At 41.8% G+C, this 230,686-nt stretch carries 202 protein-coding genes, 2 pseudogenes and 1 riboswitch (2 of these 205 running past the window's edge); of the genes and pseudogenes, 167 read left to right on the forward strand and 37 right to left on the reverse strand.

Annotated elements, in window-relative coordinates:
* The 18 genes from atpD to MKY93_RS03120 form a co-directional block, all read left to right on the forward strand.
* A protein-coding gene (gene atpD / locus MKY93_RS03035) for a F0F1 ATP synthase subunit beta (RefSeq protein WP_009766201.1) crosses the window boundary here: on the forward strand, positions 1 to 395 show its 3' portion. It extends 1,021 nt beyond the left edge of the window; the window shows 395 of its 1,416 coding nt (coding positions 1,022-1,416); the start codon falls outside the window, past its left edge; it ends in the stop codon at positions 393 to 395.
* Between the two features lie 24 nt (positions 396 to 419).
* A complete protein-coding gene (locus tag MKY93_RS03040; RefSeq protein ID WP_009766200.1) occupies positions 420 to 824 on the forward strand; it encodes a F0F1 ATP synthase subunit epsilon in 405 nt (134 codons plus the stop codon).
* Positions 825 to 1,083: 259 nt separating this feature from the next.
* The gene (locus MKY93_RS03045; protein WP_009766199.1) at positions 1,084 to 1,314 is read left to right on the forward strand and encodes a DUF1146 family protein; all 231 of its coding nucleotides are present in this window, start codon (positions 1,084 to 1,086) and stop codon (positions 1,312 to 1,314) included.
* A gap of 674 nt (positions 1,315 to 1,988) precedes the next feature.
* Positions 1,989 to 3,284, forward strand: a complete 1,296-nt coding sequence (gene murA / locus MKY93_RS03050; protein WP_040758503.1) for a UDP-N-acetylglucosamine 1-carboxyvinyltransferase — start codon at positions 1,989 to 1,991, stop codon at positions 3,282 to 3,284.
* A 160-nt stretch (positions 3,285 to 3,444) separates the two neighbouring features.
* Positions 3,445 to 4,392 carry a stage II sporulation protein D gene (spoIID, locus tag MKY93_RS03055; RefSeq protein WP_009766197.1) on the forward strand — a complete coding sequence of 316 codons (948 nt, stop codon included), beginning with the start codon at positions 3,445 to 3,447 and terminating at the stop codon, positions 4,390 to 4,392.
* A gap of 24 nt (positions 4,393 to 4,416) precedes the next feature.
* Positions 4,417 to 5,082, forward strand: coding sequence for a M23 family metallopeptidase (locus MKY93_RS03060; RefSeq protein ID WP_340758196.1), 666 nt, complete (start codon positions 4,417 to 4,419; stop codon positions 5,080 to 5,082).
* Between the two features lie 116 nt (positions 5,083 to 5,198).
* Positions 5,199 to 5,471 (forward strand): sporulation transcriptional regulator SpoIIID, encoded by a 273-nt coding sequence (locus MKY93_RS03065; protein WP_078817033.1) that lies wholly within the window; start codon positions 5,199 to 5,201, stop codon positions 5,469 to 5,471.
* Positions 5,472 to 5,654: 183 nt separating this feature from the next.
* Entirely contained in the window at positions 5,655 to 7,298 is a 1,644-nt protein-coding gene (locus MKY93_RS03070) for a glycerol-3-phosphate dehydrogenase/oxidase (protein ID WP_340758197.1), read from the forward strand.
* A gap of 209 nt (positions 7,299 to 7,507) precedes the next feature.
* Positions 7,508 to 8,083, forward strand: a complete 576-nt coding sequence (locus tag MKY93_RS03075; protein WP_340760894.1) for a glycerol-3-phosphate responsive antiterminator — start codon at positions 7,508 to 7,510, stop codon at positions 8,081 to 8,083.
* Between the two features lie 161 nt (positions 8,084 to 8,244).
* A complete protein-coding gene (locus MKY93_RS03080) occupies positions 8,245 to 9,048 on the forward strand; it encodes an MIP/aquaporin family protein (RefSeq protein WP_221835133.1) in 804 nt (267 codons plus the stop codon).
* Positions 9,049 to 9,129: 81 nt separating this feature from the next.
* Positions 9,130 to 10,623, forward strand: coding sequence for a glycerol kinase GlpK (glpK, locus tag MKY93_RS03085; protein WP_340758198.1), 1,494 nt, complete (start codon positions 9,130 to 9,132; stop codon positions 10,621 to 10,623).
* A gap of 338 nt (positions 10,624 to 10,961) precedes the next feature.
* The gene (locus tag MKY93_RS03090; RefSeq protein ID WP_040758497.1) at positions 10,962 to 11,963 is read left to right on the forward strand and encodes a rod shape-determining protein; all 1,002 of its coding nucleotides are present in this window, start codon (positions 10,962 to 10,964) and stop codon (positions 11,961 to 11,963) included.
* Positions 11,964 to 12,061: 98 nt separating this feature from the next.
* Complete coding sequence (locus MKY93_RS03095) at positions 12,062 to 12,886, forward strand: flagellar hook-basal body protein (RefSeq protein ID WP_340758199.1); 825 nt, start codon at positions 12,062 to 12,064, stop codon at positions 12,884 to 12,886.
* 46 nt (positions 12,887 to 12,932) lie between these two features.
* Positions 12,933 to 13,766: a flagellar hook-basal body protein gene (locus MKY93_RS03100; protein ID WP_340758200.1), complete on the forward strand. Its 834-nt coding sequence runs from the start codon at positions 12,933 to 12,935 to the stop codon at positions 13,764 to 13,766.
* Positions 13,767 to 13,788: 22 nt separating this feature from the next.
* Complete coding sequence (locus MKY93_RS03105; protein WP_340758201.1) at positions 13,789 to 14,178, forward strand: DNA-directed RNA polymerase subunit beta; 390 nt, start codon at positions 13,789 to 13,791, stop codon at positions 14,176 to 14,178.
* A gap of 162 nt (positions 14,179 to 14,340) precedes the next feature.
* Positions 14,341 to 14,778, forward strand: coding sequence for a 3-hydroxyacyl-ACP dehydratase FabZ (fabZ, locus tag MKY93_RS03110; protein WP_009766185.1), 438 nt, complete (start codon positions 14,341 to 14,343; stop codon positions 14,776 to 14,778).
* 84 nt (positions 14,779 to 14,862) lie between these two features.
* Positions 14,863 to 15,255, forward strand: coding sequence for a hypothetical protein (locus MKY93_RS03115; protein ID WP_340758202.1), 393 nt, complete (start codon positions 14,863 to 14,865; stop codon positions 15,253 to 15,255).
* A gap of 109 nt (positions 15,256 to 15,364) precedes the next feature.
* Positions 15,365 to 15,778, forward strand: a complete 414-nt coding sequence (locus tag MKY93_RS03120) for a hypothetical protein (protein WP_139365945.1) — start codon at positions 15,365 to 15,367, stop codon at positions 15,776 to 15,778.
* Between the two features lie 218 nt (positions 15,779 to 15,996).
* Here the strand turns inward: MKY93_RS03120 and MKY93_RS03125 are convergent, their stop codons facing one another.
* Positions 15,997 to 16,440 (reverse strand): YwpF family protein, encoded by a 444-nt coding sequence (locus MKY93_RS03125; RefSeq protein WP_009766181.1) that lies wholly within the window; start codon positions 16,438 to 16,440, stop codon positions 15,997 to 15,999.
* Positions 16,441 to 16,692: 252 nt separating this feature from the next.
* On the opposite strand from MKY93_RS03125, the gene ssb reads away from it, so the two are divergent.
* Both ssb and MKY93_RS03135 read left to right on the forward strand, forming a co-directional pair.
* Positions 16,693 to 17,094, forward strand: a complete 402-nt coding sequence (gene ssb, locus MKY93_RS03130) for a single-stranded DNA-binding protein (protein ID WP_340760895.1) — start codon at positions 16,693 to 16,695, stop codon at positions 17,092 to 17,094.
* Between the two features lie 345 nt (positions 17,095 to 17,439).
* Positions 17,440 to 17,652, forward strand: coding sequence for a hypothetical protein (locus MKY93_RS03135; protein WP_340758203.1), 213 nt, complete (start codon positions 17,440 to 17,442; stop codon positions 17,650 to 17,652).
* A gap of 227 nt (positions 17,653 to 17,879) precedes the next feature.
* Here the strand turns inward: MKY93_RS03135 and MKY93_RS03140 are convergent, their stop codons facing one another.
* Complete coding sequence (locus MKY93_RS03140) at positions 17,880 to 20,621, reverse strand: DEAD/DEAH box helicase (protein WP_340758204.1); 2,742 nt, start codon at positions 20,619 to 20,621, stop codon at positions 17,880 to 17,882.
* Entirely contained in the window at positions 20,618 to 22,213 is a 1,596-nt protein-coding gene (locus MKY93_RS03145) for a hypothetical protein (protein ID WP_340758205.1), read from the reverse strand. Before MKY93_RS03145 ends, MKY93_RS03140 begins: the two co-directional genes overlap by 4 nt.
* 206 nt (positions 22,214 to 22,419) lie before the next feature.
* Here MKY93_RS03145 and MKY93_RS03150 point away from each other — a divergent pair, with 206 nt between their 5' ends.
* From MKY93_RS03150 to MKY93_RS03170, 5 genes are all read left to right on the forward strand, one after another.
* A complete protein-coding gene (locus tag MKY93_RS03150) occupies positions 22,420 to 22,752 on the forward strand; it encodes a hypothetical protein (RefSeq protein ID WP_078817049.1) in 333 nt (110 codons plus the stop codon).
* A 153-nt stretch (positions 22,753 to 22,905) separates the two neighbouring features.
* Complete coding sequence (locus MKY93_RS03155; protein WP_078817050.1) at positions 22,906 to 23,355, forward strand: transcriptional regulator; 450 nt, start codon at positions 22,906 to 22,908, stop codon at positions 23,353 to 23,355.
* Positions 23,356 to 24,346: 991 nt separating this feature from the next.
* The gene (locus MKY93_RS03160) at positions 24,347 to 25,033 is read left to right on the forward strand and encodes a hypothetical protein (RefSeq protein WP_078817051.1); all 687 of its coding nucleotides are present in this window, start codon (positions 24,347 to 24,349) and stop codon (positions 25,031 to 25,033) included.
* The gene (locus tag MKY93_RS03165; protein WP_340758206.1) at positions 25,034 to 26,773 is read left to right on the forward strand and encodes a hypothetical protein; all 1,740 of its coding nucleotides are present in this window, start codon (positions 25,034 to 25,036) and stop codon (positions 26,771 to 26,773) included.
* Positions 26,774 to 27,239: 466 nt separating this feature from the next.
* Positions 27,240 to 28,229, forward strand: a complete 990-nt coding sequence (locus tag MKY93_RS03170) for a nuclease-related domain-containing protein (protein ID WP_340758207.1) — start codon at positions 27,240 to 27,242, stop codon at positions 28,227 to 28,229.
* Here MKY93_RS03170 and MKY93_RS03175 read toward each other — a convergent pair.
* On the reverse strand, positions 28,210 to 28,494 hold the full coding sequence (locus MKY93_RS03175; RefSeq protein WP_340758208.1) for a hypothetical protein: 285 nt from the start codon (positions 28,492 to 28,494) through the stop codon (positions 28,210 to 28,212). The genes MKY93_RS03170 and MKY93_RS03175 overlap by 20 nt on opposite strands.
* Before the next feature lie 158 nt (positions 28,495 to 28,652).
* Between MKY93_RS03175 and MKY93_RS03180 the strand changes: the two genes are divergently transcribed.
* The 6 genes from MKY93_RS03180 (at position 28,653) to MKY93_RS03205 (ending at position 38,547) form a co-directional block, all read left to right on the forward strand.
* A complete protein-coding gene (locus MKY93_RS03180; protein WP_340758209.1) occupies positions 28,653 to 29,819 on the forward strand; it encodes a CAP and S-layer homology domain-containing protein in 1,167 nt (388 codons plus the stop codon).
* 85 nt (positions 29,820 to 29,904) lie between these two features.
* Entirely contained in the window at positions 29,905 to 31,086 is a 1,182-nt protein-coding gene (locus tag MKY93_RS03185; RefSeq protein ID WP_340758210.1) for a S41 family peptidase, read from the forward strand.
* Positions 31,087 to 31,365: 279 nt separating this feature from the next.
* Positions 31,366 to 32,658 carry a nucleotide sugar dehydrogenase gene (locus tag MKY93_RS03190; protein WP_340758211.1) on the forward strand — a complete coding sequence of 431 codons (1,293 nt, stop codon included), beginning with the start codon at positions 31,366 to 31,368 and terminating at the stop codon, positions 32,656 to 32,658.
* Entirely contained in the window at positions 32,655 to 33,365 is a 711-nt protein-coding gene (locus MKY93_RS03195) for a WecB/TagA/CpsF family glycosyltransferase (RefSeq protein ID WP_340758212.1), read from the forward strand. The genes MKY93_RS03190 and MKY93_RS03195 overlap by 4 nt, the downstream gene beginning before the upstream one ends.
* A 487-nt stretch (positions 33,366 to 33,852) precedes the next feature.
* Complete coding sequence (locus MKY93_RS03200; protein WP_340758213.1) at positions 33,853 to 37,245, forward strand: S-layer homology domain-containing protein; 3,393 nt, start codon at positions 33,853 to 33,855, stop codon at positions 37,243 to 37,245.
* 1,125 nt (positions 37,246 to 38,370) lie between these two features.
* A complete protein-coding gene (locus MKY93_RS03205; protein WP_340758214.1) occupies positions 38,371 to 38,547 on the forward strand; it encodes a hypothetical protein in 177 nt (58 codons plus the stop codon).
* A gap of 94 nt (positions 38,548 to 38,641) precedes the next feature.
* On the opposite strand, the gene MKY93_RS03210 is transcribed toward MKY93_RS03205, so the two are convergent.
* On the reverse strand, positions 38,642 to 39,913 hold the full coding sequence (locus tag MKY93_RS03210; RefSeq protein ID WP_340758215.1) for a replication-relaxation family protein: 1,272 nt from the start codon (positions 39,911 to 39,913) through the stop codon (positions 38,642 to 38,644).
* A gap of 429 nt (positions 39,914 to 40,342) precedes the next feature.
* On the opposite strand from MKY93_RS03210, the gene MKY93_RS03215 reads away from it, so the two are divergent.
* On the forward strand, positions 40,343 to 40,465 hold the full coding sequence (locus MKY93_RS03215) for a hypothetical protein (protein WP_340758216.1): 123 nt from the start codon (positions 40,343 to 40,345) through the stop codon (positions 40,463 to 40,465).
* Here the strand turns inward: MKY93_RS03215 and MKY93_RS03220 are convergent.
* Complete coding sequence (locus MKY93_RS03220; RefSeq protein WP_340758217.1) at positions 40,460 to 41,431, reverse strand: S24 family peptidase; 972 nt, start codon at positions 41,429 to 41,431, stop codon at positions 40,460 to 40,462. The two genes, MKY93_RS03215 and MKY93_RS03220, sit on opposite strands and share 6 nt — an antisense overlap.
* 125 nt (positions 41,432 to 41,556) lie before the next feature.
* On the opposite strand from MKY93_RS03220, the gene MKY93_RS03225 reads away from it, so the two are divergent.
* The 7 genes from MKY93_RS03225 to MKY93_RS03255 all read left to right on the forward strand — a co-directional run bounded on the left by MKY93_RS03225 (position 41,557) and on the right by MKY93_RS03255 (position 47,578).
* Positions 41,557 to 41,748: a hypothetical protein gene (locus tag MKY93_RS03225; protein WP_340758218.1), complete on the forward strand. Its 192-nt coding sequence runs from the start codon at positions 41,557 to 41,559 to the stop codon at positions 41,746 to 41,748.
* Positions 41,745 to 42,593 carry a bifunctional DNA primase/polymerase gene (locus tag MKY93_RS03230; protein ID WP_340758219.1) on the forward strand — a complete coding sequence of 283 codons (849 nt, stop codon included), beginning with the start codon at positions 41,745 to 41,747 and terminating at the stop codon, positions 42,591 to 42,593. The genes MKY93_RS03225 and MKY93_RS03230 overlap by 4 nt, the downstream gene beginning before the upstream one ends.
* Positions 42,586 to 44,097 carry a hypothetical protein gene (locus MKY93_RS03235; protein ID WP_340758220.1) on the forward strand — a complete coding sequence of 504 codons (1,512 nt, stop codon included), beginning with the start codon at positions 42,586 to 42,588 and terminating at the stop codon, positions 44,095 to 44,097. Before MKY93_RS03230 ends, MKY93_RS03235 begins: the two co-directional genes overlap by 8 nt.
* Positions 44,098 to 44,154: 57 nt before the next feature.
* Positions 44,155 to 45,036 carry a tyrosine-type recombinase/integrase gene (locus MKY93_RS03240; protein WP_340758221.1) on the forward strand — a complete coding sequence of 294 codons (882 nt, stop codon included), beginning with the start codon at positions 44,155 to 44,157 and terminating at the stop codon, positions 45,034 to 45,036.
* Between the two features lie 4 nt (positions 45,037 to 45,040).
* Complete coding sequence (locus MKY93_RS03245) at positions 45,041 to 45,682, forward strand: hypothetical protein (protein WP_340758222.1); 642 nt, start codon at positions 45,041 to 45,043, stop codon at positions 45,680 to 45,682.
* 122 nt (positions 45,683 to 45,804) lie between these two features.
* Entirely contained in the window at positions 45,805 to 46,695 is an 891-nt protein-coding gene (locus MKY93_RS03250) for a tyrosine-type recombinase/integrase (protein WP_340758223.1), read from the forward strand.
* A 22-nt stretch (positions 46,696 to 46,717) separates the two neighbouring features.
* Entirely contained in the window at positions 46,718 to 47,578 is an 861-nt protein-coding gene (locus MKY93_RS03255; RefSeq protein WP_340758224.1) for a hypothetical protein, read from the forward strand.
* A 261-nt stretch (positions 47,579 to 47,839) separates the two neighbouring features.
* Here the strand turns inward: MKY93_RS03255 and MKY93_RS03260 are convergent, their stop codons facing one another.
* On the reverse strand, positions 47,840 to 49,306 hold the full coding sequence (locus MKY93_RS03260; RefSeq protein WP_340758225.1) for an ATP-binding protein: 1,467 nt from the start codon (positions 49,304 to 49,306) through the stop codon (positions 47,840 to 47,842).
* A gap of 302 nt (positions 49,307 to 49,608) precedes the next feature.
* On the opposite strand from MKY93_RS03260, the gene MKY93_RS03265 reads away from it, so the two are divergent.
* Together MKY93_RS03265 and MKY93_RS03270 are read left to right on the forward strand one after the other, a co-directional pair.
* Complete coding sequence (locus tag MKY93_RS03265) at positions 49,609 to 49,830, forward strand: hypothetical protein (protein ID WP_340758226.1); 222 nt, start codon at positions 49,609 to 49,611, stop codon at positions 49,828 to 49,830.
* 183 nt (positions 49,831 to 50,013) lie between these two features.
* Positions 50,014 to 52,572, forward strand: coding sequence for a hypothetical protein (locus MKY93_RS03270; protein WP_340758227.1), 2,559 nt, complete (start codon positions 50,014 to 50,016; stop codon positions 52,570 to 52,572).
* A gap of 428 nt (positions 52,573 to 53,000) precedes the next feature.
* On the opposite strand, the gene MKY93_RS03275 is transcribed toward MKY93_RS03270, so the two are convergent.
* Together MKY93_RS03275 and MKY93_RS03280 are read right to left on the reverse strand one after the other, a co-directional pair.
* Positions 53,001 to 53,372: an integrase core domain-containing protein gene (locus MKY93_RS03275; protein WP_340758228.1), complete on the reverse strand. Its 372-nt coding sequence runs from the start codon at positions 53,370 to 53,372 to the stop codon at positions 53,001 to 53,003.
* Between the two features lie 701 nt (positions 53,373 to 54,073).
* Positions 54,074 to 57,307: a metallophosphoesterase gene (locus tag MKY93_RS03280; RefSeq protein WP_340758229.1), complete on the reverse strand. Its 3,234-nt coding sequence runs from the start codon at positions 57,305 to 57,307 to the stop codon at positions 54,074 to 54,076.
* 609 nt (positions 57,308 to 57,916) lie between these two features.
* On the opposite strand from MKY93_RS03280, the gene MKY93_RS03285 reads away from it, so the two are divergent.
* The 7 genes from MKY93_RS03285 (at position 57,917) to MKY93_RS03315 (ending at position 66,665) form a co-directional block, all read left to right on the forward strand.
* Complete coding sequence (locus MKY93_RS03285) at positions 57,917 to 58,282, forward strand: recombinase family protein (protein ID WP_340758230.1); 366 nt, start codon at positions 57,917 to 57,919, stop codon at positions 58,280 to 58,282.
* A gap of 821 nt (positions 58,283 to 59,103) precedes the next feature.
* On the forward strand, positions 59,104 to 60,075 hold the full coding sequence (locus tag MKY93_RS03290) for a tyrosine-type recombinase/integrase (RefSeq protein WP_340758231.1): 972 nt from the start codon (positions 59,104 to 59,106) through the stop codon (positions 60,073 to 60,075).
* Between the two features lie 360 nt (positions 60,076 to 60,435).
* On the forward strand, positions 60,436 to 61,329 hold the full coding sequence (locus tag MKY93_RS03295; RefSeq protein ID WP_340758232.1) for a tyrosine-type recombinase/integrase: 894 nt from the start codon (positions 60,436 to 60,438) through the stop codon (positions 61,327 to 61,329).
* A gap of 4 nt (positions 61,330 to 61,333) precedes the next feature.
* Positions 61,334 to 62,164 (forward strand): site-specific tyrosine recombinase/integron integrase, encoded by an 831-nt coding sequence (gene xerA / locus MKY93_RS03300; RefSeq protein WP_340758233.1) that lies wholly within the window; start codon positions 61,334 to 61,336, stop codon positions 62,162 to 62,164.
* A gap of 15 nt (positions 62,165 to 62,179) precedes the next feature.
* Positions 62,180 to 63,058: a tyrosine-type recombinase/integrase gene (locus MKY93_RS03305; protein ID WP_340758234.1), complete on the forward strand. Its 879-nt coding sequence runs from the start codon at positions 62,180 to 62,182 to the stop codon at positions 63,056 to 63,058.
* An 18-nt stretch (positions 63,059 to 63,076) separates the two neighbouring features.
* The gene (locus MKY93_RS03310) at positions 63,077 to 63,910 is read left to right on the forward strand and encodes a tyrosine-type recombinase/integrase (protein ID WP_340758235.1); all 834 of its coding nucleotides are present in this window, start codon (positions 63,077 to 63,079) and stop codon (positions 63,908 to 63,910) included.
* A gap of 118 nt (positions 63,911 to 64,028) precedes the next feature.
* Positions 64,029 to 66,665, forward strand: coding sequence for a hypothetical protein (locus MKY93_RS03315; protein ID WP_340758236.1), 2,637 nt, complete (start codon positions 64,029 to 64,031; stop codon positions 66,663 to 66,665).
* 379 nt (positions 66,666 to 67,044) lie between these two features.
* Here the strand turns inward: MKY93_RS03315 and MKY93_RS03320 are convergent, their stop codons facing one another.
* Entirely contained in the window at positions 67,045 to 68,097 is a 1,053-nt protein-coding gene (locus MKY93_RS03320; protein ID WP_340758237.1) for a DDE-type integrase/transposase/recombinase, read from the reverse strand.
* Positions 68,098 to 68,701: 604 nt separating this feature from the next.
* On the opposite strand from MKY93_RS03320, the gene MKY93_RS03325 reads away from it, so the two are divergent.
* The 11 genes from MKY93_RS03325 (at position 68,702) to MKY93_RS03375 (ending at position 83,145) form a co-directional block, all read left to right on the forward strand.
* Positions 68,702 to 69,481, forward strand: coding sequence for an SH3 domain-containing protein (locus MKY93_RS03325; protein ID WP_340758238.1), 780 nt, complete (start codon positions 68,702 to 68,704; stop codon positions 69,479 to 69,481).
* A 170-nt stretch (positions 69,482 to 69,651) separates the two neighbouring features.
* A complete protein-coding gene (locus MKY93_RS03330) occupies positions 69,652 to 70,641 on the forward strand; it encodes an S-layer homology domain-containing protein (protein ID WP_340758239.1) in 990 nt (329 codons plus the stop codon).
* A 446-nt stretch (positions 70,642 to 71,087) separates the two neighbouring features.
* The gene (locus MKY93_RS03335) at positions 71,088 to 71,639 is read left to right on the forward strand and encodes a tyrosine-type recombinase/integrase (RefSeq protein WP_340760896.1); all 552 of its coding nucleotides are present in this window, start codon (positions 71,088 to 71,090) and stop codon (positions 71,637 to 71,639) included.
* Between the two features lie 94 nt (positions 71,640 to 71,733).
* Complete coding sequence (locus MKY93_RS03340; RefSeq protein WP_340758240.1) at positions 71,734 to 73,119, forward strand: S41 family peptidase; 1,386 nt, start codon at positions 71,734 to 71,736, stop codon at positions 73,117 to 73,119.
* A gap of 1,024 nt (positions 73,120 to 74,143) precedes the next feature.
* The gene (locus MKY93_RS03345) at positions 74,144 to 74,698 is read left to right on the forward strand and encodes a competence protein ComK (protein ID WP_078817066.1); all 555 of its coding nucleotides are present in this window, start codon (positions 74,144 to 74,146) and stop codon (positions 74,696 to 74,698) included.
* Between the two features lie 129 nt (positions 74,699 to 74,827).
* Positions 74,828 to 75,916 carry a DUF91 domain-containing protein gene (locus MKY93_RS03350; RefSeq protein WP_245799453.1) on the forward strand — a complete coding sequence of 363 codons (1,089 nt, stop codon included), beginning with the start codon at positions 74,828 to 74,830 and terminating at the stop codon, positions 75,914 to 75,916.
* Positions 75,917 to 76,082: 166 nt separating this feature from the next.
* Positions 76,083 to 77,417: a hypothetical protein gene (locus MKY93_RS03355; RefSeq protein WP_078817068.1), complete on the forward strand. Its 1,335-nt coding sequence runs from the start codon at positions 76,083 to 76,085 to the stop codon at positions 77,415 to 77,417.
* 591 nt (positions 77,418 to 78,008) lie between these two features.
* Complete coding sequence (locus MKY93_RS03360; RefSeq protein ID WP_340758241.1) at positions 78,009 to 80,291, forward strand: S9 family peptidase; 2,283 nt, start codon at positions 78,009 to 78,011, stop codon at positions 80,289 to 80,291.
* A 315-nt stretch (positions 80,292 to 80,606) separates the two neighbouring features.
* Entirely contained in the window at positions 80,607 to 80,849 is a 243-nt protein-coding gene (locus tag MKY93_RS03365; protein WP_340758242.1) for a DUF2188 domain-containing protein, read from the forward strand.
* A gap of 251 nt (positions 80,850 to 81,100) precedes the next feature.
* Entirely contained in the window at positions 81,101 to 82,411 is a 1,311-nt protein-coding gene (locus MKY93_RS03370) for a haloacid dehalogenase-like hydrolase (RefSeq protein WP_340758243.1), read from the forward strand.
* 350 nt (positions 82,412 to 82,761) lie between these two features.
* Positions 82,762 to 83,145: a DUF302 domain-containing protein gene (locus MKY93_RS03375; protein WP_078817072.1), complete on the forward strand. Its 384-nt coding sequence runs from the start codon at positions 82,762 to 82,764 to the stop codon at positions 83,143 to 83,145.
* 446 nt (positions 83,146 to 83,591) lie between these two features.
* On the opposite strand, the gene MKY93_RS03380 is transcribed toward MKY93_RS03375, so the two are convergent.
* The 3 genes from MKY93_RS03380 to MKY93_RS03390 form a co-directional block, all read right to left on the reverse strand.
* Positions 83,592 to 83,786 (reverse strand): hypothetical protein, encoded by a 195-nt coding sequence (locus tag MKY93_RS03380; protein ID WP_340758244.1) that lies wholly within the window; start codon positions 83,784 to 83,786, stop codon positions 83,592 to 83,594.
* Entirely contained in the window at positions 83,740 to 84,321 is a 582-nt protein-coding gene (locus tag MKY93_RS03385) for a hypothetical protein (RefSeq protein WP_340758245.1), read from the reverse strand. The genes MKY93_RS03380 and MKY93_RS03385 overlap by 47 nt, the downstream gene beginning before the upstream one ends.
* 333 nt (positions 84,322 to 84,654) lie before the next feature.
* Positions 84,655 to 85,629 carry a hypothetical protein gene (locus MKY93_RS03390; RefSeq protein ID WP_340758246.1) on the reverse strand — a complete coding sequence of 325 codons (975 nt, stop codon included), beginning with the start codon at positions 85,627 to 85,629 and terminating at the stop codon, positions 84,655 to 84,657.
* Between the two features lie 595 nt (positions 85,630 to 86,224).
* Between MKY93_RS03390 and MKY93_RS03395 the strand changes: the two are divergent.
* The 30 genes and pseudogenes from MKY93_RS03395 to dctP (MKY93_RS03535) form a co-directional block, all read left to right on the forward strand.
* A pseudogene (locus MKY93_RS03395) lies at positions 86,225 to 86,506 on the forward strand (TcaA NTF2-like domain-containing protein); the annotation flags it as partial.
* A 193-nt stretch (positions 86,507 to 86,699) separates the two neighbouring features.
* Positions 86,700 to 87,947: an S-layer homology domain-containing protein gene (locus tag MKY93_RS03400; protein ID WP_340758247.1), complete on the forward strand. Its 1,248-nt coding sequence runs from the start codon at positions 86,700 to 86,702 to the stop codon at positions 87,945 to 87,947.
* A gap of 61 nt (positions 87,948 to 88,008) precedes the next feature.
* Positions 88,009 to 88,179, forward strand: coding sequence for a hypothetical protein (locus tag MKY93_RS03405; RefSeq protein WP_340758248.1), 171 nt, complete (start codon positions 88,009 to 88,011; stop codon positions 88,177 to 88,179).
* A gap of 322 nt (positions 88,180 to 88,501) precedes the next feature.
* Positions 88,502 to 88,840 (forward strand): hypothetical protein, encoded by a 339-nt coding sequence (locus tag MKY93_RS03410; RefSeq protein ID WP_340758249.1) that lies wholly within the window; start codon positions 88,502 to 88,504, stop codon positions 88,838 to 88,840.
* Positions 88,841 to 88,950: 110 nt separating this feature from the next.
* The gene (locus MKY93_RS03415) at positions 88,951 to 89,721 is read left to right on the forward strand and encodes a PIN domain-containing protein (protein WP_340758250.1); all 771 of its coding nucleotides are present in this window, start codon (positions 88,951 to 88,953) and stop codon (positions 89,719 to 89,721) included.
* 271 nt (positions 89,722 to 89,992) lie between these two features.
* Positions 89,993 to 90,280 carry a hypothetical protein gene (locus MKY93_RS03420; RefSeq protein WP_340758251.1) on the forward strand — a complete coding sequence of 96 codons (288 nt, stop codon included), beginning with the start codon at positions 89,993 to 89,995 and terminating at the stop codon, positions 90,278 to 90,280.
* Positions 90,281 to 90,557: 277 nt separating this feature from the next.
* Positions 90,558 to 90,647: pseudogene (locus MKY93_RS20395) on the forward strand (hypothetical protein); the annotation flags it as partial.
* Positions 90,648 to 90,732: 85 nt separating this feature from the next.
* Complete coding sequence (locus MKY93_RS20400) at positions 90,733 to 90,855, forward strand: hypothetical protein (RefSeq protein ID WP_342537474.1); 123 nt, start codon at positions 90,733 to 90,735, stop codon at positions 90,853 to 90,855.
* Positions 90,856 to 91,496: 641 nt separating this feature from the next.
* A complete protein-coding gene (locus tag MKY93_RS03430) occupies positions 91,497 to 92,279 on the forward strand; it encodes a dioxygenase family protein (RefSeq protein WP_078817079.1) in 783 nt (260 codons plus the stop codon).
* Between the two features lie 377 nt (positions 92,280 to 92,656).
* Positions 92,657 to 92,968, forward strand: coding sequence for a hypothetical protein (locus tag MKY93_RS03435; RefSeq protein WP_078817080.1), 312 nt, complete (start codon positions 92,657 to 92,659; stop codon positions 92,966 to 92,968).
* Positions 92,969 to 92,984: 16 nt separating this feature from the next.
* A complete protein-coding gene (locus MKY93_RS03440; RefSeq protein WP_340758252.1) occupies positions 92,985 to 94,889 on the forward strand; it encodes a XylR N-terminal domain-containing protein in 1,905 nt (634 codons plus the stop codon).
* Positions 94,890 to 94,917: 28 nt separating this feature from the next.
* Entirely contained in the window at positions 94,918 to 95,409 is a 492-nt protein-coding gene (locus MKY93_RS03445) for a flavin reductase family protein (RefSeq protein ID WP_340758253.1), read from the forward strand.
* A 47-nt stretch (positions 95,410 to 95,456) separates the two neighbouring features.
* Positions 95,457 to 96,737: a Rieske 2Fe-2S domain-containing protein gene (locus tag MKY93_RS03450; RefSeq protein WP_340758254.1), complete on the forward strand. Its 1,281-nt coding sequence runs from the start codon at positions 95,457 to 95,459 to the stop codon at positions 96,735 to 96,737.
* 105 nt (positions 96,738 to 96,842) lie between these two features.
* The gene (locus MKY93_RS03455; protein ID WP_340758255.1) at positions 96,843 to 97,109 is read left to right on the forward strand and encodes a ferredoxin; all 267 of its coding nucleotides are present in this window, start codon (positions 96,843 to 96,845) and stop codon (positions 97,107 to 97,109) included.
* A gap of 66 nt (positions 97,110 to 97,175) precedes the next feature.
* Positions 97,176 to 98,204 carry an NAD(P)/FAD-dependent oxidoreductase gene (locus tag MKY93_RS03460; RefSeq protein WP_340758256.1) on the forward strand — a complete coding sequence of 343 codons (1,029 nt, stop codon included), beginning with the start codon at positions 97,176 to 97,178 and terminating at the stop codon, positions 98,202 to 98,204.
* A gap of 148 nt (positions 98,205 to 98,352) precedes the next feature.
* Positions 98,353 to 98,739, forward strand: a complete 387-nt coding sequence (locus MKY93_RS03465; RefSeq protein WP_340758257.1) for a VOC family protein — start codon at positions 98,353 to 98,355, stop codon at positions 98,737 to 98,739.
* A gap of 597 nt (positions 98,740 to 99,336) precedes the next feature.
* A complete protein-coding gene (locus MKY93_RS03470) occupies positions 99,337 to 100,617 on the forward strand; it encodes a Rieske 2Fe-2S domain-containing protein (protein ID WP_340758258.1) in 1,281 nt (426 codons plus the stop codon).
* Entirely contained in the window at positions 100,614 to 101,816 is a 1,203-nt protein-coding gene (locus MKY93_RS03475) for a dipeptidase (protein ID WP_340758259.1), read from the forward strand. The genes MKY93_RS03470 and MKY93_RS03475 overlap by 4 nt, the downstream gene beginning before the upstream one ends.
* Before the next feature lie 15 nt (positions 101,817 to 101,831).
* A complete protein-coding gene (locus MKY93_RS03480) occupies positions 101,832 to 102,593 on the forward strand; it encodes an SDR family NAD(P)-dependent oxidoreductase (RefSeq protein WP_340758260.1) in 762 nt (253 codons plus the stop codon).
* Between the two features lie 17 nt (positions 102,594 to 102,610).
* Positions 102,611 to 102,970 carry a hypothetical protein gene (locus MKY93_RS03485; RefSeq protein ID WP_245799455.1) on the forward strand — a complete coding sequence of 120 codons (360 nt, stop codon included), beginning with the start codon at positions 102,611 to 102,613 and terminating at the stop codon, positions 102,968 to 102,970.
* 79 nt (positions 102,971 to 103,049) lie between these two features.
* Positions 103,050 to 104,126 (forward strand): TRAP transporter substrate-binding protein, encoded by a 1,077-nt coding sequence (dctP, locus tag MKY93_RS03490; RefSeq protein WP_340758261.1) that lies wholly within the window; start codon positions 103,050 to 103,052, stop codon positions 104,124 to 104,126.
* Entirely contained in the window at positions 104,123 to 104,686 is a 564-nt protein-coding gene (locus tag MKY93_RS03495) for a TRAP transporter small permease (protein ID WP_176132503.1), read from the forward strand. Before dctP (MKY93_RS03490) ends, MKY93_RS03495 begins: the two co-directional genes overlap by 4 nt.
* Position 104,687: 1 nt before the next feature.
* A complete protein-coding gene (locus MKY93_RS03500; RefSeq protein ID WP_078817087.1) occupies positions 104,688 to 105,977 on the forward strand; it encodes a TRAP transporter large permease in 1,290 nt (429 codons plus the stop codon).
* A gap of 153 nt (positions 105,978 to 106,130) precedes the next feature.
* Positions 106,131 to 107,552 carry an amidase gene (locus tag MKY93_RS03505; protein WP_340758262.1) on the forward strand — a complete coding sequence of 474 codons (1,422 nt, stop codon included), beginning with the start codon at positions 106,131 to 106,133 and terminating at the stop codon, positions 107,550 to 107,552.
* Between the two features lie 18 nt (positions 107,553 to 107,570).
* Positions 107,571 to 108,620: a TRAP transporter substrate-binding protein gene (locus MKY93_RS03510; RefSeq protein WP_340758263.1), complete on the forward strand. Its 1,050-nt coding sequence runs from the start codon at positions 107,571 to 107,573 to the stop codon at positions 108,618 to 108,620.
* 22 nt (positions 108,621 to 108,642) lie between these two features.
* Entirely contained in the window at positions 108,643 to 109,743 is a 1,101-nt protein-coding gene (locus MKY93_RS03515; protein WP_340758264.1) for an NAD/NADP octopine/nopaline dehydrogenase family protein, read from the forward strand.
* Complete coding sequence (locus tag MKY93_RS03520; RefSeq protein ID WP_340758265.1) at positions 109,730 to 110,728, forward strand: 3-hydroxybutyryl-CoA dehydrogenase; 999 nt, start codon at positions 109,730 to 109,732, stop codon at positions 110,726 to 110,728. The genes MKY93_RS03515 and MKY93_RS03520 overlap by 14 nt, the downstream gene beginning before the upstream one ends.
* Positions 110,729 to 110,883: 155 nt before the next feature.
* A complete protein-coding gene (locus tag MKY93_RS03525; protein ID WP_078817092.1) occupies positions 110,884 to 111,381 on the forward strand; it encodes a TRAP transporter small permease in 498 nt (165 codons plus the stop codon).
* An 11-nt stretch (positions 111,382 to 111,392) separates the two neighbouring features.
* Entirely contained in the window at positions 111,393 to 112,709 is a 1,317-nt protein-coding gene (locus tag MKY93_RS03530; RefSeq protein WP_340758266.1) for a TRAP transporter large permease, read from the forward strand.
* 50 nt (positions 112,710 to 112,759) lie between these two features.
* Positions 112,760 to 113,761, forward strand: a complete 1,002-nt coding sequence (gene dctP / locus MKY93_RS03535; RefSeq protein ID WP_340758267.1) for a TRAP transporter substrate-binding protein DctP — start codon at positions 112,760 to 112,762, stop codon at positions 113,759 to 113,761.
* A 418-nt stretch (positions 113,762 to 114,179) separates the two neighbouring features.
* Here dctP (MKY93_RS03535) and MKY93_RS03540 read toward each other — a convergent pair whose 3' ends face one another.
* The 3 genes from MKY93_RS03540 to MKY93_RS03550 all read right to left on the reverse strand — a co-directional run bounded on the left by MKY93_RS03540 (position 114,180) and on the right by MKY93_RS03550 (position 117,941).
* Entirely contained in the window at positions 114,180 to 115,304 is a 1,125-nt protein-coding gene (locus MKY93_RS03540) for an acyl-CoA dehydrogenase family protein (protein ID WP_340758268.1), read from the reverse strand.
* Positions 115,305 to 116,134: 830 nt separating this feature from the next.
* A complete protein-coding gene (locus tag MKY93_RS03545) occupies positions 116,135 to 116,737 on the reverse strand; it encodes an Ig-like domain-containing protein (RefSeq protein ID WP_340758269.1) in 603 nt (200 codons plus the stop codon).
* Positions 116,664 to 117,941 carry a S8 family peptidase gene (locus tag MKY93_RS03550; RefSeq protein ID WP_340758270.1) on the reverse strand — a complete coding sequence of 426 codons (1,278 nt, stop codon included), beginning with the start codon at positions 117,939 to 117,941 and terminating at the stop codon, positions 116,664 to 116,666. Before MKY93_RS03550 ends, MKY93_RS03545 begins: the two co-directional genes overlap by 74 nt.
* Positions 117,942 to 118,122: 181 nt before the next feature.
* Between MKY93_RS03550 and MKY93_RS03555 the strand changes: the two genes are divergently transcribed.
* On the forward strand, positions 118,123 to 119,133 hold the full coding sequence (locus MKY93_RS03555) for an S-layer homology domain-containing protein (RefSeq protein ID WP_340758271.1): 1,011 nt from the start codon (positions 118,123 to 118,125) through the stop codon (positions 119,131 to 119,133).
* Between the two features lie 323 nt (positions 119,134 to 119,456).
* On the opposite strand, the gene MKY93_RS03560 is transcribed toward MKY93_RS03555, so the two are convergent.
* The 3 genes from MKY93_RS03560 to MKY93_RS03570 form a co-directional block, all read right to left on the reverse strand.
* A complete protein-coding gene (locus MKY93_RS03560) occupies positions 119,457 to 120,287 on the reverse strand; it encodes an EcsC family protein (protein WP_340758272.1) in 831 nt (276 codons plus the stop codon).
* Between the two features lie 69 nt (positions 120,288 to 120,356).
* Positions 120,357 to 120,965 carry a protein kinase family protein gene (locus MKY93_RS03565; protein ID WP_340758273.1) on the reverse strand — a complete coding sequence of 203 codons (609 nt, stop codon included), beginning with the start codon at positions 120,963 to 120,965 and terminating at the stop codon, positions 120,357 to 120,359.
* A gap of 678 nt (positions 120,966 to 121,643) precedes the next feature.
* Complete coding sequence (locus MKY93_RS03570) at positions 121,644 to 123,086, reverse strand: BclA C-terminal domain-containing protein (protein WP_445683475.1); 1,443 nt, start codon at positions 123,084 to 123,086, stop codon at positions 121,644 to 121,646.
* A gap of 1,207 nt (positions 123,087 to 124,293) precedes the next feature.
* On the opposite strand from MKY93_RS03570, the gene MKY93_RS20405 reads away from it, so the two are divergent.
* The 16 genes from MKY93_RS20405 to deoC all read left to right on the forward strand — a co-directional run bounded on the left by MKY93_RS20405 (position 124,294) and on the right by deoC (position 139,430).
* Entirely contained in the window at positions 124,294 to 124,476 is a 183-nt protein-coding gene (locus tag MKY93_RS20405; protein ID WP_445683502.1) for an IS3 family transposase, read from the forward strand.
* 353 nt (positions 124,477 to 124,829) lie between these two features.
* On the forward strand, positions 124,830 to 126,515 hold the full coding sequence (locus tag MKY93_RS03580) for a propanediol/glycerol family dehydratase large subunit (RefSeq protein ID WP_078817098.1): 1,686 nt from the start codon (positions 124,830 to 124,832) through the stop codon (positions 126,513 to 126,515).
* Positions 126,516 to 126,529: 14 nt separating this feature from the next.
* Positions 126,530 to 127,117, forward strand: a complete 588-nt coding sequence (locus MKY93_RS03585; RefSeq protein ID WP_445683476.1) for a propanediol/glycerol family dehydratase medium subunit — start codon at positions 126,530 to 126,532, stop codon at positions 127,115 to 127,117.
* The gene (locus tag MKY93_RS03590) at positions 127,114 to 127,536 is read left to right on the forward strand and encodes a diol dehydratase small subunit (RefSeq protein WP_340758274.1); all 423 of its coding nucleotides are present in this window, start codon (positions 127,114 to 127,116) and stop codon (positions 127,534 to 127,536) included. Before MKY93_RS03585 ends, MKY93_RS03590 begins: the two co-directional genes overlap by 4 nt.
* A gap of 3 nt (positions 127,537 to 127,539) precedes the next feature.
* The gene (locus MKY93_RS03595) at positions 127,540 to 129,378 is read left to right on the forward strand and encodes a diol dehydratase reactivase subunit alpha (RefSeq protein ID WP_340758275.1); all 1,839 of its coding nucleotides are present in this window, start codon (positions 127,540 to 127,542) and stop codon (positions 129,376 to 129,378) included.
* Positions 129,375 to 129,716 carry a glycerol dehydratase reactivase beta/small subunit family protein gene (locus MKY93_RS03600; RefSeq protein ID WP_340758276.1) on the forward strand — a complete coding sequence of 114 codons (342 nt, stop codon included), beginning with the start codon at positions 129,375 to 129,377 and terminating at the stop codon, positions 129,714 to 129,716. Before MKY93_RS03595 ends, MKY93_RS03600 begins: the two co-directional genes overlap by 4 nt.
* Positions 129,688 to 130,083 carry a GlcG/HbpS family heme-binding protein gene (locus MKY93_RS03605; protein WP_340758277.1) on the forward strand — a complete coding sequence of 132 codons (396 nt, stop codon included), beginning with the start codon at positions 129,688 to 129,690 and terminating at the stop codon, positions 130,081 to 130,083. Before MKY93_RS03600 ends, MKY93_RS03605 begins: the two co-directional genes overlap by 29 nt.
* Positions 130,084 to 130,216: 133 nt before the next feature.
* A complete protein-coding gene (locus MKY93_RS03610) occupies positions 130,217 to 130,975 on the forward strand; it encodes a response regulator transcription factor (RefSeq protein WP_340760899.1) in 759 nt (252 codons plus the stop codon).
* Between the two features lie 34 nt (positions 130,976 to 131,009).
* Positions 131,010 to 132,218: a sensor histidine kinase gene (locus tag MKY93_RS03615; RefSeq protein ID WP_340758278.1), complete on the forward strand. Its 1,209-nt coding sequence runs from the start codon at positions 131,010 to 131,012 to the stop codon at positions 132,216 to 132,218.
* A gap of 670 nt (positions 132,219 to 132,888) precedes the next feature.
* Positions 132,889 to 133,932 carry a LacI family DNA-binding transcriptional regulator gene (locus MKY93_RS03620; protein WP_340758279.1) on the forward strand — a complete coding sequence of 348 codons (1,044 nt, stop codon included), beginning with the start codon at positions 132,889 to 132,891 and terminating at the stop codon, positions 133,930 to 133,932.
* Between the two features lie 5 nt (positions 133,933 to 133,937).
* Complete coding sequence (gene rbsD, locus MKY93_RS03625) at positions 133,938 to 134,336, forward strand: D-ribose pyranase (RefSeq protein WP_340758280.1); 399 nt, start codon at positions 133,938 to 133,940, stop codon at positions 134,334 to 134,336.
* Between the two features lie 19 nt (positions 134,337 to 134,355).
* On the forward strand, positions 134,356 to 135,852 hold the full coding sequence (locus MKY93_RS03630) for a sugar ABC transporter ATP-binding protein (RefSeq protein ID WP_340758281.1): 1,497 nt from the start codon (positions 134,356 to 134,358) through the stop codon (positions 135,850 to 135,852).
* Positions 135,845 to 136,837, forward strand: coding sequence for an ABC transporter permease (locus MKY93_RS03635; RefSeq protein ID WP_340758282.1), 993 nt, complete (start codon positions 135,845 to 135,847; stop codon positions 136,835 to 136,837). The genes MKY93_RS03630 and MKY93_RS03635 overlap by 8 nt, the downstream gene beginning before the upstream one ends.
* Positions 136,838 to 136,849: 12 nt before the next feature.
* The gene (locus MKY93_RS03640; protein WP_340758283.1) at positions 136,850 to 137,809 is read left to right on the forward strand and encodes a substrate-binding domain-containing protein; all 960 of its coding nucleotides are present in this window, start codon (positions 136,850 to 136,852) and stop codon (positions 137,807 to 137,809) included.
* A 15-nt stretch (positions 137,810 to 137,824) separates the two neighbouring features.
* Complete coding sequence (gene rbsK / locus MKY93_RS03645) at positions 137,825 to 138,772, forward strand: ribokinase (RefSeq protein ID WP_078817111.1); 948 nt, start codon at positions 137,825 to 137,827, stop codon at positions 138,770 to 138,772.
* Positions 138,756 to 139,430, forward strand: a complete 675-nt coding sequence (gene deoC / locus MKY93_RS03650; RefSeq protein ID WP_221835476.1) for a deoxyribose-phosphate aldolase — start codon at positions 138,756 to 138,758, stop codon at positions 139,428 to 139,430. Before rbsK (MKY93_RS03645) ends, deoC begins: the two co-directional genes overlap by 17 nt.
* A 570-nt stretch (positions 139,431 to 140,000) precedes the next feature.
* Here the strand turns inward: deoC and MKY93_RS03655 are convergent.
* Positions 140,001 to 140,978, reverse strand: a complete 978-nt coding sequence (locus MKY93_RS03655) for a hypothetical protein (RefSeq protein ID WP_340758284.1) — start codon at positions 140,976 to 140,978, stop codon at positions 140,001 to 140,003.
* A gap of 255 nt (positions 140,979 to 141,233) precedes the next feature.
* On the opposite strand from MKY93_RS03655, the gene MKY93_RS03660 reads away from it, so the two are divergent.
* Genes MKY93_RS03660 through MKY93_RS03670 form a run of 3 tightly spaced genes read left to right on the forward strand, consistent with a single transcriptional unit; the run spans position 141,234 to position 145,448 of the window.
* Positions 141,234 to 142,376, forward strand: coding sequence for an iron-containing alcohol dehydrogenase (locus MKY93_RS03660; protein ID WP_340758285.1), 1,143 nt, complete (start codon positions 141,234 to 141,236; stop codon positions 142,374 to 142,376).
* An 8-nt stretch (positions 142,377 to 142,384) separates the two neighbouring features.
* Positions 142,385 to 144,019, forward strand: coding sequence for an ATP-binding protein (locus tag MKY93_RS03665; protein ID WP_340758286.1), 1,635 nt, complete (start codon positions 142,385 to 142,387; stop codon positions 144,017 to 144,019).
* Complete coding sequence (locus MKY93_RS03670) at positions 144,003 to 145,448, forward strand: sigma-54-dependent transcriptional regulator (RefSeq protein ID WP_340758287.1); 1,446 nt, start codon at positions 144,003 to 144,005, stop codon at positions 145,446 to 145,448. Before MKY93_RS03665 ends, MKY93_RS03670 begins: the two co-directional genes overlap by 17 nt.
* A 101-nt stretch (positions 145,449 to 145,549) precedes the next feature.
* Here MKY93_RS03670 and adhP read toward each other — a convergent pair whose 3' ends face one another.
* The 5 genes from adhP to MKY93_RS03695 all read right to left on the reverse strand — a co-directional run bounded on the left by adhP (position 145,550) and on the right by MKY93_RS03695 (position 152,581).
* The gene (gene adhP / locus MKY93_RS03675) at positions 145,550 to 146,563 is read right to left on the reverse strand and encodes an alcohol dehydrogenase AdhP (protein WP_340760900.1); all 1,014 of its coding nucleotides are present in this window, start codon (positions 146,561 to 146,563) and stop codon (positions 145,550 to 145,552) included.
* A gap of 305 nt (positions 146,564 to 146,868) precedes the next feature.
* A complete protein-coding gene (locus MKY93_RS03680; protein ID WP_078817140.1) occupies positions 146,869 to 148,023 on the reverse strand; it encodes an iron-containing alcohol dehydrogenase in 1,155 nt (384 codons plus the stop codon).
* A 41-nt stretch (positions 148,024 to 148,064) separates the two neighbouring features.
* On the reverse strand, positions 148,065 to 149,525 hold the full coding sequence (locus tag MKY93_RS03685; protein ID WP_340758288.1) for a CoA-acylating methylmalonate-semialdehyde dehydrogenase: 1,461 nt from the start codon (positions 149,523 to 149,525) through the stop codon (positions 148,065 to 148,067).
* 19 nt (positions 149,526 to 149,544) lie between these two features.
* On the reverse strand, positions 149,545 to 150,720 hold the full coding sequence (locus tag MKY93_RS03690; protein ID WP_340758289.1) for an iron-containing alcohol dehydrogenase: 1,176 nt from the start codon (positions 150,718 to 150,720) through the stop codon (positions 149,545 to 149,547).
* A 127-nt stretch (positions 150,721 to 150,847) separates the two neighbouring features.
* Positions 150,848 to 152,581 carry a sigma 54-interacting transcriptional regulator gene (locus tag MKY93_RS03695; RefSeq protein WP_340758290.1) on the reverse strand — a complete coding sequence of 578 codons (1,734 nt, stop codon included), beginning with the start codon at positions 152,579 to 152,581 and terminating at the stop codon, positions 150,848 to 150,850.
* A gap of 465 nt (positions 152,582 to 153,046) precedes the next feature.
* Here MKY93_RS03695 and MKY93_RS03700 point away from each other — a divergent pair, with 465 nt between their 5' ends.
* The 8 genes from MKY93_RS03700 (at position 153,047) to MKY93_RS03735 (ending at position 161,750) form a co-directional block, all read left to right on the forward strand.
* Positions 153,047 to 154,039 carry a LacI family DNA-binding transcriptional regulator gene (locus MKY93_RS03700; RefSeq protein WP_340758291.1) on the forward strand — a complete coding sequence of 331 codons (993 nt, stop codon included), beginning with the start codon at positions 153,047 to 153,049 and terminating at the stop codon, positions 154,037 to 154,039.
* Positions 154,039 to 154,926, forward strand: a complete 888-nt coding sequence (rbsK, locus tag MKY93_RS03705) for a ribokinase (RefSeq protein WP_078817145.1) — start codon at positions 154,039 to 154,041, stop codon at positions 154,924 to 154,926. Before MKY93_RS03700 ends, rbsK (MKY93_RS03705) begins: the two co-directional genes overlap by 1 nt.
* Positions 154,923 to 155,312 carry a D-ribose pyranase gene (gene rbsD / locus MKY93_RS03710; RefSeq protein ID WP_340758292.1) on the forward strand — a complete coding sequence of 130 codons (390 nt, stop codon included), beginning with the start codon at positions 154,923 to 154,925 and terminating at the stop codon, positions 155,310 to 155,312. Before rbsK (MKY93_RS03705) ends, rbsD (MKY93_RS03710) begins: the two co-directional genes overlap by 4 nt.
* A gap of 16 nt (positions 155,313 to 155,328) precedes the next feature.
* On the forward strand, positions 155,329 to 156,825 hold the full coding sequence (locus MKY93_RS03715) for a sugar ABC transporter ATP-binding protein (RefSeq protein WP_340758293.1): 1,497 nt from the start codon (positions 155,329 to 155,331) through the stop codon (positions 156,823 to 156,825).
* Between the two features lies 1 nt (position 156,826).
* Positions 156,827 to 157,753 carry a ribose ABC transporter permease gene (gene rbsC / locus MKY93_RS03720; RefSeq protein WP_078817363.1) on the forward strand — a complete coding sequence of 309 codons (927 nt, stop codon included), beginning with the start codon at positions 156,827 to 156,829 and terminating at the stop codon, positions 157,751 to 157,753.
* Positions 157,754 to 157,768: 15 nt separating this feature from the next.
* Positions 157,769 to 158,698 carry a ribose ABC transporter substrate-binding protein RbsB gene (gene rbsB / locus MKY93_RS03725; protein WP_340758294.1) on the forward strand — a complete coding sequence of 310 codons (930 nt, stop codon included), beginning with the start codon at positions 157,769 to 157,771 and terminating at the stop codon, positions 158,696 to 158,698.
* 466 nt (positions 158,699 to 159,164) lie between these two features.
* Positions 159,165 to 159,593, forward strand: a complete 429-nt coding sequence (locus MKY93_RS03730; protein WP_078817149.1) for a hypothetical protein — start codon at positions 159,165 to 159,167, stop codon at positions 159,591 to 159,593.
* Between the two features lie 240 nt (positions 159,594 to 159,833).
* Complete coding sequence (locus MKY93_RS03735; RefSeq protein WP_340758295.1) at positions 159,834 to 161,750, forward strand: FUSC family protein; 1,917 nt, start codon at positions 159,834 to 159,836, stop codon at positions 161,748 to 161,750.
* A 97-nt stretch (positions 161,751 to 161,847) separates the two neighbouring features.
* Here the strand turns inward: MKY93_RS03735 and MKY93_RS03740 are convergent, their stop codons facing one another.
* Entirely contained in the window at positions 161,848 to 162,774 is a 927-nt protein-coding gene (locus tag MKY93_RS03740) for a glycine betaine ABC transporter substrate-binding protein (protein ID WP_340758296.1), read from the reverse strand.
* 197 nt (positions 162,775 to 162,971) lie between these two features.
* The gene (locus tag MKY93_RS03745) at positions 162,972 to 163,886 is read right to left on the reverse strand and encodes an NAD(P)/FAD-dependent oxidoreductase (protein ID WP_340758297.1); all 915 of its coding nucleotides are present in this window, start codon (positions 163,884 to 163,886) and stop codon (positions 162,972 to 162,974) included.
* Positions 163,887 to 164,074: 188 nt separating this feature from the next.
* Between MKY93_RS03745 and MKY93_RS03750 the strand changes: the two genes are divergently transcribed.
* Positions 164,075 to 164,803 carry a DUF6612 family protein gene (locus MKY93_RS03750; protein WP_340758298.1) on the forward strand — a complete coding sequence of 243 codons (729 nt, stop codon included), beginning with the start codon at positions 164,075 to 164,077 and terminating at the stop codon, positions 164,801 to 164,803.
* Between the two features lie 139 nt (positions 164,804 to 164,942).
* Here the strand turns inward: MKY93_RS03750 and MKY93_RS03755 are convergent, their stop codons facing one another.
* Positions 164,943 to 165,509 (reverse strand): GbsR/MarR family transcriptional regulator, encoded by a 567-nt coding sequence (locus MKY93_RS03755; RefSeq protein WP_009766012.1) that lies wholly within the window; start codon positions 165,507 to 165,509, stop codon positions 164,943 to 164,945.
* Positions 165,510 to 165,704: 195 nt separating this feature from the next.
* On the opposite strand from MKY93_RS03755, the gene MKY93_RS03760 reads away from it, so the two are divergent.
* From MKY93_RS03760 to MKY93_RS03845, 18 genes are all read left to right on the forward strand, one after another.
* Entirely contained in the window at positions 165,705 to 166,955 is a 1,251-nt protein-coding gene (locus MKY93_RS03760) for a quaternary amine ABC transporter ATP-binding protein (protein ID WP_078817154.1), read from the forward strand.
* Positions 166,948 to 167,799 (forward strand): ABC transporter permease, encoded by an 852-nt coding sequence (locus tag MKY93_RS03765; RefSeq protein WP_009766010.1) that lies wholly within the window; start codon positions 166,948 to 166,950, stop codon positions 167,797 to 167,799. The genes MKY93_RS03760 and MKY93_RS03765 overlap by 8 nt, the downstream gene beginning before the upstream one ends.
* A gap of 237 nt (positions 167,800 to 168,036) precedes the next feature.
* Positions 168,037 to 169,263, forward strand: a complete 1,227-nt coding sequence (locus MKY93_RS03770) for an acyl-CoA dehydrogenase (RefSeq protein ID WP_340758299.1) — start codon at positions 168,037 to 168,039, stop codon at positions 169,261 to 169,263.
* The gene (locus MKY93_RS03775; protein WP_009766008.1) at positions 169,260 to 170,030 is read left to right on the forward strand and encodes an SDR family oxidoreductase; all 771 of its coding nucleotides are present in this window, start codon (positions 169,260 to 169,262) and stop codon (positions 170,028 to 170,030) included. Before MKY93_RS03770 ends, MKY93_RS03775 begins: the two co-directional genes overlap by 4 nt.
* A 99-nt stretch (positions 170,031 to 170,129) precedes the next feature.
* The gene (locus MKY93_RS03780; RefSeq protein WP_340758300.1) at positions 170,130 to 170,696 is read left to right on the forward strand and encodes a TetR/AcrR family transcriptional regulator; all 567 of its coding nucleotides are present in this window, start codon (positions 170,130 to 170,132) and stop codon (positions 170,694 to 170,696) included.
* A 59-nt stretch (positions 170,697 to 170,755) separates the two neighbouring features.
* On the forward strand, positions 170,756 to 171,814 hold the full coding sequence (locus tag MKY93_RS03785) for a phosphotransferase family protein (protein WP_340758301.1): 1,059 nt from the start codon (positions 170,756 to 170,758) through the stop codon (positions 171,812 to 171,814).
* Positions 171,815 to 171,825: 11 nt separating this feature from the next.
* The gene (locus MKY93_RS03790; RefSeq protein WP_340758302.1) at positions 171,826 to 172,578 is read left to right on the forward strand and encodes a 2-phosphosulfolactate phosphatase; all 753 of its coding nucleotides are present in this window, start codon (positions 171,826 to 171,828) and stop codon (positions 172,576 to 172,578) included.
* A gap of 12 nt (positions 172,579 to 172,590) precedes the next feature.
* A complete protein-coding gene (locus MKY93_RS03795; RefSeq protein WP_340758303.1) occupies positions 172,591 to 174,240 on the forward strand; it encodes a long-chain-fatty-acid--CoA ligase in 1,650 nt (549 codons plus the stop codon).
* A 286-nt stretch (positions 174,241 to 174,526) separates the two neighbouring features.
* Positions 174,527 to 175,246, forward strand: a complete 720-nt coding sequence (locus tag MKY93_RS03800) for an ABC transporter ATP-binding protein (RefSeq protein ID WP_246602496.1) — start codon at positions 174,527 to 174,529, stop codon at positions 175,244 to 175,246.
* Positions 175,247 to 175,260: 14 nt separating this feature from the next.
* A complete protein-coding gene (locus tag MKY93_RS03805) occupies positions 175,261 to 175,998 on the forward strand; it encodes an ABC transporter permease (RefSeq protein WP_340758304.1) in 738 nt (245 codons plus the stop codon).
* A 54-nt stretch (positions 175,999 to 176,052) separates the two neighbouring features.
* A complete protein-coding gene (locus MKY93_RS03810) occupies positions 176,053 to 176,511 on the forward strand; it encodes a LytTR family DNA-binding domain-containing protein (protein WP_009766001.1) in 459 nt (152 codons plus the stop codon).
* A complete protein-coding gene (locus MKY93_RS03815) occupies positions 176,508 to 176,918 on the forward strand; it encodes a DUF3021 domain-containing protein (protein WP_340758305.1) in 411 nt (136 codons plus the stop codon). The genes MKY93_RS03810 and MKY93_RS03815 overlap by 4 nt, the downstream gene beginning before the upstream one ends.
* 53 nt (positions 176,919 to 176,971) lie before the next feature.
* Positions 176,972 to 177,412, forward strand: coding sequence for an SWIM zinc finger family protein (locus tag MKY93_RS03820; RefSeq protein WP_340758306.1), 441 nt, complete (start codon positions 176,972 to 176,974; stop codon positions 177,410 to 177,412).
* A gap of 17 nt (positions 177,413 to 177,429) precedes the next feature.
* Positions 177,430 to 177,576: a hypothetical protein gene (locus MKY93_RS03825; protein WP_340758307.1), complete on the forward strand. Its 147-nt coding sequence runs from the start codon at positions 177,430 to 177,432 to the stop codon at positions 177,574 to 177,576.
* Positions 177,577 to 177,671: 95 nt separating this feature from the next.
* Entirely contained in the window at positions 177,672 to 178,100 is a 429-nt protein-coding gene (locus tag MKY93_RS03830; RefSeq protein WP_340758308.1) for a CoxG family protein, read from the forward strand.
* A gap of 179 nt (positions 178,101 to 178,279) precedes the next feature.
* Positions 178,280 to 178,669, forward strand: a complete 390-nt coding sequence (locus MKY93_RS03835; protein ID WP_340758309.1) for a MerR family transcriptional regulator — start codon at positions 178,280 to 178,282, stop codon at positions 178,667 to 178,669.
* Entirely contained in the window at positions 178,662 to 180,167 is a 1,506-nt protein-coding gene (locus MKY93_RS03840; protein ID WP_340758310.1) for a class I adenylate-forming enzyme family protein, read from the forward strand. Before MKY93_RS03835 ends, MKY93_RS03840 begins: the two co-directional genes overlap by 8 nt.
* Positions 180,164 to 181,834, forward strand: coding sequence for an acyl-CoA dehydrogenase family protein (locus MKY93_RS03845; RefSeq protein WP_340758311.1), 1,671 nt, complete (start codon positions 180,164 to 180,166; stop codon positions 181,832 to 181,834). Before MKY93_RS03840 ends, MKY93_RS03845 begins: the two co-directional genes overlap by 4 nt.
* 300 nt (positions 181,835 to 182,134) lie before the next feature.
* Here MKY93_RS03845 and MKY93_RS03850 read toward each other — a convergent pair whose 3' ends face one another.
* Positions 182,135 to 182,416 (reverse strand): hypothetical protein, encoded by a 282-nt coding sequence (locus MKY93_RS03850; protein WP_340758312.1) that lies wholly within the window; start codon positions 182,414 to 182,416, stop codon positions 182,135 to 182,137.
* A gap of 149 nt (positions 182,417 to 182,565) precedes the next feature.
* Complete coding sequence (locus MKY93_RS03855) at positions 182,566 to 183,330, reverse strand: 3-oxoacyl-ACP reductase (protein WP_340758313.1); 765 nt, start codon at positions 183,328 to 183,330, stop codon at positions 182,566 to 182,568.
* Between the two features lie 61 nt (positions 183,331 to 183,391).
* Positions 183,392 to 183,490, reverse strand: a riboswitch (TPP riboswitch).
* A 146-nt stretch (positions 183,491 to 183,636) separates the two neighbouring features.
* Here MKY93_RS03855 and MKY93_RS03860 point away from each other — a divergent pair.
* The gene (locus tag MKY93_RS03860; RefSeq protein ID WP_340758314.1) at positions 183,637 to 184,344 is read left to right on the forward strand and encodes a CoA transferase subunit A; all 708 of its coding nucleotides are present in this window, start codon (positions 183,637 to 183,639) and stop codon (positions 184,342 to 184,344) included.
* Positions 184,341 to 184,985, forward strand: coding sequence for a CoA transferase subunit B (locus MKY93_RS03865; protein ID WP_340758315.1), 645 nt, complete (start codon positions 184,341 to 184,343; stop codon positions 184,983 to 184,985). The genes MKY93_RS03860 and MKY93_RS03865 overlap by 4 nt, the downstream gene beginning before the upstream one ends.
* Here MKY93_RS03865 and MKY93_RS03870 read toward each other — a convergent pair.
* Complete coding sequence (locus tag MKY93_RS03870) at positions 184,942 to 185,244, reverse strand: hypothetical protein (protein WP_340758316.1); 303 nt, start codon at positions 185,242 to 185,244, stop codon at positions 184,942 to 184,944. The two genes, MKY93_RS03865 and MKY93_RS03870, sit on opposite strands and share 44 nt — an antisense overlap.
* Before the next feature lie 48 nt (positions 185,245 to 185,292).
* On the opposite strand from MKY93_RS03870, the gene MKY93_RS03875 reads away from it, so the two are divergent.
* From MKY93_RS03875 to MKY93_RS03945, 15 genes are all read left to right on the forward strand, one after another.
* The gene (locus MKY93_RS03875; RefSeq protein WP_340758317.1) at positions 185,293 to 186,723 is read left to right on the forward strand and encodes a helix-turn-helix transcriptional regulator; all 1,431 of its coding nucleotides are present in this window, start codon (positions 185,293 to 185,295) and stop codon (positions 186,721 to 186,723) included.
* A 169-nt stretch (positions 186,724 to 186,892) separates the two neighbouring features.
* A complete protein-coding gene (gene hutU / locus MKY93_RS03880; protein WP_078817167.1) occupies positions 186,893 to 188,575 on the forward strand; it encodes a urocanate hydratase in 1,683 nt (560 codons plus the stop codon).
* Positions 188,576 to 189,829 carry an imidazolonepropionase gene (gene hutI, locus MKY93_RS03885; protein ID WP_340758318.1) on the forward strand — a complete coding sequence of 418 codons (1,254 nt, stop codon included), beginning with the start codon at positions 188,576 to 188,578 and terminating at the stop codon, positions 189,827 to 189,829.
* Positions 189,830 to 189,915: 86 nt separating this feature from the next.
* The gene (locus tag MKY93_RS03890; protein WP_340758319.1) at positions 189,916 to 191,235 is read left to right on the forward strand and encodes a YjiH family protein; all 1,320 of its coding nucleotides are present in this window, start codon (positions 189,916 to 189,918) and stop codon (positions 191,233 to 191,235) included.
* Positions 191,236 to 191,426: 191 nt separating this feature from the next.
* Complete coding sequence (locus MKY93_RS03895) at positions 191,427 to 192,821, forward strand: hypothetical protein (RefSeq protein WP_340758320.1); 1,395 nt, start codon at positions 191,427 to 191,429, stop codon at positions 192,819 to 192,821.
* Between the two features lie 24 nt (positions 192,822 to 192,845).
* The gene (locus MKY93_RS03900; protein WP_340758321.1) at positions 192,846 to 195,080 is read left to right on the forward strand and encodes a hypothetical protein; all 2,235 of its coding nucleotides are present in this window, start codon (positions 192,846 to 192,848) and stop codon (positions 195,078 to 195,080) included.
* Positions 195,073 to 195,696: a class D sortase gene (locus MKY93_RS03905; protein ID WP_340758322.1), complete on the forward strand. Its 624-nt coding sequence runs from the start codon at positions 195,073 to 195,075 to the stop codon at positions 195,694 to 195,696. The genes MKY93_RS03900 and MKY93_RS03905 overlap by 8 nt, the downstream gene beginning before the upstream one ends.
* Before the next feature lie 149 nt (positions 195,697 to 195,845).
* On the forward strand, positions 195,846 to 196,547 hold the full coding sequence (locus MKY93_RS03910) for a CBS domain-containing protein (RefSeq protein WP_078817172.1): 702 nt from the start codon (positions 195,846 to 195,848) through the stop codon (positions 196,545 to 196,547).
* A gap of 23 nt (positions 196,548 to 196,570) precedes the next feature.
* Positions 196,571 to 197,317 carry an ABC transporter ATP-binding protein gene (locus MKY93_RS03915; protein WP_340758323.1) on the forward strand — a complete coding sequence of 249 codons (747 nt, stop codon included), beginning with the start codon at positions 196,571 to 196,573 and terminating at the stop codon, positions 197,315 to 197,317.
* Positions 197,314 to 198,084 carry an ABC transporter permease gene (locus tag MKY93_RS03920; RefSeq protein WP_078817174.1) on the forward strand — a complete coding sequence of 257 codons (771 nt, stop codon included), beginning with the start codon at positions 197,314 to 197,316 and terminating at the stop codon, positions 198,082 to 198,084. Before MKY93_RS03915 ends, MKY93_RS03920 begins: the two co-directional genes overlap by 4 nt.
* A 367-nt stretch (positions 198,085 to 198,451) precedes the next feature.
* Positions 198,452 to 199,426: an ABC transporter substrate-binding protein gene (locus tag MKY93_RS03925; RefSeq protein ID WP_078817176.1), complete on the forward strand. Its 975-nt coding sequence runs from the start codon at positions 198,452 to 198,454 to the stop codon at positions 199,424 to 199,426.
* Between the two features lie 4 nt (positions 199,427 to 199,430).
* A complete protein-coding gene (locus tag MKY93_RS03930; protein ID WP_425441334.1) occupies positions 199,431 to 200,462 on the forward strand; it encodes a FecCD family ABC transporter permease in 1,032 nt (343 codons plus the stop codon).
* Entirely contained in the window at positions 200,449 to 201,264 is an 816-nt protein-coding gene (locus tag MKY93_RS03935) for an ABC transporter ATP-binding protein (protein ID WP_340758324.1), read from the forward strand. Before MKY93_RS03930 ends, MKY93_RS03935 begins: the two co-directional genes overlap by 14 nt.
* Entirely contained in the window at positions 201,230 to 201,658 is a 429-nt protein-coding gene (locus tag MKY93_RS03940) for an ankyrin repeat domain-containing protein (protein ID WP_340758325.1), read from the forward strand. The genes MKY93_RS03935 and MKY93_RS03940 overlap by 35 nt, the downstream gene beginning before the upstream one ends.
* Positions 201,649 to 201,990 carry an antibiotic biosynthesis monooxygenase gene (locus MKY93_RS03945; protein ID WP_340758326.1) on the forward strand — a complete coding sequence of 114 codons (342 nt, stop codon included), beginning with the start codon at positions 201,649 to 201,651 and terminating at the stop codon, positions 201,988 to 201,990. Before MKY93_RS03940 ends, MKY93_RS03945 begins: the two co-directional genes overlap by 10 nt.
* A gap of 641 nt (positions 201,991 to 202,631) precedes the next feature.
* Here the strand turns inward: MKY93_RS03945 and MKY93_RS03950 are convergent.
* Positions 202,632 to 204,002, reverse strand: a complete 1,371-nt coding sequence (locus tag MKY93_RS03950; protein ID WP_340758327.1) for a YjiH family protein — start codon at positions 204,000 to 204,002, stop codon at positions 202,632 to 202,634.
* Between the two features lie 473 nt (positions 204,003 to 204,475).
* On the opposite strand from MKY93_RS03950, the gene MKY93_RS03955 reads away from it, so the two are divergent.
* From MKY93_RS03955 to MKY93_RS03980, 6 genes are all read left to right on the forward strand, one after another.
* Positions 204,476 to 205,006 carry a DinB family protein gene (locus tag MKY93_RS03955; protein ID WP_246602493.1) on the forward strand — a complete coding sequence of 177 codons (531 nt, stop codon included), beginning with the start codon at positions 204,476 to 204,478 and terminating at the stop codon, positions 205,004 to 205,006.
* 125 nt (positions 205,007 to 205,131) lie between these two features.
* The gene (locus MKY93_RS03960; protein WP_340758328.1) at positions 205,132 to 207,006 is read left to right on the forward strand and encodes an ABC-F family ATP-binding cassette domain-containing protein; all 1,875 of its coding nucleotides are present in this window, start codon (positions 205,132 to 205,134) and stop codon (positions 207,004 to 207,006) included.
* A 29-nt stretch (positions 207,007 to 207,035) separates the two neighbouring features.
* On the forward strand, positions 207,036 to 208,154 hold the full coding sequence (locus tag MKY93_RS03965) for a virulence factor (RefSeq protein WP_040758398.1): 1,119 nt from the start codon (positions 207,036 to 207,038) through the stop codon (positions 208,152 to 208,154).
* Between the two features lie 234 nt (positions 208,155 to 208,388).
* Positions 208,389 to 210,491, forward strand: coding sequence for a methyl-accepting chemotaxis protein (locus MKY93_RS03970; RefSeq protein WP_340758329.1), 2,103 nt, complete (start codon positions 208,389 to 208,391; stop codon positions 210,489 to 210,491).
* A 195-nt stretch (positions 210,492 to 210,686) separates the two neighbouring features.
* Positions 210,687 to 211,991 carry a globin-coupled sensor protein gene (locus tag MKY93_RS03975; protein WP_340758330.1) on the forward strand — a complete coding sequence of 435 codons (1,305 nt, stop codon included), beginning with the start codon at positions 210,687 to 210,689 and terminating at the stop codon, positions 211,989 to 211,991.
* A gap of 128 nt (positions 211,992 to 212,119) precedes the next feature.
* Positions 212,120 to 213,937, forward strand: a complete 1,818-nt coding sequence (locus tag MKY93_RS03980; protein ID WP_340758331.1) for a cation:proton antiporter — start codon at positions 212,120 to 212,122, stop codon at positions 213,935 to 213,937.
* A gap of 23 nt (positions 213,938 to 213,960) precedes the next feature.
* Here MKY93_RS03980 and MKY93_RS03985 read toward each other — a convergent pair whose 3' ends face one another.
* Complete coding sequence (locus tag MKY93_RS03985; protein ID WP_445683503.1) at positions 213,961 to 214,923, reverse strand: LysR family transcriptional regulator; 963 nt, start codon at positions 214,921 to 214,923, stop codon at positions 213,961 to 213,963.
* A 70-nt stretch (positions 214,924 to 214,993) separates the two neighbouring features.
* Here MKY93_RS03985 and MKY93_RS03990 point away from each other — a divergent pair, with 70 nt between their 5' ends.
* The 5 genes from MKY93_RS03990 (at position 214,994) to MKY93_RS04010 (ending at position 222,473) form a co-directional block, all read left to right on the forward strand.
* Positions 214,994 to 216,031 carry a YeiH family protein gene (locus MKY93_RS03990; protein WP_340758332.1) on the forward strand — a complete coding sequence of 346 codons (1,038 nt, stop codon included), beginning with the start codon at positions 214,994 to 214,996 and terminating at the stop codon, positions 216,029 to 216,031.
* 160 nt (positions 216,032 to 216,191) lie between these two features.
* Positions 216,192 to 216,638 (forward strand): MarR family winged helix-turn-helix transcriptional regulator, encoded by a 447-nt coding sequence (locus MKY93_RS03995; protein ID WP_340758333.1) that lies wholly within the window; start codon positions 216,192 to 216,194, stop codon positions 216,636 to 216,638.
* 3 nt (positions 216,639 to 216,641) lie between these two features.
* On the forward strand, positions 216,642 to 219,287 hold the full coding sequence (locus MKY93_RS04000) for an MMPL family transporter (protein ID WP_340758334.1): 2,646 nt from the start codon (positions 216,642 to 216,644) through the stop codon (positions 219,285 to 219,287).
* A gap of 348 nt (positions 219,288 to 219,635) precedes the next feature.
* Positions 219,636 to 220,832 carry an NAD(P)/FAD-dependent oxidoreductase gene (locus MKY93_RS04005; protein ID WP_340758335.1) on the forward strand — a complete coding sequence of 399 codons (1,197 nt, stop codon included), beginning with the start codon at positions 219,636 to 219,638 and terminating at the stop codon, positions 220,830 to 220,832.
* 213 nt (positions 220,833 to 221,045) lie between these two features.
* Positions 221,046 to 222,473: a carbon starvation CstA family protein gene (locus MKY93_RS04010; protein ID WP_221835410.1), complete on the forward strand. Its 1,428-nt coding sequence runs from the start codon at positions 221,046 to 221,048 to the stop codon at positions 222,471 to 222,473.
* A gap of 51 nt (positions 222,474 to 222,524) precedes the next feature.
* Here the strand turns inward: MKY93_RS04010 and MKY93_RS04015 are convergent, their stop codons facing one another.
* The 4 genes from MKY93_RS04015 to MKY93_RS04030 all read right to left on the reverse strand — a co-directional run bounded on the left by MKY93_RS04015 (position 222,525) and on the right by MKY93_RS04030 (position 227,962).
* Positions 222,525 to 223,847 (reverse strand): CitMHS family transporter, encoded by a 1,323-nt coding sequence (locus MKY93_RS04015; RefSeq protein ID WP_340758336.1) that lies wholly within the window; start codon positions 223,845 to 223,847, stop codon positions 222,525 to 222,527.
* A 188-nt stretch (positions 223,848 to 224,035) separates the two neighbouring features.
* The gene (locus MKY93_RS04020) at positions 224,036 to 224,737 is read right to left on the reverse strand and encodes a response regulator (protein WP_340758337.1); all 702 of its coding nucleotides are present in this window, start codon (positions 224,735 to 224,737) and stop codon (positions 224,036 to 224,038) included.
* A gap of 15 nt (positions 224,738 to 224,752) precedes the next feature.
* Positions 224,753 to 226,393, reverse strand: coding sequence for a sensor histidine kinase (locus MKY93_RS04025; protein WP_340758338.1), 1,641 nt, complete (start codon positions 226,391 to 226,393; stop codon positions 224,753 to 224,755).
* Between the two features lie 210 nt (positions 226,394 to 226,603).
* Positions 226,604 to 227,962 (reverse strand): DUF6612 family protein, encoded by a 1,359-nt coding sequence (locus tag MKY93_RS04030; protein ID WP_340758339.1) that lies wholly within the window; start codon positions 227,960 to 227,962, stop codon positions 226,604 to 226,606.
* A gap of 243 nt (positions 227,963 to 228,205) precedes the next feature.
* Between MKY93_RS04030 and MKY93_RS04035 the strand changes: the two genes are divergently transcribed.
* The 3 genes from MKY93_RS04035 to MKY93_RS04045 all read left to right on the forward strand — a co-directional run.
* The gene (locus MKY93_RS04035; RefSeq protein ID WP_340758340.1) at positions 228,206 to 229,783 is read left to right on the forward strand and encodes a sensor histidine kinase; all 1,578 of its coding nucleotides are present in this window, start codon (positions 228,206 to 228,208) and stop codon (positions 229,781 to 229,783) included.
* Positions 229,776 to 230,444 carry a response regulator gene (locus MKY93_RS04040; RefSeq protein WP_221835403.1) on the forward strand — a complete coding sequence of 223 codons (669 nt, stop codon included), beginning with the start codon at positions 229,776 to 229,778 and terminating at the stop codon, positions 230,442 to 230,444. Before MKY93_RS04035 ends, MKY93_RS04040 begins: the two co-directional genes overlap by 8 nt.
* Before the next feature lie 197 nt (positions 230,445 to 230,641).
* Positions 230,642 to 230,686, forward strand: the beginning of a protein-coding gene (locus tag MKY93_RS04045) for a DctP family TRAP transporter solute-binding subunit (protein WP_340758341.1). Its footprint extends 945 nt past the window's final position; 45 of the gene's 990 nt are visible here — the first part of the coding sequence; its start codon is at positions 230,642 to 230,644; the stop codon falls past the right edge of the window.

The following is a 230,686-nucleotide window of genomic DNA, read 5'->3' on the forward strand; positions in this document are numbered from 1 at the left end:
CAGTAGATCCGCTTGCTTCATCTTCTCGCGCATTGAGTGCTGAGATTGTTGGAGAAGAGCACTACCGTGTAGCACGTGAAGTTCAGACGACGCTTCAGCGATACCGTGAATTGCAAGACATCATTGCAATCCTAGGTATGGATGAGTTGGATGAAGACGACAAGCAGGTTGTTGACCGCGCGCGTCGTATCCAGTTCTTCTTGTCTCAAAACTTCCACGTAGCTGAACAGTTTACAGGACAAAAAGGTTCTTACGTTCCAGTTGCTGAAACAATTAAAGGCTTCGGAGAAATTTTGGAAGGTAAGTATGACCACTTGCCGGAAGATGCATTCCGTTTGGTCGGACGCATCGAAGAAGTTATCGAAAAAGCAAAAGGCATGGGCGTAGAAGTCTAAGAATAGGGACCAGGAGGGGAAAAAATGAGTAAAATCAAAGTGAATATCGTCACTCCCGACGGCCCTGTTTGTGAAATGGATGCGAACATGGTGATTGCAGTTACCGAAGCTGGTGAGATCGGGGTTCTTCCCGGCCACATCGCAATGGTAGCACCACTTCAAATTGGTGCACTTCGCCTTAAAACAGACGGCAAGACAGAAACCGTCGCAGTCCACGGAGGTTTCATCGAGGTCCGTCCTGAAGTGGTTACTGTATTGGCGCAGAGTGCTGAAATGGCTAAGTCCATTGATATTGCACGCGCAAAGAGAGCAGCCGAAAAAGCAGAAGCGGACTTGAAAGCAAAAACAGATAGTCTTGATCTGCGTCTAGCTGAACTTGATTTGAAGCGTGCCATCAACCGTATGCAAGTGTATGAGCAACGTGTATAAATAGAAGTACGAAGGCGGACAGACAATATTTCTGTCCGCCTATTTTTTTAGAATGTATAGTTTGGGATTGGCAACTGACAAAATTATTTCACAACGATCCAAAAAACGTTCGAACGTTCGTAACTCCTTGCGAACCGAGCCAAAAGTTCATTTAACCGAACGAAACACGGCTGGGACCGAACCAAAGTTGCAGTGAACCGAGCGTAACGAGTTCAGTGCCGAACCAAAGTTTATACAATTCTTGAAAGGAGTTTGAACGATGAGCACACTCGGCAGTAATCCGCTGCTTGCGATCGTTTCGCATATTTTTTTCATTGGGATTAGTTTTTATGCGTTACAAGCAATTCTTACCCAAGCAATTATTCGTAAAAATCGTGTTTTCCAAACACAACTTTTGTTTATTTTGCTAAGTATTGCAATTGGTTCGACCGTATCAAATTTCTTTTTAGACATATCCTATTGGTCAGGAAGATGGTCTACCTGGTTTTGATTTCCTTCAGCTGAAGTTTGTCAACATCTTCTCAGCAGGAGTCAGAACTCCGGCTGAAAGAAGTTAAAACCAAATAGTTTGTTGTTCTCGTGAGTACAATGAAAAAGCGAGTGGGTGGGACATCGTTGATCTACGTTGCAGGCGGACGCTTTCCGGGGGGCGTGCGGTGAGCCGCTTCCTTCGCTCCGCTCAGTCCAGGGTCTCACCGCGCACCCCGCGGAAAGCGTCCACCCAGAGCGAGAGCCGTAACGAAGAACGGCTTTTGCGAGCATAAGCGAAGCGTTGTGAGCACATCTTTGGTTTAAATCCCCGGACACCAAATCTCACTTATAGCTAGGATACAAATCTTTGCCGTAACTATACACCAAAGAAAATTCCGTGGAATACGTGTAAGTACTGGATGACTCGGGTATTACGATTAATATGTCCAATTTGGCCTCGCTAATTACAAACACATTGTGTCGAATTGCCACATATACTACATTACGTAAGAAATACCCGAAAATTGCGCCGGAAGTTACTTGTCTACTAAAGTTTTACAAGGTACAATAGAATGTGTTTTATGTGTAAACTTTCGATAAGAACAAGTATGTACTGGATATTAATAACAAAAATGTTTATGGATAATTATAGCTTGTGGGCAGAAGGATAAATTTGACTCGGAGGGGCTAGTGGTGGAAAAAATTATTATTAACGGCGGACGGACTTTACAAGGGAACGTACGTGTAGAAGGTGCGAAGAACGCGGTACTGCCGATCTTGGCAGCAGCTTTATTGGCATCTGAAGGTGTAAACGTGATTCGTGACGTGCCGAATCTTTCGGACGTGCGGACAATCAATGAAGTACTCAAAAGCTTAAATGCAAAAATTACACACGATCCTGAAAAAGGCGAAGTGATTATTGACTCTCGTGGAAAATTGGCAGAGGAAGCGCAATTTGAATTCGTACGTAAAATGCGGGCATCCATTTTAGTGATGGGACCCTTGCTGGCACGTAACGGCTTCGCACGTGTCGCGTTACCAGGCGGCTGTGCAATTGGCTCAAGACCGATCGATCAGCATTTGAAAGGCTTCGAAGCAATGGGAGCTGAAATTTCATTTGGACATGGGCATGTGGAAGCAAAAGTCGATGGCCGCTTGAAAGGTGCAAAAATCTATTTGGATTTCCCGAGCGTGGGCGCAACGGAAAATATCATGACAGCTGCAGCTTTGGCTGAAGGCACTACAATTATTGAAAATGCCGCAAAAGAACCTGAGATCGTCGACTTGGCAAACTTTATCAATGAAATGGGTGGTAAAGTGGTGGGAGCGGGTACGGATAATATCCGTATCGAAGGCGTCTCTACACTCTATGCTTCTATCCACCACATTATTCCTGACCGCATTGAAGCCGGCACATTCATGGTGGCTGCTGCAATCACAGGCGGCGATGTCATCATTGACAACGCTGTGCCAGAACATAGCACGGCATTGATCTCTAAATTAACTGAAATGGGTGTAGTCGTCACGGAATTGGATGAAGGTGTTCGCATTACAGCGAAGCATCCTTTGAAGGCAGTCGATTTGAAAACGATGCCGCATCCTGGATTCCCTACGGATATGCAATCACAAATGATGGCGTTGATGCTCACTGCAACAGGTACAGGTGTATTGACTGAAACTGTGTTTGAAAATCGTTTCATGCATGTGGAAGAATTCCGCCGCATGAATGCGGATGTGAAAATTGAAGGACGCTCAGTGATCGTTTCAGGACCTTCTAAAATCCAGGGAGCTGAAGTCGCTGCAACTGATCTGCGTGCCGCTGCATCACTTATCTTAGCTGGCCTCGTCGCAGAAGGGGTCACTCGTGTTACTGAACTTATCCATTTAGATCGCGGCTATGTTGATTTCGACAAAAAGCTGAAGGCCTTGGGAGCAGATATTACACGCGTTTCATCTGAACAAGAAATCACGGAAACACAATTTGCATAATCTATCGAAAACCACGGACGTTCATCGTTCGTGGTTTTTTGAGCGCACCCGAAAGATTTATGATCATCTACACAAATTTATGAGCGTCTAAGAATTTTATCCTTCGAATCAACGATCACTCTATAAGCATACGAGCTCCACTAACCGCATATAGTGCAGTATGTACAAAAAACTACTCCTTTTATTCATTATTCTTTCATTATTTTTTATTCCAATCCTAGCAAAACAAGCGCCGGATCTGAAGCTGGCAGACCAACGAAAGGAGAAGAAGTGTGACATCATGATTTCCGTTACTGGAGTGGACGAGCCAATTCCTTTAGAAGAGTACGTGGTTGGTGTCGTTGCGGGTGAAATGCCGGCTGACTTCCATGAAGAGGCATTGAAAGCTCAAGTGATCGCTGCACGTACATATGCGGCGCGAAATACGGATAAAGGGGCTAAACCGATAGCGAAGGATGTTTCCGCGCAAGTGTATCGGACGGAAGCAGAACGCAAAGAGCGCTGGGGAAAGGCCTTTAAACAGAACGAGAAAAAAATCAGGAAAGCAGCAGAAGCAACAAGAGGTGATATTATCGTTCATGGCGAAGAAATCATCTCAGCAATGTTCTTCTCTACATCTAATGGTAAAACCGAAGCCGCACAAAACTTCAGTGGAAATCCAGTGGAGTATTTACAAAGCGTGGATAGCCCTGGTGAAGAAAAAGTAGCACCGACTGTCGAACGTAAATTGCAAATGACTTTAACGGAATGGAATCGAAAACTTGGATTGAAGTGGGATGCGGACGAATTTCGTGAACTTCAATTAGTGAGAAATCAAACAGGACGGGTTCAAAAAATCATCACGGGCAATTATGAGACAAGCGGACGACAGGTTCGGGAGAAATTGAATTTGGCCTCAACAGACTTCAATATTGCATATGATGTCAACAATCAAATTGTGCATATTACGACGCTCGGATATGGGCATGGCGTCGGGATGAGCCAATACGGAGCTGAAGCGTACGCGCAAAAAGGCTGGACGGCAGATAAAATCATTTCACACTATTATACAGGCACACGGATACAAAAAATAAATTTACCTGAAGATGAATGTTTAAAATCCTCTTAACTTGCAAAGAATGCAAGTGAGGTGATGACAATGCGAGAAGAAAAACCAAAGGCCCCTTCTCAGGAAAACAAAAAAATGAAAAACGGCTGGTTCTGGCCTGCCATTTATACGGGCGTAGCGCTCCTATTTATCGGCATGGTATGGGGCTACTCCGCGATGACGACGAAAGATGAAGCAGTAACGTCGGATGTGGCGAAGCTCGATCAGCCGAATGACGATGTCACGGTGGAAACAAATGCAGCAAACGAAACACTCAAGTATCCATTCCATGAAGATCAACTAGATCAAGTCGCTATTTTACAAGAATTTTACGATCCTACAGCAGAAGAATCGGTACGTGAAAAAGCATTGCTCGTATTCAAGCAATCTTATGTCACGAGTAAAGGTTTATCCCTATCGATGGACGGACAACCGTTTGAAGTAGTGGCGGCACTGAGCGGTACAGTAGAGGCTGTCGTCGCGGATTCATTCAAAGGCAATGAGATCAGACTAAAACATGCGGACGGTATGACAACGGTCTATAGTTCATTGACAGGCGTACTTGTGAAGGAAGGCGAAGAAATCCAACAAGGACAAGTCCTCGCAACGACTACACAAAACGATTGGAATCCACAAGCAGGCGTACATTTGCAATTTGAAGTTCAAAAAGACGGCGTGGCTGTCAACCCACACGACTACTTGGCGTTCTAATTAAATAAACAATCCACTAAGCCATTCCAGCCCCCCGGAATGGCTTTTTCATATGTTCGTAAGTGTTTGCATACAATAGAACACCATAAAGGAGTGAAAAGAGAAAGGAAGAGGGCGTGCACGAGCAAATTAGAAGGCGTTGCGTACGTCTTGGGAGGATGCTGATTGAAACGAACTTGACAGTGCGTGCGTTAGCCAATGCGACCGGCTATTCCAAGAGTACGGTGCATAAAGATTTGACCGAGCGACTGCCGAATGTCGATCCCGGCCTATCGGAACAAGTCGCAAAGATTCTTGCCTATCATAAATCGATTCGCCACCTTCGCGGAGGAGAAGCGACCCGCCAAAAATGGAAAAATGAAACCCCTAAGCAACAGGCGGATGCCTAGGCTCACCACTAACCTCTGACCGCCAATCCCATTACTTGTAATAAGCTCAAATTATGATACAATCTAAGTAAGTTAATACTTCTGGTTTGAGTTACTGAGAGACCTCAAAGGATGATTGCATTCAGCAGTCATTCTTTTGAGGTTTCTTTTTTTCATACTTCATTAAAAAAGGGAGAGAGACAAATGACAACATTTTCTTCATTGGAACGTACTGCGTTAGTTGATCAATTGAATTCCGAGCTTTTTGACGTCGTGATAATCGGCGGCGGCATTACGGGAGCAGGCATTGCACTCGATGCGGTAACACGCGGACTGAAGACGGCACTTGTTGAGATGCAGGATTTCGCCTCCGGAACATCCAGCCGCTCCACGAAACTTGTCCACGGAGGATTGCGTTATTTGAAGCAATTTGAAATCAAAGAAGTTGCAGAGTTAGGTAAAGAGCGGGCGATCGTCTATGAGAATGGTCCGCATGTCACAACGCCTGAACGCATGTTGCTTCCATTTCACACAGGCGGCACATTCGGAAGCTTCTCCACTGCAATCGGCTTACAAGTATATGATTTCTTGGCAGGCGTTAAAAAGTCTGAACGACGGACGATGTTGAATGTGGAACAAACGCTGAAACAAGCTCCCCTTGTAAAAAAAGAAGGTCTTCAAGGCAGCGGTATGTATGTAGAATACCGGACCGATGATGCGCGATTGACGATTGAAGTGATGAAAGCAGCGGCAGAAAAAGGAGCGTTCATCCTTAATTACGCTACTGCTGAAGGATTTGTCTACAATGATCAGAATAAAATCTCGGGTGTGCAAGTCCGCGATACGATTGCGGATCAGCAGTTCACAATCCAAGCGAAGAAAGTGATCAACGCGGCAGGTCCTTGGGTGGATGAAGTCAAAAATATGGACGGTCATTCTGCGGGTAAACATTTAATCCTTTCAAAAGGCATCCATCTTGTTTTTGACCAAAGTGTCTTCCCTCTGCACCAAGCGATTTATTTCGATACACCAGACAAGCGTATGATTTTTGCAATTCCGCGCGAGGGGAAAGCGTATGTCGGCACGACGGATACCTTTTACGAAGGAGTTCCTAAAGAAATGCAGATTACGGAAGCGGACCGCACGTATATACTCGACTCCATTAAGTTCATGTTCCCGGAAGTCCAAGTGACAGAAGACGATGTCGAGTCCAGCTGGGCAGGCGTCCGACCGCTCATACACGAAGACGGCAAGAATCCATCTGAAATTTCGAGAAAAGATGAAATTTGGGAATCGGAAAAAGGACTCATCACAATTGCTGGCGGTAAATTGACCGGCTACCGTAAGATGGCGGAGACGGTTATCAATAAAGTCGTCCAGCAGCTTTCGAATGAAACCGGCCGGAAATACCCGCGCAGTATCACGAAACATTTCCCAATTTCAGGCGGAGATATCGGCGGGTCATCCAACTACAAACGATTCATTCAGCAATCCGTAGAACGTGGACAAGCACTAGGCTTTACAGAACGCGAGAGCCGGCACCTAGCTGCATTGTACGGTTCAAATGTGGAGAAAGTATTCACGATTCCTTACGAACCTGTAACGGATATGCCGCGTATTCTATACGTCAAACTGCGCTATGCTATTGAACAAGAAATGGCGGTAAAGCCGACTGACTTCTTCATCCGTCGTACAGGAGATCTCTATTTCCATATGGCCAACGTGACAGCCGGCAAGTCCGATGTATTGAATGAAATGGCTGCCATCTTAGGATGGACAGAAGCGGAAAAGTCGAAATACGAGCAAGAATTGGATGAAGAGATTAGAAAGGCAACGACAGTCATCTAACATGGTATATGTTGAACTAAAAATTTTAAATGAGTTTGTTCAGAAATGGACACTCAGTTGATTGGAGTGGAAGGCGGCGACTCCCGCGCCCCGCGGAAAGCGTCCGCCTGGAACGGAAATCGACGGGTTCTACGTTCTGCTTTGAGTGTAAGTTATTTATTCTAGTTTATATAGTAAAGAAAAACTTTGATGGAGGAGTGATCATCGTCATACCTTTTCATGGTCAGAAAATCTTACCTGCAGCTCGGACGATGAAGCAATTCGAACGGCTGCTGGCCAGTCCATTTGAATACATCGTGTTACTGGAAGTGCATATAAGCAATGTGAAAACCTTGAAACAAGAAGCGGATAAACGAAGCAAGAAACTCATTATCCATGCAGATTTGATTCAAGGCTTGAAAACAGATAATTTTGCTGCCGACTTCCTATGCAATGATATTCGTCCGGCCGGTATCATTTCAACCAGATCCAATATGATTGCAAAAGCGAAGGCAAAAGGCATTATTGCGATCCAACGCATGTTCTTGCTCGATACGATCGCTCTTGAGAAAAGCTACTCGTTAATTAAGCAAACTGCTCCAGATTTCATTGAGATGCTGCCCGGTGTGATTCCTGAATTAATCCAAGAAGTACAGGAACATACGGGCATTCCGATCATCAACGGTGGTCTGATCCGCACAAAACAGCATATTGACGATGCGCTCGGTGCAGGAGCGGTGGCGGTGACTACTTCCGATCACTTGCTGTGGGAGTCGTTTACAAAAGATATCAATTCCGGAAATTAATGTTGACAGATAATTCAACCGGCGATATACTTATTGGTAAGTTCATACAAGTGGTTGAGTCCAGGAACCCACAATTAATTTCTTGCATCGCGCAAGGGGTTAGTTGTGGGTACTTTTGCGTTTTCAATCACGCATCATGAAGATAGGGGAGGATACGGGAGATGACACCTTTTGTTGGGGAATTAATCGGAACCATGATACTGATCATTTTTGGCGGCGGTGTAGTCGGTGGAGTTCTCATGAAAAAGTCCAAGTCGGAAGGCGCAGGCTGGATTGTCATTACAATTGGTTGGGGACTTGCGGTAGCCATGGGGGTGTATGCGGTTGGCGGTGCCAGCGGAGCTCATTTGAATCCTGCCGTCACGATCGGTTTCGCTACGATCGGAGACTTTGCATGGGCGGACGTGCCGATGTATATCGCAGCCCAAATGATCGGTGCTATAGTCGGCGCGGTCATCGTATATTTACAGTACTTGCCGCATTGGAGAGAAACGGAAGATCAGGATGCAAAACTATCGGTGTTCGCAACGATTCCGGCAATCCGTCATCCGCTATCCAATCTGACAAGCGAAATCATCGGAACATTTGTCTTACTGCTCGGTCTGCTGTCGATCGGAGCCAATGAATTCACAGAAGGGTTGAATCCGCTCATCGTCGGAGCGCTCATTATCGCGATCGGCATGTCGCTCGGCGGCACAACAGGCTACGCCATCAATCCGGCACGTGATCTCGGACCGCGTATCGCACATTTCTTCTTGCCGATACCGGGAAAAGGAAAATCCGATTGGGGTTATGCTTGGGTTCCGGTTGTCGGTCCAGTACTCGGAGGTGCGTTTGGTGCATTATTTTATAAACAGTTTTTTATTGGAGAAAACAGTGCAGCGTTTTGGATTGTCGGGGCAATCGTTTTAGCTGTTCTATTGGCTGCCCAGTTCTCTGTGAGCAAGGGGATGAAATCAGAGTAGTCTTCACGAAGCGCTTTAAAGTTCGGAGCGAAGTAAGAACGTGTATAATGGAAACCAACTAGTAAATTGGAGGAATTGAAGATGACAGAAAAATATATACTGGCACTCGACCAAGGAACTACGAGTTCACGGGCTATTTTATTTGATTCAAAAGGCGAGATCTATCATACTGCACAGCAGGAATTCACACAGTACTTTCCGAAATCCGGTTGGGTCGAACACAATGCAGATGAAATTTGGAGCTCGATATTATCTGTCATTGCAGCAGTGATCTCCGAGAAAAACATTACAGCTACGCAGATTGAAGCAATCGGCATTACCAATCAACGCGAAACAACTGTCGTTTGGGATAAGCATACAGGAAATCCTGTGTACAATGCGATTGTCTGGCAATCACGTCAAACGTTGGATATTTGTGAAGAGTTGAAAGAAAACGGTTACAATGAACTATTCCGCAATAAAACCGGTTTGCTTGTCGATGCGTACTTCTCAGGAACGAAAGTGAAATGGATTCTCGACAACGTCAAAGGTGCGAGGGAACGAGCGGAGAATGGTGATTTGCTGTTCGGTACGATAGATACGTGGATCATTTGGAAGCTCTCCGGCGGCAAAGCCCATGTGACCGATTATTCGAACGCCTCCCGGACATTGATGTACAATATCCACGAACTTAAGTGGGATGAAGAGCTGCTGTCGATCTTAGATGTGCCGGCTTCCATGCTTCCTGAGGTTCGTCAGTCTTCCGAAATCTATACGCACACCGATGCAGCCCATTTCTTCGGCTACGAAGCACCGATTGCAGGAATAGCGGGAGACCAGCAAGCCGCGCTATTCGGCCAAGCATGCTTTGAAAGCGGCATGGTGAAGAATACCTATGGAACAGGCTGCTTCATGCTCATGAATACCGGCGATAAGGCTGTCACATCCGAACATGGATTGCTGACAACGATTGCTTGGGGCATCGACGGCAAGGTGGAATATGCTCTGGAAGGAAGCATCTTCGTCGCAGGCTCCGCCATCCAGTGGCTGCGCGATGGCCTGCGCATGTTCCGCAAATCAGCAGAAAGTGAGATGTATGCCAATCGAGTGGACTCTACGGAAGGCGTCTACGTCGTGCCAGCTTTTGTAGGACTAGGCACACCATACTGGGACAGCGACGTCAAAGGAGCAGTCTTCGGCTTGACCCGCGGCACGACGAAAGAACATTTCGTCCGTGCAACACTCGAATCGCTTGCCTACCAAACAAAGGACGTACTCGATGCAATGGAAGCAGATTCAGGAATTTCATTGAAAACTTTGCGGGTCGATGGCGGAGCCGTTGCCAACGACTTCCTCATGCAATTCCAAGCCGATCTGCTGAATGTACCTGTCGAACGTTCAACAGTCAATGAAACAACCGCACTCGGCGCCGCTTATCTAGCAGGCCTAGCAGTAGGCTTCTGGAAAGATAGCAAAGAAATCGCTACCCACTGGCGCCTAGACCGTCCGTTTAATCCGGAGATGGAAGAGAGTCAGCGGGAAGAACTGTACAAAGGTTGGCAAAAAGCCATCAAAGCCACTACCGCATTTAAATGAGCGAATAAAATAGTTGCGCCTGCAACCGCAGAAGTTGGCGGCTGCAGGCGTTTTTAATTGGCAACTGTCTCGCTCATACGCCCAGCCTTTGCGCTCATAGAGCATCTGTCCGCGCTCATACGTCCAGCCTTTGTGCTCATAAAGTATCTATCTGCGCTCATAAAGTATCTCTCCACGCACATAACCACCCGTCACGCGCTTATACAAACAAACCAAATCCCCTAAAATTCGACAATCAAGGTAAAAATCTAAACGAACTATGCAATTTAAATAGGAAATATGATACAATTAATAGTTAGAGACTACATATAAACAGGGTGGAAGGGGAAGCGGCAGCGATGTTTTCGAAAGATATAGGGATTGACCTGGGAACAGCCAACTTATTGATTCATGTGAAGGGGAAAGGGATCGTTATTAACGAACCAGCGATTGTAGCCATTGAGAAACAGTCGAAAAAAGTATTGGCTGTCGGAGATGAGGCGTACCAGATGGTCGGACGGACGCCGGGGAACATCGTCGTCGTACGTCCAATGAAAGATGGGGTCATTGCAGATTTTGACGTGACAGAAGCAATGCTGACACATTTCATCAATAAATTAAACGTCAAAGGCTTCTTGTCCAAGCCGCGTATTTTAATTTGCTGCCCAACTAATATTACAAGTGTCGAACAAAAAGCCATTCGGCAAGCAGCAGAAAAAGCGGGCGGCAAGCAAGTGTTCTTAGAAGAAGAGCCAAAAGTCGCAGCGATCGGAGCGGGTATGGATATCTTCCAGCCAACAGGTAATATGGTCATCGATATTGGCGGGGGTACAACAGATGTCGCGGTTCTTTCGATGGGCGATATCGTGACATCGGAATCTATCAATGTCGCGGGCGATCAATTCGATCACGACATTATCCAGCACATTAAAAAACAACATAAATTACTGATCGGTGACCGAACTGCCGAACAAGTGAAAAAAGAAGTAGGTACCGTGTTTCTCAGCAAAGCCAAATCGAGCACAATCGATATCCGCGGTCGTGACATGGTGTCGGGATTACCGAGAACGTTGACAGTCACATCTGAAGAAATCAATCAAGCGCTTCATGAATCGGTGAGCATGATCGTGCAGGCAGCCAAAAACGTACTAGAAAAGACACCACCTGAACTTTCCGCGGACATTATCGATCTCGGCGTATTCTTGACAGGCGGGGGCGCGATGCTGCATGGTATTGACTTATTGCTTGCAGAAGAGCTAAAAGTGCCTGTATTTGTTTCGGAACATCCTTTAAATTGTGTCGCAATTGGGACGGGTGTCCTGCTTGAAACGATCGGAAAGTCACCAGCACGCACGCGTTGAAGCGGCATGGAGTGAAAAAATAGTGTATAATAAAAAGATCGTTTCATTTAGGTTAGACTGAATGAATTTAGGTACGGAAAGAAAAGGAGTGAAATAAAATGTTTCGTGGCTTTTACACAGTAGGATCGGGCATGATCGCCCAGCAGCGTCGGACGGAAATGTTGGCGAATAATATGGCCAACGCCAATACACCTGGCTACAAAGCGGAGCAGTCGACAATTCGGGCATTTCCCGAAATGTTCATGTCTCGTCTCGATGCGGCACGTGTGCCGACGGAAAAAGGTTTGAGTTTCAAAGGACTGAACCCGGTCGGAGGACTGTCGACAGGTGTCTATATGCAGGAGACCTTGCCTTTGTTTGCCCAAGGACAGCTAAGGGAAACGGAATTGAAGACAGATGTGGCACTGATTGACGGACCGATGGATGTCAATGAAGAGACAGGTGTAGCGGGTACGGTGTTCTTTACGTTGGAAGGCGAAAATGGCGATCAATACTACACACGAAACGGTAATTTCACCGTCAATGCGGAAGGCTACTTAACGAACCCATCCGGACTTTATGTACTAGATGCGACAGGCAATCGAATCGAACTGCCGAATGACGACATTCGCATCACGGAAGAAGGCTTCATATTCACCGGCGATACGCAAGCTGCAACACTGGGAATCGCATATGCTGCAGAACCGGATACTTTGTCGAAGCGAGATAACGGCCTGTTCACCACTGCGGATGGACAACCTCTTCCGATGGGCGGCACATACTCGATACAGCAAGGTTTCATTGAAGGCTCTAACGTCGACGCAGGCCGTACGATGACGGAAATGCTGACGGCCTATCGAGCATTCGAAGCCAATCAAAAAATTCTGCAAGCCTACGACCGCAGTATGGAAAAAGCGGTCAATGAAGTCGGGCGCGTGAACTAATGACCACCGAATATAGATGCCCCAAGCAAGAGAGGAGTCACCTTTAATGATTCGCACAATGACAACAGCTGTCAATACGATGAACCAGCTACAGCATCGCCTGGATTTAATCGGCAATAACTTGGCCAACACGGCGACACATGGCTATAAATCATCCGATGCCAAATTTCAAGAACTGCTTTTTCAGCAAATGAACAATGACAAAGCAGACCGGGCAGATCGACGTTCGGAAGACGGAATCCGCATCGGCAGCGGTGCAATGCTCGGAAGTATACAAATGAACTGGAAGGTTGGATCCGTTCAAGTGACGGACCGTCAGCTGGACTTTGCCTTAACGGAACCAAAGCAATATTTTAATTTGATTCAACCGACTGAAGGCGGAGAAGAAATCATTTATTCGCGTAAAGGGAACTTTTATGTATCGCCGATGGATAATGGACAAAACATGCTGGTCAACGAAGAAGGACTTCCAGTGGCGGATAGCGCAGGCCGTCCGATCGTCTTTTCCGGTCAAGCAACGAATTACAATGTCCATCCGAATGGCTTGCTCGAAATAACCCAACCAGGCGGCAACCAGACTTTCGAACTTGGTGTGACAGTACTTGAAAAGCCGGATTCCATGGTGCGGCTGTCTGCCACAAACTTCGGATTACCTGCAGACATGACGGGACTTGGTCTCGAAGCTAACGATTTACTGACAGAAATGACAGGAGTAGCACGCAGTCAGATCGGCTTGCAGAACCGTGCACTCGAGACATCCAACGTCAACTATGAAAAAGAAATGACAGATTTGATTGCGACGCAGCGTGCCTATCAATTCAATGCGCGTTCTGTAACGCTGGCCGATCAAATGCTAGGTCTTATCAATGGCATCCGCTAAGCGTGCACTAGGAGTACTGACTATGACAGATGAAAAACAGACAACTGAAAAGCAGTTACCTCAGCCAAGTGAATCCGCCAAGCAAGCATCTGAAGCCAATCCACCTGTCGTACGCAAAGAGCGACAAAAAAAACAGACAGATTCGGACGCCAACTTCTGGATACGGATCAAAGCCAAATGGCCACGCAAAGATCAAAGCGAACAACCGGAAACTCCAGTCGGCGAACTAAAATGGGTACGAGTCCGCATGTTCCCGATCTGGCTGCGCCTACTGATTCTACTCGTTTCAATAGCCATAGCCGCCATCTTGGGCGCAATCATAGGCTTCAGCGTCGTAGGAGACGGCTCAGCAGGCGATGTCTTCCAAAAAGAAACCTGGAAACATATTTTTGATATCATGAATGGGAAATGATTTTCGGATATAGGCACTGAATTTTCATTACAAGATATCTAGGAATTGGGGCGGAAAGCTTTCGCCCGCAGTGTAAATCCCGGCGCCAGTACTTCTGATTTGGTCCCGATACGAATAAAAATATAGCTGACGAGACATACTCGAACAAAGGAGAATTTTCCAATGCTAACAGCCCAACAAATTCAAGAAATCATCCCGCATCGCTATCCATTTTTATTGGTCGATCGCATTGAAGAAATAGAAGAAGGAAAACGTGCCGTCGGATTGAAAAACGTCACGATCAACGAAGAATTCTTCAACGGCCACTTCCCAGGCTATCCAGTCATGCCCGGCGTACTCATCGTTGAAGCACTTGCGCAAGTCGGCGCAGTAGCCCTTCTAAAACAGGAAGAGAACAAAGGACGCCTTGCATTCTTCGCAGGTATTGACAACTGCCGATTCAAGCGCCAAGTCACACCAGGTGACACACTGCGCTTGGAAGTCGAGATCGTTCGCTTTCGCGGATCAATCGGCAAAGGAAAAGCAATTGCAACTGTCGGTGGCGAAGTGGCGTGTGAAACGGAAATCACATTCGCACTAGGTCCTGTACAAGAACGTTAATTACAGTTTGCACGGAAGTGAAAATTTGATACAATGAACATTGGATTGTCGGCGACGGCATACAGTGGGAGGTTACAAAAGAGCATGTTTAAAAAGCTTTCTCCAAATATAAAAAGCAGTATTACCCGTTCCATTTCGCAATCATTCGAGCAATATATGAGCGATATCGGTTGGACGGAAGATCAATACGACATAGAACAATTTTACGCAAATTGGCGGGAATACATTACAACCAAAGCACTTTGGTATGAAAAAATTCCTGATGAGATCAAAGCAGATCCACAATTTCATAAGGAACTGGCACAACGAGTGGAGGAAGTTTTAATCCGAATCCTCAACGAGCCGCCTTCTGAAGAGCAGATCGCTCTAATCGAAATCTTGCAAGAACAGCTGAACACTCATTATGAATATGGCTGTAAAGCAGAAGCTCTGTACGTCCAAAGTTTATTGGAGGCAAGAGCGGAGCAGCGTAAATAATTGAATGAATAGTTCCCTTCTTTTCGCACAAGCTAACAAAGATCGTACCACCATGTATGATTGACAGCTTGTAAAAAAAGGAGGGAACTTTTTTATGATCAAAAAAGCATTGCCTGTAGTCTTCGCTTCCGCACTCGTCCTAACGGCATGTAATACGAACAACGGCGCTCTTCCAGACAATAATGAAACACCGATGCAAGACGTGGAACGAGACAACCGTACGCCGAATGGCAACGAGCGCATGGGACCGAACCTTGATGGTCTCGATGACAACAATCGTGACAATGGCGGCGTCATGAACCGCGACCGTGAAGGCTCCATGGAGAACAACAACAATGACCTTCTGGAAGATAATCTTAACCGAGAAGAAGGTCTCCTTGATGGGGAAGATGGTCTCCTGGACGGGGAAAACGGCAACCGTGGTGCGCGTGACGACAACACCATCCAAGGGAACACGAACGGCAACGACACAGCTCCTGACGGCGTTATTCGCGATAAAGATCGTAAAGATTACAACCGATAATACGCCAGCTGTCAAAAACGGCTCCCGCTAATGGCAGGAGCCGTTTTTATGTGCTTATAACATGGTATTCCTTTGCCTTCCGCGCTCATAAACTTGTCTTTGTCGCTCATACCTCCGCTATCCACGCTCATAAAGCCTTCATGTGCGCTCATAATCATACTCCCTGCGCTCATACATACACAAAAAAACCGCAACAACCAAGTGACGGCTCACAACATTCAATCTTCCGGCGGTATCTGATCGCGCCTCAACTTCGGCCGATCCCACATTCCTGTCTCAAACTGCTCCAGCAGCTCATCACCTTCAAAACCGTCTTCCAGTAATTCCTCCAGCAAATGCTCGGCATACTTCGAACGAGCGCGCTTCAGACGGCCCTTCATCAACACTGAGATCCGGTCACCGATCTGCCTCCAATCCTCTACCGCGACAATGAAAGATGCAGGCTCATTTCCCGGATACGAAATAACCACGCGAGCCGTCAGCACCTTTTTCTCGACCTTCCATTGCTCCATTATGTCTTTATATTTTTCATCAATAAACAGTTCCAGCACCCACAGACGATGACTGTTTTCCTGGTTGATGATAATTCCATCATATAAAGGAAATGGAAGCACTCCATCGTCCTGTACTACCTCCACGGACAGCATTTTAAACGTTTTCATTCGACTCACCTCGGTACAATTTCCCTCAGTATAGCATAAAAACTTCAGAACACTCGAAAATTCAATAATGCCTAAAACCAAATCAGCTTAAAACTTGACCGCTCCGCCAAACCTCTCAAAAATGGCTAAATGAAAACTGAAAAACGATCTCATAAACAATCTCAAAATTCATTTTTGCTACTTTGCCAGAAGTACTCCATCTGTCATACGATAGGGGCAATCCAATGAAGGGAGGGACAAACTTTGAACCAAGTGGCTTTAGTAGGGCGTATCACCAAAGACCTCGTGCTCAAGGAACACACATCAGGACGAGTCAATACGACATTCTTCCTCGCCATTAACCGCAGTTTTAAAAACGCCAGCGGAGAAGTCTTGACGGATTTTGTTTTATGTTCCGTTTGGGGAAGGACCGCCGAGAATCTCGTCCGTCACTGCGGCAAAGGTTCACTCGTAGGCGTCAGTGGCAGTATCCAGACCCGTAATTATGAACGTGAAGATCGGACCAAAGTCTATGTAACCGAAGTGGTGTGCGATGACATCCGTTTTCTATCAAGATCATCGAAGGCGAGCACAGCAGAAATGAAAACGCCTTCAACTGCAGAGCCCGCACGTTTCGAAACCACAGCAAGCGATTCGGCACTACCTATTTTCTAATACTCACTAAACAATCTCAAGAAAGGGGGAGATGTAGAGGCATAAACGCCGCCATACCGGACACTTTTCGCTAATGATCAATTCTTGAAGAGAAGATGGGGAAATACACAATTGAAGAGCAATACGAGAAAAGAGAAAAATGGAAAGACACTACAAGCATATTCGCCAGTATTAAGAAAGTCCGGATGAAGGGGAGGGGACCCCTGATATCCAAGAAAATATTCAGCAAAGGGACTGAATACAATTTACGCCAAATCATCCGCCGCTCAACGGTTTGGAGACCACTTCCAAAACAGAGCTGGCGGAATACATACCATTCAAACGACAGAAAGGAGGTGGACATGAATGCCAGCACGCCACCAAACAGCAGCCAAGCAAAAAGCCCAATCATTCACAACCGAACTGCCTATCTCCAAAAAGAAATACCAGGACGACATCCAGCGCCTCGAAAACCAGGTAGGCCAACTCATCCGCATCATCGCCAACTTGAACGAACGTCTGAACTACTTGGAAACAACTCGATCCAACCCCTTTTTCTTCTCCGCCGATCGAAAATAAAACCTAAGAAAAGACCTGTATCCACATACGATACAGGTCTTTTTTGGAGACACAACTGGTTGGGAGTGAGCGAAACATTGTCGTGACCGAACCAATCTGGTTCTGAACCGAACCAAACACCGCTCGCCCCGCACCAATCCCGGTGCGGACCGAACCAAACGCCGTTCGAACCGCACCATTCTCGAGCCACTCCGAACTAAACCGCCCTCTGAAAAGCCATCCCCAACTCAATTAAACGTCAAAAGATCCTCCAACTCCCGATCATTCAACTCCGTCAGCCACTGACTCGAATGAATTAAATCGGCAGACAAAGCGGCTTTCTCCACAAGCATCTGATCAATCTTCTCCTCAATCGTTCCGACCGTCACGAATTTATGCACATGCACAAACTTGGTCTGACCGATCCGGTAAGCACGGTCCGTCGCCTGATTCTCGACAGCCGGGTTCCACCAACGATCCGCATGCAGCACGTGATTCGCCTGCGTCAAGTTCAATCCGGTACCACCGGCCTTCAGCGACAGAATGAAAACTGGGAACTCGCCGTTCTGGAACGCGTCCACCAATGCATCCCGCTGGCCTTTCGGCATACTGCCCGTCAAGAACGGCACATCGATTCCGTGCAGTTCTGACAAACACTGACGCAGCATTTGACCCATGCCGATATACTGCGTAAAGATCAAACATTGCTCGCCGTTCGCCGCGATTTCCGCTGCCATCGAGACGATCCGCGCCATTTTATTCGAACGCTTCGTCAATTCGGCTGCCGGAGCTTGCGGCTCTTTCAAGAACAGCGCTGGATGATTACACAGCTGCTTCAGTCGGCTGAGCATCTTCAAAATCAAGCCTTTGCGCTCAAAGCCAGTTAACGTCTCAAGCTTGAACTTCGTCTCATCCACAAAGCTCTCGTATAGCGCCGCCTGTTCCGTTGTGAGTGGAACATACTCATTTTGTTCCAACTTCTCCGGCAAATTCAAGCGCAACTCCGGATCATTCTTTGTCCGTCGCATCATGAACGGTTGAATGCGGGCGCGCAATTTCCGCTTCTCCGCCTCCAAGTCATCCCGCTCAATCGGCACGATGAATTCATCGCTGAACTTACGGAAGCTGCCTAAATATCCTTTGTGAATGAAATCAAAAATGGCCCACAGCTCGGACAGACGATTCTCGATCGGCGTCCCTGTCAACGCGATATGATGAAGCCCATGCAATCTGCGAATCGCACGCGACTGCTTCGTCTGCAAGTTCTTGATGTTTTGCGCTTCATCGATCGTCACGCTGGCGAATGTAAACGCTGAAAGCATCTCGCCGTCCTGCGTGGCAGTACCGTACGTCGTCAAAATAATATCGGCTTCACGGTTTGCGATAATCGACTCGAACTGCTCATCCCGAGACCGATTCGCACCGTAATGAACGTGTACCCGCAAAGAAGGCGCAAATCGCTCCAATTCCTTCTGCCAGTTGCCCATGACGCTCGTCGGACAAATGATCAAGGAGGGCGAATCCGTCTCGGGCAAATTGTGCACATACAATAAGTACGTAATGAGCTGAACTGTTTTCCCAAGCCCCATATCATCCGCCAAAACTGCACCGAAATGGTTATCACGCATGAAATGAAGCCACTCGAAACCTTCCTGCTGATATGGACGCAGCTCCGCCTGCAATGCTCCCGGCACCGCGACTTCCGGCAGTCCCTTCTTCTCCTGCAACATCGTCATCACTTGGCGCAACGACTGCTGCATCGAAAACGCAACGAGCGGATCATCCTCATCTTCTTCATCAAAAACCGGTGCGATTTCTTCCGGCACTTCATGGAACAGCAAATCCTTCACCGTCCACTCGCCGTCATCCACCTGCTCCATCAACTCCCGAATGCGCTTCAGCCAAGCCGGGTCCAAATGAAACCACTCATCTCCCGCGCGGATGTACTCGCGGTTCTCATCAACCATTCGCTGAAACTGCTCCCGGTCAATATTTTCGCCCGCCAGTGAAAATTGCCAATCAAACGACAGCACCTGATCGAGACTAGCAGACGAACGATACGACTGCATCCCGGCAGAAGTCCGGATTTTCAACTTGGTCTCCGTTACGGACTTCAACCAAGCCGGCAAAATCACTGGATAATCAAACGCCTGGCAAAGCGGCAAATCTTCCTGAATGAACACACGAACTTGTGCATCGTTTAAAAACTCATGAACGAACTGCTCATCTGCCTGCAACTCAACCGAACGAAAAATCCCGATCATCTCCGCTTGGCGCTCTTGAATATCCTTAGCATACGGCTTGCGCTTTGCGGGCAAGGCCTCTTCAATCGAAGCCGACACTTTCCGGACAGCTGGTACCCACTGTGTCCCACGCTCGTTGATCAGCACCGTCTCAAGCAACCATTCTGTTTCATCGATATCAGGCTCCGTCAAGCGCAACGCCACACGAAACGGCAACTTTGTCGTCTCGCCACTCGGCCATCCATATTGCTGGAAGTGGGGAAGCAAGGTGGGAAAATCCGCCATCGACACACCAAGCGCAGCAAGCTGACCGCGCACCGCAAGCGACACATAGCGTCCAGCTTGCTCAGACAGCCCAGTCTGTCCCATATCAAACGACAATCCTTCTGCTGACGCCTCGATATGTGAAAACAACGCCGGATCCTGCCAAAGTTTCGCGGCCTCACGGATTCCGTCCAAAATCACGTTATCCGCATCTGTTGCTCCTGCGTACTGGACATATGGGTGTCCTGTCCCAGAAAACAATCGAAGCAACTCATCGATCGTCGCTTCTATCCAGCCGTCACGCTGCGGAACGAGCATGCCGTAAATGGTTGGTTCATCTGAATAAAACAGATAGGACACAAGCATATCCGCGTCAATCATCTTCGATTCGCCTGCGACATTCGCACAGATGAGGAACGCACCGTCCTGTCCTTCTTTTAAAGTTAATTCCAAGGCAAGTTGCAAGATGTTCGAATCGGTCATAGCAGCAAGTTTCCTTTCTCCATTTCTTCCATCAGTGCACGCAGGCGGGGAAATTGCTGGCGGACTGTATTGATGTAACGATTCCAAAATTCATTGCGGCCATCACGTTTGGCGGCCGTCTTCATTTGTTTCCATAAACGTACGGCACGGCGATAACTATCGCGATTCTTCTCTTTTACCAATTTCAGTGCTTCTGCATGCATGAGCGGGAACACCGCTTGCGAATCTTCAGCCAGCGCCGTTTTCAACAGTGAACCATCGATCATGTCGACAGAGCCACGCGTCAAATGCATCAGCGCGGCCCACTCTTCATAGCGACCGCGTTCAAAAAGAAATTGTCCATACGCTCGTCCTGCTTCTGACCCATACGATTGAAATAACTGATCGCGCTGTTCTTCCGACACATCCGAAAGCGCAAGCAACTGATCGATTTCTTCCGCAAAAGACGCACGATTGCGCGATGCCAATTGCTGATAATGTCCCGCAAGATGGGGAAGAAGCTGCAGCATGATCGACTGGACAATATCGAAGTCCTCGTCTTCTTTCGCATAGAGCGCAAACGCCAGCCATTGCGGCACTGCGGTCGGATCCAATGAATTCAATTCCCGATCAAGCTCGTCAAAACGACCCGACGTCAAATAAAGGAATGCACGGAACAACGGTGCATCCGCTGCAGTTTCATTTTCCAACCGCCCGAGCGCTTCCGTGAGTTCTGCTTCATCAGTATAGAGCACAGTATAGACCAATCGAAACGCTTCAAAACGCTTGGAAAATAACCCTTCCACTTCAACTGCGAATGAATGGATCAAATCCTTCAATTTCGTATGGAAGGCATCTGTCTCGAAAAGCTTGGACTTCGAACTGAGCTGAATGATACTGGCCTTCAATTCGGACATCTGCTCATTGAGCCAAATTGTCAGCTGCCACTTGCCATAGTGATACGAATCATTGGAAGCCAACTCGCCCTTCAAAAAAGGCCAAGCCGCACGTAACACCGTCAACTGATAATATAGAGAAAAGAGCGGCTTCCATTCCCATTCAAAAGGAGAAAGCCGCGTCTTCTGCTGTTCAATTTTGGAAACATAATGCAAAAATCCGGTCGGACCGTCTTTCGGATCCAACTGGGCAAGAGGTTTCACGAGCAACGACAAAGCCGAAAGCCATGCATCCGGCGTACGCTCCGCAATCGAAAGCTGTGCCTGCACATCAGATTGCCGCCAACTATGCAACCAATCCGAAAGCGAATGAAACTGCGAATACAAATGAAAGACGACTGCAATCTGATGCGCGCACCAGCTGTCGTTCAAGCACGTGCAATACGGCTCCATCGACTGGAAAGACAACCGGGCAAACTCGGACTCCGTACCCGAAATATTGGCCATCAGCGACTGCTCGTTTTCTGTATAGCGATAAGCTCCGATCGCGTTCATTCGAACAAGAGAAGCCGCCTTGCGAACAATTTCCGCTTGTTGCGGCACAGACGGCTGAAATGTATGTTTAATGTGGTTCATGAACTCTTCAATTTCACGTTCGTGCAAATTTGCAATCCGTTCAATCGTCATTTGCATCGAATCAACTCCTTCAGAAAGCATTCCTCCTATTATAACGTTTTTCCCTTCTCTTTGCCACTGCTTGAGAGGGTATCAAGAGATTCCGGGTGAACTTTTATACTAACAACCTTTGATCGACTGCATTCGACAGCAAGAGGGCCAAAATACTTAAAAATTTGCCATTTACCTACTGTTATGAGAATATTGAGACAAATGAGATGTGAAGGGAGGTGGAGGCGATAGAGCAGATGCAATTGATTTTACATATACCTCAATTGCAGTACCATTTAAACAGCTCAGAAACGATACAATTCAATGAATTACCTTTAATCCGAATGGTGGAACAGTGTTCGGAAATAATGACTCATGATGTACGCAGGAAAGTCTACTATTTAAAGGACATGGTATTTTGTGAGATGACATTTCATCAAGTGGAGATTTATTACGCGAACAATCAAATTGTCTTTTCTTACAGTCCGTCGTGTGTGGACGTCGGTGAGAGAATCACCCGCAAACTGACCAAGCACAATATTTCTCATGTACCGGTTCAAAAATCATTTGCTTTAACCTTGAAACGTTAGTAGTACGGCAGGAAATCTAAATATGACAGCATTGGATAAATTCTCTTGACATATTGGATGGTTATGGACACATATCATTCACAAAACCCTTCTATTTATGATACATTAATAGTAATCGGAATATTCAAATTAATAATGAAGGGGGAGAAAAACATGCTGCTCATTCAGCGGATCAAGCCTTTTTTTACAAGTAAGGAAGAGTTCCATCTACGCCTTGTATTCGCCTACCAGTATTTCTCGATCATTAAAAACGATGAAGTATACCAGTTTGTTCCGGCAGAAGGTAAGGAGATTATCATCAATATAAGGAGCTTACAAATTGAGAACTTAGGAGAGGTATTCGTCTTTCAACGAGGGCGTCGGTTCATTAGAATCCCACTTTATCAATTATTGCTAGTTTCCGATTTGCATATGCATTTGTCGACTATACTCGAAGGAGTGATGGAAGTGGACGGCCATCTACAAGAAGAAGGTATGCGTGAAGCAGAGGGATTGGTGGAGCAATTGGAGAAAGAAAATTGGGAACGTATGGTAGATTATGCGCTCGAAACGAAAAACCGACTCTTGTTTAAGGAGTTGATGGAAGGACTGCGAATGATTTGACAAATGTCATTTAAAAAACACCTCAGTTGACAGCGCATCTCGCATGCGTCAAAACCGAGGTGTTTTTATGTAGGCTGTAGCGTTGTCGTCCGCATCCTCATAGTGTCAGGAAATGGAGCGCCAATACGAAAATTCCCGATCCGCCTAAACCAAGTGCAAAGTCTTGCCACGTAAACTCAATCGTCTTCTCCAAATTCATCGCTCATCACTCCTTTTTATATTTTCGGGGAACATCTCTTCCTTATTAGTTAATATACCCGCGATATTACCAATTATAACCGATTTTATATATTTTGAAACATTCAGATAAATAAATAGATAGATTGAACTAGCGTTTTTTGAATAAATGAGGCTGAGGGCTAAGGTGTCGCTTGGTCAGAGTGATGGGGAAGGGGATTGTGGTTCGGGATTTGCGCTCTGGGTGGACGCTTTCCGCGGGGCGCGCGGTGAGCCTCCTCGTCGCTGCGCTCCTGTGGGGTCTCACCTGTCGCGCTAATCCCGCCGGAGTCGCCACCCGCCGCTCCAATCCCTAATTTTTGATGGGAGGTATTTAAGTTTAGCTCATTATACTTTTTATATGATAATGTGAGGCTTCTTTTGCTAGAGTTCAAAATTTAAGAACAAAGTAAATTAGCAGCATTGCTCGTGAGCTTGTTAGCAGTTGAATCACTTAACTCAATTAAACTTAGACAAATGAGAGATGTAGTTTTGTACTATGATAATTACATTTCTTCACAGATCTTAAAAAGCTACATAGAGTTTGCTATGTGTCTCTACCCGCTAACTAAGGATTGGAGCGGAAATCCCGATACGCACACAAATTCCCCTATACAAAATCCGCCACAAAAATCCCACCCCCCTCTATTAAATTTCACTCTAAAGCAAGACATTCATTGCAAATTCGTCATTTTTTGATAAAGTAAGTAAAGATAGAATCGTATACTATTTGAACGAACAAGTTGGACAAGTTGGAAGTAAAGGAGAAGTACATATGTATTCTACTTACGGTTATTGGCGTTCATTGATATATCCAGACCGGCTCGCTGGCGAACTCGGTCAAGGAACGGTGACGGGATTTAAACGCCGCGTATTTGGTGTATTCATTTTAGGCATCATCCTGTTCATCCTGCGCGACATATGGGGAATGAACACGGAAACGATGACGTATATTTTGGCGAACGGCACAGCCGACGACTACACGATCGGCCGTTACGCCGCATTAATCGGATCAATTCTTTGGTCGCTCATCTACATGACATTTCACTTCTGGGGTGTCGCATGGATCCTTAGTAAACTGACGAATATCCAGTTCAAACCATTGCTGAAACTACAACTAGTAGTGGTGGGCTTGCTATTATTCGAGAAAGCGATCAATTTCCTCGTCTTCGCAATAGCAGGCAAAACAGCTAGTGTCTCTGTTCTTTCATTCGGACCGCTTGCGATGACGTTTCTTGAAAACTGGTACATTATCTTTTTCGTCAATCAACTGACGATCTTCTCTGCGCTGATCGTAGCGGTGCAATACCGATTCATTCGCTTCTATGAAGGCGAAGAAATCCGCAAAGATGTCATTTGGCTACTGATCGCATTGCAAATCATCTTTGCGTTATTTACAGCAGCAATCGGCTTTGTCCCTGTCGAAAAAATGCTAAATCTATTAATGATAGGGGGACTATAAATGGTGAAGTTACGCAATATCATCGTGACGGTCCTCATGACAGCTTTCATCGCTTTGAACAGCTACCTTGTGTTTTCAGAAAAGAGTGTCATTCCAAAGTCATTTTATGTCAACGGCTATGAGCGGTTGGCGGCGGACGACTACACGAAGGAACTTGATAAGGAAGGGTTCATTGCACCCAAAGACTTGCATACTGTTTACTTGAAAGAAGATCAAACCATTGACTCCTGGCTCGTTCAGGAAGGGGAGAATGTCGACTTCGGCACAGAACTCGCTTCATTGAAGACCGATCACATTGATCAGCAGCGCAGCCAACTGAACGCCGAATTATCGGCATTGCAAAACCAAGTCTCCACGATCCGCCAGACCATCAGCGATCTGGAATATGAACAGAAATACAGCAGCGGCTCAATAGGCAACAGCGATGCCTATGACTCGAACGACGATAAGAAAGTCCGAGTGAACATCGATGTTGACGTCGAGGTGATAGGGGAAGGTACCTTCGCGCAAGCTATCGCAGACGCGGAACGTGACCTTGCTCAAGTCCAACGTCAAATCGAAACAATCGAATCAAAAATTGCTGAATTGCCGACTGAGGCCGCTATGACGAGTCCTGTCAACGGTTATATCGTGAAAATCAACCGCGACAGCGCAACGCCATCGATCGATATTTACAGTACCGACCAGACAATCGTCACATATGTATTGCACGACGAATGGCTAAACATTGAACCTGGCAGCTTTGTAACGATCCAGCATGAAGCGATCCGCACACCGTTCGTTCCGAAAGTGGATCCAGATGAAAATCCGAATGAGGATCCAAATCAAGAACCATACCAAGCCCCTACCGAAGATCCTGAGCAAACTCCCGATGAAGGCGGAGTTGGCAGCATCGGGGGAGGCAAAGTGGCAGCAACATCTTCTGACGGCGTGCCGCCAACCGAAGACGTTTATATTGATGAAGATCAATACGACGACCTGGATCACGAAGTCGACGGCAATTCATTCGATGACGTAAACGGTACGGAACAAAACGAATTAGATGATTCAATCGAAAATCCGGACGAGCCTGTCGACAACCCAGACGGCAAGACGGACAACAATGAAGACGAAGACCTTCAACCAGATGGCGATGTTGAAGAAACACCAGAAGGTACACCGGGGCAGACAAAAGACGAGAAAAAGCTTGCGGAAATTCGTGAGCGCATCCAACCGGACTATCCGGCGGACATCTCCACACTAAGCGGCACCGTCGTTTCTGTATCAAAAGTGCCTGCACAGGATGACAAATGGCTAAAAGCATACAAAGCACTAGGCAACACCCAAAAAGACAATCCGTTGGCCTATTATGAAGTACGCATCGCGCCATATGACGAACAACTGGAACTGCCATTCGGCACCAATGTCAACACGTTCATCCAAACAAACGAAGCGAACCAAGCAACGAGCATCAAAACGAATTGGTTGTCGAATAAACACAACGACACAGCCAAAGTCTGGACACTCGACAACAACGGTCGAGCAGTACAAACTATCGTCGAAACACCATTCACTTGGCTCGACCGCGCGATTCTAACAAGCGGAACTGAACCTGGTATGGTCGCATTAAAGAATGATAACTTAGACAGCAACCTAGATAACCAGACTGTTTTCCATCCACTTCCGCTCTATTTACCGGAATGGGACAAGTGGAAAGGTACTCACTGGAAGACCTACGCGCGTTATTTGATCAAGCACTAATAAAACTGCCCTTGTGGCAGTTTTTTTGTTTGGCTGGCGGGTGAGCACGCTCGTAAAATCCTGTTGGCGCTCATAAAACCCCTGTGCGCGCTCATACTTCATCTTCCCACGCTCATAAAACCTCTTCAAGCGCTCATAAACCTTAAGTCGCGCTCATAAAATTCCATGGCCGCTCATAAGCCCCGTGTCCGCGCTCATACTTCATCTTCTCGCGCTCATAAACACTCCCTAACCGCTCATAGCCCCCTCCCACTTCGCTCACGCCAAGTAGGTCCAAATACACATTTTTAGAGAAAATTCATACTTCAACGACATTCTAGATGGCGAAAATCATTTCCTCCCAACAATAGATCTTGAAAATTGAATTTCATCTCCAATTTCAGCATCAAAATTGGATTGCATCCAGAATGTTCCATCTTCTAGAATTCTTGCTATAATAAGCGTTACAACACTTAAACAGGAGGGAATGTATCTGATTTATAAAACACGTACCACACCTAAACTGATCATCGCCCAACATGCACTGCTGAAACGACTTCCGCCTGCCCATCAAAAATACGAAAAAATACGCACAGACCTTTACAACCGCAAAGCAGGATTCGGCGGAGAAAGGGAGTTTGACTATCAACTAAGGGAGTTTGCGCCGAGCTATCCACATGCTGTTTTGCACGACTTGTATTTAAAACAAGATCAAGTCTATTTCCAAATTGATTCATTACTCATTACACCAAGCGTGATCGTTCTATTTGAAATCAAGAACATTGCAGGCAAATTGCAGATTAAGCAAAATCCCACACAATTCATACGGGAAACGGCGACTGGGGAGCGGACTGTGCTAAGAAGCCCGATTGAAGAATTGGAACGGAAAAAATATTTCCTTGGTAACTGGCTGAAACAGCGACAAATCGACGTACCCCTTACAGATTTTGTAGTATTCGCGTACAATAACGAACTGATTATCGAAAACATGGCCGCCCACCGCATTGCATTTTCTTATGAGATGCCAAATAAACTTCGAGCACTGGAAATGAACACCCCAATTTTGAATGAAAAGCAAGTTCAGCGGCTGGCATATGAACTGACCCACGCTCACCGGGTATTTGAACCCCACCCACTCATCCAAAAATATAAACTTTCCTTAGAAGAGCTTGAAGTGGGCGTCACTTGTCATGTTTGTAATCGCCTCACCATGAAATGGCGGCTGAGGATATGGCGGTGCCAAGCATGTGGCTATCAAGATGCAGTCTCTCATCTAAACATATTGCAAGAATGGTACTACATAAAAGGGGCACAACTCACGAACCGTCAGTTTAGACAATTCAGCGGAATTCATTCACGGCACATAGCAAAGCGATTGTTAGCCAATCCATACACAGAACTGAGTGGAAAAAACAAAACCTCCATTTACCAACTAGCACCTCAACTTCTCGCCATGTCTACAAACTTATCATTCTAGCAAGCGCATGATTTTTCATGCGCTTCTTCGAGTCTTGATCATAAATTTGCTTCAAACGCTCATAAACCTGTAGCCCGCGCTCATAGACCTCGTGAGTGCGCTCATACAACGCCGCTTTACGCTCATAGACCTCGTCCATGCGCTCATACAACGCCGCTTTGCGCTCATAGACCTCGTCCGTGCGCTCATACAACGCCGCTTTACGCTCATAGACCTCGACCGTGCGCTCATACAACGCCGCTTCGCGCTCATAGACCTCGTCCATGCGCTCATACACCCCCGCCACGCGCTCATAAGCCTCTTCTGCGCGCTCATAATACTCCCAACCAACTTACAAAACGCAAGAACAATATAAATCGCACCAAATTCCCTACCAAACCCACCCCACAATCCAGTATACTCATACAAAAGGAGGTCAAATCTATGAAACTAACAAACACACAATTGCACCACAACAAAAAACTATTCATCGGCACCACTGCCATTACTATAGCTACCACAGCCCTCGCCGCAACCTGTGCGCCGACCGCCAAAGCTGCAACATTCAAAGACGTCCCGGCAGACCATTACGCTAATGAAGCCATCACTTACATGGCTGCCAATCAAATCATCAACGGCTATCCGGACAACACATACCGTCTCAACCAGCCTGTCACGCGCGCGCAGGCCGCAAAAATGATCGCACTCGCCATCAAAGCGAAGCCGAGCAACGCCTACAAACTGAATTTTATCGATGTCCAACCGACACACGGATCGTACGACCACATTCGTGCACTTACCGAAAGAGGTCTATTCGCCAATCAATCAAAATTCAATCCGAATGCACCGCTGACACGTGGTCAAATGGCAAAACTGCTCGTTCTCGGTTACAACATCATCACCGACGACAACGACTTCATCCGTTTTGCCGACGTCACGAAGTCTAATGGCTCGTATACCTACATCATCACGATCGCAGAACTCAATATCACAACAACGCGTCCCGGCGCCGAATTCAAGCCGAATGAACCCGTCACTCGAGCACAGATGGCTGCATTTCTATACCGCACGATCGAATTCGACAACAAACGCACTAAAGGTCTGATCACCTATGATAAACAAAAGAAAATGTACATCGATAAACAACAGCAGCCGGACAAACCAGCACCGCCAAAACCGGAACAACCAAAACCCGAGCCGCCTAAACCAGAACCACCCGTCAATCAACCATCATTAGCGGCCCAAACAATCATCAATGTTAACGCCGAACGTAAAGCCGCCAAAGTCCCAAGCCTTCAGGCAGACCCGGCACTCAATAAAATTGCCGCTGCCAAAGCTGAAGACATGGCAAAACACGGTGAACTTACACATACCTCTCCAACCTATGGCACAGTGCCCGAAATGCTGGAGAAATTCAACTATAAATGGAAAGCCTACGGAGAAAATATAGCAGCTGGCTACATTAGCGCCAAAGGAGTAACCGATGCCTGGCTTGCATCGCCCGGACATAAAGAAAACCTCCTTAGCCCAACATTTACTCACATGGGAGCCGGAACAGCCACCGACAAACAGGGTAAAATCTACTGGGTCAACCTATACTCGAAAAAATAAATCAATCTACTCTGCTTAATCGCAGTCATGTAGGGTATAGTGAGTAGATACATAAGAAACCCGACCAATAAAAGGAGGAACCGCAATGAAACAAACAGTCATCGCCGCAGCCACCATTATTGCATGGCTATGCCTAGCGCCTGTGTCTCAAGCTGCCACACTGGACGAAGTCAAAGAGATCGTTGAACTTTACTACTACGGCGAGAAACCAAACAACATACAGAAAGCCAAAAACGTCAATGAAATTATTAATCAACTCGACGAATACTCCGTCTATCTGACACCAGCGGAATACAAAGACTATCTGAATCAATACGCAAGCGCAGGTACAACGACACAAGTAGCGGCAACCTCTGCACCTGTGACGAATAAAACCAATGTCCAATCACATATGATGTACGGAAATGTCGGGTATTTGAAAATTAAGACTTTTTCATCGCACCTACTAGAAGACGTTAATACCCACTGGACACGTCTTAAAAACCAAGGCGCTGAAAAACTGATTCTAGACTTACGCTTTAACGGTGGCGGCTACGTCGAAAGCGCTGAACAACTTCTCGGCTTTTTCCCGAAAGCGAAAGAAGCCTATAAACTAAAAACACGCATGGGTACAGAATCCGCAAAAGCGATCCCTGCGAAAAATCAATTTCCGGCTAACACCTATGTACTTGTCAACCGCTACTCAGCTTCCGCATCTGAAATCGTCGCAGTAAGCGTCAAAGACCAAGAAGCAGCAGTAGTAGTAGGGGAGAACACGAAAGGCAAAGGCAGCGTACAGTCCCTATTCGAACTAGCGAACGGCGGCGCACTGAAACTGACGACCGGGCACTACACTGGACCAAAAGGAACACCTGTCCAGCATAAAGGCGTCCAACCAACGATCAACATGGCACCAGGCACAGAACTGACCGGCTTGCACAAACGTCTAATTACAAGTGATCTGGCGAGTAAAAACTATAAACACGCCAAAGGGCCGACCGACGTACCGCAACAAAAAACTTTCAACGTAGAGTTCACCCAACCGATGAACTTCGGACCGGCAAAAACATACGACAAAATGGAACTTATCAAATTCGGAAGCGTCTCTATACCTACAACGAAAAAACAAACTAACAACAAAACTATGACCATACAACCCGCCAAACCAATGCAACTTGGCGCAGAATACATGCTCATCGTTCATCCAGGAACAAAAAGCACGAGTGGACGAACTGTAAAACAAGGAACGTATACAACATTCAAAGTACAAACCACCCAAAAGAAATAAAATTGGTCGGTAAGTCAATAACTTGGTATACTGTGTAGATGCTACTATATAAACAATGCGCTTTTTATATTTTAAAAATATTACACATTTTATAGGATCGGAGCGGAGGGCGGCGACTCCTGTGGGATTAGCGTGACAGGTGAGACCCTGGACTGAGCGAAGCGAAGGAAGCGGCTCACCGCACGCCCCACGGAAAGCGTCCGCCCGCAGTGCAGATCCGGAGACCAAGCGGCCTCTAACATCCATACACTCAACAGGAAAGCGAAGGTAGAAAATATTATGCAAAAGAAACTATGCGTGGTAGGCCTCGGCTACATCGGCTTGCCAACCGCTGTCATGTTCGCGAACAGCGGCCTCCAAGTACACGGCGTCGACAAAAACGAACACGCGGTTAAACTGATCAACAACAAACAACTACATATAGAAGAAAATGGCCTGCAACAACGTCTGGAACAAGCAGTCGACGAAGGACACTTCACAGCTTCGACTACACCAGTAGAAGCAGACGTCTACATCATCGCCGTCCCGTCACCAATCAATCCGGACAACACGGCCAACTTGGAATTCATCCGTCAGGCGACAGCATCCATCGTGCCATACGTCAAAAAAGGTGCACTTGTGATTTTAGAATCCACTGTCCCGCCAAAAACAGTCGAAAATGTCATGCTGCCAGAACTGCGCAAGACAGGTCTGATCTTGGGCGAAGAACTATTCGTATCTCATTCACCAGAACGCGTTATCCCAGGCAAGATCTTCGAAGAACTTGTCAACAACGACCGCATCGTAGGCGGCATCAATCCGAAATCAGCAGAATTGACGAAAGAACTATATCAAGCTTTCGTACAAGGGACGATTCATCTTACGGACGCTACAACAGCAGAACTCGTCAAAGTAATGGAAAACACGTATCGTGACGTTAATATCGCATTTGCTAATGAACTTGCGAAAATCGCGGAAGGCATCGACGTGGACATTTGGGAAGCAATCAAGTTCGCGAACTTCCATCCACGCGTAAATATCCATACACCAGGACCAGGCGTAGGCGGTCACTGTATCGCAGTTGATCCATGGTTCCTAGTTGAACTGGCACCGGACAAAGCGGATATCATTAAAAAAGCACGTCTGACAAATGACGGTATGCCGTTGTATACGGCACATAGAGCGCAGAAACTACTCTCGCAATTCGGTATCGAAAACGGCAAAGTGGCGGTTCTCGGACTGGCTTTCAAAGGCAACGTCGACGACATGCGCGAAAGCCCGGCGACAAAAGTCATCGAAGCACTGCAAGGACTGGGCATGGAAGTCAATTCCTTCGATCCACACATCAAGGAACTGCAACACCCGACGCAAACTGAAACAATAGAAGAGGCAATCCAAGACGCCGATCTTCTTCTATTAACTACCGATCATGATGAATTCAAACAGCTCGACCCGGCGAATCTGAAAACGAAACAACCGAGACCGATTATGCTCGACACAAAAAATGCCCTTAATCCTGATAGATGGGAGCAAGCAGAATATCGCTTCTTTAAACTAGGAGACGGCAAAAAAGAGGGACAGCTTTACTCATGAAAGAAGAAATACTAGGCGTTAACGTCAACACCGAAAACTATGATGAACTGATTCCGAAGGTTTTCGCGAATATAGATGAAGGAAAAAAATCACTCGTCGTTGCGATCAACCCTGAAAAGCTCATGAAAGCGAAAGAAGACGCCGAACTGAAAGCATTGCTCAACCGGGCTGAATTCCAAATTCCGGATGGCATCGGTGTCATTCTCGCTTCCAAGCTGAAAAAAGGTCAGATACGCTCACGCGTCACCGGCATCGACATGATGGACCGCATCGTACAAGAAGCAGCCAAAAGAGGAAAGCGAATCTTCCTCTACGGCGCTAAACCCGGAGTAGCCGACGCTGCCGCTAAGAGATTACAAGAACTTCATCCTGACATTCAAATCGCAGGCATCCAGCACGGCTATGAAAAAGACACGCAAGTAGTGCTCGACACGATAAACAAAGCCCAACCCGACATCCTATTCGTCGCCATGGGCTCACCAAAACAAGAACAATGGATTGAACAACACCGAAACCAGCTACACCCAATTCTCTACCAGGGGGTAGGCGGCTCATTCGATGTCCTAGCTGGGAACATTAAACGCGCTCCTGTTGCATTCCAAAAAGCAGGAGCGGAATGGTTGTATCGTTTACTGCTTGAACCAAGCCGAATCAAACGGCAAATGAATCTACCAAAGTTTTTGGTTGAGGTATATAGGAAAAAGTGAGTCGTAGATGAATGATTGCGATTTGAAATGACGGAAAGAAATTTTATTTCAATATTAAAACACAAACTATCAAACACATCTTGTAATCTAGTAAACTTAATGATAGAATACGGAAGTGTAAGGATAATTTTCTCTTAGCATATAGCACAATGCCACGCGAAGCGTAACGGTTGGTTGACCGCAAACAAAAAGGCTTGAACAGTTCCCATCTGTTCAAGCCTTTTTGTATGTCGTTTTCCAAGTGTAGCCAAATGACCCTATTTTAAAAAAGTCTTGGCAAATACTTGCATCTTCTAGAAATTTCGGTAGAATAGAAGTTGCGGCGAAAAAGAATTGTCGATGTTTGTTAGTAATCTATCAAACTTTCTAAATTTCAATTGACATCTCGACCGTTCTTATCTATACTTTACTGTGTAATGCCTACTACTTTCATACATAGGTAGTAAACCGGCAAAAACAGAGATACCTAAGAGGAGGAAATTATTCAATGGCTAACCAACCAACGAAATATCGCAAGTTTGTAGTAGGGGCTGCTTCAGCTGCTCTAGTAGCATCAGCAGTAGCACCAGTTGCATTCGCGGCAGATTTTTCTGACACAAAAGGCAACACGCACGAAGAAGCAATCAACGCACTATCTGAAGCGGGTGTAATCAAAGGGTACGAAGACGGTACATTCAAACCGAACAAAACTTTGACTCGTTCTGACGTAGTTAAATTGATGGGTAAATGGCTTGTATCAGAAGGCTATAAAGTGCCAACTGACGCTCAATCAAAACCACGTTTCGCAGACCTAAAGTCTACTTCAAACAAAGAATTGCTTGAAATGGCTGCAGTAGTTTACGATAACGGTGTGTTCGTAGGAACTCCAGATGGCAAACTAGATCCAACTGGCGACATCACTCGTGAAAACATGGCAATCGTTCTTGTTCGCGCATTCGACCGCGTACATGACATCGATCTTGCTTCATATGTTGCAGACCAAGATTTCAAAAAAGACGTTACTGACCTAGGTAAAGCGAAAGCTGAAGCACGTCCAGCAATCGACGTATTGGACTTCTTCGACATCACAAACCCAGCTGCACCTGAGTTCAACCCTAAAGCTACAACTACTCGTGGTCACTTTGCTACATTCCTACACAAAACTATCAACGCAGACTTCTCTGATGTTGAAGGTGGAGTAGTAACAGGAGTTGCTTCAGTTAAGGCGGTTAACAATACAACTGTTGAAGTTGCATTCAAAGAAGAAGTTAAAAACGTTGACTCTCTTAAATTCACTATCGACGGTTTGACTGTATCTAACGCTGCAGTAAAACAAACTGATAAAAAAGTTGTCGTACTAACTACTGCTGTTCAAAAAGGCGGCGAGAAGTACACTGTAACACTTGATAACAAAGCAATCGGTTCTTTCACAGGTGTTTCTAGTGTTGTACCTACAAAAATCACTGTAACTAACGATGCTGTTCAAGGTATTGTCGGTAAACAAGTAATTCTTACAGCTGATATTGGTGTGAAAGAAGCAGGCGTTCCTGTAACATTTAACGTAGCAGCTGGTTCGAAACTAAACTCCGATCACGTTGAAGAAGTAACTACTAATGCTGACGGAATTGCAACATACTCTTATACTCAATACGTTGCTGGTTATAGTGATGATGTAGCTGTTTATCCTACAGGTGCTCCTGCTACTCGCGCTGTTGCAAAAGTATTCTGGGGTGTAGATACAATTCTATCCATCACTTCAGATGATGAAAAAAGTAATGTTTTAAACAATGGTGAAAGCAAAATTTATAAAGTAACTTATAAAGATGCTAAAACTGGAAAACCTGTCGAAGGCCGTAAGCTAAATGTTACATTTAAAGAAAATGTGGATGTTACTGTTGATAAGTTGACTAAAGCGACTGTAAATGGCGTAACACCTTACCAATTGTCTAATGGGTCTAATCCGGTGCCAGTTCAAGTAACTACGAATTCTAAAGGGGAAGCGACATTTACTGTAACTGGTACAAATACAAAAGCAACTCCAGTTGTTTTCGTTGATGAAAATGTTGGCAGCACAGGCAAAGGTAATGATAAATTAGATGGTGCTGAACTACAAGTATCTACAAATGAAGTAACATTTGCTGCACAACAAGCTTCCTATGATATTGAAGTAATTCGTGATGGTAACGAAGAAGCGGCAGTAAACACTAACAATGACGGTCGTAAATATAAAGTTGTTGTAAAAACAAAAGATGGAAAAGTTGCGGCTAATGAAACTGTAAATGTTGCTTTCAATGAAGATATTGATCGTAATATCAACACAATTACATCTGCAAAATTCATCAAACTAGCTGATACAGATTTATTAGGTACTAGAACATCAACTCCAGGTTATGATGATAAACAAATCACACTGAAATTGAATTCAAAAGGTGAAGGTGAATTTGTCATTGCTAGTACAATGAATACTGATTACGCTACACCAGTTGTCTGGTTAGATATCAATACTAATAACAATACTGGTAAACTTGATGAAGGAGAGCCTTCTAAAGTAGCAGATAAAACATATTTCGTTGCATCCAAACTAACTTCAGGCACTTTGAAAGCTATTAACGTAGCTACGGGCAAAGAAGTGAAAGAAGATAAATCACTTTCAGGTAGTGAAACAGCTAGATTTGAATTTAAAGCTACAAACCAAAATGGAACAGCAGTACCTTTAAGTTCACTTAAGGCAGTTAAAGCATCATATACTGTATTTAATACTGGTGACAATGATGTAGAAGTTAAATATTATGTATCAAATGCTTCAGGCGGGTTTGATGAGAAAACAATAACAGTTCAAGCGAATCGTAGTGAAACTGTTCAATCTGAGTCAGCAGATAATACTAATAATATTAAGGTTACTCCAAAAACACCTGATACAACAACTAATGTACGTGTAGAAGCAACAGCAACAGCAACTACTGATACTAATGCTACAGTTTACTTAGGAAATAAAACATCTAAGGTTTCGTTTGTATCAAGCAGAGATGTTGGTGAGAGCTTTGTTGGTACTGTAGAATCTATAAATACTGACAAAGAGGAAATTAAATTTACAGGTAAGAAAGCAATTAGCTATAAAGGTGCTAAATTCGTACAAAACGGTGCGAATATTCCTCAATCTCAATTTGAGAAAATCGCATTAAATAATGGAGCGCAATTTAGTTATAACAAAGATAAAGATGGCAATGTAACCTTTACAGTATTTGAAGTTGGTACAGCTGATACAGTTGCTCCAACAGCAACAGCTAAATACAATACACTTGTAAATCCTGTTACTCCTAAAAAAGCGACTGCTAAAATTACTGTTGGTACAGATGAACTTGTATTTACAGCAACAGAAGCTGGTGAAGATTACAATGATATTAAAATCGACCTAGTAAATAACGATCCATCATCTACTGAAACAACTGCTTCTGTAGCTATTAGCGGCGGAGTTACAACTATTACGGTTGAATTAGAAGATGATGGTACTGACGTGACTGCCACATTTGCAGATGTAATTGCTGCAGTTAATTCTGTAACTAATATTACTAAGTTATCAGCAGCTGCAGAGGATACAACTGTTGTAGCAGCTATTGATTCGGCTACTACTGCTGGTGGTGCTACAGAGGTTGCTGCAGCTCCAGCAACTTTAGTGTTAACATTTGATGAGCCAATTGCAAATCCATCTGCTGTAGCTATTCAATTAGCAGCTGGAAAAACACTAGGTACTGCACCTGAATATACATGGAGTGCAGATAAGAAAGTATTAACAATTAAATTGGGTGCAGGGGCAACAGTTGCTCAGGCTGATGTAATATCTTCTACAGGCGCTAAAGACGCTGCAGGTAATACACAAACTGGTAATATCACAATCCAATAAGTTTTTCTAGTTAAGTTCGAGTTCGAGGTACCTGTGCGCCACATAATTCAGACACTATTCTGACGATTCGACAATCTAGTATTTGATAGAAGAATGATCCTGTGGAGAGAAATCTCTGCAGGATCTTTTTCGGTTCTGGGAATGCTCCTTCTCGGAACTTCATAACGCAAACAAGCCCTCGATCCGTAATTGGATGGAGGGCTTGTTGTGTTGCCAGGTTGCCATATACCAAACGGCAACCTGGCAGTCCGAGTCATATGCAGTTCAATCAAACGTGCTTCTGAGCCAAGAAGCAAAAAGCGGTTTACTACGTTGCTGATCGCCAATGATCGATCCACTCTATTATAACGAACGTACGATCTTGTGTCTAGTTATGTAAGGGCATTAATCTTTGCCAAACCATTTCTGCCATAGTTCTTGAAATACCGGATTGAGATAGATCATGATTATGTAGCTGAATGCCAAAATCAAGACGCTCATCTGTCGAATTGGCTCGCCGACAATCAGGTTCACAATCATTACATACGTAAGAGCAACGGGAAAACAAATGCCCAAGATGTAAAAGTAGAGTAACAGCTTTTGCGGATTCATGGCAGAGCTCCTTTCTGGAACAGCGAGCTTGATTACAGTTAAGTTAACATAATATCTGGCAAAGGGGAAGATGAGAAGGTGATAATTTGGTATGTTTACAACCTGGCGCCTTAGCAAGAACAAGCCCTCGGGCAGCGTGGATCCGTGGCCGGGAAAGTTACTGGAAATGAGGCGATGGGGAGGGGTATTGTCTGGGTTTGCTGCCATATGAGGTGAAGCCGGTGAAAAGGTTGAGGTGACGGCGTTTGTTGCAGTGTCAGTAGAAAAGAAATGCTGGTTACTGAGTAATGCAGTAAGTAACCGGTATTTCCATGGCAGTTACTATACCTGATTTTTTAAAAGGGAAACTAAAAGGTGATGACCAGGAGCTTTCATGCACAGCGAATATAACTAGCACGCAGCCTATTTATTTTATTTGATAAATCGACCGTCACGATCGTCACTGGCGTCACCTATCTATTTAGTTGACAGGCTGGCAGTGAATCGACTAGAGTTTTGAAAAAGAAGAAGAGAAATAGAGAGGAATGATGAATTGTGCAGTTTCAGTTAAAAAAGAAAGCGGAAGATCGACCAAAAGTTATCGCTCTTCATTTTTGCTATCAGTGTCATCAGCGGATTCTGGATCATCAGCTGATCTTCCCTGTCGGTCGCCATATCTATTGCGATCCTTGTTTTACGGAAATGTGCATCGAGACGTTTGGAGAAGAGTAATGGTTTATTTCACATGAAGAAATGACCGTCACTGCCGTCACCAGCGTCACGTAAAAAAGCGGAGATAGCTCCCCGCTTTTTGATCTTCACATATTCAATATGTCACCGGCATATTAATGACCGGATTAAAACTTTTCATTTCCAGGTGCTTGGAAAGTAAGCGTAGCTTATCATCTACTTTCGGATCCATTTTATACGTCGCAAAAGAATCGAAGATTACCGGCTTTGCATGTGCGGCATATAAGATATTTCGGCTTCCTGCATACCGCATGCCCTCCGAATCTGTAGCCGGGCATTTCAGTTTGTAGGTCATAAGCTGTCGATCATGGAATTCAGCATAACTGCGGTAGGCAGCACTTTCGAATTCTTGTGAAATCTGGCTGTACTCGATGCGGTATTGACGATTTGGCGATGTGATGCATAGCGCCAGTCTGTCTGGTGAGTCCTTATGACTGATGGTGTACACTTTTTCGCCTTCTTGGACTTGTTTCATCAGATCCTGCTTCATCCGCATGGCAAGCATAGGGCGGTCCTGTTCAAATTTCAACGTATCGACTGCCTGGTCCATTGTCGTGAGAATCAAGTTCAGCTGATGGCTGTAAGGATGCAGCACTTTGTAGAACGCTGCCAGGATGTTATGCCAGCGTCTTCGAATGCCCTGTTCCCTCCTGCGTGACTCCACGACGAACAGAATGCCGTGCAGCTGTTTGCGGTCGGGTTGATTGGCATGAGTGTCTAAATATTGTCGATACGTCAGGAATTTCTGCACCAGCTGCTCATGCGATTCGGTAGCGCGGTCAATTTCTATGGTGAACAACTGATCATCAATTAGAACCTCTGCATCCGGCCGAAACTGCTGACTGCCTTTTGGCGTGTGATATTTTACGGCAGCATACAGGTTATGCCGATGACGAAGCACTTCTCCCAGTTCATCGCTTCCAGTATGCAGCTCAGTGAAGAAGTCCATCAGCAACAAGTGATGGGCTGCCTGCTTGGTGGGGGGCATGTACAAATCGTACGATAAGTCAGCTAGGTCATAGTCGCCGTCTTCAGCCGGCATCCAGCCCTCGCCTTGCTGCCCTTCCCGCATATTCAGCAATTCTTTTGTGCAATCATAGCCATTAGGGGTCAGGTAATAGAGCGAACCTTTGGAAACGTTCTGCTGCAGGCGCAAGGACTTTACCAGCCCCTGCTTTTTCAGTTTAGCCAGATCGTTATAGATCGATTTCTCCTGGGAGAGAGTCAAATCATGAGTAGCGAAGAACATCCTGGCCAGCTGGGGCGCAGTCATTCCTCTGTAAGAAATGAGCAGCTTCAATAACCGCTCTGTTTTATTAGAAAGTTGATAACCGATAACGTATGCCATGTGCGGCACCTCCTGTGTAATAGTTGAATAGAATGGTTTGCTTGAAAATGAGAAAACAAAAAGAGCCAGGCGCAGAAACGCATAGCTCGTTGGACTCTATCAGTATTCATATTTACACATACGGGTAGCGGGGTAGTCTTTATCCTCCAACAAGAGGCCCGGTTACCGGATTAAGTGTTCAGGTGGCCACTCACATAAATGTGATTAATTAATATAGTGACAAGTATAGCAGAATTTATTAATTACTCAAGGAGAAAAAATCTTAGAGTTACTACTTGTAAATGGAGTAGTAGTTTGATATTATCTAATTAATACAAAGTAAGTAAAGAAAATTTAATATAACAAAGGGCATACCCCTCAATTTAAGTACGCATTTATGCAATGCGTTTCTTAATTGAGGGGTTTTTCTGTTGTTTTTAGGAGGATATTATGCGTGAGCAAAACAAAGATTTATTGAAAACTTCAAAGGGTGATATTTTCACTCTTCTGCTTAGTATTCAAAACGGTAAGAATATTATTTTAAAACTTCCAAAAGGTTTGAATAAGTTATAAATCAAGTGGTAACTTTTTTGTTTTGATAACTTCTATTCCTTTACCAATGATGCTAATTTTATTCTTTTCATGGAAAGATGGAGCAATAGCTGGATTGCCGGCTAAGAGTATACAAAGTTCTTGATGAAGTAAAACTTTTCTAACCATAGCTGGATTGTTTTCAATTGCAATTATTCCAATGTCCGTGGGGGCCAGTTCACAAGCACTTTGAACCAACAATAAATCATTAAGTTCAATTCCTTCTTGAATCATGCTGTTATCTACAACTTTTAAAATAAAATATTTTTTGTCGTTGTTGACAGGAATTAACTTGTATTCGATTATATCACTATCTTTATATATTTGATCAGCATAAATAGCCTTCAATACAGGAACTTTTTTTATAATGCTTTGCTCATCTAAAGTATCGGATTTACTATGATTAAGTTTTTCGTTATAAATATTTCTTAATTCAATATGCACATCATCATTATCAGAATTAATTAGGACGTTTTCAAAGGAGTTAATACACACTTGATATAGCTTCCATTTTTCCAAAACTGAAGCATTTTTTTCTAATTGCAATAGAAATTCCTCAGCATTATAAGGGTTGTAATTTCTCTCAGTTAGTTTTTGTATAGAGTCCTGATGTAAAAGAAGATAGGGGGATACTTGCTCAAATATACTTTTTAAAGTTTTCGTGAGAATATAATCCAACTCAATGGTATCGGATATAACAGATTGAACAGTAGGAGTTGCTTTTATAAAGTCAGCTGCTAGTAAGAATTCTTGCTCATTAATATTAAGGATTTCGGCTAATGCTCTATTCAACTTTTCAGCAGCTGGAGCAATCTTAGCATTTTGCAATGAACTTAGGTGATTTTTTGTAGTGGAAAACCCCATGTTAGATAGTTTTAATGCTATCGCATCTAATGTAAGTCCACTTTCTTTAATGGCGCTTTTTAGCATTTCATGATACGGCTTCAAAGTGATGCTCCTTTGCTAGTTATTATAATTGGTTGCAATATAAATCAGTAAATATTACAATGTAGTTGTTGTTACATTAGTTATAATAACCTACGTAACTTAATTATTTTAAGGAGGTGAGAGAAATGAGAAATTCAGATATTAAATTAACTATGAAAAAACAAAAGATTTATTTTTGGATGTTAGCTGATCAATTAGGTTGCCATGAAAACAGCGTTTATAAAATGTTTCGCTATGAATTAACAGATGAACAGAAACGAAATGTTCTTCAAGCAATTGATCGTATTCAATTACAAAGAAAGGAATCATGCCAATGAGCCTCACTAAGAGATCTGCAAAACAACTATTGAAGTACGGTCTCGTTTCAATGCCTTTGAACGGCAAAAAGCCTCTTTTGAAAAAATGGCCACAATATTTTATTGAAAGACCACTTTCTAAACAAAATATTGAAAATGGTTTATTAACTGAAACAGGCAAATTAATTACCTATGATGATAGTAAAAATCTAGGTATCTTAACTGGCGCTATTTCAAATTGCATAGTAATAGACATCGATGACATGGGTGTTATGAAAAAAATTAATCAGTTAGGCGGATTACCTGAAACTTGGACATCTAAAACTCGACGTGGTTTTCATCTTTACTTTAACTATGATAAGAATATTCATTCAACAAGCCTGTGGAGCCAAATCGATGTATTGTCTGATGGCAAACAAGCTGTTGCTCCTCCTTCTTGGAACGTAGAAGGAAGGAGATATGAGTGGGTCATATCTCCAAAAATGGTTACAAAAGCTGACTTGCCATATTGGTTTATCAAATTGCTGTCTAACACAAACAATGGACAAGAGCCTTCCCCTACAGTATATACAAATACTAATGAATTTAAAAGAAGCGCTTATGAATCAGCCTTACAATCAGTCAATTGGTTAGGAGTGTTCTCTAAACACACCTCCAATATTCGGGGGAACGGACGATGGAAATCGTCAAAATGTCCATTTCACAATGATAAAAACAACTCTTTTTCATTCTGTGCTACAGATGGAGGTTGGATTTGCCATGCTGGTTGCGGTAAAGGAAACGGGCTACATTTTCTGGAGAGAATATATGGTATTTCAAAAAGGAAAGCATGGCTTTTGATAAATGGAAAAGATGTCTATGTCTAACGAAGAAGAGAAGGAAAGAATACAAATTGGTGAAGTGAAAAAGCTTGAGGAGCTTTCCCCTAAAGATCAAATTAAGCTGAAGGTAGAACAGAAGGAAATATCATTGGGACAAGCTGTAATCGAGCTATGTTATCTGGCAGAAGAATTATTTGTTACTCCGACTTGCGAAGTATATGCGACTATCTCTATAAGAGATATTATGGAAAATATTCGCTTGGAGGAAGAGTTATTTAAAAAGTGGTTAAGAAAGGAATATTTAATGTTATTTAAAAAACCCTTAAATGATCAGGCGTTAAAGACGGCAATTAATGGTGTAGTTGCAAGCGTGGAGCTTGAATCTGAGAATATAAAAGAAGTGTACATTAGAAATGCTGAAAAAGATGGAAAATTTTATATTGATTTAGCTAACAATGCTAGAGAAATTATTGAAGTAAGTCAGAATGGATGGAAAATAGTTAGTCAAGGAGAAGTGCCTGTTAAATTTTACCGCCCATTCAGTATGAAAGAGATGAAAAAGCCGGTAAGAAATGGCAACGTTAATGAATTAAAGAGATTCGTCAATGTCGAGGAGGATGAATGGGTACTGCTAGTTTCCTATATTTTAGCTATCTATTACGGAAAAGGTCCTTTCCCAATAGCGGTATTCCAAGGACTTGCAGGATCTGGAAAAACAAATCACATGAGATTATTAAAAAAATTAACAGATCCTCATGTATTGGAAATAGCGTCATTACCCAAGGATGAAGAATCGATGATCATCAGAGCCCAGCAGACATTGCTGTTAACATACGATAATATCAGCATGATCAGCGCTGAATGTTCGGACAGCTTATGTAAAATTGCAACAGGTGCGGGACTATCTACACGTGAACTTTTTACAAACGGTAAAGAATTCAGCTTATCTGCAACCAGACCAATCATGCTAAATGGAATTTCCTCTTTAGTCGAGAGAGCAGATTTAGCTAGCAGATCAATCATATTTAGTTTACCAAATTTGAGTTCTAAAAGAAAGTCAGAACGGGAACTTTGGAGAGAATTTGAGGAAGCAATTCCCAGAATCTTTGGCGGGTTTTTAGACGTTCTGTGTAAAACATTGAACGATTTACCCCACACAACATTAGTATCCCTTCCGAGAATGGCAGATTTTTCACTTCTGAGTTCAGCTGCTGAAAAGCATTTTGGCTTTAGTGAAGGATCCTTTCTAAAAGCATTTGAGAGTAATCATAAAAAAATAGCTACCGACGCCCTTGAAGAAAATTTAATAGGCTTGGCAATTAAAAATTGCTTAATGGAAAAAGGAACTATAGAAGGAACAGCAACTGAATTACTGAACATATTAAAAACATATGTGCCTGTAGAAGATCTGAAAAGTGGTGGTTGGATCAGCAGCAATCGATTAAAAAGTGCAATGGAGCGGTTGAAGCCTACCTTAGAGCAGAATGGTATTTATTATGAATATATACGACGAAATGATGTAAGACTTCACAAGATGTATAAGCTTTAAAATTTATTAATCATGCAAGCTTTAATCTTGCCGATTAAGCAAAGGGGATAGGAAAATATGGAAAATACAAATTTCACTGATGTCCAGTCAGCATTTATTAAAAATATTACCGTTAAAGGATTTAGCTCAGAAACCATTAGGAGTTATAAAAGAGACCTAGACCTATTCAACAAATACCTAACCCGAGCGTTAAATCGCTCGGTTTACCTTGAAGAAGTCAGTGTGGATGATTTAGAGAACTACCTTCAGTTTCTCGCAGAAGAAAAAGGATTGAAGGCGAGCAGTAGGAATCGATATTTTGCTAGTGTGTCATCAATGTTCCATTATGCCTTGAAAAAAGAGTTGATTGAAAAAAATCCATGCGACTTTATTGAGAGCGCTAAAGTGGTGGAAAGCCCTAAGGTAACGCTAGATGAAGATGAAATAAAACAACTCTTACAAGCCATCGATAAGCCGATTTTAAGATTTGCTGTTCTTTTCTTGTCTAAGACAGGGCTGCGGGTTAGCGAAATGAAAAATCTTACGCTTTCTGCAGTTGATTTAAAATCAAATAAAATTCATTTATTTAACACTAAAGGTGGCAAGTATCGTCAAATACCGATTGCCACAACTTTAAGACCCCATATATTAACGTATTTAAAGAATGTTAGAAAATCAGAATCTGAATTTTTTTTTGCTACAGAAAAGACAGGTCGTTTATCTTCTCAATACCTTAATTTTGAGTTAAAGAAAGCATGCAGAAAATTGGGGTGGGATAGGAACATAACCAATCACAGCATTCGTAGAAGCTTCGCTACAAATTTATTGAACAGGGGCGCAAACATTTCGACGATCCAGCGCTTATTAGGCCATGCCAGCTTAAAGACGACTAGTATCTATTTAAATATAGTAACAGCTGATTTGGAAGCAGCAGTTGATCTGCTTGATAAGGAGGAATAGACAAATGGTGGCTAAGTTAGAGTTTGAAGAGCGTGCTGCAGAAGTTATAACGGAAATTAGTAATGGAACAACCAAAGATGAGTTATCGGAAAGATATGAATATAGCGATTATAGGTCTTTAGACACCTTCATGAGAAGGAGGGGATATAGCTGGGATAAGGCTATTGGAAATTACGTCAAAAGAGAAGTAATAACAGAGGTAATAGAAAAGGTAGAAGTTCATAGCGGCAAAGTAAAACAAATCATCGACTTATTTGAAAGCGGCATGGATGCTAAAGAAGTCGCAAAACAGCTGTATTTCCCAAGCCATGGTGCCCTAGCAGATTATATGACAAGTAAAGGATATGTTTGGTCAGGAAGTAACTATGAAAGAGAAACTGGTATTCAGCAAAATGGTGAGCTTGTCAAAGAGATGACAGGCAGCTATTTAGCGAACGGAGGAATCGTTGAGAAAATTCCTCGCTATCTAGTGCCCGGCATACTAGCTCCGAAGAATCTGAACATTAGCCATCTTTTGAATCAAATGTTGATCGACTTCTCAAGGCAATATAACATCAGGCAGCGCGAAATATTTGAAGCTGCATTAATTGAATTCTTGCAGAAGTATGGATACGCCCATGAAATTAAAGCGTTATTCTTAAAATAAGCTTGGATATATGGTTCGTAGAATAGCCCTTCTCGGAACAATTCCAATTTATTAACGGTGATTTTGTTCCGAGAACGGTGAAATTATGAAACTTTGGAGTTCCGAGAACGGGGAGGGTCTAAATGGATATCATCAACTCGTTTGAACTGTATTTACGAGACCAGGCAAAAGATCAGCAAACTATAAAGGCGTATAAGCAAATAGCAATTAATTATTACGATTGGGTCGGTGGAGAAGAAAAGATCTTGAAAGCAAAACCCGTTGATATTAAAGAATATACTGCGTATTTACGTCATGAGAAATTATTGAGCGCGGTGACCGTCAACAAGTATCTGGCTGCAATTAAATCACTGTACAGTTATATAGAAGAAAATGGGCAGCTATTACTTAACCCGACAACTCGTATTAAAAGTATTATAGTCTCTAATAACTTTGGTGACTCAAATAAATGGCTATCTCCGAAAGAGCAAGATAGATTTATAGCTTATGCAGATCTCGAGCGAAATGAATGGCTGCGTATCCGTAATTTAGCAGTCATTGATCTCATGCTATATGCTGGCCTTCGCGTACAGGAAGTATCTGATTTACTTGTAGCCGATATAGCTCCCGAAGATAACCACATAAATATCACAGTGCGAGACGGCAAAAGAGGGAAGTATGCAGTCGTTAAGTTGGTTCATAAATATTCTCGGAACCTGAAAAAGTGGTTGAACTTACGCAAACAAGCAGACAAACCAGTCCATGTACAGTCAGCCAACCTTTTTGTTTCAGAACGATCAGAGCAACTTCATGTCCGCAGTATCCATAAGTTTATTAAAAAATATGGTGATCTAGCGGGAATGTCCTTTGTATCTCCGCATTGCTTCAGACACAGTTTCTGTAAAAATCTAGCACGAGAGGGCACTCCAATAGAAATTGTACGGCGATTAGCGCGACATGAAAAGATTGAAACAACAGCTATTTATATTGAGCCATCAGGTGAAGAGTTAATAGGCGCCTTGAATAAAATGTGATTTTTGAAAGGAGAAATTAATAATGAATGTAAAAATGAAAAAAGTGCTTTTAAAAGATCGGCAAACTGTTGTGGATGTATATGATCTTTTGAAGAATGACGAGTTAAATGATAGTCTCGTATGTACAGACTGCAAAATAAGTGTTACTTTTGTTAATCCGTCCAAGAAAAGTCCGCATTTCAGAGCTCATAAAAACCATAGAGATAACTGCAGTTATAATGGATGGGGAATAGCAGAGAATATTGCAAATGAATCAGAAGGCATTGTATACCAATTGAGTAAAGAGGAATTCATAGTGGATATCGATAAGGTGCAACTCCTCGTCAAAGAATATAAAGAAGGAAAGACTAGATCGAAAAACGCTGAAAAAGAGATTCGTCAAATATACTTTAGAACAATATCCAGTATATTGAGGTTGAAAAAAGTTATCGAGTCGGAATTTGAGGGTGGTAAAATATTTAGTAATGCAATTAAGATTAAAGTCGGCAATAAAGTGATCGCTTGGAATGACTTCTATTATGAAGAAGATGCCAAACGTTTAAATAAATGCTTTGGCAGAGATGCAAAACATGTTGGCGATACTGTTTGCTTAGAAGGAGAGTACCTGGTCAATGAGATTAGAGGTGAAATATGCTTAACTCTTAAGGATCCTTGGGTGGAAGCAAAAAAGGATGGATATAAATATATTCCAAGTGTTAGGTTTACATTTCAAGATCCAGCATTGGCAGCGAATATTAAAGAGTTAATTGGAGATAAGAAAAAGAGGGCCACCATTTTATTAGATATTGAATGCTACTTGTCTCCGCTTCAAAAATCGTTGTACTATTACCAAAATATAACTGGAAATATATACAACAGTAAGCAAATTCATTTTCATAACTAAAACAAACGGCTGTTGATACATTGTATCGGCAGCCGTTTATTTGAATTTGCTAAGCCGACTTAATAAAATGTTAAGCTTATTATAGAAAATGTTAAGCTGGGCATGTTAAATGCGAAGCTTGCATGCATATTTTCATAAAATGTGGGAAAAATTATGCCGGATTGGCGAAAATTAATACTTAGCGCAAGTGAAAAAGTGTTAAGCTGGATTAGCAAAATGTTAAGCTAATCGATTAAAATGTCAAGCTCACGCCGTTGTTTTCTATTCCGAAACAATTTGAAGCGAATAATACTGGTTTGGATCTGTTGGAGAAGTACTGTTTAATGTAAAGATATCCTTATCGGTCAATGCCTTCAAAATATCTTTGCAAAATGTACGGCTTCTACCGGTTAATTGCTGTAGTTGAGCTGTGTTAATACTTCCTCTGCTATAGACGAATTCAATTGCTTTCTTTTCAAACTCATTTAGCTCATCCCATTCTGTAGAAATCAGCATGCTAATCCGTTCTTCTCGTCTAATTCTTCTCATAACAATATTGTTTTTTAGCGTTAGAATTACGGCATTTTGTGTTTCTGTATACTCTGGTGCGTCTAAAAAGAAATCTTCCATTTCTTTGTACATCCTTTTAACGCCTTCACCAAGTTCCCTGACCCACCTTAAATCTGTTAAAGCTCTCGCAATTCGAGAGTTTCTTGAATATCGCACTTCTTTTATATTTTCACGGTTGACGATATGGGGGAAGCGGCCAGGACTGCTGATTTCCAGCCGATCATCAAACATTTTAATTTTAATATCATCACCATGAATGTTATACGCTCGGTGTGTGACTGCATTAACAACACCCTCGAGCCATGCGAATTCAGGATACTCAGGAACTGTGGAAAACTTGCCGCTTAATGGATTTAGGCTGGTAAAGTCCCTCAACTGAGAGGAGATAAATCGCTTCGATTGTTCTAGCATTGCAGGGAGAGGGCCTTCAATTGTTGTTTGCTTAACTATGTTCATCGATGTACCTACCTCTTCGCTGCTGCCCTCGTAGCGTATGAAGCGAATTCTGGAGTTTGGAAAGAAGCGGCCAGGATGAGTTGCGAACAGTAATGCAGCGGCAGCTGTAACTTCCATGGAGCCGTCTTCAGCGGGGTGAATGAATCCGCGTGCATATAAAGGTTGTGTTATATCTTCTCCCTCATATTCCACAGCTTTGGCATATTGGTGTAAGAGATCCTTGTCTAAATCTTGCAACTTACAGTTCTGAACAATTTGATCTTCAAACGACCGCTCACCCTTGTCGTATTCTAAATTTAAACGTTGCTCATGATTCAATCGGACACTTTCATCGCCTATGCGAAGATAAACGTCATCAGCAGAGGTTTTATGTACCGTATTTGGAGATGCTTCTACTTGTATGAGTAGGATTTGATCATGCTCTCCTTTATAATTGGTGACAGGTAGGTAACGATGTCGCGCTTTCACGCTCGGGAAACAATTGTTGATTTTGCACTGAATATAATCATTTATCTTAATGTTTCCTTGGGCAGTAATCCCTTCTATTTTACCGTTGCCGGCACCTACAGCAATTACTCCGCCATCTGCATTCGCCATAGCGGTTAGGGGAATGTTTAATTTAGCAGCTTTAATCTCAGCCGATTTACGTTCAAAGTACTGGCTCTCTGGAAGGTTTAGTACATCGTCAATGGTCATTGTGTCAATGTCAGGTGTTTTAAACAAGCCTGATCCCTCCCTCTTTCATCATTTTCAGTATATGTCTATTTATTTCGATTAAAACCCTGAAGATACCTTCATTTATTATAGCCTATATTGGTTATGATTGCTTTTCAGTGGATATTGCGATATAGGTGGCGCTAGTGACGGTTAAATTCCTATATATAATAATACAGCAGATATAATTGTGACGGCAGTGACGATGGTGACGGTCAATTTTGATTATAGAATAAACGTACGGAAGTTTTTATAGGCTGATTGATCATATGGTGTACGTATTGATCAGCCAAGCTTAAGGGGGGATTAATTTGGTTTTGGATAGTTTTGAATTTGATGAATTAGATTTAGAGCTGGTTTTTTATATACGTGACGAATTGGAAAAATTACTGGGGAATAAGGCGACAGAAGTTTTAATGAAATCCACATTACTTCCTCTTCTACAAAGTGATCCATTATATGTTCATCATTATGATGAAAAATATTGGGCTGAACAAATATATTTGAATTATCATAGAGAAACTAAAGAATAAGTAAATTACCTTTCTAGTTTTTATATAGTTGTTACATAGCAATCTTTATTTTTGGAATTTCTATCAAAGAAATTTATTTGAGATGTTGGTTCAAAGCGATTTAACAAGCAAGCAACCATAAAGGCGGTTAACGCTACGACTGTTGAAGTTACATTCAAAGATGCAGTTGAAAACCTTAACTCTTTGGACTTCAAAATCGACGGTTTGACTGTATCTAACGCTGCAGTAAAACAAACTGACAACAAAACTGTTGTATTGACGACTGCTGTTCAAAAAGGTGGAGAAAAGTACACAGTTACTTTGAATGACAAAGCAATTGGTTCATTCACTGGTATGTCTGCAGTAGTACCGACGAAAATCGACATGACTACTGAAAATGTTCAAGGTAAAGTTGGACAACAAGCAATTCTATCTGCTGATGTTGGCGTTAAACAAGCAGGCATCCCTGTTACTTTCAACGTAAAAGCTAACACAACTGGCACTCTTAACAAAGACCAAGTGTTTGAAACGGTAACAAACGCAGATGGTATCGCAACATTCTCTTATACACAATATGCTGCTGGTGTTGACGAAGTAGTAGCTTACCCAACAGGAACTCCAACAGTTCGTGACTATGCAACTGTACATTGGGGTGTTGACACAATCCTAACACTTGAAGAAGACGACAAAAAAGGTGCTTCTTTAAATAACGGAGAAAATAAAGTCTACAAAGTAACATATAAAGATCCGAAAACTGGTAAAGCTGTTCAGAACCAAGATGTGAATGTTACTTTCGCTGAAAACGTTGATGTAGCTATCAATAAATTGACTGATGCTACAATTAATGGCAAGCCGGCTTACCAAACTACTAATGGTCAAGTAGCTTCTGTAACAGTTAAAACAGACTCTAAAGGTGAAGCAACATTTACTGTTTCAGGATCAAACACAAAAGCAACTCCAGTTGTATTCATTGACAACTCTGGATATGGCCAAAACTCAGTTAACAAACTAGATCAAACTGAACTACAAGTGAAAGCTGCTGAATTGACTTTCGGTGCTATTCATGCGAAATATGATTTAGAACTTACTCGTGACGGTGGCGAAGAGGCAGCTGTAGGTTCATCAAACGGTCGCGTATACAAAGTGGCTGTTAAAGACGAAAACGGTAAAGCAGCAGCTGGCGAAGTTGTTAACGTAGCATTTGATGAAGTTCTTGACCGTGTAATCTCTACAAACACGAAAGCAGAGTTTGTTGTAGATAATACGAAATACAAAGGAACTTCAAACTACTACAACACAAACAACAAGCAACAAGTTCAAATCAAACTAGATTCTAAAGGTGAAGCAGAATTCAAAATTGTTAGCAATGACAATAAAGACTATGCTACTCCAGTAATCTGGATCGATATCAACACAAGCAACAACAAAGATGGCGTACTTGAACAAGGTGAGCCAACTAAAACAGCTGCTATGACTTACTTCGCAGATGAAAAAGTTGAAGGAAGCAAGCTGAAAGTATACAACCAAAGAACACAAGAAGAAATCAAAGATAATCGTCCTGTAGTAGGTTCGGATGCTGTTGAATTCCGTTTCGACGTTGCTAACCAAAGTGGTGAAGCATTCTCAGGAAGTATCTCTGACTTTAAAGCTACTTACCAAGTAACGAACACTGGCAATAGTGATGTTTACGTTTGGAAGAACGCAGCTGACGTGGGTAATCGCGACAAAGCAACAATCATCTCTACTCGTCGTGGTGAAACATTTACACTTGAAACAACAAACAACAAACAAGTAAAACTATTTGTTGGTGCTAACGGAGAGACAGCTTCTGTTGATGTAACAGCATACGGTGAAGCTAAAGAAGTGGGCAACGACAAGAAAGTTGTTCGTCTATCTGAAAGTAAAGTAGCAAAAGCTACATTCCAATCAACTTCAGATCTTGGAACTTCACACACTGGTGTTGTTGAAAGCTTCGATAAAGACAAAAAGAAACTTACTTTCGCTGGCAAGAAAGAGCTTAACTATAAAGAAGAATTTGACGCTGGTAAAGTGAAGTATGAAGATGCACGCGGAACAACAACACTTAACTTGAACTTTGCTCAATTTGAGGACATCGTTTCAACTAGCCCGAATGCAGAACTTCACTACTACAAAAACAATGATGGCGTAATCACATTTACAATCTTAGAAGCGGTTTCTTCTGCTGAACAAACCCAACAAGCTGTTAATGCTGAAGCATTGAAAATCACAAGCATTGCTGCACCAGCTAAAGATGCTGTAAAACTAACATTACCAACAGTGGCGGATGGGTATACGGTAGGTATTAAGTCTTCTAGTGATCCAGCTGTTATTGCAACTGATGGCACAATCACACCTCCGGTCGCTGAAGAAACAGTTACTCTAGTATTAACAGTTTCTAAAGGTGATTATAAGGCTGATACTCAGTCAATCGATGTAGTTGTACCTGCGAAGTCTGTAACACCTCCAGCTCTTAGCGATGATACTACATTAACAGTAACTGTCGGAAAAGAAGCGGTAGTTACTGATATAACAGGAAGTGTTTTGACAGTAGCATCTGGAACTTACACACAAGCTTTAGTAGATGCACTCACACCTCCTACTGGCGGAAGCATTGAATTGCAAGATGCTGACGGAACACCATCAACACTAGATGCTGATACTACAGAAGTAGTAAATACAATGAAAATTGTAGTTACAGCTGAAGATGGATCAAAAGCTACTTATACAATTACAGTAGCATAATAAGTTTTCATAAGAACCCGGTGCCTATGCACCACACAACTTAGACACTATTCTGGCAATATTGGTTTAGTATCTGATAGAATTAAGATCCTGTGGAGAGCAATCTCTGCGGGGTCTTTTTCTGTTCTGAGAATGCTTCTTCTCGGCACCTTCTTTAGAAAACAGGTTCTATAATAATTGTTGGGGTATCCGCACAATTTGGATAAAAAAAAGACACATAGGTGAAGGTTGTCACCTTCAAAAAGTCCATTCGGAGAGAAATCATTAGAATTACTTCGGTTGGTTTTTCTTTTTTGATGTTATCAATCAGAAACTGGGCTTCACTTCCTCCATACTATATTCCAAAAAAGTGAACGTAAAAAAGAAAGGCATGCCAAATAAGCCTATCTTAAAGGTTTTTAAAAATATTTTGGCGAGTGGATAGTAGGCTATGCTGCCTTCTTGTATGTATGATAGAGGCCATTCAACACGGGAGTCGCCTCTAATTTTGTGTCTTCCGCCAAAGTAGGAAGGTAAACAGGTGAAGGAATTGGCGTCTTGCCGTTGATTCCTTGATGAGTGCGATTGTTGTTGTAATAAACTACGTATTCACGAAGTAGGGAATGCAAATGCCGTTCATTCAGTGGAATGATGTAGTCCAACAGTTCTCTCTTCACCGTTCCAATAACTCTTTCTGCATAGGGATTCTGCCATGGCGAGCGATAGGCGGTCTTCTTCGAAGAAATTCCTGATGATTGCAAAAATGATTTAACTGATGGTACCTGTGCGAGACACAACTCAGAAACAATTCTGAATTGCATACATTAACAATGAAGAATGCCCTCTAATCGAAAATTCGGTTAGGGGGCATTCTGTTTGTAAGGATAAGTTGAAACAAGGTACCTGTGCGACACGAAATTCAGACACTATTCTGAATTGCATACAATACTAATAAAGAATCCCCTCTAATCGTGCAGTCGATTAGAGGGGATTTCTTTTTTTTGGAGAAATAGTTCCGAATTGAACTGATGGTACCTATTATATGAAATAGATTGAGTGAAACACAAAAAAGAATCTCTTAACTGAAGGAGCCTAGTACTAGTGTCGGCTCCCTCTGCAAGTGCACGGCCCTCAATATTTCTTAACAAGAACTGAAGGTACCTGTGCGACACACAATTCAGACACTATTCTGATAATAGGGATGTCTAGTATTTGATAGGAAAATGATCCTGCGGAGAGCAATCTTTGCAGGGTCTTTTTCTATCAATCAACTTGCACGGTCTTATACTTTTTCAAGTAAAAAGATTTTGTTGAGCCGGTTAGCGGTTTACCTGCAAATGCTGATTGTTCTAACTGACAACTCATCTTGCAACAACACGCCCTCTATCCTTAACTGGAAAGAGGGCGTGTTTGTTATATACAGAAGAGGTCGAGAAGGAGCATTCCCGGATTGCTAATATACTCTATTTTCTATATAATACTTTTTTAAAACAGAATAACTTTTGTCTGAGACTAGGTATCGTTATTTTTGAGACAATGTTTCGATTAGATTTTTCCTGGATTGATTAGATTCTTGTTTACTAATTACCTTCTGTTTGTGCCTCACTGAATAACCTGATTGGTTCTTTCTTCTAATAGCGTTTATCTTACTTCTATAAAATCTCTCTTTTTCTGTATCATTTGTTAAAGCATCTAGCATTTGTAGTTTAACTAGGACAAATTCTCGAACCGCCGAGGACATATTATCCTGTATGGCGAGGGAGAACTCATTATTCAATGAGTCAGAGCCTGCATCCATATTTAAAAACATACTTATAAATAATTCTACATTCGATATACTTTCTTTATTTTTCATAAAATCTTCAATTACTGGTGTTAATTTCGAAGTTCCCATCACTGAAAATAGAACATTCTGATGAAAAAGTAAAGAAAATCTGCTGAAAAATGCATAGAATTCAAGATGCTCTTTTTGTTGACTATCTTTAATTACCTGCTTGATTTGATCCAGTGTATGTTTTAAGAAGAGTAATGAACAAGTCAAAGTATTTCTAAATGCTCTGTCTTTTAAATCACCGTCCTCTAAGTCTTCAGCATTTTTTAAGACTTTTGCTACAAGAATCCATGTATATTGAAGAATTTCAGATCTTGATAGTTCTGATTGAGGAATTTTGTTAATAATCAAACCGCTGTCTTGCTCCATATTACTTGACTCTAAAAGAAAGTCGTTTCTTTTAGCTTTCTCTTCCTCACTAAGTTTATTCTCATCTAAGTGCTCTTCTACTTGATTCTCATCTTCGAAAGTTTCTACTAAGAGTTCCTCTTTATATTCTGGTCCTTTTGCGAACATCTGATCAAAAGATATAATATCTTTATTATCGAGTATATCCTTAAAAGCCTTTTTATCATGAACAACTTCAATAAATTCACTTTCCATCCTACTTAGCAACAATTCCAATATTTCTCCATCAAAACGATGCAAGCCAGAGTAATAATCAATTTCTTCTTGAAACATTAAATAATTATTTTCATCTAAAACAAAATCCTTGAACTTTTTTGAAAACGTCATACCCTTTGCAAGGTAATATTGAAAAAAGCAGTTTAACTTAAATCTATAAAATCTGTTGTCTTCAATCACTTCTGAAATAAACAAGCCCTTATCAACGAAGTGAGTAATAACCCATTCATGAAACAAAACAGAATTATTATTTTCTAAACCAATTTTCTTTCTCTTATTTAAATTTCTTATAAATTCTTTCAATTTATTTTCTTCTAGAGAATAATTCACTTGACCACTTTTCAGCATTTCTATAGCTATATGTCCAAGCAAGTTTTCTTTATTATGAAAATCAAAGTCAGAAGAATAAATTTCATGATTGGAATGTTTTTCAAATAACTTCTCAACAAAATTTTGCATCATTGCTGCATTATTCAAAGGTATAAATCCTTTTTGTTTTTCATAGATCCATAGGAATAATGATACAGCCAAAGGTGTGCTAGGAATATTCAGTAAATGGAAATTCTTTATTAATTGATTTAAGTGTTCATCCTTTGTTTCCTTGACAGACATACCAAACCATCTATGCATTAAATTTTGGATTTCAGTAGTTCGAAAGTATTTTATAACAGCTGTTTCAAAGTACTTAGAAATGGGGTGATTTAAATAATCAGATGGTAAACTTTCTTCGCTTAATGAATTATAAGTACCCAAAATAGTTAATTGGGGGTACGTGTTAATAAGAAGTTCAAGCTCTTCACTAAGCTTTTTATTAATAATTAAATATCGACAATCATCCAATAACAGCAGAATTTTGTAATTAAGTAGTGTGGTCTCAGTTTGTTTATTACCTTGTCCAATAAAAGACGATATCCCTTTAAACAGACTTTTACCTGAAAATGTTTTAAGGTCTATGTAAATGGGGATTTTCTTTTCTGTAGTTGAGTTGTTGAGTAATTCTTGTGCTACTCGATATAAAATGGTTGTTTTGCCAGATTCATTGGGGCCAAACAAAATAAGGTTTTTTGGATAATTGGCCATTTCATCCACTGTCAACAAATTCTTATTTGCTTCGTAATCAACAAATTCTGACGTGTTGGAAGCCTGATAACTTTGTTCGACAATTTGGGGAAGAACAAAAATATCTTCTAATTTTTTGGGGGCTTTTGTGTCTGTATTGTAGCTGACCAAATTTTGATTAATTGAGTCAGTAAGTCTGTCTTTAATGAACTTTATGGTGTTGTAATACTCTATCCATGCAGCTTTCATACTGCTGTCACCAAGTTCAAAAATCGCTTCTGCAGAATCATCTTTTCCTAAATCTGTATTTGCGATAAAAAGGTTTTTTTCATAGTTATAACGCCTAAAATGTATTTTCATTTGCTTAGCAGCGTGAAAATAATCAATTACATTATAACCATTTCTATTCAAACCATGATTCAAATAGTTATTTTTCTCCCAATTTGAAGGGGCTGCACACATCACACACCCTTTACCAAGACTTGTTGTAATAGATTGTGCTTTACTCTGATGTGTATGTCCAGTAAACAAGATCTCGTAATCACGAATTATTCGCTCTCTTGTTTCATCCATGTCAGCTTTAGAAAGATGTTCGATGGGGTGATGAAGCATTGCAATTTTTAAATCAAGTTCATATTTTTTAAAATGTTCGTCTACATCTTCAAACTGTTTTCTTCCAACTATCAAATTTCCTTCATCTCCATCATCGTAACATCTCCACGCGCTATTAAATCCAGCTATACCTATAGTAAGACCATCTATTTCTGTAACTATAGAATGCCCAAATTGATTTGATAAATAGCCTTCATTTTCATCATAATAATATGCTTCAAAGTTTTTATATTCTTGAATACGTTCCATGTTAAGATGATGAGGGTTCTCCATATACTCGTAAATTGCATCAGCTGAATTTAAAAATTTACGCAAGCCACCCTCAGTTGCAGGGTTTACTTTTGGTCTTTCTATATCATGGTTACCAGGTATAAAGATGAACCTATCTTTAGAAAGACTAAGTGTGCTCATTACGGGTTCTATGAATTCTTTGTCGAACATATCGAATGCGTTTAGTATATTGTCTGGTATACCGCCCTTATCCAATAGATCGCCAGTAAAGATTATTAAATCAACAGGAGATTGGGAATGGATATTTTTTAGGTCCTCCAAAAGAGGAGTCGTAATATAAAGCTTAAAGTTTTTTTGTTTTGAACTATAATGTATATCTGATAAATGAACAATTCTCATAAAAACCCTCCTTTTTTATTAATTATATCAAATAAAAGGAAAAGTAGGTAGATGGTAACCGGTATATTATCCCACTTAAACGTCAGAAATTGTTTTGTTTTTGTGGATTATTTACCAGTAGGATACTGAGGCAATTTATTGAGTATATTGCTTCTTTTGATTGCCAATGCAATAGAATATGAGGGCTGTCCGGTATATTTTCAAATAGGGTTACCGGCTAGAAGATTAGCAGTGTATGGGCAAGGAATACGCTGAGCTAACGTAATGTTGGAGTCGGCGTAGGATTCGACAGTATCTCTTTCATATATTTTTGGAGACTTAATGCCATTTGACTACTGTGAACGATGTCTTCCATACTGACCTTCTGCGTCGATTGCTTCAGATTTGTATTTTGAAAACATGTAATACAGAAGATAGCAATGGCAACTACACAATTTTGTAAACTATGTACTTTCACTTTGTGCTCTTTATTGTAAATCTTATAAAAAGTGATGAGAAGTTGGAAATCAAAAATTTTTTTTCTATGTATATAAACCGTTGCAGACAAGACAGAATGGTTTTATCGGATAGATACTCATCATTTTCTTGTGAGGGAGAGAAAACAACCAAGTGGGAGAAAATCAAACAATCGGTATCAGTTATGGTAGGGGTTCCCTCTTCATTCATGGATTGAGCGGTATACAAAGTATCCATTATCAACATAGTGTCATCAACGAATTTGCAGGAGAGCATGACATAACAATTATTCAACGATATCATGACGGTGACTGTTCAGGCAGGAATGCCAGTCATCATGTTCTACAAAGGATGTTGATGGATGTACGGTCAAATGATAGACCGGTGGATTATTTGCTTTTCTATTCTGTCGATCAGCTAGGAAGGGACTTTGAAGGAAATCTCGGTATCGTCACGGAGATTTCCGACTACGTAGACACCGTGTACTCTGTTTTAGAACAATTTACATTTCGATCATGAGGAGCGGGCGATGCATCACATAACTCAGACAAGGTGCCTACAACTGCATGATAAAAAAGAGATGGGTCTTATGACTCGGAAATATCGGTCGGAAGGCTTCTTTTGCTGTGAAAAAGCTTTTCAGAAAACAACAAACCAGCCCTTTATTCCAATTAAGGATAGAGGGCTGGTTGTTGCAAGTTGAATTGGCAATGCTAGCATAGCAATCAACTTGCATGATCATATACTTTTTCAAGAAAAAATGCTACTAAGCCGCTAAGCCGTTCACCTGCATGTGCTGATCGCCTTTGAATCGATCATATATATTATAACGAACTAACGTTCTTTTGTCTAGAGGATGTTAATATTTCTTTATTATATTAGTTGAATGCTTCAGTATAACTGATTTTTAAAAATAAGGAATGTTTATTACGTGTAACGTGTATTCTTGCTGCTCGAAACACCTAGAAGCGCTATGGAAACACTGGCTAAAGATGAGCAGAATCACCCGAGAAAAGTGCTCCTTAATGAAGTAATTAGATTGAGTATTGTAAGATTTCCGCATGAAGTCAAGTCTTTGCAGACTTTCAGGTTGGGTAAATTTTGTGAACTCACCATACTCTCCGTCCATGTAAAACGTTCATATACAAATAGAATTTATAATATCTATTAGATCGAGGTCTAACTCTAGAATGTCTTGTCCATAATGTTTTTATAGGTTCAAAGATAAAGAGATTTAAGAAGGTTGATAACTAATCAGGTTATGGCGATAGTAGTCAAAATATCCGTCTACTCAAAATAGCAATATAGTTGGTAAGTTTCTAGAAGGAGGAAGAGAAGGAATGAACGATTATTGGATAGTGAAAGAATCGTTACCCAACAGGTTAAATGAAAAAGTAATCAATGAATTTTTGTTGTATTTAAAACACTCTAACCGAACGCAAGGTACTATTATCCGGTATAGAGAAATAATCACCCTGTTTTTAAGCCACACGAGTGAATCGTTGGCCTCTATTACACCAGAGGATATTTTACAATGGTTTACCGAAAACCAAGAGCACATAAAAGAGACAACATACAGACATCGTTTAAGTATACTGTCATCCTTCTACAACTTTTGTGTTCAAGCAGAGTATATAGAGCAATCCCCCATTAAAAGTCACGATCTTTCACGGCTCCCTCAACCTTTACCACGCTACTTCGAAAGTGAGCTGGGTGCAAATACACGAAACTTAAGCAAGTTACTCATGTTAAGAAACCAGGTATTGTTCGAGTTCATGCTCATAACAGGATGTCGAGCAGAAGAAGTTCATAAGCTCAATCGAAAAGATCTTGATATACCCAATCGAACAGCGCGTGTGGTTGGGCAAGATAAAAGAATTAGGTATGTGAGATTTACAGACCAATGTGCGTTCAATATGGAAAAATATATTTATGGACGTCGGCATCAAGTTCGTGCTCTTTTTACTAATTATACTGGGAAACGCCTTAGTACAAGCAGGATACAAAAAATAGTTAGAAAAATTGGGGTGGAGGCGGGTCTAAAGACAAAATTACAATCGCACCAAATTAGCGACATATTGTTTGTCGAATCACTGGCAAGAGTTGCGGAAAGGTCTTTAGTTAAATGGGAACACGGTGTCTTTATAAGACAGAAAAGAAATATTCGACTTTCTAATCCCGAAATTATTTCTATGTACCAAACATGCATGGAGGAAAGTTGTGTCCCGCATAATATATTCAGACAACCATACAAAAAGTCATCAGCAATTAGAGAAAGTGGCAACAAAAATTTCGAGCATTTCTTGTTTTAAGCATGTTTGTATGCCTCATACATTTTAGATCCTCCTATGAAAAGCGAAATTTCCATTTTATCATCTGTGATGTAGTACAGGATTTGCACTACAGTTGCTCTGTATAATTGGCTATTCTAAAATTGTAATATTTTGAAATTTAACAAAACAAAATCCTGTGGTGAACAATTTCTGCAGGGTGTTTTTTGTTTTAAATTGCTTAGTTTCAAGTAATTCAATATAAATAACAAAAATATATCTATGATCCATAGACGTATAGATAAATAAAAGTATTTCTTTATTGTATAAAAACTAATATACCAGTACACAATTAGATTAAGAGATTAGGAGACGCGTAAAGAAGGGTGGTTATTATCAATTATGTCAGCCCCGCGAAAGTATTGGGTTAGTGATCATGAAGGAATTCCCAAAGAAACGTTGACCATTTTTAATGAATACCTCCTTAGCTTAAAGCTTGAGAACAAGGCAGAGGCGACCATCATCAAGTATCGCAACGTCCTAAGGGGATTTTTATCTGAATGTACCATTCCATTGAAAGAACTGACAGCAGAAATTGTTCTCAAATGGCTAAATGTCAATTCTACAAATAAGAAGGCGGGAACTATAATTCATACGCATGCTACTCTTACCTCCTTTTTTAATTTTTGTTTGGAAGAGGGCTATATGGATGATGTCGTCATCAAAAAAAGATGGCGACCTAAACTGCCTCACTCGCTTCCTCAATTTCTAAATGAACAGGACTACACACGTGTCAAAATAGCATCGGAGTTACTTTCAGCGAGAGATCGTGCAATCGTTCTTTTCCTATTTTCTTCAGGTTGCCGCCGATCAGAGGTCTCCGGTCTGACTTTAAAAGATATAGACTTAGGTAAGAGAACGGCCAAAGTAACTGGAAAAGGAAATAAGAGTAGACAAGTTCATTTTTCTGATGAATGTGCTTATGCATTAAAAGAATATCTTAAAATACGTAAAAAAAACGATAGCGAATATCTATTTATTAGTAGATTTGGCGGCGGTCTTGGAACGAAAGGAATTTACGATATAACGATAGAACTTGGAATAAAGGCAGGATTGAATAAATCCTTAAATCCTCATAGCTGCAGACATACTTTTGCGACAAGAATGTTGGCAAAAGGCGCGAGCCTTGAATTCATTGCGGATGAACTTGGTCATACAAATCTTAATACGACTCGTGTCTATGCGCAGATTCCGAGTGAGGATATCATAGCTGCTTATCTAAACAAGATGGGGTGAAGTAATGAATCAAGAAATACTAGAAGCATATTTCAATGACAACCATATGAAATACAGCTCGGAAACAAAGAGAAGCTATGAGATTGCCCTTAGACAATTTTTCACCTTTATAGAAAAGTCATATGAGGAGATCAAGACAACAGATATAAGGGAATGGATGATTGCGATGGAAGAAGAAGGATTGAAACTAAATTCGATTCATCTCAAACTGATTGCGGTCAAAACTTTTTACCGTTATTGCATGGAAGAGAATAAGCTCAAGAAAGATCCCACTGCAACTGTCAAGACACCGAAAAGAGAAGACTCATTACCTTATTATTTGAATAAACGTCAGCTTATACTACTACAAGAGTTAACTAAAGAAAATAAACGGGAACGCGCAATCATTGAAGTCCTTTATGCAACCGGTGTAAGAATCAGTGAATTGTTGAATATTAAGCTGTCAGATGTCAGCTGGGAAACACGACAAATCTGGATTAGAAAAGGAAAAGGCAATAAAGAGCGTTTTGTCCTCTTCACACATGATTGTGCCGTGCGTCTTAAAGCGTATCTTGACGAAAGAGACATACAGAGTGAGTATCTCATTTGCAACTATCGTGGGGAGGCTCTCGGTAGAGAATACGTACAGAGGCAATTTCGAGAATATACGAAGACCTTAGGGTTTCGAATTTCCCCCCACACCTTGCGTCATACGTTTGCAGCACATTTAGCTGAGAAGGACATGCCACAGAGTTATATTCAAGAGTTGCTAGGTCATGTCAACATCAACAGTACACGCATCTATACTCGTCTTATGGAACATGCACGGAAGAAAAAATACGATCAATATCAATAGAACGGAGGGAACAGAATGAACTTTTGGGAATTACGAAAGTCACTGCCCAACTCAGATAATCAAGAAACGGTAAATGAGTTTTTATTGGACCTGAAACTCATGAATAAAAGTAAAGGAACCATTATTCAATACCGGGACTATCTCGAACGTTTCTTTATACGTCATGATGAATCCTTTAGGGATTTATCATCAGAGACTCTTCAACAATGGTTTATGAAACAGGAGGCGCATCTAATGGAGAAGACATTGAGTCAGCGGATCGCAATCCTCTCTTCTTTCTTTAATTTTTGCGTGCAAGAAGAATATATTGAACTGTCGCCAATAAAAAGTCGTTGGTATCCTCGTCTTCCAAAACCAATTCCAAAATTCCTTGAAAAGGAGGACATTGCAAAAACGCGTTATCAATCTGAAAAGTTATCAAGCAGGAATCAAGCGATGGTGGAATTTATGCTTAGTTCTGGCTGTCGCATTGGAGAGATGCATCAATTGGATTGCTCGGATGTCAACATTGAAAACCGCAGTGCTCATGTACTGGGGAAAGGCGGAAGGATTCGTCAGATTCATTTTTCTGAAAAGTGTAGGGTTCTATTGGAAAAGTATTTAGAGTCTAGAGAACATGAGGCGTCTGCTCTATTTACGACTTCGAACGGTAAACGTCTTGGAATTCCCGGCATTCGGAAAATTGTAAAGGAACTCGGAGAAGAGGCGGGCATGGACACACGACTCCATCCACATAGGTTTCGCCATACATTTGCCACCGAGTTGCTTTCAAAAGGGGCAGATCTTGAATTCATCGGAGCGGAACTGGGACATACAGAACTTTCCACAACACAAATCTACGCTAGACTCCCAAAACGGAAAATAATTTCTCTTTATCGAAAGTATATGGGATAATAAAAGGAGGAACACTATATGATGAATGTTGTTCTGATTGATAAGTTCGATGGGGAATATGCTTTACGATTGAATATAAAGACGCGTTCCCTTTACAAAAGATTCATCAAGGAATTTTTTATGGCTATTGGAAAGAGTTATGAAGAGGTAACATCGCGTGATATTCGGAATTGGCTGATTGACCTAGAAAAAGAAGGACTTGCTGCATCTTCTAGAAATACAAGGCTTTGCGGAATCAAACTCTTTTACCGGTTCTTAAGAGAGGAAGGGCTTGTGGAAAAAGATAATAGCGAGCGAATCCCCCTGTCAAAAGTGGAAGAGGAGCTTCCTTATTACCTGGAACCTGGTCAATTGATTGAGTTAAGACGTGTCTTGAAGAAGTTAGATGACCGAGCTATTATCGAAACCTTATACAGCACGGGCGTCCGAATCAGTGAACTCATTGCCATGAAGAAAGAAGACATCAACTGGCCGGAGCGATCCATTCATATCCCGGAAGGGAAGCGGAAGAAGGCACGTATTGTCTTATTCACAAAGGAATGCGAGATTCACTTGAAAGCTTATCTTGACAGTAGGCAGGATGACATGCCTTCTGTGTTTGTGGGGCGATATGCGAATACGAAGGTTGGAGTGGCAATCATCCAACGACGATTTAGAGAGTATGCGGATCAGCTTGGAATTCGCCTGACGCCCCATACTCTAAGACATACATTTGCAGCCCATCTTGCGAATAAAGGCATGCCGCTTGAGTGCATCCAAACCCTGCTCGGTCATGAGGAACTGAAGCAGACGCGGCATTACGCCAGGCTCTATGAGCATGCCCGAAAAAACGTTTATGATGAATGGACGTGAATTTTGGGAAATAGGGAATGTTAACTAAAATTCTACTAACGCAACCAAGTCGCTTCTAAAAAACGCCGGAAACCTTGAGAAATAAAGGTTTCCGGCGTTTTTTAGAAGTTGGATTGGTATGGAAAAGGCGGTTAACAGCACTACTGTTGAAGTTGCATTCAAAGACGAAGTTAAAAACATTGACTCTCTTAAATTCACTATTGACGGTTTGACTGTATCTAACGCTGCAGTAAAACAAACTGATAAAAAAGTTGTCGTACTAACTACTGCTGTACAAAAAGGCGGCGAGAAGTACACTGTAACACTTGATAATAAAGCAATCGGTTCTTTCACAGGTGTTTCTAGTGTCGTACCTACAAAAATCACTGTAACTAACGATGCTGTTCAAGGTGTTGTCGGTAAACAAGTAATTCTTACAGCTGATATTGGTGTTAAAGAAGCAGGTGTTCCTGTAACATTTAACGTAGCAGCTGGTTCTAAACTAAACTCCGATCACGTTGAAGAAGTAACTACGAATGCTGACGGAATTGCAACATACTCTTATACTCAATACGTTGCTGGTTACAGTGATGATGTAGCTGTTTATCCTACAGGTGCTCCTGCTACTCGTGCAGTTGCAAAAGTATTCTGGGGTGTAGACAACATCTTAACGCTAGATGCTGACGATAAAAAAGGCACTACATTGAATAACGGGGAAAGCAAAGTTTATAAAGTAACATATAAAGATCCTAAAACTGGTAAACCTCTTTCGGATCAAAAGTTAAATGTAACTTTTGCAGAAAACGTTGATGTACCGGTTGATAAACTTACAAAAGCAACTGTAAATGGACAAAACCCTCACCAGTTAACAAATGGAAATGTTGTTCAAGCGCAAGTAACAACAAACTCTAAAGGTGAAGCAACATTCACTGTAACTGGTACAAACACAAAAGCAACTCCAGTAGTCTTCGTTGATCAAAGAGAAGCAAACAACCAATTCAATGGTAAATTGGATAATGCAGAACTTCGCGTAACTGCAGATCAATTAACATTTGCAGCGCAGCAAGTTACTCATGAGATCACAATTGAACGTGATGGTGGAGAAGATGCAGCACTTAATGCTAACAACGGACGTAAATACAAAGTTGTTGTGAAAAACAAAGACGGTAAAGTTGCTGCTGGTGAAACTGTTAATGTAGCTTTCAATGAAGACATCGATAGAGATATCAATACAAATACAAAAGCAGTGTTCACAGAACAAACTACAAATCCAGAACTTGCAGGAACTCGAGTTTATACAGATTCAGACAAGAAAATCTCTTTGAAGTTGAACTCTAAAGGTGAAGGTGAATTTGTAATTACAAGCGCTACGCCAAATGATTATGCTACTCCAATTGCATGGATTGATATTAATTCAAGCAACGCTGTAGATGGTAAACTTGATGAAGGTGAAGCTTACAAGTTAGCAGACAAAACATACTTCGTAGATTCTAAAATCACTGCTGGTGCAGTTAAAGTATACGATTCTGCTGATGTTGAAGTAAAAGATGATAAAACACTAAAAGGTAATGAGGCAGCTAAATTCGTATTTACTGCTACTAACCAAAGTAAAAAACCTGTTTCAGCTACAAATGGTCTAAAAGCATCATATACAGTAGTTAATACTGGAACAAATGATGTTGAAGTGACTGCAAATGGACAGAAAACTGTTGTTTCAGCAGATCGTACAGCTACTGTTCAAGTAGATACAGCGACTGCAGCTGAAAATGCAATTACAGTTAAACCTGTTGGTGATAAAAACGCTTCTGTACGAGTTGAAGCTAATGCAACAACTAATGATACTGCAGCTATTTACTTAGGAAACTACACTGCAACTGCTAAATTTGTTTCTACAAATTCAGTATCTGATTTCTATACTGGTGATATTGTAAGCATCAATAAAGCTGATCAGAAAATTTATTTTGATAATAAATCAGAAGCAGTTAGTTATAAAGATGCTACATTTACTGGTGTAAGTGGCGCAGCTATAACTAAATCAGGATTTGAAACGCTTCTAGCGTCTGATCAGTACACTGCAACATATACAAAAGATGCTGATGGAAAAGTTAAAATTGATTTGATTAGAATTTCTACTGCTTCTACTGGTACTCCGGGTACGGCAACAACTACTGGATCATTATTATTTACTTCAACAGGAACTACTATTAATTCAATTCCTGTAGGTGCTATTCAAGTTACTGATGCTGATCTAAATACTAATCCATTAGCTGCAGATACAGCTACTGTTACTATTACAGACTCTGCTACTCCTGCTAATTCAGTTGTAGTTACACTAACTGAAACAGGTAATGCCACTGGAGTATTTGAAAATACAAGTATTGTTGACGTATCTAGCCTAGCTGATGGTGTAATTACAGTGAAATACAATGATGCTGCAAATGCTTCAGGTGTAGCAGCGGTAGTTACGGATACAGCTACTTTAGATACTACAGCCCCAGTTGCTGCAACAGAAGATGGAAGTGCTGATAAAGAAGGCACGACTCAATCAGCAGATTTCAATATCGTTGTAAACGCTGAAACTGGAGCTAAAGTTACAGCTACTATTGGTGGAACTAATGCTCTAAAAACGGTTACTGATGTAACTGCTGCAGCTGGTAAAGCAACACTACCAATTGACATTGCTAAACTTGCATCTGGCTCAAATGCAATTGTAATTACAGTAACAGATGCTGCTGGTAACGCATCGACTCCATTTACTGTTAACGTTACAAAATAAATTTCGGATGTCAGGTTATCACGCAATTTGGAAACAATTCTGATAATATGATAGTCTAGTAACTGACGAAATATGACCTTGTGGAGAGAAATCTCTGCAAGGTCTTTTTCTATTCTAACAATGCTCCTTCTCGGTACCTATATTTTGAAAGTAAAAATGAATTGTAATCTGATAATGACGCGTGTCGCCTTTAAATAGTTCATCCGGAGTGATTTCATTCGAATTTCTTCGGTTGGCTTTTCTTTTTTAAAGTAATTAATGAGAAACTGAGCTTCATCGCGTCCATACTATATTCCAAAAAAGTGAACGCAAAAAAGAAAGGCATGTCAAATAAGCCTTTCTTAAGGTGTTAAAAATATTTTGGCGAGTGGATAGTAGGCTATGCTGCCTTCTTGTATGTATGATAGAGGCCATTCAACACGGGAGTCGCCTCTAATTTTGTGTCTTCCGCCAAAGTAGGAAGGTAAACAGGTGAAGGTATTGGCGTATTGCCATTGATTCCTTGATGAGTACGATCATTGTTGTAATAAACTACGTATTCTCGTAGTAGAGAATGCAAATGCCGTTCATTCAGTGGGATGATGTGGTCCAACTCTCTCTTTACCGTTCCAATAACCCTTTCTGCGTAGGGATTCTGCCATGGCGAGCGATAGGCCGTCTTCTTGGAAGAAATTCCTGATGATTGCAAAAATGATTGGAAGGCTTTGGAACAGAAAATTGGGTCGTTGTCATGTACTAAATATTTGGGTGCTTTCCCAAAAGGCGTTGCATTCCGAAATTGCTGGATAGTCCATTCGGCTGTTGGGTTTGTGGTAACGGCGAAGTATACGATTTCACGGCTCTGGTGGTGGATAACGACCAAGCCGTACAGCACTCGGAACTTTATTGTAGGGATGGTAAAGAAATCAGTAGCCCACAGATCGTGATGATGGTTACTCAGGAACAACTTCCAGGATTGCACCTGTTTTTGCGAAGGTGGCTTTCTGGCGGTAGGCAGATATTTGGCGATTGTATTCGGTGCAGGCGACTTTTCAATCCCTAAAGTTAGCAACCTTTCATGAATTTTCTCCGGTGATAACAAGGGATTTTCCTTATGTATGCGTTTGATTAATTGGATGGTTGCAGATGATAAATTGGGTCGACCTATTTTCTTCGATATTCGCTGCCAATGGAACTTGAAAGCTGTCCGATGCCAACGAATGACAGTCTCGGGCTGGACGATCAGCAGTACCTCTTTCCAATTCCTTAGATGTTTGGAGAGGAACACCCAGAGCTGTCGAAATGCTGGCGTCGACGTGGGATTTGGTAGTTTTTCTTTCTCGTATCGTTGAATGTATAATGCCAGCTGGCTTCTGAGAGCGATGTTTTCCATCCTGACCGCTTGTGTCGATTGGTGTAGAGTCGCAGGAAGCGCCCCAGGTAATGTAGCCATTCTTTGCAACAATTACGTAACTTATTCATGTTCACGAAGATCCCTCCTAGTTTGATTCAGATTTACATCTATTGTAACGGAAAGGCAGAAGCTATGGGAATGTATAATAGAGAAGGCTTATTTCAATTTCAAGGTCTAAATAGAGGCGAAATTTTCTTTGTACATTAATTGAAGCTCCCTGTGTGCCACACAATTCATACACTATTCTGACGATAAGTCAGTCTAGTATCTGAAGAAATAAGTTCCTGTAGAGAGAAATCTCTGTAGGATCTTTTTCTATTCTGAGAATGCTTCTTCCCGATACTTATATTCTGAACGTAAAAGAAACTCTTGATCTAATAACAAATTAAGAGACAAAAAAGGAATCTACTGATCAAGCCCGGTAACCTATTTTAAGTTCCACGCAATATTATTTTTATATTGTAGCGATAATATTTTAATACTTATATATACTTTTCCTCACACAAAAACCTAAATATCTATAGACCTTTCATTCGAACATGAAGATAGCTTTTTATGTATCCTCATGGTTGATTTTAATAAAACTATCAGCTCATTCCATTCTATGATATGATCAAAAGTAACTAGAAAAGGAGTGAAGTAAATGAGTAAATTGATATTGAAATCAGTAATAATGTTCCTATTGATCGGTAGCATCTATATACTTGCACCACAAGACGCCGATGCTGCAAAAGGTACAGAGATGTACGTGAATGCCAAAAATGACATTATTCTGCGTGTAAAACCGGACCAGCATGCCAATAGGCTGGGTACGGTAAAAAATAAGTCAAAAGTGACGGTCCTCTCTTCTTCAAAGGGCTGGTCATATATTCAGGCAGGGAAAAGCAAGGGGTATGTATATACCTCTGCGCTTTCTAAGAAGAACCCAAATGCAGTTCCTGCTCCAACAACCGTGAGCGGCGGGCTAATGCCTGTGAACGGCCTGATCCTAACATATTCACCTTCATTCATGGAAGGTGATGGAAAAGAGACATTCAAAGTAAAGAGAGAGGGCAGCTCAGCATATTTATATAGCAGCGATAGCTACTCCTCTTATGACTACCCGAAGTATGCGTATTCCGAGAGAGATGGATATTTCCGGATGGGTGTCTCTGAGTCTGATTTTACTTTCGTGGAAACTCCACTCCCTATAAAACAGGGAAGTTATGTCACTATTTACGGTATGGAGTCCAGTTATAAGGTGCTTATAGAGAGTACGACTAAAACCATTAAAGTAAAGGCTGGTACTTTCAAAAATGTTGTCATCCTACGCTTTCCAAACGGGGCAAGGGAGTATTTGGCCAAGGGAGTAGGAATTATTAAGAGTACAGATAATAAAGGTAATATCTATACAGAATTAGTAGCTGTAAAGCAGGGGAAATAACAAAAATAGCCTTCTGATTTATTGATCAGGAGGCTATTTTCCACATCAGGTCGGTTATTTTTCAATTAGCGGTATAATTTGCAAAACCCATTATTCTTTTTACCCCCACTGATTTACGATGAATAAAAACTGCGAATTAATCAACAGCTTTTTAGCAAAAGGAGTCTAACATGAATAAAAAAATCCTATTATCCACACTTGCTGCACTCCCCCTTATCCCGGTGATCGCTGTCCAGGCAGAAGCGGCAGATTTCAAAGACATAAATAGCGACAATTTGTTTTTTCCTATTATTAAAGATATGAGAGACAGAGGAGTCATTAACGGTTATCCGGACGGTACATTTAGACCCAGTGAACTCATCTCCAGGAAGCATATCGCCATCTTGATAGACAGGACCATTGATTTAAAACCCACCAGAAAAGCGGCTGTCTTTAAAGATGTCCCGAAAACACACCCATACTATAATGCTGTCCAAAAACTCTACCGGGCAGGCATTATCGATGGGGATAACGGGTATTTTTATCCAGAAGCCCCTATCACACATGCACAGATGTCCAAAATTCTGGTCAATGCTTATTCTTTGAAAGTGAAGGCGCCATATGACTTCATCGATATGCAAACAGATCACTGGGCTAAGCCTTATGCACGTGCGCTTTATTCCAACGGGATCTTTGAAAGACCCGATGGCAGATTCCAGCCTAATCAACAAGTGACCCGTCTTGACTATACTTTACTGATAAACAATATTATTTATATGGACAAGAATTTTGTAGCAAAACCGATTCATATGCATAGAGATGGGTTCTTTCCAAGGCAAATAGGTATAAAAATTCCTAATGGATGGACAGATGCAAAGGTGGAAGTGCATATGAAACGGATTAGGGAAACCGTTTTTGAACATAAGTATAAAACCCAGCAAAACTTCGGTCGGGGCACTTTGGGTTTAGACACCGCAAGTGACCGCAGCTATGTTGAGAAACATATTATTGGAATTGGTTCCCCGATCACTTTCGAGGAGTGGATAGACGCTATTAATTATGCAATCAAGACCGGAGACGTTTATATCGATCCTTCGCATGAATTTGCTGTCTATGCTACTTACGGATATACGAAAGACCGTTATAAGGATTCTATCTACGGACTGTGGCTTGTGCGCTAAAAGAGTTGCTGTTAGTTCAAGGTACCTGTGCGCCACATAATTTAGACACTACTTTGAATACGTGGCGATCTAGTACCTGAAGAAATATGATCCTGCGGAGAGCAATCTCTGCAGGTTCTTTTTTGTGCTTAAAGTTTAACAATACAAGAAGGACTTAGGATATTTGATAATTGGGCGATGCTGCGTGGATTAAGCTAGGAGACTTTGCGGGGATATAAGATCGATAGCTGCCAATTTATGAAATGGTTTTTACCGCGGGAGGTAACAATTGGCGAGATTACAGGAGAATTAATTGAGGAATTCATGCGCTACTTAATAATTGAAAGAGGATGTTAACCCACTACTATCAATCAGAAATTGAATACATTAGATCGACTATTCTATTGTTTAAAGAGAAAAGGATTTATTATAAAAATCCACTGGAAGAAGTGGATCTGTAGAAAACTATAGAGAAAGAGAGGAATTACCTCACTCGGCAAGAACTGAATTCGTTACTAGCAGCAATTGATCATGAAATACTTTATCCCTTTATTTTTACGATGATTCATACAGGAATGCGAGTGAGTGAATGCCTGAATTTAAAACTTGCAGATGTGAATTTAAATGAAAGGATTATTTTCATTCGAAAAGGTAAGGGTGGAAAGCATAAAGAATTGCCGATGAGTCCTCAATTAGTTGAACAGCTTACATCTTATTTGACAAAAGTTCGTCCTGACACAGACTCTCTTTTATTTTTTTCTTTGAAAAGGACAGGGGAGGTCATTATCCAATATGTTAATAAAATATTGCAGGTTGCTTCGCAAAAAGCTGGGATTAATAAACATGTAACGAGTCATATTTTACGTCATTCTTTTGCCAGCTTTTTAGTTAAGCAGGAGACACATATTGCAGTTATCCAAAAGCTATTGGGACATGCTAGTTTAAAAACAACGTCTGTTTATGTGCATGTACCTCATAAAGAGATGCGGGAAGCGGTGGAGCGATTCGACTTTGGATAAATACCGCCCATCGTACTCACTATCTATATGATATAATTACAACGTTTAACATAGTCTTATATACTACTAAGCTACTCAAAAGGAGCTAACTCAAATGAAGCTAAAACTGCAATCGTTTCTTCTGTACTCTCTAGCATTGTTCTTCATTCCGTCAAGTGTACTTGCGGGTTCTGAGCCGGTGAATGAAGTTCGCCAGCTGATCGAAAGTGAATATGTTGATATAGTGCCTGATTCCGTGCTGAATAAGTCTACAATTTCAGAACTACTAGAAGAGCTAGACCCGTATACGAACTTTATGTCGAAAAATGAATTTGAGCAGTTTATGAATGGCATTGAGCAACGGATTGTCGGGGTTGGAGTTGTACTGGAAGAACATGAGCGAGGTGTCCAGATTGTTTCTGTCGTACCTGGCGCACCTGCCGATCAGGCCGGTATTTTAGTCGGTGATGTTATTACACATGCGGATGGTGAGGAGTTGGCAGGTAAATCTGTGCAGGCGGCCATCCCATTCATTAGCGGATCAGCCAACACACTAGTTACTTTGACAATTGAACGTCCTTCTGTAAAACCCTTTAGGAAAACACTGAGACGACAAGAAATTCAACTTGTGAATGTGGAACAGATGATGCTGGGAGGTAACGTAGGATATATTCGTCTTCATAGCTTTTCGGAAGATGCAGCAAAGAGTATCCAAAAAGCAATCCGGCAAATGCCAGAAGTTGAGAGTTGGATCTTAGACTTGCGCGATAATGGCGGTGGACATGTTGGAGCAGCACAGCAAGTGATGGGCTTGTTCACGAAGATGAAACAGGCATATCAGATAAAGTATCGAGATAAAACCGAGACCTTTCCAGTCATTGAGCAACCTATCCAGTTTCATGGCCCGGTTGCGTTGCTTGTTAACAGTTACAGTGCCAGCGCTTCAGAAATGGTGGCGGCTTCTGTGAAGGAGCGGAAAGCGGCAACGCTCTATGGTCAAACAACATATGGAAAAGGATCCATGCAGACAATGTACCAACTTTCTGATGACAGTGTCTTGAAGATGACCATTGCGCGTTTCTTGTCACCTGGAGGAAAGAAAGTCGATCAAGTAGGGGTGAAGCCGGATACCCTAACGAAAGAAGGCATGGAAATCCAAGTAGCTCACGAGCATCAATTAATTAGCCAGTGGAGCAACTACAAACGATTGCCCGCATTGGATGCTGTTCCAGTTACCAAAACATTTGATGTAGAGATGACCATGCCAATGAAGTGGAACGACTCAGAGTTCAAAGAAGCAATCCAGTTGATCGAATTGGGTGGAGGGGAACAAGCAGTTACGGTTGAAAAGAAAAATGGACGGACAATCACTGTAAAACCTGAAAAACAGCTGAAAGCAGGTGCATCTTATATATTAGTTATTCATCCAAAATGGAAGAATCTACAGGGGAAGCTTATGAAGCAAGGTGTGTATATGGGTGTGACAGTTGATGGGAAGTGAAATCAGTTCCTCTTCTATTAACATATTGCAATCTTATTCTAATTCGTATGCAGAGAAGGAATTCGATTAGATAGAAAAACTATACAAAATGTGACGCAAATAAGAATGCCCGCAATGCTTGGGCATTCTTATTTGCATTCTACTTACTGGTAGTACAACACTCAATTCACTTCACTGAATAACAACAAATCATTTCAAGAATGCACGGCCGGTCTTGTTCATCTCATTCTATTGAAGATTAACATGCCGGCGTAGGGCTGCGGCCATTTTGATTTCGTTCTGGAATTTGGCTTACGGAGCTAGATAATGTGTCATTGGAAAAAACTTTCTTTTTAAATAGAAGGGAGGGGCGAAAAGGATACAGTTCGCTCATTTTTTCAGATAACAGGACTTGTAAACAATATGAAGTAGATGTTGAGCTGAAATCGATTTTGCAACCTCCATACAAAGGTGACATCTTGTGAAAAAATGTAAGTTAGTTTAAATAGTTATCTGCCCTCCAATGACTGTCGTGAGGAGGTGTTGTGTAAAGAAAATTCCTTAGTTTTCTCTCTTTTTTCATTCATAAAAAGTTGTGCATTGGTACGAAAGTGAGCGGAAAAAAATGAAGTTTTCTTAGGGTGAAAATACTCGGTGAAATATGTAGACTATTTGGAATTTTTGGGATATGATAGGTAAAATGACAGGGGAACAAGGTTATGGATAATTGTGAAATGAAATAAAGACGAGTAGGAGTTATAAGAAATTTGGTAAAGATATGTTCAAATTTCCATGCTAGATCAACGTGTACATAAAGATAATCGTTAGTTATATAAGGGTAGGAAGAAAAATGACGCATTGGTGAATGGGCTGCGCCTTGAAGGAGGTGATTGATGGGTGAGGGAATGGAAAAGAAGAATCCTCGAGTATTGATAGTCTGGCCAGACCTACTCGAGGATATCCGATTGGAGTATACCAATCTAGTAAGAGTATACTCCTTTTTTGTTGAATTCTAAAGCCTTTAAGAAAAAAGGGGGAAACTAAAATGAAAATAACAACGGACTATGTAGTGAACAAAGGGACTAGCGTAATCTATCCAGACTATACGGACGAAGGAAAGTTGCAATCTGTAGTGATGGAAAATAGTGAATTATATAAGGTAGATCAAAAGCCAACTACATTAATTGACCATAATCTTCGCTATTATGGATCAAGCTTGCGAGGCGCCAATGAGAGCTCGCGCTTAATCTTAGGCAATGTTATGATGTCGCCTGTTGTCATCAATGAACTGTTGAATTTATTTTTCTTTCCGAGTAAATCCCCTTACAAACCTGACTGCATCTGGTTTGCGCTCTATCACATCCAAGATTACATTGGGATCAGCAAGAAACGAACAAGCGTCAGATTCATTAACGGGGCAAGAATTCTAGTAGATCTCAGTTATAGTTCATTTAATAGCCGTTACGAAAAAGCATGTAAACATAAGAAGGAAATTGAGGGACGGACGAATCAATTACTCATTTATGAATCGAATCGTACGGCTACATACCTGATAAGCAAAGATAGCCGGAATCGGAATTATGGAGTGGTGGAGGAGTAGAAAATAGGTATCCATATAATCTAGTGGTGCGGGAGCCCTCTAATCGAACGAGCATTTAGAGGGCTTTTAATAGGAATAGTCTTACATAATTCTTTACTGTGAAGAATATAAAATGGAAAACAAAATTAAATGGAGATGATTGAAATGCCGATAGAAGTGGGGATTTGGAATGTGACTGGTGCGAATATTAACCGGCTTAACTTTTCACGTATAGAATCCGAGACAAAACTGGAAACAATTTTGCAAAGAGATTTTTCAATTATTGATGAAAATGTTCTGATCCTTGGAAGGCAGATTGCTACTAGTCATGGTAAATATATCGATATTTTAGGCGTTACAGCAGATGGAGAACTTGCCATATATGAATTGAAGAAACATCAAACACCTCGTGAAGTAGTGGCGCAAGCTATTGATTATGCTAGCTGGGCACAGTCTTTATCATATGATGCGGTAATCGACCTGTACGAGGAAAAGAACGGGAATTCATTGGAGGAAGCATTTGAAACAAAATTTGGCTATCCACTCCCAGAAGAACTTAATAACTCCCATCAAATGATTATTATTTGTGCCGAGCTTGATCCGGCGACAGAGAGAATCATTCAATATTTGTCGTCTAATTATGACGTACCGATTAATGCGGTGTACTTTAGATTTTTTAAAGAGAATGACAATGAGTATCTTACTAGAACATGGCTGATTGATCCATCCATTACAGAGGAAAAGATGATATCAACACAAAACGATAAGAAAAAGGAAACATGGAACAAGCGTGACTTTGTCGTTAATTTCGAAGATGGAATTCACCGTAGCTGGAATGATGCAAGAAAATACGGATATATATCCGCAGGTAATGGAAAGTGGTTCAGTCAGACGCTACATAATCTGTTTGTAGGGGCACGTGTATTTTGTATGATACCTGGAAAGGGATATGTTGGGGTCGGAATCGTTACGCACAAGGCGGTCCCTCTTAAGGATGCATTCATCGAATCACAGAATGACAATAAAAGACTGATAGATTGCAAACTTACCGATAATAATTTCAAACATGACCTAGATGACTTGGAAAAATGTGAATACGTTGTAAAGGTTGAGTGGCTCAAAAAAAATCCTATAGAGCAAGCGTATTGGACTAAAGGATTGAGGGCGAATCAAAACTCAGCATACAAACTTACAAGTCAGTTTACGATTGATAAGTTGGAAGAGTTTTTTGGTGTTTGAAATTTAAGAATAGGAACTAAAGAACAAGTACATACGAAAATACGCTATACTGGTAAACAAAAAATAGGACTGTACAACATACTATTCTTACTACTCGCTAGACTAGTTGTGGATAGAGAAGCCCTTTGATTTTCATCGAGCAAATAAGGGGTAGGGGAGAATTTTAATGAATAGGAAAAAAGGTATCCAGTTGAATATGCTGTATGGTATTTCATTCGCAATGCTTCTCAGTGTTGGCGGTTGTGCAAATCCGGGAAAGACTGGAGAAGAGCAGGGAAAGTTGGAAACCGTAGCGGTTTCGGCGAAAGAAGATATACAGAAAGAAGAGACAAAACAGGAAGTTCACCAGCCGGTCCATGTAAAACAGACAGAGACTTCGCTAAATGTTTCGGAGCTGGAAAATCAAGCTTTCTTCACGGACAATGTTTTTTATGACGGAAAAGAAGTGCGACTGTTCGTTTTGCCTGCGGATAAAGAAAATATACAAGTAATGGCGGCTGGTGAAGGGTCCGCTTTCGGAAAACCTGGAGATCGGCGCTATGAAGGAGAGCTGCTGTTTTACCTAGCGGATGCAGCAGGTGAAGAAGCGTATTTGCAAGACACGGATTCGGCTTCCTATTCGCTGAATTTATCAAATGAGCCTTTCACTGTGCGAAAAGTCGGTAGCCAGTCTATTCTCCAGATTGCTGAAATCGTTGAATCAAATGGCAGAGAGCTGACCTTATTTGTGCTCGATCAAGGGCTTCTGCACGCTGTCTCGGTAGATGGTGAGCGTGTGCTTTACGCCAGTACAGAGAAAGTGAAAGTAGTGGAAGACCTGTATCTCCAGACATATCTGTATTTCAACGGCGAACCGCTCGGCTGGCAGTTTCAGACGTACGAGTGGCATCCTGATGAGAAAAAGCTTTCCTTGATCAATGAAAGGGAGCTGTTCATTGAGGATGAATGGAAGGAAGATAGTGATTGGTATGGCGAGGGATTTGCAGACGAAATGTTTGATACGTTTAAAGGTCTAATTGACAAATGGCATGAAATTGACAGTTATGTCGACCCATTCCCATACCGCATATTTCCTGATGATTTGGAAGATCGGTTGAAAAACGGATATATTCTGGACGAGCAGTTGAAAGTAGGGCTGTCAATGACGGCTTACAAGGCTAAATATCCTTTGCATCTTGGTGAATACGAGGCAGAAGGCGGATCGTATTTTTCCTACCCGGACGGGCAAAATGTTTTCTATGACGACTATAACGGTAACGTCTACGGTATTGAGTTGAGAGGTTCCTACTATAAGGATACAACTTCTAGACTGAAGCAGTTATTAGGAGAGCCTGTCAGTGATTCTGCAGATTATCCAATTAGCGATGAGGATAAAGAAGCAATAGCTGGCACGAATTATGATACTGGGGATATTTTGGATTATGAAATAGACGGGTATCATGTGAAGGTGGAATATGAAGGCGAAGAGGTTATCAGTATTTATTTGCATGGAGGAGGGTGAATGCTAAAAGACGTGTACTAGCTCCTTACGAGGATCAGCCGCAATTTCACAAACGATCCTAGTGCACCACACAACTCAGGCTCTATTCTGATAACGGTACTATCATGTTATGAATTTGTTTGGTGATCTATTAGTAGACTGTGAAAGAGATTATAAAGAAACAGCCAATCGTGCTTCAGGATGGTTGGCTGTTTTCCGTATTAATTCAACTTTCTCTCATCCAATAATTTTTTTATCCGCTCATCCAGATAAATTCAGTTTTTTGAAATTGCCTGCCCTTTACCACCTCCGATGGAACCGACGATGCAGATGTATGCTGAATAGTGTCTGGATAATATGGGAGACTAAAGATCAAGTACATGATCTGCCACATAAATCTGCATACTGAGAGAGAAACAAAATTAGCAACCATCAAATGCTGATTATCAGGTATGTCCCGGTCTCTATCCTCCTTTTAAAAAACTTAACCAAAATCCAGTGAAACCAAAGGTCATTCAATTCGTAATAGATGTAATAGTTCATTTATTCAATTGACTTTCCGAGGAATACAAGTGTACTATTTATTTAATACAGTAAAGGGGGAATTTACCAGTGAAAAAGCAAGCTTTACTTGGAGTAATGGCTTCAGCGCTTCTCATGTCCTATCCATTAGGAGCTCAAGCCAACGATTCGGTTCGTACCATTGATCCGGAAACTGTACGTATTGCCGAAAATGTAAAAGCGGAGGTGTCCGTAACCACCGCTGAGTTTATCCAATCAGCTTTGGATGAACTGACATATCAGCACGGATCGAAGGAGATGAGAGAGGAAATTGCCAAGCGTTGGACTGGAAATACTATCAGGGCCGGGTCTGAAAAAGAAATTACCAAAGGTGAAATTTCTAAAATACTAATTCGGGCTTTAGGCATCGAGGAAAAGGAAAAGACGGCCTCCGATTACTTGGAATCCGCAAAGATTCATAGACTTATTAAAGTCTACAGCCAAATAAATGAAACCGTCACAGCAGAAGAAATGGAAGTTATCCTCAAGAATGCAAAACAGTACAAAGGTATCGATGACAAAGGGGTAAGTGAAATTTCGGTCGAAGATTTCATGAAAAACCCTGGAGATTTCGGTTATGAAATGTCACCGGATGGAGAGTATATTTCTTACAGTTCCGAATGGGAAGGCCGAATGAATGTCTTTGTTAAAAAGATGCACGGTGAGGACGAGCCTATTCGCGTAACAAGCTCAAAAGATCGGGACGTTGCTGCATCGTTTTGGAAAGATGACAATATTTTATATGTAAAAGATAATGGCGGCGATGAAAATTATCATATTTATTCATCCGACTTTAACGGACAGAAAGAACGTGACTTAACTCCATATCCCGGTGTCCGTGTAGAAATGATCAGTAATTTGACAGGTGTCAAAGATGAAATCCTTATCGGTATGAATAAAGAAAATCCGACGGTCTTTGATGTGTACCGGCTAAATATTAAAACTGGTGATCTGGAACATGTAGCGAAAAATCCGGGCAACATCGCCGGTTGGCTTGCAGACCATGACGGCAAGATCCGAATCGCGCTCGAATCAGACGGGGTTGATAGTACGGTTCTGTATCGTGAAACGGAAAAGGATGAATTTAAACCACTTGTCCAGACGGAAAAAGGGGATATGATTTCACCGATTGCTTTTTCGAAAGATAACCAATCAATTTATGCATTGTCCAATAAGGATCGTGATAAGACGGAATTGGTCGTTCTTGACTTGAAAGCAAACGAAAAAGTCATTCATTCCAACCCGCAGGTCGATATTTTGGGTGCTGTGTATGATCCAGTGAAAGACGCCATTTTGGCAAGCGTCTATATGACAGATAAAATTCACTACGAGTTCTTTGATAAGGAATTGGAAAATACCATCAATGATTTAAAAGAGAAACTGAACGTCGACGAAAGTCAGTTATCGATCGAAGATTACAATAAAGAAATGAGCAAGTTTATTGTAGCTGTGTCGGGTGATAAAGAATATGGAACCTATTATTACTACGACGCAGAAACGAAAGAACTGACAAAATTGACGGAGCTGGCACCATGGATCGATCGGGATTCGCTGGCGGATATGCATCCGATTTCGTATAAGAGCCGGGATGGCCTAACGATTCATGGTTATTTAACGTTGCCGAAGAATAAGAAAGCGGAGCAATTGCCATTAATCGTCAATCCACATGGCGGCCCTTGGGCACGTGATATGTGGGGCTATAATCCGGAAGTACAACTGCTTGCCAATCGTGGATATGCAGTTCTCCAAGTAAACTTCCGGTCTTCCACGGGATACGGAAAGGAATTCATGGATGCAGGCAATAAACAATGGGGATTAAAAATCCAGGATGACATAACAGACGGTGTTCAATGGGCTATCGATCAAGGCATTGCGGATCCTGACCGAATTGGTATTTACGGAGCATCGTTCGGAGGCTATGCTACACTGGCGGGCATTACGTTCACTCCTGATTTATACGCAGCAGCCGTGGACTATGTCGGAGTCTCCAATTTATTTACACTGCTCGATACGATCCCACCGTACTGGGAAACGATGAGAAATAATCTTTACAACCGAGTTGGCCACCCTGAAGAAGATAAAAAATTACTGGAAGCCGTCTCTCCTGTATTCCACGCCGATAAAATCAAAACGCCTTTGTTTGTTGCCCAAGGTGCAAACGACCCTCGGGTTAACAAGGCAGAATCCGATCAAATCGTGGAGGCTTTGAAGAAAAGAGGCATCGATGTCGAATACATGTTAAAAGACAATGAAGGACACGGATTCCAGAATGAAGAAAACCGTATTGAATTTTATCATGCGATGATTGAATTTTTGGATAAGCATTTGAAGTGATATTGCGTACTTGCGCGAGACGCAATAATAAAGAAGAGTGCCCTCTAACCGAGTAGTTGGTTAGAGGTCACACTGTTTGCAAAGAAGCAATAGCCGGCACGAATTATGATATGGGGGATATTTCGATTATGAAATAGGCGGGTATCATGTGAAGGTGGAATATGAAGACGGAGAGCTTATTGGTATTTATTTGCATTGATTACTCGGCTTTACTTGCGTTTGATTAGTACGAAAGCCCGTAAAAGCAACTATCCGTTTTATCCTCCCACAACCGGGTAGTAAATAAATAGAATGAAAAACTGAGGAGGCATTGGAATGAGCAGAGAGCAAAATGAGTACTTTGAAGACCGGGCGGGAACGAAAGATGCGCGCTATCATGTCGTGCCGCATGACAATGAATGGGCAGTGAAACGCGAAGGGGAAGATGAGCCGATCTGCACGACGGATTCTCAAGACGAGGCAATCGATGAAGCGAAACAACTGGCGGAAGAAGATGGAACGATGGTTTATATTCATAACGACCGTGGTCGGATTGAAGAGCAACTGGATTTTAAATAGGCTATCATACAGTGAAGAAGGGTATATCAAATACTCTAACACTTAGGCGTAATGAGGTGTAAAGAACAGTCAACTATCTCTTGGGATGATTGGCTGTTTCATTTTTCTTTCAATTAAATGTTTGACTATTCAATCAACTCGTGCTAACTTAATATACATAAAATAATAAATTGGCAAAGGAGCCTGTTTCAATAGCGAGTAGTCAGCTATTGAATAGGCTTCTTTTGTCTTTTTAGAGGAGGAATGGCAATATGAAGAACAAAATCACATTCAAAGCTTTGTTAAGTGTGATGGTTATTTGCTTGTTTTTTTCTATTCCTGTAAGTGCAGCTGACATTGGAAAATCAGCCTCGACTTCACAAGTACGTGATGACCAGAGTATTCAAGTGTTGGATAAGGGGAAATGGGCGCCTGACACGTATAGAGCTGTCCAAAACCTGATTGATAAGCACGGTGTCGGAAGTCCAAGTTACAATCCTAAACGAAAACCTTATGCTGTTTTTGATTGGGACCATACTAGTATTATGAGCGATACACAGGAGGCCCTTTTTCTTTATCAAATCGATCACTTGGCATTCAAACTAAAACCGGAAGAGTTTTATGAAATGATTAAAATGAATGTGCCGGACGGGCCCTTTTCAGACGAACTTCAAAACCTTCAAGGAGATGCGATCACTCTCGAGGAGATCACAGAGGATCTAAAGCGCAATTATGAATATCTTTATTCCAACTATGAAGGGATGAATGGGAAAGAGTCGCTAGAAACACTTCGTTCAACTGATCAGTTTAAAGATTTCAAAGCGAAAATGTATTTTCTTTATGAAGCCATTGGGGAAACATACGGAATTGAAATCGGATATCCATGGGTACTTTATTTATTTGTCAACATGTCGACAGAAGAGATTCAGCAGCTTGCAGAGGCTTCAAATGATTATAGTCTAGGAGCAGGAATGGGATCGGTGACACTTAGAAGTCCTGAGTCCGTGTCAGGAAAAACGGGTATTGTTGAGATCACCTATTCGACAGGACTGCGTCTGAGTTCCGAAATATCAAATCTTATGCATACATTTATTGAAAATGGGATTGACGTTTATGTTATTTCAGCTTCGATGGAAGATGTGGTCGAGGTATTTGCAACCAATCCAAAGTATGGATACAATCTTCCGAAAGAAAATGTGTTTGGGATGAGATTAAAAAAGAAGGATGGGATTATTCAAGCAAAATATGAAAACAATTGGCCGATTACTGCTCGAGAAGGCAAGGTGAAAATCATTGAACAATTCATCTCCAAAGAGCGGGGTGGTTACGGCCCAATATTTGCAGCGGGGGATACCCACACAGATTATGAAATGCTGACAGCTAAGGATGTGAAACTCGGTTTAATCATTAACCGTGTCAAAGCAGGTGATATTGGCAAACTTTCGAAAATAGCTGTAGAACGTATGGGAAAAAATAACCCAAAATTTATTCTTCAAGGAAGAAACGAGAATACAGGCTTATGGATACCGACTGAATCCACGATCAAGCTCGGGTCAAATGAAGAAAAATTGTTGGCGGATTAGGTACTGCACCACACAATGCTGATAATTGAGTGATGAACAAAAGAAAGAGCCCTTTAACCGAGCGTCTGGTTGGGGGCTTCTGTCTGCTTTTTACATCCTTTCTTTAGACAACAAATAAAGCCCTCTATTCTGTTGATGTAGAAAATGTATGCATTTGAATCAATTGGTAATATGAATAATGAACAGTTGTTTTTAAAAAGCAGATTCAATAAAAGTCGATCTGGCATCAGATTGGTTCAATTTGAACTTTTACATAACCCACCCTTTCACATAGATCATCACAGCGTTTTAATTCTTTCATAATGGGAATCCTACAAATGAAAGAAGATAAGCAAAGGAGCTGGGAAAATATGTTCGATTATACGGTTGAAACGACAAAAGGAAAAGATGAAGCGATCCGCGCTTTGGAAAATAGCTTGTCGGAAGAGAAGTTTGGTGTCCTTTGGAATTTTGATTTGACCAAAAAACTCAAAGAAAAGGGTGCTGATTTTGAAACTCCGTTTACTGTTCTTGAAGTTTGTAATCCCCATGAAGCTAAACGAGTACTGACCGAAAACCTTCTGGTCGGCTACGTGTTGCCTTGCAAAATTGTTGTATATGTCCATCAAGGAACAACGAAAATCGGATTGCCACGTCCTACCGCACTATTGAGTATTGTTAAAGACGAGAATATCTTAGGAATTGCAAAAGATATCGAGACTCGTCTAATCGCTGCGATTGATCGGGCGAAGTAACTTGAAAAAGCATGTCTAAATAGCCATAGGATCTTGTGCACCAATCAAATCAGGAACAACTCTGAATGCATACACTGTCATCAAGATTAAATTCTACAGAAAAAAGAAAGCCCTTTAACGGATAAAACAGTCAGGGGGCATTTCCGTTTGCTTTGAATAGGTTACTAGGAGAATTCTATTATCGTTAGAAGATGGTCTATATTCATAACGGCCACGGAAGGATTGTGGGGCAGCTAGATTTTAAATAGGTCCCCACACATTCAAACAGAGTTCTGTCTGTTTCGGGTATTGCTGACCGAAAAAACCGCGCAACACAAAGATGTATCTTCATACAAAGTCGCATATTGTTAGCATGTCCGCTCAACTGCATACAGCGTCCGCGAAAAGTTAGGGAGTGCCGATCGTTCTCCTCCCTGTAGCTGCTAGATTCTATTCGATCTTCCTTTTCATAGAAGCAACAGTAAATCTGTATACCCGATCATACCTATAAAAAAGGCAGGGAAGCTGCTTTCTCGTTCTTCTGGAAGTTCTTCTTTCATGACGTTCAGCACAATGCCGCCCGCTAAAAAGGCAGATAAAATAGAGAGAACCATATCATTCACCTCTGTAAAGACACCGACCAGCCATCCAACTGTAATCAAAACGGCGAGCAACCAACATCCAATACCGATCATAGTCCTCTTTATGCGTGGCACGCAGACCTTTATCATTCGTAACAAAGTGAACACCCATCGCTATGAAATAAAATACCATGCCCCATTCTGTCTGATACTCTCCCCGTAGAAGCAAGTATCCTATGGTCGCGTTATAAAGAGCAAATGAGCCTATATGAAGCCAAAAAACGCCAACTGTCGCTTTATGTTCTCCATCCTTTTTATTGTGCCGTTTAGATGATTTCGCCAGCTGTTCCAAACCATAAAAGAGAGCGAATCCCAGCATGGCTACTATATGGACGTGATTCTCTAAATAGCCGAGGCTGCGTAGCTTCCCATCGAAATCCCTTTGGTACTCACCTAATTCCGGTAGCAAGTGCAAAAACACATAGGCAACAGCTATTCCGCCTGCAACTGATAGAAACCGGCTCCGAGGCTCCACCTTTAAAAACTTCATCACTTTTGAACTTAAATGAATGATGACAAAACCGATGACAAACACGAAACTTAGCCAAACTCCCATGAAATCCTCCTAATCTATCTTATTCCTATCCTTTTCCCACTAGGCTTGCCACAAAACGTGATATATAGTGACTGTTACCTTCTTAAAGTAGGTATCAAGTCTAGGCGTTATAATCAGAATAGTATGACTTCAGCGGAAGCCGGCTTATTTAAGACGGGAGGGTCGGTTACGCGGGTGCAATATACAGTTTTTCTTACTCTGATGCTATTCTGATAACTGAATAATGTACGGAGAAAGGGCCTCCTGATCGAGAAATCTCGGTCGAGAGGCCCTTTCTGTTATTCTCTCTCCAACTTACGATAACACTTTAATTTGCTTGTCGCGCAAGGTTTCTTAACGGAACACATTTTCAGTAGTCAGGTTAAGATGCACCGTGTCCTCGTCGAAATACTGTACCCCCAAGTAATACTTGCCCACTCGGTATACATCCATATGATTGCCGTAGCTCAACACTTCTTTGCCGAATTGTTTTCTGAAATAGGGTCTTAACGACTTTCTATTTCCATGAAGATCGGAGGTTCGGAAAACTCCCCGCACTTTGGCGTTTGATTTTATTGCTTTGCTGTAATCGTTATTGTAGTAGAAGCCGTAGTTTCCAAGCGCAGTATAATAGAAATTATAATGCTCGGCCATTTCCTGGCGGGCATACGGGTCCTGTACGGCAGATTTTAAGTTAGAAAATGACATGCCAAGCGCTCCCGGCACCCATTTCAGCTGCCCCTTCTTGGCCAATGAAGCAAAGGTGCTGTCGAAATAGGCGATTTCTTTAGCGGAGCCTTTTACATACAACTGATAAAATTTCGACTTGAAAGAGCCTGAATGTTTGCTGGCAGTAGACCCATCGTAATAAGGACTGTACTCCTCTATGCCAATCTCTATAATGCTTGAGGATACAAATCTGGCATGCATGCCCGCACCATCGCCACCGAATGCTTTGTTCATAAATATCTTTCCGTTGCGGTTTACACCGATTACTTCAACTGTTTCCGTTCCCCCAGCGCCCGTCTTGTAATAGAGATAGGTATCATTGGTTTTGGTAACCGTGAAACTAATCTCACTGCTGCTCCACCCGCCGACGCCTTGCCAGATTGCACGGCCATCTTTTTTAATGACCGGCTCTTTATTCGACGTGATATCGATCACTAAAGAGTTGCTGAGTTTGATCGGAAACTTTGATTTTTCAGAGGACGGTGAATATGTCTTATACACTTTCTCGTTAGTTTTGGCACTAGCCTTGTTTTCTGTTAGAAACAATAGAGATGTAATGGCGAGGAAACACACTGCCAATACTTTAACGACTTTTTTCATGGGATTCTCCTTCGTAAAATAAATTTAAAATCTAACTTGAAACTACTTGCATTTTAATGATCTTGCTGATTAAATGCTCTGCTACTTAAAATCAAATCAACTGAGTAACCACCTCTTTTCTTTTGATTCAATTATACTATTTCAGGTTGTCTTTTTAATAGAGAATTAGATAATTTTTGTTAAGTGATGTAAGGTTTGAAACTTTCTTTTATCCAGCTATTATTTTTCAACGGCAGCAAGGTTTCTAAGATCAATTTAAATGTGGTACCGTTCAATATTGTAAATTAAGAAAAAAGAGAAGGAGTCTACTAACGGAGAGGGCCTATAGAAAACGATGGAGAATCTTTCGATTTAACAAATGGTGGAGCGAAATCTTTTTCGAGAGAACGAAGAACACAGATAAGGAAGCTAAAGCAGATCGTAAACCAGCAAGCAAACCAACTGGGGAATCAGCAACAGAGCAAGCAGTTCAACCCGTTCAACTACTAAAAGTAGACTTGGATACAGTGCCGGTAACGGGTGCCAGTAATACAGTGAAAGTACACGCGATTAAATCAGTAGATTGACTTAATATTAATTAGAGGCGTATACAACCGGTGGCATAGAACAACTTGGGTACTTTGTTCATCCATCGTCCTCATTTTATTCTGAACAAAAGAAGTACATGAACTCATTAAATTCACGTGATGTTGAACTCATCGATCATTCGATTTCATCAATGGAAAAATTAGCGCCGAATAAGTATAAAGTTACCGTGAATGAGCAGTACTCAATCTATGAACCGGAGAAATGGTATAGTGAATCTTCCCAAACAAGTCATTATACAGTTGATTTGTTAGATGGTTCTTTCTATATTAAGGAGTTCTCGTTTAAATGAATTTCGTATCAATCTCATTTGGGAAGTTCTGTTTATGGTTACCTGAACTTCTCAAAATAGTGTCAGACTTGTATAATTTACAGCGTGATTTATAAAATTAAACTCTATGATTTTACTGTATACTACCTAATGCGTTGTTGGTAAAATATGATTAGCTAGTAATCATATTTTACTAGACAAGAGGAGGGAGTATATGAAGAAGATTGTATCGATTTTCAGCTGGACCACGTTGTTGCTGTTGGCCTCGTTCATTTTTGTCGGAACAAACCAAGCATCAGCGAAGGAGTTCAAAGATGTGCCCAAAAGCCATCCGAATTATGAGGCGATCCAGGCAATGCAAAAGGCTGGGTATATTGGCGGTTACCCTGATGGGACATTCCGTCCGAATGAAAAAATTAGCCGGAAGCATGTAGCGCAGTTGCTTGAAAAGGCAGTGAAGCTGCCGGGACTGTCATCCAGTAAGGTGATTTATACGGATGTGCCGAAAAGTCATCCATATTACACGCCGATCATGAAACTGTCGCAAGCGGGAATTGTAGGTGGATCAAATGGAAAGTTTAATCCGAATTCTACCATTACTCGCATCCAAATGGCGAAAGTGTTGGACTTGGCATTCGACTTGCATATGGGACCTTACCAACGACCGTTTGAAGACGTTAATAGCAATCACTGGGGGTATCCACATGCAAGCGCAATGTATTCGAGCGGTGTATCAAAAGGGGATAACGGAAAGTTCTACCCGAGCCGACCTGTCACGCGGGCGCATTACGCGGAATTTTTACAGCGCGCAATCAATGTCACTAAATCACGTCCGAATACGACTGCTGTGACGAAAGGAAAGGCAGTGGACCTTTCATACCGCCTGCCGCATATTATTGAAGGGATTATTTTAGAAGGAAAATATAAGAAGAAATCATTCAATACTATTCGTCCGCAATTACTTCAGTATGTGACGAAGGAGTTTGCGGATACGAAATTGAAGAACTATTATCCGCATGCATGTACAGAATGCGATAGTTTCTATTTTCCATACTATTTAGATACGAGCATAAGATTCAGCTTCAATCAGCCGAACAGTTATGCGGTCAATGTGAAAACGGTTGAGTTTTCAGATGGCTTGTCTGGCGGCGGGTTTGTAGATTACAAATTCATAAAAGAATCGGGCACTTGGAAAATGGCGAATTATACGTATGAAATGGTAGGGAAACGGCATCTGCAGCTTACGGTTAACGAAGCGCAAACGATTCTAAAACAGGATTATCAAGACTATGGTCACCGCAATGTTACCGTAAGCTATGTATCGACTGTACGAGACACGGCTCATGATTATAAAGCTGATCAAAAATATTCGTACGATAAGTATGTATTTAGAGTCGAAACAAACAAAGGCCGTTTTAAGGTAAGCTTCCAATCTAATGATGGAATGCATTATGAAGACTAAGAACTGGTCTTGATACAAATCAGAGAGTTGATTAAGGGAAAAGAAGGAAGTTTTTAACCGGTTGAACTGCTTCCTAATTGTTAGTGATTGTTTAACAATTGGGGTGGCAGTTCATTTTGCATTAGCGGACTTATTTGTATTGATACATTATATTATCGTGGAAATGTTAGATGAAATAGAAGCAGTGAAATTTAAAGAAATCATTTTTATCTCACCTTTCCATTTTCCGTAACCTGTATACACACCAAGACAAACGACCCTCTCAATTTAGCCGTCATTGCTAAAATGCATAATTCGCATGAGTTACTTACTAGGCACGAGAAAGAGAAAGAATATAGTTAATTCTTAATACACTTTGCCTGTTTGAATATTTTACATACAATAGGGTGGGGATAAATATGACTGTAAAGTTGGAAATCCAATTATTGAAAGTACACGCCAAAATGCACGAATTGTCCTTATGTTTTAGTTAAGATCTCTAAGCGTCACACGGAATTATAACCTGTCCTGACAACCGAGCGGAAAAAAAGGAAGGAGTGTTGGAAATGTGGAGCTTGTTTAGAAAATTTTTGTTGCCGCGTGAGCACGATGAATTTTCGGAGTTGATGAAGCGGGCAACTGATTTGGGGATGAAGGACTCAAAATGGAATAATTTTAAAAGTGATTCCCTTTTATTTAGTTCAAGCAGTCGACATGACGATTTCTCTGATGAGATGGATGAATTGGAACGTCAGCAATTTGAGAGTTTAGAGCTTCAACAAAACCATATAGATATGCATGACCCTTACATCAACCCAGGTGTCAGTATAGTGGTCGATGAATCCTATCATGGAATCGATCATGGAAGTGCTGATTCGGATTTTACACATCATAGTGGACATGATGGTTTTTAAGAAAGGATACTACAGTTGGAGGAAGAGTAAAAATGGTTCTTATTTTCATATTTTCTTACCTTGCAAAAAAAGAGGCTAGTACTTCACTTATTAGTTCGGCGGTTACTAGTATGATCGTTTTTAATGCAATCTTAAGTCTATATTTCCTATTGTTGCATCCTAAAATCACCAAAGGAAAGCTAAATGGGGGAATGGCCTCCTTCTTATCATTTATATCCATAGGTTTGGGACAGGCTTATAATCGACAGCTTGTTAAAAGTATTTTGTTTCTTGCCTTGTATCTCGTTCTGTTTGTCAGAATAACGAAACAAGGGGATGATTTCTCGGGCTGGGCTGTTTTCTTTGTCCTGTTCGTTTTACCGATTCTCTCTATGTTTGAGGCCAATTACAGTTCAGGAAAAATGAATCAACGACTTGCAAAAAAACAGCAAAAAAAGCAGCTGGAACAACGTGCAGGACTTCTTACTACATACCATGAAAATAACCACCAGTTTGCGGTCGATACGAACATTCTCATGCATGATGCAGATTTGTTGATCCATTTATTGGGTACTAAGCAAATCAAACTCATCATCAGTAGTCAAGTTTTTAAAGAATTAGATGGGTTGAAGAACAACAAAGAAAAATTGACTAGAATGCGTGCGCAATTGGCGTTTGATGTAATTGAAGCGTATCAGCGCAAAGGATTGCTGAAGCTAATTCAAGTGCCTGCATATGATAAGCTGCAAAAATTGGCCTTGTCAACGTCTGCTGATGAGAGAATCATCGCAACCTATTTATATGAATTCAAAAACGGTGCAAACAATCTGCTGTTTTTGTCAAATGACAAAGGTGCCCGCATTATTGCTCGTAACGCCGGCATGCCGGTTGCGGAGGTATAGAAGAAAGTATCGTGGCATTCTTAGAGAACAGCAAGTGTATCCGCACACTCGTTTGGATCAATCAAATCCATTGGCTAATACGTTCTATTTCTTATAATCCATCTTTAATATATTTTATCAACTAATATCCGCAATACTCGGGTGAATTAACCCAGGAGATTGCGGGCTTTTTTGTCTTTTCACTATTTTACAAGAAAATACATAAACTTGATAAGATAAAATCTAGACTACGAGAATATTATTCAAGAGGCCGGAAAGGGGAATGGGGCAAATGAAAAAGCTGGTCATTATTATTGCGGGGGTGATCGTGCTACTTCTCCTGCCAGTTAGGATGTGGATGGCGAAGGAGGATACCGCTATGCAAGTGACTGTGCTCGATAAGACAGTTCCGAAGGGAGTCTTTCAAATTTCAAAAACATCGAGGGTTCTGAAAAATAACTTCTATGTAATGGACTTCATGGCCTTCGTATTTATTAAAGGGTGCCTAAACGAAAAACGGCTGACCATCCCTCGGGCTGGTTGGCCGTTTTCTACTTCATTAATCCCTACCGTACAATAAACCGCATATTTACGTTTTCAGTCAGTAACTTTCCTTCTTTAGCCGGGACCCCTTGTAGAACGGTCAAGTAGTAGGCTTTCAGTTCCCATCGACTTTGCGGAGAAATTATTAACTGGTGGATATGAAGCTTCAAGATACTACGATCGGATGGCGTTTTGTCAATTCAAAAATGGAAGAGCTCCATGGTGTTGATAGCATGCCGCAAACTGCGGAAAATGTAGCTAACGATTAAAGTATCTCCAGAGAGAGACAGGATGCATTTGCATACCAATCTCAAATGAAGACAAAAGCAGCACAAGAGTATGGTGTATTCAAAGACGAGTTTATCCCTGTTACTTATAAGACGCGTAAAGGAGAAGAGGACACTGTTGTTACTGACGAACACCCACGCCTTGGGACGACATTGAATGTGCTAGAAGGGCTGCGTCCCTTATTTCCTGACGAATCGATCGATTACAGCGGGAAATGCTTCAGGTGTCAACGATGGTGCAGCACCCGTTTTATTAATGAACGAAGAGAAGGCAAATGAACTGGGTCTGGCGATGTGCAATCGGTGTCGGACAAGGTATATCTAATCTGGTAGAGAGGGATTAACGGAATTCTAGGAGACGAAGTAAAAGTACTGACTGAACGGATTAGTATTCATTAATTATGAGTTGTATTTGAAAGTATTCACTTTCCGCAACGATGTCGTCAGCTAAATGGTAAGAGCCGAAGTGCATCAGGGTGAGTCTCTTTTCTTTTAGTTTCAAAAGAACTTGGGCACGTCCATCGATCCGGATGGTCAGCTTACATGAACCACTCCGGCCCGTATGCCGCGACCTCTTCAAGTCCTCAAAAATAGCTGGTGTAGTCGACAAAATAGATGGAATGCTCCTGATTATCGTTGACATTTCTATAACCGTGTCTCTTGAACAAACGACCCAATCCAACGAGGACAAAAGATGTCGGATCTCCTTTCAGCCGTCTGGTTATTGGGAAAATTAGGGGAGGCATCACAAACATGTCAGTATGAATAAGTCTAAAACCGCTCGAAAATTAACCTTATACATATATTGTTATTGATAATACAAAAATCTATAATTAATCCATTGATAAAATATTCCGTCATTTCAGAAAACCCGGAATGCTCTTGGAGGTGAAAAAAGTATTACTATATACTTTTCGATTATGGAAAGATATTTATTAATCACACAAATCTTAAGGGGGATTTAAAATGCAAAAACAAATTACTAAAAAAAATGAACGTGTTGAAGAAGTCTTCGAATTATTTATCAAACATATCCAATCATTTTTAAGTGAAGCAAATCTAAATCATGAAGAATATACAAATTTTGTGAATTGGGCAGATCGGCTTGGACGCACAGGTGAACTGCCACTTTTCGCAGACGTTTTCTTAGAAACCCATGTGTTAAGAGCAATGTATACAGAAAAGCCTGGCACGCAGCCCTCTTTATTAGGACCATATTTTATTGAAGGATCTCCTTTAATAGAGTCTGTTGCTGGACAGCCATTAGTGTTAACACAACGTGAAAATGAACCAGGCGAAGTTTTGTATTTTAAAGGCAACGTTAGTAACGTTGATGGTAAGCCGCTTAAAAACGTTCGTGTAGAGATGTGGCAAAATGATGCCTCACGTAAATACTCAGCTTTTGATTCTGATGCACCTAGATATAACTTTAGAGGTCACTTCTTCACTGATGAAAACGGTGATTTTGTTATAAAAAGTATTGTGCCGCTTCCTTATTCTATTCCTACAGAAGGACCGACAGGAGAGTTTTTAGATTATACTGATCAGCATCCAATGAGACCAGCCCATCTTCATTTCATGTTTGAAGCAAATGGTCATGAGACGTTAATTACCCAAGTGTTCTTTGAAGGTGATGAATACCTTGAGACAGATGTAGCAGATGGCGTTCGTCTTGATTTGATGACTACGCTTGAAGATAAAGGTGATCATAAAGAATCGAAATTAAACTTTGTTATGCGTAAAAAATAAACAACATAACATAATAGTAGGCTGTGTTAAAGTCTTGGTCATAATTAGAAGAGAACGGTATCCGACGATGTAATCCGTTGGGTGTCGTTCTTTTTACGTTTAAACCATTGAAGGGACATTTACAGTGTGAAATAGTTGTGTTTGTTGCTTTAAGAGTTGCAGCATTTTAATACTAAAACGATAGTAGAAAAGGGTTTTTTAAGCCTAATAGTATATTGAATATAAAGATTGGATGGCTGTATGATAAGAGTGTAGGTTGAATATTTAGAATCTTTGATTTAGAGATAATTGGTTGGGAACTATATTAGACTAAAAGTATTTATGGTTCGGGCAGATATTTTAATTTAGTGATACAAAATACAACAGGAGGGATACGGATGCAATTAACAGTAGTTAGCAGCAAAGATTCAACAAATCATATTAATGAAAGCATATTCCATTCGCCTGATAAACAGTTTTTTGATTTTTGTTCAGTAAATTATCGTATTAACCGTGGCATTTTTAACGTTATTGACAGCTGGTTTTATGATTATGGATGGATTGATATAATAACCCGGCGTAAAGTAATTGTTCAATACTTAACATTTCTGTGCGAGAATGAGTTTTACAATGAAAAGAAATTGTTTTTACAGTTTGGTAAAGGAGGAGTAAAAGGAAGTCTAATTCTTTTCATTGATTACCGATGCTGAATCAGGAGTGATCTTATTGAGTATTCAAGCTAGTGAACTAACTCTCGACCATCTAATCCAAGTCACAGAACAATCAGGCGAAGGATTCCAGAATTTGAATATGACTTTATTAAGTACGGATGCATTTGGAGTGTTAAGAAAAGACTTAATTACAGCACTTGGAGTTGGAAGAGCGAAAAGATTTTTGCTTAGGTATGCATTTCAATCGGGTGCGCATGAAGCCAGAATTCTAAAAGACGCAATCATTTGGACGGATGATATAGAATGGCTGATAGCTGGATCTAAACTGCATCATTTGACGGGAAGAGTTTTTTCTTATACCGAGAGATTCCATGTAGATATGGAGAAAGGTATTTTTGATGTATCGGGTTATTGGCTAGATTCGTATGAAGCAAAGCAACATTTAAGATATTTCCCTGTTCATTCAGAATGTATCTGCCACTTCTTGGTTGGTTATGCAAGCGGATACACGAGTGAGTGTTTGGGTAAACAAGTCATCTTTAAAGAGATAAAGTGTAAGGGAAAGGGAGATGAATATTGCAGCTATGTAGGTAAGACAGTCGAACAATGGGGTAAAGAAATTTCAGAAGAATCAATATATTATGAGGATGAGGAATTATCTGATGAAAGAGATCAGATGTTTAGAAAGGTTGAACAGCAAAATGAAAAACTTGAGATTGGCTATTCCTTAAGTCGGAACCTTACTAAAGCGATGTTAGAGGGAGAAGGCTTTCCTGCATTTTCACAACTATTAGGTGAATGTTTGAATTGCTCAGTTTTGATAGAAAATAGGAATTATGAAACGATTGCTGAATTTGGAAAAAAACCTGGAATGAAGACACTTATGAGTGTTAGTAATTTTCTGGGTGAAGAAATGATAAATTCAGGCGGAAATGAAATAATTGAAACAACCTTAAAAGGTAAAACTTTCACGCTGCTTACCGTGCCTATAACTATTAAGGATCAAATCAATGGATTTATTACGATAGATATCAATCAAAGAAGTAATGATTTCATAAAAGATCTACTAGAACGTGTTGCTACAATAGCCGCTTTACATATGCAGAATGAACAAGTGGCTATTGAGACAGAACAAAGGCTTGAAGGCGAGTTGCTAGAAAAATTACTTAATGAAAAGAAAATGGATTGGGAATGGATCAGTAATAGATTTTCTTACCTCGGCTACAATTTATCTGAACCTCATTATATTGTTCATATAGATATTGCTGGAAAAGATAAGAAAAAAGGAGATCTCAAGGAGTATGAATACTTAAAAGTCAGAAATCAAATTACAAACTTTCTTCAAAAACAAAAAGAGTATGTATCAAATATTTTATTGCTAACAAAGTTGAATACTGTCCAAGTTGTTATTTCCAAAAAACTAATTGAAGATGAGCAAACTACTATAAAAGACTTTGTGGAGCTTCTGCTGAAAAATATTAAAGGAGATAAAGAACAAATTTGTATGGGGATCAGTAATGAAACACATAAACTGTCGGACTTTAATAAACGAGCGGAAGAAGCAAGAAAATCAGTAGAATTAGCTAAATTCAAATCAACAAGATCGGCAGTTATCTTAACAAGTGATTTAGGACATTTAACATTATTTTTAAATGCACGAGAGCCAGAAGAATTGGAGTTATTTGCTGAAGAAAATTTAGAACCCATATTGAATTATGACAAGAAAAAAAACTCGGAGCTTTTGCTGACGCTCTTTTATTATTCTCAAAATGAATTTAACTTGCATAAAACAGCTCGTGAAATGTCAATTTCAATTAGTGGAATGAGGTACAGAATACAGCAAATTGAAGATTTATTGGATATCGATCTATCTAATTCAAACTGTCGATTTGAAATTCAAATCTCGTTACAAATATTCTTGGTGCTAGGAAAGATTAGGATATACAGTACAGAGCATTAATCTTTTAAAATTCGAGGAGGTATTAAAAATGATTGAACCGAGAGAATTCAGAAACACGGTTGGACACTTTGCAACTGGGATAACAGTAATTACAACAATTAATGGGAAAGAAAAGATTGGATTAACTGCTAATGCTTTTTCTTCATTATCATTAGATCCGCCGCTGATTTTAGTTTGTATAGATAAAAGATCGGGCAGTTTGAAAGCGCTTAAACGAGATCATCCTTTCGCAGTTAATTTACTGAAAAAAAGCCAGGAGACAGAATGTTGGAGATATGCTAAAAGTTCAGGCGATAAATTTGAAGGAGCAGCTTATAAACTGTCCGAAGAAGGAGTGCCTATTCTCGAGGATAACTTAGCAACAATAGAATGTGTAGTAGCAGATATTATTGAAGGCGGTGATCATTATATTGTGACGGGTCTAGTGAAAAATGCTTCTTATGATGACCAAGGAGAGCCGCTAATTTTCTTCCGTGGGAAAATTGAACAACTTGAACTAGCTAAAACGGTTGAATTATAAAAATGTTGTCCACTCAAATAACACAATGAAGTGAGGAGGAATTTGGAATGCTTACAAATGAAGATAATCAGTTACTGACACAGACAGATGCAGGCACACCGATGGGTGAGTTATTTCGGAGATATTGGATTCCGGCTCTGCAGACTCATGAATTGGAAAGCGATGGGAAGCCACAGCGTGTGAAGTTGCTGGGCGAAGACCTGGTCGCCTTCCGGGATACAGCGGGGAAAGTCGGGCTAATCGATGAACGCTGCCCGCACCGCGGAACCTCCCTTTACTACGGAATCAATGATGGCTGCGGCCTGCGTTGTATGTATCATGGATGGAAGTTCAATACAGAGGGGGAGTGTACGGAAATTCCATCAGAACCGACGGATGGGAAATTCAGAGAATCCATTAAGATAAAGAGTTATCCGACAAAAGAAGTAAGCGGTATCATTTGGACATATATGGGGCCGGAAGGGTCAGAACCTGACTTCCCGGAATTCTATTGGGTGGGACTGCCGGATGAGAATAAATTGGTTGAACGAGTTTGGCAGGAATGTAACTATGCACAAGCGATGGAAAATGACCTGGACTACGTACATGCGGCATTCCTCCATAAAGCACATGGCAATCAGGAAACAGAAGAAGGAATCCTAAGCAGTGACTTGGGTATTGATCCCAATCATCCATTGGTGAAAAATCCGCCGGTCAAACAATCCGTACAGGACACGAATTATGGCAAGCGCTGTGTAGCTGTTGGGATTGGCACGGAAGAAGAAAATGCCTTTATGGAGATCCATTATATTTTCCCATTCTACACATATCCACCTCGCTTTGGAGGGGAGGATGGGATGTGGCATGCATTTATTCCGCGGGATGACCACAGCACTTGGACATGGGACGTGCAGTTTGCCCATAACCGTGCAATTGATGTCCAGGCACAACATGACCGACGCGGCCTGAAGCTGGATGAAAACCTTAAAAAGCAGGTCAATAAGGAGAACGAATATAATCAGGACCGGGACTTGCAAAAAACTGGGAACTTCACAGGGATCCGAGGGATCGCCAACCAGGACCACGCCGCGACCGAAGCGATGGGTACGATTGTAGATCGAACGAATGAACGTCTGGGCACGAGTGATTTACCTGTTATTCATATGCGCCGTATCCTGCTGAAGGAAGTAAAAGAATTCCAAAAAGGAAAAGAACCCTTAAAACTGGAAAATCAGTCATTGAAGAACCTGTATAGTGAAGGCTTGTATGATGACAATAAGAAAAGATGGCAAGATGCCTTTCCCTTGAAAGAGGAATTTGAAAAAGACATGGATAAAGTAAAAAGTTAATTATCCGGGAGAACTATCATGACTTTGGTCTATTAAAAAGAATCTAGAACATACTTCCAAGTGAACATTCATGTTTTTAATACATCAAGATGGAGTGGATAAAAGATGGTGAAATATACAATTGTTGATCAAGAAACTTGTATTGCTTGTGGTGCGTGCGGGGCGACGGCACCAGACATATATGATCACGACGATGATGGAGTTTCCTTTGTACTACTTGATCAAAATAAAGGTATTGTAGAAGTGCCTGAAGAGTTACATGATGATTTAGAAGATGCTCATGAGGGTTGTCCTAGTGGTTCTATTGAAGTTTCTGATGAACCGTTCAATAAAGAAGCTCTAGAAGATGAAAAAGATTATTCAAGAGTTTAATCCGTCAAAAACATGTAAGTAATTTATTGTCTTTGTATGAAAAAGACTAGAATCGGAGTGACCAAGATGTCTCAAAAAAAAGAAGTTTACGATATTATAATTATTGGTGGAGGTCCGGTAGGGTTATTTACAGCATTTTATGCCGGACTTCGCAATGCATCGGTAAAAATTCTGGAAAGTCTGCCTCAATTGGGCGGACAACTTTCCGCTTTATATCCGGAGAAATACATTTATGATGTTGCAGGATTTCCAAAAGTTACAGGTCAAGAGTTAGTAGATAGTCTATTAGAACAAATGAAGCAATTTAACCCAGTCATTGCATTAAGTGAATCGGTGAGCGAAGTAGAGAAACAATCGGATGGGGTTTTCAAGTTAACTACAAATAAGGATAGTCACTTCGCTAAAACAATTATTATCACTGCGGGAAATGGTGCTTTTAATCCGAAAAAGATCGAATTAAAATCAACTGAGAAATATGAAAATGAAAACTTACATTACTTTATAGATGATCTTAATAAATTTAGTGGGAAAAGAGTGCAGATCTTTGGCGGTGGTGACTCTGCAGTTGACTGGGCGCTTATGCTTGAGCCGATTGCCAAGGAAGTCACACTTGCGCACAGAAGAGATAAGTTTAGGGCTCATGAAAAAAGTGTGGAAAAATTACACAGTTCCCGTGTGAATGTAATGACTCCTTATGTACCAAAGGAATTTAAAGGTGAAGGCAAAATAGAACATGTTATTCTTGAACAAGTTAAAGGTGAGGATATAAAGGTAATTGAAGTTGATGATGTCATTGTTAATTATGGGTTTATTTCATCATTGGGGGCAATTAAAAACTGGGGTCTGGAAATCGAAAAAAATAGCATTGTTGTGAATTCTAAAATGGAGACAAATATTGAAGGGATTTACGCAGCAGGTGATATTTGTACGTATGAAGGCAAAGTTAAGCTCATCGCTAGTGGATTTGGAGAGGCGCCGACCGCAGTGAGCAATGCAAAGGTTTATATTGATCCAAGTGCGAAAGTTCAGCCTCTTCACAGTACGAGTGTTATGGGTGAAGAGAGTAAAAAGAGTTCAGTCGTTGCGGGAATTTAACAAGAGTGGACGAAGAGATTAATGAGACGGAAAAATATCCTGTCTTGATTAATCTTTTTTCTTGAGAAGTTTAATTAAGATTTTGTTATCTTTTGTTTTTGCTTATTTTAATTAAGTATCTCGAAGAATGGAAAGGAAAGTGATTAGAATGGAATTAAAAATAGAACATATAGCCATCGTTACAAAAGATATGGACACATCTATCAAGTTTTACTCTGAGTTGATAGGATATAAGGTCCGTCTTCGCGGGAATACAAAAGACAAAGAATTAGCATTTTTGTATTTGGAGCAACAGCCGGGGATTGAAATTGAGTTAATTAGAGATTTGGGATTGCAGAAAGAATATAACAAAAATGGAATAGTGAATCATTTAGCTTTCACCGTTGACGATATCGATCATGCTATTAAGGAGTTTAAGGAGAAAAATGTTATATTTCAAACGGATTCACCAAATACCACACTTGAAGGGGGACGCATGATACTCTTTGAAGGGCCGTATGGGGAACTGCTACAGTTGGTCGAAAGAGTAAAGTGATTAGAGATACAGTGTCAAATCAGTTTAATATTCCAGAATAATTAGTATCAATAGTTTGATTTGAAAGAAAATTCAGACCTAATAGTGTAATGTTTTTGAGTATTTAATAAGATAGTATTGTTCTTACAGATATATAGCAGATATCCCTTTATAAATGACAGCGCTATCATTACATGGGATTAAGGAATATTCCTATAATAATTATAAAATTTTGGAGTGAATTTATGAGGTGTTAGAACTTGTTCACAGCTTTCACCATTATACAATACATGGTTATCAAACAGCACTGTTGTACAAGTAAGTTCTTAGATTCTAATTTCCTATTATTGTTTTTATACATAGGAGCTGTATATAGTTATTCAGATTTTACTTTAAATAAAACAATAGACCTGCGTAACAGAGGAAAATAACAGTCATGAAGAACATATTGTCTATGAATTTACAAAGCCAAATATATTTACTTTTATAAGCTTCGTATTAAATGACGACTGATCTGCAAATACGGTTGCTTATTTTCGGTAACTGCAAGAATACATTCTAGCAGTACACAATTCAAATCTACTCGTTTAGAAACAATATTTTAAGGGGGAAATTAAAATGCTTACAAAAGAAGATAATCAGTTGCTAACACAGACAGATGCAGGCACACCGATGGGTGAGTTATTTCGGAGATATTGGATTCCGGCTCTGCAGACTCATGAATTGGAAAGCGATGGGAAGCCACAGCGTGTGAAGTTGCTGGGCGAAGACCTGGTCGCCTTCCGGGATACAGAGGGGAAAGTTGGGCTAATCGATGAACGCTGCCCGCACCGTGGAACCTCCCTTTACTACGGAATCAATGATGGCTGCGGCCTGCGTTGTATGTATCATGGGTGGAAGTTCAATACAGAGGGGGAGTGTACGGAAATACCATCAGAACCGACGGATGGGAAATTCAGAGAATCCATTAAGATAAAGAGTTATCCGACAAAAGAAGTAAGCGGTATCATTTGGACATATATGGGGCCGGAAGGGTCAGAACCTGACTTCCCGGAATTCTATTGGGTGGGACTGCCGGATGAGAATAAATTGGTTGAACGAGTTTGGCAGGAATGTAACTATGCACAAGCGATGGAAAATGACCTGGACTACGTACATGCGGCATTCCTCCATAAAGCACATGGCAATCAGGAAACAGAAGAAGGAATCCTAAGCAGTGACTTGGGTATTGATCCCAACCATCCATTGGTGAAAAATCCGCCGGTCAAACAATCTGTACAGGACACGAATTATGGCAAGCGCTGTGTAGCTGTTGGGATTGGCACGGAAGAAGAAAATGCCTTTATGGAGATCCATTATATTTTCCCATTCTACACATATCCACCTCGCTTTGGAGGGGAGGATGGGATGTGGCATGCATTTATTCCGCGGGATGACCACAGCACTTGGACATGGGACGTGCAGTTTGCCCATAACCGTGCAATTGATGTCCAGGCACAACATGACCGACGTGGCCTGAAGCTGGATGAAAACCTTAAAAAGCAGGTCAATAAGGAGAACGAATATAATCAGGACCGAGACTTGCAAAAAACTGGGAACTTCACAGGGATCCGGGGGATCGCCAACCAGGACCACGCCGCGACCGAAGCGATGGGTACGATTGTAGATCGAACGAATGAACGTCTGGGCACGAGTGATTTACCTGTTATTCATATGCGCCGTATCCTGCTGAAGGAAGTAAAAGAATTCCAAAAAGGAAAAGAACCCTTAAAACTGGAAAATCAGTCATTGAAGAACCTGTATAGTGAAGGCTTGTATGATGACAATAAGAAAAGGTGGCAAGATGCCTTTCCTTTGAAAGAGGAATTTGAAAAGGAAAAGGTTTTGGAAAAACGATGAATGAAAAATATTATGATGGTTATACATCTTTTGGATATTTAAAAACTAATAAAGACTACAAAAAATATGAGCTGTCTACAGAGCTTGGTCGTGTACCTGAATATACTTTAGATTTGTCTGAAGATGAACTAAGTAAGTTGGATGAGATAATGAATAGAAATCCTATAGTGTCATTGAGAGACCATGGATTTATTTCCCCTAAAAATCCGAAAGATATTAGACCGTATTGTAGTGAAATGCATACATTCTTCCACTATGAAGGGATTGCCAAATCCGGAGTAGATATAATATTTGAGAATTTCATGGATGGCATTGCTACTATTACCTCTAAAAATGGATTGAAGTGGGATGATGTTATTTATTTACTCGGTATGAGATACGCTGATATCCATCATCAAAATACCGTGTTCTTAGCGAAATCCTATAAAGACCTATTGAGAGCTAAACGTCAGAAACAAACTGCTCTTTTACCATCTTTAGAGGCTGCGAGCATTTTAGAAAATGAAATTGATCGTGTTGATATTTTATATGGGTTTGGTATTCGATGCATGGGGATCACTTATAATGACTCCAACACACTTGGCTCAGGACTGACAGAAAAGCGTGACGGCGGCTTAACAAATTTTGGCCGACGTGTGATCGAGAGAATGAACACATTAGGGATGATTATAGACATTTCACACTGTGGAGACCAAACCAGTTTGGATATTATCGAAGCGAGCAGAAAGCCTGTTCTGATGACTCATGCAGGTGCTCGGTCATTATGGAATACCCCTAGAATGAAACCTGACCATGTTTTAAAAGCATGTGCCGAAAAAGGCGGGATCATAGGCATATGTGCAGCTCCGAACACAACCATGTCAAAAACATTTCCAATACATTCTATCGACTCGGTAATGGAGCATTTTGAGTATGTGAAAGATTTGGTAGGCATAGATCACGTCGGGTTTGGACCTGATACATTTTTTGGAGACCATGTTGCCTTACAAAATGCTTTTGACGACATGCTGGGTATATCGGATTCGCATAGTGGTGAAGCATTTGAAATCTCTCCGTATGTTGAAGGTCTGGAAAATCCATCAGAAGCAATCAAGAACATGATTGGATGGATGGTGAAAAGAAGCTACACGATAAAAGATATAGCGAAAGTCTCCGGTCGGAATGCTATGAAGGTTATACAAGAAATTTTAATAGACTAGGAGAGGGAAAATGTCATGAGCGAGATCAATGAGGAAAGAAAAGTTGCAATAGTTACAGGAGCTGGCCAAGGGTTGGGTCTTGAAATTGCAAAAAAATTCTTATCTGAAGAAATGAAAGTAGTTTTTGTTGATGTGAATCAACAATTGCTGAATGAGGTTAAAAACTCTGCTGATTTACAACCATATCTTTCAAATTCAAAGTTCTTACAAGTGGATGTTTCTGATGTCGCAGCCATAAAGCATAGTGTCAATGAAATCTTAAGAGAATGGTTCCGCATTGATATATTGGTAAATAATGCTGGAGTGCGCAAGGAAACGTCAATCGAAGATATGACTGAAGAAGAGTGGAATAAAATTTTATCAGTGAATTTAGGCGGGACTTTCTTCTACTCACAGGCCGTATTGGCAACCATGAAAAGCCAAAAAAGTGGCCGGATCATAAATATCTCTTCTTACGGCGGTCAAGCTGGGCCACTTTCTTCCGGGGCACATTATTGTGCTTCAAAAGCAGGTCAACTTGTACTTACTAAAACATTTGCACGATCTCTTGCCAGCCAAGGAATCACTGTAAATGCAGTTGCCCCAGCTGCGATTGAAACACCTGAAATGAAAAATATTGATACCAATAAATTGGCAAAGATGAAAGATAGCATACCTGTACAAAGATTTGGAAGAGAAGAAGAAGTAGCTGGCATAGTATCATATTTAGCTTCGGATGCTGCAGGGTATATAACAGGTTCCACGTTTGATATTAATGGCGGATTACTAATGAGATGAAAAAGGAGATGGAAAGATTGGGAATTAAACATGGCGCACCACAAGTACCGAACCCGTTACGAGTCTTTATTACATTTGAATCTACTGGGTGGTTTGATACTACTCAAGAACAGAAGGAAAAAGAACTTTTACCAACGCTTAAATCTATCATTGAGGAATGGAAAGGTAACGGATCCAAGTTGTTGGCAACCTTTGACCGTGATATTTTAACGACAGGACATGCTGGCCCCAATAATTGGCATGCTTGTTTTATCTATGACGTACCAAGTTTGCAAACAGTTACCGATATGACACATTCTTTTCGTGAAACGGGTATAGATCGTTATTTTCGTTTGGAGGCTTCTATCGGCCGTCCATTTTTCTTAGTTGAAAACTAATGTTACAGAATAAAATTCAAATAATAGTAGGGAGACTTATCTCCCTACTATTATTTAGACAATACGGGGAAGTGAAATGATGAAAAAACTATTTATCTTGCTGTCAACCGCATTAATAGCTATTGTCCTTTCTGCTTGTAGTGATAGTAAAGAGGCAAGTGGCAGTGAAAAAGGAAAAGGTGAAGTTATTAAATTGACATATGCTTTTTTTGCTCCCCCTAATACATTTCCAGCTATTCAAATGGAAGAGTGGAAAAAGCGTCTTGAGGAAAGAACAAATGGGCAGGTAGAAGTTGATCTCTTTGCTGGTGGAACTTTACTAGAAGCCAATAATATGTATGACGGCGTGGAGAATGGCACAGCTGACATAGGTTTAACTTCAACTTCTTATGAGCCTGGCAGATTCCCGCTTTTATCAATCTCAGATATGCCTTCTGGTTATAAAAATGCGATGGTTGCTAGTAAAGTTACAGCTGATTTAGTTAATGAGTATCCACCAGAAGCACTGGAGAATTTTAAGATCATCACTACATTTGCCACTGAACCGGCATATATACAAAGTAAAAAGTCTATCTCGTCATTAGCTGACTTAAAAGGAAAACAATTGCGCATAGCTGGCGCACTCGCACCTATTATGTCAGAACTTGGAGCGGCGCCAGTCGGTATGTCACAGGCGGAGGTGCCTGAAGCATTACAGACAGGGATTGTGGAGGGCTATGTATCTTCAAGAGAGATTCTTAAGGATTCAAAACTTGCAGAAGTAGTTGGTTATGTAACAGATTATCCATTGGCTTTAAATACATTTATTGCTGTTATGAACCAAGAAAAGTGGGATTCACTTCCCGAGGATGTTCAGTCAGTAATTGAAGATTTAAATGCAGAAATGACGGAATTTACTGGAGATTACCTAGATAACCACGTTCAAGAGTCTATTGAATGGAGTATAGATACAGAAGGGCTTGAGGTTGTCGAGTTATCGAAAGAAGAGAAAGAAAAATGGGATGGAAAGTTAAGCGACATGCAGAAAGAATCTGTCGAAAAACTACAAAAAGAGGGGCTGCCTGCCGACGAATACTTGGAGAAAATGAAAGAGTTGATCGAGAAGTATAACAGCACTGAAAGAATTATTCCTTTAGATATGGAGGGGCGAGAATGAGAAATGATCAAGTTTTAGAATTTGATGCCGACAATACTAAACCTTTGGAAGACAAGGCAGAAAGAAATATAGCCGATTCTTCAAATCTGTTTTTTAGGTCTACAGAATACTTAAATCGATTTTTTGCCGCCATTGCCGGAGTGGCATTAATATCAATGATGTTATTGATTGTTTTTAATTCTGTAAAACGTCTCTTTTCGGATCCGATTTCAGGGACAGTAGAGATTGTTAGCTGGCTTGGAGCGGTTACGGGTGTTTTTGCTCTTGGCTATACTCAATTGAATAAAGGGCATATCTATATAGATATGCTCATAAATAATTTTCCTCCTTTGATCCGTAAAACTATCCACACAATAATGAACGTGTTAAGCATAGCGTTTTTTATTATAGCTTCTTGGCAACTTGCTTTATTCGGCATTAACTTACGGGATGGAGGAGTAGTTTCAGAAACCATTCAATTTTCCTTTTATCCAATTGTCATTTTATGTTCTCTCGGATTTCTGGGATTGGTCCTCGCTCTTGTGAAAGAAACTATTTTGATCTGGAAAGGGGATTCTTAAAATGGACCCGAATCTCTTAGCTGTTATAGGAATCCTAGCACTATTTCTTTTAATGTTCTTTAGAATGCCAATAAGTTTTTCGATGTTTATCGTTGGATTTGTCGGACTCGTTATAGCTGCGTCGCCAAAAGCTGCATATAACGTTTTGAGCGCGGATTTATGGAATCAGTTTTCTAGCTATTCATTAAGCGTAGTTCCTCTCTATATCTTGATGGGGGAAATTGTATTTCGAACAGGGATAACAGAGAAAATGTTTGACGCAGCTTATAAGTGGGTTGGACATTTTCGTGGTGGAATGGCAAGTACTACCATTTTAGCAAGTGCAGGATTTGCTTCAATTTGCGGATCCAATTCAGCGACTGCGGCAACTATGGGAACTATGGCTCTTCCAGAACTAAAAAAATATAAATATGACAATGCCCTTAGTACAGGAAGTATTGCAACAGGAGGAACACTTGGAATCATCATTCCTCCAAGTACAGTATTAATTGTACTTGCTTTACAGATGGAGCAATCGGTCAAAGAGTTGTTTGTAGCAAGCATTATACCTGGTATTTTTTTAACTGGTATTTTAATTCTCACAGTGATTTACTTGTGCAGACAGAACCCTGAACTAGGTCCTGCTGGTGAGAAGTCAAGCATGAAGGAAAGGCTTGTATCATTAAAGGGTGTTATTCCAGTAGCAGTATTATTCGTATTTGTTATTGGTGGTCTGTTTATTGGCATCTTTACGCCTACAGAATCAGGTGCGTTCGGTGCGTTTGGTGCAATATTAATCTCTTTAGTAATGAGAAAAATGACCAAGCAAAATTTCTTGGTTGCCATGGCTGGTACGCTTCGTTCCTCTGCGATGGTATTAATGCTTGTAGTTGGTGCAATGGTATTTGGTCGTTTTCTAACTATTACAAGATTGCCATATGCAGTCGCGGAGTGGGTAACTAACCTATCTGTTCCGCCAGTTGTTATCTTAATTTCAATTTTAATTATATATGTCATTGGCGGATCTATTATGGATGCACTTGGTTTCTTAATAATCTCAATACCTATTTTTTATCCAACTGTTTTAGCACTTGGTTACGATCCTGTATGGTTTGCGGTAATTCTATGTGTTGTCACAAGCATGGGCGCAATTACGCCGCCAGTTGGAGTCAATGCCTTTATTGTACAAGGGTTAGCTAAGGATGTCCCTATAACCACAGTTTTTAAAGGGTCTTCATATTTTCTAATAGGGTACGTAGCATTTATTGCACTGCTGATAATATTCCCAGGTATTATATTATTTAACATATAGTTAATATGAAATTTACTGCTATAGGTTAGAAAGGAGGGGTGTTAATGGAATTGACTGAGTACTTAAACTATAAGTTTGGGATAGACATTGCAGAATTAATGTTTGAAGAACCGGCATTTATTTTTACTCTCGAAAACTATGAGGAGGATTAAGATGAGTGAACTCCTATTTGAAAACATTGAAACGGTAAGTTCATTGATACAGAATAAAAAATTATCACCTGTAGAATTAACTGAATTATCAATCAATCGTATTAAAGAGCATGATCCTACACTTAATGCGTTTATTACATTGATGGAGGAAGAAGCAATAAACCAAGCAAGGACACTAGAGAAAGAAATTTATGACGGTAAGGTTCGAGGATTTTTACATGGTATCCCTATATCTGTTAAGGACTTACTTCAAACAAAAGGTATACGTACGACTGGCGGATCTAAAGTTTTTGAAGATTGGATTCCTAATAAGGACGCTACTTCTGTGCAGAAAATGAAAGACGCAGGAGCCGTGATTATAGGTAAAGCAAATCTCCATGAATTCGCTATGGGCGCAACAACTGAGAATCCGCATTATGGAAGTGCGAAAAATCCTTGGAATATTAAAAAGATACCTGGTGGATCTAGTGGTGGTTCGGCAATAGCTACTGCGACAGGTATGGTCTTTGGCTCAATTGGAACAGATACCGCAGGTTCTGTAAGACTGCCAGCAGCCATGTGCGGAACAGTAGGCTTCAAACCGACATATGGTCTTGTAAGCCGATATGGTTCTTTTACATTTAGTTGGTCGTTAGATCATGTCGGACCAATGACTAGAACGGTTAAAGATTCAGCAGCTATGCTTGAGGTAATGATGGGCCATGATCCGCTTGACCATTCCTCTATAAAGAAAAGCTGTTCGGTTCAATTAAATGAGCCATTAAAAAATCTTAAGGGAATTAAATTAGGTTTTTATCAAGATTATATGTTTTCCGGCATTGATCCAGGAGTGAAGCGTGTAATTGAGAAGGCATTTAATCAGTTAGAACTTCTTGGCGCTGAAATAGTTCCCATTGATTTACCTGGAATCCAAGAAGCGCTTGAGGGCTTAAAAGTAATAGCCCAAACTGAGGTGCTTTCTTTCCATAATCCTATCTTGAAAAACCATAGTCAGTTATATGGAGACGATTTAAAATTCAGGTTCAAGTATGGTCAAGATCAATTAGCATCAGCCTATTTAACTGCTCAGCGTACTCGAAATGAATTCATCGGTCGTACATTAGAGCAAATGAAAGGAATTGATGCCCTTATTGGTCCTACTAATGTTCAGCCGCCATTTGATATAGGTACGATGGTTCCTGAACAAGCAATAAGCAATATGTTTACTCTCGGTAAAACGCCACTTGCAAATATTTTAGGTTTTCCTGCACTTTCTGTAGCATGCGGATTTACTGAGGACGAGCTTCCGGTAGGACTCCAAATTATCGGAAAACCACTTTGTGATAAAAGAGTTTTGGAAATTGGTGATTGTTATGAAACATCTCAGCAATGGGTGCAAGCACTAAAAACAAACATTAGTTACTTTAACGCTTACCAACATTAAGAGAAATGGGGAGAAGTTGTGGAGGATAAGAAAAATCGTTCAATAGTATTTTTTCTATTCACTTTCTTATTTTTTGTGTTAGCCGGTTGTGGAACGGAAGATGTGGAATCAAAGTCTGCGAAAGCAGCTGATAAACCGATTAAGTTATCGTACGCATTTTTTGCACCTGACTCTACTTTTCCCGCAATACAAATGAAAGAGTGGGCGAAAGAATTAGAATCCAGGACTGATGGGAAAGTTAAAATTGACATGTTTTACGGTTCCACTTTACTGGAAGCGAACAATATGTTTGACGGAGTAGCAAATGGCACTGCCGATATTGGCCTGACTGCCACTACGTATGAACCTGGGCGTTTCCCTTTGCTTGAAATATCAGACCTTCCATCGGGCTATCCTAACTCGGAAGTTGCAAGTCGAGTTGTAAATAGTCTAATCCAAGAGTATCCACCAGAAGCATTAAAAGACTTTAAAGTTATCACCGCTTTTGCCACAGAACCATCTTATATCCAGAGTAGAGTACCCATTTCAAATCTTAAAGAAATGACTGGGAAACAATTACGGATATCAGGAGGATTAACACCTGTTATGGAGAGGCTTGGTGCAGCTCCAGTTGGAATGTCGCAAGCTGAAGTACCTGAGGCACTGCAAACAGGTGTAATAGAAGGAAATGTTTCTTCGCGTGAAGTTTTAAAGGACTTCAAACTTGCCGAGACAGTAAAGTTTGTGACAGATTATCCATTTGCTATTACAAGTTTCGTATCCGTAATGAACAAAGATACGTGGGAGTCACTTCCTAAGGATGTTCAAGAAGTAATAGATGAACTAAATAGTGAAATGGGACAGTTTGCAGGAAAATATTTAGATAAGCATGTTGAAGATTCAATGAAATGGAGTCAAGAGGAGCATGAGCTGGAAGTTATCCCATTGACTGAAGAGGAAAGCAGTAAATGGGATGATCTTTTAAGAGAAATACAAGAAAAAGCAGTTCAAAGTGCTGACGATAAAGGATTGCCTGGATCTGTATACCATGAGAGGTTATACGAACTTATTGACGAGTATTCTAACTAAATATACGAGGGGGAATATACTGATGGAAATAGCGGTGATTGGCGGGGGAAATGGATGTTATGCTGCGGCGGTGGATTTAACTGAAAAGGGACATAAAGTTAGACTATGGAGGCGGGATAAAGAAGCGTTTCAGGACGTATTGGAAAATCAATCTATTGATGTGATAGATGCCACAGGAAAACGCTCAGTCCCTATAAAACTAGCAACAAATGATTTAATGGCAGCTGTTCAAGGTGTAAAGTTGATTGTTATTCCATTACCAGCTGTTACACAAGAAGCTATAGCGGAACAACTTGCACCTGTGTTAGAAGATGGTCAAGTCCTATTTTTACCGCCGGGTACATTTGGAAGTTATGTTATGGCGGATATACTCCAGAAAAAAGGATGTAAAGCAAACGTAGTATTTGCGGAAACAGGAACTCTTCCATATTTAGCAAGGAAATATGATGAGCACACAGTATCCATTTCAGGAAGGGCTACTCGGCTGCCAACAGGATTCTTTCCAAGTGACGAATCCCAATATGGGTTTGATATTTTGAAAGAGGCATTCCCTTCCGTAGAGCTAGTTGAAGATGCACTAAGTGGCGCCTTAATGAACGCGGGTCCAATTATTCACCCGCCACTTATATTAATGAATGCTGGTCCGATAGAACATTTTGATAAATGGGACATACACAATGAAGGTACTCAAAAATCTGTTAGGAATGTCCATAAAGCATTGGATGAAGAGAGAATTATGATCCGTGAAGCACTAGGTTATAAGGCTCCTCATTTTCCTCTAGATGATCATTACAATCTGGATGGAGATGAATGGATGTACGGGAATGGTGCACATGAAAAACTTGTAGATGGTGAAGATTGGTTCGAACCTTTGGATTTAAGAACACATCGTTATATGAGAGAAGACATTGAATGCGGACTTGCCTTTTTAGTCTCTATTGGGGACTGGTTAGGAATCTCGGTGCCAACTGCTGCCGGACTGCTTGCAATCGCATCAAGTGTAGTTGAAGAAGACCTAAGGGGACAAGGGAGGACACTTGAAAACCTTATGCTATCCACTAAAACACCGGAAGAACTTAAAAATATTCTTCAAAAGGGATTAATGCAATATGAGGTTAACTGATGGAATTGTTGCTATTGCAGGCGCCGGACGAATGGGAAGAGGAATTGCATTGACGTTCGCCTACCAAGGATATGAAGTTTATTTAATGGATATAAAGAAAAGAGAAAAGAGTGAATTTGAACAACTTTATATTCAATCCTTCGAAGAAATTAAAAATCAATTAAATATTCTAGTATATGGAAATGTTGTCCCACAAGAATCTGTGAACCGGGTATTAGATCGTGTGAAGATTTGTCGAGACGATGATGAGACACTTGAATGGGAAAAGATTGATATTTTTTTTGAAGCAGTTCCAGAAGTCAAAGAGATTAAACAAGAGGTTTTCCAAAGATTTTGTTCTAAAATTCCAAAGAAAACGCCTATAGCTTCCACAACTTCTACATTCTTAGTTGATGATTTAGCAGAATTTGTGACAAATAACGAAAGATTTATGAATACCCATTGGCTGAATCCTGCGCATTTAATCCCGCTCGTAGAAGTAAGTGCGGGAAGTAACACCAGTGAACAGGCTATACAAAAGATGTTTACGTTGCTTGAAAGAATAGGGAAAACACCAGTAAGGTGTGCACCTTCTCCTGGATTTATCGTTCCTAGGATTCAAGCTTTGGCAATGAATGAAGCGGCCCGACTAATTGAAGACGGAGTAGCCTCTGCTAATGACGTGGATAAAGCTATCAGAAATGGATTTGGAATTAGGTTTGCTGTCATGGGACTTTTAGAGTTCATTGATTGGGGAGGAGCCGACACTCTTTTTCACGCAAGTAATTATCTGAAGAGTGAACTACAAAGCGATCGATTTGCACCGCCTATGATTATTGAAGAGAAAATGAAAAATGGTGAGATCGGAATGAAAGTAAAAAAAGGATTTTATGAATTCGATGGCAAGGATATCGACAACTACCAACTTCAGACTTTAACAAAGTTTGTTGACTTGCTGCAGCATTTAGGATTTCTAACAGTTCAAGAGAAAGATCGTGTACGTTAAGTTGCGTAGTGGAAGCTTAAAAGAAGTTAATTAAAAGTATTACATTTTTTACAACTGACTAGGTTATCTCAATATAACCTAGTCAGTTGTAATTTGTCAGAATATATAGCTTTAACTTACATTAATTGATTGTTTTGTGAGAGAGGAGGAACGGCATGTTTACCAAAATAGACAAGTTTTTTGATTTGATAATAAACTTCTTGGCTGTAATGGGACGTATTGTAATCATTATAATTAGTTTACTCATAATTACGGATATCGTTGCATTGAAGTTTTTTAATTACTCCTTCTCTTGGATAATGGAAGTTTCAGAATATCTACTTGTAATGTTAACGTTTTTAGGTGTGGCGTGGCTATTAAAGGAAGATGGTCATATTAAATTAGATTTATTAATAAATAGAATGAGTAAAAGAAACAGAAGAAGGTTAGAAATACTGAATACCTGCTTAGGAGCTGTAATATCTTTGGTAATTACAGTGTATGGATTTATAGCTGTATTAAATTTATATGAGAGAGGAATAAAGACTGAGACTATTTTAGAAATTCCTCGCTACTTACTGATCTTAATAATTCCTATAAGTTTTATATTTGTTTTTATACAATTTATTAGAAATCTGTTTGCGTTAGTAAAAAAATCTGAAATAGAAACCTAGGAGGAAATGAGATGGAATGGTGGGTTGCACTAGCTATTGTTTTCGGAAGTATGTTCATTCTATTTATGATCGGTTTACCAATAGCATTCTCATTTCTTGCAATTAATATTGTTGGTGTAATTGTATTATGGAATGGCGAAGCGGGATTAAATCAATTAGTCCTAAACATATTCTCCTCAGTTTCAAAGTTTTCCTTGCTGCCTATTCCCATGTTTATATTGATGGGTGAGATTATGTTCCGAACAGGACTAGGTTTCAAAGTATTGGATGCAGTGGGTAAGTGGTTTGGGAATTTGCCCGGTAGATTGAGCATAGTGGCCGTGGGCAGTGGAACGTTATTTTCAGTATTAAGCGGTTCTAGTGTTGCAAGTACAGCATTGTTAAGTTCCTTGCTAGTTCCTGATATGCAAAAAAAGGGTTACAGTCCCGCCATGACAGTTGGTCCAATCCTTGGTAGCGCGGGTTTAGCCACAATGATACCACCTACAGCGTTAGGAATCTTGCTTGCTTCGCTTGCATCAATTCCAGTGGGGCATTTTTTGTTTTCGATTGTTATACCTGGGATTCTTCTGGCATTCATTTTCATTTTGTATATTATTATAAGATGTTATTTACAACCTGAATTAGCACCGAGTTATGATGTTGAGAAAGTATCAATTAGTGAAAAGTTAATCGGGACGATCAAGTATATTTTGCCGCTTGGAATTATTGTATTTCTTCTATTAGGTCTAATTATACTCGGGTATGCAACCCCAACTCAGAGTGCTGTTTTAGGCGCACTCGGTACTATAGTGCTTTCCATGTTTTATGGAGGTTTAACTTGGGAGAAATTTTGGGATTCCTTAACTGGGACGCTAAGATCCAGTGTCATGATATTTATGATTATTATCGGTTCAACAACTTTTGGTCAAATATTGAGTTACACGGGAGTTACAGGAGGTCTTGTGCAACTTGTAGGCAACATAGAAATCCACCCCATCATGATCTTGATATTGATTCAAATGGTCTTACTTCTATTAGGTTGCTTTATGGAACCTTTATCAATAATGATGATGACACTTCCAGTATTAATGCCTATAGCTAAGTCTTTGGGTTTCGATCCTCTGTGGTTTGGAGCGATTATGCTTCTAAATATGCAAATTGCCACAATCACGCCGCCGTTTGGGATGGATCTTTTCGCTATGAAGGCAGTAATACCAAAGGGAACGATATCTATGAAGGGAATTTATCTGGCAGTCATTCCATTTATCCTATTAAATTTACTAGTAATGGCCTTAATGATTATATTTCCATCACTGACATTGTGGTTACCTAGTTTTGTTAAGTAAATACAGAACTAAAAAATCGTAATACTGAAAGAATTTAAGGGGGAAAATGAATGAGAAATAGTATCAAGACATTTAAAGTAATGGCAATTGTACTAATGATTCTTTTATTAGTTGCATGTTCACAGGATGGAGAAGTAAGTAGCGCAAAAGGAATAACATTAAATGCAGTTAGCTTCTTGCCAAAAGATCATCCATTAACAGCAACGCTGCATGATTGGAATAAAGATGTTGAAGAGGTGACAGAGGGAAGGGTTAAGGTGAATTGGCGAGGCGGTGCCGATGTGATCCCTATAGGGGAGCAATTCGAAGCTATGAATTCTGGTGTGATGGATATTAATTTTACTTATATTGGACAATACCAAACACTTGCACCTGAAACACTTAGTATAGCCCTTTCCCAAATTGAACCATGGGAAGAACGAGAAAATGGTTTCTATGATCTAATGGCGGAACGTCATGAAGAGATGAATGTCAGGTATTTAGGGCGCTGGCTGACTGGGTCTCCAAGATTATGGTTAAACGATTCTATTGATAGTGTTGATGATTTGGAAAAGATGCCAATCCGATCTGCTCCAAATTATACACGTTTTTTCGAAAAGCTTGGAATCTCATCTGCGATGATCGATCCTTCCGAGGTATATACGTCTTTGCAGACAGGTGTTGTAAAAGGTTTTGTATATGGCGGCTTTAATGGGCCTAGACAAGATGGTTGGACAGATTCTTCTAAGTATGTGTTGGATCATCCGTTCTGGACACAAAATTGTACGATACTAATGAATGATGATAAATGGAAAGAAATTTCTGCTGAAGACCAAGAAGCAATTCTAGCCGCTACCGCTGATTATGAAAGAAAGATGGTTGCATACTACGATGAGTTGGATAAAAAGGAGATTGAAGAGTTGAAAAATGCGGGAGTAGAACTTTTTAAACTTCCGGAAGAAGAGGAAAAAAAGTTTTTAGATTTAGCTTATAATACAGAATGGGAATACCTTGAAAGTAAAGTACCCGAATTAGTTGATGAACTTAGAGATTTAACCCTTAAGAATGACTAACGCCTAAGATTGTACAACTGTAACTCAAGAAACGAGATTCTGTAAATGAATCTCGTTTTTTATGTGCTTAAAAAAGTATACAGTACTGTAAGGAAAGTCTGGTTTTTATTGAAGTACGACAGACAGCTATCTGAGAGGATTTCTCAAATCAGAGAGGCGGTTATTTTTATTTCAATCAAGTGGAGTTGGCTGGCATTTACTGAGGTATTAAAATAAATAAAAGAGGCGTCTTTCCGGAGCGGAGAGAAGGGAAGACATAAGAACTTTCCGCTACGCAATGACGCCTTTACAGTATGTTTTTAATAATTTAGTTTTATGGGGCTAAAACGTTTTACGTTCTTGTTTATTGAAACAGCGGTGAATGTTTCATCATACACAATTTTTTCTGACACGGGCGTTCTTCACTGATTGACCGTTTTTAAATAAAACCTTTCATTGGCGGTACACCCAATTGTACTGATCCAGCACCCTCAAACATGCTCTCGTTCAGGAACGCGTGCTGGGTCACGACCATTGCATCACGCAGATATCGCTGTAGCGGGTGTCCGTTGTAAATAGCTGAAGTACCGGCAAGGAGATAGGCTGATTGCACGGCGCTAGCACCTTCTCGGGCAGCTTGAGCAGCAGACAGACGTAGCATGCTCGTTTGTTCATCCGAGACACCATCACCTTTCAGGATCGATTTCCAAGCGGATTCAGTAGTCTCGTAGAAGAAGGCTCGCGCTGACCTTAGTGTAGCTTCTGCCTTTGCTACAGAGATGCGCAGGTAAGCTCGATCGGCCATTCTAGGTGCACCTGTTATACTTGTGCGTCCGGCCATCTTAATAATTTCATCTAGCGCAGCACGGGCTACTCCGAGATTTACCACCGCTAGTACTTGCGCTGCATAAGCGATGGATGGGTATTGGAAAATCGGCTCTTGAATAGAAGAGTCACCGCCACGGACAAAAATACGTTCGTCAGGTACGAAGACGTTTGTCACACGCAAGTCATGGCTGCCCGTTCCACGCATCCCAATTACTTCCCAGTTCTCGATAATTTCAACGTCTTCAGGTCTTAACACAGCAGTCAGTGGCTTGCCGCCTTCCCCTGTACCAATACCAACGCCGAGAAGATCGGCTCCCTTACATCCGCTTGCAAACTTCCAAAGACCGTTAACAAGCCAGCCGCCATTCACTCTCTCTGCGGGTTGAACTGGAAACAGCCCGCCTGCGAAGACCACATCCGGATCCTCTGCATACAGTTCAGCGAGTGTTTCACGAGGTAAAGCCGCTAGGTAGATTGCAGCAGAGCCGAAGCTCGCGACCCATCCAGCCGATCCATCCGCTTCGGATATATTCTCGATTAACTGCAAGAACTCCATGGGCGAACGGGCATCTCCTCCAAAACACTGCGGCGCATGGGCGCGATAGATACCCAATTCCTTCAGTTGCGCTATCATGTCCTTTGGTACGTGCCGCTTCTCTTCAAATTCTTCACGCCGGGAACGAATTTCTCTCAATACATGATCGAGCTTGTTTTGATTTTTTATTTGTATAGTCATAATTTATTCCTCCCTGAAACTTAGTATTCATGTAATAGTATTTGGTTCTCTTTAATTGAAAAAGACGATCACCTATCAATCCGAAACAAGAATAGTTGACTAGCCCTTAAGCCTAAAAAAGAATAAGTAGCCCTTGGAAACGCATTCTATTACAGCCTGTATTCTCAATCTAATTGAAACTTTATCGCTAAGTAGTGCAGCTGTTTTTATAATAGAACATTTGCAATATTTAAACTACGATGCATTAGGTCTGAATAAGATGAATATTCCGTATGATTCGTCTACTAAGAGAACCTTTGGGCCACGAAAACCAGATACAGCCGCACAGTACAAAGTCGAATAATAACTTGTTGCCTTAACTCGTAAGTCCCCCTATAAATTTTAGTATGATAAGGAATCGATTAAGTTGTTACTTATTGAAACGAGTCAAATTGCGCTTTACCAACGCAGCGGTTGTATGGGAGGAACATGAAGAAAAAATACCCGCCTGTCTGGAGAACGCTAAAGATCCATGCAATCGACAGATCAAAAGGCATATCGGATGTTGATCCGTGTGAAAAAGCTTAAGGCATTCCACCCGATGTCATGTTCGAAGAACTGACAGACTACTGCTGGGATTAATAAAAGTGCATACAGTGATTGGGAAAATATTGTATACTAGGATACTAACCAAACTACCGCGAAGTACCTGAAAGCGTTGGCTTCTACTTCGAAGGAACTGCTGAAGTAGGCGTTCTTGATTGCAGATACCGGTAAAACAATAAAATCATAAACGAAAAAACGGCTAACCATCCCTCGGGCTGGTCGGCCGTTTTCTACTTCCTCATTTCCTACCGTACAATAAACCGCATATTTACGTTTTCAGTCAGTAATTTCCCGTCTTTAGCCTGGACCCCTTGTCGAATGTTCAGGTAGTAAGTTCCCAGTTCCCATCGACTTTGCGGTGCAATTATTAACTGGTCAGGAACCGCGGGATTGAATGTAACGTTAAAGGTCGTAATCGGCTGTTGTCCATCCGCCCTTTTTGAAATCTGAATGTGCTTCTTATAATTCATGCCCTCGGCTAACGGTTTATTGAACTTCACAACAAATTGTTTTGAAGTGTTTACGGTTAGATCCGCAAATGTGCCGACGAATGGTTTTGGTGCATCCACGATGACTTTAGCTGTCGCTTTATACTTGCCATCGACTGTTTCAGCAGTGATGATTGCTTCTCCTTTTGAGACTGCGGTCACCATCCCTGATTGGCTGACGCTAGCAACTGTTGGTCGGGAAGAGGTCCATACCACGTTCCGATCGGTTGCATTTGATGGTGTGATGGTTGCTGTCAATGCTGTTTGTTCACCCACATCTCCATCTTCACCCGCAAGTAGTTGTATCATTGTCTGGTTCAATGAAATTCCTGTGACCGGCACGGTTTGTTTCTGAATCAATAACTGTTCGAGTTCTGCCTTTACTTGCTTGCTTGCTGTTTAATAAACCGAAACCATATTCGGCATCTTTTCTAGCTGGACCTAAATCTTTGGCGGTTTTTGTTAAGACGTCTGTAATTTCCTTCACCGACAGTTCTGGCACGATAGCTTTCATCATGGCGACCGTTCCGGCGACAATCGGAGCAGAAAAGGATGTTCCGTTCGCTATGACATAGTGATTGGAAATCCCGGTCGTATAAATTTGTTCGCCAGGTGCCACGATATCGACTTGGTTATTATAATTTGAGAAATCGGATCGGCTATTCCGTTGGTTCACGGAGCCAACGGAAATTACTTCATCATACGCAGCTGGATACATAGTGGGGTTGCCCTTTAACGCATCATTCCCTGCAGAAGCGACGATCGGGATACCTACCCTCACTGCCCGGCGGATAGCATCTTGTTCAATAGTTGAAGGTGACGTGCCCCCTTGGCTAATATTGATGACATCGACGCCTTGTTGAAGGGCATAATCGATCGCTTTTAGGTTATCCGCTACCGTTGATTTGCCGTCATCATGCACGGTCTTTAATGGAAGAATGGAAACACCATAACTCCCCATCACACCGGCAATGCCTTTTCGATTGTTACTGTTGGCAGCAATGATACCTGCTACGCTCGTTCCATGGTCATTCACATCTTGAATATTTTGTGTTTGATCGATAAAGTTGAAGCCACCCGGCGCAATTCGTCCGACTAAATCCTCATGAGTCGTGTCAATTCCTGAATCAATGACCGCTACGACTGCCTGCTTTTTCTGTTTGGCGGCTAACGGCCATAGCTGCTCGGCTTGTACATGCGGCAACCACCATTGATTAGTATAAAAGACATCATTGGTGACCGAGACACTTCGCTCGTGGTTTGGTTCAACTGCTACAATGAATGGATTTTCCTCTAGTTGCTCGGCCGCTTGCATTAAATCCATTTCATTAGGAAATGAAAGAAGTTCAACAGAGGACGTTACTGTTTCCACTTGTTCAGCTGTATTAGGAAGTGGAATGGGGGCCGCAATGGACTGCGGTAACTCTGCGTATTTCACAAGCAATTCATTAGAAGAAGTATCAATCGTTTCTGCAAATGAGTAGGTAGCGCTAGAAATAAAGACCAGAAAAGCCACCATGAGATAAGACAACATATATCGTAAAGAAAGGTATCGTTTTTCCACCTGATGCGTCTCCTTTTAATAATTATTTAGGCTACTATTTTACTATGAACATAGAGTAATTGTCTCTCTATATTACTCAGAAGTAAAGTAGTTATAGAATCCAAATGACTAGCACATTCTGTGGAAGGTTAGTATAATAACAGATAATAGTCTATTTGGCTTATTAGGAGGAAACGATTGCATGTCCAAACGTTATCAAAGATTCACCGCGCTCGCCGCTTCTGCCGCATTAACTATTCCGATCCTCGCACCGATAACGGCAAGTGCGGAAGGATTCTCCGATATTAAAGGAAGTTCACACGAGAGCTCAATTAATGCGCTCGTTCAACAAGGGATTGTCTCAGGGTATGCTGATGGAACGTATAAACCCAACAAATCGTTGACACGTTCCGATGTGGTTAAACTGATGGGCAAATGGCTCGTCTCTCTCGGATTCAAAATCCCGGCTGATTATCAAACGAAGCCACGCTTTTCCGATTTAACCTCTTCATCGAATGAAGAACTGCTAAAATATGCAGCATTAGTGAAGGACCATGGAGTTTTCAATGGTCAAGCCGACGGAAAACTTAATCCGGCAGGTGATATTACCCGTGAAAACATGGCTATCGTTCTCATACGTGCATATGATGCCATCCACAGCACAGATCTCGTGACATATGTGGAAAGTCAGCCTTTCATAAAAGACGTGGGAGACAAAGAACAAGCAAAATTGGAAGCCCGGCCATTCATTGACGTTCTGGACTTTTTCGACATAACCAATCCGGCAGTATCTGTATTTAATCCGAAAAATACGACAACCCGTGGCCAATTCGCTTCATTTCTATATAAAGTATCCACTGTTCCAGTGCCAGTTCAAAAAAGTGGTGCTCAACAACCACCTGTTCAGACGCTCAATTGGCAATATAACGGAATAAAAACAATCCGATTAGACCATGGAGCAGATTTCACCTTTCCGGAAGTGAAAGCGATAGATGACTCGGGTAAATCGTTTGCTGTACAATTTGTGATTAAAGATGCTGCAGGGAATACGCAAACCGCAATTGATACGACTAAAAGCGGGATGTATACCATCACATACAGCGTCATAAATGTAGCCGGAGAAAAGGTACCTGATTTGGTCATTGCAGTGTGGGTAGCCCCTCCAACTCCTCTCGTGGATGATGGGGAGTTGGAAATCATTTCAATTACATGAGAAATTAAAATCCCTGAATCGGATTAACGATTCAGGGATTTTTCTAGCAGACAATTTTGCAGACTGCATTTAATGTAAGGTCATAAAGTGGATAGAACACTGAGTAGGCAACAGAATCCTAAAAACATGTATCTGTGAGTCACACTATTCAAATATCATTTTGAACTGCGTGCAATGTCTATCTGATTAACTGTAGGAAAGTAAGTCATATACATTTACAATGGAGTGCATTTGAGTAAGATTAGATAACCCTTTTTTCTTTTATCCTCAATAGAAAAGTGGACACACTAATCATATACGTTCATACGTGTTTTTATTCAACACTACCGAACATCCGAAAACAAGGAGTCACTTGAATCATGCAGTATATCCAGCCTTTCAACAATCCTTCTTTTTCGATAAAGCATTTTTCCTGCTTCGGCAATGTCGTTGACAGCGGAACGATTAATGAAGGCGCCAAACACGAGACCTGCAATCGGAATCATTTGGAAAAACTTTTTCCAACCAAGTTGATCTCGATAGGAAAAAAACACTTCACGCCAGCCCTGTAGTTCAGATAAAATTTCACGTTTTAAAGCATCATCAGGTGAATCAAATTGAGACAATTGAGTTAGGATGGCTTGTTTGCCTACAATGTCGGCTGAGACATATTGCATACATTTTACGACGAACAAACGCTCTTCTTTAATATTTGGATCATATCCATAACAAATTGCAATGTCCTGCAACGTTTTTAGTTGCAAACTAAGCAATAGTGGAATGTCGATCGACAATGTGAAAACGCCACCAATGCCAGTGCCCGCGCCTTGCAGTGTTGCAAGTTTTTTTCTGTTGCCCGTAATTTTTTCGACAGCGACATCCATTGTAGAAACGGGTAGCTTTTCTACATTTGCTAAAGTGCTCACATCTAGGTTCGGATAATAAGAGGAAATTTTAGAAACTGAGCTTAAATAACTCCCACCTGTTTGTATGTACTGACCGAGTTCGTCAAGGAGTATACCGATTTTACGTTGAATAAAATCAGGGGTCCATTTATCAATTATTTTAAACGGCAAACGCCCTAGCTTTTCCCAAAACCATAAATCACTCTGATTGTTCTCCCAATTTTGTACTTTTTTAAGTTCTTCTGTTAACCATTCTCTAGAATCATTCATCGTTCTTTTCTCCTTTTTCTAAGAATTACCTCATTTACCCATTTCAATGCTTTTGAATTCCACATCTATTCATGCCCGAAAAAATGGTATGCACCTTTTTTTATATAGGATAGCAATGAAATTTAGAAATGGAGCAGAAACCTTCTTTGGAAATAAACGTTTGCAATAAAAATTTACGTAGGCTCTTTTTAAATTATCCCATTGCCGGCAATCCTTTGTTTGTCTAAAACGAGCAACATCAATGAGTTTTATCTCACCAGTAATAGTGACAATAATATTGCGCAAATGAACATCGGATGGATTTAGACCCCTTGCAGCTGCTAAAGATAGTGCATCGTCAATTTGTTTAATATGGGCGGACGTTATGATTTCTCCTTTAGACAAGCACTCAAATAGAGTATGGCCTTCTATATAATCCATCACAATATAATTCGATCCTGAATCATACACAGCTGGATAATACGTGATGTTTTGAAGCTTTTTATAAATGTCGGTTTCCTCTTTAGCGATATAAGAAAAGGCAGGGAAATATACTTTAATTGCCTTCATGGTGGATTTTATTCTAAACACAAATGCACTTCTACCTGTTCCAATATGCATTAACGAATCATCATAGTGAATTAAACGGTTTTCCTTGTTTATAGTGACTGTTTTTGCAAGTTCTTGATAGCTTTGCAAAGTTTGACCTCCAATAAATTAAAAATGAAAAAGGCGATATGTCCAATTATTGGTCATATCGCCTCTAAATAAATAAAAGACCTCACCAAATAAACGGTAAGGTCTCGCAAACAACTAGTGTTGTAAACAAAGCCGGGGATTAACATCCCGTATTGACGACTTTGCTTTATAGCTACTCCCCTTAAAGGAAGTTGTATATTTTTTTGTATGTTCAGTATAAACGCTACCGGATTAGGTGTCAATTCGATATGCTTTATAGCGATTATCTGTGCATTTCGCAATTAAAACTCTGCTGATGCGAATAGCTCATCAAACGTTCCTTTGACTCTTTAATGCTGGTATCCGCTCTTTAAACAATTCTCCCATGGAAATTTTCTCTGGATTATTGAAGCAAAAGATGTTTTATCGCGAACCCCTTTCCGCGTACGAGGATCTGAAACTAGATATTGAGTCTAATATTCGGTATTACGATATAAACGCATCAAGCAGAAATCGGCCGGCAGAAATCGGGTTTAATACCGCCTTCGAACCAGCCAACTAGCTGCTCAATATAAAACCCTAATTTTTAGGGCTACATCAATTAGAAGATTGCTTCCCTCACCACTTAGTAATCAGGATGGTATCTAAATTATATTAGGGTCTGGTACCTGTTCCTTCTGGTTCCATATTTAGTCGGAACTAACTTAATAATTTAATGATTATGGAAGCATTTACGTTTGCTTGTGTGCCTCCTATCAGAGAAGCAAGGCCAACTGCTGCTGCAGACGAATGATTTCGAAGAGTTAGAACATCACCAGCTGCGATGGTGATTATAGCCTGACCGTTATTTTGCTGCGTGCCTGCACCAGAACCGTAGATTGTTCCCGCAACTAGCACGCCATTTAAGAATAATGCGAATTGGTTGGGTTCTGTGCCCGATACGGAGAAAGTAACCTCGTAGAAACCCGGAGTAGTAATTACAATTTGAGTAGTGCCTGGAGAATGCGTAATTCCAGGTGTTATTATTCCGTTTGAGTCAAACATAACATCAGCCTCTATAGCTACTGTTTGAGGAGTTAGGTTGTAAATATACCCAAATTCGGACAATCCACCTGCAGCTCCTGTAGCTCCCGTGGCACCAGTAACTCCGGTAGGTCCAATAGGTCCGGTGTCTCCTGTGGCACCCGTAGCTCCAGTAGCCCCAGTAGCTCCAGTCGGTCCCGTTACGCCCGTAGCACCCGTAGGCCCAGTTGGTCCAATATCTCCCGTGGCACCGGTAACTCCGGTAGGTCCAATAGGTCCGGTATCTCCTGTGGCACCCGTAGCCCCAGTAGCTCCAGTCGGCCCCGTTACGCCCGTAGCACCCGTAGGCCCAGTAGGTCCAATATCTCCCGTCGCTCCCGTGGCACCAGTAACTCCGGTAGGTCCAATAGGTCCGGTATCTCCTGTGGCACCCGTAGCCCCAGTAGCTCCAGTCGGCCCCGTTACGCCCGTCGCACCCGTAGGCCCAGTAGGTCCAATATCTCCCGTCGCTCCCGTGGCACCGGTAACTCCGGTAGGTCCAATAGGTCCGGTGTCTCCTGTGGCACCCGTAGCTCCAGTAGCCCCAGTAGCTCCAGTCGGCCCCGTTACGCCCGTAGCACCCGTAGGCCCAGTAGGTCCAATATCTCCGGTCGCTCCCGTGGCACCAGTAACTCCGGTAGGTCCAATAGGTCCGGTGTCTCCTGTGGCACCCGTAGCCCCAGTAGCTCCAGTCGGCCCCGTTACGCCCGTAGCACCCGTAGGCCCAGTAGGTCCAATATCTCCGGTCGCTCCCGTGGCACCAGTAACTCCGGTAGGTCCAATAGGTCCGGTGTCTCCTGTGGCACCCGTAGCTCCAGTAGCCCCTGTAACCCCTGTAGCTCCAGTCGGCCCCGTTACGCCCGTAGCACCCGTAGGCCCAGTTGGTCCAATATCTCCCGTCGCTCCCGTGGCACCGGTAACTCCGGTAGGTCCAATAGGTCCGGTGTCTCCTGTGGCACCCGTAGCTCCAGTAGCCCCTGTAACCCCTGTAGCTCCAGTCGGCCCTGCCCGTAGCACCCGTCCCAGTTGGTCCGATATCTCCCGTCGCTCCCGTGGCACCGGTAACTCCGGTAGGTCCAATAGGTCCGGTGTCTCCTGTGGCACCCGTAGCTCCAGTGGCCCCTGTAGCTCCAGTCGGTCCCGTTACGCCCGTAGCACCCGTAGCACCCGTAGCACCCGTAGGCCCAGTTGGTCCAATATCTCCCGTCGCTCCCGTGGCACCGGTAACTCCGGTAGGTCCAATAGGTCCGGTGTCTCCAGTGGCACCCGTAGCTCCAGTAGCCCCTGTAACCCCTGTAACCCCTGTAACTCCAGTCGGCCCCGTTACGCCCGTAGCACCCGTAGGCCCAGTCGGTCCGATATCTCCCGTCGCTCCCGTGGCACCGGTAACTCCGGTAGGTCCAATAGGTCCGGTGTCTCCAGTGGCACCCGTAGCTCCAGTGGCACCCGTAGCTCCAGTGGCCCCTGTAGCTCCAGTCGGTCCCGTTACGCCCGTAGCACCCGTAGCACCCGTAGCACCCGTAGGCCCAGTTGGTCCAATATCTCCCGTAGCTCCCGTGGCACCGGTAACTCCGGTAGGTCCAATAGGTCCGGTGTCTCCAGTGGCACCCGTAGCCCCAGTAGCCCCAGTAGCCCCAGTAGCTCCCCGTCTTCCGGTCGATCCAGTAGGACCAATCGGGCCTCTCGCACCAGTATCTCCAATAGGTCCCTCATATCCTCTTGGTCCCCGACACCCTCGTGGTCCACGCTTACAATTACATCGTTCTGAAGACCAGCAACGTGAACAGCTGTTGCAATTGCAGTTCTGTTTTCCATGTTGATGATAAAAATCATTGAAATCCATATTATCACCTCCTTCCTACCTATCATATTCAGTGAAATTAGGTAGGGACGGGTGAGCAACACTGTACTCAAAGTAATTTATAGTGTAATAGCTATGTTTTTTAATTGGATTTCCAGTTCTTTAGATTATTTGTTTATTACTACTCCTTCGTTTCTGAATCGCTAATTATATAATCTTGTCATGTGAATAAGTTCCTTTAAAGTATTAGTGGCAATTTAAGAAGTAGGTTTCAGCAGCGTATTATTTGTATATCAACACTTTACATGAAGTGGAGAGCGTGGTAAGATTTTCGCCTTGTAAAAGAGAGAAATTGTTAATCTTTTCTCCTCTTAAGATATCATGTCTACAGATGCTCCATATCAAGCGACAAAAAACGAGTGGATGTTTACGGGGGATAGAGAATAAACATACTGCCATTACGCACATAAATAGATTGCCAAGTACATCTTCAGCTTTTTTGGAACGGGAGAAGTATTATGGCGTGGCGCTTCGCTTCGCACATATAAGAAAATTAAAAGAGATATCGATTCTTATCTCAATTATCACAACAACGAACGTATCAAGCAAAAAATGGTTGGCATGAGTCCAGTTCAATACCGATTTCACACCAGCCAACTAGCCTTTTAATATAAACTTCTAACTTTTTAGGGGTCACTTCAAAACAGAGCGGCTCCTTTTTATTTTTCTCTAGAGTAAAGGTAATAAGAATAAGTGCTATGGATGAATTCTCCAATTCAATCAACGGTAAACGATGCAATAGTCAAAATAAAACACAATTAGATGATAGAAGTGGTTAATTTTGAGGGTTACAATTAATTAAACACCAGACATATCCAACGACCCCATCCGAAAAATGCTAATCCACAGTTTGAAAAAGTATCGATATTCCTAAGTCAAGTATCGATTCTATAGAGCAATGAATATATACATAGCTTATAATCAATTTAATAGATTGAAAATTTAGAAAAGGAAGTGCTTGCATGAAACCGAACCCAACCGCAGTCAGACGTTCCAAGCGTTTTCAAGTGTTGGAGGATCGACCTGTCAATAAGGATGGATTTGTACATGAGTGGCCGGAACAAGGATTTGTTGCGATGTCCAGTCCGAATGATCCATCGCCGTCTATTGAGATACAGGATGGCCGCATTGTCGAGTTGGATGGAAAACTGCGTAAAGATTTTGATATGCTAGATCAATTTATTGCGGATTATACAATTGATGTTGCAACTGCCAACGAGATGATGAACATGGAAAGTGTGGATATCGCAAGGAAATTAGTAGATATCAATGTGTCACGTTCTGAAGTATTAGCGATTGTAAAAGGTTTGACCCCTGCCAAAATAGTAGAGGTGCTCAATCAATTAAATGTGGTAGAGATGATGATGGCGCTTCAAAAAATGCGGGCCAGAAAGAAACCTTCCAATCAATGTCACGTGACAAATGTTCGAGATAATCCTGTCTTGATGGCGGCAGATGCGGCAGAAGCTGCGTTAAGAGGATTTGATGAGCAGGAAACGACGGTAGGAGTTGTGCGGTATGCACCATTTAATGCGCTTGCCCTTTTAGTAGGTTCCCAAACTGTCAGAGGCGGGATTTTGACGCAAGATGCATTGGAAGAGGCAACGGAATTACGATTGGCGATGCTTGGTTTGACGACGTATGCAGAGACGATTTCAATTTACGGAACAGAGTCCGTTTTTAAAGATGGAGACGATACCCCATGGTCAAAGTCATTCTTGGCATCTGCATATGCATCACGGGGATCGAAGATGCGTTTCACTTCAGGTACGGGTTCCGAAGTACAAATGGCAGGTGCGGAAGGAAAGTCGATGTTGTACTTGGAAATTCGCTGTATCATGATGGCAAAAGGCGCAGGTGTCCAGGGACTGCAGAATGGTTCGATTAGTTGCATTGGGATTCCAGCTGCAGTTCCAAGCGGAATTCGCGCAGTATTGGCAGAAAACTTGGCTACGACTATGTTTGATTTAGAAGTAGCTTCAGGAAATGACCAAACTTTTTCTCACTCTGAAATACGCCGCAGTGCAAAGATGCTATGTCAAATGTTGCCTGGCACAGACTTTGTCTTTTCAGGTTATAGTGCGGTTCCGAACAGTGATAATATGTTCGCTGGATCGAATATGGATTCATCCGATTTAGATGATTTTTTAATTATACAACGAGATATGATGGTGGACGGTGGTTTACGGCCAGTTGAAGAGAGCGAAGTAATTGAAGTCCGCTATCAAGCTGCTAAGACGATGCAAGTCCTTTTTGATGAGCTTGGTTTTCCCGCGATCACTGAAGAGGAGATCGACGCGGCAACGTATGCGAATAGCAGCGACGATATGCCGAAACGAAATGTGATGGAAGATTTAAAAGCTGCTGAGAGTGTACTGAAAGAAGGAATTACTGGATTGGATGTGGCATTGGCTTTAGCTAATAGAGGCTATCATCAAGTGGCAGAAAGAATTTTCAATATGCTTAAGCAACGCGTGGCGGGGGATTATTTACACACTTCCGCAATAATTGATGAGAATAATATTGTACGGAGTGCCGTTAATAATGAAAATGACTATACAGGACCGGGAACCGGTTATCGAATGAGTGAGGAAAGATGGGAAGAAATCAAGAATATTCGCCAAGCAATCAGTCCAAGTGAGTATTGAGGAGGTGTCATCAGATGAATTATTCATATTTAATTGAAATGCAAATGGATGATCAATCACGAGCGGCTAAAGGATCGGATCCGAAAGAAGTTATCATTGCTGTTTCACCGGCTTTTGGGAAAGCGCTTTCGAAGACGATTGTTAGCGTAGAGCATAGTGAAGTCTTGCGTGAAATTATCTCCGGGATTGAAGAACAAGGCGGTGTAACACGTGTAATCCGTAATTTTGAAACTGCTGACTTAGCATTTATTGGGCATCTTGCTGCTAAATTAAGTGGCTCAGGAATAGGAATCGGCATTCAGTCTAGGGGGACTACGATCATTCATCAACGGGATTTAGATCCATTAAGCAATCTGGAACTCTTTCCGCAATCACCGCTGATTACACTTGAAACCTATCGTGATATCGGTAGAAATGCCGCTTTATATGCACGGGGAGAGAACGTTGATCCTGTTCCGGTTGTAAACGATCAGATGGCTAGGCCCCGCTACCAGGCAATTGCAGCAATATTGCACTTGAAAGAAGCGCAAGAAATTGTAAGGGGCAAGCCAGCTGTAAATGTAGACTACAGCTTTACCATTTCAGAGGAGGAAACCGTATGAGCCGATTGACAAGACAAGATTACCCATTAGGACAGAAAAGAACAGACGTATTATTTACGCCAACGAACAAAGCCTATGATGACTTGACTTTAGAAGCGGCGTTAAAAGGAGACATCTCGAGTAAAGATTTACGGATCAGCCCCGAAACTTTAATTATGCAGGCGGAAATATCGGAGAGTATAGAGCGAGACCAATTAGGGAGAAATTTTAGAAGAGCTGCAGAACTAATTTCGATTTCTGATGAAAGAATTCTCGAAATCTATAGTGCTCTTCGTCCCAACCGTTCCTCTCATGAAGAATTGCTGGCCATTGCTGATGAATTGAAGCGTGAATATCAGGCGTTTGAAAACGCCAAGTTAGTAGAAGAGGCGGCTGAAGTATATAGCCGACGAAACTTATTACGTATAGAAGAGGAATAAGTAATGAGCAGGCAACTGATCGCAGGAGTAGATATTGGGAATTCATCAACAGAGGTAGCGATTGTAGAAGTATGCGGAAATGAGGCCGTATTTTTAACTCAGCATCTTGTCCCGACGACTGGGATTAAAGGAACGGTTACTAATATTAAAGGAATCAAATCATGTCTGCAGCTAGCTATGTCAAAAATTAATCGAACTATTTCTGAGATTAATATAGTTCGAATCAATGATGCAGTACCAGTTATTGGCGATCTCGCCATGGACGTCATCAGTGAGACGATCATTACGGAATCTTCTATGATCGGTCATAATCCGGATACGCCTGGGGGAGAAGGAATTGGGATTGGTCAAACCATTTTGATCGAGCAATTGCTGCAACATGCCGAGGAAAATAAACCCTATATTGTAGTAGTGTCAAAGAAATTCGATTATGAATGGGTAGCCTATCAGTTTAATAAATTTGAAAGACAAGGGATCCAGATCAAAGGAGTCATCGTACAGAAGGATGACGGGGTTTTAATCCACAATCGCCTGCAAATGAAAGTGCCTATCGTAGATGAAGTGGCCATGATTGATAAAGTGCCGATAGGAAAAAAGGCAGCAATTGAAGTGGCGCCTCCTGGACATGTCATTCGGATGCTCAGCAACCCTTATGGACTCTCTACTGCATTTGATTTAACCCCCGAAGAAACGAAACAAGTAGCGCCTGTTGCCAAATCATTGGTCGGAAATCGTTCAGCCGTCGTGATACGGACACCGGCGGGGCAGATCGCAGAGCGGAAAATTGAATCGGGAAGCATCACAATGATCGGTAATAGGATGAGTATGAAAGTTGACGTCAATGACGGTGCAGATGAAATTATGGGATCCTATAAAAAAATAGGTGTGTTGAACGATGTGCAAGGTGAACAGGGAACGAATGCGGGTGCGATGTTAAATGGTTTGCGCCAAGATCTGGCGGAAGTAACGGATCAAAATATGCATGAAATCCGTATTACAGATTTACTTGCAGTAGATACAAAGATTCCTTCTTCTATTCGCGGAGCACTGGCGGGTGAAATCACTATGGAAAGCGGAGTGGGACTCGCTTCGATGGTGCAGACTAAAAAGACATCCATTCAAACCGTATCTTCATTATTGGAGAAAGAGCTTGGAGTGTTAGTTGAAGTAGGCGGAATTGAAGCAGAAATGGCGATAGCCGGAGCGCTGACAACGCCAGGAACGGAAAAGCCAATCGTCATCTTGGACATGGGCGGCGGTTCAACGGATGCAGCGACGAATGATGAAAATGGAATGATTCAAACGGTTCACCTGGCAGGAGCTGGAGATATGGTGACTCTGTTGATCAATACGGAGCTATCGCTTCATGATCTTGAGCTGGCAGAGAAAATAAAGAAATATCCTCTTGGAAAACTACAAAGTCTCTATCATATGCAATTGGAAGATGGGACGTACTTGTTTTCCGAGGAATCTCATCCACCTGAAGCATTTGGAAAAGTGGTTATTCGAGAGGAGAAAGGTATCACTCCTTTGCCGATCCGCCATTCGCTGGAAAAGATTCGTACGATCCGACGAGAGGCTAAACGAAAAGTATTTGTTACGAACGCCATTCGTGCACTAGAGCAGGTACTCCCTACCCACAATATTAGACACATCTCTTTTGTAGTGATGTTAGGTGGATCCGCGTTGGATTTTGAAATTCCGGAAATGATCAATAATGAGTTATCTAAATATGGCATTGTCGCAGGATTCGCAAACATTAGAGGAACAGAGGGACCTAGGAATGCGGTGGCAACGGGGCTGGTTTTATCTACTTTGAAAAGGCGTGATGATAGGATATGAAACACACCACAGTATACATCCCCGTCTTCTTATCGGAATCAGTAGACCAACTGCTTGTCAAAGAAGTATGTGCAGGGCTTGAGGAAGAAGGAGTTCCATTTGCATGTAAACAAATTTCAGATGAAGGATTCAGCTTTACTTCTTTGCAAGTCAGCATTTTAATCCGAAATGAACATGACATATCCATCTTTCATGAAAAACTACCTAATCGTCCCTATTTAATAGAAAGAAAACAAAACGGCAGGAGAGCAGGACAAAATACTGCCCGATTAGTAAAAGGCCTGCCATTATTTCTTGAGGAGGAGTATGATGACAGAACTGAATTTAGAGATAGCTAAAAAAATGATTGAACAGGCTGAAGAAAAAGCTAAAGAAATTAAGATTCCTATGGTGATTACCATTGTAGATGGCGGTGGGAATTTATTGGCATGTCATCGAATGGACCAATCCTTATTAGCTAGTATTGATATTTCACAAAATAAAGCATGGACTGCCGTTGCGTTACAAATGCCAACTTCCCAATTGTATGATGCAGTACAGCCTGGCGGAGAACTTTTTGGAATTAACACTACGAATAATGGAAAGATTGTAGTGTTTGGAGGTGGAATTCCTATAAAGAGTGGTGATCGAATTATCGGAGGCATAGGCGTCAGCGGAGGTTCAGTCGCTGAGGATACTGAGGTTGCAGAAGCTGGTCTTGTATAATCAACTTAATATATTTCCTTAACCCTCCTGTTGGTTTACATGAAATAGACTGGAGGGTTTCTTGAATTGTCTGAATTCATAATATAGTCTATAATGGAAGGAGCTAAATAGTTCGAGTAAGGAGGAGAGATCGATAAAATTATTAGTTGTCGACGATGAACCCCTTGAAAGAGAAGTTTTGCTCGATATTGTAAAAAAAAGTAATCTTGGTTTTATTGAATGTTTGGAAGCTAAGAATGGTTTACTGGCCGTAGATATTGCAAGTACTACTCTTATTGATGTCCTGTTAATAGATATCAAGATGCCTAAAATGGATGGTCTTACTGCCGCTAAGCTCATTAAGAAAATAAATCCGGAGATTAAAATCATATTTCTAACTGCATTTAATGAGTTCGACTATGCATTGCAAACCATTAAGATCGGTGTAGAAGACTATTTATTAAAACCAGTTCGTCCAGAAGAGTTGGTGGGGTCTTTGACAAAAGTTGTAGAAAGTACAGATATACAAGAAATAGAAACTCCATCTACTGAAGTTATTGAACAGTTGATCACTTATATAAAAGGTCATTTAGAGGATAAGCTGACACTGAATGAACTTTCACAGCTCGTTCATCTTCATCCACAATATCTTAGTCGCTTATTCAAACAAAAAATGGATCGATCGCTTACCGAATATATTACATCTACACGTCTAGAGAAGTCGAAGGAATTGTTGCTTGATTCTCAATATACGATCACGGAGATTAGCCGACTTTGCGGGTTTTCTGACTCTAATTATTTCACTAGAGTTTTTAGGAAACAAGAAGGAATTCCGCCCAGCCACTATCGGAAAAATGAGCAGTTACTGAAAAAAGAACGAGTGAAAAAGACATATATTCATAGCATTATATAGAGCGTCAGAACTGACTCAGAAAAAGGTGGTATATATGATAAAGAGCTTACGAGAATTTGTCGATATAGACCAATTGCAAAAACTGCAAGAGCAATTTGCTGAAGCGATGGGGGTGGCAGTATTAATTTGTGATGCACAAGGAGAGCCGGTGACCAAGCCGAGTCAGTTCACTGCCTTTTGTAAATATATTCGCTCATGTAGCGAAGGACAAAAGCGGTGTATACTGTCTGACGATAAAGTGGGCAAGTTGGCAGCAGAGAGCAAACGACCGGTTATTCACCGTTGCCATACGGGCCTTGTGGATTTTGCTGCGCCTATCATACTGCGCGACGAATATTTAGGTTCGATTCTTTGTGGACAAGTTCTTATAGAAGATGAGGAATTAGAGGAATTGCCAAAAATAGAGATGAACTTGGCGGATTTGCCATTAGATCAAGAGATGCTGCAGAAATTCTTCGATCAATTAGATCGAAAAAACAAAAGCCGAGTCCAGTCAATTGCCGAACTGCTATTCGTTACCGCCAACTACATAGTGAAGTTGGGCGATGCCCATTTAACAGCACAAGAATTATCGCTGAATAATATAAAGCTGTTGGAAGAGTTACAGCACCGCTCTGAATTGGAGAAAATGCTAAAGGATACTCAATTAAAAGTACTCCAATCTCAAGTTAATCCGCACTTTCTTTTTAATACATTGAATACGATTTCACGGTTAGCCTATACGGAAAACGCAAAACAAACCGAGGCTGTAACGTATTCATTAGGGAAAATCTTACGTTACAGCCTGCGCAATATAGATCAGCTTATTCCGCTAAAGGAAGAAATTGAACACCTCGAATATTATCTTTCCATCCAACAAACACGCTACCGTGATCAAATTAAGATTGTAATAAACATAGAAGATCATCTGTTAGATTATAAAATTCCGATATTTACTTTGCAGCCAATCGTTGAAAACTCAATTGTTCATGGATTTGAAAGCACTGGCGATGCTATAACAATAATTGTAGAAGCTTACACAGAGAAAGAAAAAATCATTATCAATGTAATAGATGACGGCGTGGGGATTGAAGAAAATTCCACGAGTATTCCACTATCCAAAGGAAAAGGTCACACCACAAGAATCGGTTTAAATAATGTAGATAAAAGAATCAAACATGCCTTCGGTTCACAATGGGGGATTGCCAGACTGGAACAACTTTCTCAAGTGGGGACTTTTGTTCAGTTGCATATGCCTGGTTAGTGAGCTTTATTATCTTCTTTCTGTGATAGAAAGCTGAATAACTAAAAAATATCCGATTGTTCACCACTCTTTTCGAGATCTTGTTGAGTAGGATGAAGCCCTCTATCGAACGATCGGTTAGGGGCTCCTCGCATATGCATGTCTTTCAACCACTTAAATTGTGTGATGTTTATATTTTCAAAATGTCAGAGAAGAGACTGTTTAAACTCTTAAGTAAGAGGATTGTGAGGAATTGAATACAATTATTTTCATAGAGACATCTTTCTTGGATACTGATATTAATTTGGACGCTAATCATCGTATCAGAAAAGGTGTCCTTTTTTCTATGTTTATATCATTAATATTAGGATAATCAGCAAATGTAATTTAGTAATTACTTATGAAAGGTTCCGTGGGATAAAGTCTTAATGAGGCTTTCTTAAACTTAACTGTTAGAGAAAATTAAGAATCCTATAGGATAACTTTGAAATAATTACGGTGATTTTTTCAAAGTTATTTAAATTTAATATAGTATTGTGAATATTTTAAATGAATGTTAAGATATAAATCAATGAATCTAAACGTTTACATTTTAATATACTAAACGTTGAAAAGTCATCGGAAATCTATAAAAAAATGTTTTAAAAAATCTAAACGTTTACATATAGAGAGTTTTTGGAGGTATTTGTTTATGCGTACTGAGTCAAAACCAACTATTCAAGATGTGGCAAAGCATGCGAGTGTGTCTATTGCAACAGTTTCTAGAGTTATCAATAATCAGGGCGGTGTACGGGCAGAAACAGAAAAAAGGATTGTACACGCGATCAAGGAGCTGGGCTATGTCCGAAACGCGGTTGCCCGAAGTATGAAAAAGAAAGAAACGAAAATGATTGGAATTATAATTCCTGATATTAATAACCCGTTTTTCCCTCTCGTTGTATCCGGGATTGAACAGCAAGCTAGAAAAAAAGGCTATTACACGATGTTGAGTAACACAAGTGAATCACCGATTGTTGAAAGTGAGATTATTAATATTTTAGTGGAGCGGGGAGTCGATGGGGTAGTCATCACAACAGCAGATGAATATGGAAAACAGTTTCAAATTTTACAAGAACAAGGTATTCCGGTTGTGGCACTAGATAGAAGGATCAATGAATATAATTTTGATTCTGTTCTAATTGACAATATTGATGGAGCCTATCAAGCTACCAAGCAATTAATCCTGCAAGGGCACCAAGATATTGCTATTATTTGCGGACCGCATAGCACGACACCGGGACGAGATCGCTTTGCAGGTTACTTGAAAGCGCTTTCGGATTATGAGATTCCACTCAATGATCAATTTGTCGTACAAGGTAGCTTTTCTGAAGAAGGGGGTTATTCTGCTACACGTACTCTAAATGAATTAGAAGTTAGGCCGACTGCCATTTTCTCTTCAAACAATTTAATGTCTATTGGTTGCATAAAAGCGTTACAAGATCTGGAATGGAGGCTTGGAGAAGAGGTAGCATTTATAGGTTTTGATGATATAGAAATTGCGACTTTTACTAAACCAAAACTATCTGTTGTTTCCAGACCTATGAATGCATTAGGGGAGTTGGCATTTCAATTGTTACATGAGCGAATTCTTGCAAATGAAGTCTTTTCGCCCCGGAATTACTTATTGTCACCAGAATTAAAAATTAGAGAATCTTGCCGTATAGGAAATATACGGCTGAATCATAAAAGGAGCTGATCATCATGAGAAAAGGATCAATTTTACACCCAACTTTGAATCAATTGCTCACAGAGACAGGTCATACCGATACGATTGTTGTAACAGACGCAGGTCTGCCGATTCCGGTGGGTATTCCACATCGGATTGATTTGGCATTAAAAGAAGGAGTTCCAAGATTTCTTGATGTTCTTGACACAGTGGTAGAGGATTTATTAGTAGAAGGAATTATCTTAGCGGAAGAGATAAAAACTAGTAGTCCGGAGATGAATGAAGCGATTCTGAAGCGATTTCCTAACGTGCCGGTTGAATATGTTCCCCATATTAGATTCAAAGAAAAAACGGCGCATGTTCGAGGTGCCATACGGTCTGGAGAGTTTACATCTTACGCAAATATAATCTTGGTTGCGGGCGTTGCTTACTAAGGGCCAAGGAGGTGCGCATATGGAGCAGGCAGTTTTAGAAATGGTCGGAATTTCAAAAGAATTTCCTGGAGTGAAAGCATTAGACGGAGTATCTATTCATGTGAAGCGTTCAGAAATTTTAGCATTACTTGGTGAAAATGGAGCAGGCAAGTCGACGTTGATGAAAGTATTAGCCGGCGTTCATCAGCCGAGCAGCGGTCAAATTAAGATTAATGGAAAGGAAGTATCAATCCATGGACCAAAACACTCTCAGGAGTTGGGTATTAGTATCATCTATCAGGAGTTTAATTTAGTACCGCATATGAGTGTAGCCGAAAATATCTTTTTGGGTAGAGAACCCAGATTAATTACCGGGGTAATAGACAGAAGACGTTTGCGGGATGAGACGAGACAATGGCTGGAGAAGGTTGGGCTAACAGCATTATCTCCTGATACTCTGTTGGCTAATCTGTCCATTGCAGAGCAGCAGCTAGTGGAAATTGCCAAGGCACTTTCATTTGAATCGAATATTATTATTATGGACGAGCCGACGGCAACTTTGAATGAAGAAGAAACAGAGAAGTTACTAAATATTATGAGAGATTTAAAAAAGCAAGGGTTTGGTGTCATCTTTATTACCCACCGATTAGAGGAAGTGGAAGAGGTAGCGGATCGAATTTCTGTCCTGCGTGATGGTAAGTACATTGGAAGTGAATCCATTAAAAATATTACTAGGCATCAAATGGTCACAATGATGGTTGGTCGGGAATTAACGGACTTATTCCCTAAGCTTCAAGGACCATACGGGGAGTCCGCGTTAACGGTAGAGCGCTTGTCTGTAAAGGGATACTTACATGATATCAATTTCACTATAAAAAAAGGAGAAATTCTTGGGATAGCCGGTTTAATGGGTTCTGGGAAAACTCCCCTTTCGAAAGCACTGTTTGGTCTTTATCCTCACAAAGAGGGAACTATAAAGGTTGGTGGAAAGACAGTTAATACACCGCGCGAAGCAATCGATGCGGGAATTGCACTTGTTACCGATGACCGAAAAGATGAAGGCTTGGTCTTAGGAATGTCCGTTTATGAAAACTTGCTGCTCCCTTCTTATCGAAGAATTTCGTTTTTTGGTGTTTTGCATAAACGTAATAAAGAAAAAATTGTTGATCGATGGATTAAAGCCTTAAATATTAAAGTGCATCATTCCTCTGTAGAAGTTGGCACGCTTAGCGGCGGAAACCAGCAAAAGGTAGTGCTTGGAAAATGGCTGCAAATGGATCCTGACGTTTTAATTTTAAATGAACCGACAAGGGGTATTGATATTGGGGCAAAAGCAGAGATATATCAAATCATGAAAGAGCTTGCAGAACAAGGAATTGCGATTGTTTTAATATCCTCTGATATGCCGGAGTTACTAGGGTTAAGCCATCGCATATTGGTTATGAGTGAAGGTACTATTACAGCTGAATTGGACAAGGAACATTTTGATCAGGAAACGATATTCCAATATGCAGCAGGAGGCGAATTACATGTCTAATGATGTAACAGTCAGTAAACAGGAAAAAAGACAAAGTTTAAATAAAATAGACTGGCTTAGTTTTCTGGAAAAATATCGGGTTGTACTAATTTTTTTCCTACTTTGTATTGTGGCAGGTTTTCTATCTGACGCGTTTTTCACGACAAGCAATATTATGAACGTTTTAAGACAGGTGTCTATTATTGCAATTATTGCTACCGGAATGACGTTGGTTATTTTAATAGCTGGAATCGATTTATCAGTCGGTGCAGTGATGGCCTTTTCCGGAGCAATATTGGCCGGTGTATTAACTGCAGGATTGCCTTTATGGGTCGCTATCCTTGCTTCTACAGTTGTCGGCTTGTTGTTCGGTTTAGTTAACGGGGTCATTGTCTCGAATTTCGGGGTTCCATCTTTCATTGCCACGCTCGCTATTATGGTAATCGCTAGGGGAATGACCCTTGTCTATACAAAAGGTTATCCGCTTGTTGTTAGCAATGAAGCATTTCGCTTTATCGGAAGTGGACGAATTTTTGGAATCCCAGTGCCGATTATTATTATGTTTGTAATTATTGGCCTGATGTTTTGGATATTGAGATACACAAGTTTTGGAAGATATATTTACGCGATAGGGGGTAATGAAGAAGCAGCTATATTAGCTGGTATCAGGGTTCGATCCATAAAAGTTGCAGTATTCGGTATTGCGGGTTTTCTATCAGCTATCTCTGCCATTATTTATACATCTAGACTCATGTCGGCTCAACCGACAGCCGGTACAGGAATAGAATTGGATGCAATTGCCGCCGTTATCATCGGAGGTACAAGCTTAGCGGGCGGGAAAGGAGGAGTCGTTGGGACGTTAATCGGGGCCTTGATTATGGGGGTGCTTGATAACTTATTAAATCTAATGAACGTCTCGCCATTTTATCAGAATATCGCAAAGGGGCTTGTTATCTTAATTGCTGTTTTAATAGACAGTAGATTCTCTAAATTAAAACGATCATAAGGAGAGAAAAGGATGAAAAAATTAATAAGTATGCTTGCTGTTTTATTGACACTAGCGCTGTTGGTTGGCTGCAGTATGGACGATGAAGCCTCAGGTAAATCGGAAAAAGAAAAAGGTCCAAATGACAAGTTAAAAGTCGGTCTTTCTATGAATACGTTGAACAATCCATTTTTTGTAGCTGTAAAAGAAGGCGCAGAAGCACAAGCGAAAGAACAAGATATTGATATTGTCGTGACAGACGCACAAAACGACCCAGGAAAACAGCTTGCTGACGTGGAAAACTTGCTTCAACAAAATATTGATATTCTTATTATTGATCCAGCTGATAGCGATGCGATTGCACAGGCGGTTAAGAAAGCCAACGATTCAGATATCCCTGTCTTTACAGTCGATCGCCAATCAAACGGTGGAGATGTAGCAACTCATATCGGATTCGATGCAATTAAGTCTGGAAATATTGCGGGCAATTACATGAGTGAGACATTGGGCGGCAAAGGTAATATTGTTGAGATTCAAGGAATTCTTGGTACAAATGTGGGACAACTTCGGAGTGAAGGATTTAACCAAATCGTAGAAGAAAATCCTGACTTTAAAGTCATTGCTCGTCAATCAGCCAATTTTGACAGAGGAGAAGCGATGAAAGTGATGGAAGATATTTTACAAGCGAATAAAGAAATTGATGGAGTCTACGCTGCAAATGATGAAATGGCGTTAGGAGCATTAGCAGCAATTGAAGCAGCTGGCCGCGTAGATGAAATTGTCTTAATTGGCTGTGACGCTATTGATCCATCAATGGATGCAATTCGCGCGGGCAAGATGAATGCAACGATCGCAGAACCGCCTTTCTTCTTAGGGAAAGAAGCTATAGATACAGCTATCAAAATTTCTGACGGCGAAGATGTGGAGAAGGAAGTAATCTTAGATTCTAACTTAGTAACAGCAGACAACGTAGATCAGATCAAAACTAAATAAAAATTAGGTGAGAATATGGCAAATGTAATCGTAATAGGAAGCTATGTTACAGATTTAATGACACTGACTCCGCATTTACCGAAGCCTGGTGAAACCGTATTAGGTGGACCGTTTCAAATGGGACCTGGCGGTAAAGGGGCAAACCAAGCGACCGCGGCGGCACGTAGCGGATCACACGTAACGTATATGACCAAATTGGGAACTGACATATTTGGAGAGCAGGCATTGCAATATTTTAAAAACGAAGGTATGAATGTTGATTACATTAAACAGGACCCAACTGAAATAACAGGGACTGCACAAATCATTGTAGATCAACACAGTGAGAACAGCATTGCGGTTGCACTAGGGGCTTGCGGAAAAATCACAAAAGAAGATGTATACGCAACTGAAGAGAAGTTTAAAGGATCAGATATTGCCTTAGTTCAATTCGAAACGAGTATGGAAGCAATTCAAACAACGATCGAGCTTGCTTCTAAGCACCATGTGCCGTTAATTTTAAATCCAGCGCCTTACAGAGATTTTCCGAAAGAACTATTGACCAAAGTTTCTTATATTACCCCTAATGAAATCGAAGCTTCTGAGCTCAGTGGGATTAAGGTGATAGATGAATTATCCGCTAGAAAAGCTGCAGAGAGAATATATGAAATGGGGATTCCTCATATTATTATTACAATGGGGAAACAAGGTGTCTATCTCTATACAGGTGAGGGAACAGGTGAATTAATTCCGGCTTTTTCAGTCCATGCCATAGACACAACAGGAGCCGGGGACGCCTTCAGTGGTGGCCTCGCTCATAGCTTGGCAGCAGGCAAGGAATTGAAAGAATCCATTCGTTATGCAAATGCCGTAGCAGCACTTTGCGTCACGAAATTAGGAACAGCACCTGCTATGCCGCATAAAGAACAAGTAGAACATTTTTTAAAAGAAAGCGGTGAGGTCAAGAGTGACAGCTATTCATGAATATATCGATCATACGTTATTGAAGGCAGAGGCAACGAAAGAACAAATTGAGCAATTATGCAAAGAAGCATCAGAACATCATTTTGCTACTGTTTGTGTGAATCCTTTCTATGTTCCTATCTGTGTCGATCTATTAAAAGACACTGGAGTCAAGGTATGTACAGTAGTAGGCTTTCCACTAGGTGCTAATAAGCTTTCGATTAAGCGGCTTGAAGCAGAGCAGGCAATAGAAGATGGTGCGGAAGAAATTGATTACGTCCTAAATATTAGTGCAGTCAAAAACAAAGACTTTCTTTTTGTAAAAGAGGAAATGGAAGCACTTGCGAGATTAAAAGAGGAAAGACCTGATGTGGTCGTTAAATGCATATTTGAAGTATGTTATTTAACACCTGCCGAGATTGAAGAGTTATCTATCCTTGCGAAGGAGGTAGGGCTGGATTTTATTAAAACCTCAACAGGTTTTGGCTCTGGTGGTGCCACCTTGGAAGCTGTGCAGCTCATGGTTGAAAATTCCGGCGAACATGTACGTGTAAAGGCTTCTGGGGGTATCCGGACGCGAGATCAGTTTCAGAAATATAAGGAACTTGGAGTCTCCAGAGTGGGCACGAGCAATGGTATTGCTATAATATCGGGAACAGCGGGCGTGCAAAGTTATTAAAAGAGGAAACAGATTTCGTCAGGCGTGAAGAATTATAGCACGAACCTCTTAAATGGTTCGTGCTATTTTTGTGTGTGAATTGTGCGATCCACAGTCACCGATTTATACGTTGCCAATAACAGATAGACAGCGGCCGAACGCTTAATGCACATCCAGGCTATTCTGATCAGCAAACCGGCAAGCTTTTGATATCGTTGAAACGGATCAGAATTAACATCTAGATGCGGCTTCCTATGGGCAAACCCTAGCAGGAAAGTGGATGGTGGCCACTGCCCACTGCCGAGTATACCTGGGGATTTAAAAAGAGTAATGGATACTAATACTCTGAAAAAAGAATGACCCAAAAGTTGTCCTTTAATCGATCGATTAGATTATAGAACATTTTTTTAGTAAGCTTCTTTCTAAAGAGCTGACGAGTACGGAGGTCTCTATACAATTCAGCCCCTGCTCATACAATTGGTCTGTGAAGAAATTTAAATAATATTAGTGATTTGGCTGGCAGAAAGACGGTATTGAATCCGACTCTGCCAGCCAAATTCTGTTTGATCTCTTTATAGGTTCAAACGACTATCATTTTTTACTTTTAACAATCAACTTACGTTTTTGTCTCCGTTTCCAAAGAAGATACAGAAGTATGCTTAGGAGGATTACCAAAATTAGCGAAACCGTTATGATGGTAACTGTGTCAGCCGCCAAGATGAAAAAAATATCTTGTGGATCAATTTCTTTTGCAAATACTTGGTATGGGTTCTCCGTGTTATAAATGATTGGCATTTCTTCCTGATACTTATGGTAGGTATGCCATGTTACTCCTTTGGCGATAAATATGCTGTCTTGGTTATCTGGTTTATACATCAAGGAAAGATAGTATTCGTGATCCCCGTGTAGAGAGGAATTCCAGTCCACATCGCGGTCGATAATGAGCGCCGTCGTTTCCGCGTGATGGGTGCCGAAAAACTTTTCATAGCCGTTTTCCCATACGTTTTTCCATTCTGTCAGCGAGAAGAGAAGAATAATCCCGACAATCCCAAAAAAGATGAAAGAGAAAAGAAGATTGCCAGTCTTATTTATAAATGATTGTTTACCAATTTGCCTGACAAACTGTTGAATCGTATTAATTTTCATTAACCAATACACTAGATAGCCTACTGGATACAGACTAAAGAATGTCAATAATAGATAGAACCAGCGCTCTTCTTCCTTCAACATTTCTCCCGTATAAAACTTTCCATCAGCCGAATACCCAGCAATATTGTCTCCAACTTCCACTTGCTCAAATAATTCCTGGTCAATTCTGATGATCGATGAATTGTATTTTGTAGGCACACTGCTTTCAGGCAAGGCTGCCAATTGTACTGAAAAATGCGGACCTTGCAACAGATCAAGAACTACGTATTTCCGAAAGATTTGTTTTTCCGTCGGATGTTGACTCGCCTCTTCCATGAACTCCTGATGCTCTTGCCAATTTCCATAGTTTACGATAATCAAAAATATAAATGCCGCAAACGCTATAAACTTAAGTCCGTGTTGTTCCCATTTTTGCTTCATCTCTGTCTCCTTTCATTAAGAAAAGTATAACGAGTGCTAGACGCTAGCACAAATATATATATGAGCACCGCAACAGTGCATTTAAGGTAACAGGCCCACACAATTCATTCATTAAAATTGGGATACCAGTCATGATGGACAGAGTTTCGTTAACTTAATGGTAGGATCCAGCTCTTGGCAGGATTACAATAGTTAACTTCTAGAAAATGATGTTATAATAGATAGAATAGTAAAACAAATAAGAGGTGTTTCAATATGTTCAAATTCGTTATGCCGGAAGTCATTTTTGGAAGCGGTTCCATCAAACAAGTCGGTGAAAGTTGTGTACGCCTCGGTGCTCGCAACGTGCTGATCGTGACAGATCAGGGAGTAATTGATGCGGGCTGGTTGAAGAGTGTTGAAGAAAGTTGTCAGGAAGCGGGGCTCGCTTTCGTACTTTTTTCTAATATCAGTGTGAACCCCAAAGAGACAGAAGCCGAAATGTGTGCAAAAGTTTATCGTGACAATGAATGCGATGCGTTCATCGGAGTCGGTGGCGGCAGTGCCATAGATATTGCAAAGGCGGCAGCCATACTGGTGACGAATGGTGGACAAGTCCGCGATTATGAAGGGGTAGACCGCATCACAAAACCACTTCCTCCATTAGTTATGGTGTCGACAACAGCTGGCTCAGGTTCCGAAGTATCTCAATTTTCTGTCATCGTGGATAGCGAACGGCATATAAAAATGACCATCGTTTCAAAGTCTTTAGTGCCGGATATCGCGATTATCGATCCCGATGTACTGGCGACAAAAAGTGCTCGTCTTACCGCTTCCACTGGGCTTGATGTGTTGACACATGCTATTGAATCATTCGTCAGCATTGCCGCTACACCGCTAACCGATGTTCATGCGAAAAATGCCATCATGTTGTCCTCGCAATTTCTCAGACCATCTGTTGCATCACGGTATAACATGGAAGCAAAAGAAAAGATGGCGATGGCAAGTCTTCACGCCGGACTCGCTTTTTCCAACGCAATCCTCGGCGCTGCACATGCGATGGCGCATACTATAGGCGGCCGTTATCTTTTTTTACACGGTGATATCAATGCTGTTCTGCTTCCTCATGTTATGGAGTTTAATGCGTTGGCTGCACCGGAAAAATTCAGGACGATTGCTGAGTTGATGGGTGAAAATGTGAGTTCACTTTGTGTATCGGAGGCCTGTGAAAAAGCGGTCAGTCATGTAAGAAAACTTGCGGTTGATATAGGTGCGCCGCTTACATTATCAGAAATGGGTTTTGAAGAATCAGCCATTCCTGTCATTAGCGAAATAGCGCTTCTGGATGCTTGTATGATTACCAACCCTCGTGATATTTCAGCTGATGAAGTGGCGTTCCTTCTGCGGCAGGCGTTGTAGGTGCTACGATGAAAAGACACGAAATGATTGATTTATTGACAGGGGTACAGTCATCCAAACACAATTATTATTCCGAGCTGAAGTCCACTGTGGACCAACTGAAAAAGAAAAACAGCCAACTTGAAATGATCAATGAAGTGATGAGGAGTTTTACAATTAATTTCTCGGTAGAGAATATGTTGGAAAATACATTTGCCAAATTAAAAACTGTATATCCGATTGATCTTCTCAGTGTCGCGCTTGTAGCAGATACTAAAATCATTCGGTCCTATATTTATCCGGAACATGTCATCTCTCAGGGGGAAAATACACTTTTTCGAGGTGAAGACTCCTTAGACCAGAATTTCTTTACAACAGGAGACTACTCGGTTTATCACAAAAATGAACATGCTTCTTTCTTTGAAGAAAAAGGAATCCAGCATCTTGCATTAGCTTCTATGCATCTTTTTCCATTAAAGAGCAACGGCAAAATGATTGGAGTTCTGTCGTTTGCAAGCCGATCATATTTTCAGTGCGATGAAGATGACCTTTCTTTCTTTTTTCATTTTGCAGACCAAATAGCGGTTTGCATGGAAAATGCGCGGCTTTATGGTGAGGTTCTTGCTGGAAAACAGCGATGGGAAGAGACCTTCCGAGCCGTGTCTGACACGATTTTAATCATAGCTCCTGACGGCACCATCTTATCGAGAAATGATGCGGCGCGAATGGATTGGTCGCTTGGCATCGGCGAGAATATCAGTGAATTCATGGAACAAGCAACCGGGTCTGCGGAAAACCCTTTTCAACTGACGATTCAAACAAAAAAACCGCAATCTGCCGAACTGCATCATGATAATAAAATTTATGATAGTTCATGCTATCCGCTTTTGGGACTGGATGACTCCATTGATGCAGTCATTGTCTATCGTAAAGACGTAACAGAAAAGCGCAGGATGGAAATGCAACTCATGCATTCCGGACAGCTGGCGGCAATTGGAGAGATGGCTGCCGGGGTTGCACACGAACTGAACAATCCGCTGACCGCAATCATTGGAAACACGCAACTTCTGCTTCGGACCCAATCTGCTAATGAACAAATGAAGCCATTGCTAGAAGACATCGATCAGTGCGGGAAAAGATGCCGTACGATTATCCGCAGTCTGCTTGTGTTTTCGCGTCAGGAGATTCCAACCTTTAAACCCTGTTCTTTAAATGATGCTGTCAATGAAGCGCTCAGTCTGACCCGCAGGCAAATTGAACAAAACCATATTTCAATTGACGTGGTGCTTGCTCCTGATCTACCGTACGTAAACGGTAACTCACAACAGCTGGTTCAAGTCGCTGTCAACTTGCTGATGAATGCAAAAGATGCGCTGACAATGACATCTGCAGAGGAAAAAAAGATTTTAATTCGGACGGAGTTATTGGAAGGCTCGGCAGTTTTATCAATTACAGATAACGGGGTAGGTATCGCGAAGGAAGTGCTTGATGACATCTTTCATCCCTTTTTCACAACGAAGGATGCAGACAGTGGGACGGGTCTCGGATTATCCGTCAGCTTCGGAATTTCGCAAGCTCATGGTGGAATTTTATCTGCCAGATCAGAAGAGAGCAGTGGGACAACATTTTCTCTTGCACTTCCATTAAATGAAGAAAGGCAGTGAAATCTTGGAACATATTTTAATTGTGGAAGATGAAATCGAACTTGGCCGATTTTTATCACGTCTCATTGAATTAAAAGGTTTCCGGACAACACATGTGAAAAGTGGAAAGGAATTTGACAAAATTACGGACTTCTCGCTGTTTACACTTGCGTTTATCGATGTCCGTCTTCCGGATCGAAATGGCATAGACGTATTGAAGGCAATGAAAATGCAAGCTACGCATTGCCCGTGTGTAGTTATGACCGGATACAGCACGGTCAAAATCGCTGTAGATGCTATAAAACATGGGGCGGCCGATTTTATAGAAAAACCTTTTGAAGATATTAATTTAATCGACCAATTGATCGACCGACTTCTTGCAAATCCACAATTTGACGTCGGAGAAGAAGCTGAATTCAAGAGGATCGCTATGGAATTGGGTTGTTTCCTTGGGACTAGTCGCTCGATGCATCAGTTGTATGAGCTTGCCTATAAAATTGCGCCTAAGCAAGTTACAGTTTTAATAGAGGGCGAAACAGGAACCGGTAAAGAAGTGCTTACAAAGTTCATCCACGCAGCAAGCCGACGTTCTGCCGGGTCGCTGCTAAATATTAACTGCGGTGCCCTTTCCGAAACAATCTTGGAAAGTGAATTATTCGGTCACGTGAAAGGTGCATTCACTGGTGCCATGACAGACCGGGCCGGATATTTTGAGGCTGCTTCATCAGGTACTCTTTTTCTTGATGAGATCGCTGAAGCCTCCTTATCGACACAAGTAAAACTGTTACGAGTTCTCGAAACGGGCGAGTTCATCAAAATTGGCGGAACGAAAACGGAGCGTACTTCTGCCCGAATCATTGCTGCATCTCATGTCAACCTTGATGAAGCTGTACAACGCGGCGCCTTTAGAGAAGATTTATTATTCCGGCTGGATGTTGTTAAACTGAACATTCCTCCGCTCCGTGAACGTAGGGAAGATATCCCGTTATTAATCGACTTATTCATCGAGCAATCTGGTGAAACAATCACTTTTTCTCCAGACGCATTAGAACTGCTGCAACAACACGATTGGCCGGGAAATATGCGTGAACTATCCAACCTGATCCGCAGAACAGCTGCTATCGTAAAAGAAGGGGCTATCATCACACCAGACTTACTGCCAGATCGGATCATAGGAAAAACGAAATCTTTTCCGATTGCCGCTTCGGTTGAACCAGTCCGTTTCCCCGACGAGTGGAATGACTTTTCAAAAAAAGTAATGAATATTTATAATGGGTCAGAACAACAGTCTCTTGACGATGTTCTGTCTCTTATGAAAACGATGGAAAAACGAACGGCAACTGCACTTATAAAAAAATCGCTCCACGAAACGGCCGGAAATCGTAAAGAAACAGCCCAAAAGCTTGGCGTAACTACAAGAAAGCTCCGTTATTATTTGAATGAAACATGAAAAAGAGGGGGATTCTTCTAGTCCTATATTGACTTAGAGAATCCCCCTATTTAATTAGCTTATTTTTAGTTATCTACTTATAGTAAGAAAGAGCGTTTCGATCAATCAAATGTTAAAACGATTCTTCCATTAATTTTACCTTTTTCCATTTTATCTAGAATCGAATTGACATTGGAAAGCGGAGCAGTTTCAATCTGTGCTTTTACTTTGCCGCGTGCAGCAAAATCAAGCGCTTCTTTCATATCAATACGAGTACCGACGATGGAACCTTTTACAGTAACTCCATTTAAAACTGTGTTAAAAATCGGAATTGGGAGTTCATCATGCGGCAGTCCGACTACAACGAGTGAGCCTCCGCGTTTGACAGAATGATATGCTTGTTCGAATGCAACTTTCGTCACAGCGACACTGATAGCTGCCTGGACACCGCCAACTTGTGATTGAATCGCTTCAGCTGGATCCTCTTTTTTACCATTTACCGTTACATCGGCTCCTAGTTTCTTAGCGAGTTCCAGTTTTTCATCCGCAATATCGACCGCTACAACGTTGAAGCCCATCGCCTTTGCGTATTGCAGTGCGACATGCCCAAGTCCTCCGATTCCATAAATCGCTACCCAATCACCAGGCTTTGCACCGGATACTTTCAACGCTTTATAAGTTGTCACTCCTGCACAGAGGATCGGCGCTGCATCGACAGAACTTAGACTTTCAGGAATTTTGGCCACGTAATCCGCTGCTGCCAGACAATATTCTGCATATGCGCCATCAACGGAATAACCGCCATTCTCCTGATTGTGGCAAAGCGTCTCCTGTCCTTTCAGGCAATAGTCGCATTCCCCGCATGCGGAATACAGCCAAGGAATCCCGACACGATCTCCAACTTTAACAGCTGTCACGCCCGGTCCGATTTTCTCCACGACGCCAACACCTTCATGCCCAGGGATGAGTGGAAGTTTCGGTTTAACAGGCCAATCACCATTGACTGCATGTAAATCAGTATGGCACACACCACAAGCTTCAATTTTTACAAGCGCCTGACCAGGTCCCGGTTTCGGTTTTGGTACATCCTGAAGTTCCAACTCTTGTTGGAATTCGCTTACAATTGCTGCTTTCATAAGTGTTTCTGAATTTTTTTCTTGTTCTTTTCCACTAACGACTGGTGCCTTCATAAATGATTCCTCCCTTTTTGTACTCATCTTCTTATAGTGCAAGATGCGTGCCAACTTGGAAAACTGGTAATTATCGTGTTTTTTGAATAGGACAACCGATAAGACGGCAGATGGAGCCGGTTTTTCGGCTAAGGTGGACAGGAAAACGGCTGGAGGAGGGGAATCATGAAATTTAACTAGACGGAAAAAAAGGTTATTGCAGAAAGTCGATGTAACCGACTATCCACAATAACCTCTATAGCCAGACTGTTTCAGTAGGCTGCTTTAAAAATACCGATAATATCTTTTTCGGTGCCTTGAATCGGGTTGCTTCCGGCGTTTCCGTCTTCTAGAGCAAGTCTCGCCATTAATTCGAAGTCTGATGACTTCACACCGAGTACTTGAAGATTGCTTGGAATATTGACGTCTTTCGATAGGTTTTTGATAGCTTCTATTGCTTTAAATGCGGCATCCCGTTTTGAGATTCCTTCGATGTTTTCTCCCATGAATTCCGCGATGTTTGCGAACTTTTCCAGGTCTGAAATCATGTTGTATTCCAGTACATGCGGCAGCAAGACAGCGTTTGCTATGCCGTGTGGAATATCGTATAGACCGCCTAATTGGTGTGCCATGGCATGGACGTAGCCTAATCCTGCATTATTGAACGCCATGCCGGCGAGCAGGGAGGCGTTTGTCATATTGTCCCGGGCAATCATATTGCGTCCATTGGCTACTGCCTGTCTTAAGTTGTCGGAAATAAGTTTTATGGCTTGAATGGCCATAGAGTCCGTGACGGCATTAGCTCCAAGCGATATATACGATTCAATTGCGTGGGTTAAAGCATCCATTCCGGTTGCTGCTGTTAAGCTTGCTGGTTTATCAATCATTAGCTCAGGGTCGTTTATAGATACGAGTGGTGTATTTCTCCAGCTCACAATAACATATTTTATTTTCTTTTCAACATTCGTGATGACGCAATGGCGTGTAACTTCACTGCCTGTTCCTGCGGTTGTATTGACACAGACAATAGGGGGCAGTGGATGTTGCAGTTTTTCGATACCTGCATAGTTTTCATATAAATCGCCGTCATGCGTTGCGGCAATACCTATCCCTTTTCCGCAGTCATGTGCACTGCCTCCGCCCACTGTGATAATCAGATCGCATTCTTTTTCTTGGTACTCTTTCAAACCGTCGTAAATATTATAATCTTTAGGATTTGGTTCTACTCCGTCAAAATAGGCGACATTGATTCCGACCTTATTCAATGAGTTGACGACTTTGGTAACAGGTCCATTTTCCAGTCCTTTTAGAAATTTATCTGTTACAATTAAAGCCTTTTTACCGCCCAGTATTTCACAGCGTTCACCAACTACCTCAACTGAACCATTTCCGAAAAAGTTTACGGTCGGTGCGAAAAAGTCATACATGTTACGTCCTCCTTTAGTTGTTTTTTAGTATAGTACTTCTCTTATTCCCAACGCCCAGTCATGACTTTCTTCCGTGTATAGAAGTTCACACCATCTTTCCCGTTGGTGTGCAGGTCGCCGTAAAACGAATCCTTCCAACCTGAGAAAGGGAAGAAAGCCATCGGCGCCGGTACACCGATATTTACTCCGAGCATTCCGGCATCAATATTTTCGCGGAATGTACGGACATGACCACCGTCTCTAGTGAAAATACAAGCGCCGTTAGCAAACATGGATTGGTTTGATAATTCAATTGCTTCATCCAAGTTTTTCACTCGGCTAATCGATAGGACAGGTGCGAATATTTCGTCTTGCCAAATTTTCATCTCACTCGTCACATGATCAAAAATAGTCGGTCCGACAAAATAGCCTTTTTCCTGAGCTGTGTTGTCTAGACGACCGTCATGAATCAATGTAGCACCTTCTTGTTCGCCAGTCGCAATGTACTGTTCCGTACGTTCTTTATGCGTATCTCGGATGACGGGACCCAGAAATATGCCTTCATCTAACCCATTTCCAATTGTCAGTTCATTTGCCCGATTGAGTAATGTTTCAACAAATTCTTCCGCGATTTCGTCTTCAACCGCAACTACCGAACACGCCATGCAACGTTCGCCTGCTGAGCCGAATGCTGCATTGATAATTTGATTAGCGGCGTTTTCCAGGTTGGCGTCTTTAAGAACGATGGAGTGGTTTTTCGCCCCAGCTAGAGCTTGAACACGCTTCAGATTATCGGTCCCTCGCTTATAAACATATTCAGCAACAGGCTGTGACCCGACAAACGAAATGGCTGCAATCTTTTTATGGTCCAAGATTCCATTCACCACGTCATGTGCCCCGTGGACGATATTAAATACACCTTTTGGTAAGCCAGCTTCCTCCAGCAGTTCAGCCAATCGGTTTGCCAACAGCGGCGTACGTTCAGAGGGCTTCAATACAAATGTATTCCCCATGGCAATCGCCATCGGAAACATCCAGCATGGAACCATCATCGGGAAGTTGAACGGAGTGATGCCGCCGACGACACCGACCGGATAGCGGTAAGTACCTGATTCCAGACCTGAAGCGATGGATGGTAAATTGTCACCCATCATCAACGTAGGAGCGCCTGCTGCAAATTCTACACATTCAATTCCACGGAGCACTTCGCCATGTGCTTCTGTAAAATTCTTACCATTTTCAACTGTTATGATCCGAGCGAGCTCATCCCAATGATCCACCAGCAGTTGCTGATACTTGAAAAGAATTCGAGCACGGCGCGGCACAGGAACTTCTTTCCATGTAACAAATGCTTCGCTGGCAACTTGGACTGCAGAATCTAAATCCTCTTTTGTGGAAATCGGAACATTAGCGATGACTTCACCTGTCGCAGGGTTGTAGACCTCTTCTGTTTGATCAGTTGTAGCCGATACCCATTCACCGTTAATATAGTTTTTTAGTGTCTCAATTTTTGTTATTGTCATCTTTATGACCTCCTATTTATTAAAACTGGTAGTCGTAGCAAACGTGGTAAAGACTCGCGATATTTTCTTCAGTCGGCACTTTTGGATTATTGCCGGGACTTCCACTATCCATAGCGTCTTTTGACATTTTGTTGATAGCGCTTACAAATCCATCTCGAGGAATTCCCCATCTTTCTAGGTTAGGAATGTTCAATGAATTGCATAAATCTTTGACAGACTGAACGGCAAATTCGGCAGCAACTTCGTTTGTGAATTGCTTGGCATTGGGTGAAAATATTCTTCCGATGTCTGCAAGTCTATCAATACATGAATCCTTGCTATACTCTAATATGGCAGGCAAAAGCATCGCATTTGAAAAGCCATGTGGTACATCAAATAGTGCCCCGATTGGTCTAGACATGCCATGTACCAGGCATACAGAAGCATTTGAAAATGCGCTTCCTGCCTGCAATGCAGCGAGGGACATACCTGCTCTTGCTTCAAGATTTTGTCCTTCCATGTAAGCTTTGTAGAGATTTTCGGAAATTAGTTTGATAGCCGATAGGGCCATCATATCTGTCATTGGATGAGCCTTTTTAGAGATATATGCTTCGATCGCATGACTCAGTGCGTCTACTCCCGTGGCGGCTGTTACATTCTGTGGTGAGGAGAGAGTTAATAAAGGATCAACAATCGCAACATTTGGCATAAAGGCAGGCTGTTTAATCATCATTTTTACTTGAGTAGTTGAATTTGTAATGACAGTAACATCTGTTGCTTCTGAACCTGTTCCAGCAGTTGTTGGAATTGCAATATGAGGTATGGGTGTTTGGTCGGCTATTTTTTGCTGTCCCATATAATCTCCGATATACCCTCCGTTGGCAGCCAGTACCGCGACCGCTTTCCCAGTATCGATACAACTTCCGCCTCCTAATGAAATAATGAGGTCGCATTGTTGATGTTGAAAAAGTTGTAGCGAGTTCTCTACATATTGATCTGTAGGCTCTGAAGCCACCCCGAGAAAAACAATACTGTCGACGGAGTTACTGGATAAATATTTTTGGCAATCTTCAATATAACCTAGTTTTTCCATCACATGGTCGCTGATGATTAACGCTTTTTTACCATGTAAGGAAGCTTTTTCACCAACTTGCTTAAAAGAATCTTGTAGATAAAGTATAGTCGGTGGCATTTGAAAAGTTTTACTAGTTCCCATTGCTTCAACTCCTTTTTGTTCTATAACTCTGTTAGTACCTTCAGTGAATTCAAAACAGGTAATAAAAAAGTGTAGCTGATTAGCTACACTTTTTATTGATGACTTGAGTGTAGCACTGAGGCTACACTTAAGTCAAGATGTTAAATTTTCTTAATTTTTTATACAAAGTTGTTCTATGGATGCCCAGTAACTCTGCAGTACGTGACTTATTCCCATCCGTTTGATCCAATAAGTCTAAAATAATTCTTTTTTCCTCTGAATCTTGTTTTTCTCTCATGCTTTCTAATGTGGCAACGCTTTGCTCGTTCAAGATGCTTTGTGGCAAGTCGGTCTGCTCGATGATTTCGGAAGGAACTCTCTTAACCAAGTCCTCTATGACGTCGATTAATTCCTCAATGTTACCGATCCAATGGTGGTTCATTAAATAGGTTACGGCAGATGGTGAAAAGGATTTTTCCGGAATTTTATACGCAAAACAAATTTCACGCATGAAGTGTGACAATAAGAAAGGGATATCCTCTTTTCTTTCGTGAAGTGGCGGAATGATGAGTTGTAATGGATTTAATTGTGCATACAACTCCGAACTGAAATCATTCGTTTCTGCCAGTTCACTTAAATTCCGTGTAGATGAGATGATTAGCTGAATGGGGAGGTCCACTGGTTTTTTTCGCAGGACATTTAGCAATTTCTTTTGAATAGCTATAGGCAGGAAGTCGATATCCTGCAAGTAGAGCGTACCTTTTCTATCCCCTGAAAGTATGCCAGGCTCTCCATCTGGATTCCCAAAAAGCTGATCTTCTATTATGTGTGGTTCCTCATTCTTGCATGAAATGCAGATGAATGACTCCGCATTCCGTGGGCTTAGGTGATGAATACTTTCCGCAAATGCTTTTTTTCCGGTTCCATGTTCTCCATTCAATAATACAACGACTTCTGTACGCGCAGCTGTCCGTGCTTTTCGTTTCAAATTAGAAATAGCTTCACTCGAGCCGATGATTTGATCGAAACTCGAGAGATTATCTTGGGAGGAAGGGGGTGATTCAGTATCCGACATGATCTTCTGAAGCTGCAGCCGTTCGTATATACGATAAATATCCGAAACGCCTTCAAAGATTAGCATACCGATTGCAGCTACCACTTTGCCATTCTTCCAAATAGGAATTCGGTGCACTACCATGTCTTGGCCTTGTATATTCTGAAGGACCCCACGTTCTGGGATTCCTTTTTGAACCGTTTCATGCAGATTAGTGTTTTCGATCACGTCTATGACATGCCTGCCAATCGCTTCTGTTCTTGGAACTCCAGTAAATTTACTATAAGCTGCATTAAATTCAATGATTATCCCATTTTCATCTACAACCGCCACACCTTCGTACGCTTTTTCCAAGATGACATCTAAAACGTCGGAAACTTTATCGTTCTTCACATAGCTCTCCATCAAAGCGGCAATCCCACTAAAGATTTCCTTGTATGTGATGAGGCCCGTCAGCACTCCGTGTTGATCCGTAATCAAAAATACATCCGCAGGGAGGGGAGCCAGATCGCTTAAAAGTGTGTTCTCTTCTATTTGTGCAACTTGCAGAGTAGGGAAGGTCTCAAGTAAATCATCGCCTTCATCGCCGTTAACGAAAGCTTCCATCACATCTTTAGGAGTCACGACGCCATATGGTTTATGATGCGGATCCACTATGGGAAGAAAGTCTAACTTAAGTTCTTTCATTACTTTCGCCGCTTCAAGTAAGGTCTTATTGGATTGAATAAAGGCTGGAGTTTCGACCATCCAATTCTGGACAGACATCCACTTCCTATCGTTTTCAAACTGAATAAGAATATCAACAAAAGATTCATCAAATTTATGCATAAGAGCCTCCGTTACCGATCAATTTTAAGTCTTCATCCACCCATTATAACGCATCCCTATGACAGTTGGTATCACGCCCTGTTACTGTTGAATCTTGTTGTCCATTGGTTGAAAAAACGTTATCAGGGTGACTTCATTTATATATTTAATTAGTTGCCATAGCGATAGAAAGGTGCGGTGCATGGCTGGTTTGGTTCGTTGCAACTGGACTAATGTGCGGTCGGGAAGAGTTTTGGTTCGATCCGGCATGACTTTGGTTCGTTCCTATGCTACTTTGGTTCGGTACCACCCGAGTTTGGTGCTTTACGCGGCTTCTTATTTTCAGAATACCTCCCGAGTTTTCTCCACCACAACCAGCTTCCATCTTTGTTCGTTTCCTCTATTGACATCAAAATTCCCAGTTGATATATTATGTGTAACCGGTACCACATTGTATGAATGTGGTACCGGTTACACAAGACCAGAATGAAGGTGGAATGGTTGGCGAATATACGGGATGTTGCCCAGAAGGCAGGAGTTTCAGTAGCGACTGTTTCACGTTATTTGAATAATAAGGGCTATATTAGTGAAGAAGCGAAACGTGTGATTTCAGCGGCGGTTGAGGAGCTGAATTATCGACCGAGTTTAGTGGCGCGTTCGCTAAATACAAAGCAAGCCATGTTTATCGGATTGATCGTGCCAGACATCGTCAATCCGTTTTTTCCTGAGTTGGCTCGTGCAATAGAAGACGTGGCGCTAGAGTATGACTACACCGTCGTTCTATGTAATTCGGATGAAAAGATTGAGAAGGAAATTCATTATCTTAATACGTTGCAGCAAAAATATGTTGCGGGATTCATAGTGGCGGCGAGTCATGCAGAAACCTCCCATTATACAGATTTGAATGTTCCAATCGTCGCCATTGACCGTCGGATCCATCCGTCAATTCCTTTGGTGGCGACAGATAATAGAGAAGGTGCGCGTATCGGGACGGAGCATTTACTGGCGAACGGTTGTCGGAAAATCCTTTGTATGAAAGGACCATCTGGATTAGGCCCGGCAGATGATCGTTTGATGGGTTTTATGGATGCAGTAGAAGGCAAAGATATAGAAATAGAGGTAGTGGAAAGTCCGTTCCAATTTGATGCGTCGGAGTCGATTGCACGGACTATTTTACAGCAACAGTCCATCGACGGTATTTTCGCGAGTAGTGATGTATCTGCAGCAGGCGCAATGAAAGCGGCCTATTCGCTAGGTATCTCTGTGCCGGATCAATTGCAAATTGTCGGATATGACGGCACGATGCTTGCTGGCCAGCTGACACCGAGTTTAACGACGGTGGCTCAGGACCTGTACCAGATTGGTGCGTTAGCATCCAGGATGCTCATTAAATTGATTGAAGGACAGGAACTGGAAGAGAGTGAAATTCAGATACAAGCTGAATTGATTATTCGAGGAACAACAAGGAGTGGAGCTTGATGATAACGGTGATCGGCAGTGCCAATATGGATTTAGTTGTTGGGACGGATAATTTCCCTACGCAGGGCGAGACAGTTCTCGGCGATATTTTTGATACAGTACCCGGAGGGAAAGGTGCGAATCAAGCGGTTGCGGCAGCAAGGCTTGGAAGCAGTGTCCATATGGTGTGCTGTGTAGGTGACGATATGTTCGGCAAGAGTATCGTAAGCAATTTGCAAAAGAATGAAGTCGATTGTACAGGAGTTGGCGTGGTAGACGGCGCTTCAGGGATCGCTAATATTTTATTGTCGGAAGGCGATAACCGGATCATCGTGGTGCCGGGTGCGAATTCATTGCTGACGCCGGCTCATATCGACGCGATGGACGAAGTCATCAAGAAAAGTAAAGTCGTTATGTTCCAGCTGGAGATTCCGATTCCAACCGTCATGTATGCACTGGAAAAATGCCGCGAATTCGGTGTGCCTGTTTTGATGAATCCGGCACCTGCCGGAGGATTCAAAGCGGAAATGTTGCCGTTCATTACGTATTTAACGCCAAATGAAACCGAGTGTGAACAGCTTTTCGGAGTCGATATGGTCGATGCGTTAGAGACGCATCCAAACCGATTGATTGTGACGCTCGGCAGTGAAGGGGCGCGTTATTTTGATGGGCAGCGACATGTGATCGTGGAAGGTTTCAAGACGAAAGCTGTTGACACGACAGGAGCAGGGGATACATTCAACGGTGCGCTTGCTCATGGCATCGTCGAAGGAATGGATCTTGAGCGAGCTGTTCGTTTCGCCAATGCAGCGGCTTCGCTGTCCGTGGAAAAGTTCGGTGCGCAAGGCGGAATGCCCGCTTCTGAAGAAGTGGAAAAACGTATGGAAGAAGGATCAGAAGTACAATGAAGAAAAACGGAATGATCAATCGTGAACTAGCGGCAGTGCTTGCGAGAATGGGACATACCGATCAATTGACGATCGCAGATTGCGGTCTTCCGATTCCTGAAGGCGTGCCTTGCATCGACTTGTCTTACAAGCTTGGAAAGCCGGGTTTCACAGAGGTTTTATTCGAATTGCTGAAGGATTTTGAAGCGGAGAAAGTGTATATCGCGGAAGAAATGAAAGCCGAGAATATTGAGATATATGAAGAAATGGAACGAGTAGGAAGCCCGTTCACCGAGGTTTCTCACGAAGAACTAAAAGAATTGTCCAAACAGTCCAAGGTCATTATTCGTACAGGAGAAGCGACACCGTATGCGAATTGTATTTTGCAGTCAGGCGTCATATTCTGAAAGTGGGTGAGCAGAGATGATTGCGATGAGTGGAATTTCAAAAAGCTTTAATGGAAACAAAGTGTTGGAAGACGTCCAATTTGAAGTGAAAAAAGGCGAAATCCATGCGCTCATGGGTGAGAACGGAGCAGGTAAATCCACAATGATGAAGATTTTGACCGGCATTTATTCGCGTGATGCGGGAGAAGTGTGGGTCAAAGGAGAGAAAGTGGAGTTCAAGAACGCAAAAGAAGCAGAAGAAGCGGGCATTGCGGTCATTCACCAAGAGCTAAATATTCTACCGGACTTGACGGTGGCGGAAAACTTTTATTTAGGTAATGAGCAGACGTTTGGCAAGAGCGGTATCTTAAAGACGAAAGAAATGAACCGGCAAGCTGAAGAGATTTTATCCAAATTGGGACTCGATATCGATGCACGTACGGTCACGCGCGAGCTTTCTGTCGGTAAACAGCAGATTATAGAGATCGCAAAGGCAGTTTCATCCAATGCAGAAGTGATTATCATGGATGAGCCGACTGCTGCTTTGACCGATCGGGAAATCGAAACGTTATTTGAGACGGTTCGTTCATTGCAGGCACAAGGAGTGTCGTTCGTTTATATTTCGCATAGGATGGAAGAAATTTTTGCGATGTGTGATCGAATCACGATTTTACGGGACGGCCAGTATGTCGGTGTACGGAAAATTAAAGAAACGACATTTGAAGAAATTGTGCAAATGATGGTAGGCCGGGAATTAGGGGAACGGTTCCCTAAACGGTCACATGATATCGGCGATGTCAAGATGAAAGTGGAAGGTTTGACGCATGACGGATTTTTCGAAGATGTGTCGTTCGAAGTGCGCAAAGGTGAAATTCTAGGCATTGCAGGTTTGATGGGTGCAGGCAGAACAGAAGTCATCCAATCCATATTCGGGTATAGGAAACTGACTTCCGGCCAGATTTTTATTGACGGCAAACCGGTAACAATCTCAAATCCTTTGCAGGCAAAAAAGCTTGGCATTGGATACGTCACAGAAGACCGGAAATCAGAAGGACTGATTTTGGATTTCTCTGTAAGGGACAATATGAGTTTGACGAATTTTGATCGCATTTCCCAATCAGCAATTATCCGGAAGGGGAAAGAAAATGCGCTTTACGATATGATGTCGAAACGGTTGCGCGTTCGAACATCCGGTCCTGAACAGGCAGTGAAGTCGTTGAGTGGCGGCAATCAGCAAAAAGTCGTCATTGCGAAATGGTTGGGGATCGAGCCGGATATTTTGTTTTTGGATGAACCGACAAGAGGTGTGGATGTCGGAGCAAAGAAAGAAATTTACAGCATTATCAATGAATTAGCTGAACGGGGAGTGGCGATCGTAATGATTTCATCTGAATTGCCGGAGGTCATCGGTATGGCGGATCGCGTCTTGGTCATGCATGAAGGTCAGTTGATGGCGGACATTCCGAAAGAGGACATGACACAAGAACGGATTATGCATTTTGCAACAGGAGGTGACAAAGTTGTCCAAGCCTAATATGAAGGGGTCGTTACAGAAACTAGGTCCAGTAATTGGGCTGCTTCTGATCATTGTTATTATTTCAATTATGAGCCCAAGCTTTTTGACACTGAATAACTTATTTAATGTGCTGCGTCAAGTGTCCATTAATGCCTTGATTGCGTTCGGGATGACGTTTGTTATTTTGACCGGCGGTATTGATCTATCGGTCGGATCCATCCTGGCTTTAACAGGTGCAGTGACGGCAGGTATGATGTCGGGCGGTATGGATCCGTTGCTTGCGATGTTGCTTGGCGTATTACTCGGTGTGATACTCGGAGCGATCAACGGTTTGATTATCGCGAAAGGGAAAGTCGCACCATTTATCGCAACACTTGCAACGATGACGATTTTCCGAGGGCTGACACTTGTCTATACAGAAGGACGCCCGATTTCAGGTCTAGGGGATTCTGCAGTCTTCACAATGTTAGGCAAAGGATACTTTTTCGGTATTCCGGTACCGGTCATTACGATGTCCATCACCTTTGCGGTACTCTACTTCATTTTAAAGAAGACGACATTTGGCCGCCGAGTTTATGCAGTGGGCGGTAATGAAGAAGCGTCACGTTTATCTGGTATTAATGTCGATCGAATTAAGATTTATGTATACTCATTGGCAGGTGGTTTGACTGCAATCGCTTCGTTGATTCTGACGTCGCGTTTGAATTCAGCTCAGCCGACTGCAGGGAATATGTTTGAACTCGACGCGATTGCCGCTGTTGTTCTTGGCGGGACAAGTTTGACTGGCGGACGAGGCTGGATTGTCGGTACGTTGGTCGGTGCGTTGATTATCGGTGTTCTGAACAATGGTCTGAATTTGATTGGTGTATCTTCTTTCTTCCAACAGGTTGTAAAGGGTGCAGTAATATTAATTGCGGTTCTCTTGGATCGTAAAAAAACAGCATAAGGAGATGTATACAGAATGAAGAAAATGAAATGGGCATTACTTATGGTAGTCGTTTTAGTATTGGCCGCTTGTTCTACAGAGCAGCCGGGTTCGAAGTCCTCGTCAGATAATGGGGATGCAGGAAAAGATGGAGACAAAGAGTTTAAAATCGGTCTTTCCGTTTCAACTTTGAATAACCCATTCTTCGTGACGTTAAGTGAAGGGGCAAAAGAGCAGGCGAAAGAATCAGGAGCGAAAATCATCGTAGTCGATGCGCAGGACGATGCGTCTAAACAAGCAAGTGACGTAGAAGATTTAATTCAACAAGGTGTCGATTTATTGATCATCAATCCGACAGATTCAGAAGCTGTTGTTTCTGCAGTGGAATCTGCGAATAATTCCAATATCCCAGTAATCACAGTAGACCGTAGTGCTGAAGGCGGAGAAGTTGTTTCGCATATTGCATCAGATAATAAAGCAGGCGGTGTATTGGCTGGAGAATATTTGCTTGAATTGTTAGGTGAAAATGCCAAAGTCGCTGAACTCGAAGGGATTGCAGGATCTTCAGCAGCTCGTGACCGAGGAGAAGGTTTTAACGAAGCAGTCGACGGAAAAGTAGACATCGTAGCAAAGCAAACTGCGAACTTCAACCGTGCGGAAGGTTTGACTGTAATGGAAAACATTCTGCAAGCAAACCCAGAAATTACAGGCGTGTTCGCTCATAATGACGAAATGGCGTTAGGTGCTTTGGAAGCAATCCAATCTGCTGGAAAAGATATCGTTGTCATCGGATTTGATGCAACAGACGACGCAGTCAAATCAGTAAAAGACGGCAAGCTGGCAGCAACAATCGCACAAAAACCTGAAGAAATCGGGAAGAAAGCAATGGAAGCCGCGATTGCCGCATTGAATGGCGAAGATGTGGATGCGGATATTCCAGTTGATTTGGAATTGATTAAGGAATAAATAGTGGATTAAAAGTACTCTCTGGCCGTCCGAACGGCTGGGGAGTTTTTTGATTGGATTTGATGTGAAATAATTGTTCAAGAGATTGAAAGGATATTCTATACGAGTCGTAACCTAACAGAGAGTATAGGAAGAAACTGCTGTATGAGCGTTTGGAATGGTTTTATGATCGAGTTCATTGTATTTATGATCGCTTGGGGTGTATGTATGAGCGGCTGAGGGGCAGATATGATCGGACCGTGGGGATTTATGAGCGTGTAAAGTTGTTTTATGATCGCGGGCAATCGAATGAGACAATAAATGTAGCTTTCGAGATGCAATTTTGTATAAATCCTAGACCTACGCAGGAAGTAGGTAGTTACGAATCAAGTGAAACAAGAAGTACTGGCATCATTTGTCATTACCAATTAACTAACAACGCTCACCTGAAATCGTTTATACTAGATAGAAGAAGGAGGAGTTTACCTTGAAAGCAATAAAAATACTCATCACAACAGTCGTCCTTATAGCTGCGATCGGCTATGGTGTATATTATTTCGGCAGCAAGCTCGTCGCGGATGAAGTGATGGATCAAGTGGAAGCAGAACTAGAAAGTAATGGTCAACTCGAAGCGATTAAGCAGGAAGTACGGAATGATCCCGAGCTCCAAGCATTTATCGCGGAAGGAAAAAATATAGATGATCGCAATTTGCCTTTTAAAACCAAAGATCAGGCGGTGCGTGTTTTAGTAAAGAAATTTAGTGTGAGCGAACTCGCTGAACTCCAATCCAAGATGAAAAGTGGCTTATCTGCGGAGGAAAAGCAAGAGTTGCTCTCTCGGTATGAAGATAGACTTTCCGAAGATGAATTATTGGCTTTGAAAGTGTTGGCTTACAAAGAGCTGGCGAATGAATAGTTTTAAATAGACCCCGACTTTGAAAGAGTTGGGGATTTTTTGTGCAAAATAATTGGATTTGTCGTTTGATGGTTGGGTATCCTGTTTTGAAGATTGTCGATTTGTTTTGGGCAGTTGAGTGTAGGTTATGACCGCAAAGTTGTAGAAGAGTTAAGAAGGTTCAAAGCTCTACATTTTACCTTAAACAACTTTAATGTTAAAATACTTTACGACGAAAAAAGATGGAAGAAGTGAGTGTAAATGAAACTGACTAAAAAAATGATCCTGACGAACACCTTACTATTCATCTTCATCCTTGGATTTGTTCTCGGTTTTGGTGCAGTGTTCGGCAGTGAAAATATTTTAATTGGTGTGTCGACGATTACCGCGATGTTGATGTTGCTGGAAAGAGATTTGACGAGCCATCCGATTAGAAATACCATGAAATTTGTTGTATTGAACCTTTTCATCGGTATAGCCGCATTCTTAACAGGTTTCAATATGTGGCTGGCGATTCCAATCAACTTCATAGCGATGTTTGTCATTAGCTATTCGTTGTTGTTTAATTTGAAAAATCCTCTCTACTTTCCTTTCTCCCTTCAATATGTATTCATTTTAGCCATGCCGGTAGCTGCAGATCAAATGCCTCTTCGACTGGCTTCTCTCGCTTTTGGTGCGCTTGCGATCATGGGTATGCAAATGCTGGCGAACAAAAACAGAATCACGAAGAGTGGCGATCAAAAAGTCCAGACGATCTGTACAGCCTTGATTGAAAAGATGAGGCTCTTGCAAAAAGGTGAACCGCTCGAAGAAATTACTGAACAAATCACCAGTGATATTAGCGGTTTGCGAGGTATTGTGTACGATAAAAGAGAAGAAAATTACTTTTTGACTGAAGAGGGACGTTTGAAATTAAATATTTCCGTTGCACTGGAAAAAATTGATATTCTGCTCGATGAAATTTCCGAGGAAGAAATGCGGGAAGTTATGCTGCAAGATATCATACAGTGTCTTGAATTGGCTATCGATGGCTTGCAAGATAAAGAAACGATGACTTTATTGGAAGATACCTTTGACCAAATGCTGCATAAATATAAAGCGGAACGTAATCATAATATAGTTGTGTTGCGCATGCTCAATCATATTGGTTTCTTAAAAGACAATTTGGCTGAATTAAGTAACTTAGGCAAAGAGCACTATAACGTTGTCAAAAGGTTAGAACAAATTCCGCAGAAATTCCAAAAGTTAACGATTAGTGAAACGCCAAGTCATACGAATTCAATCAAGCTGTCGTACGCGATTCGAATGGCGGTTGGAATCAGTCTTACAGGATTCATGATAGACTTTTTTGATCTAGTGGAAGGTCGCTGGATGATGTTCACGGTATTGTCTGTTATTATCCCTCTGTATGAACAATCTCAAAAGAAGATGCGCGACCGTATATTTGCGACGACAATTGGAGCTGTTGCCGTCACTATTTTATTTATGATATTTCAAAGCTATACAGCTCGTTCCGTCTTGCTTATGATGGCAGGTTACTTGATGAGCTATGTTAAAGCGTATCGATATAACACAATCCTCGTTACATTCTCTGCAATCGGCGCAGTGGCTTTGGTCACGGGTACGACAGAGGTGTTGACGTTGGAACGAGTTGCGTTCGTAGTGGCAGGAGTTATTTTGGCCTTGCTTATCAATAAGTTTATTCTGCCGTATAAACTGGAGGACGCGAATCGTGATTTATGGTCAATGTACAATGATACGGTCCATGAAATGTTAGTGGAAGCAAAAGAAAAAGTGAAGGGGGGCGGTGATCAGCATGCCATCAAAAATTTATTATTAATCACTACGATGGTTGAGGATCGACTGAAGCTGAATAATCAAGATACCCAAAGTACAGATGGAGTTGCATGGCTAAAGCATCAGCGGCGGGCTGCAAATACTCTTTATGAACTATATGGATGGATCGACCAACATGGCTTGCAGGAATCCAATATCCCAGCCGTCAATATGGGTCTGCAGGTCCTTTTAGAGGAGTCGATCCAGGAGACTGGTCTTCGACAGGCAATTGTGGAAATGGAACAAGTGATTCACTCCACTCCAAGAATAGAAGATCGAATGGTGCTGAGCATGATTTTGGAAGTGATGGAGGAAAAGTACTCCGCTATGCTGACAAGGTAAATAGTTTTACAATGTTTATAAACTTTTCTAACATTGAATGAAAATCCCCCGGCGTAAACAGTTCATCTGTCCATGCCGGGGGATTTTATTTTGCTTATTACTCTTTCAAATCTTCAATTGAATTAATTTCCATATAGGTTGGTACGACTAGACCGATTTTCACATCTTCCATGCTTACACCGATATCGTCCAGTTTGTCTTCAAACTTTTCCATATATGTTGCATGTGTGATTGGCAACCAGCCTGCAAGCAATACATCTGCACTGCCATCAGCAACTGCTGTGTACATTGGACCTGCTTCGACTTGTGACATTTCAACTTTATACCCCAAGTCTTCCAATACAAGAGCCATCATATTCGTGCTTGCAACTGTACTGTCCCAAGCTACGTATACAAATTTAATCGTATCGCCGTCTACTTTTTCTACACCGTCTGTCCACTCAGCAACTTTGTCTTCATTGGCATCGATCCAGTTTTGAGCTGCTACTTTTGGATCTTCTCCGTCAATGATTTCCACCATGATTTCAGCCATATCTTCTTCTGTCCAGTGGAAGTTTTTCAGAACTTGGTAAGCTTCCGGTAAGTCTTCTTCTAGACCAAGACGTCCGATTGTGTGAATTTCTTCCGCCCCACCGTAAGAACCTTCTGGATCTTCAAGGTATTTAAGATCATATTTTGCGAATTTCCAGTGTGGAGACCATCCTGTTACGATGATTGGCTCTTCTTTGTCATACGCTTTTTTCAATGCTGCCGTCATGGCTGCGCCTGAACCTGTAACAACGTCCCACTTTTCTAAGTTGTAATCTTCAAGTGCACGGTCCGTTGCTTCCATGATGCCCGCGCCTGGGTCGATTCCTGTAATCTTGTAGTCTACTGCTTTACCGATGGATTCTGTTGCGCCTGTTGCGTCTTTGTCTCCGTCAGTTTTTGATGTGTCCTCATTTTTGTCGCCGCCACATGCAGCAAGACCTACTGCTAATAGAGCGACTGAGCTGAATCCTAGAACTTTCTTTTTAAATGACACGATACAGTTCCTCCTTGTATTTGGTTGCAAGTGAGATGGACGTTTTGTTGTCCAACGTCTGTATAGTATGTACAACCTTTTTGTTTCCGCTGTCATAGCGAACCTTTACTAGTATAACTGTAATATGTTTGCAATACAACCGTTTTACCTATATTTATTGTATGTACAGTTTTTACTGTACAAAGTGTCTGATCTATTTAATCGAAAAATTCATTCGTCAAATCACCATTCATTCCGATCGCCGCCGCGCTGCCTGTGCCCGCTGCAATAATTAATTGAGATGGGACAATATGTGCTGCGTCGCCTGCTGCATAGACGTTCCATACACTGGTGCGTCCATATTCATCGGTTGAAATTCCTCCATATTCATTACGCTCACAGCCTAGTTCTGCTGCAAATTGGTTAGGGTGGCTCCAGAGTGGGGAGGCGAATCCGCCGGTGCGGTCGATGAGTGTGCCGTCTTCCAGTCGAATGCTTTCAAGTTGTCCGTTTTTTCCTTCCAGTCCTGCGATCATGTCGTCTATGATTTGTATTCCTTTCGCATTAAGTTTTTTGCATTCTTCCGCTGTAAGCTGACCTTCGCCGTTTGTAAAGACGATCAAATCACGGCTCCATGTATAGACTTCTGCTGCAATTTTGAAGACATTCTTATCCGCAATAACGGCGAGAGGCTGATCGCGAAGTTCCCAGCCGTCACAGTAAGGGCAGCTGAATATGGATGTTCCGTAGAAGCGTTCAATATCCGGGATATTTGGTTGTTCGTCCTGTAAACCGACTGCCAATAAAATTTTCTGACTGCGAAAGATTTTTCCACCCGCCGTCCTTAATTCATAATGTGTCTCGTCTATTCTCTCAATGGAAGCAATTCGCTCATTGTGAAACTCAACGGAAGGGTAATTCGCAATTTCCTCTCGGGCGAGTCGTCTTAATTCAGCAGGCTGGATGCCGTCTCTTGTTAAAAAACCATGTGCTTCCCGTGTCACTCGATTCCGTGCATGGTCGTCATCAAATATAACCGTTTTTCGTCTCGCCCGACCGAGTACCAGGGCTGCGCTCAATCCAGCGGGTCCACCGCCAATAATTGCACATTCATAAAGCATATCGTCACTCATTCCCTTTCTTGTCATTATGCTTCTTTAATTCCCCGATATACATGCAGCAAACTAAGAGAGGTGGATGGAGGTACTGCATTTCTCAATGAAGGGGTCAAATGATAGGTAATGTTCAGTGGGCATTCAGGCACTTTCGATAAATTAGGAAAACGCTATACTATGAGAAAACTGGTTTAGGAGGAAGAAGAATGAAAAGTATTAGTAGATTACTGATGTTAGTTCTTTCCGCCATCGTACTCAGCGCTTGTGCTGAATCGGCAGATAACCTGACGATGCAAGAAGTCCAAACACGTCTGGATCAATCACCGGAAGAATTGAAGAGTTATGAAATCGACATGGCGTTGACGGTGCTTGCGAAAGATATGGCAAAGGGAGAGCAGAAACAGGTTAACAAAGGGAAAATACAATACGTCGACAAGGAGTCGCCTGATTTCCATGCATCGTACGTAACAACAACGGATGGTCAGCTGAACGATACGAAAGCAGAAGTTTATAAAAAAGCAGAAGTTGTATTGGCTAATGAAAACGGAGGAAGGTGGGAAGATGTTTCAGGTCAATATACAGAAGAAGAATTGTTAAATGTCCAATACGAAAAAGTGATCGATCGACTCGGAGAAGTCAAAGAAGAATTGGCAATGAAAGAGAAGGACAATGAATATATTTTTACATACGACGGAAATGACCAAGACTTTTATAAAGTATTTCAGGAACTATTTAATATGTCGTTTAAAGGTGTCGATTCATCGAATATCGCTTCAAAGCTCGAAGTAAAGATTGCGAAAGATCATATGAGATTGAAAGAGTTCCATTATGAAGCAGAAGGGAAAAATCCTACGCAGTCTGTAACGATTTCCGTGGATTTGAATTATGGGAAGGTGAATGAGGCGGAGGAAATCATGCTGCCTGAGGTGGAGTAAATGGGGGATTGAACAAGTAGCTTTTGCTTCCTACACCACATGATATGTATAAAGGAGTGATTAAGCATTCCACTTACCATAAAACGGTAGTGGAATGCTTTTTATTATTTGAAAACCGCAAAAGCCTAAGCTCTCACGGTCATTTACCCTCTTGTATATCGTCTTTTCGTGGTACCAGATCAAAAATATCATGATCTTCAAATGCATCGACCAGACGATCTAGCCATTCATAATAATCTTGAACGTATCGAAGCTTCTCTATGTCTCTTTCTACCATTAGTTTCAAATCATCTGTAATGGATGGATCGGCTGCCAGCTTGTTTAACTCGTTCAATGACTTACGGATGGTGGTGGAATAAAGAGAGATGGAGCGCCGCCATTTGATAGAGAATAAGTCGATGAAGCTTTGATACCAATCGTCTTTGACTTGGTATAAGTCTTTACGGACGCCTCGTTTCCATGCGCGTTCCACTAACTTCAAATCAGATAGGGCGCGGACGGATGTACTCATGCTGGTTTTACTCATCCCGAGTTCTTCTGTCATGTCATCCAATGTCAACGGATCGTCATGGAAAAACATCGTGCCATATTGTCTACCTGCAGATGGAGTCAGGCCGTATAGATGTATGTTTTGCGCGATTGTTTCGATAATTCGCTCGCGTGATTTTTCAAGTTGTTCTTTACCGTCCATAAAGTGTACCTCCATTAAAATACTGAGGATGGATTTCTCCCCGATTGCTAATATAGCGTATTATATTTGACGTGTAAAAGCAATATTTAGATGAAAGTTTGTACAGTTTTTACTGTATAAACAATTAATTTAGGTTAAACTGTTGTATTGCAAAACTGTTACGTCTATAATAATAAAGTCAAGTTTTTAGAAAGCTAGGGAGTTGTCCACATGAGTGATCAAGAAATGACAAAGAAAATTGAAGTACAAGGTACGACGAAAATATTCGGAAAGAATACGAAACGTGCCGCGCAATTACTGAACGAGGGGAAGTCCAAGAAGGAAATTTTACAAGCGACGGGCGCGACGGTCGGTGTAAAAAATGCTTCATTTGACGTCTATGATGGAGAAATCTTCGTTATCATGGGCTTGTCAGGAAGTGGGAAATCGACACTTGTACGCATGTTGAATCGTTTGATCGATCCGACGATGGGGAAGATATTGATCGATGGAAAAGATATTGTGGAGATGAATAAGGAGCAGTTGCGTGAAGTTCGCAGGAAAAAAATCGGCATGGTGTTCCAGAACTTTGCATTGTTTCCGCATAAGACGATACAGGAAAATACAGAATATGGATTAGAAATTCAAGGCATCGCAAAGGAGACGCGACAAGAAAAGGCGAAAGAATCCTTGCGATTGGTAGGTTTGGCAGGTTATGAAGAACAATATCCGAATCAACTCAGTGGCGGGATGCAGCAACGGGTAGGTCTAGCTCGTGCGCTTGCAAATGACCCGGACGTGTTGCTAATGGACGAAGCGTTTAGTGCGCTTGATCCGTTGATTCGTAAAGATATGCAAGACGAATTGTTGCAACTTCACCATGACATGGGGAAAACGATTATTTTCATTACGCATGATTTGGATGAAGCGTTGCGAATTGGAGATCGAATCGCACTCATGAAAGACGGCGATATCGTCCAGATCGGAACGCCGGAAGAAATTTTGATGAGTCCGTCCAATGAATATGTCGAGCGTTTTGTCGAAGACGTCGATTTATCGAAGGTATTGACAGCATGGCATATTATGAAGAAAGCGGACACAGTGCAAGTCGATCGAGGTGCCCGCGTAGCCTTGCGCTTGATGAAAAAGTTAAGCATTTCTTCTATTTATGTAGTGGATAAAGGGAACCGTTTGCTTGGTGCTGTCACTGCACAAGATGCACTTACAGCGACAGAAGAAGGAAAGCTCCTAGAAGATGTACTCATTCGCGACATTACGAAGGTTTCACAAGATACAGTATTGACAGATTTATTCGATACGGTTTCGACTGCCTCCGTTCCAGTTGCGGTAGTGGATGAAAGAGAACATCTGCAAGGAATCATTATCCGAGGTGCGTTAATTGGCGCGCTTGCTGGAAATGGACAGTTTATTAATAACGATCCTGTTGCAACGGGAGTAAACGAGGTGACGGATCATGAATAATTTATTACCAAGATTACCATTTGCTGATTGGATCGATGACGGAGTAGATTGGTTGGTCGACACGTTCGGCACAGTATTTGATGGTATTTCTGCTTTCCTAAAAGGTACCGTTGAAGGTGCGGTTACGCTAATGGATTTAGTACCTTCCATTTTGCTGGCAGTCATCTTTGCAGTGATTGCTTATTTCTTGTCGACACGTGGTATCGCGTTGTTTACATTGATTGGTTTGTTGTTCATTGACTATTTAGGTTACTGGTATCCAATGCTTCAAATGCTCGCTCTCGTTCTGACTTCGGTCGCGATTGCGTTACTCATCGGGATTCCGTTAGGTATTTGGGGTTCTCAACAAGCAACGGTGAAGAAAATCATCAATCCGATTCTCGACTTGATGCAGACAATGCCGGCATTCGTTTATTTATTGCCAGCGATTTTCTTCTTTAATATCGGTGTCGTGCCCGGGGTTGTGGCATCTGTCATTTTCTCCATGCCGCCGACAATTCGTTTGACGATGCTCGGAATCGAACAAGTGCCAAAAGATTTAATCGAAGCAACAGAAGCATTCGGTTCTAAAACATCACAGCGTTTACTGAAAGTGCAGATTCCATTGGCTAAATCCACGATCATGGCAGGAGTCAACCAAAGTATTATGTTGTCACTATCGATGGTCGTCATCGCGTCCATGGTTGGTGCACCGGGTCTCGGAGAAGAAGTGTATCGTTCCGTTACTCAGCTGAAAACCGGTAAAGGTTTCGAAACAGGATTGTCAATCGTCATTGTTGCGATCATCCTGGACCGGATTACACAACACGCAGGTAATCGGAAGAATAAAAAAGTAGCGAAATAAGATGTGAGAATAGCTGTCCGGAAAGTCTTTGAAACAAGACTTTCTGTGGCAGCTTTTTTCATGTCTAGTTTTTGCTCATCGATCAAACGGCGTTAAACTCGAAACAGGAAGTGTTTGGCTCGTTGCAGGCACTTAGTATTTAAATTGAGACTTGCTAGCTTCGAACTAATCTAGTATACTCTGAATTAATATTCTGAACATACCAACTGGTCAGTATAGAAAGGGAGGCAGGACTCAATGAATTTTTCGTATTCAGAAAAAGTAGTACAGCTGCAGGAACAAGTGAGTCAATTCATGGAGGACTATATTTATCCAAATGAACATGTGTTTCGCAGTCAGCTTGTTGGTCAATCCAATAGATGGAGTGCAGTCCCACCTATAGTGGAAGAATTAAAAGTGAATGCTAAGGAGCAGGGCTTGTGGAATCTGTTTCTTCCAGATCACGAACAAGGTGCGGGTCTGACCAATTTGGAATACGCTCCGCTGTGTGAAATTATGGGAAGGTCTTTTTTAGCGCCTGAAATTTTTAATTGCAGTGCACCTGACACAGGCAATATGGAAGTGTTGGCGCGCTATGGTTCGGATGAGCAAAAGAAGCAGTGGCTGGAACCTTTATTGGCAGGGGAAATTCGTTCTGCCTTCGCAATGACGGAAAAAGAAGTTGCTTCGAGTGATGCGACGAATATTGAGTCACGAATTGAGCGAGACGGCGATCAGTATATTTTAAGCGGAAGAAAATGGTGGACATCAGGTGCAGGTGATCCACGTTGTAAAGTGATGATTTTTATGGGGAAAAGTAATCCGGATGCCCCTAAGCATGAACAGCAGTCAATGATTTTAGTGCCAATGGATACAGAAGGTGTAACTGTCAAAAGAATGCTTCCTGTTTTTGGTTACGATGATGCACCGCATGGTCACGCTGAAATTCATTTTGATAATGTCAGGGTCCCCGTAACGAATATGTTGTGGGGGGAAGGAAAAGGATTCGCTATTGCGCAGGGCAGATTGGGACCAGGCAGAATCCATCATTGCATGCGTTTGATCGGAGCAGCTGAACGCGCAATTGAATTAATGTGCAAACGGGCGTCAGAACGAGAAACGTTTGGCAGAAAGATTGCCGACCATGGTGTAGTGCAACAATGGATTGCGGAATCCCGTATGGATATTGAGCAGGCACGTTTGTTGACGTTAAAGGCGGCTTATATGATGGATACGGTTGGAAACAAAGTTGCAAAAGCAGAGATTGCCATGATCAAAGTGGTAGCGCCAAATATGGCTTTGCGAGTCATCGATCGTGCGATTCAAGCATTTGGCGGAGCAGGAGTCAGTGATGATTTCCCGCTCGCTTACCAGTATGCGGGTGCACGAACACTGCGGATCGCAGACGGTCCGGATGAAGTGCATGCGCGACAGATTGCACGATTGGAAGTGAAAAAGTACAGACAAAGGGGAGAAGAACTATGAGCATTTTGGATTTATTCGCATTGACAGGTAAAACAGCGATTGTCACTGGAGGAGCTCGCGGGTTAGGCGCCCAGATTGCAGAGGCATTTGCAGAAGCGGGAGCTAATGTGGTCATTTGTTCACGTAACGCCGAAGCGTGTGATGAGATGAGTAAGAAGTTAAAAGGGATGGGCGTCGATTCCATCGCGTTGCCGTGCGATGTGACACAGCCTGAAGATGTAAAGAGAGTAGTGGAGCAGACTGTCAGACATTTTGGCACGATTGATATTCTGGTTAATAATAGCGGGGCAAGCTGGGCGGCACCGACTGAGGATATGCCGTTGGAAGCTTGGCGAAAGGTGATGGATGTTAATGTCACAGGAACTTTCCTGATGAGTCAAGAAGTGGGGAAAGTCATGATTGGTCAGCGAAGTGGAAAAATTATTAATATCGCTTCGATTGCAGGGTTTGGAGGAACGCCGCCGTTTATGCAGACGATTGGTTATAATACGAGTAAAGGCGCGATCATGACGCTGACGAAAGATATGGCGGTCAAATGGGGACAGCATCAAGTGAATGTCAATGCGATCGCACCAGGGTTTTTCCCGACAAAAATGTCGAAGGTTTTGATTGAGCATGGAGAGAAAATGATCATGCAAAGTACGCCACTCGGCAGGCTTGGAAATGATTCAGACTTAAAAGGTGCTGCACTGTTTCTGGCATCCAAAGCGTCTGATTATGTAACGGGCGATATTTTGACAGTTGATGGCGGAGCACATGCTTTTTGACTTTTATCTTCATTCGCCCCGTCCCGATAAAGGAAGATTTACATCAAAATAATGTGCTATAGTATGTAAAAACGACATTATGAGGACTGGGGAATTGAAATGAAAGAAAAAATTACGCAAGCAAGTATTTTATTATTTGAGCAAAAAGGATTCAGCCAAACGTCGATTCAAGACATTGTGGATTCGATCGGTGTGACAAAAGGAACGTTCTACTACTATTTTACAAGTAAAGAACAATTATTGATGGAAATTCATTTAGATTATATTTCAGACTTGTTGAATCGGCAACAGTCGATCATGGAAAATGAGAAATTAACCTACCAAGAGAAATTAGAAAAAGTGATCGTTTTATTGATCGCAGATATTCAAGATAAAGGTCCGAGCGGGCGGGTCTTTTTCCGTGAGATGCGGCATCTTGTAGAAGAAAATGTAGAAACGATTGACAAACAGCGGGATTTATTTCGCTTGAATATTGAACAGTTGGTTGCGGATGGGATACAAGCCGGTGAATTCCGTCCAGAGTTACGCGCAGATATTGTGGCATTCGGAGTTCTTGGGATGGCGAATTATAGTTATAACTGGTTTAATCCTTCGGGCGAAATTTCCGTAGAGCAATTGAGCAAACTCTTTTCAATGATTTTATTCGATGGGATTAAGAAACCCTAAGCTGATTCTGTCAGCATGTAATTAATATACCTACTGGTTAGTATGAAGGAGGAGTTAGTATGAGCGATGCTACTACAATTGAAGTTCGAACAGGGGAAGAATTGAACAGGGAAATGCTGCAGACATTTATTCAACAGCAAATTCCACAGGCTCCAAAAGGAGAGTTACAGATTCGCCAATTCAGTGCAGGGCATTCCAACTTAACGTATCTCCTGCAAATTGCGGATTGGGAAGCCGTGTTAAGAAGGCCGCCACTAGGACCGGTAGCACCGAAAGCTCATGATATGGAAAGGGAGTATACGATTTTATCCAGCTTGCATCCGTACTTCCAGCCAGCACCAAAGCCTTATCTGTTTTCAGATGATGAAAGTATTGTCGGCAGCCCGTTCTTCATCATGGAACGTAGGAAAGGAATCGTCCTGGATACCAAGTTTCCGAATGAGGTAACGTATACTCCTGAGCTCGGACGGAAAATATCACAACTCATGGTGGAACAGCTCGTTCATTTGCATCAAGTAGATTACAAGAAGACGAAACTTGCAGACATGGTGAAACCAGAAGGCTTTATGCAGCGCCAATTGTCGGGGTGGATCGGACGGTATGAGCGAGCGAAAACAGATGAGGTTCGAGGTGTTGCGGAGTTGACGGACTACTTGACGAAAAATGTACCGAACTCTGCTGCACCGACAATTATTCACTATGATTATAAATTGAACAATGCGATGTTTTCGCATGACTTTTCAGAGATGACCGGGTTGTTTGATTGGGAAATGACAACGGTTGGCGATCCATTGGCAGATGTCGGTGCAGCGATGAGTTATTGGATTCAGCCAAACGATCCTGATCTTTTGAAGAAGGGGCTGGGGGCTCCTCCCATTACTGTGCTGGATGGATTCTTTACGAGAGATGAGTTTATTCAAATGTATGCAGATAAAAGTGGCAGAGATGTGGGGTCGATCGACTATTACTTGACGTTCGCTTATTTCAAGTTGGCGGTGATTTGTCAGCAGATTTATTACAGGTACCGTAAAGGGCAGACGACTGATCAGCGCTTCGCCAAGTTTAATGTTTTTGTCGAGAATTTAATTCAGTATGCGCTGATCACTGCGAAAAAATAAGGGGCGAAATAATGAAAGTTCACGTACTTTTAAAGAAGGAAGAACTGGACGAAGCGCTACTGGATGCTTCAAAAACAGTCGTCGTGTTCGATATTTTATTGGCAACATCCACGATATCTGCCTGTCTGTCTTTTGGCGCGCGTGCTGTCGTTCCCGCTGAAACAGCTGAAGAGGCGCAGCTGATTGCACAAAAACGACAAGATGAAGCGGTTTGTTTGGCCGGTGAATCGAACGGCTTACCGATTACAGGATTTGTCTACCCGCTTCCGCTGGCGCTTCAGCACGAAGTAAAAGGGAAAACGCTTATTTTAGTAACTACTAACGGAACGGTCGCGATTCGAAAAGCCGCGAAGGCGGGGAAAGTTTGGATTGCATCTTTGCTGAACAGTGAAACAGTGGCACGAAAAGTATCGGAAGAATACAAAGACGAAACAATTTTGCTCGTTTGTGCAGGGTCAAATAATAAGTTTTGTTTGGAGGACTTTTACGGTGTGGGTTATTTTCTGTCGCAGTTAGCCGTGAAAACGGGAGGAGCAACACTTGAATTGACCGACAGTGCGCGGGCTGCAAATTTATTCTACGAAAGTCAAAGCAGCAATAGCCTGTCCATATTGAAAAACACCCGCGTTGGAGAGTCGTTGATGAATATGGAGTTCGAAAGGGAACTTCATTTCGTCAGTCAGAAGAGCCTGATAGAAACAGCACCTTATTTATTTGAAAATGAAATAGTTTGCGATAGTTTTGTAAGCGTATACAGATCTTGAGGAGTGAAAAGAATGAAACATACCGCGCATTTTGACTATTGGCCGAAAAGAGTTGCGAAGACACTTACAGTTCCCGAGACGACAATTTACGATAATTTGGCGATCACAGCGAAGAAGTATCCGAACAAATCAGCCTATGAATTTTATGGCGGATCTGCAACGTACGGTGAATTATTAGGTGAAGTGGATCAAGTCGCCGGTTATTTGGAACATTACTGCCAAGTAAAAAAAGGGGATCGGGTATTGCTGCTTATGCAAAATTCCCCTCAATTTCTGATCAGCCTATTTGCCATCCTGCGGGTACGGGCAGTCGCTGTGGCGATCAATCCGATGAGCACGACGGAAGATCTGCAGTTTTTCTTGGAAGACGGAGAAATCCATTTGGCGTTCGTCGGGCAAGAACTTTATCCGAAAATCGAGCCGCTTATCGGCACAACGATGCTTAAAACTGTGATAAGTACAGCCTACTCGGAGTATATAATAGAAGAAAGAGCCTTGGGTATCATCCCGGACGTGGTGAAGGCACCCGTACAGCAATTAGCGAAGACCATCTCCTGGAAAGCCGCATTGAATTCCGGAAGCACACCGTCAGCTTACGAGGGGAAAAGTGACGATATGGCGATGATCCCTTACACATCCGGAACGACGGGTACACCAAAAGGATGTATCCATACCAATCGTACCATTCAGGCTAATACGACGGGTTCCTATCACTGGATGACGATGAGCCCTGATACTGTGACGTTGACCAGTTTGCCTCTATTCCATGTCACGGGACTTACGCACAGTGCTTTGAATCCTATTTTAGCAGGCAGTGAGATGATTATTCTGACGAGATGGGACCGTGACTATGCAATCAAAGCCATGGAGCATTTCAAAATTAGTCACTGGATTAATATCAGTACGATGCTCATCGATTTCCTTGCGAATCCGAAGCTAGCGGAATATGATATTTCGTCATTGGAATTGGTTGGCGGGGGAGGAGCCACGCTGCCTGTTGCTGTCGGAGAAAAACTGCGGCAATGGACCGGGCTTGACTATGTGGAGGGGTATGGATTATCCGAGACCATGTCGCACACGCATTTTAATCCTCCAAACCGGCCGAAACTTCAGTGTCTTGGCATCCCTGCATTTGGGGTCGATGCCCGAATTATTGATCCGGCAACCGGTGCCGAACTCGGGGCAGACGAAGAAGGCGAGCTGGTGGTCAATGCACCTCAGTTATTTAAAGGTTATTATCACAGGAAGGAAGAGACAAAAGCCAGCCACATAGAGCTTGGCGGCCAACAGTTTTTCCGTACAGGCGATATTGTGCGTATGGACGACGAAGGCTACTTCTATATGGTAGATCGAGTCAAGCGGATGATTAACGCGGCAGGTTATAAAGTATGGCCCACGGAAGTAGAATCCATCCTCTACAAGCATCCGGCGATTCAACAGGCATGTGTAGTCCGCTATCCGGATGAAGTGCGCGGTGAAACAGTCAAGGCGTTGATCATTCTTAACGAAGAATACAAAGGAAAAGTCACGGACGATGAAATCATTGAGTGGTCAAAAACTCAGATGGCAAGCTATAAGTATCCGCGAATTATTGAATTCCGCGACAGCTTCCCTACCACAAGCAGCGGAAAAATTTTATGGAGACAGCTGCAGGAAGCGTGAGTATTATTGAAGAATTGTTGATATATTTTCAGGCCAGCCCCCAATCAAAAATTTGATTGGGGCTGCTTTCATTGAAGCTGAATTGAAAAAGTAGACTGAGCCAAACCCGTGTCAGTCTAAGCTAAACACATATCATACCAAACCAACTTCGCACATCTATGCCACTCACCTAACAAATCCTGCAACTGACATTCAAAAATGTACCACTCACCCAAATCCGGCTGACGTTTTATTCGCCAGTTCGTATACTAAAAGTACAAAGAGTGAACGAATGGAGGAAAACATAATGACTGTGGTCGAGGCGCAAGACGTTCGAAAATCATTTGGATCATATGACGTATTGAAGGGAGTAGAGTTTCAGGCAAATGAAGGGGAAATTGTGGCGGTCATTGGGAAAAACGGAGCGGGGAAGTCGACTTTTTTGGAGATGCTCATGACGATTCAAACACCGGATGCAGGAGGTATTCATCTATTCGGCAAGGAGTTGCATTGTCTTTCCATCAATGAAAAAGAGCAGCTGAGAAAACAAATTTCTGTCGTACTGCAGCCAACACAGTTTTATAAAACGATGAAAGTCTATGAACTGCTGAAACTATTTCAGTCCTATTATGATTCCACTAAAGATGTCAATCAGGTATTGGCGGAGTTTCATCTTGAACCGTATCGTCGAACCTATTTCGATAAGCTTTCGGGTGGGTGGAAGCAAATTGTCAGTTTGGCGATTGCGTTCATGTCGCAGCCTAGGCTGTTGATTTTGGATGAACCGACAACAGGGTTGGACCCTCATATGCGCAATATGCTGTGGAATTACATTACGGACTACAATAAAAGGATGGGTGGAACGGTCATTTTAACAACTCATAATATGGATGAAGTGGAGTTGTACTGTGATAAGGTGATGTTGCTTAACAATGGCATAGCAGAGGTGCTTGATACCACGGAACGGATTTTGGAGCGCGGTTATCGCTCAATTCATGAGTTTTATTTACAAAATGTGACGGTTTAAGGGGGAGATTAGACATGTTAGCTACACAACTAAAATACGATTTATTAATGTTTTGGAGAGAAATTTTCTATGTGGTGTTTACGATTGTCGTGCCGCCCGTATCGTATCTTTTCATGGGACAGTTATTCGGAGAAGCTACTTATGATGGAAGTTTGAATTATGCTGAGACTTATACACCATCATTCATTCTACTCATCGCGTTTGGAGTTATTTTTTTCGCTTTCGGATTTGAACAAGTAACGCACCGGACAACAGGCATCGAAAAGCGGATTACACTGACACCCGTGCCGAAGCGTATGCTTTTGTTGTCTGCTATTTTGAAATCCATTATTTTAACGAGTCTCGGCTATTTCCTTGTATTTTCTATTGGCGCATTGGTATATGATCTGCAATTTCATTTGATAGACTTTCTTGCTTCTTATGGATTTTTCATTGCAATGAACGCAGTACTTCTCGTCTTATCTTCAGCTATTTATTCATTTTTCACAAATCAAAATAGTGCACTTGTCTTCTCTATCGCTATTTTTCAACTAGTCATGATTTCAGGAGGCTTTACGATGCCGATAGAGTTGATGCCGAAATTCGTGCAAACAATTGCAGATTTCAATGTGATCTATCATATGAATCAACTTTTTATTGCGATATGGAATGGGCAGCTGGAATGGACAGGGGAAACGATTCTATCAGGTAGCTTCATTGCCATTGTCTTCGTACTCAGCTTGTGTATTCTTCGTCTGCAGCAATCGAAATAGTACAGACAATTTGGAAAGAAACGTTTACACTATTGTCGGGAGGGGTTTCTCGAAATGAAAGTTTTCTTGAATATCGATAGTGCAAATAAAGGGACAACAGTCACCATTGAATGCGAAGAAATGAATCAATCGATCCAAGAAGTTTTGGACTTTTTAAAAGGACAGGAACTGGATTTTATCGTAGGTAAGGATGGAGAGATGCAGCATATCTTAAAGCCGGCGGACATCCATTATTTTCACGCAACGTCATCTGGAGTTGCTGCCGTCACTGCAAATGGTTCCTTTCTAGTGAAAGAAAAACTATATGAATTGGAAGCCGTTTTACCATCAAGTCGTTTTATTCGGCTCTCTAAATCGGTCATTGCCAATCTCCATGAATTGAGCCGTTTCGAAGCTTCTTTTAACGGGACACTGGCAGTATACTTTAAATCTGGGACGAAAGAATATGTTTCAAGAACATACGTCAACGGGATCAAGGAAGCGCTTAAAATGAAAAGGAGGAGTAAGGAATGAACTCTTTTTTATTCCGCAGTATGATTGGTATTTTCTTTGGTGGTTTCCTGGCAGTCGTCATTACAAGTTTGGCCATATATGTAAGCGATCTTGAAACACTAAAAGCAGATGTGTTCGTCAAGAATGCTCTAGGTACGATTTTTTGCGGTTGGTTTTTCGGTGTCACCCCACTTTATTTTGAAAATGAAAATTGGTCACTGCTGAAACAGACTTTGTATAACTTCATTACCGTGCTGATTCTTTACTTTATCACTGCTTTCGGTATCGGCTGGTTTACTTTTACGGCTAAGAGCTTTTTGACATTTACAGGTCTGTTTTTGGGACTGTACATTGCCAGCTGGATTGGATTTTATTTGTATTATTCGAATGAAGCGAAGAAGCTGAATGAAGAGTTGAAAGAGTGGTAGAATTCCAACATAGATGTCCATGAAAATGAATAAACCTTTAGAAGCAGCGACTTATGAATATTTATCAATTCGAAGAGCATGTGAATCAGAAGATTGTGACGCGGGGTTGGAACTATTTTTGTGATGGTCGTGTCAGTTCTTCCCGTAAACGACAAGAAGGAACGTATACTTTCTTTATTTTGGGCAGTGAAAAATATGAAGTAATTGTAACCATAGGTGATGAGGGAACGATTTTGTTTTTATCATGCAACTGTCCGTATGACTATAGTTCTGTTTGTAAGCATGAGGTGGCAGCTTATTTTGAGCAATTGGATGGTAAGACTCCGCCTTCTGCCACACAATGGGTGGAAGTGACGGATGATCCTTTCACAGAAATGCTTCAGACGTTATCGAATGAAGTATTGATTGAGATCGTGAGAGATTTAACAGAACGAGATGAGGTATTGAAACGACGCTTATTGGCTGTTTATTCGAAGGGAGAGGGAGACGTCTGAGAGGGATTGAACAATTAGTGGATTCGATCATTGAGTTGATGCAGGATGATCCAACGGCTTGGAGGGACAGCAAGCAACCTGAAAAACAAGCACTAATCCAAGACCTACTTATAACATATCCGAATAAACCAGCTTTTGAAGCCGAGTTAAGCAAGATTATATAACTTTAAATTCGGAATTATTAGTGCAATACATAATCTTATAATGATATACTATTCTTCATGACAAAGAAAAAGGGGTGTGTCATTTGCCGAATGGAATGGAAGAAATCAAGATTTCAGCGCCGGTGGATAGAGTGTGGAGATTTTTGGATGATATGAATCAATGGGCTCCGCTAATCCCGGGGTATATCGAACACGAAGTAGCCAATGAAAAGCAGTTCACCTGGAAGTTTCGTGCGGACCTTGGGATGATCCAAAAAAATATCGAGATGCAGGTTGATATTGCGGAACGGTCAGAGAACTCAAAAGTTGCTTTTAAACTCGAAGGACTGAATGAAAACTTGGAAGGCAACGGCTACTTTCAGCTGAATGAAGTTGATCGAGAGACGACAAATCTTACAGGCTACCTTGATATTTCGGGCAAGGGTATGATGGGGTCGGTTATGAATTCGATGATGAAAAGCTATGTGCCGCAAACTGTGCGCGATTTGACGGTGGCTGTAGGGGAAAAACTGCAAGATAGTTAACGATGATAGAAGAGGTTGTTGTGAAAGTCAGTGGCATTTGACTTTTATGACGACCTTTTTCTTTTAAGGGGGATCGTTGGTCTTAACCGTATCATAGCGTATCGGGGCGAATTATCATCTTGACCTTTACGTTAACGTAAATGCTACTATTTAGAAAATGATAGAAAGGAGGAGGTGAAGTGAAAACAATTCGGGAGACAGCGGATCTGTTTGATGTATCCACGCGGACGATCCGATACTACGAAGAGATTGGTTTGCTTTCGCCTGCCCGGTCAGAAGGAAATCAGCGCCTATATCCAGCTTCTGAACTTGTCAAATTAAAATTAATTGTTCGTGGAAAGAAATATGGCTTTTCATTGGAAGAGATTAAAGAAATGGTGTTGTTATTCGATAAAGACCGAACCGGGCGCAAACAGTTGGAACGGACAATTCAATACGGTAGACGGCGAATCGAAGAAGTTGCGTTGAAAATTCAGGAATTGGAAGAAATGAAGCGCGAAATGGAGCAGCTGCTTGTTGTATTCAATAGCAAATTGGAAAACTCGAAAGGGGATGAAGAGAATGAATAGTTCACAATTATTGTCTCGTAATGCACGGAAGTATCCGAAACACGAGGCAGTTGTCAGCAGGGAAAAGCAAATTACGTACAAAGAGCTGGATCGGCTTGTTAATAAGTTTGGGAATGCGTTGCGGACACAAGGTGTAAAGAAAGGAGAAAAAGTAGCGTTGTTTTTACCGAACGTAGAAGAATTTGTGATCTCGTATTTTGCAGCACAGCGAATCGAGGCGATTGTAGTGCCGATTAACGTGAAGTTGACAGCACGGGAATTGGAATACATTCTTGAGCACGCGGACGTAAAAGTATTGATTGCACATGATTTAGTGTTTGAAGCAGCAAGTAAAATGAAAGCGCCTTCACTGAAGATTAAGACAGGTGGCGCAGTGGATGGTTGGTTTGATTTTCAAGATGTGCTGTCTCAAGGGGAAGAAACTACAATTTCGTGTAATTTGAAAGAAGACGATGAGTCCACCATTTTATATACATCCGGGACGACAGGTAGCCCGAAAGGTGTGTTATTTAGCTACCGAAATATCTTGACAGTTGCTTCAATGATTGCTGTGGAAATGGAATTCAAACCGGAGAGTCGCATCTTGCTGATGATGCCGCTCAGTCACTCAGCACCGCTTCACTTGTTTTTGATGGCAGGTATGCTTGTGGGATCCACACTTGTTATAACACCGACATTTACTCCGGATTTATTGATTGAAATGGTGGAACGAGAACGAACAACACACTTTTTTGGTGCACCTGTTGCATATATACTGACCGCAAGCAATCCAAAATTACAAGATGCAGACCTATCATCCATGAAATGGTGGGTATATGGTGGGGCTCCGCTGTCGGCTGAAGAAGTGAAAAAAGTGAAAATTGCATTCCGCTCGGACAATCTGGTCTGTGTTTATGGACTGACAGAGGCGGGACCGAGCGGGGCATTACTGCTGGCTGCTGAACATGATGCGAAGGCGGGAAGTATCGGGCGGCGTGCTCCGCTGCACACAGAGCTGCGAATTGTAGATGAATCAGGAAAAGATGTAATACCAGGTGAAGTAGGGGAGATCGTTCTCTTTGGTGAAGGAAATATGCTTGGCTATTACAAAAATGAGGAAGCGATGCGGGAGACCTATTTTGACGGCTGGTTGCGGACTGGTGATATGGCGATGGAAGATAAAGATGGATTTTATTGGATTATTGGTCGAAAGAAAGATGTGATTTTATCAGGCGGGGTCAACATCTATCCGCAAGAAATTGAAGAACAAATCGTTCAATTTCCTAATATGAAGGAAGTTGCGGTAGTTGGTGTACCGCATCCTGAGTGGGGTGAGACGGTGAAGGTCGTATTTGCCGCTTCTGAAAGAATTGATGAGGAAGCGCTTAAAGGTTATTTGAAAGAACATTTGGCTTCATTCAAAATTCCACGGATTTATGAACAAGTCGATGCGCTGCCTCGAAATGCTTCTGGGAAGATTCTAAAACAAGCGTTGCGAGAAGGAGGAACTGTCGGATGAGAGTATTGGAGGAAACTGAACGTTATGAAGTGGAAAACTTTTTTGTTGGTGATGAAACATTGGAACTAATTTTACGTGAGCGACTGGATGGTCCGTTTCTTAAGTATGCATTACGTGAACTTCATTCATTCGGTGAAGCATGTGCGAATGATATTGAGCGAAGAGCTGTGCATACGGACAGAGAAGGGGAACCGCGTCTAATTCGTTACAATAAGTTTGGTGAAGAAGTATCGGAAGTGTGGGTCAATGAAGGGTATCGACAAACCGTACAGGAAACGTATGATATAGGGATTGTCGGCTATGTCCATAAAGAGATTCCCGAACTTGGACATAAGGGGAATTATACGTATAGCTTTGCACAAGGATTTCTGTTGTCTCATGCAGAGCCTGGTTTCTATTGTCCTGTAACGCTGACGATGGCAACTGCGTATTTATTGGATCATTTCGCGGATGACGAGGTAAAACAACTGTTTTTACCCCGTGTTTGCGCAACGGGTGAAATGCCTTTATTCGAAGGTGCTACATTTTTGACGGAGCGGCAAGGTGGGTCCGATGTAGGTGCAAATGTTGTCCGCGCGGTGAAAGAAGGAGAGCAGTATCGATTGTATGGAGAAAAGTATTTTGCTTCGAATGCCGGAATGGCAGGCGTGGTGATGGTCTTGGCTCGTATGGAAGGTACGTCTGAAGGGTCAAAAGGTTTGACGTTGTTTGCGGTACCTTGGCGCAAGAAAAACGGGGAGTTAAACGAAGTTCGTATTCGCAGACTCAAAGATAAACTGGGTGTGCGCGCTGTGCCGTCAGGTGAGGTGGAATTTGACGGGGCGATTGCCTATATTGTAGGTGATCCGACGAAAGGTTTGGCTTATATGCTCGAAGCGCTTAATTTATCAAGAATCTGCAATGCGGTTGCATCTCTAGGCATCATGCGCAGAGCATTGCTGGAATCCAAGAGCTATGCAAGTCGTAGAAATGCATTCGGTCAACGTTTGACGGGTTATCCAATGGTGCGTGATACATTAGGAAAAATGTCGGCAAAATTACATGCGGAAACAATAACCGTTTTTGATTTCATTAAACTATATGAAAAAGTTACAGATGGAGAAGCGGATGAACGCGAGCAAGTGCTGAATCGACTTTTTATTGCATTGATTAAAAAGGAAACAGCGGAACAGGCAATTCACTTCTCTCATGAAGCAATCGAAATGCACGGCGGCAATGGCTATATAGAAGATTTTGTTACGCCGAGATTGCTACGGGATGCACAAGTGTTAACCGTTTGGGAAGGGACGGCAAATATTTTAGCGTTGGAATTGATTCGTTTGGTCACGAAATTCAAAGCTCATGACTTGTTTGTCGATGAGATGAAGAACCGTTTGTCTGCATTAGAGGAATGCGGATTGACGCAAGTACTAGATAGAGAAATTGATAGTGTGCAGGAAGGATTGACTGCCTTTGCTTCCTATGATTATTCTTTGCAAACATTTGAAGCGAAAAGATGGATGAAACGCATGTCGGACGTATATGAAAGCGTCGTGAGTTTGGAGTGGGCTGCAAAGTATGGTAGGAAGTATGAGAAGTTAGCAGAGGTGTTCATGGAAGATACATGGGGGTTGCGTAAGTCAGGCGAACCGATGAAAACAGTGGAATGCTTTGAGGAATTAATCTGAAGAGCAAGACTGTATAAATGGAGGGCTGTCCAGGGAGTGATCTCCTGAACTGCCCTTCTTACTTTTGCATCATTTTGCTGTCGAAGATCATAAAGTGTCTATACACGATCATAAATTCCAGTCAACCGCTCATATCCTCCTGCCAAGCGATCATAGCAACACGGAACTCGCTCATTAAACTGTGTATCGCGCTCATAAAAGGTTTCTTTCTACTGAATTGGGAAGGATGAACCGATCCCTCGTTACTGCTAACCATAGACTCATCGAACGACTCCGTTTCAGTTTACAAACATTCTAGTGTCAGCTATATCTGATCGTGCAAATGTCAGCCAAGGCGAGTTCTTTGACATCTGCATCTCCGAACGGTTGAAAATGGATAACTCGATTGTTTTTGTCGAATTCTAAGTAATAGCCATTATGCTGAATATTTTTTGATTGTTTCAATGTGATTTCGATAGGATCACCCATCATTAAATCGACGAGTATATGAATTAATTTCTTTTCGTCATAACATCTAGTCTCCCGATTCGATACATGCGAAGAGTCACAGCTGCTGCATGGTCTAAACTTTCTTGATGACATAAAATATGCACCTCCTTCTCTCTTAGTGTATGTCGAAAAACGTGAGAGAACTGTGCCGTTTCATTTGATGAATTCAACGGCAAGGAGGTGCAACTGAATGTACGCTTGCTCTACCAATTAACCATGCAGAAAATCAAGAAATAACTCTATTAATCCATTACCAATCCGCCATCCACAACAAGATTTTGTCCTGCGATGGCACGGCTGGAAGGAGAAGCGAAGAAAACAACCACATCGGCTACTTCTTCTGGAGTGACGACTCGCCCAATCGGTGTATTGGCTTTAATGATATCGAACACAGCATCCGGTGTAGCAGCGCTAGCATCTGTTTTTAGTAAAAGCCCACCTGACACCATATTGACGGTGATACCATCTGGTCCTAACTCTTTTGCCATGCTTCGCGTCATACCGAGCAAAGCGGCCTTACTCGTATTGTAATCGTGATAAGGCACGACAGGATTCTGCACCAAGTTTGTACCGATATTGATGATTCGACCAAACTGCAATCGTGTCATACCTTCCCGAGCTGCTTGAAGTGTATTCAGCGTTGCCCCCACAGAACCTTCCAACTGTTTATGATAATCCTGCCATTCAATTGCATCCAACTGTTTCCGATCATCGCCGTTGAATGAAAAGTCGATTAATGCATTATTGACGATTGTCGTAATTGGTTGTCCGAAATGACGGTTAGCCTGTTCTACTAATAACTGCAGATCATCTAGATTCCGCACATCTGCCCGCAGTGCAATTGCTCGGTCACTGCCAATTTCATTCACAACTTGCTGAGCTTTATCACTATTTTTAAAGTAATTCACGACAACTTTTGAACCTGCTTCGCCAAATGCCTTCGCAGTTGCCGCGCCCAATCCTCTGCTTGCACCTGTCACCAATACTACTTGATCTTTCAATTCCAATCCATCCAGCTCCTTTTTTCATAGGTTTATACAAAAAAAGACCACTGAAAGTTAGCGGCCGCTGAAAAGAATGCCACTTCCCTCCGTCGGTATCAACCGAATCAGGTTCAAAGGGTCGGAGTTTTCTCCTCTCAGCCAATTGGCACCCCCAGTGATTTTGTTATGTATGTGTCTGTGAAGTATAGCATTAGGGACATTTTAATACTATGAATTACCATTCTTTTTCATAGTTTCATGCAAATATCTGAATCATTTGTTAAAATAAAATAAGGGTGAAGCACTGGCAAAGAACAGGAGGAGAAACGTATGAAAACGATCTACTCAACAAATTTGCAAGCGGTTTCAAATATTGAAGACGGAGCAACGTTAATGGTTGGCGGATTTGGACTGGTTGGGATACCAGAGCAGCTGATTCTGGCATTGGTAGAAATTGAAGTGAAAGATTTAACAATCATATCAAATAATTGTGGCGTGGATTATTGGGGACTTGGCTTGTTGCTGCAAAAGAAGCAGATCAAGAAAATGATTGGATCGTATGTTGGGGAGAATAAGGAATTTGAACGCCAGGTATTGGCAGGGGAAATTGAAGTCGAGCTGACACCGCAAGGAACGTTGGCTGAAAAGATACGTGCAGGCGGCGCGGGGATACCGGCTTTCTATACGCCTGCTGGAGTCGGGACACAGATTGCAGAAGGAAAGGAAGAGCGGGTCTTTGATGGCAAGGAGTACTTATTGGAGGAAGCTTTGCGTGCGGATTTCGCATTGATTCGGGCAGCGAAAGCCGATCGTTTGGGAAACTTGATCTACAATAAAACGGCGCAAAATTTTAACCCACTTATGGCGGCGGCAGCTAAATTTACAATTGCTGAGGCGGAAGAGATTGTAGATGTTGGAGCACTAGATCCTGCTCACATCCATACCCCAAGCATTTATGTGCAAGGCTTAATACAGGCAAAACAAGAAAAACGAATTGAGCGGCTGACGACTCGGCAGAAAGGGGAGGGAGCTAAATGAAACCAATTCATTTTAGAGAGCGTATTGCGAAAAGGGCAGAGCAGGAAATTAAAGACGGCGACTATGTCAATTTAGGCATTGGAATGCCAACACTTGTAGCGAACTATATTTCAGCTGATAAAACAGTCATTTTGCAGTCGGAAAATGGATTATTGGGCATTGGGCCGTATCCTTTAGAAGAAGATGTCGACCCTGATTTGATCAATGCTGGAAAAGAAACGGTCACAACGGTTCCCGGCTCTGCTTTCTTCTCGAGTGCCGAATCATTTGCGATGATTCGCGGCGGCCATGTGGATGTCGCGATTTTAGGGGCAATGGAAGTGTCTGAAACAGGAGACTTGGCCAATTGGATGATTCCAGGGAAAGTGATCAAAGGGATGGGTGGCGCGATGGATTTGGTTCATGGTGCCAAAAAAGTGATCATCATAATGGAACATGTTTCTAAAAGCGGTGAACCGAAGATTAAAAAGCGCTGTACTCTGCCGCTAACAGGAAAAGAAGTCGTGGATAAGATTATTACCGAACGAGCTTTAATTGAAGTGACTCCAAAAGGTTTAGTGCTGAAAGAAGTATTTGACGGCTTTACGGCAGAGGAAGTTATTGAATCAACGGAAGCTGATTTGATTCGGAGAGAAAATTGAATAGGATGATAAGTGCTCTGTCTAATTTAGGCAGAGTTCTTTTATGGAAATAAGAAGGAGATTGTGTCAATCGACTGCCGATAATCAATAAATAACAGTAGCCGCTCGTAAAGCCCAGCTTTGTGATCATAAGTCTTGCTTTGCCGCTCATAAAAACTTGCTCTGTGCTCATACGTCCCGTCGTCTCGCTCATAAGCCCTTTGCTTAAGCTCATACCCGCCATGACTAGCCGCTCATTAACCAACAACGCAATTCCCATAAGATAATGCTACAATACATAACAACACTGCATCGAGGTGAACGACAAATGAAAATATTGCTCCTTATAAAAGACCCATTAGAAGCACAAGGCCTAAAATGGCTGCTGACATCACAATGGAACGACGTGGCGGTCGAAATAACAGACCAACCAAACGTACTGCGCACATTTCAAGACGCTTACTTATACATCATCGACATGGACTTCATCAGCAAAGAAGACGTCGACTTGCCTGCTCATGCACTCTGGCTTGGCATTTCTTCAGACCGCACATTTCAGACGGTCTATCAGGCACTTACGCTAAAAGCCGAAGACGTGCTGTTCCGTCCGTTCCCACCTGAACGCCTGCTGAAACAAGTCCAGCAAATCCGTTTTCATTGGCGCAATGAAAAAACGGATCGTGAACAGCCGCTTGCGCAGCAGCAAAACAGTGTATCCTATGAGGATTTACTCATCCGAGACACGATACCACAACAGCCGATTTGTATGAGCCTGCTTGCGATATCCGATTTAGAAGCGTTGGATATCCTCGTTGAAAAATTGAAGCGCTATGATTTTCCGGCGGCATTTCAAGTGTTTCCGTTTTCGGATCATGTACTGGTCATTCATCGGTTGAGCGAAATGCAGCCATTGCATGAAGCGTATCGAGTGTTTTTTTCACAATGGAAGGATCAATCGGAAGCTTTGCTGACGATTTATCTATATATAGCGGATGAAGAAATAAGCTATCGTGCGTTCTACAAAAAAATGCGCCTGTTCCATGAGCGTATTTTCTATGACGGCTATGATATTCTTACGCAAGTTGAAGAAGATTTTCAATGGAAGGAACTCGACCCATTTTTGTCGCCGATTGATCAGCAAAAGTGGATTGAAATGCTGGAGAAGCAGCAACTGACGAATATTCGTGAATGGTTGGAGTACGACTTTCTGACTTTGGAACCGCCATATCCGAACCCTGGGATGGTGCGCGTGCGGCTAACGAGTATTTTAGCGCAGATGCGTCGGTATATGATGGCGAACTCCTTACAGTCTTCAAAATTAGAACAGGCATATCATGCTCTTTTTAATAAAACGATTCAGGAACCGGTGATGTATCATATTATTCAATCCTTCATTACGTTTAGCGGAGAATTGATTCGAACATCCAGCGACCTGTACACTTCGCAAGACTTCGATGAGAAGGTAAGAGAGCGGATTTTAATGAATTATTGGGATTCTTCTTGGAACTTAGCTGCCTGCGCGGAAGAAATGAAAATCCATAAAAGTACGCTCAGCCGGAAATATGCGAAGGAAGCAGGACAGTCGTTCCGAGATACATTGCTTGGCATCCGAATTGAACAAGCGCAGCGTTTATTGAAAGAAACGGATTTAACCATCTCTGAAGTAGCGGAAACATCAGGCTTTTCTCATCCTGCTTACTTTAGTAAACGTTTTAAAGAAGCGGTAGGCCGAACACCTAATGAATACCGCCAATCATAAGAATGCTCAAAGAATATTGAAAATTAATTATATGAGGCAACAATAAAATGCAATTGAAAACGGTTTCCTTTAAACATTGTAAATATAATATAAAATGATCAATAAAATATAACGTAATTAACGTTTTACAGCTAGTATACTAAGAGTAACTTATGAGGAGGTATTTAAAATGACAAGTACACAAACAAATATAGCAGCAGAAAAAGTGATTCAATATACGGGTACTGAACTTAATACGAAAGGATGGCAGCAAGAGGCAGCTCTTCGCATGCTGATGAACAACTTGCACCCAGATGTGGCAGAACATCCCGACAAATTGGTCGTTTACGGAGGAATCGGTAAAGCGGCGCGTAACTGGGAGAGCTTTGATGCGATCGTTCGTTCATTGAAAGAATTAGAGAACGACGAAACGTTGCTTGTTCAATCAGGTAAGCCTGTAGTTGTTTTCAAAACTCATGAAAATGCACCTCGCGTATTGATCGCAAACTCTAATATCGTACCAGCGTATGCAAACTGGGATACATTCCACGAGCTAGATAAAAAAGGCTTGATGATGTATGGACAGATGACAGCGGGCAGCTGGATTTATATTGGTTCTCAAGGAATTGTTCAAGGAACATATGAAACATTTGCTGAGCTTGCAAACCAACACTTTGGCGGCTCACTGAAAGGAACGATTACGTTGACTGCCGGTCTAGGCGGCATGGGTGGTGCTCAGCCTCTAGCAGTTACAATGGCTGGCGGAGTTTGTATCGGAATCGATGTAGACGAAACACGTATCGATCGCCGTATCGAAACTCGTTACACAGACGTGAAGACAGATTCATTGGATGAAGCGATTCGTATTGCAGAAGAAGCGAAAGCAGAAGGCAAAGCACTTTCTATCGGTCTAGTAGGAAATGCAGCCGATCTATTACCAGAAATGCTTTCTCGTGGATTTATTCCTGAAGTATTGACTGACCAAACATCTGCTCACGATCCACTGAACGGCTATGTTCCATCTAAAATGTCTATGGAGGATGCAGCGAAACTTCGTGAATCTGATCCGGAAGAATATGTACGTCTATCGAAAAAAGCTATGGCTCAGCACGTAGCAGCTATGGTTGAGATGATGGATAAAGGTGCAATTACATTTGACTATGGTAACAATATTCGCCAGGTAGCAAAAGATGAAGGCGTTGAACGCGCATTTGACTTCCCAGGATTCGTTCCGGCGTACATCCGTCCGCAATTCTGCGAAGGTAAAGGGCCTTTCCGCTGGGTAGCTCTATCTGGAGATCCAGAAGATATCCGCAAAACAGACGAAGTGATCTTGCGTGAATTCAGCTACAACAAGCACCTTTGCAATTGGATCAAAATGGCACAAGAAAAGATTCAATTCCAAGGACTGCCTTCCCGTATTTGCTGGTTGGGTTACGGAGAACGTGCTCGTTTCGGTAAAATCATCAATGACATGGTGGCAAGCGGCGAATTGAGCGCGCCGATTGTTATCGGCCGTGACCACTTGGATTCAGGTTCTGTAGCTTCACCAAACCGTGAAACAGAGTCAATGAAAGATGGTTCAGACGTAGTATCTGACTGGCCAATCCTTAACGCTATGATCAATGCTGTCGGCGGGGCAACTTGGGTTTCTCTTCACCACGGCGGTGGCGTAGGTATGGGTTATTCCCAGCACTCCGGAGTGGTTATCGTAGCGGACGGAACGAAAGAAGCAGAAGCACGTCTAGAGCGCGTATTGACAACGGATCCAGGAATGGGTGTAGTACGTCACGCGGATGCAGGCTATGATATCGCAATTCAAACAGCAAAGGAAAAAGGAATCAAAATCCCGATGTTGGAAGGTGGAAATTAATTGAAACCTGTATGGATTAAACATGCAAAAGAACTAGCAACAATTTCAGGTGAAAATGGACCGCGTAAAGGGAAAGACATGTCGAATCTTTCCATCATTGAGGATGGAAGCGTGTGGATTGAAGATGGCAAAATCGCGGCTGTCGGTACAACGGAAGAGTTGGAAAAACAGTATGCAAGTCGTGCAAATGAAGCAGATATTGTGGATGCAACGGGACGCCTGGTTACGCCAGGCCTCGTCGATCCTCATACACATATTGTCTATGGCGGAAGCCGTGAAAAGGAATTTGAAATGCGTCTTGAAGGTGCAACATATATGGACATCATGAATGCCGGTGGTGGGATTCACGCTACTTCCCGCATGACACGTGAAGCGACAGAAGATGAACTGGTGGAACAAGCATCCCGTCGTTTGGATTCATTCGCAAAGCATGGTGTTACGACGGTTGAAGGAAAAAGTGGATACGGACTCGATTTAGAGACGGAACTGAAGCAATTGCGTGCAGCGAAACGTCTCAATGAACAGCATGCGCTGGAAATCGTACCTACTTTCATGGGCGCTCACGCCGTGCCAAGAGAGTATAAAGGCAATGAAGATGCATTCGTTGATTTAGTCATTGATGAAATGCTTCCTGTTGTCGCAGAAGAAAAATTGGCAGCATTCAATGATGTGTTCTGTGAAAAGGATGTTTTCACTCCGGAGCAATCTGAACGAATTTTAGAAGCCGGTAAAAAGCACGGCTTAACTCCTAAAATTCATGCGGATGAAATTGCATCATACGGCGGCGCAGAACTGGCTGCAAAAGTCGGAGCTATCTCCGCGGAGCATTTATTGAAAGCTTCCGATCAAGGAATTGAAGATATGGCGAAGGCTGGAGTGATTGCGTGCCTGCTGCCTGCAACTGCATTATTCCTTCGTGAAGAAGCAGCAAAAGGACGTCAGATGATCGACTCGGGGATGGCAGTCGCCATTTCCACTGATTGCAATCCGGGATCCTCTCCGACCACTTCCATGCCACTTGTTATGAACCTGGCTTGCATTTCGATGCGCATGACGCCTGCAGAAGCGTTAGTTGCCGCAACGATCAACGCAGCGAGCGCGATTAAAGTAGAAGACCGTGCGGGTTCATTGGAAGTTGGCAAACAAGGCGATGTCGTGATGTGGGATATTGGAAGCTATCAGGAGTTGCAATATCTATTCGGTGTGAATCATGTAGATAAAGTATGGAAAAAAGGTCAATTAATCGTTGGCTGACTTATAGAAACTGTGAAAGAACGTCTTAACACGACGTTCTTTTACAACGTTTCTGAGTGCATAGACATCTTAGAGGGGTGAACAGAATGGAGCAATTGAAGGAAAGAGCAACGAGTAAAACAAATACAGGTATTTGGAAGTTTTTTGTCTATAGTGCGATTGGTGCGTTTATGTTTTTTGTGCCTGTAACAATCAACGGCAACAATTCGATTATGCTGGACCATATCGTGACTTGGTTTCAGACGAATGTAAGCGCTGTCCTACCGTATTATGCATTACTCATTTTGATTGCTGGAGCCGCTTATCCGTTTATTTCAGGAACGTGGAAGAAATCAACAGTAGATATCGTATTTTCGTTCTTTAAAGTAATCGGACTTGTAGTAGGTATTCTTCTCATATTCAATATTGGACCAGCCTGGTTATTCGAACCGGATATGGGCCCCTTCTTATTGAATAAACTTGTGATTCCAGTTGGATTGCTAGTTCCAATTGGAGCGGTGTTTCTTGCGTTGCTTGTTAGTTATGGATTGCTGGAATTTATTGGTGTGCTGATGCAGCCAGTTATGCGTCCGCTTTGGAGAACACCAGGACGTTCCGCGGTCGACGCTGTTGCTTCATTTGTAGGTTCATACTCACTCGGACTGCTCATTACGAATCGTGTATATAAAGAGGGGAAATATACTGCGAAAGAAGCGGCGATTATTGCGACAGGATTCTCCACGGTGTCTGCGACATTCATGGTAGTCGTAGCAAAAACACTCGACATTATGAGCATGTGGAATTTATATTTCTGGCTTACGCTTGTCGTCACTTTCATCGTAACAGGGATTACGGTGCGCATTTGGCCGCTTGCTTCCATGAAGGATGAGTATTATGAAGGTTCTACACCGCAACCAGAGATGAAACCGGAAGGCAGTCGTTTCGCAGCAGCTTGGGACGAAGCAATGGAAACGGTTTCTTCAGCTCCTGGACTCGTAAAAAATATCTGGATTAATGTGAAGGACGGATTGATGATGGCGATGGCGATTTTGCCTTCCATTCTATCTATAGGGCTATTAGGTCTTGTGCTAGCGGAATATACACCGGTATTTGACTGGATCGGTTATATTTTCTATCCGTTCACTTATTTAATGCAAGTTCCTGAACCGATGTTAGTTGCAAAAGCAAGTGCACTTGGAATTGCCGAAATGTTCTTACCGGCATCGCTCGTTGTACAGTCTGCTTTGATTTCAAAGTTCATTGTAGGCGTTGTGTCGGTGTCTGGGATCATCTTCTTCTCTGCGCTTGTTCCTTGTATCGTCGCGACTGAGATTCCGATTTCCATTCCCAAGTTGGTTATCATTTGGATTCAGCGTGTTATTTTAACAATCATCATTGTCACGCCGCTTGCGTTTTTACTACTATAAATAAAATAGAGCCCCTTCATCATTATGATGGAGGGGTTGATTTTGCATTTTTGGAAAACCGTCATGAAGTTGGCCGTTGTTCCATGTTTAGGAAAAAACGAAGTGGGTAGGCAGGGTTTAAGGGATAAAATCTGCCCTATCTTTATAAGTAGGAAGGAGGTGTGATGTTGGAAAAATGGAAAATAGTTTTTATGACATTACTTTTAATTGGAATGGCACCTATTGTAATGCATGCCGAAGAAAATGAAGCAGAACAGGAACCGCAACAAAGAAAAGGGATCATATCGGGTGTTGTGGATGTGGTGGCAGATACGGTATCCTCTGCCGGTAATGTGGTAAATGAAACAGTCGAGATGACAGGTAAAACCGTCCAACAAACGGTTGAATTTACAGAAGATACTGTTAAAGTTGTAGCGGAACCACCTGCTGAAAAGCCTGTAAAGCAAATCGTTGAAAGGACTGCAGAGTTTGTACAGGGCACTGTGGAAAATACGATACCAGTTGTGAATCAAACAACTGAAACTGTCCGAGAGACTGCTGGAAACGTGACTGAGATCACTGAAGAAGTACCCATCGTTTCACATGCTAATCCTGTGGTAGAAGAGACAGTCGATTTTACCTCAACTACAGCAGACCGTACAGTCAATCTCGTGAACGAATCGGTCAACACAGTGACAGCATCAACTGACAAACCCATTAAACGGGTAGTGGAAGATACCGCCGACTTTATAAGCGAAACGGTCAACGGTACAGTACCGATTGTAGAGGAAACAACGGAAATGGTACAAGGAATTGTACAAGACGTTGCGCTAGTAACGGAAGAGTTGCCGGAGTTGCCTGTTGTGACACCTGTCGTCGACCAAACGACAGAACTAGTGAAGGATACCGTCGATACTGTTAAAGGTACAACGGATCAAACAGTCTCTGAAACAGTCGATGCAGTGGTTGGTACAATACAGAAACCAGATGAAATTGTAATGGAGAAAGAGCCTGAATTTCCTTCTGAAGTGATAACCTCCGAAAAGCAGAATACGGAGATTGCGAGAGTTCCGTCCGTTCCTTTGAATAAGTATAATTTTAATTCGAAAAAAGAGCCTGATGATCTTGAACTAGAAGTAGAATCTGAAGATATTCAGAAGGAAGCGATCAATTCATCTTTGAAATCTGATGGGTTGCACGAGGCGTCCAAAGCTGCAGATTTAATGCACAAACTATATGTATCTAGGCAATTCATGGAACAACAAGAACGCACGCCTGTTGGTTCAAACTCTTCATATAAGATGAACTTGCCTGGACAGTATGAGGGAAACGGCAAAAATTTGGATCGATCTGTGACAAAGAATGTGAAAGCAGCACCTTTTGAAGCTTTCATTACGACGGGTTCTTCATCAATCACCACAACATCTTCTTCTGTAAGTAGTTCACATGTAAATATAAGTGCAGACTTGTCGAGCGAATACTTAGTGAATGTCCAATTGGTCAGCAATCGCTGGTATTTGGAAAGCACAATCGGTAAATTGCAATGGGTTCATGAACCACCTGGGCAACCGCCCCAAAAAGCTCCTTTTTTATACGTTAGCGTTTAACTAATAAAAAAGGAGAGAATTATTATGAAAACAAATTGGATGAAACAAGTCGGAATCACATTCGTTGTCGGAGCATCGATATATTTATTCCCATCTGCAGGACAGGCAAATGAAACAGACGAATCTACGGACACTGCCTTAGAGGTCAATGATCAGAATGAAGCAAAGCCGCTCCTTGACGTTCATTTAGAAGATGTACCAGTTGTCGGTGATGTGAAAGTTCAAATTCCTTCGTCTGAAACAGGTGAACAATCTGTTGCGAAAGTACAGGTTAGCGAAGGTATCGTTGATAATCTGGAAGTGGATGTAGCACCTGTGAAAAAGGTTGACCAACAGGAAACAACGCAAGAAAAGAAGGCTGTTGCTACTGTGAATTTGTCGACACCTGTTACAGATGATGTAGAGGTTGACGTAATCGCTGAAGAAAAAACACAGCAATTAGATACGTCTGAAACCTCTACTGCAATCACGAATGTCACTGCGGATGATTTGCCAATCGTTGGAGAAACGGAAGTTGGCATAGCAGAGAAGAAACACCAAACGACAGATGAAGCCACTTCATATGATGGCAGTGTAGTGGAAGTGAATATCGAAAAGGTACCCGTAGCGGAGGAAACGCATGTCGGCGTGCTCGACAAACATGTGGAGAAGACGGATGATTCCTATACAGAAAAAGGAGGGGTAGTGCAGGCGGATTTAGAAGCACCCGGTTTACTGGATGACACCCATGTAGGGATCTTGGATTCCCACGTTGTAATAGATGAAGACTCCTCTTCATTCGATGGAGGCATAGTGGAAACGACAATCGAGAAAGCTCCAATCTTGGATGAAACACATGTAGGAGTGTTAGATCAGCACGTGAAGCAGACTGAAGACGGCATCACAAGTGACCGTGGAGTAGTCGAAGCAGATGTAGAAGCGCCAGGCTTGCTGGAAGACACTCATGTCGGCGTCTTGGATTCCCATGTTGTAAAAGGTGAAGACTCCTCTTCATTCGATGGCGGCATAGTGGAAGCGACAATCGAAAAAGCTCCAATCTTGGATGAAACGCATGTAGGAGTGTTAGATCAGCATGTGAAGCAGACTGAAGACGGCATCACAAGTGACCGTGGAGTAGTCGAAGCAGATGTAGAAGCGCCAGGCTTGCTGGAAGACACTCATGTCGGCGTCTTGGATTCCCATGTTGTAAAAGGTGAAGACTCCTCTTCATTCGATGGAGGCATAGTGGAAGCGACAATCGAAAAAGCTCCAGTCTTGGATGAAACGCATGTAGGAGTGTTAGATCAGCATGTGAAAAAAGATGAAGATTCCTTTTCACTTGATCAGGGCATTGTGAACACTATTGTGACGGACCTTCCAATTGTCGGTGATCTGTCTATCGGTGTTTTAGACTATCACGAAAGAGAAATGGAAAACCAATCTTCTCTTTCCACAGGCTTAGCTCAGATTGGGTTAAATGGTACGCTTTTAAAAAATACGGCTGTAAATATTCTAAGAAAACAAGAACAAACGACAGAAGACGGAACCTATACAAAACAAAGCGGCATCACGTTGGGCGTAACTTTACCTATTCTAGGTGAAGTGCAAGCAGATATCTTGTCTAATGAAACGTTCACATCAATAGCTATCGTTCCCCCAACCACTCAGCCTGGAACAAATCCTGATGAAAGTCCAAACGACGACAGTAACGGTACAAAGGAACCTGATGATAATGATGGACAGCCAGGAACGTCTCCAGAAGATAGAGATGAAAATCCAACTCTCCCTGTGGTGGGTAACGAAGAAAATGACGGCACCAATTCGAATGAAGGGAATGGAGAAACTACTCCAATCCCGGATTCGAACGATACCACGCCGCCGATTGTAGACGTTCCTGAAGAAAACGGGAATTCCAATCAAGAGAATAACAACTTCGATTCGAATAGTGAAGAACAGCCGAATGGTATGTGGGGAGACAACGGTTCGGTTAAACAGCCAAACGCCGACAATTCTGATGGATCAGTGAATCCGAATCATCTGAATGCTGCTGGATGGTTGGCACAGACGCCTGCAAAACACAATCAATTATTCGACGCCAATATAGCTGTAATAAATGATAGATCCAACCAATTAGCCGGACAGCCAGTTGCATCTAATTCATTTGAACGATTGCCAACAACAGGAGGATTTTTGGATCCTGCCCTTACAGCTATCTTGGCTCTGTTCTTAATGATCGGCGGTTTTACAGCACGACAATGGGCGCTGAGCAAAAATGAGTGAGCGTGGAGCAATAAAGAAAGGCTCATTTGTCAAATGGATAGCAAACATCTTGATTATTGCGGGAGCGGCGACTTTGTTACTGCTCATTTCGGGAGTACATTCAAATAAAAAGCAGCAATCAGAACGATTAAATGCTTTTGCTGCGATGAAAGCGGAAGCAGCGAATTCTTCCGACATACATCCTGCATTCCCAAATGGTACTTTGGATCCGAAACTTGAAGGAATCGAAGGCATTTTGGATATCCCGCAAATCGACTTGGAAGCCCCCGTGCTGTTAGGAGCTGATGAGCAGACATTGTCAGAAGGTTTAGGTGCTATTGAAAACATGGATCAACCAGGCGTGATCGACGGCAGTTATGCGATTGCAGGCCATCAATCGCATGTATTCGGAAAGTACTTCAACCGGCTTCATGAAATGGAAGCGGGTAAGGAGTTCACTTATGAAACTTTGGACGGAATACAACGTTACAAAGTATTTGACATTCAAATCGTCAAGCCGGAGCAGGTGGAAATTTTAGATAGTCAAAATGGAATTGCATTGTTGTCATTAATCACGTGCTACCCAGAACGATCCAATGAATATCGGCTTATTGTGCAAGCGAAACGTATACAATAACAATCGGAAAATCCTTCAATCTATTATGGTTGAAGGATTTTCTGTATGTTGACCACTCAGTTAAACTTGTATATCTGTCTGTCTTCAAAAGACTCAGGAAATTAATAGATTATGATATACTTTGCCTAGAGTAGAAAGGGGGAAGTAGGATGACGCCTAAAAACTCAGACCGTTTTATCGTCGCGTATAATCGTATTGATAAGTCCTTAGTAAAACTAACAGGCATGCCAAATCATTTTTCGTTTTCCCGAAGAATTGACAAAGCAAAAGAGAAAAATGCGCTGATTCGACATTATGAAGAGGAGTTGCGGGAGTTCGGGAGTTTGCGGAATGCAATTATACATAATCGGACAGGGTTGAATTATGCGATTGCGGAGCCCCATGACGTGATCGTAGAAATGATTGAAATGATCGAGAAAAAATTGTCTAATCCTATGACAGTGAAGGATCTCTTCAGTAGAAAAGTACATACGTTACAAGCGAAGGAGTCGTTGGCAACGGGGTTAAAGATGGTAAGAGAGAAGAAATTCAACCAAATACCGATCTATCAAAAAGGCAGGTTCATCGGGTTGATTACCGCTAATGGAATTATGAATTGGCTGGCGGATCAAAAACACGAAGACATTTCCCGGGAAATACCGACATTATACGATGTTTATAATCACGAAAAACGTAAAAACACGTATCGTTTTGTAAAAAGTACATTATCTGTTTATGAAGCAGAAGAGTTTTTTAAGAAGTCGATTCTTCGAGGAAATCGTTTGGAAGCATTGCTCATTACGGAGCATGGAGGAAAAGATGAAAAATTGATCGGCATTATAACACCATTGGATTTATTGAAGCTGGATTGACGATATGGGAAAAGGTGATTAGGTTGAAATCTGAAACTACAACTAGGTTATATGAACCTGCAATCCACTTTCAAAAAGTCTCGTATAAAGTGAAAGATACTGAAATTCTCAAAGAAGTGACTGGTTCATTTCCTAAACATAGAATTACTACGCTCGTCGGACCTTCAGGAGCAGGGAAAACGACGTTATTGAAAATGTGTAATGGATTGTTAAGCCCTACAAGCGGAGAAGTTTATGTGGAAGGACTGCCTCTTCAAGACATTACACCAATACAATTGCGTCGACAAGCAGGGATGGTTCTGCAGAATTCCCCAGTGATGGACGGCAGTGTTTACGATAATTTGTCATTGCCATTACGTCTGCAAGGCAAGGAATTAAGTGAAGAAAAAGCGACCAATATATTGAATCAAGTAGGGCTTGATCGAAAATACTTACGTCGCAATAGCCGCAACTTGTCAGGAGGACAGCAACAAAAAGTTTCGATTGCGCGTACATTGCTGAATGAATCCAATATCCTTTTGCTTGATGAAATCACTTCTGCACTCGATCCTTCATCATTACGCGAAGTAGAGGAATTGATTCGCAAGCTTAACGAAGTCCATCAAATTACGGTTGTTTGGATTACACATAATTTAGAACAGGCAAAGAGAATGGGGCATTACGCTTGGATTATGATCGACGGTCAGCTTGTGCAGACAGGGAATATTTCTGCATTACAACATTCAGATGATCCATCTGTAGAACGCTTTTTGAGAGGGGAATTCAAATGAGTACGACGGCCCTCCTGCTGACGTTAATCTTCGTTTTCATTCCAATCATCCTATCCAAGACACTTGGATTGCAACTGGAAAAAGACACGGTTATTGCTACGGTACGCTCTACAGTTCAATTGTTGCTAGTTGGTTTTGTATTAAAATTCGTCTTTGATTCGGAAAGTTATTTGTTCATCTTTTTAATGGTTTCCCTGATGATTGGCGCTGCTGTTCAGAACGCCCGTAAAAAAGGCCAGCAAATAAAAGGGATCACATGGAAGCTGATCGTAACTTTTGTTCTATTAGAAGTCTTGACACAAGGTATTTTGCTGGGATTCAAAATTGTTCCCGCGACAGCTCAATATATTATTTCATTGACGGGTATGGTGATCGGAAATTCAATGGTCCTGTCTATTCTTTTCCTTAACCGCTTCGTAGCGGAAGTGGAAACCCACCGTTCAGAAAGCGAGTTGATTTTATCCCTTGGAGGTACTCCCAAACAAGCCATTCATCGACAATTGATCCGCTCTATACAAGCAAGCATGATTCCTACGATTGAGAGCCAAAAAACAATCGGGCTTGTGCAATTACCCGGTATGATGAGCGGGCAAATCATCGCAGGTGCAGATCCTTTGGAGGCTGTACAATTTCAAATCTTGGTCGTGTTCTTGTTATTAACTACAGCTGCTTTAACAAGTGTCTGCCTAGGCTTGCTTTCGTATCCTACGTTGTTCAATGAACGGATGCAGATGATCCAAAGAGGAAATGATAGTTCAGATGAATAAATGAACAAATATTCATATGGATTCAGCGGGAAAAACCCTGAGCTACTGCTGAATCCGTCATGTTTTTGACAGCTGTATTATACTTCTTGTGGATTGAAGCAAAACACATAATCATCGTATTAAATTATGAGATCCCCGCACCAAACAATGCGATCCCCGAACCAAACTACATTATTTCCGCACCAAACAACGCAATCCCCACACCAAACAACGCGATCACCGTATCCCCCTAACCAATTAAACCTACCAAACTATCCGTAGTTCAAACGAATCATAATCATAAATCTATTTGACAATGATTCTCATTATCACTTATGATGATTACAATGAGAAACGTTCTCATTAAAATAAGGGGGTATGGAGAGAGATGAAGAAACTAGTAAGTGTAGCAGGTCTTCTCCTGTTGCTATTGGTCTTAGGAGCATGTGGTGCAGAAGAAGATCAAGCAGCAGATAAACTGGCTGCGGCTCCTATAAAGGCTGAAGAGCCAGAAGTGACAGGCAATCCAAGTATTGAAGTAACCGATCTGACAGGTCAGACATTGACTTTTGATAAAACTCCATCTTCTGTCGCCACATTAAGTTCAGGCGATTTAGATGTGTTACTGGCACTGGGAATTGAAGTAGCAGGACGCCCGACTGTGCAGGGACCTTCAGTAGAAGGACTTGAACAAGTTGCAGAAATCGGGAATCCACATCAGCCAAATTTTGAGAAGATTGCAGAAATAAATCCGGAAGTCCTGATTGCTGCACCAAGCTTCAAACAGCATGAAGAAAACATGGAGCGTCAAGGAACGAAAATAGTTTATACTGCGGCTAATTCCGTTGAAGATATTCAAAATACAATCGAATTGTTTGGAACAATATTCGATAAAGAAAAAGAAGCACAAACAATTCAAGATAAGATTGCAAGTGAAATCCAGAAAAACACTGAACAGAAAGCAGATCCTGTCAGAACACTGCTTGTCTATGGAGCACCCGGTACATACTTGGCAGCCCTTCCAAACTCTTTATCCGGTAACTTATTGGAACTGGCAGGCGGCGAAAATATCGCAAGTGATTTCCCGAACGAAGAGAAATATCCACAATATGCAAGCTTAAGTGTCGAGAAAATCATTGAACGCAATCCAGAAATGGTCATGTTGATTACGCATGGTGAGCCGGAAGCTGTCAAGACAGCGTTCGAAGGCGAAATGTTGAAGAACCCTGCATGGAAAAACTTAGATGCAGTCAAAACGGGAAATGTTGTCGTCCTACCTTCCCATTTATTTGGCACGAATCCCGGAACGAAAGTAGTCGAAGCACTTGAAGTAATGAAAGAAAGTTTAGGCCAGGTTAAATAAGATGATTGCTGTACACGAACGAACAAAAAAAGATCAGCACCCGCTTGCAAGAAAACGTCTCATCGTGTTAGTGACGAGCGGCAGTTTACTGATGGTCGCAGCTATCGCCAGTTTGATGATCGGACCTGTTTCGTTCTCTTTGCAAGAGATTTGGAATGGCATCTTTCAATCAACGGATACGATGGAACGGCGAATCGTTTGGGAACTTCGTTTTCCACGCGTTTTAGTCGGCATGATTGTCGGAACCAGCTTAGCGGCATCCGGGGCGATATTACAAGGAATCATGCGTAACCCGCTCGCAGATCCGGGAATTATCGGCGTATCTTCTGGCGCTGGACTAGCAGCGACAACCATCATGATCATCTTTCCGGCATACATTATGTTCTTACCGCTCGCTGCCTTTTTAGGTGCATTCGTGACGGCTCTCGTTATTTACGCATTATCTTGGAGAGGCGGGGCATCACCGCTGCGAATCATTCTTGTCGGTGTCGCTATCAATGCCGTTATTGGTGCTTTCATGAGTGCGCTCATGCTGCTGTACAGCGATCGGGTTCAATCGGTCCTGCCATGGCTTGCCGGTGGAATAGCGGGTGTCGGTTGGGTGCAATTTGAGATGATTATTTATTACGTAATTGCCGCGCTTGTGTTAGCAATCTTTTCAATCAAGCATATTCGGATTTTACGGTTAGGAGACGAAGTAGCCAAATTACTCGGTCATAACGTGGAACGAAGTCGATTTTTCTTAATTGTTTTGAGTACATTGCTTGCTGGATTGGCGGTAAGCGTTTCGGGCTTGATCGGTTTTGTCGGTTTGGTCGTACCGCATATTATGCGCTCGATTGTTGGAGGCGATTATCGGTTCCTTCTGCCAGCTTCGGCATTAGGCGGTGGATTGCTTGTTGTGGTGGCGGATACGATCGCCCGTAGTGCTTTTAATCCGATCGAGTTGCCTGTTGGTATTTTATTGTCTTTCCTAGGCGGTCCATTCTTCTTGTACTTAATTCAAAAACGGAGGGATTCATTTGCTGGTAACTGAAGAACTTTCCTATCGTCATTCGGATTCATTCGGATTATCGTCTATCGATCTTCATATTAAACAAGGAGAAATCGTCAGTCTGATCGGTCCGAATGGTTCAGGCAAGTCTACTTTTTTGAGGCTGATCTCGCGGCTGATTACGCCAGGTAGCGGTGAAGTTTTGCTGAACGGAGAACGTCTGAAGCGAATGAAGTCGCAGGAAGTGGCGAGGAATTTGGCGATGCTTCCGCAAATGCAAGATCACCAATTGGATGTGACGGTGGGAGAGCTAGTGGAATTCGGCAGACATCCTCATCGTACTGCGTATGGAAAACTTAGCCGGGAGGATCAGGAGATCATTGATTGGGCGATTGAAGTAACGAATTTAGGTGCTTATAAAAATCGTCTATTGCATTCATTGTCTGGGGGGGAACGGCAACGTGCCTGGATTGCCATGGCGATTGCCCAGCGTCCGAAAATTTTGTTGCTCGATGAACCAACCACGTATTTGGATATTTCACATCAGCTGGAAGTGATGGAGCTTGTGGCGGAACTGAATGAGTCGTACGGCATGACCATTGTCATGGTGCTCCATGATATCAATCAAGCAGCCAGTTATAGTGACCGCATGATCGTATTAAAAGATGGAAGGGTACGGTTCGATGGTATTCCACAATGTGTTTTGTGCAAAGACATGTTCCATTCAATTTTTGAAATTGATGCGGAAATTTTCATGAAGAATGGGAAATGTTTTTTCACACCTAGTAAATTACGAAAGGGAGAATGTCATGAGAGCAGAGGGAGAAAAGAAACAGCCAATTGACCAAGGACTTGTACGGCAATATTTAATTGCGACACATGGCAATTTTGAGGAAGTACAGAAGTTGATTGAAAAGGAACCTGATTTGGTTCATGCTGTGATGAACTGGGGTGGCGATGACTGGGAGAGCGGGTTGGGGGCTGCTGCGCATACTGGAAACCGGGATATTGCGGAGTATTTAGTAGCAAAAGGAGCACGTATGGATATTTTTGCAGCCGCTATGCTGGGTGAACTGGAAATTGTCCAATCAATGCTGAAGTGGTATCCCGACTGGCGAGAATTAAAAGGTCCGCATGGTATTCCATTATTGCGGCATGCGGTAGTAGGCGGTGACCAAGCGCAACATGTAGTAGACTATTTACAGACGATGAAAGAGGAGGTAGTGCAATGCAAATGATGACAGCAGTGAATACGATTTTTGTGGAAAAAGGAAAAGGGGAACAGGTGACTGCACGTTTTCAACGAGCGAAAACAGTCCACACATTTGAAGGATTCATTCGAATGGAAGTTCTATTGAAGCAGGATGCTGAAGATCAGGATGAAGTGAAAGTTTGCACGACTTGGGAAGACGAAAAGTATTTTCAAAACTGGCTGAATAGCCGAGAGAATGCAAAGTCTCACGAATCGAAAGCACAATCAACTGAACCAAGTCCGATTTTGGGGAATGAGTTGACGAAATTTGCTGTGAAAGTACAACATTTACCAGCCGAAATTAGTGAAGTGAAGTGAAGTAATTTTTTGACGTAGCAGCGGCAGATAGGATGCTAGAACTGCCGCTCCATCAAAGTCCGAATGCGATCTATACAGAGACCTGACTGTATAGATGGCTTTCGGGATACCGTCAGCATAACTGTACATCGCGGAAACACTTGGAAGCCGATGTCGCAAAGTCTCACCTAATCGCAACCCTCCCTTACTTGCGGACATTCTAAGGATTTAAAGACATTGTTGCTTTCAAGATGTTCATTTGGCTGCCTTTCTTAACTGAAAGGCAGTTTTTTTATTTTTATTCATCAGGCGGGATTGTTTGAGAAAGAGTTTTCCTATGTCAATTTGAGCGGTTCTTGTTTTTTTATGGGAAAGTTTTTGTCTTATGGGGCAGTGGTTATGGCAATAGAAATGTGCGTTGCGCTGGTAGTTTGGTGCGTGTTGGTTATACATTGGTTCGGTCTGGCCTAACAAATGTGAGGTATAGAGGAGTATTAGCTCGGTCTGATGAAACTATGGTTCGGTGCAATGATGGTTTGGTTCGTTCCCGCTAATTTCATTGTCTTATTACGCATAAAAGCTGTCACGGAAAGTCATTTCTGACTTTCTGTGACAGCTCTATAAGTGCAATTGATTTTACGTTAAGGAATATTTCCCTTTTCCTATACTTTGTCCACAAACCAAAATAATAAATGTGCAATACCTGCTATAATCGGTAATGCGATAATGGTGCGAAGCAAGAAAATGATCAGTAAATCAAAAATGTTCAAAGGAATTTTCGTTCCTAAAATCAATCCGCCGACTTCAGACATATAAATGAGCTGTACGACTGATACCGCTGCGATGGTAAATAATGTGACAGGCGAAGTGATGACGCCTTCCGCCAAAATAACGGGTAAAAACATATCCGCAAATCCGACGACCATCGTCTGTGCTGCATCTGCTGCTTCGGGTATTCTCAAAAACTCCAGAATGTATTCGAATGGTTTACCCAGGATTCGAAAGATGCTCGTATATTCCGCAAGCATCAAAGCTACTGTCCCGAAAGCCATGACTACTGGTGCGACTCCAAACCACATGTCAAGTACGTTTTGAAAACCCATTTTGACGGTTTTTCCAATGGAGCGTTGTTTTGAAGCCGTCTGTAATGCAGTATCCAAGCCTAATGCAAATACATTCGTCCCTTCAGGCAATTTTTCATCTTCAAGTGAAAACTCCCGATCGTCGATATATGTATTCTTAATAGAACGTAAAGGATAGATCCGCGGCATGACGAGAGCCAAAATCAATCCGGTTAAAACTACTGTTCCGTAAAATGGAAGGAAGTAATCTGCCATTCCGACCGTATCGATGATGACCAATGAAAATGTAATCGATACAACAGAAAATGTGGTAGATATAATGGCAGCTTCACGCTGTGTATAATGGCCTTCTTCATACTGTTTACTCGTTAATAAAACACCAATTGTTCCGTCTCCAATCCACGAAGCAAGTGCATCAATGGAAGAGCGTCCTGGTAGATTGAATAAAGGCCGCATGATCTTGACCATCAGCGTTCCGAAAAACTCTAGTAATCCGAAGTTCAGCAAAAGCGGAAGCAAAAGTCCCGCGAAGAAGAAAATACTGAACAAAAAGGATACAAGTCCGTCACTTGCCAATAGTAAGCCACCTGTATTTTCACTCCAAATGGCTTCAGGTCCTAATTTAAAGACGACCATGACAGAGAACACTGCACCAATTACGCGAGTGATCGTCCAGAAAGGTGTCACTTTGAATAAATTTACAAAAAATGAAGGACGCTGAGGATCCTTTCTTACGAATGAAAATAGGATGGAGCCTAATGCAGAGAGTATGATCATCACCATCATCAACTGCGAGATAACGGGTTCCAGCGATCCTGCCATTAAGTCGGCTAGTTTGGCGATCGGTACTTTCCAGCCATCCTGAAATGGCAATGGAATCATAAATAGCATAATCCCGAGAAGGGAAGGAATCAAAAATACAAACCACGTACTAGCGGTATATTTCTTCAAGGTAGTTCTCTCCTTGTCTTTGATGTATAAAGTGAATATTTATACATTATACTGTTTATCCGTCCAATGTAAACACTTTAAGCTAAAGTGCGATTTTTCAGTTAGCGGTCAGCCTTTAATTGATAAAAAGCTCGCTTGGAATAACTTCCAGAGAAGTGTTGAATTTGCATCTCAATATGTTCCGAATGAAGTGCATTACGCAACGGCTGGATCCTGAAAGAAGTTCGCCAAAATGTCCGGTCATCAGATTTCACCTTTACTTTGAGCTTTCTTTGTATACATGCTATTGCCTTTTTTACCAATTTAGAAATCAATACAAATGTACACTTTTGCAAGAGTTCAAAGAGCATTCGAAATCCATGAATTTTCTTCATTATTACAAGTATGAAATATAACCGTTCCCTCTTTAAATCTGATAGGAAAAAGCGTATGCTATTTCAATAGTAATGATTATGAGGAAGAAATGGAGGAGGATGTTGGTGGTTTTTGGAGAAAACATCAAAGTCCGTAAACGCATCTTACAGTTGATCGACGGCTTAACAGATGAGGAATTTAACGGAACGCCCTCATGCGGCGGCTGGTCTCCCAAGCAGATCGTAGAACATTTAGCATTAATGGAGTGCCGAGTTGCTACAAACATTGCCAAAGAATTGAAAAACCCTGACAGTCCGCGGGTTTTCAAAAAACCGATCAGTGTATCGGCCAGTCCTCTAATCAAGGCTTATTTATTGGAATACACAGAACCGACGGATACGTATCTCTCAATTTCAGAGACTAAAGAACGTCTACATCAGTCTCGAAATTTTCTATTGGATATCTACGACTCGGCAACTGAAGAAGAGTTACGCAGCAAGTCCATCAAGCACCCGGTCTTCGGGAACGTACCGTTAATCCAGTGGTTCCGTTTCGTCGGTTTCCACGAAAAACGCCATTTGAGACAATTGAAAAGAGCAGTGGATCTTGCGAAATCAAATCCCACGCCGCTTTATGAATCGTCTAAATAATAGAAAGGAAAGAACTTGACCCCACTCGGCTCAAGTTCTTTTCTTTTGTCAGGTTTTCGTTGTCCCCTATAGAAGTGTTTTTCAGCTATACTAGGAATAGCAGCTTGAAGATAGGATGTGGTGTTATGAGTCATTTAGTTGTAGAAAAATTAACCAAAACGGTTGGCGATAAAACCTTGTTTAAAGATGTAGAATTTGCCATTACAAGCGGTGAGAAGATCGGGTTAATCGGCATCAACGGAACCGGTAAATCTACTTTATTATCCATACTGGCAGGACAAGAGGAAGCGGATTCTTATGCAGCGGATCATCCGAATAAATTCCGTATCGCCTTTCTTCCTCAGGAGCCAGTTGTGGATCCTGAACTGACAGTGATGGAGACAGTGTTTAAGAGTGATGCACCGATCATTCAGCTGAATCTTCATTATGAGCATGCTTTGCAAGAACTTTCATCAGATTCATCAAACCCTGAGCTTCAAGAACGTTTTACGCGTTTGCAAAATGAAATGGACGCAACAGGTGGGTGGGATTTGAATGCCCAGGCACGAACGATTCTCATGAAGCTTGGAATTGATATGTTTGATCGGAAGATGGGCGAACTTTCAGGAGGCCAGCAAAAACGGGTAGCTTTAGCGAAAGTGCTAATCGAGCCGGCAGATCTATTGTTGCTGGATGAGCCGACAAACCATTTGGATGTGGAATCCATTCGTTGGTTGCAAGACTTCCTGCAAAATATTCAAGGCGCCGTTATGTTCATCACGCACGATCGGTACTTTTTAGATCAAGTAGCAACCCATATATATGAATTGGCGAATCAAACATTGTATTCGCATACAGGAAACTACGCCGACTACTTGGAATCCAAAGCATTGCGCGAAGAAATGGCCGCTGCGTCTGAGCAGAAAGACCGCAATCGTTATCGTAATGAATTAAAATGGATACGCAGAGGTGCCAAGGCGCGTTCTACCAAACAAAAAGCACGAATCGGTCGTTTCGAAGAACTTGAAGAAAAAGTGAAACAGACAGACTCCTCATTAGATTTAGAAATGGATCTGAAAACTTCACGTCTAGGTAGGAAAGTTCTGGAAATAAATGATATTACCAAAAGGTTTGGACAAAAAGTGATTTTGCATCCGTTCTCCGCAATTTTACAGGCAAAAGACAGAATTGCCATCGTCGGTCCGAACGGTGTTGGTAAGTCAACACTTCTTAAGATGTTGGAAGGCACCATTGCACCAGATACTGGTAATATCGAAAGAGGAGCGACGGTGAAGATTGCGCATTTTCATCAGCATATTCCGCCAATGGATGAAAATCAGCGAATTATTGAATATATCCGTGAAACATCCAATGATATAGAAGATGGAAGCGGCGCACGATTATCAGCTACACAAATGTTGGAGCGATTTTTATTTCCGGCTTCTTCACATGGTACGCCAATTGGGAAGCTTTCTGGCGGCGAGCGAAAACGGCTCTATTTGTTGAAGCTTTTGATGGAGCAGCCGAATGTCCTGCTGCTAGATGAACCGACGAATGACTTAGATCTTGAGACACTGTCTGTCTTAGAATCCTTTATCGATACGTTTACTGGCGTCGTCGTTACCATCTCGCATGATCGTTTTTTCCTCGATCGTATATCACGAAAGCTTTGGGTATTGGATGGGACAGGAGACATAAATGTATGGCTCGGTCTGTATTCCGACTTCTTGGAGGAGACTCCATTGAAAGAGGAAAAAGCACCGAAGAAAATAGAAGTGCAGCCTCAAGAAGAATTAAAACAGAAAAAGAAGATGACCTATTCGGAGAAGAAGCAATGGGAAACCATTGAGTCGGATATAGAAGTACTTGAAGAAAAAATCACAGCGACCGAACAAGAAATGGCAGGAACGGGATCTGATTACGATCGGCTTCGCTTACTCGATGAACAGTTGACAGAGCTCAATACACAATATGAAGAGCTGATCGAACGCTGGTCGTATTTACAGGAATTAGCCGACTAAGAAAGAAAGAGTAGATGGAGGAGATTTCGTTGAAAATAAAAGCAATTGAACCGACACCTAGTCCCAATTCGATGAAAATCATCATGGATACTGCATTACCTGAAGGGAAGAGTCATAATTATAAAAAGAAAGATGAAACTGAAGCACCTGAACCGATCCGTTCACTCTTGGCAATCCAAGGTGTGAAAGGAATTTATCATGTGTTGGATTTCATGGCAGTCGAGCGGATCGGCAATGTCCCTTGGGAGTCTATACTCGCAGAAGTACGCGCTGTTTTAAATGAAGAAGGCGATGTAACGGAACAATCGGGAGACATGGAAATAGATGAACACTACGGGGAAGTATATGTTCATGTACAGACATATAAGGACATTCCATTGCAAGTCAAAGTTTTCAACAGCGATGCGGAAGTGCGTTTCGGTTTGAGTGAACGCTTCGTCAACGCAATGGAAGCTGTACACCACTCCGAAGTGGAGAACTATATTTTATTGAGAAAATGGGCGGACTATGGCATTCGTTACGGTGAACTGCAAGAAGTGGGAGACCAAGTCGCGCAGGAACTGGAAGCAGCTTATCCAGAAAAACGTCTGCAAGAACTGGTAGAAAAAGCTGAAAAAGCCGATGATGAAACAAAAGTTAGAGGCCAAAAAGTAACGCTCGCTGAGTTCACTGTTCCTGAATGGGAAAAACGTTTCCAGCTATTAGACCAAATGCCGGACCCGGATGCGTCCGATTATCCAGTATTGTCCGTTGCACTTGAAGACGAGAAAATGTCAATCCGTCGTCTCGCTACGGTTTATCTCGGAATGATTGAAGATGAATCGGTTATTCCGTTTATCGAAAAAGCATTAGAAGACAAAAGCTGGGCGGTTCGCCGTACGGCAGCAGACTGTATGAGCGACCTAGGATATGTTGGGTTCGAACCTGCGGCGATTCGTTTATTGAAAGATAAAAACAAACTCGTCCGCTGGCGTGCAGCAATGTTCTTATATGAAACTGGTACGGAGGACGCGTTGCCTGCTTTACATGAAGCGGAAAATGATCCGGAATTTGAAGTGAAGCTGCAAGTGCGCATGGCGATTGCCCGCATTGAAGAAGGCGAGGAAGCTAAAGGTTCTATTTGGCGCCAGATGACGGAACGAAATTAAGGAATAAAGGGCTGTCCAGAAAATTTCTGGCAGCTCATTTTTTGTATGAGAGAGCGTTTTGTTCATCTATTTTTACTAGGTTGACATGATTGTGCGGTACTTAGCTGGTTTGGATGGTTCCTCTGCTACTTTTGCCTATTCTTTTTAAAATTTGACTATTCATCCCTTTCTTTTAACAAGGACTAAAGGTATACTGTAATAATACTGTATATTTACCTAGGAGGTCCTAATAAAGTGAAAAAATCTAGAAGTATTGCGATGCGGCTGTCAGGGTTAATCATTGCATTATTTTTATTATTGTTTTTAGTGTATTCGGTCGTCACAAGTGTCATGTTACATAAGCAAAGCCTGCGTGATGCGGAAGAATTTGCAATGGAAAGCACAAATAAGAGTTCGCTTGCTTTGAGTGAAAAGCTAAAAGAAACGAATGAAATGCTGCGAACAACTAAACATATTTTGGAAACTCAGCGAGCAGAAGGAGATCTTCATGCGGATGAAGTCATTCGAATCATCAAGAACAACCTTCAAAATAATGAGGATGCAACAGGAATGGCAGCTGTCATCAATCAAGCAGCCATTGCGAATAAAGATGCAATACCACAGGATCTACTGGATGATGATCAACAATTCATTCCGTATACCTTTAAAGAAGGGTCAACAATCGGTGTCGAGCCTCTAAGCGGGATGGACGATCCGGAAGCCAACTTATGGTATACAGTGCCGAAATCAGAACAGCGTGCGATTCTGACGGAACCTTATGCATACGATACAAACGGACAAACGATTCTTATGACAACTATTTCTGTGCCATTACTTGATTCAGCAGGTACTTATTTCGGTCTGTTGACGACCGATTTATCCATTGATTTCTTAACAGATTTGGTAAATTCTATTAAACCTGATGGAGGCTATGCATCGGTTATTACAGACAATGGCCATGTAACAGCAAATAGTCTGAAAGAAGAAATGAACGGCGCCAATATGCAGGATTCCATTGATTGGGCAAGTGTCAAAGAAGTTATGGACAAAGGCGAACTTTCGAATCTATACGTTGATTCGCAGAGTTTAGGCGAAACTGCCTTCAACGCGTTTGCGCCTATTACTTTAAAGGATATTGATGAAACATGGACAGTGCAGACAGTAACACCTAAATCGAAAATCTTGGAAACGTTCAATTCAATTTTGTGGATCACGATTATTTCGGCAGTCGTCATTGTGTTGCTCATGGCAGCGGCTTCTACCGCTTTCATTTATCGACAATTACGTCCATTGCGGGCATTGCAGCATTCAATGGAAACAGCAGCGGCTGGAGATTTGACGGTGCTCGTTGATGAAAATTCGGTACGGCAAGATGAAATTGGTGCCGTTTCATTGGCTTATAACGATATGCTGCAACGAACGAATGAAGCGATACGAACAGTGCAACAGTCATCTACCCAATTGAGTGACTCATCTTCTCAAGTAACACACGCATTTGAAGAGCTTGTAGCTGCGAATCAGGAAGTTTCAGTAGCGACCGATGAAATTGCGCAAGGTGCGTCACGTCAGTCTGAAGATACAGAGCAAACGAGTCTTCGTATATCCGACTTGGCTGATCGTATGGAACACTTGAATGAAATGTTCCATACTATGAACAATTTATCTGGACAAGCTTCTGATGCTACGGAAGATGGTATTGGTGAAGTGAAGAAATTACGCGACCATAATACATCCGCCAATGATATGAATCACAAAGTTCAACTTCAGATTGAAACGCTATCTACTAAGATATCGTCGATCAATCAAGTAATCCAAACTTTACATGATATTACGGCAAGTACTAACTTGCTCGCACTCAATGCAAGTATTGAGGCAGCAAGAGCAGGAGAGAGCGGGAAAGGTTTTGCGGTCGTAGCGGATGAAGTTCGGAAGCTGGCGGAACAATCACGTGTTGAAACCGAGGTAATTCAAGAAACCGTAAAAGAGATTTTAGTAGAGTCTGAACAAACGGTGGAAGTGATTGACAAGAGCATGGAATTGATGGAAGGTCAGAATCAATCCGTTTCGGATACGGAAGAATCATTTATCCGAAATGCTAAGATCACGAAGCAAATCCGTGAAGCGATTGCGGAGTTGTCAGAAGAGCTGACCGAAATGATGGAGCATAAAGACGAAGCAATCCTCGCCATTCAAAATGTATCTGCTATTTCAGAACAAACAGCGGCTTCAGCTGAAGAAGTGAGTGCATCGTCCGCGGCACAACAACACGAACTCGAGCAAGTGGCGAATTCGACAACTCAAATGAATAAAATTGCTGGAGAACTCCAAGGCGTTGTGGAGCGATTTAAGCTATCTTAAGTTATGTAAAGCAGAGACGGAAAAATTCCGTCTCTGCTTTTTTTGACTAAATCTGTTAATAAGTCGGAATTAAATTATATTGCAGGAAGTTGGGATTGGAATAGAATAGGTGGTGGGTGTATGGTAAAATGAACAACTTATATAGTGAAAAGTATTTAGAGTAATATTTCGGAAGAAGGGGTTATAAATGGCATGGTGTATTTATTTAAGAAAGATAAACGTAAGGCAGAAGTAATAGCGAGGGGAACTAAATTGGATTGTATTACTGGAGTTATTCAATTGGATCATTCTCCTTCTGTGAAAAAGCAAATGGATATGATTAATTTCACGGAGTATGACCTTGGATTCCTTCTGTCTATTAAAGATCAAGTTCAACCTATCCTGCCTGTTATGGTAGATGCTTTTTATAAAGCCTTGGATGCAGAACCGAAATTGAATAAGATTATCTCCAATCATAGCAGCAGAGAGCGTTTGAAAGCGTCATTTAACAGACATTTATTGTCGATATTCGATGGTCGGATTGATGAAGCTTATTTGGAACAGCGAAAAACCATCGCGAAGGTTCATGTGCATATCGGCCTTGAATCGAAGTGGTATTTGGCTGCCTTTGATGTAATTTGCGATGAGTTTTTTACCTTCATTGAACAACTGGACATACCGAGGGAAAGGCAATTTCGTACATTGCGTGCATTCATGAAGATATTGAATTTTGAACAGCAATTGGTGTTGGATGCTTACGAAGATGTAAATAAGGAAAATCGACAAAAGGTTGAAGACTCGAAAATGATTGTTAAGGAAAAGGTGTTGGGAACCGCCCAAGAGTTGGCAGCGGTCAGCGAGCAGACAAGTGCTTCTTCAGAAGAACTTTATAATAAAACACAAATTCTTGAGAAAATGACGATTCATAGCTTGTCGTTTATTATGGATACGGAAACGACTTCGCTTGCCAACAAAGAATTGGTGAATCAGCAGTCACAAAAATTTGAACAGATTGTAGAGTTTACGACAGATCTGATGGACCGCATGGAAGCACTATACAAGTCTACGGATCATATACGTGAGGTTGTAACGCTCATTACGTCCATTGCCGATCAAACGAACCTCCTTTCATTGAATGCGGCGATTGAAGCAGCAAGAGCCGGACAACATGGTAAAGGGTTTGCTGTGGTGGCGGCAGAAGTACGCAATTTATCTGTTGAGACAAAGAAAGCGATCAGTACTGTCACGGCTATGATTGAAGAAACAAATACGAATATGAACGACATGTCCAATTTTGTACAAGTAATGGAACGGTTGATTCAAGAAAGTTCTGCCGGCAATCTACGAGTGACAAATTCCTACAATGAAATCATACAAGCTGTTTCAGGTATGAAAGAGCAAAGTGAACAATCCAAAAATTCCGTTGAGAGTACTGTGCAAATTCTACAAGAAATCAATCAAGCGGTGGGAGTGATTGCTCACTCGTCAGATGATTTGATACAGTTGGCAGAAGATCTTTAAGAAATTAACAGGACAAACTATTAAAGAATACGATGAGAAATCTTTTCTATTCTTTCTGTTAGGTATATAGCCTATCATTTGTTACACTGAACTGATAAAAAGACTCGTGAATGAGGGTAGGTGTTTGTATGGAAGAAGTAGCACTAATTAGTGTTGTGTCCATTTTAGCACTTGGAATTTTTTCTCAGTGGCTTGCATGGCGTATTCAATGGCCTTCTATATTTATTATGTCAATTGCCGGCCTGCTCATCGGTCCGCTGCTTGGCTTGGTCAATCCCGAACTGGCACTCGGTGAGCTCTATAGTCCGTTGATTTCGCTGGCAGTAGCTATCATTTTATTTGAAGGCAGTTCCAATTTGGATGTACGGGAGATTAAGGATATTTCTAAATCTGTCTTTCGAGTTGTCACAATGGGTGCATTTCTTGCATGGATTTTGGGGTCACTTACTGCGCACTTCATTGCAGGACTCACATGGGAAGTGTCATTCATTATAGGAGGTCTCTTTGTCGTGACAGGGCCGACCGTCATTATCCCGTTGTTGAGGAATGCGAAATTAAAAGCCCGGACTGCAGCGGTACTGAAGTGGGAAGGAATTATTGTCGATCCGGCCGGCCCATTGCTAGCATTATTTGCCTACGAAGTAATCAAGGTTTTGACGAATGAGAATTTATCACTAAATTACTTATTGAATTTCTTTGGTGGCGCCGGGCTTGCGGTCCTTCTCGGATTGGTGATGGGGACCTTGATCGGTATTATGGCGAATAAAGGTCAATTTCCGGAGTACTTAAAATCTCCCGTTATTCTGGCATTTGTCTTGCTTTGTTTTACGATGGCAGAAGTCATCATGCATGAAACGGGAATGCTTGCTGTGACGGTTATGGGTCTCGTATTAGGTCGGAGCAAGCGTTATGTTTCGTCAATTGGAAATGTCGGTCATTTTGTTGAGAATGTTTCCGTCATGCTGACATCGACAGTCTTTATTTTATTGACCGCATCCCTTGCGAGAGAAACAATTGCTCAGATTTTCACTTTGCCGATTATCGGGTTTGTGCTCGTTATGTTGTTCTTTGTACGCCCCGTGTCGATTTGGCTTTCCACCATAGGAACAGAATTGGTCTGGCGAGAGAAGCTGCTGATCGGATGGATTGCTCCTAGAGGGATTGTCGCCTTGACGGTTGCTGGGTATTTTGCTGCAACTCTGGCAGAGGATGGTTACGAAGAAGCCTCCTTGCTGACCGCACTGACGTTTGCTCTCGTATTCATTACAGTTTGTGCTCATGGTTTTACCCTCGGTCCGTTGGCAAAAAAGTTGAATTTGGCCAGCAATGAACCGCCGGGCGTATTGATCGTCGGAGCCAGCAGTTTTTCTATCGGATTGGCTGAACAGTTGAAGGAGATGAACATTCCCGTATTGATTGTGGATCCTTCAGAGGGGCGTCTGCGTCCAGCTGTTGAAAAGGGAATCTCCACGTTTACCGGCCAGATTTTATCTGAACGTTCGAGATTTTCCATTGACTTGGCACCTTACGATACGATCTTATCGATGACAGGAGACGCTTCTTATAATGCGTTGATTACACAGTCTTTTGCACCGGAGTTTGGTTTCAACAATACCTTTTCCCTGACTGCGGCACCTAGTCATCAAATGAGTAAGTCGGAACTTCCCATCTCATTAAAAGCACATCTATTATTTCAGGAGGGTGCGACGTTTCCCGAATTAAATCGCAAAATTAATACCGATTATGAGATCGGGGTACTTGATTGGCAAGTCCCTGAATCGGATATAGGGACCAAAGAAATCCTTCCTGAAAATACCACACCATTATTTATAATGAAAAGGAATAAAACGATTGTATTTTCCACTTTGCAAAGAAAGATTTCTTTAGATCCCGGTGATCAACTAGTTGCCCTGAAATTGAAGGAAAGTGTATTTGCAAATAGATAAGGGGTTTATACTCCACCGACTGTTTACTTCATGTTGGTGGAGTTTTTTTGATTTAAAACGGTAAGATCTTCCTTGTTCTTCAATAAGTCAATAAACACTTGCAATGCTTTTGTCTGAAAAGGCGAATTGGTCACAATGGAAAAATTGCGTTTAAAAGGAGTGCCTTTGACAGGTAATGTTTTGAGCTCTCCGTGACGCAGTTCTTTTTGGATGGCCCATTGCGAAAGCAGACTGATGCCGAGCCCGGCTTCTACGGATTCTTTGATTGGCTGGGTACTGCTGAACTGCATGACGCGTGCCGGCCGAAATCCTGATTGTGAGAAGAATGTTTCGGCAGCTTCTCGTGTGCCTGACCCTTCCTCGCGCAGCAGCCATAGGTCATTTGATAATTCGCCGATGGATAGTCGCCCCTTTTTCCTGACTAGGGGATGAATAGGAGACGCGACGACGTACATGGCATCTTCTGCAAAGTTCTCGTTTTGTAAAGGTGTAGCTTCCTTGAAGTGACCTTCAATTAGTCCAACGTCCAGTTGGTGACTGATGACTAGCTCTGCAATATCTGCTGTGTTCCCGATTGTCACAGAAGGCTCGATGGAAGGATATTCTGCGACGAGCTTGGACAAGATATGGGGGAGGACGTACTCTCCAAAGGTGTAACTAGCTCCGATGGTTAATGATCCGCTCGCTTTATTGGCTAACTCATCAACTAGATTATGCATTTTGGAGTAGAGGCCGACTATTTCTTTTGCATGATGATAGGCGATTTCACCAGCCCGATTCAGGCGGACATATTTATTTGTGCGCTCGAGTAGCCGGACTCCGATCGACTCCTCGAAGGAGCGGATATATTGGCTGACAGCAGGTTGCGTCATGTGAAGATCTTCAGCCGCTCTAGAAAAATTCTTACGTTCCGCTACGGCAATGAATACTTGCAATTGATGGTCGATGGGTAGCAACTCCTTCTCATATATATAATTACTTATCATGATCATTATAAATAGTTATTTTTCTTATAGCGAGCATTTTCGTATACTGACTATAGGAGGTGTTGTCGACATGACTACTGCAAACGAGACTCAAAAGCAGCAAGCACCACAACAACCGTCAAAGTGGGTTGCCTGGCTAGGTGGAGTGGCATTTACATTTTTTATAGCACTTTTAGGATTTTTATTAGCAAAACTACCTGGTTTTGACCATATTGGCCAGTTAGCATGTGCGATCATCATTGCGGTGGCCTATCGCCAATTCTTTGGCTATCCGGAAGCAATACGTTCAGGGATTGCTTTTTCATCTAAGCGATTGCTGCGTACGGCCATTATTTTATACGGATTGAAATTGAACATTGATACCGTTTTGAGTGACGGCTTAGGTTTATTGGTACGAGATGCCGGTGTAATTATTTTCGCGATTTTTATGATGATCTGGCTTGCGAAAATTTTTAAAGCGGATAAAGATATTTCATTGCTACTTGGTGTTGGGACCGGTGTCTGCGGCGCTGCTGCCATCGCTGCAGTCGCGCCAATTATTAAGGCGAAAGACGAGGACACGGCAATCGGCGTTGGAATCATAGCATTGATGGGGACCATTTTCGCCATCGGCTATACAATACTTCGTCCGATTTTGCCGCTCGAATCCATAGAGTATGGAATGTGGGCAGGGATCAGCCTTCATGAAGTGGCACATGTAGCATTGGCAGGCGCTCCAGCAGGGGAAGATGGCCTTGCGATTGCATTGCTTGCTAAACTGGGGCGAGTGTTCCTATTGGTTCCACTTTGCTTCATCTTCATCTATCTGATGAAACGCAAGAACAAAGGGACAGATGAAGCCGATGCAAAAATTGAATTCCCGTGGTTCTTAGTTGGATTCATCCTACTCAGCATTCTCGGCAGCTACGTATTCGGACATTCAATCCCTGTATCAGATAGCGTGATGGAAGGCGTCTCGGTTCTAACGACCTGGCTGTTGACGGCGGCGATGGTGGGTCTCGGGTTGAATGTCAGCTTGAAAGACTTGCGTGACCGGGCAATGCGTCCACTGGCGGCTATGGCTGTTACTTCAGTTTTGTTATCCGTGATTGTGTATTTTATTGTTTGAAAAATTATATCCATTATGTCAGGCGAGAAGAGAATTCTCTTCAACCTGACTTTTTTGCGTTACCGTAATCCGAAAACATTCTACAAGAATATGATGAATTAGTTGACTTTACTTAGTCCACCCCCTAAACTAATATTATTAGTTTAGGGGGTGGACTATTTTGAAAGAGCAATTACAAGAAGCTGTAGAGCTGTTTGAAGAAGTAATAATCTATGGTACGGAACACGTTGTCAAAAATCTTAACATTCCTATATGGAAAGAATACTCGCCGGAGCAAATCCAAGTATTGAAGATTCTTTCCACCTACGGAAATCTCTCGAGCGGACAGCTGGCAGAAATCCAAGGCGTGCATAAAAGCGCCATTTCTACTCGATTGAAGAAATTGGTGGAGAAAGAACTGGTCAAATCGGAGAAAGATCCGAACGACCAGCGCACGAACCGTATTTCATTGACACTAAAAGGCAATGAAATACTGTCTGCCTCAAATGAAGCAGTCTATGAAAGTATCGAAAGTCTATTCAAAGATCGGATTGACGAACAAGAGCTTGAACAATTCATCGGCACCTTCCGTAAGCTCAAAGATATTTTAGTAATGAAGGGGATGTAATGTGTGAAAACCGTTTTAAAACTTAAATGGCCGATAGCAATCGGTTTAATTATATTGACTGCTGTATTATTCATAGCAGCTCCTGACTTGGCGAAGCAGGCGGAAGATGCCGGATCGTTCCAGTTACTCGACAGCGCTGATTCGCAAAAAGCAGCAAAAATGTTGGAGGCTGCAGGTGAAGCAGAAGAAACGTTGTCACTCGTATATCCGCTAGAGAAAGCAGCAGATGAAGTGAAAAAGAAAGAAATTTCTGCGACAGCGAAAGAAATCAAGGATCTCAGCAAAACGGTAACAGAAGTGCTGGACCCATTTGAAAGTGAAGAAATGGAAGACCAGCTCGTTTCTGAAGATAAGAAAACAGTCTTAGTACCGATTACAGTCGACGGGACACAGGATGAAATTATCACGTTGGCAGATCAAATTAAAACGGAAGTATTGCCGAAAGACCAGACCATCTATATGACTGGTGAAGCCATTATTAATGATGACGTCAATGAAAGTGCGCAAGAAGGACTGAAAAAGACGGAACTGATAACAGTAGTATTGATTTTCGCTTTATTGCTCATCGTTTTCCGTTCAATCGTCACGCCGTTTGTTCCATTGGTGGCTGTCGGTATTACGTATTTATTGAGCCAATCTTTTGTGGCATTTTTCATCGATTGGTTCGGTTTTCCGGTATCCAATTACACTCAAATCTTCTTAGTGGCTATTTTGTTCGGTTTAGGTACGGATTATTGTATTCTGTTGCTGAGTCGCTACAAGGAAGAGTTACTTGCGGGGCATGAAGTGGAAGAAGCGATTGTTAACACGTATAAGACGGCTGGCCGCACATTGTTCATCAGTGCGCTCGCAGTGTTTATTGGTTTTGCGGCAATCGGTTTTGCAGATTTCCCGATCTTTAAATCAGCAGTGGCTGTAGCCGTCGGAATCGCAGTGCTGATGGTCATTCTCTATACGATCGTACCGTTATTGATGTCGATATTGAAGGATAAATTATTCTGGCCATCTAAAGGTGCAGCGTCTCATAAAGATAGTAAACTGTGGATTGCGTTCAGTAAAGTATCCGTTATGCGTCCGCTCGTATCTATGCTGGTTGTCGCTGTCATTACCATTCCTCTTTTATTGACTTATGATAATGAGTTGTCTTTCAATACAGTAGATGAAATCGACAGCAGCAAAGAATCGGTTAAAGGATTGAATCTAATTTCCGAGGCGCTTGGAGAAGGGGATTCATTGCCGGTGCAAGTATTGCTGAGAAAAGATTCTCCGATCGTCAAGGAAGGCGATGTGACATATCTGGAAGCGATCGCTCGTGACTTAGAAAAAGTAGAAGGCGTCAAAAGCGTTCGTACGGTTACGCGTCCGACAGGCGAGTTGTTGGAAGACTTGTATGTAGATCATCAAATTGCCTTAATGGCAGATGGATTAAATGAAGCAACCGATGGATTGGATGAAATCGGTAAAGGACTTGGCAGTGTACAAGGCGGATTAAATCAAATTGGTGGGCAGTTGCCAGCCGGTTCCGCAGGCGGAGATGGACTACGCCAAGCAGCAAACGGTGTAGAGCAAATTAATGGGCAGCTTATGCAAATTGCCGGCGGATTGCAGCAGGGAATGCCTGCCGCACAAGCAACAGGCGGATTAAATGCCCTTAGTACAGAACTTGAGAAAATCAGTTCGGGAATTGCTGGCGAAGCCTCCCAAGTTGATCAGGGCGGTTCACAAATTGGTGCACTCAGCGGTGGTTTGAAAGAATTGTCCGGCGGTGTGAAGGCCGCTAAAGATGGTTTGGCTGAAGTCAGCAAAGGTTTGAATGAGCTTGCTGAAATGTTGAATGATATGGGCGACACGAAAAGTGTTCGGGATACAGGGTTATTCATTCCATCCGGCACGCTTGAAAACGAAGAGTTCAAGCCGGTTATCGATCGCTATACATTCGATAAGGAAAAGGGAATTTTAATGGAAGTCATTTTGACAGAAAATCCATATTCTCGTGAAGCGATTTCGACAGTGCATGATATCAAGGATACAGTCAAACGCTCTGTAATCGGGACTCCTTTCGAAGATGCGGAGCTTGCGTTTAGCGGGATTTCCAGTATGAACTCAGATTTGGATGATATTTCATCTGCCGACTTCACACGCACGGTAACGATTATGCTAGTCGGTTTGTTCATCGTGCTGTTCATTTTGTTCCGTTCAGCAATTATGCCACTTTATATGATTGGTTCATTGCTGTTAACATATTATACAGCTGTTTCCATTACGGAGCTCATTTTCGTAAATGGTCTTGGGTATGATGGTATCAGTTGGGCAGTACCGTTCTTCGGTTTCATCATGTTGATTGCGCTGGGGGTGGACTATTCCATCTTCTTGCTGGATCGTTTCCGCGAAGAGAGCATCGGTGGGATGAAAACGAAGGAAGCTCTTATGCATTCGATGGCGAAGATGGGAACAGTCATCATTACGGCGGCTGTTATCTTAGCCGGTACGTTTGGAGCGATGATGCCTTCTGGAGTATTAAGTCTAGTGCAGATCGCGACGATTGTGATTTCGGGATTGCTGTTGTATGGCTTGATCATTCTGCCATTGTTGATTCCGGCAATTACCGTTTCATTCGGTCGCGGAGTATGGTGGCCGTTTAGAGGTTGAATAAAATTGTAAAGAAGAAATCAGGCCGTTCGAGAAGTCGTTTTCACATGACTTTTCGAACGGTTTTTACTTTTTTGTCTTAAAAGGTGGTATGACAGAGGAAATGTGCGGTTTGTGATCCGTTTGGTGCGGTGTAAACCGGGATTGGCCCGGTTTGCCATTATTATTGTGCGGTTCAGAAGACTTTTGGTTCGGTTCGACAGTACTTTGGTTCGATGTGACGGTATCTTGGTTCGTTCCTCTTCATTTCTTGCCCACTCACGGGAGAAAGAGGGAGCGCAGAAAGATAGTTTCGACTTTCGGTTTAAGGGTAGATAGGAAGAAACTATAGGCAGGAGAGATTCATAGATGAAATTACATACAGGTTCTTTGTTTTGGGAAACTACAGTTGACAGAAGAAGCTTTAAAAATGGTGCTAGGAAGGGACTATATGATATTGCAATTATAGGCGGCGGAATGTCGGGCGCGCTTTGTGCCTTTGTTTTAGCGAAAGAAGGCTATTCGCTCGTTATGATTGAACAGAATGAAGTGGGAGGGGGCAGTACTTCAGCCAACACTGGTTTATTGCAATTCTCAAATGATATTATGCTTCATGAATTGATAGAAGAAATCGGGGAAGAGCAAGCAGTAGAGTTTTATCTTTCTTGCAAAAAAGCGTTGCAGCAGCTTCAGGAAGTTGCTGACCATACGTCATTTAATGTCAATTTCCATACACGAAACAGCCTGTATTATGCAAGTACAGAAGAGGATGTTTCAAGATTAAAAAAAGAATATGAGGCATTACAGAAATATGGCTTTCCGGTGGAATATTGGGAGCGGGAAGACATTGAGGCGCGTTTCCCATTTTCGCAACCTGCTGCAATCGTCACGGAAGGGGATGCAGAAGTAAACCCCCTTCGCTTATGTATCGGGGCAGTTCACTATGCCCATAAAAAAGGGATGGATGTTTTTGAGTATACAGAAGTTCTGGAGATTGATGATAGAGATGAATATGCAATAATAAAAACATCAGAGGGAGATTTTTATACTCCGACTGTCGTAGTGACAACAGGTTACGCACCGGCTCCTGAATTAGACGTTCTTCAGAAAGACCTCAAAATCACATACGCTATCGCTACGCAGCCACTAGAGGATCTTTCGTTTTGGCATGAGCGCATGATGATCTGGGAGACAAAACGTCCTTACTTATATATGCGTTTGACAGATGATCAGCGAATCATTGTTGGCGGGCTTGATCAAGATGCCGAGAAGCTGCTAAGTTCAACAGATGCAACTGAAAAAAAGTTCGATGAGTTGAAAAGTGAATTGAAGAAGCTTTTCCCGAATGAAGAAATTCGATCTGAACATGAGTGGGTTGCTGTATTTGGAGAGTCGACTGATGAACTGCCAGTCATTGGCCGTCATCCAGATGAATCGCATGTCTATTATTTAATTGGGCTAGGTGGAAATGGCACAGTTTACAGCATGCTTGGTGCTTATTTGATTCGGGATGAGATAGCTGGAAAAGACAATCCCAATCAATCTATTTTGGAAGTTGAAAGATGAAAAACATCTGGAGAATAATTCATTCTTCAGATGTTTTTTGAGGATTTTTATGAAATTTTTCCGTTCATTATTTTAGTTTATAAATTTTTTAACTTAATTAAAAAATCTATGTTGATATAATTTTCTAACTATTATATACTAAGATAATGAATTGTCTGATTAATCTACAGGCAGATAATGTTATAGAAAAGAAGACGAGAAAGAAGGGGTTTTATGCTTACATTTTTATCATCAATCGTCTTGCTGATTGTGGGATATCTAGTGTATTCAAAAGTGGTTGAACGAGTTTTCGTTATTGACGATTCGCGAAGAACTCCAGCCTATACCCAAGCAGATGGTATGGATTATGTACCAATGAGCTGGTGGAAGGGCTGGTTGATTCAATTATTGAACATTGCTGGGCTCGGTCCGATTTTCGGAGCGATTGCAGGGGCGTTATATGGTCCTGTGGCATTTATTTGGATTGTGTTCGGCAGTATTTTTGCCGGTGCTGTCCATGATTACTTTTCAGGCATGCTGTCCTTAAAGCATGGAGGCGCACAATTCCCTAAAATAGTTGGAGAATATTTAGGAGATTTTGCACGCCGGTTTATTAATGTTATTTCCGTTGTATTGATGGTATTAGTTGCGGCAGCTTTCACGGCAGGTCCCGCACAGCTAATTTCGTCTATTACACCTTTGTCATTCATGGTTTCACTTATTTTGATATTCGGATACTTTGTTTTAGCTGCAATTTTACCTATTAATAAGATTATTGGACGTTTGTATCCGGTATTCGGGATTGTCTTAATTATTATGGCTGTTGGGATTGGGGTCGCTTTATTATTTGGAACAGAAAAAATCCCGAATTTAACACTGCAGAACTTGCATCCAGGTGATTTACCAATTTGGCCGCTTTTGATGGTAACGATATCTTGTGGAGCCATCTCGGGCTTCCATTGTACACAGAGCCCGATTGTTTCAAGAACAATGAAAAAGGAATCAGAAGGCCGTAAAGTATTCTACGGAGCGATGATCGCAGAAGGAGTTATTGCGATGGTTTGGGCTGCTGCCGGCATGACGTTCTTTGGCAGTACAGCGGGTTTACAAGAAGCGTTGGCAGCAGGAGGACCTGCGGGGGCAGTCAATGAAATTTCAAGTACATTATTAGGTTCGTTCGGTGGGCTATTGGCTATTTTAGGTGTCATTATTTTACCTATCACTACAGGTGATACAGCACTTCGTTCGGCACGAATGATTTTTACTGAAGCCGTATCCAAGTGGATGGATCCTAATAAAAAGTGGGTCGTTTTAGCGGTTACACTTTTATTGGGCACACCTATGTTTTATTTGTCGATGATTGATTACTCTTTCTTATGGCGCTATGTTGGCGGTACGAATCAACTAGTCGCAGCTGTAATGCTGTGGACCGCTACCTCTTATCTAATGAGGGAAAACAAAGCACATTTGATTGCGGGGATTCCTGCATTGTTCATGACAGCAGTCGTCATAACGTATTGGATGTATGCACCGGAAGGTTTGAGCTTAAGCTATGGAGTTTCCGTGGGGACAGGAATTGTAGTTTCAGCAGTTATTGGTGTATTCTATGCACTAAAGGTCATTCAATCCAAACAGCAACGCGCAGTCGTGAAAATAGGATAAGAGAAAGGCTCTCAGCGACATTTTGCTGAGAGCCTTTTCGTACCATCCGACTTAAAATGTAATAACGCCAAGTGCCATTGTGATAAGGAACAATACGATACTGAAACCCCACATGATTAAGAAAGAGTAACGGATATGCTTACCCATTTCGAGACCCGCTAAGCCAAGTGCCAACCAAAGGGCAGGGGAGAAAGGACTGACGAATGTACCGATGATATTTCCAACGATCAATGCATAGGCAATGGAGATTGAAGGTACACCGAAGCCTGACACAACTTGTTCTACAATCGGCAACAATGCAAAGTAATAGGCATCCGTACTGAGTAATAAATCAAAAGGAACACCAAAGAATCCAATGATAATATGTAAATAAGGCACGATAAATGCCGGAAGAATTTTCACCAAATCTGTTGCAATGGAATCCAGCATATTGGCTCCATTCAATATACCTAAGAATGAACCTGCCGCTAAGATGATAGCTGCCATAAGCAAAGCATTTGGCGCATGGGCTTTAATTCGGTCCATTTGTTCATTCACTGTACGATAATTCAATGGCAATGCCAAACTGAATCCTATCATAAAGATAAAGCCGGCCGGGACTTTACCCCAAACGAGTAAACCGATAACAGTCAGTGCAATGACTACATTAATCCAAAGCAGTTTAGGACGGTGAAGAGAGTTAGCTGTTTTGGTTGATTCATCCTCAACCTCATCGAATATGGACTCACCTTCGTCAGAAGAATCATCTGTAACCTTTCTGGCAATTCGACGTTTTTCGCGCATTCCAAGAACAAAGGCGACTGCAACTAATAACACCAAACCGATCACTTGGATTTTAATCAAAGGACGCCATAATTCAGTGACATCAACGCCAAGGACGGCGGCAGCACGCCCAAGGGGACCTCCCCAAGGCACCATATTGACGATACTCGCAGACGTACCAACGAGTAATAATAATAAATATGGGCTCATTCTCAACCGTTTATAAAGAGGTAATAAAGCTGGAATCGTAATCAAAAATGTTGAAGCGCCTGAACCGTCTAGCTGGGCGATCGCAGCAATGACAACAGTCGCCATCGATACGGCAATCACATTTCCTCGAGATACTTTGATCATTGTATTGATAAGTGGATCAAAGACTCCCGCATCTTGCATAACTCCGAAGAACAGAATTGCGAAGATGAACATAATGACGACACTGATGACCGAGTCAATACCACTCCCGAAGAACTCTCCAATTTCTTTAAAGTTGTATCCGGCAAAAAATGCTCCGAAGATTGGTACAATGACCAGACCAACAATCGGTGTGATTCTGCCGCTGATCAGAAGAGCGACAATTATGAGAATAGTTAATAACCCTATGATACTCAACATAGCTTTTCCCTCCAAAGTACAAGTTATGAAAGAAAGGTGTAAGCGGATACAAAATGAGGTATCCGAAAATTCTTTCTTGAAGTTGTTCATAATGTATCATAGGAAAAAGCAGCTAAAAAGCTTTTGGAAATAAAACAAATAGAGTTTATTGTATGCATTTTGTTCATTTTGCTCACGAATGCAAAAGATTAAATTTTGATGTAGGTTCGTTCAGGTCTTCCAACTTCGCCATATTGCAGCTGGGCTTTTACTTTTCCAGCAGACACCAAATATTCTAGATAACGCCTTGCGGTAGACCGGCTGACACCTGCTGCCTCGCCGGCATCGAAGGCATTAATGCCTTCTGCCGAGCTGTGTTCTGAGATTTCTTCTATACGTTCCAGCGTTAAACGATCAATTCCTTTTGGTAATCCGTCGGCAGTGATCGACTTGTCCGCACGTAATCCTGATCCGAATAGGAGACGGTCCAGCTCTTCTTGATTGACTTCTTTTTTGGAGGCTAATAAGACTTTTTGTTTTCGGTAGCGTGTAAATGTCTTATTGAATCGATCAAAATCAACCGGTTTAATCAAAAAGTCGAATACACCGCCTTGTAAAGCTGCTTCTACTGTAACTGTCTCCTTAGCGGCTGTTACCAATATGATAGCGATGGATGGAAAGTCTTTACGAAGACGCCAAAACAGTTCGAGTCCTGGACTATCCGGTATGTAAACATCCAATAAGATCAGATCAGGCAATTGTTCGGCTTGCTGTAAATAGTGCAGGGTTTCTGCTGCTGTCCTCAGTTCTGCCAATACATTAAACCCCGAAACTTGTTCAACAAACCGTCGATTAATTTCAGCTACTCGAAAATCATCTTCCACAATTACTACCTGCCATGTCTTTATCATTCGAAACACCTACTTTCAGTTGCTTTTTGGAATTGAAACGATGAAACAAACGCCTCCTAACTCACTAGGTTCTATGGAAAGTTGACCATTTGCTGCATCAATGGCTTGTTTTGTCAGCGCCAGACCATGACCTCTGCCCGTGCCTTTTTTTGTAGAAACGCCTCGAGTGAAAATTTTCTCGAGCAGAGTGTCTTCAATACCAGGTCCAGCGTCGTCAATTTCAAATAGAATATCCTGTCCGATATCCGTGAAATAAACAGATATTTCCCGGGAAATTGCCCGTTCATCATAAACCGCGTCAAATGCATTATCCAGCAAATTTCCGACAGCAGTCAACAGTGCTTGTCGGCTGCGCTCGGACAAAGCGGTATGCAAGCGGCTCCCCGGTTGAATAGAAATATCAACTTGCAATTCACTTGCTTGGTTTAGTTTTCCAACAAGCAGTCCACTTACGTAAGGATCTTGTATTTCATCAAGTAATGTATCGATCCATTGTTGCTGAATTTTCGTTTCATTTTGGATAAAGTCGAGCACTTCCTCTTTTTTATCGAGCCGTGTAAGTCCTGCGATTGTGTAAAGTTTATTCGAAAATTCGTGTGTCTGTGAGCGCAAGGCATCAACATATTGTTGGATGTGGGTCAATTTCTTCGTTAATTCCTCGATCTCTGTTTTATTACGGAACGTTGAAACGGCACCAAGTAATTTATCTTCATAGAAAATTGGGACACTATTGACATAAACACTGTGCGTACCAAAAAGTTTTTCTTGATCAAATACAGCTTGACCATTCTTCAACACATATGGCAAATCAGAATTTGGAAAGCTTGTGTGAATCGACTGACCTATCCAGGAGTTTGTTTGTTGGTCATCGCCAGTTAAGAGTTTCAATGCTGCAGAGTTGATCATCGTTATTTGTCCTTCTGCATTAATCGCTACGATGCCTTCATGAATGGAGTGCAGAATGGTTTCTTTTTGAAATAATAAATAGGAAATTTCTTCGGGTTCTAATCCAAATAATGCCCTCTTGATATAATTGGCAATTACGATAGAACCTAAAATCGCTGCTGCTGTAATTCCTAGAAGGACGAACCAGATTTCTTTACTGTAATCCCAAATCACAGACTCGATGGAATCCACCAAAAATCCTACCGACACGACACCGACAATTTCTTCATTAGAATATATAGGCACCTTCGCTCGTAATGAATTTCCTAATGAGCCGACAGATTTTGAAATATATGATTCACCGAACATAAGAGCTCGTTCATTGTCCTCACCGATCATTTTTTTACCGAGGCGGTCGGGGTTTGGATGCGCATAACGAATTTCTTGGCGATTACCGACAACGATAAATTTTGCATCCGTTTGCTCCTGTATCTGTTGCACGATAGGCTGAATTACAGCAGAAGGGTCGTCTGAATGAAATGCGGCACGAATTTCAGGGATCAGCGATACACTGGTGGCAACGCTAAGAGCTCTTTCCCCAATTTGAGCTTCCGTTGTATCCGTTACAAAGAAACTCATAAATCCACCAATCAGCAAAATAATTGTGACGACGAGTGCACCGATCAGAACAATCATTTTCATATGTAAATTGACGAAAGGTTTAGACTGGATTTGATGGCTGGTTAAATCTTCTTTTCGGATGCGAATCATGTCCAGACCTCCCTTAGAAAAGGATGATGTATTTAGCATACCATGTGGTGAGTATATTGAGGATGGAAAAATACGAAATGCAGCCAGCCGTTAGTAGAGTGTCAGAGCCAATGTTATTAAAAAAGCCCATTCGCAATGGAATGGGCTTTTACTAGATTTATTGGTGAGAGACTCTCTATGCAGAACATAGGAGCTCTCGTTGACTAGTTATTATGCTTCAAGCTCAGGCTCAGCTTCTTCTTCATCCAAGCCTAATTCTTTCAAGTATTCCTCCATTGTAATTGCATTCTTGATTACATCGGCAGGAATTTTAATTTCTTCGACGTTATTATGGTTGCTGTATGCACCTGAAATAAGTTGAGTGATTGAGATTGTTTCGTCTTCAATGCCCATCGTCATTTTCGTAACGCCTGACATTTCAAGTGGGAACAATGTCTTCTTATCGATAGTGGAAACAACTAGGAATTCTTCAATATTGATATCTAAAGCATCCAAGATACTTTCCAAATCGTCAGCAATTTCTTCGTCTGTTACTTCCTCTTCAGTTGTTTCTTCTTCGATTACTGCATCTTCAGAGTCCGTAGCTTTAGCGTCAACTGACACACCTTCTACTTTTTGAATTACACTCTCAGTAGTTTCGTCAGGAAGTAAACCAGGAAGAAGCGCCATTACTTCATCCAGAATTTCACGGAATTGCTCATTCGTTATCGTTTGTGTCATAACATACTGGTCCTCATATTCGTAAATATGAATGCCATCGATGAACTTTTTAGTTAGTTCAAGTTGTGCAAGTGGGTCCATTTGTTGAACGGATGAATCGAATAATGCATCTGTTAATTCGTCATCCATTTTAATCCACTTATCTACCATGCTATCGTATTGGAAGAAACCATCTTTCGTCAAATACGCTTCGGATGATTGATCGAGGTTCTCGCCATCCATATTCATTTGCATCTTCGTAGAAGTATAAAGTGCAAGAGGATCTTGGATCACATCCATTTTCATGTCCATGATCATGTCGATTTCTTCTTCCTCAGGATTGGATGTTTTCATTTTCTGATCGATTTTCATCGTTGCAGAATAACTATTCAAATCAACGTCGAGCATCTTTTCAAGAAAACCTTCAACATCCTTCACACGATTTGTTGTGACTTGTACAGATGTTTTGTCATCTGAAACGGATACTTCAAAACCTTCCAATGAAGATAGGAACGAATCTGAGATATAGTTTCCTCCATTATTTAGCGTAAGGGGAAATACAGTATCTGCTTTCTTTCCATCAACCAAAATCTTTCCAGCACTTGCATTAAAGTCTACTGTCAATTGAGAATTTGTTGCTGTTACCACGCCTTTGTCTTTTGAGACAGAGTAACCAGCCTCTTTAAAAAGATTTTCAACTGGGATCAGCACTTCACCATGAGATAAAAACGGTTGCTCATAGCCCGCAACTTCCACACCATCGACTACCAGCTTCATTGAGTCGTTACCTGCTGCTTGTACATTACTGTTTGGAACTGCAAAAGCCAACAGTAATACGAAAGCAAATAACCAAGAACCTAACTTCTTCACTACATAAAACCCCCATTTCTTATTTTGGAAAAACTCACCTGTTTTATGTACAGGTATACTAGATTGTACGGACAACTTTATAAAAGGTTTCAAAAGAATGGTAGTTTAATATATTTAGTGCAAAATGACTTAGTTATTGGAAAAATTAAGTATAACTGTTCTCCTTAATACCTTTCTACTATATAATTAATATTCTGTTAAAATAAAGCGTATCCCGCGATTAGGTGAGAGGAAGATTTCTGAATGAATCGAATATCACTTCGTATGAAAATGTTTATCTTTTCATTTATTCTTGTATTTTTCTCTGTCATGACGAGTGGAGCAATTATGATCCATAATATTTCTGGCGCTTTTGAAAAAGAACTCGGAGCAAGAGCTATTGCGATTGCCCGAACGGTAGCTCAGCTGCCAGATATTAAGACGCATGTTGGTGAAACGAACGGTGCTTCCTCCATTCAGCCAATTGCTGAGAGAGTTCGATTGGCAACAGATGTAGATTATATTGTTGTATTTGATATGGAAAGGATCCGCTATTCACATCCCTCAGAAAGTAAAATAGGTACAGTATTTGAGGGAGGGGATGAGCAGGCTTCACTTTCGGAACACGAATATATATCAAAAGCTCAAGGCGTTATGGGGTTTGCAATTCGAGCCTTCGTACCGATTATGAATGATGAAGGCGTCAAACAAATTGGTGTTGTTTCAGTTGGCATTCTATCACCGACATTTCAAAGCTTATTAAATGATTACAAGACCGATATTTTATTTTCATTGATGAGTGGTCTGCTCATCGGCCTGATCGGTTCGTTGTTTATTGCTAACCATCTAAAGAAACAAACCTTTAATATGGAGCCTTATGAAATTGCACGTCTGGTCGAGGAGCGTTCCAGCATGATGCAGTCGATGGATATCGGAATTTTGGCTACGGATGAGAAGGAACGAATTGTCTTTATGAACCGGTTAGCCCAGCAGTATACAGGTTTGGAGAACGAAATCATCCCAGTAGCAGACGCGTTTCCTGATACATGGGTAACAGAGGAAGTGTTGAAAAATGAAGCAGAAATGACGCATAGACCCTTACTTCTGAACGGCACAATGCTGTTAGTCCGTATCTTTCCTATAAACGTAAATGATCAACGTGTAGGTTCCCTTTTAATGATGACTAATCAGAAAGAGGCGCATACACTTGCGGAAGAACTAACAGGTATCAAGTCTCTAGTCGATTCACTGCGTTCGCAAAACCATGAATATATGAATAAGTTACATAGTATTGCAGGTCTGATACAGCTCAATCGTTTAAAAGAGGCACTAACTATGATTGTAGATGAAATTTCCGATGAACAAGAAGTGATGCAGTTTCTGAAAGAACGAATTTCTGATTATTCAATTTTAGGTATTCTAATAGGGAAGCGATCACGTGCTAGGGAATTGGGTGTTCTTTTTACTATTGACGATGAGTCTTATTTATCTGAAGTGATGACGGGGTTTTCAAGTGGCGATCTAGTTACAATTTTAGGGAATTTAATTGATAATGCTATGGAAGCTTGCTTACTGGAGCAAGAGAAAGAGATTGTGCTGTTGATTGAAGGTAATAGAGATTATTTATTTATCGAAATACAGGATAGTGGATGCGGGTTACCTGAAGAGGCAAATAAAATATTTGATTACGGATTCAGCATGAAGAGGAAAGAGGGAAGAGGAATTGGATTGGCTTTAATAAAGCAGATTTTGGACTCCAATAAAGGCAGTATTACGGCGTATTCTCCGCCAGAATCAGGGACAATCATTACATTGAAAGCAGGTGAAAGAAAATATGGATAAGTTAACGGTCTACATAATAGAAGATGATCCTATGGTGTTAGAAGTGAATAAAGGCTTTTTGCAAAGGTTGGATGGCTTCAAGTTGGTAGGTGAAGCCGCGGAAGGTAAACCGGCAATTGAAGACATACATAAACTTCAGCCTGATCTTATTTTACTTGATATGTACTTACCAGACATGTCAGGGCTTGAGTTACTAAGGGAACTTCGGTTGGAGAATATATCGAGTGACGTGATTATGATAACGGCTGCCCGGGATGCGGTTACCATTCGTGAAGCATTGCGGTTCGGGGCAGTGGATTACTTAGTAAAGCCCTTTCGTTTTGAACGCTTTCAAGAAGCGCTTCAAAAATTCAGTAAAAACTATTGGAAATTCAATACGATTGATAAATTAAAACAGGAAGATATCGATCTTTGGATTGGAAGTGCTGAAAAAATAAGTGCACTTCCAAAAGGGTTAAATGAATTTACCTTGGAGCAGATTTTTGTCGGTCTCAAGAATGAAGAACATCCGTTGACTGCCGAACAGTTAGCTCAAAAAGTTGGAATGGCAAGGGTAACTGTCCGTAAATATTTAGATTTTTTGTCAGTTAATGGGAAGGTTCATATTGAATTGCAGTACGGGAATATAGGTCGTCCAACTCGCTATTATTCAATAAAATAGAAGTTTCATGTGTTTAGGGAAAATACCATAAAGACCAAAACGTCCATTAACTTCATAATATTGTGTTTTCTTGAACATTATTTAAAATATAAAATATCAGACTACTGATGATTCAGGAGGGAGCATGAAGAAGTTCTATGTATGCCCTGAAGAAGCACTTTTGTTTTTTCGTAAGTTTTGTCGGATTACTGTTTTTGTTGGCAGGTTGTCAAAAAACTTCCTATCCAGTTGATTATGAACAA

The sequence above is a fragment of the Sporosarcina sp. FSL W7-1283 genome (assembly GCF_038003105.1).
Lineage (GTDB): Bacteria > Bacillota > Bacilli > Bacillales_A > Planococcaceae > Sporosarcina > Sporosarcina newyorkensis.

What these genes read in the sequence shown, in the direction of transcription:
- MKY93_RS03040 (WP_009766200.1), top strand. Translation starts at nt 420, where the DNA reads ATGAGTAAAATCAAAGTGAATATCGTCACTCCCGACGGCCCTGTTTGT.
- MKY93_RS03045 (WP_009766199.1), top strand. Translation starts at nt 1,084, where the DNA reads ATGAGCACACTCGGCAGTAATCCGCTGCTTGCGATCGTTTCGCATATT.
- spoIID (WP_009766197.1), top strand. Translation starts at nt 3,445, where the DNA reads ATGTACAAAAAACTACTCCTTTTATTCATTATTCTTTCATTATTTTTT.
- MKY93_RS03060 (WP_340758196.1), top strand. Translation starts at nt 4,417, where the DNA reads ATGACAATGCGAGAAGAAAAACCAAAGGCCCCTTCTCAGGAAAACAAA.
- MKY93_RS03070 (WP_340758197.1), top strand. Translation starts at nt 5,655, where the DNA reads ATGACAACATTTTCTTCATTGGAACGTACTGCGTTAGTTGATCAATTG.
- MKY93_RS03080 (WP_221835133.1), top strand. Translation starts at nt 8,245, where the DNA reads ATGACACCTTTTGTTGGGGAATTAATCGGAACCATGATACTGATCATT.
- glpK (WP_340758198.1), top strand. Translation starts at nt 9,130, where the DNA reads ATGACAGAAAAATATATACTGGCACTCGACCAAGGAACTACGAGTTCA.
- MKY93_RS03090 (WP_040758497.1), top strand. Translation starts at nt 10,962, where the DNA reads ATGTTTTCGAAAGATATAGGGATTGACCTGGGAACAGCCAACTTATTG.
- MKY93_RS03095 (WP_340758199.1), top strand. Translation starts at nt 12,062, where the DNA reads ATGTTTCGTGGCTTTTACACAGTAGGATCGGGCATGATCGCCCAGCAG.
- MKY93_RS03100 (WP_340758200.1), top strand. Translation starts at nt 12,933, where the DNA reads ATGATTCGCACAATGACAACAGCTGTCAATACGATGAACCAGCTACAG.
- MKY93_RS03105 (WP_340758201.1), top strand. Translation starts at nt 13,789, where the DNA reads ATGACAGATGAAAAACAGACAACTGAAAAGCAGTTACCTCAGCCAAGT.
- fabZ (WP_009766185.1), top strand. Translation starts at nt 14,341, where the DNA reads ATGCTAACAGCCCAACAAATTCAAGAAATCATCCCGCATCGCTATCCA.
- MKY93_RS03115 (WP_340758202.1), top strand. Translation starts at nt 14,863, where the DNA reads ATGTTTAAAAAGCTTTCTCCAAATATAAAAAGCAGTATTACCCGTTCC.
- MKY93_RS03125 (WP_009766181.1), bottom strand. Translation starts at nt 16,440, where the DNA reads ATGAAAACGTTTAAAATGCTGTCCGTGGAGGTAGTACAGGACGATGGA.
- MKY93_RS03135 (WP_340758203.1), top strand. Translation starts at nt 17,440, where the DNA reads ATGCCAGCACGCCACCAAACAGCAGCCAAGCAAAAAGCCCAATCATTC.
- MKY93_RS03140 (WP_340758204.1), bottom strand. Translation starts at nt 20,621, where the DNA reads ATGACCGATTCGAACATCTTGCAACTTGCCTTGGAATTAACTTTAAAA.
- MKY93_RS03145 (WP_340758205.1), bottom strand. Translation starts at nt 22,213, where the DNA reads ATGCTTTCTGAAGGAGTTGATTCGATGCAAATGACGATTGAACGGATT.
- MKY93_RS03150 (WP_078817049.1), top strand. Translation starts at nt 22,420, where the DNA reads ATGCAATTGATTTTACATATACCTCAATTGCAGTACCATTTAAACAGC.
- MKY93_RS03155 (WP_078817050.1), top strand. Translation starts at nt 22,906, where the DNA reads ATGCTGCTCATTCAGCGGATCAAGCCTTTTTTTACAAGTAAGGAAGAG.
- MKY93_RS03160 (WP_078817051.1), top strand. Translation starts at nt 24,347, where the DNA reads ATGTATTCTACTTACGGTTATTGGCGTTCATTGATATATCCAGACCGG.
- MKY93_RS03165 (WP_340758206.1), top strand. Translation starts at nt 25,034, where the DNA reads ATGGTGAAGTTACGCAATATCATCGTGACGGTCCTCATGACAGCTTTC.
- MKY93_RS03170 (WP_340758207.1), top strand. Translation starts at nt 27,240, where the DNA reads ATGTATCTGATTTATAAAACACGTACCACACCTAAACTGATCATCGCC.
- MKY93_RS03175 (WP_340758208.1), bottom strand. Translation starts at nt 28,494, where the DNA reads ATGGACGAGGTCTATGAGCGCGAAGCGGCGTTGTATGAGCGCACGGTC.
- MKY93_RS03180 (WP_340758209.1), top strand. Translation starts at nt 28,653, where the DNA reads ATGAAACTAACAAACACACAATTGCACCACAACAAAAAACTATTCATC.
- MKY93_RS03185 (WP_340758210.1), top strand. Translation starts at nt 29,905, where the DNA reads ATGAAACAAACAGTCATCGCCGCAGCCACCATTATTGCATGGCTATGC.
- MKY93_RS03190 (WP_340758211.1), top strand. Translation starts at nt 31,366, where the DNA reads ATGCAAAAGAAACTATGCGTGGTAGGCCTCGGCTACATCGGCTTGCCA.
- MKY93_RS03195 (WP_340758212.1), top strand. Translation starts at nt 32,655, where the DNA reads ATGAAAGAAGAAATACTAGGCGTTAACGTCAACACCGAAAACTATGAT.
- MKY93_RS03200 (WP_340758213.1), top strand. Translation starts at nt 33,853, where the DNA reads ATGGCTAACCAACCAACGAAATATCGCAAGTTTGTAGTAGGGGCTGCT.
- MKY93_RS03210 (WP_340758215.1), bottom strand. Translation starts at nt 39,913, where the DNA reads ATGGCATACGTTATCGGTTATCAACTTTCTAATAAAACAGAGCGGTTA.
- MKY93_RS03215 (WP_340758216.1), top strand. Translation starts at nt 40,343, where the DNA reads ATGCGTGAGCAAAACAAAGATTTATTGAAAACTTCAAAGGGTGATATT.
- MKY93_RS03225 (WP_340758218.1), top strand. Translation starts at nt 41,557, where the DNA reads ATGAGAAATTCAGATATTAAATTAACTATGAAAAAACAAAAGATTTAT.
- MKY93_RS03230 (WP_340758219.1), top strand. Translation starts at nt 41,745, where the DNA reads ATGAGCCTCACTAAGAGATCTGCAAAACAACTATTGAAGTACGGTCTC.
- MKY93_RS03235 (WP_340758220.1), top strand. Translation starts at nt 42,586, where the DNA reads ATGTCTAACGAAGAAGAGAAGGAAAGAATACAAATTGGTGAAGTGAAA.
- MKY93_RS03240 (WP_340758221.1), top strand. Translation starts at nt 44,155, where the DNA reads ATGGAAAATACAAATTTCACTGATGTCCAGTCAGCATTTATTAAAAAT.
- MKY93_RS03245 (WP_340758222.1), top strand. Translation starts at nt 45,041, where the DNA reads ATGGTGGCTAAGTTAGAGTTTGAAGAGCGTGCTGCAGAAGTTATAACG.
- MKY93_RS03250 (WP_340758223.1), top strand. Translation starts at nt 45,805, where the DNA reads ATGGATATCATCAACTCGTTTGAACTGTATTTACGAGACCAGGCAAAA.
- MKY93_RS03255 (WP_340758224.1), top strand. Translation starts at nt 46,718, where the DNA reads ATGAATGTAAAAATGAAAAAAGTGCTTTTAAAAGATCGGCAAACTGTT.
- MKY93_RS03275 (WP_340758228.1), bottom strand. Translation starts at nt 53,372, where the DNA reads ATGCAATTCAGAATTGTTTCTGAGTTGTGTCTCGCACAGGTACCATCA.
- MKY93_RS03280 (WP_340758229.1), bottom strand. Translation starts at nt 57,307, where the DNA reads ATGAGAATTGTTCATTTATCAGATATACATTATAGTTCAAAACAAAAA.
- MKY93_RS03290 (WP_340758231.1), top strand. Translation starts at nt 59,104, where the DNA reads ATGAACGATTATTGGATAGTGAAAGAATCGTTACCCAACAGGTTAAAT.
- MKY93_RS03295 (WP_340758232.1), top strand. Translation starts at nt 60,436, where the DNA reads ATGTCAGCCCCGCGAAAGTATTGGGTTAGTGATCATGAAGGAATTCCC.
- xerA (WP_340758233.1), top strand. Translation starts at nt 61,334, where the DNA reads ATGAATCAAGAAATACTAGAAGCATATTTCAATGACAACCATATGAAA.
- MKY93_RS03305 (WP_340758234.1), top strand. Translation starts at nt 62,180, where the DNA reads ATGAACTTTTGGGAATTACGAAAGTCACTGCCCAACTCAGATAATCAA.
- MKY93_RS03310 (WP_340758235.1), top strand. Translation starts at nt 63,077, where the DNA reads ATGATGAATGTTGTTCTGATTGATAAGTTCGATGGGGAATATGCTTTA.
- MKY93_RS03315 (WP_340758236.1), top strand. Translation starts at nt 64,029, where the DNA reads ATGGAAAAGGCGGTTAACAGCACTACTGTTGAAGTTGCATTCAAAGAC.
- MKY93_RS03320 (WP_340758237.1), bottom strand. Translation starts at nt 68,097, where the DNA reads ATGGCTACATTACCTGGGGCGCTTCCTGCGACTCTACACCAATCGACA.
- MKY93_RS03325 (WP_340758238.1), top strand. Translation starts at nt 68,702, where the DNA reads ATGAGTAAATTGATATTGAAATCAGTAATAATGTTCCTATTGATCGGT.
- MKY93_RS03330 (WP_340758239.1), top strand. Translation starts at nt 69,652, where the DNA reads ATGAATAAAAAAATCCTATTATCCACACTTGCTGCACTCCCCCTTATC.
- MKY93_RS03340 (WP_340758240.1), top strand. Translation starts at nt 71,734, where the DNA reads ATGAAGCTAAAACTGCAATCGTTTCTTCTGTACTCTCTAGCATTGTTC.
- MKY93_RS03345 (WP_078817066.1), top strand. Translation starts at nt 74,144, where the DNA reads ATGAAAATAACAACGGACTATGTAGTGAACAAAGGGACTAGCGTAATC.
- MKY93_RS03350 (WP_245799453.1), top strand. Translation starts at nt 74,828, where the DNA reads ATGGAGATGATTGAAATGCCGATAGAAGTGGGGATTTGGAATGTGACT.
- MKY93_RS03355 (WP_078817068.1), top strand. Translation starts at nt 76,083, where the DNA reads ATGAATAGGAAAAAAGGTATCCAGTTGAATATGCTGTATGGTATTTCA.
- MKY93_RS03365 (WP_340758242.1), top strand. Translation starts at nt 80,607, where the DNA reads ATGAGCAGAGAGCAAAATGAGTACTTTGAAGACCGGGCGGGAACGAAA.
- MKY93_RS03370 (WP_340758243.1), top strand. Translation starts at nt 81,101, where the DNA reads ATGAAGAACAAAATCACATTCAAAGCTTTGTTAAGTGTGATGGTTATT.
- MKY93_RS03375 (WP_078817072.1), top strand. Translation starts at nt 82,762, where the DNA reads ATGTTCGATTATACGGTTGAAACGACAAAAGGAAAAGATGAAGCGATC.
- MKY93_RS03385 (WP_340758245.1), bottom strand. Translation starts at nt 84,321, where the DNA reads ATGGGAGTTTGGCTAAGTTTCGTGTTTGTCATCGGTTTTGTCATCATT.
- MKY93_RS03390 (WP_340758246.1), bottom strand. Translation starts at nt 85,629, where the DNA reads ATGAAAAAAGTCGTTAAAGTATTGGCAGTGTGTTTCCTCGCCATTACA.
- MKY93_RS03400 (WP_340758247.1), top strand. Translation starts at nt 86,700, where the DNA reads ATGAAGAAGATTGTATCGATTTTCAGCTGGACCACGTTGTTGCTGTTG.
- MKY93_RS03415 (WP_340758250.1), top strand. Translation starts at nt 88,951, where the DNA reads ATGATCGTTTTTAATGCAATCTTAAGTCTATATTTCCTATTGTTGCAT.
- MKY93_RS03420 (WP_340758251.1), top strand. Translation starts at nt 89,993, where the DNA reads ATGAAAAAGCTGGTCATTATTATTGCGGGGGTGATCGTGCTACTTCTC.
- MKY93_RS03430 (WP_078817079.1), top strand. Translation starts at nt 91,497, where the DNA reads ATGCAAAAACAAATTACTAAAAAAAATGAACGTGTTGAAGAAGTCTTC.
- MKY93_RS03435 (WP_078817080.1), top strand. Translation starts at nt 92,657, where the DNA reads ATGCAATTAACAGTAGTTAGCAGCAAAGATTCAACAAATCATATTAAT.
- MKY93_RS03445 (WP_340758253.1), top strand. Translation starts at nt 94,918, where the DNA reads ATGATTGAACCGAGAGAATTCAGAAACACGGTTGGACACTTTGCAACT.
- MKY93_RS03450 (WP_340758254.1), top strand. Translation starts at nt 95,457, where the DNA reads ATGCTTACAAATGAAGATAATCAGTTACTGACACAGACAGATGCAGGC.
- MKY93_RS03455 (WP_340758255.1), top strand. Translation starts at nt 96,843, where the DNA reads ATGGTGAAATATACAATTGTTGATCAAGAAACTTGTATTGCTTGTGGT.
- MKY93_RS03460 (WP_340758256.1), top strand. Translation starts at nt 97,176, where the DNA reads ATGTCTCAAAAAAAAGAAGTTTACGATATTATAATTATTGGTGGAGGT.
- MKY93_RS03465 (WP_340758257.1), top strand. Translation starts at nt 98,353, where the DNA reads ATGGAATTAAAAATAGAACATATAGCCATCGTTACAAAAGATATGGAC.
- MKY93_RS03470 (WP_340758258.1), top strand. Translation starts at nt 99,337, where the DNA reads ATGCTTACAAAAGAAGATAATCAGTTGCTAACACAGACAGATGCAGGC.
- MKY93_RS03475 (WP_340758259.1), top strand. Translation starts at nt 100,614, where the DNA reads ATGAATGAAAAATATTATGATGGTTATACATCTTTTGGATATTTAAAA.
- MKY93_RS03480 (WP_340758260.1), top strand. Translation starts at nt 101,832, where the DNA reads ATGAGCGAGATCAATGAGGAAAGAAAAGTTGCAATAGTTACAGGAGCT.
- dctP (WP_340758261.1), top strand. Translation starts at nt 103,050, where the DNA reads ATGAAAAAACTATTTATCTTGCTGTCAACCGCATTAATAGCTATTGTC.
- MKY93_RS03495 (WP_176132503.1), top strand. Translation starts at nt 104,123, where the DNA reads ATGAGAAATGATCAAGTTTTAGAATTTGATGCCGACAATACTAAACCT.
- MKY93_RS03500 (WP_078817087.1), top strand. Translation starts at nt 104,688, where the DNA reads ATGGACCCGAATCTCTTAGCTGTTATAGGAATCCTAGCACTATTTCTT.
- MKY93_RS03505 (WP_340758262.1), top strand. Translation starts at nt 106,131, where the DNA reads ATGAGTGAACTCCTATTTGAAAACATTGAAACGGTAAGTTCATTGATA.
- MKY93_RS03515 (WP_340758264.1), top strand. Translation starts at nt 108,643, where the DNA reads ATGGAAATAGCGGTGATTGGCGGGGGAAATGGATGTTATGCTGCGGCG.
- MKY93_RS03520 (WP_340758265.1), top strand. Translation starts at nt 109,730, where the DNA reads ATGAGGTTAACTGATGGAATTGTTGCTATTGCAGGCGCCGGACGAATG.
- MKY93_RS03525 (WP_078817092.1), top strand. Translation starts at nt 110,884, where the DNA reads ATGTTTACCAAAATAGACAAGTTTTTTGATTTGATAATAAACTTCTTG.
- MKY93_RS03530 (WP_340758266.1), top strand. Translation starts at nt 111,393, where the DNA reads ATGGAATGGTGGGTTGCACTAGCTATTGTTTTCGGAAGTATGTTCATT.
- dctP (WP_340758267.1), top strand. Translation starts at nt 112,760, where the DNA reads ATGAGAAATAGTATCAAGACATTTAAAGTAATGGCAATTGTACTAATG.
- MKY93_RS03540 (WP_340758268.1), bottom strand. Translation starts at nt 115,304, where the DNA reads ATGACTATACAAATAAAAAATCAAAACAAGCTCGATCATGTATTGAGA.
- MKY93_RS03555 (WP_340758271.1), top strand. Translation starts at nt 118,123, where the DNA reads ATGTCCAAACGTTATCAAAGATTCACCGCGCTCGCCGCTTCTGCCGCA.
- MKY93_RS03560 (WP_340758272.1), bottom strand. Translation starts at nt 120,287, where the DNA reads ATGAATGATTCTAGAGAATGGTTAACAGAAGAACTTAAAAAAGTACAA.
- MKY93_RS03580 (WP_078817098.1), top strand. Translation starts at nt 124,830, where the DNA reads ATGAAACCGAACCCAACCGCAGTCAGACGTTCCAAGCGTTTTCAAGTG.
- MKY93_RS03585 (WP_445683476.1), top strand. Translation starts at nt 126,530, where the DNA reads ATGAATTATTCATATTTAATTGAAATGCAAATGGATGATCAATCACGA.
- MKY93_RS03590 (WP_340758274.1), top strand. Translation starts at nt 127,114, where the DNA reads ATGAGCCGATTGACAAGACAAGATTACCCATTAGGACAGAAAAGAACA.
- MKY93_RS03595 (WP_340758275.1), top strand. Translation starts at nt 127,540, where the DNA reads ATGAGCAGGCAACTGATCGCAGGAGTAGATATTGGGAATTCATCAACA.
- MKY93_RS03600 (WP_340758276.1), top strand. Translation starts at nt 129,375, where the DNA reads ATGAAACACACCACAGTATACATCCCCGTCTTCTTATCGGAATCAGTA.
- MKY93_RS03605 (WP_340758277.1), top strand. Translation starts at nt 129,688, where the DNA reads ATGACAGAACTGAATTTAGAGATAGCTAAAAAAATGATTGAACAGGCT.
- MKY93_RS03615 (WP_340758278.1), top strand. Translation starts at nt 131,010, where the DNA reads ATGATAAAGAGCTTACGAGAATTTGTCGATATAGACCAATTGCAAAAA.
- MKY93_RS03620 (WP_340758279.1), top strand. Translation starts at nt 132,889, where the DNA reads ATGCGTACTGAGTCAAAACCAACTATTCAAGATGTGGCAAAGCATGCG.
- rbsD (WP_340758280.1), top strand. Translation starts at nt 133,938, where the DNA reads ATGAGAAAAGGATCAATTTTACACCCAACTTTGAATCAATTGCTCACA.
- MKY93_RS03630 (WP_340758281.1), top strand. Translation starts at nt 134,356, where the DNA reads ATGGAGCAGGCAGTTTTAGAAATGGTCGGAATTTCAAAAGAATTTCCT.
- MKY93_RS03635 (WP_340758282.1), top strand. Translation starts at nt 135,845, where the DNA reads ATGTCTAATGATGTAACAGTCAGTAAACAGGAAAAAAGACAAAGTTTA.
- MKY93_RS03640 (WP_340758283.1), top strand. Translation starts at nt 136,850, where the DNA reads ATGAAAAAATTAATAAGTATGCTTGCTGTTTTATTGACACTAGCGCTG.
- rbsK (WP_078817111.1), top strand. Translation starts at nt 137,825, where the DNA reads ATGGCAAATGTAATCGTAATAGGAAGCTATGTTACAGATTTAATGACA.
- MKY93_RS03655 (WP_340758284.1), bottom strand. Translation starts at nt 140,978, where the DNA reads ATGAAGCAAAAATGGGAACAACACGGACTTAAGTTTATAGCGTTTGCG.
- MKY93_RS03660 (WP_340758285.1), top strand. Translation starts at nt 141,234, where the DNA reads ATGTTCAAATTCGTTATGCCGGAAGTCATTTTTGGAAGCGGTTCCATC.
- MKY93_RS03665 (WP_340758286.1), top strand. Translation starts at nt 142,385, where the DNA reads ATGAAAAGACACGAAATGATTGATTTATTGACAGGGGTACAGTCATCC.
- MKY93_RS03670 (WP_340758287.1), top strand. Translation starts at nt 144,003, where the DNA reads ATGAAGAAAGGCAGTGAAATCTTGGAACATATTTTAATTGTGGAAGAT.
- adhP (WP_340760900.1), bottom strand. Translation starts at nt 146,563, where the DNA reads ATGAAAGCAGCAATTGTAAGCGAATTCCAACAAGAGTTGGAACTTCAG.
- MKY93_RS03680 (WP_078817140.1), bottom strand. Translation starts at nt 148,023, where the DNA reads ATGTATGACTTTTTCGCACCGACCGTAAACTTTTTCGGAAATGGTTCA.
- MKY93_RS03685 (WP_340758288.1), bottom strand. Translation starts at nt 149,525, where the DNA reads ATGACAATAACAAAAATTGAGACACTAAAAAACTATATTAACGGTGAA.
- MKY93_RS03690 (WP_340758289.1), bottom strand. Translation starts at nt 150,720, where the DNA reads ATGGGAACTAGTAAAACTTTTCAAATGCCACCGACTATACTTTATCTA.
- MKY93_RS03695 (WP_340758290.1), bottom strand. Translation starts at nt 152,581, where the DNA reads ATGCATAAATTTGATGAATCTTTTGTTGATATTCTTATTCAGTTTGAA.
- MKY93_RS03700 (WP_340758291.1), top strand. Translation starts at nt 153,047, where the DNA reads ATGAAGGTGGAATGGTTGGCGAATATACGGGATGTTGCCCAGAAGGCA.
- rbsK (WP_078817145.1), top strand. Translation starts at nt 154,039, where the DNA reads ATGATAACGGTGATCGGCAGTGCCAATATGGATTTAGTTGTTGGGACG.
- rbsD (WP_340758292.1), top strand. Translation starts at nt 154,923, where the DNA reads ATGAAGAAAAACGGAATGATCAATCGTGAACTAGCGGCAGTGCTTGCG.
- MKY93_RS03715 (WP_340758293.1), top strand. Translation starts at nt 155,329, where the DNA reads ATGATTGCGATGAGTGGAATTTCAAAAAGCTTTAATGGAAACAAAGTG.
- rbsC (WP_078817363.1), top strand. Translation starts at nt 156,827, where the DNA reads ATGAAGGGGTCGTTACAGAAACTAGGTCCAGTAATTGGGCTGCTTCTG.
- rbsB (WP_340758294.1), top strand. Translation starts at nt 157,769, where the DNA reads ATGAAGAAAATGAAATGGGCATTACTTATGGTAGTCGTTTTAGTATTG.
- MKY93_RS03735 (WP_340758295.1), top strand. Translation starts at nt 159,834, where the DNA reads ATGAAACTGACTAAAAAAATGATCCTGACGAACACCTTACTATTCATC.
- MKY93_RS03745 (WP_340758297.1), bottom strand. Translation starts at nt 163,886, where the DNA reads ATGAGTGACGATATGCTTTATGAATGTGCAATTATTGGCGGTGGACCC.
- MKY93_RS03750 (WP_340758298.1), top strand. Translation starts at nt 164,075, where the DNA reads ATGAAAAGTATTAGTAGATTACTGATGTTAGTTCTTTCCGCCATCGTA.
- MKY93_RS03755 (WP_009766012.1), bottom strand. Translation starts at nt 165,509, where the DNA reads ATGGAGGTACACTTTATGGACGGTAAAGAACAACTTGAAAAATCACGC.
- MKY93_RS03760 (WP_078817154.1), top strand. Translation starts at nt 165,705, where the DNA reads ATGAGTGATCAAGAAATGACAAAGAAAATTGAAGTACAAGGTACGACG.
- MKY93_RS03765 (WP_009766010.1), top strand. Translation starts at nt 166,948, where the DNA reads ATGAATAATTTATTACCAAGATTACCATTTGCTGATTGGATCGATGAC.
- MKY93_RS03770 (WP_340758299.1), top strand. Translation starts at nt 168,037, where the DNA reads ATGAATTTTTCGTATTCAGAAAAAGTAGTACAGCTGCAGGAACAAGTG.
- MKY93_RS03775 (WP_009766008.1), top strand. Translation starts at nt 169,260, where the DNA reads ATGAGCATTTTGGATTTATTCGCATTGACAGGTAAAACAGCGATTGTC.
- MKY93_RS03780 (WP_340758300.1), top strand. Translation starts at nt 170,130, where the DNA reads ATGAAAGAAAAAATTACGCAAGCAAGTATTTTATTATTTGAGCAAAAA.
- MKY93_RS03785 (WP_340758301.1), top strand. Translation starts at nt 170,756, where the DNA reads ATGAGCGATGCTACTACAATTGAAGTTCGAACAGGGGAAGAATTGAAC.
- MKY93_RS03790 (WP_340758302.1), top strand. Translation starts at nt 171,826, where the DNA reads ATGAAAGTTCACGTACTTTTAAAGAAGGAAGAACTGGACGAAGCGCTA.
- MKY93_RS03795 (WP_340758303.1), top strand. Translation starts at nt 172,591, where the DNA reads ATGAAACATACCGCGCATTTTGACTATTGGCCGAAAAGAGTTGCGAAG.
- MKY93_RS03800 (WP_246602496.1), top strand. Translation starts at nt 174,527, where the DNA reads ATGACTGTGGTCGAGGCGCAAGACGTTCGAAAATCATTTGGATCATAT.
- MKY93_RS03805 (WP_340758304.1), top strand. Translation starts at nt 175,261, where the DNA reads ATGTTAGCTACACAACTAAAATACGATTTATTAATGTTTTGGAGAGAA.
- MKY93_RS03810 (WP_009766001.1), top strand. Translation starts at nt 176,053, where the DNA reads ATGAAAGTTTTCTTGAATATCGATAGTGCAAATAAAGGGACAACAGTC.
- MKY93_RS03815 (WP_340758305.1), top strand. Translation starts at nt 176,508, where the DNA reads ATGAACTCTTTTTTATTCCGCAGTATGATTGGTATTTTCTTTGGTGGT.
- MKY93_RS03820 (WP_340758306.1), top strand. Translation starts at nt 176,972, where the DNA reads ATGAATATTTATCAATTCGAAGAGCATGTGAATCAGAAGATTGTGACG.
- MKY93_RS03830 (WP_340758308.1), top strand. Translation starts at nt 177,672, where the DNA reads ATGGAAGAAATCAAGATTTCAGCGCCGGTGGATAGAGTGTGGAGATTT.
- MKY93_RS03840 (WP_340758310.1), top strand. Translation starts at nt 178,662, where the DNA reads ATGAATAGTTCACAATTATTGTCTCGTAATGCACGGAAGTATCCGAAA.
- MKY93_RS03845 (WP_340758311.1), top strand. Translation starts at nt 180,164, where the DNA reads ATGAGAGTATTGGAGGAAACTGAACGTTATGAAGTGGAAAACTTTTTT.
- MKY93_RS03850 (WP_340758312.1), bottom strand. Translation starts at nt 182,416, where the DNA reads ATGTCATCAAGAAAGTTTAGACCATGCAGCAGCTGTGACTCTTCGCAT.
- MKY93_RS03860 (WP_340758314.1), top strand. Translation starts at nt 183,637, where the DNA reads ATGAAAACGATCTACTCAACAAATTTGCAAGCGGTTTCAAATATTGAA.
- MKY93_RS03865 (WP_340758315.1), top strand. Translation starts at nt 184,341, where the DNA reads ATGAAACCAATTCATTTTAGAGAGCGTATTGCGAAAAGGGCAGAGCAG.
- MKY93_RS03870 (WP_340758316.1), bottom strand. Translation starts at nt 185,244, where the DNA reads ATGGGAATTGCGTTGTTGGTTAATGAGCGGCTAGTCATGGCGGGTATG.
- MKY93_RS03875 (WP_340758317.1), top strand. Translation starts at nt 185,293, where the DNA reads ATGAAAATATTGCTCCTTATAAAAGACCCATTAGAAGCACAAGGCCTA.
- hutU (WP_078817167.1), top strand. Translation starts at nt 186,893, where the DNA reads ATGACAAGTACACAAACAAATATAGCAGCAGAAAAAGTGATTCAATAT.
- MKY93_RS03890 (WP_340758319.1), top strand. Translation starts at nt 189,916, where the DNA reads ATGGAGCAATTGAAGGAAAGAGCAACGAGTAAAACAAATACAGGTATT.
- MKY93_RS03895 (WP_340758320.1), top strand. Translation starts at nt 191,427, where the DNA reads ATGACATTACTTTTAATTGGAATGGCACCTATTGTAATGCATGCCGAA.
- MKY93_RS03900 (WP_340758321.1), top strand. Translation starts at nt 192,846, where the DNA reads ATGAAAACAAATTGGATGAAACAAGTCGGAATCACATTCGTTGTCGGA.
- MKY93_RS03905 (WP_340758322.1), top strand. Translation starts at nt 195,073, where the DNA reads ATGAGTGAGCGTGGAGCAATAAAGAAAGGCTCATTTGTCAAATGGATA.
- MKY93_RS03910 (WP_078817172.1), top strand. Translation starts at nt 195,846, where the DNA reads ATGACGCCTAAAAACTCAGACCGTTTTATCGTCGCGTATAATCGTATT.
- MKY93_RS03920 (WP_078817174.1), top strand. Translation starts at nt 197,314, where the DNA reads ATGAGTACGACGGCCCTCCTGCTGACGTTAATCTTCGTTTTCATTCCA.
- MKY93_RS03925 (WP_078817176.1), top strand. Translation starts at nt 198,452, where the DNA reads ATGAAGAAACTAGTAAGTGTAGCAGGTCTTCTCCTGTTGCTATTGGTC.
- MKY93_RS03940 (WP_340758325.1), top strand. Translation starts at nt 201,230, where the DNA reads ATGAGAGCAGAGGGAGAAAAGAAACAGCCAATTGACCAAGGACTTGTA.
- MKY93_RS03945 (WP_340758326.1), top strand. Translation starts at nt 201,649, where the DNA reads ATGCAAATGATGACAGCAGTGAATACGATTTTTGTGGAAAAAGGAAAA.
- MKY93_RS03955 (WP_246602493.1), top strand. Translation starts at nt 204,476, where the DNA reads ATGTTGGTGGTTTTTGGAGAAAACATCAAAGTCCGTAAACGCATCTTA.
- MKY93_RS03960 (WP_340758328.1), top strand. Translation starts at nt 205,132, where the DNA reads ATGAGTCATTTAGTTGTAGAAAAATTAACCAAAACGGTTGGCGATAAA.
- MKY93_RS03980 (WP_340758331.1), top strand. Translation starts at nt 212,120, where the DNA reads ATGGAAGAAGTAGCACTAATTAGTGTTGTGTCCATTTTAGCACTTGGA.
- MKY93_RS03985 (WP_445683503.1), bottom strand. Translation starts at nt 214,923, where the DNA reads ATGATAAGTAATTATATATATGAGAAGGAGTTGCTACCCATCGACCAT.
- MKY93_RS03990 (WP_340758332.1), top strand. Translation starts at nt 214,994, where the DNA reads ATGACTACTGCAAACGAGACTCAAAAGCAGCAAGCACCACAACAACCG.
- MKY93_RS04005 (WP_340758335.1), top strand. Translation starts at nt 219,636, where the DNA reads ATGAAATTACATACAGGTTCTTTGTTTTGGGAAACTACAGTTGACAGA.
- MKY93_RS04010 (WP_221835410.1), top strand. Translation starts at nt 221,046, where the DNA reads ATGCTTACATTTTTATCATCAATCGTCTTGCTGATTGTGGGATATCTA.
- MKY93_RS04015 (WP_340758336.1), bottom strand. Translation starts at nt 223,847, where the DNA reads ATGTTGAGTATCATAGGGTTATTAACTATTCTCATAATTGTCGCTCTT.
- MKY93_RS04020 (WP_340758337.1), bottom strand. Translation starts at nt 224,737, where the DNA reads ATGATAAAGACATGGCAGGTAGTAATTGTGGAAGATGATTTTCGAGTA.
- MKY93_RS04025 (WP_340758338.1), bottom strand. Translation starts at nt 226,393, where the DNA reads ATGATTCGCATCCGAAAAGAAGATTTAACCAGCCATCAAATCCAGTCT.
- MKY93_RS04035 (WP_340758340.1), top strand. Translation starts at nt 228,206, where the DNA reads ATGAATCGAATATCACTTCGTATGAAAATGTTTATCTTTTCATTTATT.
- MKY93_RS04040 (WP_221835403.1), top strand. Translation starts at nt 229,776, where the DNA reads ATGGATAAGTTAACGGTCTACATAATAGAAGATGATCCTATGGTGTTA.